The organism is Chryseobacterium sp. D764 (assembly GCF_019317325.1).
GTDB lineage: Bacteria > Bacteroidota > Bacteroidia > Flavobacteriales > Weeksellaceae > Chryseobacterium.
Window position 1 is genome coordinate 2,882,964 of the sequence record NZ_CP079219.1, and the last position, 230,686, is coordinate 3,113,649.

Genomic DNA, 230,686 nt, shown 5'->3' on the forward strand with positions numbered 1-230,686 from the left:
CGCTTATCGGCGTAAAAGCCATGAGATGGGTAGCAAAGAGCATTCCGAAGTGGGCCGAAAAGAAGGGAACAAAAGTGACCAACCATTATTTGGGCCAACTGATCAGAATGCAGGAAGAAATCGGGACCGGAGGCGGAGGTTTCAGATTCATCTATGGAGCATTTCTTCAGGAAGCTTCTGTTATTCTTAAAAACGATGAACTCAAGGAATTATCAAAAGAAATCACTTCCATTGGCGACCTGTGGAGAGATTTTGCTGTAGATATTGCGAGAGTTTACAAAAACAGAAACTCAAAAAGCAATATTTATAACGAACTTTCTAAAACGATGCTGCACATTGCAGATTTAGAAGAAGCTTTTTATAAAAAACTGAGAAAAGCGATCTGATATGGCAGAAAATATGATTGAGATCAAAAACTTATATAAGAAATACAAAAATTCTGATGAGTTTTCTGTAAATGATATTTCCCTGAACATCAATAAAGATGAAATCTATGGAATTCTCGGACCAAACGGCGCCGGGAAAACAACGCTGATTTCTATGCTTTCAGGATTGATAAAGCCAACTTCGGGACAATTCACCATCAATGGTTTATCTCCACAAAAAGAGGGTTTTAAAATTAGACAGATTATTGGAATTGTACCTCAGGAATATGCTCTATATCCTACTCTTACCGCTAAAGAAAACCTAATGTTCTTTGGAAGTCTGTATGGTTTGAAGCACAACCAGCTTAAAAAAGCAATTGATGAATCTCTGGAAATTATGGGGCTTTCAAAATTTGCCAATAAACAGGTAGGACAGTTTTCAGGAGGAATGAAACGTCGCTGCAACCTTATCGCAGGAACACTTCACAATCCTAAAGTCTTATTCCTGGATGAACCCACTGTAGGAGTTGATGTTCAGTCTAAAAAAGCAATTATTGACTATCTTTTAGATTTAAATAAACAGGGAACCTGCATTATTTATACTTCCCATCACCTTTCGGAAGCGGAAGAGTTCTGTACAAAAATTGCCATTATCGACCACGGAAAAATTCATGCAGTAGGAACACCTGAAGAATTGGTAAACAGAGTAGCAAGCGCAGAAAACCTTGAAGATGTTTTCATTTCATTAACCGGAAAAGAATTAAGAGATGTTGTTGTATAAATTGTGGAGAAGCTTCATTAAGGAAATCCTTCTGCTGAAAAGAGATGTCGGAGGGATTGTCATCATCTTTGTGATGCCATTACTTTTGATTGTAACCATTACCCTTATCCAGGATTCTACCTTTAAAAACCTTGAAGGATCAAAGATTCCGATCATTTTTATTGATCAGGATAAATCTGAAGTTTCAAAAAATATAAAAGCTGAGCTGGAAAACAGCAAAACATTCCAGCTGCTGACCAATTTCAATGAAAAGTCTGCTCAGAATGCTGTTTTTTCCGGAGATTATCAGATGGCGATCGTCATTCCTGAAAATTTAACGAAAGATTTAAATTCCAATATTGATTCAAAAGTTCAGACCATTGTAAGTTCTTTCGGACTGGAAGGAGATTCTGCAAAAGTAAAAACAGCTGCCCCAAAGACCAAAGAAATTCATTTGTACTTTGACCCTGCTACCAATGCAGGATTCAAAAACTCAGTGATGAATTCTGTCAACAAAATGGTTTTTGAGATTGAAAATAAAAAGATTTACAAAGCATTTCAGGATCAGCTGGGAACCACGGAAAATCTTGACGAAAATAAAAACCTGATCAGTTTTAAAGAAATAACTCCCAAGAAAGGAGAAATGGACGTAATGCCGAATTCTGTTCAGCACAACGTTCCTGCATGGACCCTTTTTGCAATATTCTTTATTGTAGTTCCTTTATCCATCAATCTGGTTAAAGAAAAAAGTCAGGGAACAAGTGTAAGAGCGAGAATAAGCCCTACTCCATATTTTGTACATATTTTAGGTAAAACATTTACCTATCTTATCATCTGTATCATTCAGTTTTTACTGATGGTTGCAGTAGGAATTTATCTTTTCCCTTATATGGATCTTCCTGCATTTGATGTATCCGGAAAAATGTTCCAGCTTGTCATAGTAACGCTGTTTGCGGGACTGGCAGCTATTGGGTTTGGCGTTTTACTGGGTACTATTGCCGATACACAAGAGCAGTCTGCCCCATTCGGAGCGACATCTGTAGTAGTTTTGGCTGCTATCGGAGGAATCTGGGTTCCTGTATTTTTAATGCCGGAATTCATGCAGACCGTTGCTAAATTTTCTCCCATGAACTGGGGACTGAATGCTTACTATGATATTATTTTAAGAAACAGCGGAATTGGAGAAATAGCTAAAGAATTAGCATTCTTATTATTATTTTATATTGCCACCGTAGCTATTTCCATTTTTTACGAAAGAAAACTCCAAAATATTTAATTTATTTTTATGACAGATATTACCAGGAGTTTCCTGACGGCCAAAAAAAACAATAAAAATTCCGGAAGAAAACAAAATGCAGTCTAAAGAAAATATATTAACCTGTACTGAAGAAGTAAGAGTACGATTCAATGAGACAGATCCATTGGGAATTGTCTGGCATGGACACTATATCGTGTATTTTGAAGATGGAAGAGAAGCTTTTGGCCGTGAGCATGGCTTAACCTATCTTGATATTCAGAATGCAGGATATGTGACACCCATTGTAAAAAGTACCTGCGAACATTTTCTTCCTTTAAAATATGGAGAAACCTTCAGAATTGTAACAACGTACGTAAATTCGATATCTGCCAAGCTGATATACAGATATGAAATCTTCAACAAAGAAGATCAATTGGTTTGCAGTGGAGAAACAATTCAGGTATTTCTGGACAGTAACGGAAGCTTATGCCTGTACAACCCGGAGTTTTTTCAAAACTGGAAAGATAAAATGGGATTATCATGAGGAAAGAAATTTATATCACAGACTATAATTGTGTAACTCCTTTAGGCTTCAATGTGGATTCCAACTGGAACGCTCTTTTGGAAGGAAAATCAGGAGTTGCTTTACATAAAATCATAGACAATCAGGATGCTTTTTATGCTTCCATGATTGATTCTGAAAAACTGAATGAAGAATTCAACAGATTCTTTGCTCAGAATACCATCAATTTCACAAGACTTGAAAAAATGCTTCTTTTAAGCCTGCTTCCTCTTGTTGAAAAACATACTGTATCAAAGGACACTGCCTTTCTTCTGTCTACCACAAAAGGGAATATCAGCCTGTTAAAAAACCAGTCTGAATTACCTGAAGGCGTTTATTTATCAAAATTAGCGCAGAAAATAGCAGATTTTTTTGGATTTAAAACAAAACCAATCATTGTTTCCAACGCCTGTGTTTCAGGGGTAATGGCAATTTCTGTTGCAAAGAATATGATTCAGGCAGGAAAGTATAAAGATGCCTTTGTCATTGCTGGGGATGAGCTTTCTGAGTTTGTTATTTCAGGATTCAACTCATTCCAGGCTATAGGATCGGGACCTTGTAAGCCTTATGATAAAAACAGAAACGGAATCAATATTGGTGAAGCTGCAGCTGCAGTTTATATAACCAGCAATCCTTCACAAAACGAAAAATTCAGATTTAAAGTTCTGGGAGATTCCGCAATCAATGATGCCAACCATATTTCCGGACCTTCAAGAACCGGGGACGGTTTGTATGCCAGTATCAGCAATGCTATGGATGAAGCGAAGGTTTCTCCGGAACACATCGATTTTATTTCTGCCCACGGAACGGCAACTTTATATAACGACGAAATGGAAGCTATTGCCTTCAACAGAATGGAACTTCAGAATGTTCCTCTCAACAGTATGAAAGGATATTACGGACATTGCCTGGGTGCATCAGGGCTTCTTGAGAGTATTATCTCTATGGAAAGTGCTCTTCACAGGACTTTACTTCCCTCAAAGAATTTTGAAGAAATGGGAGTAACCCAGCCTTTGAATATCATCAAAGAAAATCAATCTGCAGAAATTAAATATATTCTAAAGACAGCTTCTGGTTTTGGAGGGTGTAATGCGGCTGTTGTACTGGAAAAATGTTAAATTGAACGTGATGAAGAAAACGAACACCTGTACCATAGAACATTCAAAGATAACCGTTGACGGAGATCTTATTTTTGAAAATCAAAGCGAAACTTTTCAGGAATTTGCCAAAGAAGCTTATAAAAGTCTGGATATCGGCTATCCAAAATTTCATAAAATGGATAACCTGAGCAAACTGGCTTTTCTTTCCGCCGAAATCATTTTGAAAGACGAAGATCACAGCAGAACGGCCATTGTTTTTGCCAATAGGTCATCCAGCCTGGATACGGATTTCAAATATCAGGAAAGCATCAACGATCAGGATAATTTTTATCCAAGTCCGGCAGTATTTGTGTATACTTTGCCCAACATCTGTGTAGGAGAAATCAGCATTAAGCACAAAATGCAGACTGAAAATGCTTTTTTTGTTCTGGATGAATTTGATGAAAACTTTTTAAACAACTATTCTGAACAAATTCTGCTATCCGGTAAAGCCGACAAAGTACTATGTGGCTGGGTAGAATTGTATCAGGAAAATTACAAAGCTTTTGTATATTTGCTAACCTTATAGAAATGTAACAATATAACAGTGTAATGATGTAATGATCTTCATGATTACTGAAACACTGATAAACAACTTAATTATGGAAAACTTAAAAACAGAATTGAAACACAAAATTATTGAAGTTCTTAATCTTGAAGATGTATCTGTAGAAGAAATCAAAGATACTGATCCGTTGTTCGGAGGAGGATTAGGATTAGATTCTATCGACGCTTTGGAACTGATTGTTCTTCTTGATAAAGACTACGGAATAAAATTAGCTGACCCTAAAAAAGGAAAGGAAATTTTCCAGTCTATTGATACGATGGCTAAATTTATCGAAGACAACAGAACAAAATAAATTAATACAACAGTCTAACAGTATAACGATGTGGTAATGATTAGTGAATTATCAGATTGCCGCATTGTTATGTTATCTTAAACCATGAGTCAAAAAATTGCCATAACAGGAATGGGCATCATTTCCTCCATCGGAAACAATGTGGAGGAAAATTTTATTTCATTACAAACCGGAAAACACGGAATTTCGGATATCGAAATGTTTGAAACCCGTCATGCCGGAATCATTAAAACGGGTGAAATAAAATTATCCAATGAAGCGCTTGTACAGAAACTTCAGCTTGATGAAGACAATAATGTAACAAGAACTTCTTTACTGGGAATGATTGCTGCTAAAGAAGCTGTAGAAAGTGCAGGAATTTCAGATATCAATAGCTGCAGAACCGGGCTTATCTCTTCTACGAGCGTTGGAGGAATGGATATTACTGAAAAATACTTCTACTCTTACGAAGACTTTCCTGAAAAGCAAAAATATATTGATGCTCACGATGCCGGAAGTTCTTCATTGGCTATTGCAGATTATCTGGAATTAAAAGGTATGGTTTCCACCATCAGTACAGCGTGTTCATCAGCAGCCAATGCAATTATGATGGGTGCTAAGCTGATAAAAAACGGATTTTTGGACCGTGTCATTGTGGGAGGAACAGATTCACTGTCAAAATTTACTTTGAATGGTTTCAATACCCTGATGATTCTTACGGATTCCTATAACACCCCTTTTGACCACAACAGAAAAGGGCTGAACCTTGGGGAAGCTGCGGCTTTCTTAGTCCTTGAATCTGAAGAAATAGTCAAAAAAGAAAACAAAAAAGTCCTGGCTTATCTTTCCGGATATGGAAATGCCAATGATGCACACCATCAGACCGCATCTTCAGAAAACGGACAGGGAGCATTTTTAGCAATGCAGCAGGCTTTGAAAATCTCAGGATTAGCTAAAGAAAATATAGATTACATCAACGTTCACGGTACGGCGACTCCTAATAATGATTTATCTGAGGGAATTGCTATGATAAGAATCTTCGGCGAAAACCAGGTTCCTGAATTCAGCTCTACAAAAGCATTTACAGGACATACTTTGGCTGCAGCTGCAGGAATTGAAGCGGTATTTTCAATTTTAGCTATGCAAAACAATGTTATCTTCCCGAACCTGAATTTCAAAACAAAAATGGAAGAGTTTCACCTTACTCCTGTTACCGAACTGAAAGAGAAAAATATCAATCATGTGCTTTCTAACTCATTCGGATTTGGAGGAAACTGTTCTACCTTAATTTTCTCTAAATCATGAGTGCAGTATACATCAACAGTGCATCCTGTATCTCAGTTCAGGACACTTTAAACGGAAATATTCTTCAGAACCTTACTTCTGGGCATTCTTCAAATATCATCAAAGCGATAGAACCTAATTACAAAGAATTCATTCCGCCAGCCATGATCAGAAGAATGTCTAAAACGGTAAAAATGAGTTCCGTAGCCTCGCATTACGCTTTAAAAGAAGCAGGTATCAAACAACCGGATGCCATCATCGTAGGAACCGGAATGGGTTGCTCACAGGATTCAGAGAAGTTTCTGAAAAATGTAATTGATAATCATGAAGAATTCCTTACGCCTACCTTTTTCATCCAGTCTACGCACAATACCGTAGCAGGACAGATTGCTTTGGGATTACAGTGCCATGCTTACAACTTCACGTATGTAAATACTTCTTCTTCACTGGAATTTTCATTGTTGGATGCTCAGCTTCAGATCAATGATGGTGAAGCGGAAAATGTGCTTGTAGGTTCTACAGATGAACAGACAAACAGAACAATGGAGCTTTACTGTTTAAATAATACCATAAAAAAGGAAACTGATCTTCCTGCCGATTATTTGCATTCCACTACCAATGGAGTAGTTTGGGGTGAAGGCGCGAGCTTCTTTGTGATAGGAAAAGATAAGGCTGAAAATTCTTACGCAAAGCTTAAAAACATTCGTATCAGTAATAAAGTAGATTTGGATGAAGTACAGGATTTTATCCGGAATTTCTTAACTCAAAACAATCTTTCTACTCATGATATTGATGCTGTTATCTTAGGATTCAGTGGAGATGCGGATTCTGATATTTATTATACCAAAGCAGTGAATCTGTTTCCGGACTCATCTTTGCTTTATTACAAGCATTTGAGCGGAGAATTCAATACAGCCAGCGGTTTTTCAACATTTATGGCCTGTCATATCCTTAAGGAACAGCAGATCCCGGAAATTATGATGATCAATTCTGAGAAAAAGGAAAGTGTAAAAAATATACTTCTTTACAATCACCTGGCAGGAAATGATCACAGCCTGGTATTATTGGAAAAGGCATAATTGTTGAAATTGAAAATTACACGGTGTATTTGTCATTCAGAGAGCGTGGAATCTGAATTAGTCCAGACTCCTACGGAGTGACAATGGTGTACAATAAATATTATGACCATACAACTCATAATAACAAGTTCAACATAAATAAACCACAGCAATGAAACACTATCCATTCATCCTGTTTTATCTCTTCTGTAACGCTTTTATTTATGCGTTCCACGGAAGTTTTTGGGTATATCTGTTTTGTTTTTTTGCTTTTTCTGCGGTGGTAGTCTGGGGCTCTTTTGATATTGAACTGGGATATTTTGTCAACAGTATCACTCATAAGCGTACAAAGATCAAAGAAGTTGCTCTTACTTTTGATGATGGCCCAACTGAATTTACACCAAAATTTTTAGACCTGCTTAAAGAACATCAGGTAAAAGCCACCTTTTTCTGTATTGGAAAACAGGTTGAGAAGTATCCTGAAACATTTCAGAGAATCATTGCAGAAGGTCATACGATTGGAAATCATACCTTATCACATGCCAATTCCACAGGATTTTTATCTGCTTCAAAAATGATTGAAGAAATTGAAAAATGCGACGATGTCATTAAAAACTCGGGAAATATAACAACCCATCTTTACAGACCTCCTTTTGGAGTGACGAATCCCAATATTGCAAAAGCGATCAAAAGAACGCATAAAGTAAGCATCGGATGGAATGTAAGGTCTTTGGACACCATCATTGATGATGAAAAGAAAATCTACAGCAGAGTTACTAAAAGCTTGAAAAAAGGAAGTATTATCCTCCTTCATGACACTTCGGAAAAGACCTTCCGCGTGCTGGCAGATTTATTAGTATTTTTGGAGGACAAAAAATATTCAACTTTTACGGTTGATACAATTATAAATTCAAATAGAAATGATTAAAAATATTGCTTTAGGAGCATTCTTACTAGTTTCCGGTTTCTTTTTTGCACAAAACGCGGCCATGTCAGGAGCTGAAGCCAAAGCATTTGTGTCGAAAGTATCTTCGGAGACTAAAGAGATCAAAACGTTACAGAGTGATTTTACCCAGACAAAAAAAATGGACTTCCTGGATAAGAGCATTGTTACTTACGGAAGAATGTCCCTGCAGACTCCCAACATGCTGAGCTGGAAATATACAAAACCTTATCAATACAGTATTGTTTTTAAAAGCAACAAGATTTTTATCAATGACCAGGGGAAAAAATCGTCTGTAGATGCCAAGAGCAAAACATTTGAAAAAATCAATAAGCTGATTGTAGGAAGCTCAAACGGAACGATGTTCAATGATCCGGAATTTACAGTAACTTATTTTAAGAATGGAAATTACAATATCGCGAAGTTTATTCCTAAAACATCACAACTGTTGAAATACATCAAACAGATCGAGCTGTGTTTTCCAAAGAATCAGTCGACGGTTTCTCAGGTGAATATGACCGAGGCTTCCGGAGATACCACGAATATTGTTTTCAAAAACACCAAGATCAATGCTTCAATTCCTGCGTCAGAGTTTACTTTATAGCCTGATCCTGATTCTGGCTGCTTCCTGTAAAACGTACAAGTTAACAGAAGTAAAACCTGTTTCCTCTTCTGAAAAGATGGTTGAGAATTTATACTTTTCTTCAGGTGAAGATTATGTATACAAATGCCAGATGGACATTTATAAAAACCATGTGAGCGGAATTCTGATCATCAAAAAACTGAATGAAACAACGCACCGTGTCGCTTTAACATCAGATTTTGGGAATAAACTGATTGATTTCGAGGTTTCTGATGATAATTTCAAGTTAAATTATGTACTTCCTGATCTGGATAAAAAAATAGTCATCAATTTTCTAAAAAATGATTTTCAGCAGCTATTGAAAAGACAATATCCTGTGAGCGAAAGTTTTGAGAATGACAATGCTAGAATCTATCTTTCAAAAATTGAGAATAAAAGCTATTATCTATTCTTCAACAAGGAAAACAACTTACTAAAACAAATCATTTACACTAAAAATAATAAGGAAAAAATCGATTTTACTTTTGATGCAAAAAAACCTATCTTCGCGGATAGCTTAAATCTACAGCACAAAGATTTTAAGATCAATATAAAACTATTTCAAATAACCGAAACAGAGTAATTTCCAATAGAAAAATTGTACCCTATTTGAGTTCTTTTCAGATCAGATTGTATTGTACATTTAATCTTAAAAAATAAGATCATGCAAACCATTCTTACAGATTTTTATACATTAACATCCTATGAGAAAGCAGAAGACGGAAAGTTTACTGCTCACATCCATCTCAATAAAGACCACGATATTTTCAAAGGCCATTTCCCTGGAAATCCGGTGACTCCCGGTGTTTGTATGATGCAGATCATTAAAGAACTGACAGAGGAATTTACAGATTCAAAATTGTTTCTGAAAACAGCATCCAATGTAAAATTCATGGCAATTATCAATCCTTTTGAAACACCTGATCTGGTACTTCAACTGGATATTAATGAAAGTGAAGAAGATGTGAAAGTAAAAAATATAACTTCTTTTGGCGAGACTATTGCATTAAAATTGTCTGTAAGCTATAAAAAATTATCGTCATGAATCTTATCTTCTCATTCATAACAGCATTTGTCTTTTTCTTTCAGTCTGACCTTGAAACGCTGAGAAACAGCTATGCTAAAGCCAATGAATCTAGCAGTAATACACAAAACTTCATTGAAACCGCGGAAAAACAATCCGGTTCTGATGCGGTGACTGTAGGGTATAAAGCCGCGGCGAAGATTATGGAAGCAAAAGTTGTCAAAAGCAACAGAAAATCGCTGGTTAAAACAGGTGCTACAAGTCTTGAAGCGGTTATCAAAAGTAACCCCAGCAATGCGGAACTTCGTCTGATCAGAATGAGTGTTCAGGAAAACATCCCTAAAATTGTTGGATACCGTGGAAGCCTGAAGGATGATAAAGCATTTCTTCTGAATAATTACAGCAAACAAAATGCAGCATTAAAAAGCTACATCAAAAGGTTTGCAATGCAGTCTAAAACCATTACAGAGGCGGAAAGAGCCACTTTAAAATAAAAGAATGTCCCTTGCTGAAGTACAAAATGCAATTTCTGAAAAGAAGATATGCGTTTTAATACCTACCTACAATAATGAAAAGACTCTGAACAGGGTTATTGACGGTGTTCTCAACTACACCGGAAGTATTATTGTGGTCAATGACGGTTCCACCGATTCTACCCCTCAGATTCTTGCCCAATATCCTCAGATCACGATAATCTCTTTACCGGAGAACAAAGGAAAGGGGAATGCCCTTAAAACAGGTTTTAGAGCGGCAAAGAAATCAGGATATGGTTATGCTATCACCATTGATTCGGACGGGCAGCATTATCCGGATGATATTCCTGTATTTGTAGAGGCCCTTCTTCAGGAAAAAGAGGAGGTTCTTCTGATTGGAAACAGAAATATGTCTCAGGATGGTATTCCCAAGAAAAGCAGCTTTGGAAACCGTTTTTCCAATTTTTGGTTTTGGTTTGAAACCGGAATTAAACTGGAAGATACACAATCCGGTTACAGGCTTTATCCTTTGCATAGAATTCCAAAGAAATATTTTACCCCTAAGTTTGAATTTGAAATTGAAATCATTGTAAGAACTGCATGGAGACATGTTCCGGTAAAGAATGTTCCAATCAAAGTTTTGTATGATCCGGCAGAACGTGTTTCACATTTCCGACCTTTCAAAGATTTTACGAGAATCAGTATTCTGAATACAATTCTGGTAACGATCACTTTATTTTATATTATTCCTAGAAATTTTCTGAATAATTTCAAAAAAAAAAGCTTTAAAAAGTTCATTCAGGAAGATGTCTTAGAAAGTGACGGAAGCAACCGTACAAAGGCCTTTTCTATTGCATTGGGAGTCTTTATAGGACTTTCACCGTTCTGGGGGTTTCAGACACTTTTAGTCATCAGTTTATCTGTACTTTTTAAACTCAATAAAGTACTTGCATTTGTGGCCTCCAATGTGAGCCTTCCTCCGTTTATTCCTTTTATTATTGCGGCTTCTCTGTTTCTGGGTGCTCCATTTGTAAGTGGTGACAGCGATATTTTAAACCAGGATTTAAACTTTGAACTGATTAAAAACAATCTGGTACAATATATCATCGGCAGTTTTATCTTAAGCACTACACTTTCTGCTATTGCAGGGATAACTTCTTTTCTGTTTCTGAATAAAGTAAGCCCGGAAAATAATTAAAAAAGCCCGGAACAAAGTTCCAGGCTTATGAGAGCAATGATCTCATTGCATTTATTTCAGAATAAACTGTGTAAGGTCTTTTAAAAACTGTTCATCCACCTTCCCCTTTGTTTCATAATCCTTTGGAGATGGTTTTCCGGAACCTGCAATGAATAAATGACTTAATGTTGGATAAAATTTAAAAACGGCTGTTTTATCATTTTTCAATGTTTCTTTCCACAGGTTGAAATCTTTCTCTGTCACCTGATAATCTCTCCCTCCTTGTGCAAAGAACATGGGAGCTTTGATTTTTTTTACCTCTTTAAGCTGATTATAGTCCTTTAAATATTTCCAATACGGAGCAGGCTGCCCCAAAGGAAGCTCTGTTGCTGGTGAATTTAAGTTAAATTGGGGTGAATTTAAAAATGCGACCTGTTTTTTCACTTCCTGAACAGCTTCAGCAGGTACTTTAGCTGGATCCATAGAGTGGAGATATTCGTACTGTTCTACTAATAAATCCTGTAGTGGTCTCGCATTTCCAGCCATAAAAACATACTTCGAAACTTGTGCTTTTTCTGCAATCTTAGGCATCATATAAGCTCCCTGGCTGTGTCCCAGAATGATAATCTGATATCCTTTATACTCAGGATTATTTTTAAAATAAAGAGCTGCATTTACGGCATCATTGATGGTTTCCTCTTCTACGGTAGATTTTTCATTCAATGTCTCAGGATAAGAATAGTTTCTTTTATCATATCGGTAGGAAGCAATTCCGTTGGCTAAAAGGTATTCTGCAATATCTTTAAAGGGTTTGTTTTCTCCAATTGTTTCGTCTCTGTCATTCGCTCCGGAACCATGAACAAAAATAACCAGTTTCTTTTTATCATTCGACGGAGGAACCAGCAATGTTCCATTCAGTTCAATACCATCGCTTTTTATTTTCAGTGTAGTCTTCTCATCCGGTTTTTCAAATGTTTTGTGAGGAACTAAAAAGAAACCCAGCATTTTATTATTCTCACCAAAAGTAAGCTGAACATCCAGTTTTGTTTTTTCAAATTCGGAATAGTAATAATAGATATTTCCTTCATTATTCACTTCCAGGATATTTTTTAATCCTCCTATCTGTCCCTGAAGCTGTTCTGTGATAGCCTTAAGCTGCTCCACGGGAATCTGTCCTGCTACTGAAGGATCAAAGTAAGAATGTGCTTTTTCTATATTTTTATCTACCAGTAAGGTTTTGATAAAAGTATTTCCGATCTCTTTTCTGTCCTGAGAAAATGATAAGAGAGACCATACAGTAAGGAATAGGGTTAAAAGTTTTGTCATATTCAATTATTTATAAACAATATCAGAAAATGCTAATGGCGTCATCATGATGGTGACAAATATCGCAATAATTACCAGAGCTAATTGCGTTATATGATATATTTTTTCTCTTTCGTTTTCGTCAATTTCAAAAGTAAATTTTATCTTATCCGGCCTTCTGATAATCAACCAGATAAAAAGCAGAATAACTAAATTCATAATTACAGGCATTATCAGAAATATTTTACTTCCGTAATTGTCTTTCATATTTCCATATCCATGAATGGTTATGATTTCAGGTATTGAGCTGTAAACCGTACACAAATAAACAGAATAGCCAATAATGATGACAAAGGGAATGCAGAACAGCAGTTTTATATATTTAGGGATCATTTCAGTTTCTTTAAAGTCTTCTTCAGGTATTTTTCTACATTTTTTCTGTCTGGAACAGTCGTAATCTCTTTCGTCAAAGCTTTTTCAAATTCAATTTTTGCCTTTAAGTATTCTTTTTTGTTAAAATAATATTTTCCTGATTGATAGTAGACCAGCCAAAAATCCGGATTCATAGATTGATAAGAAGGGATAACATCATCTGTTAACAGTGTATTTTTATCGTCGGCAGCCTCATTTATTTCTTTACCGTACATTTTAGACAATTCATAGTTTTGGAATTCTTCAGAATCTGCGAAGGGATCATGTGGAATATTCAGACTTGATTTTGAAAAGTCATCAGGCTGCAATCCTTTTTCTGAAAAGATTTCGTTCAGATCATAACATACAAATTCTCCAAGCTGATAAGGATTTGAAGACACCCAGACCAGTTTTTTCTGAGGCGAAAATATAACGGCATGGTGAGCTAAAAGCTGATTGAGTGCTTTTTCATTACCATAACCAATACTTTCATCCTTTAAACCGGATCTGTTCCTTAAAATGGAAGCCATCTTTTCCGGGGTCATCTTTTTTTCTTCCTGTAAAAGCTCCTGAAGTCTTTCATAACGGTATTCAGAATGGCTTTCTTCAATATGTTTCTGATTTCTTTTATCATCTTTATAGGCGTCAGACTGGAAATGATTGGTGCAAAGAACCCTGCTGGTATTTTGTACTCTGTACACTCCGAAATTTTTAGGTGAAACTTCAATGATGACTGCATTTTTATCCGCAGCACTTCCCACAAGAATGGATTCTGAAACAAAAACTTTCCTTTTTTTAGCAATGGCAATCGCTTCCTCAATATTTTTAGCATATTGCAGAATTTCTCTTGTAACAAGGGAAATAGGCGTTTTTGCCGTTAAAGGAATTTTTGATTTTCCAGCGTTAATAGTTACTGTAATTCCTTCTTTATTCATCCCGGATACCACACCAATCATTCCCGGCCAGCTTACTGACATGTATGGGATTCCTTCTTCCGGCTGAACAAATTCTACCAACTTATTTTTTGCAAAATCATCTCCTACATAAAAATCGAAATTTCTTCCGATCAGCAGATCACCATCTTCTGTATTTTCATTCCAAACCGCAAGAGAAGTACAGCCTACCATAGCGAGATCCTGCATTGCATGCCCAATATCATGAGCTCCATGCAGGTAAAGGTTTCTTAAATATTTCGGAGCGATAAAATCATATTGATCAGATGAATATTGTGACAAACCATACAATTCTGCCTGATAATCTTCTCTTACATTGAGATACATTTTTCTGTTGTACCATTTTAAAAAGCCTCTTAGCAGCCTCTGCTTAAATTTTGACGGTACAAATCCTTCAACTTTTGAAAAGAAGATTCCTTCCTGTTTCTGCATTAAACTTTGAGTCAATGCTCCATTATTATATCCCAGCTGCAAAGGATTTCCTTTGATATAAAGTTCCCAGAGCTGCTGCTTGTTTTTTGTAAGGTAATTCTGATTATAACTGAAAGTACTGTCATTGATACGGGCTACTTTCGGAACCTCCAGCGAATACTGTTTTACATCAGGAATATGACGGATAGATTTTGATATTCCGCAGGAAGTGAGGAAAAAACAAAAAGTAAGGTAAAGAAGAGTTCTTTTATAGGATGAATAAATGGAATTCGTTTTTTTCACTTTAGTTTTTATTAATCATTTGTGTCAACCGAATATCTATGGTTTCTTTTCCTAAGATTTCCGCACACGTATTAAAAGCACCAATGGTAACCCCTAAAATCCCGTGCATATTAACGGATTGTCCGGTAAGAAACAGATTGTCGATTTTGGTACGGGGAGAAACCATTGTTTTAAGAGGATTCTCCGAGCTTTTCATGTATCCGTACATATTTCCTTCAAAATTCCCGATATAGTCCCGGTAAGACAAGGGAGAAGAAGTATATATTGTTTTGATGGCATGCCTTAGATTAGGAATTTTCTTTTCCAGAGCATCAAGCATTTTTTCTGTTTTTTCAAGTTTAAATCTTTCATACGCTTCTCCTCTTTCATGCTCATCCGCTACGGTATTGAATGTATTTTCCCATTCTTTAACCTCATCAAAATCCATATAGGAAATTGCAGTCAGACTTTCTGCAAATTCAGGATGATGCTTCGAGGGCGTGGATGAAAGCATATAGGTTTCCGGCCATGATTCTTTCCGGTAACGGAATGCATTCCAGACCTGTTCTTCTGATGAATAATGATATCTGTTGTAATTGAAATTCGGAAGACTGTGAGGTCTTAAAACCAGATAAATACTAAAGCATGATGAAACCGACTTCCAGCTCAAAACCCTGTTCAGAAAGGATTTCTTAAGTCTTTCCTCTCCGATTAGTTTAATAGTGGAACGAATCTCTATATTTGAAATAAACTGTTTTGCTGAATATTCTTTTCCTTCTTTCGTTTTTACGGATACCAGTACATTATTTTCATTAAAAACAAAGTCCGAAACTTCTGAATGTTTGTGTATTTCCGCTCCATATTCCCGAAGTTTTCTGATCAGAAGTTTAGAGATCTGGCTGCCTCCTTTTACACATTTGTAGGCGCTTTGGATATAAGAATTTACCGTTAAAGCATGTACATAGAAAGGTATATCTTCAGAGTCTCCGGCATATAAAAAATTGGAACCCAGTAAAACAGCTTGAAGCCTTTTGTTCTGGGTAACGGATTCAATAAATCTTTTGGTATTAAGATGCAGTATTTCCTCGTTGTAATTATCTTTTCCTACCACATGATATCTTGGAAACTGGCTGCAGACATACTGAATCTCTTCACAGTAGTTTTCAAGGTTTACTTTCTCTTCAGGAAAATACTTAGAAAGCTGCTCAACGAAATTCTGATAGCCCTGTGCATGTGGATATTCTATTTCATCTTCTCCAAAACTGATCCTGTCATAGCCATCTTCATCCATCAGCTGAAGCTCCAGATCATCCATAATTTCCAGATAGGAAAAGAAGAGGTTCAGATTCTGCCCTTTGGACAGCCCTCCGAGATAATGGACACCTGTATCAAAAATCAGTTTGTCCCGTGAAAAGGTCTGCAGATTTCCTCCGTATTGATTATTTTTCTCAAGAACACACACTTTCATACCTTCTTTCGCCAAAATAAGAGCCGAAACAAGACCTCCCAATCCGCTGCCGATTACAAGTATGTCATATGCTTTCTTCAAAAGAGAACGTGCTTTTAATAATTAAGAAACAGGGAATTTAAGATATTTAAAGATTACTTTGGTACAGTAAACAAAGAAATTTTATTTGGAAAATACTATTTAATGATCTTAATTCTCAGTAAATCTTAATGGTTTTTAGTTTTTCGTTTGTTTTTACAGGATAAAAATAGAAAAATTAATCAACATCATCCCAAAAATCAAAATAATTAAACCATTGAAGAGGATATTTTTTCACCATGGTTTCAAGATTCTGAACATAAGACTGCAAAAGCCCTTGTGAATCTCGGTTTTTGATATTCTGGGCCACTCTTGCATACAGATGATAATGAAGATTATTTTCTTTCATTACATAGACATAGATCACAGGAACTCCTAATCTTGAGGCGATCATAAAAGGACCCGCCGGAAACTTTGCGCTCTTTCCCAACAATTCTGCCTCCAGATATTTGGATCCTTCAAAATAACGGTCTCCGGTGAAGCAGATCAGCTCATTTTCGGATAAAGCTTTATTGATCTCAAAGATATGCGACATATCTTCTTTTACATAGATGAACTTGATATTACTTTCTTTTACGGCAACGCTCTCCAGATATTCTTTAATCACGGTAACTTCCTGATCTGTGGTCACGAGATTGATCTGGCAGTCGAAGTCGATATCTGCAAAAAAATGCTCTGCAATTTCAAAATTACCGATATGAGCACTGATCAGCACTCCTCCTTTTTTAGCACCTAAAAGATCTCTGAGATTTTCAATACCGTCAAACTCATAAGTGTATTTGCCTCTGAGCCCGGCAGAAATTGCCGTTTTATCAATCAGAACTTTTCCGAAGGTAAAATAACTTTTAAATATAAAGGCTTTGGATTTCCAGTATCCATAGTTCAGTCTTTTCTGAAAGTAATACCGTATATATTGATTACTCTTCTTCTGAAACAGTGAATAATAGGCTGCTACAAAGTAAAGCACCCCATATGAACTTCTGATTCCGATATTTCTAATACACCAGACGAATATTCTGTATCCGAGTACTGTTCCTTTAGATTTACCTTTCCACTTGTTCATATATAGAATTTAATATAACAGAGAACCAATGTAATAATACCTTTTTTAAAAGTAACCGTTACCGGATCACCCTGATATTATTACATTGGCCCATTTTATAGAATAAAGATTTACTCAATAACTAAGCGTTTTTTTCAGCAATCTTATTTTCAATCGTTGTATAGAAATCATCAAATGTTACCATTTTTTTGAAATCAGCTTCTCCTAATTTCACGCCGAAATTGGATTCGATCACGACTACCATGTCGATATAATCCAGGCTGTCTAAGCCCAGTGTATTTTTAAGGTTGGCATCATTACTGATTTCGTCTCCGTCTACCTCGAATTCGTTTACCAGAAAATCATTAACGATGGCAACAATTTTTTCCCTTTCCATGTTTTTAATCAAATTTTTTTACTATTAGTGCAGAATTGGTTCCCCCAAACCCAAAAGAATTCGACAAAAATACATCAATTTTTTGATTTTTTGTTTTTGCGACCAAATTTATCTTTTGTGCTTCATTATCAGGATTTTCCAGATTAATATTGGGAGCTACAAAATCGTTCTGCATCATCAGAATAGAGTAGATCACTTCACTTGCACCCGCCATCCAGCACTCATGTCCGGTCATAGATTTGGTAGAACTTACAGGAACTTCACTACCGAAAATCTCATAGATTGCTTTTGCCTCGTTGGCATCACCAATTGGAGTAGAAGTCGCATGAGCATTGATATAATCGATGTCTGAAGCTTTTAATCCTGACTGTTTTAATGCTCTGTCCATGGCCAAAGCAGGTCCGTCTACATTGGGTGTTGAAATATGACCTCCGTTTGAAGAAAAACCGTATCCGATAATTTCTGCAATGATTGGAACACCTCTTCTTTGGGCAGATTCTAAGCTTTCAACAATCAGACTGGCAGCACCTCCGCTTGGAATCAATCCGTCTCTTTCTGCATCGAAAGGTCTGGATGCTTTTGTGGGTTCATCTTCTCTGGCTGAAAAAACTCCCAGTCCGTCAAAGCTCGCCATAGAATATTTATTAGTTTCCTGAGCACCGCCACAGATAATCATGTCCTGAAAACCATTTTTGATCATCATATAAGCCAGTCCCAATGAATGGGATCCACTTGCGCAGGCTGCACTGATGGTAAGATTGATTCCTTTCAGTTTAAAAATAGTTGAAAGGTTCATTGTCACTGTTGAATTCATTGATTTGAAGATCGCTCCTGACCCCATCAATGTAGTATCTTTCTTTTCCCTGGCAATATCAATAGATTCTACGACTGCCTGGGAAACACTGTCGTTTCCATATAAAATTCCCACTTCATGAGAATTCAGGAACTCTTCATCCAGATTCGCCTGCTTCAATGCATCCATAGTAGCCAGATACGCATATTCGCTTTCTTCTCCCATACTGATACGCTGGCGTCTGTTTAAGAGGTTTTTCAGATCGGGTTTTGGAACAACTCCTGTAAGGCCAGACCTGAAACCAAATTCTTTTCTATCCGGATCTAAAACAATACCGGATTTTCCTTGATATAGGGATTCCCTGACCTCTTCTAAAGACGTCCCGATGCAGGAATAAATTCCCATTCCGGTAATTACAACCCTATTTTCCATGTTATGAATAAATTCCTCCGTTAATATTAATCACTTCTCCTGTAATGTAAGAAGATTTTTTAGATGCTAAAAATGCTACAAGATCCGCCACTTCTTCCGCTTCTCCAAATCTGTTGGCAGGAATCATTGCTTTCAGTTCTTCTTCATTAAAGTCCTGGGTCATATCTGTTTTGATGAAACCCGGAGCAACAGCATTTACGGTAACATTTCTTTTGGCAACTTCCTGAGCAAGAGCTTTTGTAGCACCTATCACAGCTCCTTTTGCTGCAGAGTAATTCGTTTGACCGGCTGTTCCTTTTACACCGGATACCGAAACCATATTGATGATTCTTCCGTATTTGTTACGAAGCAGCTTTTGGATAAAGAAATTAGTTACATTGAAAAATCCATCCAGACTTGTATTGATCACGCTATTCCAGTCTTCTTTCTGCATCCACATAAAAAGGCCATCTCTTGTGATTCCGGCATTATTGACAATAACTTCTACCACTGAATCAGGGTTTCTATCCTGCCATTCAGTTAAAACAGCTTGTGTTTCTTCAGTGTTTCCTACATCAAATTTAAGGATTTCTCCGGTAGCACCCAATTCTTCAACTTTAGCCAATGTTTCTTTTGCTGCCACTTCGTTTGAAGCGTAGTTGATAAGGATATGATAGTTTTTCTCTTCAGCCAGTTTTATACAGATTGCTTTCCCGATTCCTCTGGAGCCTCCTGTTACAATTGCACATTTCATGCGTTAGTGTTTATATCGTTTTTAGTTTTTTTAAGTTGAGTGATACGTCTTTCTTTGAAGACAATCCAGAACAGCAAATAGTTACATTCCTTTCAGATATCTCTTTACTTCCTCCAGATACGGATACATTACCATATCATCTGAGAAAGCAGGAATTATTTTTCTGATTTCATCATACAGCTCTTTTGTAGAGGATGAAACTTTATCCTGGAACCCAAGATATTCAACAGCCTGAATAATCGTAATCGCTTCGATTGCTAATACTTCAAAGGCATTTTCAATCACTTTTCTGCAGATCACCGCAGCATTGGTTCCCATGCTAACGATATCCTGATTATCATTATTGTTTGGAATACTGTGAACATACATAGAATTTGACAGCATCTGGCTCTCCGCCGTTGTAGAAGTTGCCGTAAACTGTACACCCTGCATCCCGAAATTGAAACCTAATTTACCTAAATTTACAAAAGGAGGCAAAATTTCATTGATTTTAGCATTCAGAAGATAGTTCAACTGTCTTTCAGCTAGCATGGTCAGTTTGGTTACCACAATCTTAAGTTTGTCCATTTCCAGAGAGATGTAGTCTCCATGGAAGTTTCCTCCGTGGTAAACATGTTGGTCTTCAACGTTAATGATTGGGTTATCATTGGCAGAATTAATCTCGTTCTCAAGCACCTTTTCTGTATATTCCAACGTATCCAATACCGGACCTAAAATCTGGGGAACACATCTTAAAGAATAATATTCCTGAACTTTTTCCTTGAATACTTTCTCCTGTTCCTCGAAATGAGTATAAAGATGATCTTCTCTTTTTCTGATCAGTTTACTGTCTGCCAGGTGAGCACGCATTCTTTCTGCTACTTTCTGCTGACCGTAATGTTTTTTGGTTCCGTTCAAAGCTTCTGATAAATGATCATCATAAGCCTGAACAATTTCGTTAATTGCACAAGAAAGTCTAAGAGAGATATCTGTAAGCTGATTCGCTTTATAAGCATTCACAATACCGATTCCTGACATTACAGAAGTTCCGTTCATCAAAGCAAGACCTTCACGGATCTCTACTTTTATCGGTTCCAATCCTTCAGTTTCAAAAACCTGTTTTGTAGATTTTCTTTCTCCTTTATAAAAGACTTCTCCTTCTCCTATCAGTACCAAAGCCAGGTGAGCCAGCTGAACAAGGTCGCCGCTTGCTCCTACTCCTCCATGTTCAAATATCAATGGGGTAATATCTCTGTTGATCAGCTCCTGAAGAAGATAGATCACAGACTGATGTACTCCTGAATTCCCTAATGATAAAGTATTCAGTCTTGCCAGCATACATGCCTTCACCTCATCTGCAGGTAAAGGGTTTCCAATTCCTGAAGAATGGCTTCTTATAAGGTTATACTGAAGCTGGTGTGTATCTTCATCACTGATTTTGAACTGAGCCATCGGCCCAAAGCCGGTGTTTACACCATATATTACTTTATTTTTTGAAAACTCCTTTAAAAACTGAAAACTCTTATCCACTCTTGATAAAAGTGATTCATCCAGTTCTATTTTTTCATTCTCAATGATAATTTTTTGAAAGTCTTTCAGTTCTAAAAAGTTATTTATTTTCATCAATTAAAAGTAATAGTTGATAATTTTGTAAAATATTAATTATTTGTCACTAATTTTGCGGCAAAGATAAAAGTTATTATTAAAATAAAAAATCAAAGATGAGCAAAGAATTTGTTGACGTTCTTGTAATCGGAGCCGGACCCTCCGGATGCGTGTCTTCTTCTTACCTGAAGAACAATAACGTCAGCGTAAAAGTAGTCGAAAAGACAAAGTTTCCAAGACTGGTTGTCGGAGAAAGCTTAATTCCAAGGGTAATGGACCACTTTGAAGAGGCCGGACTTTTCCCTGCATTAGACAAAATGGGCTTTGAAAAAAAGCTTGGAGCACGTTTTCTTCGCGGCGATGAAGTCTGCATTTTTGATTTCAGCAACAAATTCGGGGAAGGCTGGGACTGGACCTGGCAGGTTCCGAGAGCTGATTTTGATAATACTCTTGCTCAGGAAGTCATTAATAAAGGAATTGATCTTGAATTTGAAACTGAAGTTATTGACATACAATTTGACGGAACAGATTCTGTAACGACGGTAAGAACTAAAGATGGAGAAACGAAAGAAATCCATGCTAAGTTTGTTATTGATTCCAGCGGCTACGGAAGAGTACTGCCTCGTCTGCTTGATTTAGAAAAACCTTCAAAACTGTCTCCTCACTCTGCAATTTTCTCTCATGTAGACGATATCAATAGAGAACCGGGAGAGGAAGGAACTTTGATTTCTTTTGATATTATTGAAACAGAAGTATGGCTTTGGGTAATTCCCTTTTCCAACGGAAATACAAGTTTAGGAATTGTAGGCCCAACGGAATATATCGACAAATTATCTGAGAACGGAGATACAACAGAGGCTTTAAGAAAAGCTATTTCTCTTTCTGATTATTATGTAAAACGTTTTGGGAATGTAGATTTTCTTTTTGAGCCAAAACATCTGAAAGATTATTCCTGTTCGGTAAAAAGTTTATTCGGAGACGGATTTGCTTTAACCGGGAATGCTTCAGAATTCCTTGATCCGGTATTCTCTTCAGGAATGGCTTTTGCTACAGAATCCGGAATGCTGGCCGCCAAACTGGCATTAAGACAATTAAACGGAGAAAAAATTGACTGGCAGAGGGAATACACAGACTACATTTTATATGGAGTGGATGTTTTCACAACATACGTAAAAGAATGGTATACCGGAAACCTTCAGGAGCTCTTCTTCCACCAGCCGGAAAATCCGGATGTAAAGAAAAAGATCTGTGCTGTTTTAGCAGGTTATGTCTGGAACAAAGACAATCCTTTTGTGAAAAAGCACGATACGGTTATTAAAAACCTTGCGAACCTGATCAAATCAGAAAAACAGGAGCAGCAAAACCAAGCATAAAAAAAACGGTCTGAATTTTCAGACCGTTTTTTGTTTTATTTTAAAGACTTTTTAATTTCTCTTCCTAAATACCTTCCGGCAGAATCATAGGCTGAGGCTATTCTTCCGTACTCCATTACAAATTCTTTATTTTGCACAAATTTATCAAACTTATTAAGTTCTACTTCAGCTAAAACAACAGAAGGATTATCTGTTTCCACCAGTTTTATTTTACCTGATATTTCAGCAGTCATTGCAGTAATTCCGGCATGCCAGCCCGGAAATATCCAATTTGTTTCCAAGCGCAGAGTATATTTTGCAGCAGCATCTTTTTTAAATGAAATATTTTTATAGGTCTTATTCAAACCCTTTGCAAAATAGTCCACATAATATTCCTTTTTGTATTTTTCCCATTCTTCAATCCATTGTTTCCATGCCTCTTCTCCTCTTTTAGGATTGTCCAGAACTTGTTTTTTCCTGTTTTCAAGATATTGAGTTTCTGTAATATTTTCTTTCATAAATAGTACATTCTCAAACTTAACCTCAACGTTTACTTCAGTCTGATCTTTCAAAACACCCAAACTTCCGGCAACTAATTTCATTTTTTCCTGTCCGAAAGCAGTGGTCATTATAACTACAAAGACCAGCAATAATAGTTTTTTCATAGTGTATTAGCTTTTTACTTTTAGAGCCCAAAGATATTATAAAAGGAAGCTTCTATTGACTCTTTATTTTTTAATTTTATCTTAAATCAATAAAAGTGATTGGTTTCCTGCTGTTTGGATTAAAAACTGTTTTAGATAAGATATCAAAGTCAATGATTTCAATTTTCGGACTTACTCTCAATTTTGCACGGAAGTGATCTCTGACTTCATTGACAAAACTGTCGTATTCTTCTTCAGTGCTTAGTTTGATAATAATTTCATCAAGTCCGATGTCGTTAGCCTGAATGACGATCTGGTAGCATAAGATAGTATTAAAATCATTCAAAATATCGTTCATTGCCGGCGGATACAAAGTTGTTCCTTTGTATTTGATCATTTGTTGTTTCCTGCCTACCACAGGCCCTAATCTCATTGTACTTCTTCCACACAGGCATGGTTCATAGTGCGCTTTTACAATATCTCCGGTTTTAAATCTTAACAAAGGAATAGCTTCTACTCCTAAAGTAGTGATGGTAAGCTCGCCACTTTCTCCTTCTTGTACAGGGTTTCCGTTGTCGTCCAGAATTTCTGTAATGATCAGTTCCGGGTGGTGATGTCCTCCAATCTGAAATTCGCACTCTGTAAAAGCGGTACTCATTTCTGTAGAGGCATAGGTTGAAAAAAGTTTTATATTCCACTTTTCCTTGATTTTCTGAGAAAGGATATTATCTGTAAAATCCTGGTTTTTGATACTTTCTCCGATACACACAGCTCCATAAACACTGGAATTTTTATAATCCAATCCATGTTTCTCGGCATAGTCAATCATTTTCAACAGGAAAGAAGGAACGGTAATCAGATATTTAGGTTTGTATCTGAAAATGGAATCCCATTGCAGTTCAGGAATTCCAGGTCCCATTCTCACTACGCTTGCTCCCATTTTTCTTAACCCCAGAAAATAAGCAAGTCCCGCCATAAACCTTTTGTCTATGGTGGTAATCATCTGAACAACATCCCCTTTTTGAATTCCGGCACAGGCAAAAGAGATCGCTTCGTTATAAGCCAGTCTTTCGAGATCATTATCCGAAAGCCCGAAAGTAACCGGATCTCCCAACGTTCCGGAAGTGGTACTGTAATCCACAATCTTATCCGGTGTTATGCAGAAAAAATCATGGTTGTACTGCTGCAGATCATTCTTCGTCGTTGTAGGGATTTTCTGAAGATCCTCCAAAGTACGGATATCAGCAATATGGATATTATTTTCTCTGAACAGTTTTTGATAAAAAGGTGAATGAGCTTCCAGATACCCCAAAAGTTCATGAAGTTTTTCTTCCTGAAATAGTTTGATTTCCTGAGTCCCTGCTTTCTCGATTGACGGATGAAATTCCAATGATTTTAATTTTTAAAGAGCAAATTTATTTAATTAAAATTAAAAGATTTAAAGATTCAAGTATTAAAAGATTATTTATCTCTGGAAAGTAAAGGATTGTATGTTTGTATTTCCAGCGGTATTTACTGTTGTAACTTTTAAAGTATGAGAACCTGATCCTCTCGGGCACTTTTCATCAAAGGTGTAGATAAAATTATCTTTTACACGGGCAAAGCGAAGCCACTTCCCATCCAGTTCGGCCCGGAATGAAACAATATCTCCCACTTTTGTTGTTCCTTTTAACAATAAAGAACTGTTATTAACCAGTGCTCCTTCACTCCAGCCTGATGAAACAGATGGCTGATTATTGTCTATTAATAATTTTGCGGTACCCAATCTATTGAATTTACCTTCTGCCCAGTCGTTATTCCATTGTACCTTGACGACATCTTTGTCACTGCCATAATCAAGGAGAATAACGGCTTTATCTTTTTCTGTATTGGTTAATTTTCTATTCGGTTTTATTTTCAAAGTATATTCAACATGAACCGGGATATATGGACTATGCAAAACAATACTATTTGAAATCGCATTGGGATCGCTATCCGGTTTTTCATAGGCATTGAAATTTACTGCATCATATACTGTATTTTTGCTGAAATTAATCTCAGTATTTTCGGTAGAAATTGTTTTTCCTTCATTAGGCATTAGCGTTTTTCCTGTAGAAGATACTTTGTCCGAAGTTTTATTGAACTGAAGTTTTGTTGTTAACCGGCTTGTATTTCCTTTTGTATCTTTCAAGATAATTTCAATCGTATGAACCTCTTCATCCGGGAGATTGATAATCCCTGCCAGATTGGAAAGACTATAATTCTGAAGTTTCATCCCCGGTAAAACTGACAAATGCTGAATTCCCATTTTATCCCTGATGAATTTAGTATAATCTATGCAGCCGTTGATATAGCGAGTCTCGTCATAATGTACTTTATCAATTTTAAAACTATAAATCAACTTGCCATCCATCAATAATTCTGCGTTATAAATCCCCAGATTAAACCCTTGATTGGCTTTATCTACGGCTTTAATGGCAAAACTTATTTCCGGAGAATTAACCTGAACGAGATGAGAAGTATAAACATTTCCAGCTTTTTTTACTGCAATTCCGTTCGCGCCAGGTTCGTAGGTACTGAAACGTCGGTCATACCAATACAGTCCGCTGATAATGGGTGCTACAGTATCTGGAATAGCAAAACCGAAAAGCAAGGGATTAAGACATTCTTCTGTTTTGGTATCTCTTATTTCAAAATGTAAATGCGGACCAGCAGAGCCTCCGGTATTTCCACTTAGTGCAATTTGCTGTCCTTTTTCCACCGGAAACTGTCCAGGCTGGAACGTGATATCCTGTTCCCACTTTTCGTCTTTATATTGTCTTTCCTTTACATATTCATCAAGCTTATTGAAGTATTTGTTCAAATGGGCATACACAGTAGTATAGCCATTGGGATGAGTAATGTACACTGCATTTCCAAAACCGTACCGTTCCACTTTTATTCTGCTCACATATCCTTCTGCTGCGGCAACAACCGGCAAATTTTCCTGACTGTTCGTTCTTAAATCAAGTCCCATATGAAAGTGGTTTGTCCTTACAGCACCAAAATTGGCAGCTAGCTGCATGGGAATATTCAAAGGATTCCGGAAATAATTCTGAGGGTAATTATTTTGAGCCTGTATAATGCTCGTGTTGATAAAACAAACAAAAAGCATCAGTTGATAAAAGGTTTTCATACAGCATTTGGATTTAGAGCTACTTAAATATACGAATTTCCAATCATCATGTCCTTATTTTTGAATTGATATAAGTATTTCTTAACCACAGATTACACGGATTTTCACAGATGTTTATGTTTTTAGATGTAGACAACTTTTTAGTTTCGGCTAAAGCCACTTCTATTGAATAAATTACATAAAATTTCACATGAAAACAGCCAGAAAAATTCACTTATTGACCATTCACTATTCACTTTTTTCACTTTCTCTATTTATATTTCTGAGATTGAACTTTTTAATAGATGATATCAAAATAAAACATATATTATAAACCGACAAATTTTAGTAAATTTGCAGACTTAATTAATCAACGATATTGAGATATTTACAATGAGCCAATTTAAAGAATACAAAAACCTCAACCTTATTGACGTAGCAGAGAATGTAGCGGAATTTTGGAAACAAAATAAAACTTTCAATAAGAGTGTTGAGATTCGTCAGGGAAATCCTGAGTTTGTTTTTTATGAAGGTCCGCCTTCAGCAAACGGTATGCCTGGAATTCACCACGTAATGGCAAGAGCATTGAAAGATATTTTCTGCCGTTACCAGACTCAAAACGGAAAGCAGGTTTTCCGTAAAGCAGGCTGGGATACGCATGGTCTTCCTGTGGAACTGGGTGTAGAAAAAGAATTAGGAATCACGAAAGAAGATATTGGCAAAAAAATCTCTATTGAAGATTATAACAGAGCTTGCCGTGAAGCGGTAATGCGTTATACCGATGTTTGGAATAATCTTACGGAGAAAATCGGATATTGGGTAGACCTTGATGATCCGTACATCACGTATAAGTCAAAATATATGGAAACCGTTTGGTGGTTATTGAAACAATTATATGACAAAAGCTTGTTGTATAAAGGGTATACGATCCAGCCTTACTCTCCGAAAGCAGGAACAGGACTTTCTTCTCACGAGCTGAATCAGCCCGGGACCTATCGTGATGTTTCAGACACAACGGTTGTCGCTCAGTTTAAAGTAAAAAAAGACTCTTCAGCATTATTCAATGATGTGGACGGAGATGTTCATATCCTTGCATGGACGACAACTCCATGGACATTGCCATCCAATACGGCTCTTACTGTAGGGAGAGATATTGAATATGTTGTAGTTAAAACTTTCAACCAATATACATTTGAACCCGTAACTGTTGTTTTATCAAGAGTTCTTTTACCTAAAGTTTTCGGTAAAAAATATACAGAAGGTACAGATGAAGATTTTGCCAACTATACTTCAGAAACTAAAGTAATTCCTTTCAAGGTTTTAAAAGAGTTTACAGGAGAAAAACTTGTTGACACGAGATATGAGCAATTAGTTCCTTGGTTTACACCCAACGATAATGCTGAAAATGCATTCAGAGTAATCCTGGGAGATTTCGTAACGACAGAGGACGGTACAGGTGTCGTTCATACAGCGCCTACTTTTGGTGCTGATGATGCGAGAGTTGCTAAAATGGCTCAGCCTGAGATCCCGCCAATGTTGGTGAAGGACGAAAATGACAACCTTGTGCCATTGGTAGATTTACAGGGTAAATTCATCAAAGGTGAAAATGTTCCTGAGGTATTCTCCGGAACCTATATCAAAAACGAATATTACGATGAAGGAACTGCTCCTGAGAAATCATGGGATGTAGAACTTGCGATCCTATTGAAAATAGAGAACAAAGCCTTCAAAGTAGAAAAATATGTTCACTCTTATCCACATTGCTGGAGAACTGACAAACCGGTATTGTATTATCCGCTGGATTCATGGTTTGTGAAAATGACCGCTGTAAAAGACAGATTGGTTAATTTGAACAAAGAAATCAACTGGAAACCAAAAGCTACCGGAGAAGGACGTTTTGCTAACTGGTTGGAAAATGTAAACGACTGGAATCTTTCCCGTTCAAGATATTGGGGTATTCCGTTGCCAATCTGGAGAACAGATGACCTGAAAGAAGAAAAGATCATAGGTTCTGTAGAAGAGTTATACAACGAAATCGAGAAATCAATTGCAGCTGGATTGATGACTGAAAACCCGTTCCAAGGTTTTATCATCGGAAATATGGCTGAGTCTAACTATGAGCTTGTGGATCTTCACAAAAACGTAGTAGACAAAATAGTATTGGTTTCTGACTCAGGAAAAGCAATGAGACGTGAAAGCGACCTGATCGACGTTTGGTTCGATTCAGGGTCTATGCCTTATGCTCAATTGCATTATCCTTTTGAAAATAAAGAATTAATCGACAACAATAAGGCATTCCCTGCTGATTTTATCGCAGAAGGTGTTGACCAGACCCGCGGATGGTTCTATACGCTTCACGCGATCGGAACTGCTGTGTTTGATTCTGTTGCTTATAAAAATGTAATGAGTAACGGTCTTGTTCTGGATAAGAACGGACAGAAGATGTCAAAACGTTTAGGAAATGCTGTAGATCCGTTTGAAACACTTTCTGTATATGGACCGGATGCTACCCGTTGGTATATGATCTCCAATGCAAATCCGTGGGAAAACCTGAAGTTTGACATTGAAGGAATTGACGAAGTAAGAAGAAAGTTCTTCGGAACGCTTTACAATACCTATTCATTCTTTGCTTTATATGCGAATGTTGACGGCTTCAACTATTCAGAAAAGGAAGTGGAAAACCGTCCTGAAATTGACAGATGGGTTCTTTCTGAACTGAATCTTCTGATCAAAGAAGTAAAAGCTTTCTATGAAGACTATGAACCCACAAGAGTAGCAAGAGCAATCAGCACTTTTGTAAATGATAACCTGAGTAACTGGTATGTAAGATTATGCAGAAGACGTTTCTGGAAAGGAGAATATTCTGATGACAAGATCTCTGCTTACCAAACATTATACACATGTCTTGAAGTAGTGGCTAAGCTATCTGCTCCTATTGCTCCGTTCTTTATGGATCAATTATACCAGGACCTGAATAAAGTAACAGGTAAAGAGAACTGTGAATCTGTACACTTAACAGACTTCCCGGTAGCTGATGAAAGCTTAATTGATCAGGATCTGGTTGAAAAAACACATCTTGCTCAGAACATTACAAGTATGGTCTTCTCACTAAGAAAGAAAGAAAATGTAAAAGTTCGTCAGCCGTTACAAAAAGTATTGGTTCCTGTATTGGATTCTAAAACAGAAGCGCAAATTCTTGCTGTTGCGGATCTGATCAAACAGGAAGTAAACGTGAAAGAATTACAGTTAATCAATGCTGAAGAAGCATCTCACTTAATTGTAAAACAGATAAAACCCAACTTCAAAGCTCTTGGTCCTAAATTAGGAAAAGACATGAAGGTGGTAGGTGCCGAGATTGCAAATCTTAATACAGAACAGATTGCCGGTCTTGAAAAAGAAGGAAAACTAGATGTTCAGGGATATGAAATCACACTTGATGATGTAGAAATTTCTACAAAAGATATCCCGGGATGGACGGTTACTTCAGATGGTAAAACAACTGTGGCATTAGATTTGACGTTAACCGATGAGCTAAAATCTGAAGGTATCGCAAGAGAATTCATCAACAGAATTCAAAACCTGCGAAAAGATAAAGACTTTGAACTGACAGACAAGATTAATATCTCCATTGAAGAAAACTCACCTTTCCTTAATGATATTAAGAAAAATGAAGAATATATTTCTTCTGAAGTCTTGTCAAATAAAATAGAAATTGTATCTTCACTTTCAAATTTTAACGAAATCGAAATAGATGAGGTTAATTTTAAGATAAATGTTGAAAAAAATTAACATGTAGTTATTATATTTCAAATTCCATTTCATAATTTTATTAAAAAAGAGAACGAATATGTCAGACGAAAGAGTTAGATACAGCGATGCTGATTTACAGGAATTTAAGGCAATTATTAAAGAAAAAATAGAAAAAGCAGAAAAGGATCTTCAGCTTATCAGAGAAAGTTTCATCAATGACCAGAATAATGGAACTGATGATACCTCTCCTACTTTCAAAGCTTTTGAGGAAGGAGCAGAAACATTGAGCAAAGAGCAGAACTCTATTTTGGCAGGAAGACAGGAAAAATTTGTGCGTGATCTTAAAAATGCTTTGATCAGAATCGAAAATAAAACGTATGGTGTTTGCAGAGTAACAGGAAAACTGATTCCTAAGGAAAGACTTTTAGCCGTTCCTCATGCTACGCTGAGCATCGAAGCGAAAAACATGCAAAAATAACCGCAAGGTTTGTAAAAAATAATATTGGGTTTATATCGTATTCACGGATACTTTATAAACCTAATTTTTAATGTATACCTATGAGCGAATTATTAATTTTAGGATTTATTATCGCAATAGCATTACTGTTTTTCAATAGAGAATGGATTAAAAACAGATTCTTTTCTGAACCTCAGAAAAACTATACTATTGATGATCAATTCAATTCTGATAAACGCGAGCGGGAGAAAGAGATCGACAGACTTTTAAGCAAAATGGGCAGAAACGGAATCAGTGATTTATCTGAAAAAGATAGAAAACGACTCGACGAATTGTCCAAAATGTAAAAATTAAATATAAGAAATGGAATCTATTATAGTACATCCAAAAAATGCAATGGAGCTTAGCGCACTGAAAAGTGTACTGAAAGAAATGAACATTAAATTTGAAAAAGCTCATGTTAAAAGTTCGTATAACGGACAGAAAGTGGTTAAGAAAGCAAGTGATAATAAAAATATAAAACCTGCTGCAAAACCTTCAAAACCTAAAGGAGAGTAATGAAAAAGATATTAGCGATAACATTTTTAGTGTTGTTGATTGACCAGGCTTCAAAAATTTACATCAAAACTCATTTTGAACTGAATGAAAGTATTCCTGTAGTCAATGGTTTCTTTAACAAAACTTTTGTTGAAAACCCTGGAATGGCTTATGGATTTCATTTTGGCGGAATCATCGGGAAATACTTTCTGGTAATCCTAAGAGTTTTCCTGATTGGAGGAATGGTATATATGTTTAAAAAATGGTTGAAAGACGGAGCATCCAATTATCTTTTGATTCCTATGGCCATCATTTTCGCCGGAGCAATCGGAAATCTTATTGACGGAATGTTTTATGGGATGATCTTCGACACCGGAACAGTGTATGACGCCAGTACTGACCGATGGATTGGGTATGGAGGTATCTCTAAGCTTGTTCCTTTTGGGCAGGGATATTCTACCTTTATGAAAGGCTGTGTAGTGGATATGCTTCATTTCCCGGTAGTAGACTGGTACGTCCCTGAAAGCTGGCCTTTAATAGGAGGAAAACATATTGAGTTCTTCAAATATATTTTCAATGTTGCCGATTCTGCGATCACAGTAGGTGCAGCTTTCCTTCTAATCTTCAGAAAAAAAGCATTTCCAAACGGGCTTGAGTTTTAAAAGATGTATTTTCGGATGAAAAAAATAATCAAAAATATTTTTAAAATTTTCCTGCTTCTTCTGGTTGCAGGAATTATTTTTATTGCCTGGGCAAATTACAGCATAAAAAAGGACAGCGAATCTTTCGTTTCCTATAATATTGCAGATGTACCGGAAGCAAAAACGGGTCTGTTACTGGGAACCGGAAAACTTCTGAGCAACGGAACCCCGAATGCTTATTTCTACAATAGAATTGAAGCTGCTGCCAACTTATACAAAAGCAGAAAAATCCAATATATTATTGTAAGTGGTGACAACAGCACCAAAGACTATAATGAACCTGAAGATATGCAGCTGGCATTAATGCAGAAAGGAGTTCCACAGGATAAAATCATTTTAGATCATGCCGGATTCAGAACACTGGATTCTGTGGTAAGGGCAAAAGATATTTTCAGCCAGACAAAACTGGTGATTATCTCTCAGAAATTCCACAATGAAAGAGCTGTTTTCCTGGCCAGAAAAAACGGAATGGAAGCCTTTGGTTATAATGCTGCTGATGTAAATAAATACGCAGGTTTAAAGACCAATATGAGAGAGTACGCTGCCAAAGCTAAGGCATACTGGGACCTTCTTTTCGGAGTAGAACCTAAATTTGGTGGGGAGAAAATTGTGATTCCTTAATATTTTTTAACCACGGATTTCACAGATAATGGTGGAGAAGGATACTGGATTATGAGTTGAGAGGTTTTGGCTAAAGCCAATAATGAATTCTTAATTTAAAGCTGGCTGGGCTTTCTTCGTCTCCGCTCAGAATTATATCCCACCTCCATTGAATTTTAAATGACAACATCTTTTATCTTTTATCTTTTATCTTTTATCTTTTATCTTTTATCTTTTATCTTTTATCTTTTATCTTTTATCTTTTATCTTTTATCTTTTATCTTTTATCTTTTATCTTTCGTTATTCCCAACAAACCTCGTAAATTTGTAATTCATTAATTCTTTAATATAAATTTTAAACAAATGTCAAGAATTCTTACCGGCATTCAAGCCACCGGAACACCCCATCTTGGAAACTTATTAGGGGCAATTATTCCTGCTATTGAACTATCCAAGCAGGAAGGAAATGAATCATTTTTATTTATTGCGAATCTTCACACGCTTACACAGATTAAAGATGCGCAAACGTTAAGACAAAATACCTACGAGATTGCTGCGGCTTGGCTTGCTTGTGGATTAGATACTGAAAAAACATTTTTCTACAGACAAAGTGATATCGCTGAAACCTGTGAACTTTCTTGGCATTTATCATGTTTTTTTCCTTATCAAAGATTAACATTGGCTCATTCATTCAAGGATAAGGCTGACAGACTTCAGGATGTAAATGCAGGTTTATTTACTTACCCAATTCTGATGGCTGCAGATATTTTACTGTATGATGCAGAGATTGTACCTGTAGGAAAGGATCAGCTTCAGCATTTGGAAATTGCAAGAGATGTAGCTTCCAGGTTTAATAATCAAATGGGAGAAGTGCTTGTATTACCACAAGCAGAACTTCAGCAGGACACGAAATATGTTCCCGGAACTGATGGGCGTAAAATGTCTAAATCAATGGGAAATATTATCAATATTTTCTTACCTGAAAAGGAACTGAAAAAACAGGTAATGAGCATTGAATCAGATTCTAAATCTCTGGAGGAACCTAAAGATCCCGAAACTGATAAAACCTTCCAGATCTATGAACTTATTGCAACACCTGAACAAACTGAAGAGCTAAGAGTAAAATATCTTGCCGGAAACTTCGGATACGGACATGCTAAGAAGGAATTACTGGATCTTATTCTGGTACGTTTTGAGAAAGAAAGAGAAACGTTCGCTTATTATATGAACAACCTTGATGAGCTGGAAGCAAAACTACAGCAAGGTGCCGAGAAAACCAGACCTATTGCCCTGGAAACTCTTAAAAGAGTAAGAACAAGCTTAGGATTTTAATACTAAGTTGTAAACATAAGAAAGCCTTTCAAACGAAAGGCTTTTTTTATTTATTATGATTTTCTGAATATCATTTTCCGTTATTCTTTGTCAGGATAAAGTAATGCATCTGATCGCCGAATTCATAGACAATATCCCAACCCGGGTATTGTTTTATAATGGTCTTAATGATAGACAATCCTAATCCTGTAGAGGTATGATCTGATCCTTGCTTGTAAAAACGGTTAAAGATCCTTGACTTATCTAAAGGAATGGCTGTACCGCTGTTTTGGAATGTAATCCGGTTATATTCAACAATAATATTTAACGTTCCTTCTTCATTATTATATTTAACCGCATTTTTAAGAAGATTGGACAGCAGAATATCTGCCAGATCCTGGTTAAAATCTGCAACGAATTTTCCTTTCTCTATAATATTGACCTCTACTTTTTTAAATGCGATGAAATCTTCATAATTCTGAACTAACTGAGCAATCATTCCATTAAAGTCAACATCTGAAGTTTTATTAAACTGACTGTTTTCAATTTTGGAAAGCATTAATAAAGATTTGTTTAAGCCTACCATTCTTCGCAGATCATTTTTAACTTCAGTAAGAAAGGTCATACTCTTTTTATCAAGGTCATCATTCTGAATCAGAAGGTCAATTTTGTTAATAACAATAGCCAAAGGAGTCTGAAGTTCGTGGGACGCATTTTCAATAAACTGTTTCTGCTGGTAAAAAACAAGCTCGTTACGTTCAATCATTTCATTGATTTCGACATTCAATTCTTCAAACTCGGTAATTTTATATGTCTGCTTTTCCTGTGAAAAAGAGATTCCGAACTGATATTTTTTAAGCTTATCCAAAATCAGATAGAAAGGTCTCATTGCTTTATTCAAAAGATATCCGTTGATGACAACAATGCTTATTACCAAAAGGATATAAAGCACAATTAAAGCAGTCGTAAGGTCGTAGATCAATTCGTCCTCTTCTACGGTAGACGTTCTTATGACAAGCCTCTGCTGATTTTTAAACTGATCGATAAAGTCTGCCTCAAGAACTCTGTAAGGCTGGTCTTTATCATCATATTCCATATAATACATCTTATTGTAAAGCCTGCTTTTATTTTGATACTCTTCAGCTTTAATGGGATTAATTTTAAATTCATTAAATCCAAAATCATTATTATTCAGCAGCTGGGGATTCAGATAAACAGCTTTGATAATCTGTATTTTCCGGTCCTTCAATCCGTCATCCACATTATCATGTACTTCATCCAGAATGTAGGCATAAAACAACCCTGCCCAAACTGCAATAACAAACAGCAGGATGATGATCAGGTATTTTATGGTATAATATTTTAAAGAGACTTTCATCAGATGAATTTATATCCTATTCCGTATACAGCCTGGAAATCAGCTTCTGCATTAAGTGTTTTTAATTTTTTACGAAGATTTTTAATCTGTGAATAAATAAAATCCAGACTGTCCGCCTGATCGATGTAATCTCCCCAGATAGCTTCTGCCAACGTCGTTTTCTGTAAAGTTTTTTCCGGATGGATCACAAAATAATACAATAGATCGTATTCTTTGCGGTTAAGGACTAACTCCTCATTTCCCACTTTCACTGTTCTGTTCTCCGGATCAATACTTATATTTTTGTATCGGATGATATTTTCACCATCCTGATTTTTTCTTCTGATCACCGACTTGATCCTCGCCATCAGTTCTGCAAGATGAAAAGGTTTGGCAAGATAATCATCAGCCCCTATTTCCAATCCGGTTACCTTATCATCTACTGAGTCTTTGGCAGAAAGAATGATCACGGGATCTTTCTTGTGCATTTTTTTTATTTCTTTCAGCAGATCTATTCCGTTTCCGTCCGGCAGCATAATATCCAGCAAAATACAGTCATACTCGTAAGAAATAATTTTCTCCAGCCCATTGCTGTAATTTTCAGCATACTCTACAATGAAATGTTCTGCTTCCAGAAACTTCTGTACCGTATCTTTTAGTTCGGGTTCATCTTCTACTATTAAAATCTTCATACCTCTGGGTGTATATGCTCTGCTGCATGATTAACTAATATCAAATATAGGAAATTATAAGGATGGAAGCTGGAGATAGAGATACACATCCAAGAGTCTACGAGAATATGATCAATATAAGGGTTATATGATAGATAACCGATAAGATATCTATAAAATGAAAATGCTCTCTGCCCTCTTCCCTCAGGTATTTTTTCATGAATAATCTAATTTGATTTCACGTTACGGCCATCTGCATCGAAAACAAGACATAGACCATTCATCAAATGAATCTTATAAGCATTATATTTTTTTTCAATAGAGTCAATGACACTGCAAGGATGATTCCTTGTGATAAATGAAACTATATTCTTTCTAATCTGAGCAGAAGAAATCTTTCTTCCGTTACTGTTTATTAAATTCCAGTTGACCATAATATTAAAATTTAGTGTTTGCATCGGTTAAGTATTAATCATCAATTCTTTTAAAATTTCCGTTTCTGTCAAATTCAAGCTCCAGTCCGTTGGAAAGTTCTGCTTTATAAGACCATCTTTTCTTTTCGATCTTGATGATGTAAGTGTTCGGGAAATTCTTTGTACTGTAGTTTCTGATCGATACAGGAATGAAACCATACGGAACTTTCTGATGCTTTCCATCCACTTCTTTCCAGTTTCCATTGCTGTCAAACTCTATTTTCATTCCATTGGTCAGATATACTTTATATTCATCTACTCCATAAATTTCTCTGTCTTCAATGGCCGAGGTTACAGGTATTCCTTTAAATTGGGCAGCAAGAAAGTTTTTAGCTGTTTTGGGTAACTGATTAACATTGATTGCTCTGTCCTGTGCAGAAACGAAGCCTCCTATTAATAAAAACATGATCATCAATACTCCTGTGATTTTCTTTACATTTTTCATAACATTTAATTTTTTTATCATTATTATGGAGCAAAGTTGCAAATCAATTTGGGAAAGAATTGGGAAAACTAATCCAGCAAAAAAATAAATGAATTTATGATTTAGTCTTAATCGCAGATTTTCGTGGATAATCAAACATCTTTACGTTGATTTCTCAAGTCTATAAAACAGAAAAGCCACTAAGATAATCTTAGTGGCCTATATTTATACTTTAGACTTTATGGTCTTACATTTATAAGTATTCTTTAATCTGCTGAAGATTGGTAATGGCTTTTAATCCTTCTTTCCGTTTATCTTCTTTATAAACATCAAAGAAAATGGCATCCATTCCGAAGTCTGTTGCTCCCATGGCATCAGCAATCCAATCATCACCAATCAGGATACTTTCTTCTTTTCTGGCTTCAGAAAGTCCTAAAGAGTATTCAAAAATCCTGGGATTAGGTTTTCTTACTCCTACAGCATCTGCACTGGTAATCGTTTTAAAATAAGGGGCAATTCCGGACAAGGTACATTTCCTTTCCGTTACCTCCTGAAATCCATTGGAAATAATGTGTAATGTATAATTCTTAGCTTTCAGATATTCCAAAACATCTTCAGCTCCTTCTACCAATTGATTATGACTCACAATATTATCAAGAAAGTGCTCTTCAAAATAAAGGGCAAGTTCTCTATCTTCTACTCCAAAATGTTTAAATGAGTCATAAAAACGGTGTTCTCTCAAATACTCTTTGCCAATAATTCCATCTCTGATCTTTTCCCATAAATCTTCGTTGATATCATGGTAAACAGAATGAAACTCTTCAAAGTCAATATGATACTTTGAAGTAATTTCCTGTTTTTCAAAAAGTTCCTTGATGGTAAGATAGGCATTTCTACGATGATCCCAGAGTGTATTATCCAGGTCAAAAAAAACATGCTGCATTTTCATACAGCACAAAGTTAATCATTTTAATTTTTTAAAATTGGATAATTTTTGCTCTTGCTTTTCACAACTTCAAGGCTTTTAGAAAAATTCAGCAAAAAATCAATAGTTTGTTTCTTAGGTTTCAAAGTTTTCACTTTTAAGGAGTCATTTTTTTTCATAAGCGAAGTATGTTTTCCTTAAAACGTGAAATTTCCCAAAATATTATTTATCTGGTTAATATTATATTATTTTCATCCATGATTTTTCTCAGGTTTATCAGCGCATACCGTACTCTTCCAAGAGTAGTATTAATGCTCATATCTGTATGATCCGCAATTTCCTTGAAACTCAGCCCGTCAAAAAATCTTAGTTTGATTACTTCTTGTTGATTTTGTGGTAAAAACTGCAGCATCCTTAAAAGATCTTCCTGTATCTGATTCGTCACAAGCTGATCTTCAATATTTTCAGAAGGCTCTCTGATCAAATCAAAAATAGAATATTCATCGGTTTCAAAAGTAGTTTCTGAAACCTTTATATTCTTTGCTTTTGATCTGAAATGGTCGATAATTAAATTGTGGGAAATCCTTTTCGCCCAAAGGATAAATTTACCTTCTTCGTTATAACGCCCTTCTTTCAGCATAACAATAATCTTCATAAAGGTGTCCTGAAAGATATCATTCGCTAAATCTTCATCATTAATTTTATAAAAAATGAATGTAAACAGTTCTCTCTGATGTCGATGAATAAGGGTTGACAACGCACCCTCGTCTCCTTTCTGGTAAAGGGAAATTAGTAAACTATCCGATTTTGATTTCATAACTCTTCTCAATATAAATATTTGCAGACAGCCATTCTACCAGATATTTCTTCTGGTCTTTGCTGTATAAACAAAACAGTTCTAGAGTAGAGTCTCTTCTATAGGCGGTAGTACAATTATTATGATGTAAATATAATATTTTTTTAATAACTGTTAACCTATTATTAAATTTTTTAGAGAAAAATCTAAAAAAAATCATTTAAACATGTCATGAATGAATACGGTAGGGATATTTAATGTAAAATTAATATTCAGACCTTTCATCTCTTTTCCGTTCAATCGGGTATCTCCGATAGGAAAAGCATAGCCTCCGGTAAGGTCTAGCATCCCAAATAAGGTGACTCCTATTTTAGGGGCAATGTATTTATTGGTTCCTTCTACCCCTGCTAAAAAATAATACGAGTGATAGAAGTCTACATTTTTTTCAAAATTAAGAAGAACATCCGCCTGGAGCTTTGGCATGATAGCAAATTTGGAGTCCGCAACTCCCATCAGTGCAGATCCTCCCAATCTGTAAATCACATCGTCATTTTTAAGAAAAAGCAATTTCCCTCCTATTTCACCAAAACTTTGATTCTGATAAGTATACCCCACAGTAATCATTTTATGCATGGTATATTGTGCCTTTGCTAATGTACTTAGCAAAAACAGGGACAGGACAGCAACTACAGTTCTAAAATTCATCATCTTTCTATATTATTAAGGTGTAAAATTAAAAAAAAACTGCCTTATCAAGAGATAAAGCAGTTCATTTATTATTCTTTAAGGGGAAAATTAAATTCCGAAAGCGGTTTTAATTTCCTCTACTTTGTCTAGTTTCTCCCAAGTAAAGAACTCAAGCCCTTCCAATGTAAGCTCATTTTTATGTCCTTTATTAAAAGTTTTATCAGCAATATAATGCTCTTTACCCATATGCCCGTAAGAAGCAGTTTCCTGATAAATAGGATTTCTTAATTTTAAGTTCTGCTCAATAGCATAAGGTCTTAAATCGAAAATTGCAGAAACTTTTTTCGCAATCTCTCCATCATGAAGATCTACTTTTGCAGTTCCGTAAGTATTGATATATAAACCACAAGGCTCAGCTACACCAATAGCATAAGAAACCTGCACCAAAACTTCATCAGCAACTCCTGCAGCCACTAAGTTTTTAGCAATATGTCTTGTAGCATAAGCAGCACTTCTGTCTACTTTAGAAGGATCTTTTCCTGAGAAAGCACCTCCTCCGTGAGCTCCTTTACCACCGTAGGTATCAACAATGATTTTTCTACCTGTAAGACCTGTATCCCCGTGAGGTCCTCCGATTACAAATTTCCCTGTAGGATTGATGTGATATTTGATCTGATCGTTGAACAAAGCTTTGATTTCCTCAGTCTGTTGTGCAACAACTCTTGGAACCAGAATGTTTTTAATATCCTCACGGATCTTATTCAACATTTCCTCTTCAGCTGCAAAATCATCGTGCTGAGTAGAAACTACGATAGAATCAATTCTAATTGGTTTATGATCATCAGAATACTCAATAGTTACCTGGCTTTTTGCATCAGGACGAAGATAAGTGATTTCTTTATTTTCTCTTCTGATGGCAGAAAGTTCCTTCAGAATCGTGTGGGCAAGATCCAATGCAAGAGGCATATAGTTAGCCGTTTCATTGGTAGCATACCCGAACATCATTCCCTGATCTCCTGCTCCTTGTGCATTTGCTTTTGCTTCGAAAGACTCGTCATTTACAGCTCTGTCAACTCCCTGGTTGATATCAGGTGACTGCTCATGGATGGCAGAGATCACTCCACAAGAATCTCCATTGAACATATATTCACCTTTTGTATATCCAATTCCGTTGATTACTTCTCTGGCAATAGTCTGCACATCAAGATAAGCATCTGATTTTACTTCCCCTGCCAATACCACCTGTCCGGTAGTTACAAGAGTTTCACATGCTACTTTTGAGTCTTTATCATATGCTAAAAAATGGTCGATTAATGCATCAGAGATTTGATCGGCAATTTTATCCGGATGTCCTTCTGAAACGGATTCAGATGTAAATAAATAAGACATATAATTCTTTTGTTTTTAAAGATTTAAAAAAATTGTATTGAAGAAAAATATGAAATAAAATTGCCCAAAAAAGAATACTGTTTTAGCATATTTTTATAGAGGTTGCAATCAGGTCAAATTTTTCCTCGTAATAAACGTCAGCAAATTTAAGCACTATTTTTGTAATACTCAAAAATTTTGTTTATTAATTATAATTTTATTTAAATTGATGATTTCTATCACTTTAAAGCATTTCCATTACTGAGGCTTAATGCTTACAAATTCTTTTGGACTTTCGTGATAATTCAGCTTAAGTTCTAAAGAAGTTTTGATAGAATGTGACAATTCATCAATTATTTTTTGCTTAAATGTTGGCTTATAATAAATAATACTGATTTCTCGATAAGGGAAAGGTTTTTTGAATCTGAAAACATTTTTCTTCTGTTCTTCTGAAAGCTGACTCAAAGCAAGTTCTGGCAGAATACTGATTCCTCCTACTTTATCTACCATGTGTACCAAGGTCTGGATATTGGAAGCCAGGAAGTCTAAATTTTTAGGCTTCAGGGTATTTTCTTTCAAATGACAGATGTTCTCAAACTGATTTCTAAGACAGTTTCCTTCTTCAAGTAACCATACTTTTTCTACATTCAGATCTTCCGGAATGATGTAAGAATTCTTTTTGTTGGCTTCTGTATTGGAACTGTAAATCATCAGCTCCTCATTGAATAAGAAATCCTGATAAAACTCGTCAGCAGTATCATAAGGAGTTGAGATAATTCCCGCATCCAGTTCTCCTGCTTTTAAAGCTTTAATAATATTATCCGTTGTCATTTCTTTTACATTCATCTGAATCTTTGGATTGTCTTCAAGGAACTTGAAAATTTCCGTAGGCAGAATGAAAGAAGAAACCGTAGGAATAATTCCCAGATTAAGAGTTCCTCCTAAAATATTATTCAAAAGGTTCGCTTTGTTTTTCAGCTCATTGACAGATTCTATAATAACTTTTGCCTGATCAATAATCTGAAGACCTACATCTGTGGTACGAATCGGGTGAGTAGTTCTGTCGAAAACCTTCACATCCAGTTCATCCTCAAATTTCTGTATCATGGCACTTAACGTAGGTTGTGTAATAAAACATGCCTGAGCTGCTTTACCAAAATGTTTATACTTATCAACAGCGATAAGATACTCCAGTTGCTGAATGTTCATTTGATTAATATTATCTATTACAAAGATATAACGTTTTTGTTATTAGCAATTAAAAATTCAAGTAAATTTGATATTCATTACCTTTACACTTCGATTTAGAAAAAGGAAAAAGAATTATTCAAATCTTCAATTATATGGATTCTAAAAAATTAACGTTAAGCAACGGCGCACCTTACTTTGAGCATCAGGATTCACAGACGGTAGGACCAAGAGGCCCGGTATTGCTGCAAGACTTTATTCTTCAGGAAAATCTTGCGCATTTCGTTAGGGAAAGAATTCCTGAAAGGATTGTGCATGCTAAAGGAAGCGGTGCTTATGGAACTTTTACCGTAACCCATGACATCAGCCAGTACACAAAAGCAAAACTGTTCTCAAAAGTAGGAAATTCATGCAGAATGTTTGCCCGTTTTTCTACTGTAGGAGGAGAAAAAGGAAGCGCAGATACAGCAAGAGACCCTAGAGGTTTTGCTTTAAAATTTTATACAGAAGACGGAAACTGGGATCTTGTAGGAAATAATACTCCGGTATTCTTTATTAAGGATGCAAAAAAATTTCCAGACTTTATTCATACTCAAAAAAGACTTCCAAAAACCAATTTAAAAAGCGCCACCATGATGTGGGATTTCTGGAGCTTAAATCCTGAATCGCTTCATCAGGTTCTTATATTAATGTCAGACAGAGGAACGCCTTACGGATACAGACATATGCATGGATTTGGGTCTCATACTTTCTCCATGATTAATGACAATAATGAAAGAGTATGGGTAAAATTCCACTTCAAAACCAAGCAGGGGGTGAAAAACTTCACTGATGAAGAAGCGGTAAAAATGGCCGGCGAAAATCCGGACTTCGCCCAGGAAGACCTTTGCAATGCTATTGAAAACGGAGACTTCCCGAAATGGACCCTGTATATCCAGGTGATGACTGAGGAACAGGCAAAAGACTTCAGATGGAATCCTTTTGATGTAACAAAAGTGTGGTTTCATGATGACTTCCCATTGATTGAGGTAGGAGAAATGGAACTTAATGAAGTTCCTGTTAATTATTTTGCTCATGTTGAACAATCTACTTTTTCACCAAGCAGCCTGATTAACGGAATTAGTTTCTCACCTGACAAAATGCTGCAGGGAAGACTATTTTCTTATCCTGATGCACACCGTTACAGAGTGGGTGTCAACGCACATCAACTGGAGGTGAACAGATGTCCTTTTGCGGTCAATAACTACCAGAGAGATGGCTATATGGCAGATTCAAGCTACTATCAGGACAAACCGAATTACCATCCGAACAGTTTCGATGATATCAAAGCAGATTCTGATTACAAAGGTTTTGAATATGAATTAGACAGTGCTCATGTAGCCAGTTATAACAGAAATGATAATGACAGCGATCATTATACTCAGCCGGGTCTGCTTTATTCAAAAGCAATGAACGCAGAAGACAGAGATCGTCTGATTCAAAATATTATCGGAAGCATGCAAGGCATCAGCGGGCCTAAAAAAGACGAGATTATCAACCGACAATTATGTCACTTTTTCCGTGCTAATATTGAGCTTGGCATGAAAGTAGCTTCTCAGTTAAATGTCAATATTGATGCAAATATGATGAATCATTCCAAATAATCATATTGAATAATAAATTAAAAAAAAGGAAAAAAAAAATAATATTTTTTCCTTTTTTTTGTAAAAAATTCATAATTTGCAAAGGATGATATTTTAAAGTGGAAAAATGAGTTACGAGAACATATTATTAAAAAAAGAAGATAAATTATCTATTATTACCATAAACAGACCTGGAAGTTTAAATGCTTTAAATGCAAAAACAATTCAGGAAATCAGTACCGCACTGGATGAGCTTAACGCTGATACTTCCTGCAGGGTAATTATCCTTACCGGAAGTGGAGAAAAATCTTTTGTAGCAGGAGCTGATATCAAGGAGTTCAGCGACTTCGGACAGGAAAAAGCTGAAGAACTTGCAAGAAACGGACAAAATATATTGTTCAATAAAATTGAAAATATGTCTAAACCTGTCATTGCAGCCGTAAACGGTTTTGCATTAGGCGGAGGTTTAGAGCTTGCTATGGCATGCCATATCAGATATGCATCGGAAAACGCCAGATTAGGACTTCCTGAAGTAACTCTTGGATTAATCCCGGGATACGGAGGAACTCAAAGGCTTCCAAAGCTTGTAGGAAAAGGTATTGCCAATGAAATGATCTTCTCTGCCAAAATGATCCCTGCTCAAAAAGCAAAAGAGATCGGCCTGGTCAATGAAGTATACCCTATTGAAGAATTATTAACCAAAACGAAAGAATTAGCAAACACGATTGCCTACAATTCACCAATGGCAATATCCAAGGCTATAAACGCCGTAAATTTATCTGATACAGAGAAAGGTTTTGAAACTGAAATTAAATATTTCGGGCAACTTTTTGAAATGGAAGATAAGAAAGAAGGAGTTACTGCGTTTCTAGAGAAGAGAAAGCCTAACTTTTAAATCTTTCTAAAAGATTTTAATCCAAATTATTTCGAAAAAAAACAATGCTGCGGTATGAATAAGTTTGATAAAGCTTATCTAAAAATGGCTCAGGAATGGGCAAAACTCTCCTACTGTAAGAGAAAACAGGTGGGAGCTCTTATCGTAAAAGATAGGATGATTATTTCAGATGGTTACAACGGGACTCCTTCGGGATTCGAAAACTGCTGTGAAGATGGAGAAGGGAAAACACACTGGTACGTATTGCATGCTGAAGCGAACGCTATATTAAAGCTGGCCGCTTCTACTCAATCTGCAAAAGGGGCAACGTTATATCTGACGCTGTCTCCCTGTAAAGAATGCAGCAAGCTGATTTTACAGGCAGGAATTGCGAGACTGGTGTATATTAATGAGTATTCAGATGACGATGGAATATCGTTCCTGAGAAACCATAACATTGAAATAGAACAAATATCGGACTGTGAACTAAAAAAATAAGCACAAATGACTTGGGATGAAAAGATCAAAGATTTTGAAATATTTCTTCGTTTCGAAAGAAATTTTTCAGAAAACACTCTCGACGCCTACGTTCGGGACATTAAGAAATTAAAAGATTATGCAAAAGAAGATCTGGCAAACGTCGGCCCAGATTCTATCGGTTACGAAAACCTGCAGGAATACATTTTCAATCTTTCTAAACAGAAATTCAGTGAGAGATCACAAGCAAGATGGATATCTTCCATCAAAGCCTTTTTCAAATTTCTGCTTGAAGATGAATATCGTGAAGACAATCCTGCGGCGTTACTTGAAGGCCCTAAATTGGGATTATACCTCCCTGATACCTTAAGCCTGCCTGATATCAACAAAATTATCACTGCTATTGAAGTCAATACAGATCTTGGAAAAAGAAACCACTGCATCATAGAGGTACTATATGGATGCGGGCTTCGTGTTTCTGAACTCATTGATCTGAAGATCTCCAATATCAATTTTAAAGAGCAATACATCAAGGTAAACGGAAAAGGAAACAAAACCCGTTTTGTACCTTTGGCCGACTATACTGCTGATTTGCTTGAAAATTATATCAAAGAGGTACGTTCTAAAGGTAAGATCAATAAGAAATATGAAGACACTCTGTTTTTGAACAGCCGTGGGACATCTATGTCCAGAGTGATTGTATTTCTTATCATTAAAGAACTTACAGATAAAGCAGGGGTTAACAAAAAAATATCTCCACACACCTTCAGACACTCATTTGCTACGCATTTACTGCAGAACGGAGCAGATCTCCGTTATATTCAGGAAATGCTGGGGCATTCCAGTATTACAACAACGGAAATCTATACGCATCTGAAGACGGAAGAATTAAGGGATGTTATTTTGAGTTATCACCCGAGAAATATTAATATTGCTCAATGAAACTATTGAAATATTGCCCAAGCTGTGGCAAAGAGTCCTTACACTGGGACGGCGAAAAGAAATGGAGCTGTCCGGAATGTGGTTTTACTTTGTATAATAATGTGGCAGGCGCAGTGGCGGTTGTCATCAGATGTGGTAACGAAATTTACCTTACCCGAAGAAACAGAGATCCTAAAAAAGGAAAACTTGATCTTGCCGGAGGATTCGTTGACCCTAAAGAAAGTGCAGAGGAAACCTGTAAAAGAGAACTTTTTGAAGAACTTCAGCTTGATATCGATATTTCTAACCTGAAATACCTTACCAGCCTTCCAAACATCTATCAATACAAAGAAATTGATTACAATACCATCGATCTCTTTTATGAGTATAATGTTTCGGAAAAGTTTGAGGTAAATCTTGAACTCTCAGAGATCTCAGAAGCAGTATGGATTCCTTTACAGGAGCTAGACCTTGAAGATATTGCCTTTGATTCTCAGAAGAGATTTTTTGGGAGCTATTTAAAGAAATAATTTTTGTAATATATTCTCTCGCAGAGTTTGTAGATTAAGCAGATTGTTAAAACACATTCATCTGCCGGTCTGCAAAATCTGCGAGAGTTTTTTATTTTATGATAATCTTAAAATAATATAACAGAAGAATAAAGCATTGAAAATAAGCTATCTCTTTTATTTTTTCCCGCTTTATTTTAGATACTAATAAGTCTTCGTTTTCAGCATTTCTTCAAAATACTGAATCAACAGTGCTCTTTCTGCTTCTGAAAGATTAGCTTCTTTATGATAGACAATATAACCCGGCATTGGCATTGCTTTGCTTTGGATAGTCTGAATAGATTTAGTGATCATATCCTTCTTCAAATCCTTATTATACGTTTCCCAGGTAGAAAAGTTAAGGTGTTCTCTTCCTTCATTTACATGGCTTTTTACAGACCATGATACAGGTGCAATAAAAGCATATTTCGGGTAAACTGTTTCATTGGAATGGCAGTCATAACACGCATTTTTAAGCAGTGTTCTGATTTTTTCAGGTGCTTTCCTTGCATCAACGAAGTTCGCAGCAGAATCAACCGGTTTATTGATTCTATCAATAGGAAAAAACTGGATCAGGGCAAAACCCACCAATATCCAAAATATGATTTTCTTAGCCATTTTCATCTGCTTACTTTGCCGGAGTTAAAACAGCATTACCGGATTTAAATTCTTTTTTCAGCGGTTCCTTCGTTACCGTAGGTGTTACAGGCTGCGGAGTTTCTGATGCTGGAACAGAGGTTGATGTGGGTGCCGGAGCTCCCGATGTTGATTTAGGACTGTCAAGTGTTCTGGTATCCTTCAGATCCCAGTCTTCTCTTGTTTCCCACAATCCTCTTACGATTACTTTTTTATGGAAGATATAAGCATCTTCAGCAAATATATCGTTAGCGAAATCTGCTTCATCCCAATATTTATTCCCGTTATTATCTACCAGAATTCTTACAATATATTCTGCAGGTCTCAATATATCAAATTTTACCTTGTCTCCTTTTATATATTTCTGATAGGCAATTTTATCTGAAGAATCTATCAGTTGAATCCAATAATTTGCTTCCGGAGCATTGGTAATAGAGAACTCAACACTTCCAAACTGATCTGCTTTAGCAACATCAAAATCGAAACGCTTTGACTGGCTGTTTTTTGCATAGTACGAAGATACGGTTTCCTTAGGAACAGTAAGTTCATAGCTTTTTCCCATCACAAAATCTGATTGAACATGGATCTGATAAGGATTTGTTTCTGAAATTTTAGCAGTGAACGGTAAAGTTGTTAAACTGTCACCTTTGATCTTTAATGTCCATTTTGAAGGATCAATTTTATCTACAATATAGTTTGATGCAAGCTTTAAATCTGCTTTTGGAGCGATTGAAGTTCCGTCATTATCGCTCACGACATCCATCGCATTCTTCTTATTATATCTGTAAAATAAAGAAACGCTGTAGGCACTATCTTTTTTGGGACCTTTATTATGAGTAAATGTGAGTTTTTCATTCGCTGTCTGCCCCACATCATCTTTTACTGCATCAAACCAGATTCTGACAGAGTCGGATTTTGGGTTATGCATTATTTTGATATCTTTTATTTTCTCATTCAGTGACTGAACTTTTACTTCATCTGGATTTCCTTCAAATGACATTAAAATCCCACCTGCAATTTCTTTCATTTCTGAATATTTCACTGCTTTTCTGGAAGGATATACTTTCAAATTCAATCCTGAAATAGATTTCTCTACATTGATGGGATCTTTCTGGAATCCAACCTTTTCTTTTCCTGGGTCATACATAGAATTTCCATTCTCGTCGTCAAAAGCAATAATTTTATATTTTCCAGGAGTCAGATAATTCAATTCATAATACCCGTCTTCATCTACCTTGGTGATATAGTAAGGTTTTTTCTTATAATCCATCGTATCTTTTACCTGATACAATCCTACCACAAGCTTATTTTCCGTTGTTGTTCCCGTTTTCTTTTTAATATCCATTGCATCTTTTACCTCACCACTGATGTAAAGATCATCCAGTTTGTCTCCTGTAGAAAAAGCAAAATTGAAATACCTCAGTATATTCGACTCGTTATTATCTACAATGGAATTTCCGAAATTAAAATTATACGTTGTATTCGCCTGAAGAGTATCAGTCCATTGGATCAGCACAAATTTGTTGGCTATATTCGAAGGAAGAATTCTCGTTATCCCTTTAATAGGTGGTGAAATAATCAGGTTTTTATTGATGTCCTTCAATGTTACATATTCATCAAAATCCAGACGGAGCTCGTGAATATCTTTTTTGACATTAATTCTTGTAGTATCAATGTTTGAACTTAAAAACCTTGGTGCTAAAGTATCTTTAGGCCCTCCGACAGGAGATCCCACTCTTGCACATGAATGTACAAGAAAACAGATAACAAATAATAAAAGAAACCTTTTCATGAAAATGTTTAAGCAAAAATAAACATTATTCTCCAAAAACTTCCTGTCCGGAATTTAAAGTATCTTTATTATCATGCATAACGGTGTGCAACTTCTCCTTCTGTAAAGGAAAATCCTCAAATAATCCGGATAACGCAAGAGCTGTATATACTTTGTTTGAATATTTGTTTCCGATAGCCACGATGGTAACTTTAGATTTTAAAAGGTGGGCAAATACAGAGTTTGTGCCATGCCACCATCCGTTGTGATACGTCAGCTTTTCACCATTATCAAAAATTTTCATCCTGAATCCTAATCCATAATTATTCATTCCTGACTTTTCATTGCTGTAAGGAGTGAAAACCATCTCCATGAGTTCCGGTTTCAGGAAATTTTTCGAAAACATTGCTTTTGAAAAATTGTACAAATCTCTTGGAGTAGTATATACATTTTTGTCACCATAAATAAGATCTAATCTGTCTAAAGGATACAGTTTATTTCCCCCATAATAGAATGACTGAGAGGCTGTAGGAATATCTTTTTCCTGGAAAATGTAAGTATTATTCATTTTCAAGGGTGTGAAAACCATTTCTTTCATCGCCTGCGGGAAAGGAGTTTTTGTTATTTTTTCAACCAATAAAGCCAATAGAGCAAAATTGGTATTACAGTACATAAATCCTGTATCGGTATCTCGCGCCAGATCTGGTTTGTATTTGATAATCATATTCAATACATCCTGGTTCGTAATAAACGGTTTTGAAAGTTCTGCCGGTGCAGGCTGTATTTTGGTGATAAAATATTCGTATTTCGGAAGACCGCTTCTTTGATCCAATAAAGTCTGAACAGTAACATCGGGATATGGAAATCCTGGAAAAAACTGAGTAAGGTGATCTGTAAGTTTTATTTTTCCAGCCTCAATCAGCTTCATCATTGCCATTGCCGTTAAAGTCTTTGAAACCGAAGCTACATGCAACGGTGTATTTTTATCAATCGCCATCTGATTGCCTTCTCTTCCAAAACCTCTGTAATTTTCGTAAAGAATTTCATCGCCCTTAGCAACCAGAATTCCTCCGCTAAGGTTGCCTTCTTCCCATATTTTTTTGTAATACTGATCTATATAGCTTATTGTTGTCTGCCTGTTCAGAAGCTGCCCATCACCTTTCGTGAAAATATCTCCCAGATCTACGTTTCCATAGTTGGGAAGATTGGTCGTATTTTCAGCTGAAACTTCTTTGGCTTCAGACTTTTTTTTACAAGAAAATATTGCTAAAAGAACAGTTAGGATAAGTATAAAATTACGCTTCGTCATGAGATTCAAAATGAGCGGCAATTTAATAAAACTCAAAAATAAATAATAAACATGAAAGGGACATTATGAATTATTTAACATAAATGAAGGGAGATATAAAATTTGGAAGGACAAAATCGCGAAAAAGTGAAAGTTAATAAAAAAGCGAATTCACTTTTTGTAAATTCGCCTTTTATCTTTTATTTTTCATTGTTTAACAATGTGAAGCTACAATTTTATCTACAATAAACTGAGCCAACTTTTCTTTGCTCTGGTGTGTCCACCCGGCAATGTGTGGTGTTACAATGGCTTTTTCACATTCAAGAAGGTATTTTAAATCTTCATTTTCAGTTTCAATATGCTCGAAAGAAGATTTTTCGTATTCTAATACATCCAGACAGGCACCTTTTACTTTTCCAGATTTCAACGCTTCTACTAAATATTTAGTTTTCACATTCTTTCCTCTTGCCGTATTGACAAAATAGAAGTTGTTTTTCATTTCTGCAATGAATGTTTCATCTATAAGATAATGCGTTTCTGAAGTCAAAGGAATATGTAAGCTTACAACCTCAGCAGACTGTTTCAGCTCTTCCAGAGAAACCTGTATTGCATATTCATCCGAAAGGCCGGGAAGTATATCATGGAAGATCACTTTACATCCGAATCCTGAAAGCCTTTTAGCTGTAGCTTTCCCCATATTTCCATATCCGATAAGCCCTACAGTTTTCCCCAGCAATTCATCTCCTCTGTTTTCTTCACGTTTCCAGATCCCATTTTTCACTTCCTGAGAGGCAATAAAAAGTCTGTTCATGATCACAAGCAGCATTCCTACCACATGTTCTGCTACGGAATCTCTGTTTCCTTCCGGAGAATTGATCAGTTGGATTCCCAGTTTTTCAGCAACAGGAATATCTATGTTTTCCATTCCGGCTCCTACCCTTGCAATAAATTTCAGGTTCTTACCCTTCTCCAGAAAATTTTGGTCTAAAGGAATACGACTTCTGATAATAATCCCGTCGTAATTTTCAATTTTATTGCAAACCTCATCATAAGACGATGTAAAATCCTCTTCCAATATAAAATTCTGAGCCAAAAGCTGCTCAGTGATAAGAGGATGATTTTTATCTAAAAGAAGTATTTTCATAATTTAAACACGAATGACACTAATTTATTTCACAAATAACACAAATTATAATATCCCGTTAATCACTCTCTTAACTCCATTTTTAAATTGAAGCGTATTAAAGTTAATCAACATTCCAAGTTTACAATTACTTAAGCGAAAGTATGTAAGTATTTGTGCTAAATGAATATCTTGTAATGATTCTATAGATTTTATTTCCAGTACAATTTTTTTCTCAATCAAAAAGTCAAGCCTATAGCCCACATCCATTTTCACTTCATCATAAACTAATGGCATCGATTTTTGTCTTTCTACAAGAATACCTTGTTTATTTAATTCATAAAACAAACATTCTTCATAAGCACTTTCTAAAAGTCCTAGACCCAATGTCTTATGAACTATATACCCTGCTTCGTAGACAATTTTTGATATATCATTTTCTGAAATATCCATTTTGATTATTTTTTTTCATTTGATTAGGCATAAACCATTTGTGGAAATTCGTGCCAGATATTTGTGTCTTTTGTGTTTTATAGGAGGTTATTTCTTATCTTTCTTAGACTCCTGTGGTTCCTGGAAGAGTTTTTTAAGCTCTACAGATTCCAGAGGTTTCATTCTTCCGGAAAGAATTAATGAAAGTTCTTTTCTACGGAATGCTGCTGCAAATCTTTCTTTTTCTTCTTCTGTTTCAGGAACCATTTCCGGAATCGGAATCGGACGGTTGAATTCATCTACTGCAACGAAAGTATAAATACCAGCATTGGTATGAATTTTCTTCTGATTGATCGGGTCATCCAACCATACATCCACATATACTTCCATGGAGGTAGAAAATGCCCTGGAAACTTTAGATTCCAATACCACTACTCCGCCTTCCGGAATCGGGTGATTGAAAGACACGTGGTTTACAGAAGCTGTTACTACTCTTCTCTCGCAGTGTCTTGCCGCAGAAATAGACGCACAACGGTCCATTTTTGCCAAAAGTTCACCTCCAAAAAGATTTCTTAAAGAATTGGTTTCGTTCGGAAGAACGATATTGGTCATAATGGTCAGAGAGTCTGACGCTTTTTTTATTTTTGCCATCTAGTCTTAGTGTTGTTTGGAACGGCCGGAGCTGGTTTTACTACTTTTCCGACAGGTTTTGCTAATGAATCTTTTTTCAAAGAATCTGAAACGGATGCTTTTGGGGTATGTACCATCACCTTAATGGTATCTTTTACAATTCTGTGGGTAGAGGTTTGTACGGAAACCTTATTGAAAGACTTTTTACCAAAAAGAAGTTCCTGCTGGGTAAAAGCCAGATATAAAATCCCCAAAACCGGAATAATCAAAAGGAAAACCCAGAGAAGAGTTTTTCTGAATTTGAAATCCTTTTCGCGATTAACTGAAGGATTTACCTTTTCTCCGTTATTGATATCTGAAAATCTGATCTCTTCAAGTCCATAAAAGTCCGGACGTCCTGATTCTATTCTTTTTCCTTTGAAATGGGTATGTCCTTCTTCAATGAAAACTGTTCCAAGGTTTTGAATTTCAAGAACCTGTTCGGCCTGAAGTTTCTTCTTCCAAAAATCTGTCTGGATCTTCAGATCACTTCTTGAAGCCTCTAAGGACATCTGTTTCTGTCCTGCAATAAAAGCAGTAAGATCTTCAGCCTGTACTTCGTAGTCTATTGTAAATTCAATCTGACTGGCTGGAGGTAAGATACTCCCGTTTTCGGAATTGATAATTGCCTTAGAATTTTTCAGTGAAAACACCCCAAAGCCTGGAACCGTGGCAGTTCCAAATTGTTTTAAGTATTCTAAAATGTATGCTGAAATATTCATTTGGCAGCAAATTTATAACTTTTTCATGACTTTTTAAGATATTTAACCTATATAAAAAAAGACTGCCGAAACAGTCTTTTGATTATTCTGTATCAAAACTGGAATACAGGTATTTAAACTTCTTTTTTTAAGCTTAACAGTTATAATGAAACGGGTAAAAGGGCAGATTTACAAATTCACTTATTTACTTTCCGACCTTCTCATTATTGAATCTTCCAGCTCACTCCAAACATGAAATTCGTTCCTGCCTGTGAAAAATAATACGGCTGTCCTTCGTACACGGATCCGTTGTTGACATATTTTTTATTGAACAGGTTATTCACCAACAGTTTTAATGCAATTTCATTATTGGCAATTTTAAACTGATACTGAGCGTTGAAATCTGTCAGGAAATAATCTTTAAGCTGCAGATTTGCATCTTCCGTATTGTCCAGATATTGTTTCCCGACATACTGATTCATTAAAGCAAACTGAAAATTCTTTGTAGGGTTGAATTTCAGACCTACATTGGCAATTACATTTGGAGAGAATGAAATCTGTGTATTTCCAAGGCTTTTAGGAACATCTCCATTTTGAATATTAAAATCCTGGTTTCTGCTCTGGCTTAGCGTCACATTTCCGGAAACTTCCCATTGCTTGGATAGCTTTGCCAGGGCACCTACCTCAATACCTCTTCTGTAGCTTTTCCCGGAATTGGTTCTGATGAATGCTCCTACATTATTAAGTACACCATTTAATACCAATTGATTCACATAGTACATATAATAGAGATTCGCTGTAAAGGATACAATCCCGAACTGTTTTTCAAAACCAGCTTCAATGTCGTGAAGTTTTTCTGCTTTCACATCGTTATTCGCCATCAAGTCATCTCTGTTCGGTTCCCGGTGTGCATGAGCGTATGACAGGAATACTTTACCACCTTCAATTCTGTAATTTACACCGGCTTTTGGATTAAAAAACAACCAGTTCTTACTTAAATCTGCACCTTCACCATCACCAGCCATCAGGACTTTAGTATTATAATTGATTTTTCTAAGCTGTAAATCACCAAAAAATTCAAAATTATCTACTCTGAACAAGGCTTTTGCAAAACCGGATACTTCATTCTTTATCGAGCGGCTTCTGTAATACTCGCTTTCATCAATCTGAGGAAAAAATACTCCGGTAACATTTCCGTAGTGTCTTCCGTAATACTGATTGGCAACAACACCAACATTCAGATCTAAGTTTTCAAACTTTCCGTAAAGCGTTGAAACAACTCCATAAAAATCATTATTCAGCCATTTTTTCCTGATAAAGTCTGAATATTTTATAGTTTGCCCTACTTCAGTCAAATCAGGTAAATTGTATCTGGAAAAAGGATCTCCCTGCTTGTAGTTCTCGTAATATCCTTTTCCTTTGGTATAGTGAAAAGTAGTTTCAAGATTCCATCGGTCACTGAATTTTTGTTCCCAAAGCAACTGATAGTGGTTCTGTCTGTAATTGTCTGTTTCGTTGTCATAGAAACTTACAATATTCTCCCAATTGGCATCATAAATAGCACCTGAAACATTGAATTTAGGATCGGTTTCCCATGTCTTACGGTCAATCCCGTTCCATGCCTGGTAGGTTTTCTCTCTTCCGCCGAAAGCCATTAAACGCAGCTTTGTGTTTCCTTCTTCAAATAAAGCAGTGAAATTATAAGAATGTAAGTTTGATGAAGCTCTGTCAATATATCCGTCAGAGTGAATATGCGTATATCTTCCCATTATGGAAAGACGGTTTTTCCAGAACTTACCGGAACCTACTTCAGCCGAATATTTATAGGTATTGAATGAGCCGTAGCTGTCATCTGTTTTAAAATAAAATTTTTCTTCAGGATCTTTAGAAATCACATTGATACTTGCGCCAAAAGCAGAAACACCATTATTGGAAGTTCCCACCCCTCTTTGAATAACAATCTGAGACGCAGAACTTGTTAAATCCGGAACATTCACAAAAAAAGTCCCCTGGCTTTCAGAATCGTTGTACGGAACACCATTCATCATTACATTAATGCCGCTTCCTGAAACTCCACGAATTCTAAAACCGGTATATCCTACTCCATTTCCTGCATCTGAGGTAGAAATAATGGAGGTTTGATTTTTTAAAAGAATAGGAAGATCCTGTCCTAAATTTTTACCGTCTAAATCTTTCTGTACGTTGATGATTTCCTTTGCTACCGGCAGCCTTTTGGTAAAGTTGACGGCTTCAATTTCTCTGATTTTCAGAGAATCCTTATTCTGAGCCTGGATAAAGGCTACGGAGCCTACGCTAAGCCCTAAAAAAAATAATCCTTTCATTCTATAAATCTTTGACATTTAATGAATAAAAGGGGATCGATAAGATATTATACAATAAGCGCCTGATGAAGACGCATCCCTAAACAGCATTACCTGTTCCAGGTTCATTGGGTATAATCTCAGCCTGTTAAAGCACCCCTTTATTTCAGCCGCAAAATTACAAAAAATATATGAGATAAAAGAGAATGTAAAATCCGGGTTACGGGTTGCGGGATATTGGGTTATGAGATAATAAAAACATCACGGAAAATAGGAGTTATTGAATGAACCATTCATCATTCATCATTCATCATTCATCATTCATCATTCATCATTCATAATTTATAATTTTCTAATAGGTTTTATTGTCCGCATCAACATAATAGTAGCTTTTTCCGTCTTTCGTGACTTCAAACATCTTCCCCAGTTTCCAGCTAAAGTTTCTTTTAATATTGGCATATTCAAAAGGAATAATGATCTTATTGTTAACGTCAATCACTCCAAATTTATCATTATTGGAAGCAACAATCATGGGATTAGCCACATCATCACCTTCCATAATGTACAGATACTGATATTGAGGATAGATCTGAAACTGCCTGTAATCTGCAGCATTCACAAATTTTGATTTTTCAATAATGCCGTAAAAACCATTCAGAGTATAAGCCTGAAATAGCTGCTGTTTATATTCTTCAAATATACATTTTCCAAAATCGGCTTCTTTGAACTGGTATACTCTCTTCCCAGACTGATCTACCCGGTAAGAAATCATATCTTTTTCTACTGTAGCATATTCTTTTGTTCCGAATTTTCTAACTTTTTCATTAGGAGAATTCAGAAGGTTGCAGTCTTCGTAAAAAAATACGGCAATATGATATTCCGGCTGAATAATAAATTTCCCATTCTGGTTAACATACCCAAAATGATCACCTTTCTTCTTAGGAATCAAAACCGGAAGATCTTTATTGATTATTACTAAATCAGGATTAGGCTTTTTAGCTGCAGACCCTTTCTTAACCGCTATTTTCACGCCTTGCTTCACCTTTATTTTCTTCACAGATTTAGTCTGTGAAAAAATGAAAACCGAAGTAAAAATGCATAAAACATTTAGGATATTTTTCATATTCGCCATATGTCTACAAAAATATGACCAAAAATAGATATTATAAAATTCATATTTATAAAGAATCTAAATAATTTCGTTTCTATAAAATATTAAAAATTCGTAATTTTGGGAACATTTTGAATTGTTTGATAATTTTAAAAAACTTTTAAGAAAGTGTAGATTATGCTGACTTTATTCGGTTAATGTTGCATCAAAATGCGAAAACTCAAAATGTCATTAACTGTATTTGTACAGACCGGTAAAGAAGAAGCAGGCCTACCTTTAATGTTGAAAGACCTTCTATTATGAATATTTATAAGGATTACATCAAAGAGATTGAAGAAAGAAAAACCCAAGGGCTTCATCCAAAGCCTATTGATGGTGCTGAATTACTAAGCGAAATCATTACACAGATTAAAGATTCAGGTAATGCTGACCGATCGGATTCTCTTAAATTTTTCATTTACAACACGCTACCCGGAACGACAAGTGCGGCGGGAGTGAAAGCTAAATTTTTAAAAGAAATTATTCTGGGTGAATCCATAGTAGAAGAAATTTCCCCGGCATTTGCCTTTGAATTATTATCTCATATGAAAGGCGGACCTTCTATTGAAGTGCTGCTGGACCTTGCTTTAGGTAACGATCCGGCTATCGCTAAAGAAGCTGCAGCTGTTCTTAAAACACAGGTTTTCCTTTATGAAGCAGACACAACCCGTCTGAAGGAAGCATTCAACAGCGGTAACGAAATCGCAAAAGAAATTCTTGAAAGCTATGCAAAAGCTGAATTCTTTACGAAACTGCCGGAAGTTGCTGAAGAAATCAAAATAGTAACATTTATTGCCGGTGAAGGAGATATCTCTACAGATTTACTTTCTCCGGGTAACCAGGCCCACTCAAGATCAGACCGTGAACTTCATGGTAAATGTATGATCACTCCTGAGGCTCAGGAAGAAATTAAAGCTTTACAGGCACAGCATCCTGATGCAAGCGTTATGCTTATCGCTGAAAAAGGAACAATGGGTGTAGGTTCATCAAGAATGTCTGGAGTGAATAACGTTGCTCTTTGGACAGGTAAACAAGCCAGCCCCTATGTACCATTCGTAAACATTGCTCCAATTGTAGGAGGAACAAACGGTATTTCTCCGATCTTCCTTACAACAGTAGACGTTACCGGAGGTATTGGTGTTGACCTTAAAAACTGGGTAAAGAAAGTTGATGAAAACGGAAACCCAATTCGTAACGAAAATGGCGACATCGTTCTTGAAGAAGCTTATTCAGTAGCAACAGGAACTGTTTTAACGATTAATACAAAAGAAAAGAAATTATATAACGGCGATAAAGAACTTATCGACCTTACTAAATCTTTCACTCCGCAAAAAATGGAATTCATCAAAGCGGGTGGATCTTACGCTATCGTATTTGGTAAAAAACTACAGACATTTGCAGCTCAGCTTTTAGGAATTGAAGCACCTGCTGTTTTTGCTCCATCAAAAGAAATTTCTCACGAAGGGCAAGGACTTACGGCTGTAGAGAAAATATTCAACAGAAATGCTGTTGGAACTACTCCAGGAAAAGTGTTACACGCTGGTTCAGATGTTCGTGTAGAAGTGAATATCGTTGGATCTCAGGATACAACAGGTCTTATGACTTCTCAGGAACTTGAATCTATGGCTGCAACAGTGATTTCCCCAATCGTTGATGGTGCATACCAGTCAGGATGTCATACGGCTTCTGTTTGGGATAAAAAAGCTCAGGCTAATATTCCGAAACTGATGAAATTCATGAATGAGTTCGGTCTTATTACAGCCCGCGACCCGAAAGGCGAATATCATGCAATGACTGACGTAATCCACAAGGTTCTTAACGACATCACTGTAGATGAGTGGGCCATCATCATTGGTGGTGACTCTCACACAAGAATGTCTAAAGGGGTGGCTTTCGGAGCAGACTCAGGAACAGTTGCTCTTGCATTAGCTACAGGTGAAGCATCTATGCCAATCCCTGAATCTGTGAAAGTAACGTTCAAAGGAAACATGAAAGAACACATGGATTTCCGTGATGTAGTTCATGCAACACAGGCTCAGATGTTGAAGCAGTTTGGAGGAGAAAACGTATTCCAGGGTAGAATCATTGAGGTTCATATTGGTACACTTCCTGCTGACCAGGCATTTACCTTTACAGACTGGACTGCTGAGATGAAGGCAAAAGCTTCTATCAACATTTCTGAAGATAATACTTTGATTGAATCACTGGAAATTGCAAAAGGCAGAATCCAGATCATGATTAATAAAGGTATGGATAACCATAATAAAGTTCTTCAGGGACTAATTGACAAAGCAAACAAGAGAATTGCAGAGATCAGATCAGGAGAAAAACCTGCTTTGACTCCGGATGCAAATGCTAAATATTATGCTGAAGTAGTTGTAGATCTTGATGTAATTGTAGAACCTATGATTGCTGACCCAGATGTAAATAACGACGATGTATCTAAGAGATATACTCACGATACCATCAGAGACCTTTCTTATTATGGAGGTGAGAAAAAAGTAGACCTTGGTTTCGTAGGATCTTGTATGGTTCACAAAGGTGACCTTAAGATTGTTTCTCAAATGCTTAGAAACATTGAAAAACAACAAGGAAAGGTAGAGTTTAATGCTCCTCTTGTAGTAGCAGCACCTACTTACAACATCATTGATGAATTAAAGGCAGAAGGAGACTGGGAATTACTGGAAAAATATTCAGCTTTTGAATTTGATGATAATGCTCCAAAAGGAGAAGCTCGTGTTGAATATAAAAACGTAATGTACCTTGAGCGTCCCGGATGTAACCTTTGTATGGGTAACCAGGAAAAAGCAGCTAAAGGAGATACAGTATTAGCAACTTCTACACGTCTTTTCCAGGGAAGAGTAGTTGAAGATTCTGAACGTAAAAAAGGTGAATCTTTACTTGCTTCAACTCCGGTTGTAGTTCTTTCTGCGATCATTGGAAGAATTCCTAATATTGATGAATACAAAGCTGCCGTTGAGGGTATTGACCTTACCACTTTTGTACCTTCTATTAAAGAATTAACAAGTACAAGTGCTCACTAAGAGATTTACACATACGTCGTAAGACTATTGAAAATTATATAATTGGAAGATTTTAGTCCTTTGGGATTTAAAATCTTCCTATTTTTTGTTTAGAACGTTTCTATTTTAAGATAGTTACGTTTTTTTTTCGATAAAATCCGGAAAATAGATTCTATTTTTTCTTAAATTGAAAGTTATAAAATCTATTGATTTTGGAATCAAAAACAACCCTGTTTATGGATTATAGGAACGTTTTTTGATATATAAAAAAGTGATTTTTCTTTTTCAGACAGTAGAAAAGGAAGCATTAAACGGAAAAAGAACAAAACTAAAATACGATATGACTTTTGATATTGATATGATCAAAAAGGTGTACGAGCGTTACCCGGAAAGAATTGCTGCAGCAAGACAAACCGTAGGAAAACCTCTTACCCTTTCAGAAAAAATCCTTTACACCCACCTTTGGGAAGGAAATGCTACACAGGCTTATGAAAGAGGAAACTCTTATGTAGACTTCGCTCCAGACAGAGTAGCAATGCAGGATGCCACTGCACAGATGGCGCTTTTACAGTTCATGCAGGCAGGAAAAACTAAAGTTGCCGTTCCTTCCACAGCTCACGCGGATCACCTGATACAGGCAAAAGTAGGAGCTGATAAAGATTTACAGGAAGGAATCAACAAAAACTCTGAGGTATTCAACTTTCTAAGTTCTGTATGTGATAAATACGGAATCGGATTCTGGAAACCGGGAGCAGGTATCATTCACCAGGTTGTACTGGAAAATTATGCCTTCCCTGGAGGGATGATGATTGGGACAGATTCACACACTGTAAATGCAGGAGGACTGGGAATGGTAGCAATAGGTGTTGGTGGTGCTGATGCGGTAGACGTAATGGCAGGAATGGCCTGGGAGCTTAAAATGCCTAAACTTATCGGGGTAAAATTAACCGGTAAAATGAGCGGATGGACTTCTGCAAAAGATGTTATTCTGAAAGTAGCAGGAATCCTTACCGTAAAAGGAGGAACCGGATGCATCGTAGAATATTTCGGTGAAGGGGCAGAATCTCTTTCTGCAACAGGTAAAGGTACAATCTGTAACATGGGTGCTGAAATTGGGGCTACAACTTCTACTTTCGGATACGATGATTCTATGAGAAGATATCTTGCTGCTACCGGAAGACAGGATGTAGTGGATGCTGCGGATAAAATTGCTGAGCATTTAACAGGAGATGCAGAAGTATATGCAAACCCTGAACAATATTTCGACCAGTTAATAGAAATCAACCTTTCTGAACTGACGCCTCACTTAAACGGACCTTTCACTCCGGATCTGGCAACTCCGGTTGCAGAATTCAGAGCTAAAGCTGAAGCTAACGGATGGCCTTTGGAAGTTGAATGGGCACTTATCGGTTCTTGTACCAACTCTTCTTATGAAGATTTATCAAGAGCTGCTTCCATTGTAGAAGATGCCGTATCAAAAGGTGTAAAACCTAAAGCCATCTTAGGAATCAACCCGGGTTCTGAACAGGTAAAATTTACAGCTGAAAGAGACGGATTCTTAGATTCTTTCAGGAAATTTGAAAACGCAAGAATCTTTACCAACGCTTGTGGACCATGTATTGGACAATGGGACAGAGAAGGTGCTGAAAAAGGAGAGAAAAACTCTATTATTCACTCTTTCAACAGAAACTTCGCCAAAAGAGCTGATGGTAACCCAAATACCCATGCATTTGTAGCCTCTCCTGAAATGGTAGCTGCTGTTGCGATCTCAGGCAGACTAGATTTTAACCCGATTACAGATACTTTAACTAACGAAGCAGGCGAGCAGGTAAAACTTGACGAACCTAAAGGCTATGAACTTCCTTCAAAAGGATTTGCGGTAGATGATAATGGATATCAGGCTCCATCTGAAGATGGTTCCAGTGTTGTTGTGAATGTAAGTCCTACTTCAGACAGACTTCAGTTATTAGAAGAATTCCCGGCTTGGGATGGTAAAAACATTGAAGGAGCTAAGGTATTGATCAAAGCTTTCGGAAAATGTACTACTGACCACATTTCTATGGCCGGACCATGGTTGAAGTACAGAGGTCACTTAGATAATATCTCAAACAACATGTTGATCGGAGCTGTAAATGCTTACAACATGGAAACCAATAAAGTTAAAAATGAATTAACCGGTGAATACGGTGAGGTTCCGGCTGTACAGAGAGCTTACAAAGCGGCAGGCGTTCCAACAATCGTTGTAGGAGACCAGAACTACGGTGAAGGTTCTTCAAGAGAACACGCTGCCATGGAACCTAGACACCTTGGTGTGAAAGCTGTATTGGTAAAATCATTCGCGAGAATCCATGAAACCAACCTTAAAAAACAAGGTATGCTTGGAATCACTTTCGCTAATGAAGCTGATTATGATAAAATCAAGGAAGATGATACAGTTAACTTCTTAGATCTTGACCAGTTTGCTCCAGGAAAACAGTTGACTTTAGAATTCGTTCATGCTGACGGAACTAAAGATATCATCATGGCAAACCATACTTATAACAATCAGCAGATTGAGTGGTTTAAAGCGGGTTCTGCGCTTAACCTAATCAAACAACAGGAAAAATAAAATTAATTGTTAGATTAATTAATATAAAGGCGGCTTCAATTGAAGTCGTCTTTTTTATTTTCATACCAAAAATTCCTGCTAATAAATTCAATAGGAGCGGACTTTAGTCCGCTTTTAAAATTATAAAATACATCTGGCTTTAGCCAAAACTTACAATTTTCTTACTTTAATCTATCCAGAAGATTTGTTCTATAGCTTTCCCCGATAGGAATTTCAAACTCAGGAAGAACAACTTTTTTTGCCCCAATACTTTTGATTTTATCCAAATTGACAATGAAAGATTTATGAATCCGCACAAATTTTTCAGAAAGCTGACTTTCCATTGATTTAAGAGTATCCAGAACAATAAACTCATCATTTTCTGTCCGGATATTGACGTAGTCCTTGATACTTTCTACGTATAAAATCTCATGAAAGCCGATACGATGCCTTTGTCCGGAGGATTTCACAAAGAAATGGGTGCTTTCTTCCTGTGGAAAAGAAAACCGCTCCTGAGCTTTTAATACACTCTTTTGAAACCTTTCAAAGGAGATAGGCTTCAGAAGATAATCCACAACGTTATGTTCATATCCTTCCAACGCATATTCCGAATACGCTGTAGTCAGAATATACTTTTGATCAGGTCCAACAATCTTCATAAAATTGATTCCCGTAAGCTCCGGCATCTGAATATCCAGAAAGATGAGATCCGAATCGTTTTTCTGCAGATATTCTAAAGCCAGAATTGGATTCTCTGTAGTGAAAACCAGTTCAAGAAAAGGAATTTTCTCTACATAATGCTCCAGCAAAGAGATTGCCAGCGGCTCATCATCAACGATAATACATTTTATCTTATTCATGCCGTAAATCAATTTTTAAATCTACAATAAATTCCGTTTCTGAATTTTTGATCTCAAGCTGATGTTTAGGATAAAGGATTTCCAGTCTTTTTTTCACATTCTGAATTCCTATTCCAGACACGGTATCTTTCATTTTCTGTGTTTTAAAATTTAAAAGATAAAAATGCAGAATCTTATCATGATCAGAGATTTTCATTTCAAAACCTTTATCACGAAAATCACCATGTTTGAAAGCATTCTCTACAAAAGGAACCAACAGCATCGGTGAAATTTTAAGTTGTGGATACTGAATATCTTTTTCTATATTCAACAGTTCAGGATTTCTGATTCTAAGCTTTTCCAGTGCAATTAAACTGTCAATATATCCAATTTCCTTATCCAGAGAAATCGAGTCTTTTTCTAGATCTTTTGTACTGTACCTCAGTAATTGGCCAAGTTCCTCAATGGCAGGAAGTGCTTTATCTGATTTTTGATATACGAGAGAATAGATATTATTCAATGAATTAAAAATAAAATGAGGATTGATCTGGGTTTTCAACGCCTGAAGTTCTGCCTGTTTTTTTTCAATCAAAAGCTGCTTTTTGTCATTTTCGGCAACACCATATTTCTCTACGATCCACAGGATTCCTGCAATGAAAACAGTCAATGATGCATTGTAGATATTATCCGTCAAATAATATAAAAGTCCGGTATCTTTATTATAATTTCTGAATCCAAGGGTAATAGGAAGCAGCACTTCTTCTATTCCATACCGAATTACACCAAAGCTTAAAATAGAGATCAAAAAAACTAAAACAGCAGAATAAAGTTTCTCCAGATTTAATACTTTCGGAATAATAACCAGATACAAAAGATAAAAAGTAGAGATTTCTGTAATAAAATAAGTAAAGTTCAGCACATATGATTCAAATCCTCTCCGCTCAGGAAAAAAGAAATAAGGTGTAATGTTGTTTCCTATAAAATTGAAACTCCAATAAAAAATCTGAAGCCAGATAATTTGCTTTTTATTCATATTCAAATATAATTCTATACCCCCACAATTCATCAACCCTTTTCGATAAAAACCTGTTTTTTTCCGACGAAACTATTTTGACATGTATAATCTCAGGCTTCATCTAAATGCTATTTCCAATGGAAGGCTCTTCCTATACTTTTGTCAGAGAAATTCAACATAAAGATCATTTAATCTGTCATTACTAACCTATGAAAAAGCATCTTTTATTTATAACCGCCCTTGCTTGTTCTTTTACAACAGCACAAACAAAAGACACTGCTAACGTCAACAAAATTGAGGCAGTAACGATGAATGGCAAAAAAATTCTGGTAGAGCGTAAAGTGGACCGCCTGGTTTATAATGTTCAGAATTCTATGCTTTCACAGGGAAGTTCGGGAACCGAGGTCTTAGCCGGCACTCCTTTATTACAGGTGGATGAAAATAAAGGTCTTTCTATTGCCGGAAAAAACGGAGTTTCTGTGATGGTGAATGACAGGATGCTGAATCTTTCCGGATCTGAACTGATTAATTATCTGAGAAATCTTCGTTCTGAAAATATATTGAAAATAGAAGTGATCACCACTCCACCCGCCAAATATGAAGCACAGGGAAATAGCGGAATCATTAATATTGTCCTTAAAAAGAATCAGAATCTTGGATGGAACGGTTATCTGACGACCAGTTATACTCAAAAAACATATGCCGGCTTCAGCAGTGTGGCAGGAGTGAATTATCAGAATGAAAAAATAAAAGCCTCCGTAAAAGTAATGGGCTATGACGGAGATAAAAGATCAGTAGAAAAATATAATATTATTGGCCAAAGTTCTTCTGTCAGCAAGGATGACAGAAGGGATATGAATGACGGGCTCGGTCTGAATGCCAATTTTGATTATTCGCTTTCTAAAAATTCCAATATCGGATTGGTATACGATATTACAAAGGGGCATACGAATATGGATATCACTTCAACACAAAGTTACTTTACAGATGGTACGCCTACTTTACAAACAGAGACGAATTCAAAGCATCGTTCTCCTTTTACAACCCAAATGCTTAATCTGTATTTTGACCAGAAATTTGGAGAGCATAAGCTAAGTTTCGGAGTCAATTATTATGGAAATTTACCTGATACGGAAGTTAATTTTACAACAAGAAATGTCACCAGCAACGCAACACAGGTCGTGAGAAATCTTTCTTCGGTAGATTATAAGATCTATTCCGGACAGGCTGACTTAACTTTAAATTTCAAAAAAATTCAGTTAGAAACCGGTACGAAATACAGCCAGTTTTCCAATAATTCGGATATTGGATATTTTAATTTCATCAATGGAAATTATATCACAGATCCTGCAAAGAGCAATCTTTTTGATTATAACGAAAAGAATTATGCAGCTTATATCAGTGCCAGTAAAGATTTTGGTGAAAAATGGTCTGTAAAGGCAGGACTCCGTTATGAATATTCACAAACCAGCGGTTTCTCCCTTACTACACAGTCAAAATCTGAGAATAATTACGGAAAGTTTTTCCCGACAGCTTATTTATCTTATAAAGCCAATGAAAATAATCAGTTCAGCATTAATTATTCCCGAAGAATCAACCGTCCTTATTTCCGGGCTTTAGATCCGTTCCGATGGTATTCCAATCCTAATACATATTATGCCGGAAATCCAAGCCTGCAACCCTCTTTTAATCATAATATTGAGTTCAATTATATTTTTAAAAGTAAATTTTCTGCGAATGTTTATTACCAAAGAACTACGAATAATTTTGACCAGATTTCATTCCTGAACGGCATTGACCTTACCAGTACCTATGAAAATTATTATAATCAGAACGTGTACGGGATCAATTTCAATTACACAGATACGTTTTTCAAAATCTGGGAAAGTAATATCTCAACTTCGTTCAGTTACAATGAGACCCAGATTACAAGATTCAATCTGATTCCTAAAAACGGACAGTCATTTTATTATTCCCTCAACAATACTTTTCAGCTGAATAAGGCGAAAACATTCATGCTGTTTGTCAACTACTGGCAGAATCTGCCTTCACGTGACGGATATATTGCAGCAAAAAACAGAGCAAGCATTGATGCAGGAGTAAAGATGAGTTTTGCGGAAAAGGCTCTTCAGGTCAACCTTTCGGTGAGTGATATTTTCAGGCAGTCTGGTTTTAAGGCAGATATGTATTTCACAGATAATACACAGTCATTCAACAACTATTGGGATGCCAGAAGACTGGCACTCAGCATCACTTACAATTTTGGAAATCAGAAAGTAAAATCTAATAAAAGAGTGGTGGATTTTGAAGAGAAAAACCGTGCTCAATAATTTAATAACAAAAAAAATAAACCTATGAAAACCTTCATTTATATTCTTCTACTATGCATTCCCACATTCTTTTTTGCTCAAAAGAAGCCTTCGGACTATTTCAAAAATCCAAAAACCAAAGTCCTTGTTGTAGGGTCTTTCCACTTTGACTATCCTAATCTTGATGCTCATACAACCAATAAGGAAGATCAGATAGATGTTCTTTCACCTAAAACTGCAAAGGAAGTTGCTGAACTTGTAGAATATATCAAGAAATTTAAACCTACTAAGATTGCTATTGAAGCCTGGCCAAACTGGAATGCAAACCAAAAACTGAAGGAGTATGGTGAGGGAAAACACAGAGAAGAAAGAGACGAACGCTATCAGCTTGCTATGCGCATCGCCAATGAACTTAAAGTCAACGAACTGTTCAGTATAGATGCAGAATCTATCTGGAATGATCTCCAGACAAAATTTGGGAAAACAGATTCTACATTTTTTAATAACCTCAGCAAAGATTATGATTTTAAAAGTGATGGTGCAATTTCCCAACAGTTTATCAGCTTCTTCAAGAGTTCTGAACCTAAAAATTTCAAATCACTTTTAGACACATTTACCTACATGAATTCTAAAGAAAGTCATCAGTATGGATATGGAGCTTACCTGAGTGGAGATTTTACACTTAGAGAATTTGATGGAGCAGATATGCTTGCCTTGTATTGGTACAGCAGAAACCTGAGAATGTTCCGCAATATTCAGAAGATTCCTCACAACAGTGAAGACAGAATTCTTGTGATAGCCGGAAATGGCCATGCAGCAGTACTAAGACAGCTTTTCTCTTCTTCCGCCGAATATGATTTTATTGAATTTTCTTCACTGAAATAAATAAAATTAGAATAATCACCCTAATAGATAATTCATTCTTTATGGTGTAATAGAATATAAAAAAACAGAGATATCTTCTCTGTTTTTTTATTAAATTTTCTAAGCTTTATTTATTAGAATCTGAATTCAATTCTTGCAAATAAGAACCTTCCACCAATACCATACTGAGAAACCTGTCTTGAATATACAAACTGGTTATCAGCTGTTAATGAATTTATATTCAGGCTTTTAGAAGGCAGTATATTCAATATATTATTGCTCCCGATAGTTGCTGAAATATTTTTATTAAAATCATATCCTACAGATAAATCAGTTATCAAACGATTATTAAGAATGAAGTGCTCTGTACTTCCTGTTACTCCGTCAAAATTAGCATCTAAAACATCGGCATCTGTCACTTTACCGAAGAAAGAATTACGCAGTAGGAAAGTAAATCCGGAAACTCTTAACGTATTGGATAAGGTAGCTTTTACGCGTGGTACAGCTTCTTCAAAATATACTCTGTTCGGTTCTGAGAAATAATTATCAATCTGGCTTACTAATTTAGGTGACGCATGGATATCTCCGATTCTTTTGGTCTGATTAAGATTAAGGCCGAAGTTATTCTCCAAAGAAATCCCTGATGAGATTTTTGAATTCTGAGAAATGGTAATATCCAGCCCTTTCGTCTGAGAGTCCACCGCATTGGCAAAAAAATTGGCAGCACTTGCCCTTGCAAGATCAAAAGCGTCCTGAAGAACTGCCTGATCCGAACCTGGGGTAAAATTACCATTAGGGCGGAAAAAAAGATCTGTCAATACTACTCTGTCCTTAATCTTTATTAAATAAGCATCTGCTGTGAAAGTCAGGCTTAATGACGGAATCTTCCATGTAATTCCTGTGCTGTAGGATTGTGAGGTTTCCTGTTTCAATTTTGGAATACCCAATGCCTGTGCTGCTTCAGAATTGTTTCTGAAAGTACCTACCTGTGTAGTTTTTCCCTGTTGAATCAGTGTAGAAGTAGAACTATAATAGATTTGTGCTAAAGATGGTGCTCTAAACCCCGTAGAAACAGCACCTCTCCAGTTTAGATTGGGAGCCAGCTTTACATTGGTTGCCAGCTTATAATTGAATGTAGATCCGAAGTCTGAATAATTCTCATATCGTAAAGCTCCTTCCAGCAGCCATCCGTCAGTAACCTCCAGCTCTGCATCTGCATAAGCCGCAATACTGTTTCTGTTTCCGGAGACTGCATTTTCCGGACTAAACCCTGGGAAAACCTGAGCTCCGGCCGGTCTTATATTTCCAAAGAAATCGGTTACTTTTTCATTTTCAGGGGTTTTAGCGGTTACCACACGTCCATAAATATCATAAGAAGCATAAGAATTTTCCTTTCCAACATTTACTTTATAGTTTTCGTGTCTGTATTCACCTCCAAATGCAATGTTCAATCCTTTCAGGACATCATATTTTTTGGAAAAGTCAAGGTTGATGGTATTTTGTGAAAACTCAGAGCCTCCGGCATCAAAAGTTCTTGGAGAACTGTCTGTAAGTGATGCATTAAAGGTATTTACCACCCCAAAACTGAAGACGTTTTTCCCGAATGTATTACTGAAGTCCACATTCCAGCCATTCCATTTCCCTTTGATTCCTGCAGCGAGAGAATAATCATTTACGGTTGCTTCAATCTGAGGAAGATATCCGTTGGGAGTCACTGCATTGATGTTTCTTTCAGTATTAGGAAGTCTGTAAAATCCTCCGGCATTTCCAAGGCGGTAGCTGTAACCTCCAAATGAGTAAACCTTCCATTCCTCATTAACAGGAATTTCAGAATTAAAGAAGAGCTGTCCGGATTGCAGCTTAGACTGTCCTGCTCTCAGACTGAAATCTTTTCTCTCTAATCCTCTGTAATTAAGTTCCTGGGAGGTAAAATCTTTACCTAATAATTTTTGAAGGTCCGAAATACTATTTGCTCCCGAAATCTGAGACTGAAAATCCGGTGCAAAATATCCAACCTTACCTGCATATTGTTTAATTGTATTGATAATCTGCTGAGTATTGGAAGTATTGGTAATATTTTTATACAACCCATCAATATTCACTCCATCCTGTAATGCTCTGTAATTAATGGCATTATAGGCATTGAAGATATCTCCTTCTCTTACTCCGGCTCTGGAATAAGGGTCTCGGTATTGGGCAGAACCTGTAACGTTAAAAAATCCGGTCTGTCCAATTTTAGCTCCATAATTAAGGTCTACAGAAATGGTCTGTCCATCCACTCCTCCGGAGAAATTATTGGCAACAGGTGAAGCATATCCACCTAAAAACACCTGTCCGGAAAGCCCCAATCTTTTTTTCAATCCAAGGTTAACGACTCCAGCAATGGCATCAGAACCATATTGGGCAGAAGCTCCATCTCTTAAAACCTCAATTTTTTCTAAAGCAAAAGCTGGAATAGCATTAAGATCGGTTCCCACAGATCCTCTTCCCGGTGTGAGGGTAACATTAATCAATGAAGACTGGTATCTTCTTTTTCCATTGAGTAAAACTAAAACCTGATCCGGACCTAAACCTCTTAAAAGAGCAGGATCTACAAAGTCAGTTCCATCGTTAACCGTGTGAGAAGTGGATGAAAATGAGGGTACAATATAATTTAAGGCCTGGCTGATACTATTAGTCGGGCTCTGTTTTAAAACTTTTGATATATTAATGATGTCTACCGGAACAGGTGTATCTGTCAATGATCTTCCGGAACCTCTTGATCCAAGGATGACTACATCTTCTATTTTCTTAGATTGTAACGTGTCCGTCTGTGCGTAATAAAATGTAGAAATAAGCGCAATAGAAGGAACAAATATTTTTTTCTTGAAATTATACATGTTATTTGTTGTTTACTTTTTGTTGTTAAAAATTGTTTTTTGAGCAATACAAATCCCGTATCCCTAAATTTTAAGGTTACATAAATGTTCGAAATGTTTGTATTATTTTTTAGAAATAGAAAAGGCTAGAAGCAACAACACATGCGCATATAGAAATGGCATGAAAACATATGGGAATAATGAAGATTCACTTCATGATCCGAAGAATAAAAGATAACTGATGTAAGGAGATTTCCCTTGTCTTTAAACATTTGAATTTAACTTTAAAACAAAAATTCAAGATGGGATAATAATAGAATGATAAACATTTTTTCCGGAAGATCCGGCTTATCGATTGCAGCACCTTGCTTGTTTTTGCAGGTTGCTATCCCATCTAGAGATTCTTGATAATTACCCGGCAAAGATATAATTATTTCGTAAATAAAAAAATATTTAACCTAAAATTCGATTTTCAACATTTTAGCGTAACAAATTATCTTTTTCAGCGTCTAACCGGATATCAGTAAAAACATTATGAAAAAAACGATTTTCGCGTTATCCTTATTAAGCTCTGTTTTTGTCTTTTCACAGGAAAAAAACAACAAACCTCAGGAAAAGCAGATTGAAGGTGTAGTCATCACCAAAACTAAAAAAGCAGTTGAACAAAAGGCAGACCGTACTATTTTTGACTTTTCCGAGCAACCTCAGCTGAACAACGGAAACGTATTGGAAGGAATAAAAAAGCTTCCTGGACTGGTATCTACCGACATCGCAGGAATGATGTACCAGGGAAAAATGCTGGAAGTATATCTTAACGGAAGACCTCTGAACATCACATCCAATGAATTGAACTCCTTTCTTGAAGGAATGCCTGCCAATTCTGTAGAAAGAATTGAGGTAATCACTCAACCCGGCGCTGAATTTCCGGCTACATCCGGAGGTGCAATCATGAATATCATCACGAACAAAAATGCCAATAAATATTTAACTGCTACGTATTCCGGAAATTATTCTTTCACAAATTATGACAAGTATAGAAGCAGAACGACCAACTCCGTTAATTTAAATGCCAGAAATAAATATTTCGGATGGCAGCTGAATGTTGGTCAAAACTACCGTGAAAGTATGCTGAACGGCCAACAGGATGAGCTTTTAACAAGTCATACCGACAGATACGGACGTGGGTATTTTGCAAAATCAGGATTGACTTTTGATTTAGGACAGGACAGATTATTATTAAACTACGATATTTACCACAATAATAATGACAATTATACTTTAAGTAACGGTCATGGAGATTTACCTTTTCAGAACAATCCAAAGGATTTAAGAGAAGCTTTTTATACATCTTCTGATGTGGCCCATACCAATAGCTTGAGACAGGAAGCTGTTGTAACGTATCAGAAACGTTTTGCTGACAAATCTCAAAAACTGGACTTTCAGTTTGGCTACACAAGATCAGACAGTAAATTCTCTCAGGACAATTATTTTCAGGATGGTATATTTGCTGCAGCTCCCAATCCACCAATTAACAGTGCAATGAGTGGCTTAAAAGATATTCTGAACAATGAATCTGTAATGAATATTGCCAACTTTAAAGTAGATTATGCCCAGCCTATCAAGCTTCTTGATGGTGGAAAGGTAAGCTTTGGAGGATTGTATGAAAAACAGGATTATGATACGGAAAGTTTTGGCTTGACGAATCTTGAATATCAAAGACAAACTGCTTCTACCTATTTGGAGTTTCAGGCTAAACTGAAAAAGTTTGACTTCACATTGGGTTCCCGTGCGGAAAACTATGACATTTCGGGGGTAACAAGATATTTCGATAAAGATGCAAAACTGGTGGAAGCGAATTTGATTCCTTTCAATAAATTTAAATTTTTCCCGAACGCGAGTGTACAGTATAACATGATGAATCAGGTTTATATTGCTGCGAATTACAACAGAAAAATCAGCTTACCAAGTATTTCTGCCCTGAACCCGAATAACGTAACGTTCTCCGGACCAAGTACGGAAGTTAATGGTAACCCGAATCTACAACCTACTATTTTTGATAATTATGAATTGAAAATTTCAGCTTTTGATTATGCATTTATCGGGTATAGCGTAAGTTCAGCAAACAATCAGGTGGCACAGATCATCCGAAAAGACGGAAGAAAACTCTACAACGAGCAGGTGAATATTTCAAATATGAAAATTCATAACTTCAACGTGGGATTACCGGTTCCTTTTATGATTTTCAGCAAGCCTTTGAGCGAAATCATGAAGTTTGATTTTAATCCTGATAAAATTAACTTCATGTACTTATATGCTGGTTACCAGAAACATGAAATCGACAATCTGAATAATAAAGGATTTTGGATTTTCAATATTATGACTCAGATTCTTCTGCCTAAAGACATCAAAATGACAGCCAATTACAGCTATCTGACTCCAAAGGCAGGATATTTCTATTTCACGGCAGAGAAACCATTCAACAACTCTCTTGATATTACGCTGACGAAGAAGTTTATGAACAACCGTCTGACGCTTTCAGTTTTTGCGAATGATATTTTCAACGGACAGATGATGCAGGTACGTTCTAATCCGCCATCAGGAACTCCGGTCATGATCAGCAGCAAGTATGACACAAGGAATTTCGGATTTTCTATCAATTATAAAATTCCGACAAGAAATAAACTGGCGAAAGAGGATCCCAATATCCTGAACCAGACTAAAAAAGAAGATAACGGAGGCGTAATGCAGCAGGCACAATAATTCTTAAGATAAATAAAAGAGGCAGTAATAATTTTTACTGCCTCTTTCTATTGATATTGAATTAGTGTTATTGGTGAAAATATTAGCGATATTAGTGTTTATATTTACATCAGAAATCTATCGTCTGAAATCTCCAGTTCAGCGTGTCTACCAATGTCAACTGATTGACAATTATTGGAAGATCAGTGATGATTTTTAAGGTCTGAAGAGCCATCATACTTCCTATTATTCCGGGAAGAGCTCCCAATACACCAAGACTGTCACAATCCGGCATATCTTCATCAGAAGGAGGTTCCGGAAATAGATCTCTCAGATTTTTACTTCCATTATGATTGAACACGGCAACCTGTCCTGAGAATCCCAGAATACTTCCATAGACCAAAGTTTTTTTCAATTTTATACAGGTATCATTCACCAGATATCTTGTGGAAAAATTGTCTGACCCGTCTACAATTACATCGTACTGAGAAAGGATGTCTTCAGCGTTATTTTTATTTATTTTCTCTTCAATTCCTGTAAATGTAACCTGATGATTAAGCTTTTCTACAAATGTTTCGGCGCTCTTCACTTTGGATACGCCTACGCTGTTTTCAGTATAAATGATCTGTCTGTTCAGATTATGAATTTCAACCTCATCAAAATCTGCAACACCTAAAGTTCCCACTCCTGCAGCGGCCAGATATTGAATAATGGGACTTCCCAAACCTCCCGCTCCTATGACAAGGACTTTTGAAGCCATGAGTTTCTTTTGTCCTTTCAGTCCTATCTCTTCTATAAATATCTGCCGGCTGTATCGCGAAAAATGATCTTCTTTTTTCATACTTTATGATAATTGAACCATTAAGATTCTTTAAGTTTTTAAGGAAAATTAAGCTGAGCTTTGCTTTAAGAAGATATGGCCTTAAAATCTTCGATTTTTCTTAATTTAGCTTCAGCTCTTCAAAGTTCTTAATGGTTTTAAAAGTTTAAAATCCATTATACACAGAATCCCAGTCTTTCATCACAGGATCGTAGCCCGCTTTTTTAATCATAATTCTGATCTCATCCATGCTTCGTTCGTCACTGGTTTCAAACTGCTCCAGAGATTCTTTATCAACAGCATACCCTCCGGGATTGGTTTTTGAGCCTGCACTCATGGCTGTAGCTCCCAGAGATACAATATTATTTCTAAAGACCTCATTTTCTCTGGTGGAAATGGAAATCTCAAGGTCTTCATTCCAGATTCTGTAGGCACAAATGAGCTGAAGAAGATCTTTGTCTTCCATAATAAAATTAGGTTCAATAATTCCTTCTGCCGGTCTGAGTCTTGGGAATGAAACCGAAAACTTACTTTTCCAATATTGTTTTTGAAGATAATCGATATGTAATGCGTTGAAAAAACTATCAACCCTCCAATCTTCAAGTCCAAGGAGAACTCCTAGCCCAATTTTATGAATTCCCGCCCGTCCTATTCTGTCCGGAGTTTCCAGACGGAAATGGAAATTTGATTTTTTACCTTTCGGATGATATTCTCTGTAAACATCCTGATGATAGGTTTCCTGATATACCAATACGGAATGTGCTCCTTCTTCATGAAGCAGTTTATATTCTTCTTCCATTAAAGGTTGAACTTCAATGGAAATATTGGAAAAATGAGGTTTTAACTTTCGGACAGCATTCTGAAAGTAGGGAACTCCCACTATTTTATTGGCTTCACCGCTTACCAGCAGTACATGATTCACACCCATTGATTTCAGAACTGATGCTTCAATCATCAGTTCTGTATCGGAAAGAGTTTTTCTTTTCAGATTATTATCAAGACTGAATCCACAATAGGTACAGATATTCTGACATTCATTACTGAGATAGAGCGGAGCATACAACTGAATGGTTTTTCCGAATCGTTTTTGGGTAAGTGCCTGTGTCATTCCTGCCATCAGTTCCAATTCCTGAGAAGCCACCGGTGACAGAAGATTCAGGAAATCATCAAGGGTTTTATTCTTTTTCTGAAGACTGGATCTTACATCAAACAGGTTTACTTTTTCAAGCTTACTCCTTACCTCCTCCCATTGATAGCGTTCAAAAACATCTTTAAAGCTTTTCATAATCCTGATTTATTCAAACAAAAACGAAGTAAGCGGACTTGAGGCTTCAGCATGGTTGGCAATGGCTCCCAATCCTGATTCAAAAGCTCTTCTTCCAGCAATCACACCTTCTTTAAAAGCGACAGCCATATTAAGCGGATTTCTTGCAACCGCAATGGCTGTATTCACCAAAACGGCGTCTGCTCCCATTTCCATGGCCTTTGCTGCATCTGATGGCGCACCGATTCCAGCATCTACCACTACAGGAACATTACTCTGGCTGATAATTATTTCCAGAAAGTCCTGGGTTCTTAATCCTTTATTTGTTCCGATAGGTGCTCCCAAAGGCATTACCACAGCTGTTCCGGCATCTTCAAGACGTTTGCATAGAACAGGATCGGCATGAATATAAGGCATCACAATGAATCCCAGCCTGGCAAGTTCTTCGGTTGCATATAATGTTTCAATGGGGTCCGGCAGTAAATATTTCGGATCCGGATGAATTTCCAGTTTTACCCAGTTTGTTTCCAGTGCTTCTCTGGCTAATTGTGCGGCTAATACTGCTTCTTTAGCTGTTCTGGCTCCGGAGGTATTAGGCAGAAGATGAACATTGGTTTCTCTTAATGAGTCAAGCAGATCATCTTCACTGGATTGTGCATCAATTCTTTTCAGTGCCATGGTCACCATATCCGTTTCTGATGCGATGACAGATTGTACCATATCTTTCAGACTTCCGAACTTGCCTGTTCCTAAAAACAGTCTTGATTCAAAAGTTCTTCCTGCTATTTCTAATTTCTGATTGTTCATATCATTACTTTTTTTAGTTCATTAATAATCGTTGGCTGCTTGGTAATAAGTCCGGATACGGCAACACCATAAATGCCAATCTCTTGTAACGGCAAAATATCTTCAAGGGTAACGCTTCCAATGGCAAATATTTTAGGAATGTCGATTGATTTTTCTTTTAATCCATCGACAATTTCCTGATACCCTTCAAACCCAAGAACAGGACTCAATTTTTCTTTGGTTATAGTAAACCTCAATGGACCTAAACCTATATAATCACAAGATTCATTAATTCTCTGGATGACATCTGAAAGGGTATTGGCCGTTCCACCAATAATTTTATTTTCTCCCAAAGTCTGTCTGGCTTCTTCAATAGACCGGTCATTCAAACCTAAATGAACACCATCTGCATCTATTTCTTTGGCTATTTGCATATGGTCATTGATGATACAAACCGACTGATATTCTGAACAAAGCTGTTTTGAAATTTCACAAAGATTGATTAATTCATTTTCAGGAGCATTTTTCCATCTTACCTGCAGCCATTTGATCCCATTATCTAAAGCCTTACGGATATGAAGTTCCTGTTCCTGTATTGTGTTTCCCTGTGATATGTATTGTAGTTTTTCCATGTTTATAATGAATGCGTTCCCAATAAAGAGGAATTGCTTTTTAAAAATTTTTCAATGTATAATTTCCCCTGTTTACAGGCTGTTTCCACGCTTTCGTCTTTGGCGAGTTCTGCTGTAATTGCTGATGATAAAACACAGCCTGAACCATGTTTAGGAAAATATATTTGATGGTCTTCGACTGGAACTAAAAGAGTTTCTTTTCCGTTTTCAACTAAAATATCCGTTCCTAAATGATCTTGTCTATGCCCTCCTTTGATCAGCAATGAGCATTGATTTGTATCTGGTAAAAGATTGTGTTCCTTTAAAACACTGTATTCATTATAATTAGGGGTTATTAAACAAAGTTTATTAATAACCGTTTTTAATTGAGGAAGTGTTTTAAGATCAAAAAAAGTGAATTCGGAAGTGCTTTTCAGAACGGGATCCCAAACTATTTTTACTTCAGGATTGCTAATCTTTACCGTTTTTACAATTTCACCCAGAAATTCTGCATCCTTCACTATTCCGACTTTCACGGCTGAAACCGGATAATTTTCCATCAGTACCTGAATAGCATCAGTCACTTCTTTTACAGGACGCCATTCAAGACTAAGACATTTGGAGGCTGTTTGTAGTGTCAACGCTGTACATACTCCAAGTCCCATCACTTTCGATTGCTCAAAGGTTTTACTATCTGATAACAAGCCTGCTCCACCACTTGGATCAAAGCCTGCAACACTCATGACATAAGGGCGTTCCTGCATTTTTTGAATACTTTTAAAGGTTCTTCACTTTCCCAGATGGCACCTAATAAAGCTGCTCCATCTGCTTCTGTTTTGAAAACTTCCTGAATATTATCCTGATCAATTCCTCCAAGAGCAATTAATTTTACATCCGGATGGTTCCTATGTTTTATTTCATCTTTAATAGTAGAATCCAATCCATATCCTTTTTTGGAGATACTTGGAAAGAACGGGCTTATGAAAGCATATTCCCATTCTTTGTCCAAAGTATTATAGGTTGTGATATCATGTACTGAAGTTGAAATGGTATTTTCTTCTGCAAAAGGTTTATAAGTTTCTTCCTTTCGATCAATCTCTCTGAAATGAAATCTTGAAATATTATATTCCTTCCCCAGATCGTAATGTGTATGTAACACCAACTGTGAATGAAACGCTTCATCAATTTGGCTGATCAATTCAATCATTTCATCTCTGTTGATCCATGGTTTACGGATATGAAGCAGATCAAGTCCTTCCTTAAATAGCTGATTAATCACATCAGTTTCGTTCGGAACCATCAATTCAGGAGTGATTACCAGGATCATATATAGATTTCTTTCCCTTTTTCAATGAATTCCTGTGATTTATCCAGCATTCCTTTTTCTGCAGATTCACGGATTTCCTGAGTAATTTTCATTGAGCAGAATTTTGGTCCGCACATAGAACAGAAATGGGCAATTTTTGCTCCTTCTGCCGGCAATGTTTCATCATGATAAGCTCTTGCCGTCTCTGGATCTAATGAAAGGTTGAACTGATCTTCCCATCTGAATTCAAATCTGGCTTTACTTAATGCATTGTCCCTGTACTGAGCTCCCGGATGACCTTTTGCAAGGTCTGCTGCATGAGCTGCCAGTTTATACGTAATCACCCCAACTTTTACATCTTCTTTATTTGGAAGTCCTAAATGTTCCTTCGGCGTTACATAACAAAGCATCGCACATCCAAACCATCCTATCATCGCTGCCCCGATTCCGGAAGTAATATGATCATAACCCGGCGCAATATCAGTAGTCAAAGGGCCTAAGGTATAGAACGGAGCTTCATGGCATTCTTCCAGCTGCTTTTCCATATTTTCTTTGATCATGTGCATCGGAACATGGCCAGGTCCTTCAATCATTACCTGTACGTTGTGTTTCCATGCAATTTTTGTCAGTTCACCTAAAGTTTCCAGTTCGGCAAACTGAGCTGCATCATTGGCATCTGCAATAGATCCCGGGCGAAGACCATCTCCAAGAGAGAAAGCAACGTCGTACTTCTTCATGATCTCACAGATCTCCTCAAAATGAGTGTATAAGAAGCTTTCTTTATGATGGAATAAACACCATTTCGCCATAATAGAACCACCTCTGGAAACAATTCCGGTTACTCTTTTTGCTGTTAAATGAATATATCTCAACAAAACACCTGCATGAATCGTGAAGTAGGAAACTCCCTGTTCTGCCTGTTCAATCAGAGTGTCTCTGAAAATTTCCCATGTCAGATCTTCCGGAACGCCTTTTACTTTTTCCAGTGCCTGATAGATAGGAACTGTACCAATGGGAACCGGACTGTTTCTGATGATCCATTCTCTTGTTTCGTGAATATTTTTCCCGGTTGAAAGATCCATAATGGTATCTGCTCCCCATCGGCAGGCCCATACCGCTTTTTCCACTTCTTCTTCGATACTGGATGAAACGGCACTGTTTCCGATATTGGCATTAATCTTCACCAGAAAGTTTCTTCCGATAATCATCGGTTCACTTTCCGGATGGTTAATATTATTTGGAATAATAGCTCTTCCGGCAGCAATTTCGTCTCTTACAAACTCCGGAGTGATCTTACTTTTCGGAGTATTTGCTCCAAAGCTGTGTCCGGGATGTTGAAAAGCCATTTCTTTTGATACGGAATCAAGCTGTTCTATCCTTTGATTTTCTCTGATCGCCACATATTCCATTTCCGGAGTGATGATTCCTTGTTTTGCATAGTAAAGCTGGGTCAATTCTTTTCCCTCTTGTGCTACCTTAGGTTTATGATCATAGGAAAACCTTAGTTCATCAAGACGCGGATCTGCCAGACGGACTTTTCCGTATTCAGACGTAATTCCGTCCAGAATATTCACATCATTTCTGTCCAGAATCCATTGTTCTCTGATTCTTGGAAGTCCTTTCTGAATGTCAATAACCGCATTTTCATCGGTATAAGGCCCTGAAGTATCGTAGATCGTTACCGGAGCATTATGTTCAAAGCCGCCATTGGTCAATTTGGTTGGGCTAAGCTGTATTTCACGCATTGCTACATTGATAGGGTGTACTGTTCCTTCAATATAGATTTTCTTTGAGTTCGGAAATGGCGAACATGTAATGGAGTGAGCCATAAATATTGGTATTAAATATGAGAATTAACCGCCCTGAGTGGCAGTAATGATTAAAACTGAATCGTTGTTATTAAGGATGGTTTCCGCCCAGGCCGACAGGGGAATAATACGATTGTTGAGGGCTACAGCGATGCCTTTTTTCTTTCCGGGCAGCTCAATAGCCAGTAATGCTTCCAGGTTTGCAGGAAGTACATCAAATGTTTTTCGGGTGTGGTTGATTATAAGTTCCATTCCTAATAATTTTAAATATACTTTAGGAATGGCCATTATTGTACAATAGAATGTACAGCAAAAGTCATCTACTTTTCCCTACGCTGGTATGATCCAGATCAGGTTCAAAGGGTAAAGTCTCAGTCTGTTGGTAACAGACACCCCTAAAGTTTGGGACGAAGTTAGACATTTTTTTAGAATGGGCAAAATCTTAAATGAACTCAAAGAAAAAGTCCACCTCAAAATTGAGACGGACTTTTATATTTTTTCTTTGATTGCTTTAGATCCCTTGCTATTCTTCACAAGCTCTCCAGATCGCATCATTCTGCGGAACGGGAGCTATGATTTCAATATTTTCCTTTGTAACAGGATGAATAAACTCCAGCTTTCTTGCGTGAAGATTAATTCCTCCATCCGGGTTAGAACGTGGTGCTCCATATTTCAGGTCTCCTTTAATCGGAATCCCTGTTTTAGACAACTGAGCCCTGATCTGGTGATGTCTTCCGGTTTCAAGGTCTATTTCCAACAACAAATAATTGTCTAATGTTTTGATAACATTATAAGTCAGAATCGCTTCTTTTGCCCCTTCGGTAGCTTTCGGAAAAACAATGGCTTTATTATTTTTTTCGTTTTTCTTTAAATAATGTACCAGCCTTTGACTTTGCGGGATCATTTCTTTTCCTACAACCGCCCAATATGTTTTTTTCACCTCACGATTTTTTACCATCTGTGTAAGGCGTGAAAGCGCTTTGGAAGTTTTTGCATAGATCACCAGCCCTGAAGTTGGGCGGTCTATACGATGAACCAAGCCGAGAAAAACATTTCCCGGCTTAGCATCTCTTATTTTTATAAAATTCTTGATAGATTCTAATAGTGATTCATCTCCGGTTTTATCACCCTGTACAAGCTGACCCACCTTTTTATTAATCACCAGAAGATGGTTGTCTTCATATATAATCTGCTCCTTCATGCTTCTTCTCTCTATCTTCTTCTATTGGATAAAGACAGGATAATTCCCGCCAGAAGACCTACTGTTTTAACGGCTGAAAGCTTTGAACCTTCCGGTATGAATGCTCCTAATACACAGATGGCAGCAGCAGCATACATTGCATAGACAAAGTTCCTATTGGTAAGCAGCGGAGCCTGAATAAAGAAACTCGCACCTATCAAAACATAAAAAACCTTTCTTGAAAGTAAATGGTTGATTTCCGGAGAAAATAAATTAAACCATCCTACAGCAAGGCAAACCAGTGCTGCAATAGATAATATCCCCTGAATAGATTGTTGATTCTGCATGGATTAATAGCTTTCGTTTTCGTTTGGAAATTCTACATTCTTCACATCTTTTACATACTGAGAAACAGCTCCTGTAATTTCTGTGTAAAGATCAAGATACCTTCTTAAGAATTTCGGACTGAAACCTTTGTTCATTCCTACCATATCATGATATACCAAAACCTGTCCGTCACAATCTGCTCCGGCACCGATTCCGATAGTAGGAATAGAAATGCTTTCAGTAACTTTCTTTGCTAATTCAGCAGGAATTTTCTCCAATACAACAGAAAAACAACCTAATTCTTCTAAAAGCTGCGCATCAGCAATCAGTTTTTCAGCTTCTGCCTCTTCTTTAGCTCTTACTTTATACGTTCCGAATTTATAAATAGACTGTGGTGTTAATCCCAAATGTCCCATTACCGGAATTCCGGCGTTGATAATTTTTTTGATTGATTTGGAAATTTCCTTTCCGCCTTCAATTTTCACGGCATGCGCTCCACCTTCCTTCATCATTCTTACCGCAGATTCCAATGCTTTTTCAGGATTACTCTGATAAGTTCCGAAAGGTAAATCTGCTACCACCAAAGCTCTGTCGGTTCCTCTTACCACACTTTGAGCATGATAGATCATTTGATCCAGCGTAATAGGCAATGTGGTTTCAAAACCAGCCATTACATTCGCCGCAGAGTCTCCAATTAAAATAGCATCTACTCCACCTGCATCTACCATCTTTGCTGTGGTAAAATCATAGGCTGTAAGCATTGTTATTTTTTCCTTGTCGAATTTCATTTTACGCAAGGTTTCAGTCGTAACTTTTTTAATTTCAGAGTGAACAGACATAATTTATCTATTTTTAAAAGTTAAAAAGTCGGCCTTCAGCCGACTTAAGTTTTTGTATGATTTATAAAACTACGTGACCGAGTTTCATGAGTTTATCGTGATTTAAGATCTTAATATTTCTTCCGTCTACTTCAATCAGACTATCCTGTTTGAATTCTGAGATCAGACGGATGGCACTTTCTGTAGCAGTACCGATGATATTGGCAATTTCTTCTCTCGTCAATGAGATCTTGATGAACCCTTCAGGATCTACTCCCAGCTTCTGTTCCAAAAGCAGCAGTATTTCAGCCAATCTTTCTCTTACCGTTTTCTGGGCAAGGAAGGTAATGGTATTTGAAGATTCTCCTAATTCGTATGAGATTTTTTGAAGCATTACGAAAGACAGCTGTGGATCTACTTCCAGAAGATACATGAAAATATCTGCTGGTAAGAAAACACATTCAATATCTGTCATTGCTTCTGCTTTGGCCTGGAAATTCTCCCCGCAAAGCAAAGAACGATAGCCGATGATATCCCCTTCTTTGATAAATCTTAAAATTTGATCTTTCCCGAACGCTCCTGATTTCGAAAGTTTGGCAGCCCCTTTTTCCAAAACAAAAACTCCTTTTGGAGTTTCACCATCCTCGAAAATGGTATCGTGTTTCTGAAAACTCAGTTTCTTTTTGCCATTAATGTATTTTTCAAAATCTGCGCTAGAAAGTCTTTCTTTAAATGATTTATCATTAAAAACTCTGGCGAACCTCTCTTCAATTGCTATCTGTTGTTCCTGCGGCATTTTATATGATATTTATCACAAAAATAGAACTTTTTAACGCGATAAACAAAAAAATTTGTTATAATTTTGTAGTTCAATATTTTATGGGGTGAGCGAGAACTGTTTTCATTGTGGTCAAGGGATAGAAAAAGAGAGAATTTTATTTGATGAAAAGACTTTCTGTTGTAATGGATGTAAGTCTGTTTACGAAATTCTAAATTTAAATAATTTAAGCAATTTCTATGAGCTTAATAAAGGAGCGGGAATTCGTCCGAATGATGAAAACTCTACTCAATTTGACTACCTGGACACACCGGAAATCTTTGAAAAAGTCACTGATTTTTCTGAAGGAAACACCAGTCTTGTCACATTCAAAATCCCAGTAATTCACTGTTCTTCATGTATTTGGTTATTAGAAAGTCTTCATACTTTAAATACCCACATCAAATATTCACAGGTCAACTTTACAAGAAAGACCTTACAGATTTCATTCAACCATAACGATCTGAAATTAAGCGAACTTGCTAAATTTTTAACCAATCTAGGATATAAGCCGGTTATCAGCCTTGAAACTGCTGATAAAAATGAAGATCATCTCGACAAATCCTTATTAGTAAAATTTGCCATTGCTGCCTTTGCTTTTGGTAACGGAATGTTCCTTGCTTTTCCTGAATATATCGGAGGGGAAGATTATTGGATGGAACATTATAAAGGCTTGTTCAGAACCTTGATATTCCTCCTGGCAACACCTGTTGTATTCTACTCAGCTTCTGATTACTATAAATCTGCTTGGTATGGTTTAAAAAACAAGATTGTCAACATTGATGTTCCGATTGTCTTAGGAATTTTTGTTCTATACGGACGAAGTATTTATGAAGTGGTAACAGATTATGGTCCGGGATATTTTGATACCCTTTGTGGCCTTTTATTCTTCATGCTTCTCGGGAAAATTTTCCAGAAAAGAACGTACAATGCTCTTTCCTATGACAGAGATTACAAATCTTTCTATCCGATTGCCGTAACGAAAGTTGATTTCGAAGGAAAACAGGATAATATTTTATTGTCTGAAATAAAAGTTGGTGATAGAATTCTGGTTAGAAATCAGGAAATCATTCCGGTAGATGCTATTCTGATCAACGGAGAAGGAAATATTGACAATAGTTTTATCACAGGGGAAAGCGAAAGTATCAGCAAACAGCCTGGAGATAAAATTTTCGCGGGAGGAAAGCAGATTGGATCTTCTTTAGAACTTGAAGTGATTAAAAACGTAGATCAAAGTTATTTAACTCAGCTTTGGAATAAAGAAGCTTTTAAAAAACATGAAACAGGACTTGACACGTTAACAAATAACGTTAGCAAATATTTCACATTCATTATTTTAGGGATTGCTTTAGTCGCAGGAACTTATTGGTATTTTATTGACTTAAATAAAATGTTCCAGGTTATTTCAGCCATTCTGATTATTGCATGCCCTTGTGCTCTTGCATTGTCTGCACCGTTCACTTTCGGACACATTATGAGGATTTTAGGTCGAAATAAGTTTTATGTAAAAGATACTTTAACGATTGAAAAAATCGCGAAGCTTGACACCATTGTCTTTGATAAAACCGGAACCATTACGCACAGAAAAAAATCAAATATCAAATATGAAGGGCCAGAGATCAACGATTTTGATTCCCTGAATATTAAAACATTATTAAAGAATTCCAATCACCCGCTTTCAAAATCTTTGTATGAATTCATCGAAGTAAATGATGATTATTTCCCGGTAGAGAATTTTGTTGAAATTTCAGGAAAAGGATATGAAGCAAGCGTAAGGGGAACTCTTTATAAAATTGGATCAGCCCGTTATAATAACCAGAAACCTAAAAACCTTGAAACAGCAGTTTATATCAGCAAAAATGGTGAATATTTAGGTAAATTTATTTTTAAGAACGAATACCGTCCGAAGCTGAAAGAACTTTTCACAAAATTAACCAACTACAAAATATTTATCCTGAGTGGAGATAACTCTTCAGAAGAGAACCAGCTTAAAGAGCTTATTCCAAATTACAAAGGAATGGCCTTTAATCAGAATCCGGAAGACAAACTGAATTACATTAAAACTCTTCAGGACCAGCACATGAAAGTAGCCATGCTTGGAGATGGGCTTAATGATGCAGGAGCTTTAAAACAAAGTAATGTAGGAATTGCAATTGCTGATGACACAAACAGTTTTACACCATCCTCTGATGTAATTATGAACGGTGATAAAGTAGTTACACTAGACAATTACCTGAACGTTTGTAAAGGCTCTATCACCATTGTGAAAATGACATTTATAATCAGTTTTCTATACAATATCGTTGGTTTAAGTTACGCTGTTACAGGACATATGCATCCGCTCTTTGCAGCAATCATCATGCCAATCAGTTCTATCACGGTGGTTACTTTTACTACACTTTCAACCTGGATTTTAGGTCGTAAGTATTTCAAAAAACAGGCTTAAACGCCCTTATTTAGACTGATTTTAAATTAGCTGAAATCGTCATTTCGTGATGAAAGTCATTATTTTTCACTAAATTTGAACCCCGAAAATAGGTTAATTTTGTTGTCCAATGGATATTCTATATTTAATGATCCTCTGCAGTGTTTCTTTGGCTGCGATTTTCTTGGTCGTATTTATAGTGTATGCCCGAAAAGGACAGTTTGAAGATGATGAATCTCCGGCTGTCAGAATCCTTTTTGATGATGAAAAAATCAAAGAAAATGATGAGGCAGGCAACAAAGATAAAGACGAGAAAGAAATAGGAGAAAATAATAAAAATTGAGAAAAATAGTGAATAGTTGATATGGAAACACAGAAGTTTAGTTATGACAATAGTATTGTCCGTGCGTTCCTTTATGCGACCTTAGTTTTCGGTCTTATAGGGTTTACGTTCGGGCTTACGGCGGCATTAATGCTTTTCTACCCTGAATTACCTGAATTCTTTTTCGGGACAGATGACACAACCATTAAGAGTTTGGCATCGGGTAATATTCAAGGTTTAATAAACACTCATGGTGCATTTGGTTTTGGTAGAATCAGAATGCTGCACACCAACACCGTAATCTTTGCATTCGTTTGTAACATTGTTTACACGGGTATTTATTACTCATTACAGAGATTATTAAAAACAAGAATGTACAGTGACACATTGTCTTGGTTACATTTCTGGACTTGGCAGTTTATGATCGTTGCTACGTTCGTTACGTTCTTTATGGGGATCAACACTTCTAAAGAATATGCTGAACATGAATGGCCGATCGACATATTGATCGCATTCTCATGGATCATTTTTGGTATCAATATGTTCCTGACTATTTCAAAGAGAAGAGTGAGACACCTTTATGTAGCGATCTGGTTCTACATTGGTACCTGGATTGCGGTAGCAATGCTTCACATCTTCAACAACCTTGAAGTACCTTTATCTTTCACAGGCTGGAAATCTTATTCAGCATATGCAGGGGTAAAAGATGCTATTGTACAGTGGTGGTATGGACACAATGCGGTTGCATTCGTATTGACGACTCCGGTTCTAGGTTTAATGTATTACTTCCTTCCGAAGGCTGCAGACAGACCGGTATTCTCTTATAAACTGTCTATTATTCACTTCTGGTCATTAATTTTCGTATATATCTGGGCTGGTCCTCACCACCTTCAATATACAGCTCTTCCGGCTTGGGCTCAGGCGGTAGGAACAGGATTCTCTATCATGCTTATTGCACCATCTTGGGGAGGTATGTTAAATGGTCTTCTTACGCTAAGAGGAGCTTGGGATAAAGTAAGAGAAAATCCTATCCTTAAGTTCTTCGTTGTAGCTGTTACTTGTTATGGTATGGCAACGTTTGAAGGGCCGCTTTTGGCAACTAAAAACATCAACAAAATTGGTCACTTTACAGACTGGGTTATCGGTCACGTACACTTAGGAGCTCTTGGATGGAATGGTTTCATGGCATTCGGGGTTATCTATTATTTGGTACCCATTATGTGGAGAACAAAACTTTGGTCTGTAAAATTAGCTAACTGGCATTTCTGGTTAGGTACTTTAGGAATCATTTTCTATGCAGTTCCAATGTATATTTCAGGATTCACACAAGGATTAATGTGGAAGCAATTCAACCCGGACGGTACATTATTATGGAAAAACTGGTTGGATACAGTAACTGCTATTATCCCTTACTTCAAAATGAGATTCGTAGGAGGTTTATTCTATATCTCAGGATCTATCCTAATGATCGTAAACGTAATTGCTACGGTAAGAAAAGGATCATTCCAGAAAGAAGTTCCTGCTGAAGCTCCTGCATTAGCAAACATCAGTAAGAACAGAAAAGAAGGAGAAGGTACTCACCTTTGGCTGGAAAGAACTCCGGTATTATTAGGTATTTTATCTTTCATCACAATATCTATTGGTAGTTCAATTGAAATCATCCCTACGCTGTCTCTTAAGAAAAGTGTACCTACGATTTCAGCGGTAAAACCATATTCACCACTTGAACTTGAAGGTAGAGATATTTATATCCGTGAAGGATGTAATGCTTGTCACTCTCAGATGATCAGACCGTTCAGAGATGAGATTACAAGGTTCAACGGTAAAAACGGACAATACTCCAAAGCTGGAGAATTTGTATACGACAGACCATTCCTATGGGGTTCTAAGAGAACTGGACCGGATTTACATAGAGAAGGTGGTAAAAACCCAAGTTCTTGGCACTACAAGCACATGTATAACCCAAGATCTACTTCCGCAGGTTCTATCATGCCTCGTTACCCTTGGTTAATTGCTACTGACTTAGACAGAACTAAGATGGTAGACAAAATGAAGCTGATGAAAAATGTATTCGATGTACCTTATTCTAAGGCTGAAATTGATTCTGCAGATAAATGGGCAAACAACCAATCAGCAAAAATTGTAAAAGATATCTTCTCAGAAGCAAATGACCTTAAGCAGGCTTATGCTAAGAGACCTCAGGGAGAATTAGAGAAAAAAGAAATTGTAGCTCTTATTTCTTATCTTCAGAGATTAGGAACAGATATTAAAACAACTGAAATCAAAACAGCAAGTAATAACTAAAAAACATTAAAAGGCTCATATTATGATTCCTCAGAACTTTAAAGATATATTATCCAATACAGAAAATGCTGGCTTCTACCAGACACTGGCTCTGATTTTCTTTATGCTGTTCTTCGTTGCTTTGGTAATTTATGTTTTTAGCAGGCCTAAAAAATATTACAAAGAAGAAGAAGAGGCTCCTCTTGGGGATGAAGAAGATGACGATTTTAATTTAAAAAATTAAACTATTTTTTATGAAACAAAGAACACCTGTTGTTATAAACATCTTAATAATAATTGGACTTTTAATAGTTTTTTATTATTTATTTGTACAGAGCTACGCGTTCCTTTCTTCACCTTACTTCTGGGGAACTGTTGTGATCGCTGGTATCCTTGCCTATATTCATGGTGCAATTGGAGATCTGATTGAAAACAACAAATTCAAAAAATTATCTCCGGAGGAAAAAGCAGCTTATTTAGCTGAAAAGAAAGTTCCTTTCTTAAAAAGAATGTATTTGGCTGCATTCAAAAAGCAATCAGAAACTGAAGAAAAAGATATCCTTATTGACCACGGTTTCGATGGAATCATGGAGCTGGATAACCAGTTACCGAAATGGTGGGTAGGTTTATTCTATTTTGGGACTGCTTTTTGTATTGTATATATTGCTGCATACTCTTTCACAGACTTCGCTCACCCGTTAAGCGAATATGAAAAAGAATATAAAGAACAGTTGGCAAGTATTGAAGAATACCAAAAAACTCAGCCTCCTGTAACAATAGAAACAGCAAAATACTCTGCTGATAATATTGCAGAAGGTAAAGAATTATTTAAAACAAACTGTGCATCTTGTCACAAAGAAGACGGTAGTGGAGGTATCGGACCAAACCTTACTGATAACTACTGGATCAACCAGCCTGAGAAGACATTATTTAAAAATGTATTCCATATGGACTGGAATGGTTCTCCTACTAACCCTGCGATGAGAGCATTCGGTAAAAACGGAGAAGTTTCAGGTGCAGAAATTGAAAAGATTGCAGCGTATGTATATCACATCAATCAGGAACAACCACCAGTGACTCCAGCTCAAGGAGGAGCTGCTCCTCAAGGAACTGAAGCACATTGGGAAAAAGAATAATTTAAAAAATTAGAAACATATGAAAAAAACATAATTTGTTATTAGATTAAAATAGTAACGAATTATGTTTTTTCTTTTTTAAAACCTATTACAAATGTCAGACATAGAAGAAATAGAAGTACGCGGCGGACAGGGACAGGTTCTGGACCCTGAAACTTACAGAGATTCTATAGGGACAATGGAGCAATCCGGAAAAAGAAGATGGGTATTCCCAAGAAAGCCTAAAGGGAAATATACCAACTATAGAAACATTGTAAGCTATTTATTATTAATTATTTATTTTTCATTACCATTCATCAAAATCAATGGTAATCCATTATTATTGTTCAATGTCATAGACAGAGAATTTTTCATCTTTGGACAGCCTTTCTATCCACAAGACTTTTTTATCCTTACTTTAGGTGCTATTGCCTCTTTAATCTTTATTATTGTTTTTACGATTGCGTTCGGAAGAATTTTCTGCGGGTGGATTTGCCCTCAGACAATTTTTATGGAATCGATCTTCCGTAAAATAGAATATCTGATTGAAGGTGACAGAAACAAGCAGATGAAGCTGGACAGACAAGAGTGGAACAGTGAAAAGATCTGGAAAAGAAGTTTAAAATGGACTGTTTATATCATTATTTCATTGGTGATCACCCACTTTATGTTCATGTACATCGTAGGATATGAAGAGGTATTTAAAATCATTGGTGAAGGACCATTTGCACATCCTACCAATTTTATCGTAATGATTCTTCTTACTGCTGCATTTTACTTTGTATTTGCATGGTTCAGAGAGCAGGTTTGTACATTGGTATGCCCATATGGAAGACTTCAGGGAGTATTAATTGATAAAGATACGATCAACGTTTTCTATGACTTCAAAAGAGGAGAAAACAGATCAAAATGGAGAAAAGGCGAGGACCGTAAGGCTGCTGGCAAAGGAGATTGTATCGACTGCCATCAATGTGTAGTGGTATGCCCTACCGGGATTGACATCCGAGACGGACAGCAGTTGGAATGTATAAACTGTACAGCATGTATTGATGCCTGTGATGAAGTGATGGAAAAAGTAGGGCTTCCAAAAGGACTGATCCGATATGCTTCTGAAAACGAAATTGAAAAACAGACCCAATTTAAGTTTACAGGAAGAATGAAAGGATTTACTGTATTCCTATTCCTTCTTGTAGGATTCTTAGGGTACCTTCTGTACAGCCGCGGCGAGATGGAAGCTAAATTCATCAAACCGGCAGGAAGTACATTCTTTGTAAAAGAGGGTAAAATTACCAATACCTATAATTATACTTTCCTTAATAAAACGAACGACAAAAAAATAGTTACCATCAAAGTCATTGATCCTGCACATGGTGAAATCACGTACAGTGCATCCAGTAAGATTCAGGTAGACCGGGATAAAATTTCTAAAGGGACCATTAATATCAGCTTCCCGGAAGATGAAATGAAACTATCCAAACAGAATATTACCATTGGCGTTTACGATATGAAAGGAAAACTGATTGATTCATATCAGACTTATTTTGAAGGGCCATTCAAACTGCAATTTTAATTAGAAAAAAATGAAGAACTTTAGTTGGGGACACGGTGTTGTAATTGCATTATTTGCATTCATAGTTTTTATATTATCTATGTTATTTCTCTTTCCAAACGGACAGAAGAACTCTGAAATGGTAACAGATAATTATTATGAAGAAGAGTTGAAATATCAGGATGTCATTGATGCCAAGAAAAAAGCAGATGAATTACCGGAAAAACCTGCATACAGCCAGGATCCTAAGGGAATTAAAATTACTTTTCCAAAAGATTACAACAACTCAAATACTACGGTAAAATTTGTTTTAAACAGAACCGACGACCAGAATTTAGATATCAAAAAATCTGTACAGCTTGATGCCAGCCAGTCTTTCATTATCCCTTCACAGGTATTGAAAATGGGTAACTATACACTAAGACTGAGTTGGACAACAAATAAAACAGACTACAGAATGGATTATGATGTGATATGGAAATAGGACTTATTGTATCGGCTATTGCTTTAGGCTTTGCTTCCGGTTTTCACTGTATCGGAATGTGTGGTCCTATTGCCCTGTCGATGGGATTAACCAAAAAACAGGCAGCCAACTTCTACCTTCAGAACCTTACCTATCAATTCGGGAGAATATTCACCTATTCATTATTGGGTGCACTTCTTGGAATTATCGGGCAAGGATTTGAAATGGCAGGCTTTCAGAAATATCTTACTATTACAGCAGGTGTTCTTTTGATTATCATGGCTGTATTTTCCTTTGGTGGAAAAGATTTTGCCTCAAAGATTCCTTTCCTATCCAAATTTCTGTATACTGTAAAAATGAATCTGGGAAGACTACTTCAGAAAGCGGACTACCGATCAAGATTTACCACGGGGCTTCTTAATGGCTTTTTACCGTGTGGAATGGTTTACATGGCGCTTACAGCAAGTCTTGCAGGCGGAGGAATATGGCAGGGAGCTTTATATATGGCTTTATTTGGATTGGGAACCCTTCCGTTCATGTTTGCCATTGTTTTGGCTGGAAATCTCATGAATCAGGCATTCAGGGTAAAGGTTTTGAAAGCCGTTCCTGTAATTATGATCATTTTAGGAGGATTATTCATTCTAAGAGGTCTTGAGCTGGGAATTCCATATGTTTCCCCGAAAGCAGAAGCAATGACAATCTCTAAAGATCCAAACGGAGCTGTCAACTGCCATTAATCAGTATTTACAATATACCATGAAGAAAACCATTGCCTTATTTCTGATAAGCCTTTTTATGCTGCAATCCTGCAGTGTCAATTCTGAAATTGTCTATCATAAAGATGCAGCTTCCACTTCTGTTACTGATATCGATACGAGAGAGTTCATGTCAGAAATGATGGCCATGACACCGGATTCGTTAAAGCAGAAAGAATTTGGAGAAATGGATAGGCTTCCAACCGCCTGGACAAGTATGTACGATGTTGCCAAAAAGGAAGGCAAATTGAAAACCGAAAATCCGGATTCAATCAGGATCATGAAAAAGATCTTCATGAAGTCTACGAAAGAAGATAACACACTTGCAGAGTTTTCTTTTAAAATGGAACATTTTGCTCCGGAAGATTATCAGGCTTTGAAAAACTTTACAAAAACTGAAAAAATCCCTCTGGATCAAAATATTTACAATAATTGGGATGGAAAAACCCTGACGATTGATACCGAAAACTTTAATCTTAAAAGTATTGAAGAGGCTATTCGCTCCAAAAGCTCAAAGGAAGAAACTGAGAAGATGGACGGAATGATGATTATGTTTTTCAAAAAGATCGGTACTACTTTAAAGTTTGAAAATCACATAAAATCAATGACAGGGAAGCATGACTGGATAAAGCAGATCGATGATCATTCAATAAGAATAGAATATGATCTGAAAGCCATTTATGATAAGGATAAAAAACTTAAAAACGCAGATAAAAAGATTATCATCGTTACAGAATAAAGCAAAACCCACCGGATTCCGGTGGGTTTTATTGTATACTAAATTAACTGATTAGTTTAGTTGATTATTTCAAATCTTGCATATTCTGCAATCTTCTTAGGAAGTTTGATTCCTTCCGCTGTCTGGTTATTCTCAAGCAATGCCGCCATAATTCTTGGCAATGCCATTGCAGATCCGTTCAGGGTATGAACCAATTGAGATTTACCATCTCCTTTGTAACGGCATTTCAATCTGTTCGCCTGGAATGTTTCAAAATTAGAAACAGAACTTACTTCCAGCCACATTTCCTGAGCAGCACTCCATACTTCGAAATCATAGGTCATTGCAGATGCAAAACCAGTATCCCCTCCGCAAAGTCTTAATACTCTGAACGGAAGCTCAAGATCTGTAAGGATTTCTTTGATATGCTCTACCATTTCTTCCAAAACAGCATAAGAATTTTCAGGCTTTTCAATTCTTACAATTTCTACTTTTTCAAACTGATGAAGACGGTTCAAGCCTCTTACGTGAGCTCCGTAGCTTCCTGCTTCTCTTCTGTAGCATTGAGAGAATGCCGTATTTTTGATGGGAAGATCTTTCTCATCAAGCAATACATCACGGTAAAGGTTCGTTACAGGAACTTCTGCTGTAGGAATCAGGTACAATTTATCTTCATTGATATAATACATCTGCCCTTCTTTATCAGGTAACTGCCCGGTTCCAAATCCAGATGCTTCATTGACTACGTGAGGAGGATTCACTTCTGTATATCCTTTCTCTACGTTTTTATCTAAGAAATACTGAACCAAAGCTCTCTGTAATCTTGCTCCTTTTCCTAAATAAACAGGGAATCCTGCTCCTGCAATTTTAACCCCTAATTCAAAATCAATAAGATTATATTTTTTTGCAAGTTCCCAGTGAGGAATAGCTCCTTCACCAAGACCTTCTACCGGATGAGATTGAAAAATCATTTCATTATCATCAGCAGAAGCTCCGCTTTTTACCAATTCATTTGGAATGTTTGGAAGCTGGTACAGGACATTCAGTAAGTCGTTTTCCTTAACTTCTAACTGGGACTTCAATTCTGAGCTCGACTCTTTGTATTGTGCTGTTTTAGATTTTGCAGATTCCGCTTCTTCTTTTTTCCCTTCTTTCATCAAAAGCCCGATTTCTTTCGAAATTTTGTTGATTTCCGATAATTGGGAATCTAGTTCAAACTGGATTCTTTTTCTTTCGTCGTCGGCAGCGATAGCCTCGTCTACCAACTCAAGATTTTTGAATTGTCTTTTCTTAAGACCTTCTAAAACGCGTTCTTTATTGTCGCGCAAAAAATTGACTTGTAACATTTTATTTAGATGTTAAATATTAGATGTTTAGCTTATAATAAGCTAACAATTGTACAAATTTAAAAATTATTTTGTGATAGTCACGGTATTTATCGAAGTTGGCGCATCAGCATCTTTTGAAAACACAGGAACTCTGTTATACAAAACTTTTGAAACCTGGAATACCGTTGGTGTATTGCGATACTGAACCTCCAAAGTATCAATCACATTATCACTTACATTAGTACTTTTTGTATATGTAATCTGCATTCTGGAATAGTAAGAATTCCCAGTCCCCGGATTATCAGGGCTTATAGAATCCAGTTTTCTTCTTTTTGCCCCTGCCAGATACTCCATGTAGAACAATGAATCCGTTGTCATTCTTAACGAAATACTTACCGGAGAAATATCTTTTGTTCCAAAAATATCGTTTACAGAAAATCCGGTATAAGATCCGGTTTTTTTATTGTTCAGCAGATCCTGTCCAGCGCTGTTTTTCACATAGATATTAAGTAACTGATCTATTCTCTGCAAAGAATCATCATCACTTTTACAACTTACAAGTGCAAAAACCACAATAAGTATGCCCCAAAAATATTTCATCATAAATACAAAGGTAAAATATTAATCTTTAGGCTGCTTCTTTATTTTTCAAAATATTTCTGATACCACAGTTCAAAAGTAACCAGCTGCCAGATTTTCACCCAGTCATACTCTTGCTTTTGGTGATTCCACCATTCATCAATCACTGCAGCGTTAAAAAAATTTCTCTTTTTTAAGCTATTAAGATTTTCAACAATGAAATCCCTTACTCTTTTTTCATTTTTAATGAAATAATAAACCGGAAAAGAAAATCCTTTCTTAGGCATATTCAAAACTGATTCAGGAAGATATTTTTCAGCTGTTTTACGCAGTAATGGTTTGTTCTGAATTCCATTAAATCTAATATGTTCAGGCAGTGAAGCTACATAATTGATCAAACTGTTGCTCAGGTAAGGATACCGAAATTCCACACTGTATTTCATCGCACTCAGATCATCCCTGAATACATGATGGGAAGACAAAGAATATTTCATATCGTATTCAAAATACCCGGAATAGTTTTTTCTTTCTGAAGCATGGTATTTTGAGAGCTTTACATCAATTTTAGCATAAATATCTGGTTGGATGAGAGCTTTGGCTTCAAGAGGCATCATGCTGATCTGGCTCTGTCTGAAAAAATCAAACATATCATCCTGGGAGAAGTAGTTTTTTACCCGTTGCGAAAATTTGTCTTTTGTAAAAATAAAAGGTCTTACAAAATTAAAATTCCTCATCAACAGCCATCTATTCAGCTTCAATGTATGAGAATAGCCGGCAAAAAGCTCATCGGCACCATTTCCGCTTAATACCACTTTTAAATCTTTATCATGTACATATTTCGCCGCATTGATCAAGACTTCAAAACTGCTGTAAGGTTCTTCAAAATGCTGAATATTTTCTTTAAGATGCTCCAGTGCTTCATCATCATTCACTTCTTTTATTTCATGCAACACACCAAAATGTCTGGCAGCCAGCGATGCATTTTTCACTTCTTCTTCAGAAAACGGGTAGGAGATGGTGTATGTATTGATATCAGGATTAAAAGGTTTTGATTTTGAAGCAATTAACGTAGAATCTATTCCACCACTCATCATCAATGCTACGGGAACATCCGCATATAATTGTTCTGATATACTTTCAGAAAGAAGTTCATCTATTTTTCTTACGGCTTCTTCTTCCGAAACACCTTTCACAGAAGGAGAAGGCAGTGTCCAGAATTTTTCTTTCGTAATTTTTTGATCTGCTAAATCAATGGTCATAAAAGAAGCAGGTTCCAGGGATAAAATATCCTGAAAGCAGGTTCGTGGAGCCAATGTCGTTTGAAAAAGAAAATTGGTATACACTCCATTCCAGTTGATTTCAGGTTTTACAAATTCATTTTTCAACAACGCTTTTATTTCTGAAGCCCAAACCAATCCTTCTTCACTTTGATGGTAAAAGAGCGGCTTCATCCCTACTCTGTCTCTTGCCAGTATCAATTTTTTATTGATAAGATCAACAATACAGATCGCAAACATTCCATCCAGCTTCACAAAGGTTGAATTTCCCCATTCCTGATACCCCTTAAGGATAACTTCAGTATCGGAGTTACTTCGGAAAGAATGACCTAATATCTCAAGCTCTATTCTTAATTTTTTAAAATTATAAATCTCACCATTAAAAGTAACAATGATCTGCTCATTCTCAGAAAGCATCGGCTGATGGCCTTTTTCAGAAAGATCGATAATGGATAATCTGCGGAAACCCAAGGCAATTTCGGAACTTCTTTCCTGTAAAACCGAAAACTGCTCTTTAATTTTCAGGGTAGAATCATTTCCTGAAAAAGAAATTCCCAGGTCATGATCATAAAGCCAGAATCCTTCATCATCCGGTCCACGATGTTTGATCACCTGATTCATTTCCAGAATATTTGTAGAGGAAATACTTTTATGAAATGAATAATAACCGCTGATTCCGCACATAATATGACTTAATAGAATTGTAAAAATAGGAAAATGACTTTGTTTTCTGCACCTTAACAGAATAAATTATTTCTTCAAAAACTTTTCTTTTAAAAGCTGAATTTCCTCTTTTGAGACCATGTAATCTTTCAAACTGAATGTAGTAGAACTATAAAATTTCCGGAACAGCAGGAAGGCTGAAACCAAATATGATGATGTAGTGGCAAGACAAGCGCCCAAAATTCCCCATCTGGGTATTGCAATGAAAGAAAATACCACCGTAACAACCAATCCGACTATTGATTTTACATTGAGAATCTTTAACTCCCTCATTCCTGAGAAGTAATGCCCTACCATATCACTTACAGCAATGGCAAAAATACCCGGAGATAAGAGAAGCATGATTTCTTTGGTATGTCTGAATTCTCTTCCAAAAATAATTTCATAGATCTGTGACGGGATGATAATGATTCCCAGTACAAAACCTATCATCAGAATAAACGTCAGTTTTAAAGAATCCTTGGTTTTCCCTACCGATTCTTCCCTGCTTTTACTATTAACCACATCTGAATATAAAACCACGGCAATACTGCGGGTAATCGTCCATATAGCTTCAGAAAAAGTAACTCCGATAGAAAAGATTCCTACACTGGCAATACCCTCAAAATATTCCAGGAAATAAAAGGAAAGTCTATAGTTCAGAAATTGAACAAAAGCGCTCAGCTGGGTTTTCCAGCCGTATTCAAACATATTCCTGGCAACATCTTTACTGAATGATATTTCAGAAAGATTGCATTTTTTGATGATCTGAAAAAAGCTGGTTAGAAAAAGAAGTGCCAGACACCCGATTTGTGCAAGAAAATATACTGAAACATCTTTTTTACCAAACAGGTACACCAATATTCCGATAAAGATAATATGGACAAGTTGCTGTAAAACAGTATAAACATTAAACTTCCTAATATCCTGTGTTCCAATAAACAAACTAATATTGGTAGATAACAGTGAAGAAAAAACGGATATTCCGATAAGATACAAAATATATTCACTTTGAATAGAAGCCAGGCTGAATAAAAAAGGAATTAAAAGCCCTGTTAGGAGCGACCACAGATAGGCAAATAATAAAACTTTTTCTATTTTAAACCTTGATGCAAAATAGGAAGCACTGCTTCCTGAAAAGATGCTGCTGAAAAAACTCACTGCAGCAGCATTGGCAACCACAATAGAAATGGTTCCCTTTCCTTCGCTTCCCCACATATTCGTAGAATAGATCACCAGTCCGAAACTCAGGATCAGAATAAGAAAACGTGAGACAAAAGTTTTAATAATAGTAAGCTGCATAGCAATTATTTATCAATAGATCTTTTCACAAAATCAACAAAAGACTCTTTTATCGTGCTCCAATTATATTTTTCTTCAAATTCTTTCCGGGCATTGAGAGCATACAAATCATAAAGCTCCGGGTTTCTTATATAATTGAGGATAACTTCTGAAATAGCATCAGTATTGTGTGGATCTACCAAACTGCCAAATGAAAGCGAACCCATATTTTTTCGGATTCCTTTCAAGTTTGAATAGATCACCGGTTTTCCTGCTCCCATAAAGTAAAACAATTTTATCGGCAATGAGTGGTTGTTTTCAAAATTGATTTCCCGAAGGTCAAAACATATATCTGCTGCTGCAAATGCTTCTGTAAACCGTTCAAAAGTCACAGGTTTTCTAAGCTCAACAGTATTAAAAGAATATTTCTTCAGTAATGCTGAAAAATAAAGTTCATCATTTTTTTCAACCGTCGATCCGATAATCAGAATCTTAATGTGAAGTGTTGGTAATTTTTGCCTGAGCTTATCTACTGTATTGAAAAAATTCTCAATGCCTTTATCTTTAGAAATCTGGCCTGTGTAACAGAGCGTAATTGTATCCGCATCAAGCTGTTTTATACTTTCTTTGATATAAAAAGAATCCGGATAATAAGGAAGAATCATTTGTTTTTTGAATCCAAAAAAATAGGCCAGCGGAAATTTTTTGGTAATTTCACCAAATATAAAATGAGTGCTTAAAAACCCTGCATATAACTGAATAAGAGAAAATTTTACTGCCTTAATAATTTTAGTTGGAAAACGGTATTTCTGAAGCATTGACATCGAAGGATACCATTCTGTAACATCATAGATACAGCTTGCATTATATTCTTTTACAAATTTCTTTGAAGCCACCACAGCAAGAGGTTCGGAACAAATGATAGTCTGGGGTTGAAAATTGTCACAAACCTTACGGAATGTTTCCATTTTCTTTTCTATACTTTCTTCCAGAACGGCATAGGATTCTATTTCAATTCCGTCAATAACTCCTTTATAATCTGCATACAAGCTGCATATTTTTACTTCATACCCATTATCTCTAAGAGCCTTTGCCTGATGATAAAAAATACGGTCATCATTATAGCTGTGGGATGTCGTTAAAAAAAGTACTTTAGGCATTAGTCTTACTCGAATCTATACAAAGATACATTAAAACAAAAAAGTGAGAAACAGGTTCTCACTTTATGATTATTCAGCTGTATAAGCTTAATAGCGTTTATTTTATAGAACCTGCCCAGCTCTTCTCTAAAGGAAGAAGAAAGTGGCTCAAAAAGTCAAGGTAGGTGTTTTTTGAGAAGTCAAAAACCTGAATATCATTTGAAAGTTCTCCATTTCTCAATTTCGTTTTAAAATCAATCAGCTTTAAAGTCTTCACTTCACCATTTTCTACAAAACTAGCTTTCATTCTGTCGAAAAGCCCTAGTGTATACTCTTCATCAATTTCTCTCATTACCTTCCCTAAAGCATCAATGCTGCATCCTGAAGCCATTTCTTTTTCTTCATCTACACACACCACAATAAACTGATTCTTTTCAATTTTAAATGAAGAAGAAAGTGGTTTTCCATGAGCGGCCCATGTAGAAAGGAAATCAAACAGTTTTTCGGTAATCACCTTTGCTTCTTTAGTTTCAAAAGGTCTTGAAGCCGGATATATAATGACTCTGTAGTCGTTGGTTTCTACAATATTAGATTCTTCGATTTTCATAATGTAAGTATTTATTTTTCAAGGAACTGCGCAATCACTTTCACTTCTGATTATTGAACAGAATATACTGTAATCGTGATTTCAAATCCTTATTATCTTAAAGACAAAATTACGCAATTTTCTCGAGTTTGAGATCATTGTATTTTTTACTCAACACATAGAGCATCATAATGAAAAGAGGAAAAATAAACGGAAAGAAGAACCTCAATGCCGCCGACTGCGGAAAGAAAAAGAATTTGATGTACACATTTACGAGGAAAAGTACTGAAATCATTCTTACCCATGCATCTTTGGAACGCCAGAATACTATTGCGATCATGATGCTTACAGACAGAGTTACTTTTTTAAAGTAGATAATCTTGATATAAATAATACTCAGATAGTCTTTTAAGCTTACTTCGATGGGATGTGTGGAAATAATAGGTCTTCTGTCCATAAAAGTATCGTAAAAAACGTCTTTCCAGCCGGGATAATGGTAAAATTTAATGATTGCCAGATACATCAGCAGAAGTACTGTGCCCTGTGCAATAAGGGAAATATCAATCTTCTTTTCTCTAAAATAATAAAAGAAGAAAACGGCAATAATATAAGTCAGGGTAAATGTAATATAGTCCGGACGTATAAAGGTGATTGCAAACAGAAGCACAAACATCCCCCATTTGCTCCATTTTTTGATCAAACCGATGATAAAGATCAGGATAAACTGAAAAATAAACATATCCGGTGTGGAAACTCTGGACATATACGTCATGGGTGGCAAAAGCATGGATACAACCGTTAGTCCTATTATAAACCAGTATTTCTTTGGAAACAGGAGTTTTAGAATATAAAATAATAATAACCCTGAAAAAAAGTAAGAAATAAGGCTGGTGAACAGGACTGCCATTGGGGAGGAAAGTCCCAGCTTATAAAAGAGGGTTATTACAAGAATATACCCTACTTTGATTTGAAAATAGGGTAATTGTTCTGTAAAAGATTGTGTATTTTTTACGAAATACTGCCTTGGAATGTCCCACTGCTTTATTCCGATGATATCTGTATAATGGTCTGCAGGAGCTTCTTTTTTGATTTCATCATAAGTGATAATTCTAACTTTATCTGGTGAATTCGGGAATTCTGAAGTATACATACTCCCTAAATAACCCGGCATATCCCAGTCATATACTCTGTTTTGGTAATTCCAGAATGTAAGAGCAGCAAGTATCGAAATGATAAACAAAAAGGAGAGTCTCCATTCTACCTTCATAAACCTGTATAGGATTACAATTATAAATCTTCTGCTTCAGCAAGAAGTTCAACGATATCTTTTACGGCAACTTCGGTATTTTTATTAAAGTGTTTTACACCATCCGTCATCATGGTATTACAGAAAGGGCATCCTGTAGCAATTACCTTTGGTTCAAAAGATAAGGCTTCTTCTGTTCTTTCAATATTGATGTCTTTCTTTCCTTTTTCAGGTTCTTTAAACATCTGTGCTCCCCCTGCTCCACAGCAAAGTCCGTTGGTTTTGCAACGCTTCATTTCTACAAGCTCTGCATCCAGCTTTTCAAGAAGCATTCTTGGAGCTTCATATTCGTCATTGGCACGTCCCAGGTAACAAGGATCATGGAAAGTTATTTTTTTCCCTTTGAATGCTCCACCTTCTATTTTCAGTCTTCCTTCTTCCATTAAGGTTTTAAGGAACTGAGTATGGTGTACTACGTCAAAGTGGCCGCCTAAGCTTGGATATTCATTTTTCAGGGTATTGAAACAGTGTGGGCAAGCCGTTACGATTTTCTTTACTTCGTAGGCATTCAGCACTTCAATATTCGTAAGGGCCATCATCTGGAAAACGAATTCATTTCCCGCTCTTTTTGCAGGGTCTCCGGTACAGCTTTCTTCCTGTCCCAAAACTGCAAATTCTACTCCTATCTTATTTAATATCTTGCAAAATGCTTTTGTAATTTTTTTAGCACGGTCATCAAAGCTTCCCGCACATCCAACCCAAAATAAAACTTCCGGGGCTTTTCCTTCGGCAGCATATTCTGCCATTGTTTTTATATTGAAATCCATTTCTTTTTCAATTTGAAAATGTGAGAATTTGGAAATTTGAAATGATGTAGAATGGTATCAATTTCAAATTTTCAAATTGATTAATTATCTAGTTTTCCGATGCCCAGTTCAGACGGTCAGCCTGATTGTACTGCCAAGGAGCTGCGTTGTTTTCCACATTGGTCATCATCAGGTTCAGTTCCTGTGGAGCAGCAGACTGTTCCATGACCAGGAATCTTCTCATTTCAAAAATAATGGAAAGTGGATCAAGCAATACCGGACAAGCATCTGTACATGCATTACATGTTGTACAAGCCCAAAGTTCTTCTTTTGTGATATAATCGTTCAGCAGTTTTTTACCGTCATCAACGAATTTCCCGTTGTTTGCATCAATATTTCTTCCCACTTCTTCCAGTCTGTCTCTTGTCTTCATCAGGATCAGTCTCGGAGAAAGCTTTTTACCTGTAATATTAGCCGGACAAACGGAAGTACAACGTCCGCATTCTGTACATGAATAGGCATTAAGCAGCTGTACCTGGTTCAGGTCAAATATATCTTCAGCACCGAATTTAGAAGGGACATCTGCTTCAGCTCCTTCAGCTGGTGCCGCATAAGGATCTGCGTTAGGATCCATCATTAATTTGATCTCTTTTGTTACAGACTCAAGATTATTGAATTTTCCTTTTTTATCAAGATTTGCATACCATGTACTTGGAAATGCAAGGATAATATGCAGGTGTTTTGAGTAATAAAGATAGTTCATGAAGAACAGAATTCCAACAAAGTGGAACCACCAGGCTCCTTTTTCTGTGAACATCAAAAATCCGCTATCAAAATTGAAAATTTCCAAAAATGGAACAAATGTCATTTCACTAATCGGGAAACTTCCATGTTCAGGAAAAATACCTCTCGCCTGTAAAATAAAATCTGAAGCATTCATCATAAAGAAAGCCATCATCAGAGCGAATTCAATGATCAAAATCCAGTTTGCATCATTTTTCGGCCATCCGAAAAGTTCTTTCATTGTCAATCTTTTCACTCCGTAAAAATTTCTACGAATAAAGAAAATGACAACCCCAATTACTACCAAAAGTGCTAAAACTTCTAGTGTTGCGGTGAAGAAATTATAAAATGTATGTCCGAAAATGCTTGATAAGAAACGATGTGTCCCAAATATTCCATCAACAACGATTTCTATTAATTCGATATTAATAATCACAAAACCAACATATACAAAAAGGTGTAACACTCCTGCAACAGGACGTGCTGTCATTTTACTCTGTCCCATTGCTACACGAGCCATAGTTTCCCAACGTTCTCCTTTTCTGTCGTTTCTATTGATTTCATGACCCAGCCTGATATTTCTATAGATCTTCAGAAGGCTTTTGGTAAACAACCCAAATCCGGCCACTAATAAAATCAGAAAAATAATGTTATCGATGTACTGCATAAGGTGTATTAGTCTTTATTATTTTTACCGAAAACCGAGAAGTTGATATATCTCTTCGGGTTCGCTTTCATATCTTCGATTAATGTATTCAGGTTGGAAGAAGCTGAGTTCAGATTGTTGTAAAGCTGATCATCCTTCATCAGTTTACCTAAACTTCCCTCTCCTTTGTCAATTCCACCAATCACCTGATTCAATTTCCCTACAGTAGCATCCAAATTGGCGATCGTTGCATTCAATTGTTTGGTATCAATGCTCTGAGCCAGATTTCCATATTTATCCAGCGTCACTTTTCCACTCTGCATTGTAAGGCTCGCATCGTCCAATACTTTCTGCAGTTTAGGATCATTATGTCCTACCAGGCTGTTTACACTTCCTGCTGTAGTCTGCAATGCACCTACGGTTTTGTTAAGGTTGGATAATAAAGCTTTTATTTCAGCTCTGTTTTGTGCATCAACAAGCAGATTGGCATTAGCCATTAAAGAGTCTACTCTATGTAGAACGACCTGCAGCTGATCTTTTACCGGGCCTACCTGAGAAGAAAGACTTCCCAATGTTCCCAATTTGAAAGCACCTTTCAGGGTATCTCCGTCTTTTGCAGTCGGGCCACCATACATAAGGTTTACTCTCATTTCTTTGCCGGACATCAATCCTGGTTCAAAGATTTCTAATGATGAATTTTTTGAAAATTCAAATTTGTTATCTACTGTAATTTTTACAACAAAATTAATTTTACCGTCTTTTGAGGTCAGAGGAATAATTTTGTCCACCTGCCCTACTTTCAATCCGTTGATAGAAACTGCCGAAGACTGCGCCAGACCTTCTACATTATCATATTTTGCGTAAAATATATTGTCGGTAGTAAAAAGGCTTTTCCCTTTCATAAACTGAAACAACACCACAAAGCCTACAATAGCCAGAAGTGTGATCACACCAGCTTTTAATTCTTTACTGAACTTCACTTGCTAATTTTTTTCTAATAAGCAAATATAACACATTTTAAATAAATCTTTTCCAATATTGTTCTGCGTTAAATACAAAAAAAAGCGACAAAAAAATTTGTCGCTTTTTATATCATTGAAATGAATTTCTTATTGTTGCTGATTTCCAAGTTTACCCCAGATTTCAATTCTAAAATCTTCAATATCTGCATTGTCCTGAAGACTCTTCATCCAAGCCTGTCCGAACATTCCAGAACTTCTCTGAGTAAGAGACTCTGTGAACTGCTTAAGATCACCAGGTTGTTTGTTGATTGTTTCTGATTTTTTGATCAAAACATAAACTCCTGTTCCTCCTTCAACCGGGTTAGAAAGTTTACCTTTTGCAACACCGAATGCTGCACCGGCAACTTTAGGTTCCATAGCACCAGCTACTGAAGGGTTCAATAGATTTACCTGAGCAGACTGTTTTGGAGCTGCGAATAATTTAGCAATCTGATCTAAGCTAGAAGCTTTTGCTGCTGTAATCTTATCAGAAATTTGTTTTGCAGCCAATTTATTTTTAACTATAACCTCGATCTGATCTCTTACAGATTCCGGATCAGCAAGACCTGCATCTTGTTTTCCGTTCAGATAAACTACAATTTTATCACCTGTTCCATCTACAGTAAATAGTTCAGTATCTCCTTTAGTTCTTTTCTTATCGAAAGCCCAAGTAAGGATTTCTGCGTCTTTTTCAGTTCCCAAGCCCTGAATCTGACCCTCAAATCTTTTTGCTGCTTTTGGATTAGAGAACTGGTAATTTCCTTTTTTAGCAATATTCACGAAATCGTTGAAAGATTTCCCTTGAACCTGCTGAATGAATTTTCTTGATTTTTTGTCTGATTCAGCCTCAGTAGCATCTGAAGGTTTAATTGCTTTCACAAGGTTTGCAACTTTATACCCCATTGATCCTGATTTTTTATCTTCAATATTGATGATATGGTAACCGAACTGTGTTTCTACTACCCCTGTAGCTCCTTTAGGATTGCTTGCAAGGTAAGCAAGGAATTCAGGTACGAAAGGTGTTTCAGGAGTTGTCCATCCTAAGCTACCTCCCTGAGCTGCAGAATTCGGATCGCTGGAAAGCTTAAGGAATTCTGTAAATTTAGCAGGAGCTGCTTTTACAATAGCTCCAATAGAGTCTGCTAATTTTTTAGCCTGCTCTTTGGATCTTGTTACCCCTTCACCTGCAGGACTTCCTTTGAATGCAATAAGGATATGTCTAGATAACGTAGAATCTGAAGCTCTTTTACCTACAAGTTTAGAAACTACATAAACATCCTGCTCTTTGTAAGGACCAAAAGTCTGACCTATTGCTGCTGCAGTGATCTGATCTTTGATCGTTGGAGGCAATTGTGCAGGATTCATATATTGAGGATTGAATGGCGCATCAGAGTTTGCTGCTACAAACATAGAATCGTTCTTCGTATTCTGGAAGTTTTCAGTACCTCCGCTTGCATCTGTACCTCCTGAATATAATTTTGTAATTTCTTTCAAAGTTGCTGCATCATCTGCTGCACTAGGTTTTGATGGGAAATATACAACCCCGATATTTCTGCTTGGTTCAGCTTTGAACATTACAGGGTGCTGCTTGATGTAGTCTGCCAGATCTTGTGTTGTAACATTGATCTTTGTTTTCTGAAGATAAGCGGCATAATCCACTTTCACAAAGTCTATATCTGCAAGCTGATCTCTCTGCTTCATCAATTCTTCTGCTTCTTTCTTACCGGTAGTGATACCTGCTGAAATATTGGTAAACACCTGTCTTGCCATCAGTCTGTACTCAATCGTCTTTTTAGTTTTCAACCATTGATTGTATCCTTCAGGATTGGTGTTTTTTAATGTTTCAATTTCTTTTTTAAGCTCTTGAGTTTTAAAATTACCTTTCTCATCAAAGAACTGTTGATTCTGGGCAAACATCTGATCGTACTGGATTTGGTTCCAGAAATAATCATCAGTCATTTCAAAGCCTAGTTTCTCAAACTGTTGTTTGATAAGTTTAGATTGTACAAGTAACTGCCAAGCCTGCTCTTCAAGACCGCTTTTCGGACGACCTTGTTGATCAGCCTGCTGCTGCAACACGAAAAGCTGATCATTGAACTCTTCGCGGGTGATTTTCTCACCATTTACTTTTCCTAAAACGTCAGGATTCTTACCAAAAACCTTGTCGATACTATCGGGGTTCACCAAGAACGCCAAAAGCGCTAAGGCTATTACTCCCATTAAAAGCCAAGGCTTACTCCTAATCTGTCCTAAAATTGCCATTTTATAAATTATAGTTTTTTATCAGTTTGCGAAAATACACATTTTTAAGAAATTACAGAAACAGAACTGCTTTATTTTGATTTTTAATGCAAAGATTATCTAAAAAAGGAAATTTTGACCGTATTTTTAAGTAAAAAACAAATGGCATAAGTATTGTGCATTTTTAGGACATTATAATATGCCACACGTTTTCAGAGCATATTATAAAAAATTCCTTTAACGATAAAAAACGAAAATGACAATTTGTCATTCGATTGACTATGACAGAATTTGAAGATATTAGTTTAGAAGAAATGATCAGTGACGGATTTGATATCGTAGCTGAAGAAATCAATCTTTCCGACTTCGCTGAGACTGATAAAAATTCCGAACAAAAAATATTCCCGATACTTCCCGTAAGAAATATGGTGATGTTTCCCAATGTGGTAATTCCTATTACTGCCGGGAGAAAAACCTCAATACAGCTTCTTGAGGAAGCACAGAAGAACGGAGATTTCATTGGAATTGTAAGCCAGAAAAATTCGGATATGGAACAGCCTGCCGAAAAAGATATTTATGCTACCGGTACATTGGCAAAGATCATTAAGATCATTAAGCTTCCGGAAGGAAATATTACAGCAATCACGAAAGGTTTCCATAGATTCAAGATTAAAAAGATCGTTGAAAACCAGCCCTATTTCAGGGCAGAAATATCAAAATTAAAAGATACACGTCCTAAAAACCAGGAGGAATACGAAGCATTGCTCGAGAATATCAAGGATCTTGCTTTAAAGATCATTGAACTGGACCCGAATATTCCTAATGCAGCCAACTTTGCGATCAAAAACATCAATAACAATGATGATCTTCTTAATTTCATCTGCACCAATGCCAATTTTTCTTCAATAGCAAAACAAAAGCTTCTCGAAGAGAAAAACCTGATGATAAGAGCTAATCAATGCTACGAAATGATGCATGAAGATTTCAGAAAGCTGGAATTGAGAAACCAGATTCATCAGAAAACATCAAAGGATCTTGACAAGCAGCAGAGAGAATATTTCCTGAATCAGCAGATCAGAACCATTCAGGAAGAATTGGGCGGAGGACCTGAAAGCGATGTTGAAGATCTTCTTGCCAAGGCTAAATCAAAAAAATGGAGCAAGGAAGTAGAGGAGCATTTCCAGAAGGAAATCGGCAGACTGCAACGCCAGAATCCTAATTCTCCGGACTATAATGTACAGAGAAATTATCTGGATTTCTTTACAGACCTGCCTTGGGAAACGTATACAAAAGATATTTTTGATATTGCAAAAGCAGAAAAAGTGCTTGACAAAGCTCACTTTGGACTGGAAGATATCAAGAAAAGAATTCTGGAACACATGGCTGTTTTAAAATTAAAAAACAACATGAAGTCTCCTATTCTATTACTGGTAGGACCTCCAGGAGTTGGTAAAACATCTTTAGGAAAGTCTATTGCAGATGCTTTAGGAAGAAAATACGTAAGATTATCTTTAGGTGGTCTTCATGACGAGAGTGAAATCCGCGGACATAGAAAAACGTATATCGGTGCTATGGCAGGAAGAATTTTACAGTCGATCAAAAAATCCGGTACTTCAAACCCGGTAATTGTACTTGATGAGATTGATAAAATTGCGCAAGGTCTTCACGGGGATCCAAGCTCAGCATTACTGGAAGTTCTTGATCCTGAACAAAATAAGTCTTTCTATGATAATTTCCTTGAGATGGGTTACGACCTGTCAAAAGTGATGTTTATTGCTACAGCCAATTCTCTTTCAACGATACAGACTCCTCTTTTAGACAGAACGGAGATCATTCAGATTGCCGGTTATACTTTGGAGGAAAAGATTGAAATTGCGAAAAGACACTTAATCAAGAAACAGCAGGAGGAAAATGGTCTGGATGCAAAATCATTCAAACTTGGAAATGCAGAGCTTAAGCATATTATAGAAGCCCACACTTCGGAAAGCGGTGTAAGAACTCTGGAGAAGAGAATTGCTGCCGTTGGGAGATGGGTAGCGCTACAGACTGCCTTGGCAAAAGAATATGATCCAAAAATTTCTGTTGATAAAGTAGATGAAATTCTTGGAGTTCCAAGACCGAAAAGTTTATCAGAAATTACCGGAGTACCCGGAGTTGTAACAGGTCTTGCCTGGACAAGCGTAGGAGGAGATATTCTTTATATTGAAAGTATTTTAAGCAATGGTAAAGGAGCATTAACGATGACCGGAAACCTTGGGACGGTAATGAAAGAATCTGCTACTATTGCACTTGAATATATTAAAGCGAAGCACGATGAACTGGGAATTCCTCAGGAGGAACTGGATAAGAAAAACATTCACGTACACGTTCCTGAAGGAGCAACTCCTAAAGATGGACCATCTGCAGGTATTGCAATGCTTACATCAATGGTTTCATCTTTCAAAAACAAGAAGATAAAACCCCACCTTGCGATGACCGGAGAAATTACTTTAAGAGGCAAGGTACTTCCTGTAGGAGGGATCAAAGAAAAACTTCTTGCCGCTACAAGAGCTGGAATTAAAGATGTTATCCTTTGTGAAGCCAACAGAAAAGATGTAGAAGAGATCAAAAAAGATTATTTAAAAAATCTGAAGGTACATTACGTCAACAGAATGGAAGAAGTCATTGATATCGCCATTGAAGAGTAAAACAATTTATAACATATTAACTTCTCAATAAGGAAACACGTTCTGATATTCAGAGCGTGTTTCTGTTTTATAAATAAATACATTCTTTTCTTGGCTGCATGGAATAAAATTTGATGTAATAGAAGAAAATTCTGAAGGATTGAATAAAAAATTTTTAAATTCAGAAGGGTTTTCTTATTTTTATTCCACACTGCAGATTTTTAGATTATGAATTTTCTTAGACTTCCTTTCCTTGTCAAGCTTACACTTGTGGTAATTTCTATCATCGGTCTTGGCTATCTTCTGGCATTAGGACAGACTATTTTAGCTCCGTTTTTTCTTGCATTCCTGATGGCTATGCTGTTTTTACCGGCAGCGACTTTTATGGAAAGAAAGCTAAGATTTCCAAGATCAATGTCCACAATGACCTCCGTGTTCATTATGTTGATTATTTTAGGCGGGATCATTTACTTTTTTACCAATCAGCTATCAGACTTCAGCAAGGATCTTCCTCATCTCAGTGAACAGTTTACAACTGTTTTCAATGGCCTTCAGCATTGGGTTTCCAAAACATTCAATGTAAAAGTTGATGAACAGGTAGACTATATTAACCAGGGATTGAATAAACTGCTGTCTTCTTCAGGCGCTATTTTAGGATTTACTTTTGGGATTTTCTCTACGGGATTCGGTTTTATTATATTTTTCACCCTGTTTTTTATCTTTATTTTAAATTACAGAAGGCTTTTAAATAATTTTATCGTTACCGTCTTCAACGAAAGACATAAATCAAGCGTACAGGAAGCAGTGAATGAGATCCGTATCATGACCAAGAAATATATCTTCGGGCTTTTTCTTCAGGTGGTTATCGTTTCAATTTTAACATCTGTTCTCCTTACAGTTCTGGGAGTGAAATACGCTATTCTTTTAGGAGTTCTTACCGGGCTACTAAACGTTATTCCCTATCTTGGAATTTTTATTTCACTTCTAATTTCCTGTTTTATAGCTTTTGCAACTTCCACTCCTTCAACGTGTATTTATGTTGCTTTGGGATATATTGCCATTCATGCTGTAGACGGAAATATTGTGCTGCCATTTGTCGTGGGTTCCAAGGTAAAAATTAATGCTTTATTTTCTTTTATCGGTATTCTTTTAGGAGAGCATCTTTGGGGAATTGCAGGAATGTTCCTGTGTATACCGGCTATTGCTATTATTAAGATTATTTGTGAAAGAGTAGACGATCTTAAACCTTGGGGAAGGTTATTGGGAGAAGAACCAAGACCTCACAAGAAGAAGAAAAGCTATAAGATATCCAAGAATATTACACTGAAAGAAATGGACTGATCGTGAATAATGAGCAATATGCAATGAGTAATAAATAATTACTTTGAAAGCTTAAACTTTGAACTTTAAATAAAAAGACTGCCTTTTTCAAGACAGTCTTTTTTTTATTTTTTATGAAAGAGGACACAAAGGGCTCGTTCCATTTGGGCAAGTGTCTGTACATAGAATATAAGACTGGACGTCCGGGCAGTATCCATAATCCGGAGGTGGCGGCGTTCCTCCAGGGCCACCTAAACAAGGATCTCCTGGTGGAATTTTACATGGACAACCAATTGGTCCTATATCACATTTTCCAACTCCTCCACCCCCTTGGATTTCTCTTAAATCCGTGCGGTTTAATTTTTTAAGATTTTTTAGCATGATCTATTAGTTTTTGTTTGTTCTTCAAAGATATAAAATAAAATTATACAAAAACATCAATTAACGCAAATTAACAATTGATTTAATATTTTTTGTTAAATTAATCATAAAATATCCTATTTTTATTTTACATTTGATATCAAATCATCAATCATGAAAATTATAAAATTCATTTTATGCTTATTATTCGGTCTTATGTTTATTAATGCCGGATTAAACAAGTTTTTTAATTATATGCCTATGGAGAAACCCACTCCTGAGCAAATGAAACTTTTCGCTGCTTTTGGAGAAATCAGCTGGCTGATGCCATTAGTGGGCATCGTTGAAGTCATTGGCGGATTATTATTTATTTTTCCAAAGACAAGAGCACTGGGAGCTATTGTTATTTTACCCGTGATGGTAGGAATTGTCACTCATGTTTTCACTATGGATAAATCTCCAATGGGAATGGGCATTGCCGGAGTAATGTTCCTGATCAATCTTTGGATGATTCTTGACAACAAGGAAAAATATAAACATTTAGTTTCATAAGGCTGCAGATAATAGGTTGCAGTTCTTATAGTGTTCAAATAAAATTTATTGTTTTTAATCAATTTTAAAAACATACTAAAAACTACAACCTATCATCTTACCTGCTTCCTATACAAAAGCACTAAAGCCTGTAATGGAGCGCCCTACAATCAATGAATTGATTTCTTTTGTTCCTTCATAAGAATAAATAGCTTCTGCATCAGCAACAAATCTGGCTACATCGTACTCCAGCAGAATTCCGTTGCCTCCCATCACCTCTCTTGCTCTGGAAACAATATCTCTTGTTCTTAGAGTACAGAAAACTTTAGCTAAAGAAGCATGTTCATCTTTTAAAATTCCTTCATCCTGCATTTCGGACAACCGGAACACCATAGTCTGCATCGCCGTAAGATTGGACAGCATTTCTACCAAATGCCCCTGAATCATCTGGAACGAAGCAATAGGTCTTCCAAACTGCTCTCTTTTTCGGGTATAATCCAAAGCGCTTTCATAAGCTCCGCGTGCACAGCCTGTGGCCATCCATGCCACTCCTGCTCTGGTCATTCTCAGTACTTTTCCTGTGTCTTTAAAAGAATTGGCATTCTGCAGACGGTTCTCTTCGGTTACAAGGCAGTCTTTTAAAGTAATCAATCCATTCTGGACAATCCTTAAAGCCATTTTCCCTTTGATCTTTTCTACAGAATATCCCGGATTATCTTTTTCTACAATAAACCCTTTCACTTCTCCACTATCCAGATCTCTTGCCCAAATAATTATTATATCAGCAAAAGTGGCATTACCAATCCATTTTTTCTGACCATTCAGAACCCAGCCTTCTGGTGTTTTTTTACAGGTTACTGTAAGTCCGCCAGCAGCACCAGAACCTACTTCCGGCTCGGTAAGCCCGAAAGCTCCTATTTTTTCAAATTTCTGCATCTGTGGAAGCCATTTCTGCTTCTGCTCTTCAGATCCGCATATATAGATAGAACCCATTGCCAGCCCGGATTGCACTCCAAAAAATGTAGCAATGGAAGCGTCCACTCTCGCCATTTCCATTGCAATGACTCCTTCCATCAGGAAAGGCATTCCCGGACACCCATAGCCTTCATAGGTAACTCCGCAGATATCAAGTTTCTGAAATTTCGGGATCAGTTCAAATGGGAATTCATCTCTGAGCCAGTAATGATTGACCAAAGGTTTTACTTCTTTTTCCATGAATGTTCTTACTTTAAGCTGAATTTCACGTTGTTCAGGAGTAAGGGTATGGTAGATATCATAAAAATCACCATCAATAGGAGGAAGTTCTTTCTTTTTCTTTTCCGGATCAAGCATTTTCATGAGCCCGGAAAGCTGTTTATCATCCAGTTTTGAGAAATTATGCATCAGTTTGGGTAGATCCACTTTTTGAGAAATGGCACTCAACTGATCAAAATCTATGGATGTGAATAGTCCTATTGCGTTTCTGATTTTGGAAAAGGTATTTGACATAGTGATCGTTTGTAGTTTTGGTTTGTAAAAGATAAGCAAAAATTGCTCCGAAAGCAAGCACCGGAACTGCACCTTGTTTTACAAAACACTTAATTTCAATCAATTAAAACAGAATATTCCGTTTACAAGCTTTTTACTTTTGATTTTCAAGCGTTACAAAAGATCCTGACTGAACTTTGACTCAAGGAAAACAACAAAAATCAACGCTATGAAAACGACTTACATTAAACTATCTCTATCCGCTGTTCTTTTATTAGGTATTTATTCATGTAAAAAGGGTGAAGTTTCTTCAGCAGACCTTGATGCTTACGCTACAACAGATTCTGCCTCTGCCATTGTTTCAGACAGCATCTCATCTGTTGCCGATATGAAGATAAAGGATAAACAGTTCATCAAGACAGCAGATGTCAGTATGGAAGTAAAAGATGTATATAATGCAACCATCGCTATTGAAAAATCGGTTCAGGAGCTTGGAGGGTTTGTCACCAATAGTAATCTTCAAAGTAATGTGGTTTCTGAAAACACCTATAACACATCCAATGAAGAAGCAATGCTTGTCAAAAAATATCAGTCGGAAAACAGAATGCAGGTACGTATTCCTACGGAAAAGCTTGGTGAACTATTGACAGCAATCAATACAAACAAGTTATTTCTTAATTCAAGATCCATTAATGCAGAGGATGTGACTGCCAACATCAAATATTCGGAACTGGAAGGAAAAAGAAACCAAAAAACATCTGACAATATCAGCAAACTGAAAACAAATAAAGATAAAGTAACTCTGGATGATGGGAATATGTCTGAAGGAAATCTTCAAAAGCTGGCGAGTATGAATATGACAGACGATCTGAAATACAGCACCATTGATATTTACATCAAAGAACCTCAGTTACGTATTGCTGAAATTGCTGTGACGAACACTACAAGCATTGATAATAAATATAAATACAATTTCATCTACGATGCAAAAGATGGTTTTGTGTATGGTTTTTATCTGATCCAGAGAATTATAATAGCCCTTATCAACGTCTGGCCTATTCTATTAATTGCAGCTACGCTGATCTATTTTCTAAGAAAAAGAAAAATTTCAAAACCTGAACGACCGAAGATTCAACAATAAAAAAAACTCTACTAACCAATTGGTTATCATCATAATTTTAGATTTTACAACCTCCTGTTTTCGGGAGGTTTTTATTTTTTTTGAAAAAAACTGTAACGATTGTAATGCCTTCTTTACCCACTGTTTAAAAGAACAGAAAATCAAAAAAATTAATAATATGAAAAATTTAGTAAAAATTGGATTCGCAGCTTTATTATCTGTAAGCACGATAACCACAAAAGCACAGAACACAAATAAAAATAATGAAAATAGCCTGCTTTGGGAAGTATCCGGAAACGGCCTTTCTAAACCCTCTTATATTACCGGGACTTTTCATATCTTATGCAGTAAAGATTTTGAAATAAAACCTAAGGTATTAAAAGCTCTTGAGAAATCTGACAACTTTGTTATGGAAATCAATTATACAGATCCTACTGAAATAATGTCATTACAAAAAATGTTTAAGACAGATAAGAAAATATCTGAGCAGCTTTCTCCTGAAGAAGCTAAGGAACTCAATACGATTCTCGCCAATTACGGAACAGATCTGAAAAGCATAGATTCTTCAAGTCCACAGGCGCTTTATGCACTGCTTTCCACCAAAGCAATCCCATGTTCTCAGAGCGAAGTAAAACTTTACGAAATGGAACTTCTTCAAAAGGCAATAAAAGATAAAAAGAATATTAAGGGTCTGGAAAAAGTAGAAGAGCAGATGAGAAGTATTAATGAAGCTTATGATCTGAAAAGCACCATCGCACAGCTTAAAATGGGTAATGAATATGAAATATTATTCAGACAGATGATTGAAGCCTTCAAAAATGAAAATGCACAGTCACTTTACAGTCTATTTAAGGATGAAAGGTTTATGAATGCTCAACAGGAAAAAGCAATGCTGACCAACAGAAATCAAAACTGGGTAAAGACAATGCCTGAAATGATGAAAAAGGAAAGTTCTTTCTTTGCGGTGGGCGGCTCTCATCTTATGGGGGAAAACGGCATTATTCCTCTTCTTCAGTCAAAAGGCTACACAGTAAAACCTGTGTCTAGTTTATAACACTAACCAAACCATGAAACTATTGTGAGTACTCCAACTGAAACTGCTTTTTTAAAGCTCATCAACCAGCACAAGGGCATTTTATACAAAGCTTCAAGGATCTACGCAGATTCTGTAGAAGACCGGGAAGACCTGCAGCAGGAAATTCTTATCCAGCTTTGGAAATCCTATCAGAATTTCAAAGGGAACAGCGAGTTTTCTACATGGATGTATCGGGTTGCCATCAATACTGCTATTACCTATTTAAAAAAGGAAAAACAGAGATCCGGTAATCATACAGATGCTCCTGCTCATTTTGAAGTTCAGCAGGAAGATTATAACCCTTCAAAGGACAGGCAGCTGGAAGTTTTCTACAGTGCCGTTCAGGAGCTGAATTCTTTAGAAAAAGCAGTCATATTTTATTTCATGGAAGGAATTTCACACAAAGAAATTGGAAATAATTTAGGACTCAGCGAAGGCAATGCCCGCGTAAAACTTAACAGAACAAAAGAAAAAATACAACAAATCATAAAAAAATCAGGTTATGAATTTTGATCAATTAAAAGAACAATGGAATAATGAAGACGGTAACGTCCATATTCCTGACAACATAGAACAATTAAAGGAAAGCAAACACCCTATAGAAAAGATTCAAAAGAGTATGAAAAAGGAATTTCCTGCGCAGGTTCTTTCTATCATGCTTATTGGCTTTTTCCCGCTGCTATTCCAATTTCCTTCTTCACAATATACCATTTATTATATATCCTATACTTTATTGGTGGTAGTCTCCTGTTATTATTTATTTGGGTTTTATCAATTTTACAAACAAGTTGAACTTTATACTGGAAACACAAGAAACAGCCTGTGGAAGATATATCACGAGCTCAGGTTAAACATGGAGAGATATCAATCTTTTGGTTTTTTGTTACTTCCCCATTTTCTAATAACCTTAGGTTTACTTGCATTTAATATGTTGGAGAAAAAGGGTGAATCGTTAGCTGATATTACTCATAAATATCAAATATCACTCATTTTATTAGTATTGGTAGGCGTTTTTTCTGTCGTAGTAAGCATTATCTTATGGACAAAGTATATTTACGGCCCCAGTGCCAGACAATTGGAAAAGATTCTGAATGAAATGGAAGAATAAACCATTCTTTATAAACACTAAAAATGAAGTCTCAGAGAATATCTGAGGCTTTGTTCTTTAAAAAATCATTATTTATCATCTTCAAATTTATCTGAGGTTTTATTTTTCCGTAAATTTGCACATCAGAAATAAATCATTATGGATTATGAGCTATTTTCATCCGATACATGATTTTCTGAGCGATAAAAATTCTGTAATATGCTATCAAAAATAAATCCAACACAAACTAACAGCTGGAAAGCGCTTGACGAACACTTCGGTGGAAATGACTTTGATCTTAGAACTCTTTTCCAGTATAATCCGAACCGTTTTAATGAGTTTTCCCTGCAAAAGGACAACTATTTGTTTGATTATTCTAAAAACTTAATTGATTCCAGAACGAAGGATCTTTTGTTACAATTGGCCGAAGAAAGCCAGCTAAAAGATGCTATTTCCAGAATGTTCTCCGGTGATAAAATCAATGAAACGGAAGGAAGAGCTGTTCTGCATACGGCATTAAGGGATTTTTCAGACCGTGAAATTCTTGTGGATGGAGAAAATATCAAACCACAGATCAAAAGAGTTCTTGATCATATGAAATCTTTTTCTGAGAAAATTATTTCAGGAGAACATAAAGGTTTCAGTGGAAGAGAGATCACGGATGTCGTAAATATTGGTATTGGAGGATCAGATTTGGGTCCTGTAATGGTTTGTTCGGCTTTAAAGCATTTCAAAACAAGATTAAACGTTCATTTTGTTTCCAATGTGGACGGAAATCATATCGCAGAAGTGGTGAAAAACTTAAATCCTGAAACCACTTTATTTATCATTGCTTCCAAAACCTTTACGACTCAGGAAACAATGACCAATGCAAATTCAGCAAAGGATTGGTTCCTGAAGGCCGGAAAGCAGGAAGACGTAGCAAAGCATTTTGTTGCTTTATCTACTAATATTGAAGAAGTTAAGAAGTTCGGAATTGCAGAAGAAAATATTTTTGAGTTCTGGGACTGGGTAGGCGGAAGATATTCTCTTTGGAGCGCTATTGGATTAAGCATCGTTCTTTCTGTAGGATATGACAACTTCGAGCAGCTTTTAAGAGGAGCTTTTGATACTGATCAACATTTCCAGACTGCTGATTTCTCTGAAAACGTTCCCGTATTAATGGGACTTCTGGGAATCTGGTATCGTAATTTCTATGCAGCAACCACTTATGCTATCTTGCCTTATTCTCAATATCTGGACAGATTTGCAGCTTATCTTCAGCAGGGAGATATGGAAAGTAACGGAAAATGTGTGGACAGAAACGGTGAATTTGTAGAATATGAAACAGGACCTATCATCTGGGGAGAGCCTGGAACAAATGGTCAGCATGCATTCTATCAATTGATCCACCAGGGAACAGAATTGATTCCTGCAGACTTTATTGCCTATACAAAGAGTCCGAACAAAGTTTCGGATCATCAGGATAAATTATTAGCTAACTTTTTCGCTCAGACTGAAGCACTTGCCTTCGGAAAACAGGAAGAAGAGGTTGAAGAAGAGCTTAGAAATTCAGGGAAATCTGATGAAGAAATAGACAGACTGATCAATTTCAAAGTCTTCCACGGAAATACACCTACTAACTCTATATTATTCAAAGAATTAACTCCTTTTTCATTAGGTCAGCTGATTGCTTTATATGAACACAAAATTTTTGTTCAGGGAGTAATCTGGAATATTTTCAGCTTTGACCAGTTTGGAGTGGAGTTAGGAAAAGTATTAGCCAACAAAATCCTTCCTGAGCTTGAGAACAATGAAGCAATAAGTACTCACGACAGCTCAACCAACGGATTGATCAATTACTATAAGGAAAACAAATAGTAAGTAAAAAGAAAGTAAAAGTAAATCTATAAAGTAAAAAAGTAAAAATGGCAGAAATTCTTGACGGACTTAAAGTATCCAAGGAAATTAAAGCAGAGATCAAGGTTGAAGTAGAAAAGATTCTCGCAAGCAAAAGAAGAGCACCCCATTTGGTAGCTATTCTTGTAGGAAATAATGGAGCAAGCAAAGCCTATGTAAACTCTAAAGTAAAAGACTGTGAGGAAGTAGGATTTCAATCCAGCTTAATCAAATTTCCTAGTACAGTTGCTGAATCTGAACTATTGGAAAAAATTGACGAGCTTAATAAATCTAAAGCAGTTGACGGATTTATCGTTCAGTTGCCTTTACCAGATCAGATTGATCAGGAAAAAATTATCAACGCAATTGATCCAAGAAAAGACGTGGATGGTTTCCACCCTGAAAACTTTGGAAAAATGGCTCTTGAAATGGATACTTTCTTACCGGCAACTCCTTTCGGTATTTTAACATTATTAGAAAGATATAATATTGAAACTAAAGGGAAAGACTGTGTAATTATCGGAAGAAGTAAAATTGTAGGAAGACCAATGAGTATCCTGATGGGTAGAAAAGATTTCCCTGGAAACTCTACAGTTACCCTTACACACTCCTATACAAAAGACATTGAAGAATATACAAGAAAAGCAGACATCGTAATTACCGCTTTGGGAGATCCTCATTTCTTAAAAGGAGATATGATCAAAGAAGGAGCTGTAATTGTTGACGTGGGTATTACAAGAGTAGATAATGACTCTCCAAAAGGATATTACCTTGCAGGTGATGTAGATTTTGACAGCTGTGCAGCTAAAGCAAGCTGGATTACTCCGGTACCTGGAGGAGTAGGCCCAATGACAAGAGCGATGTTGATGAAAAACACCATCATTGCTTACAAAACTTCGGTCTATAACGACTAATTTTAAAATGAATAAAGAAGAAGATATTTTATTAAAAGAAGGTAAAATGCTCCCTGTAATGGAGCATTTTTACACTTTACAGGGAGAAGGAGCACACACCGGAAAAGCCGCTTATTTTATCAGGCTGGGAGGTTGTGATGTAGGATGTCACTGGTGTGATGTAAAAGAAAGTTGGGATCCGGAACTCCATCCTCTGATGAATACAGTAGAAATTGCAGAAACAGCTGCAAAACATTGTAAAACAATTGTTCTGACGGGTGGTGAACCTCTAATGTGGAACTTGGATATATTGACTTCCAGATTGAAAGAGCTGGGATGTACAGTGCATATCGAAACTTCGGGAGCTTATCCTCTGAGCGGACAGCTGGACTGGATCACCCTTTCGCCAAAGAAAACAGGACTTCCTAAAGAAGAAATCTATCAGAAGGCCCATGAGCTTAAAGTTATCATTTTCAATCAGCATGACTTTACATTTGCACAGGAACAGGCAGCAAAAGTTTCTGAAAACTGCAAGCTTTATCTTCAGAGTGAATGGAGCAAAAGAGATGATATGTATCCTAAGATCACAGATTTCATCCTGGAACATCCGGAATGGCAGGCTTCAGTTCAGACTCACAAATATCTGAATATCCCGTAAAAAAGCTTAAATTAGCTGGGCTTATCCGCTATAATACCGATAGATGCAGAGAATTCGATACTCTAGATACCTGAAATCGATCATTATGTTGCTTGACCTTATGGTTATTGCATCTATCTTCATATTCTTTTTTATAAGCAGAAACGAAAGTTTAAAATACAATAAAGAAACCTGGTATCAGAATATTTTTTCTCTGATTCTGTTGTTTTTGTTCTGGGTGCTTCTGAGCGGTAGGACAAAAATATACAACATTCCTAGAAACCTTACTTATACCTTGTTTCTTGAACGCCTTTTAATCCACTTCCTCTTTTTTATACTTGGCGTACTGCTTATAGGAAAGGTAAGTAACAATGTATTTTTCAATTCGGATATATACTGGCTCTCTCTTTATCTTTTTATTTTCATCTTCCTTGTAAAGTCTTTTATCTATTTTGCAATCAAGTACTTACGATCCCTTGGAGCCAATTACAGGAATGTGATGTTCTTAGGAGACAGCCACTCCACGGAGATCCTGAAAAATATTTTTACAGACCGTAAAGACTACGGATACAGAATATTTGAATATGAAAATTCTGATATCAATAGTAATGAGCTGGTTACTTTCTGGAAAAAGAACGGGATTCATACTCTGTTTTTATCAATGGAAAACTCTTATGATGAATGGATTCAGAATGAGATTTTCAAATTGGCAGAAGATAATAAGATTCATATTTCACTCATTCCGAGTATCACACAAAGTGATTTTTTCCTGTATGATCTGGGATATATACAAACCCAGCCGGTTCTTAATCAGGCAAGATATCCTTTAGATTATTATTCTAATTTTCTAATGAAAAGGACGTTTGATATTTTGTTTTCTGTTATTATACTGGTTTTTATCTGCTCGTGGGTATTCCCGATCATTGCCGTTTTAATCAAGGCTACTTCCAAAGGCCCGGTATTTTTCCTTCAGAAGAGATACGGTTTTCATGAAGAGGTATTCAATTGTCTTAAATTCAGAACAATGGTTGTAAATGATGAGTCCACAACCAAAACCACCTCAGTAAACGATTCAAGGATTACCAAAGTGGGTAAGTTTTTAAGAAAAACAAGTCTTGATGAGCTTCCGCAATTTATCAATGTACTGAAGGGGGAAATGTCTGTAGTAGGGCCGCGCCCTCATATGCTTTCCGTTGATAATTATTATAAACCAAAAATCGGAAGATACAGCTTAAGAAGTATGGTAAGCCCCGGCATCACAGGATTAGCACAGGTAAATGGATTACGCGGTGACTTCGGAGATGTGGAAGTAGAGATGAAAAAACGGGTTCTGGCCGATACTTTCTATGTAAGAAACTGGAGTTTTGTACTCGATCTTGTGATTACTTTAAAAACCGTTTTTCTGGTTATAGGGGGAGATAAAAATGCAAAATAAAGAACAGGACCAGTTCAATATCGAAATAATTTTAACACAAAACCAGGCTTTAGTCTTATTCTCGACTCTAGCCCAATTAAATAAAAAAGTCTAATTTAGCAGTATGTTAAAAAAGTTTTTCACAGCAGTAGGAGAATACATGATCCTCTTGGGGAAATCCCTGCAGAAACCTCAGAAAATGAAGGTTTTCTGGAAGCTGTTCATGAGAGAAATTAATGATTTGGGAGTAAATTCTTTCGGACTTGTCATCTTCACATCCATATTCGTTGGAGCTGTAGTGGCTATTCAGATGTTCAACAACTTTGATGCTTCTTCTTTTCCTATTCCACCTTCATTTGTAGGATATGCTACAAAAGCAGTTTTGGTTCTGGAATTTGCACCTACCATTATCAGTTTGATTCTGGCAGGAAAAGTAGGCTCATACATTGCTTCCAGTATTGGAACAATGAGGGTTTCCGAGCAGATTGATGCATTAGATATTATGGGAGTAAACTCACCCAATTTTCTGATACTACCTAAAATTATCGCCTGTATGATTTTTAATCCCCTTCTTATTGCTATCAGTATCGTATTTGGTATTGGAGGAGGCTATATAGCCGGGATTTTAACAGGAAACTGGACGGAAAACGACTATATTGTTGGGATTCAGATGTATATGCCGAATTTATTTATTTACTATGCATTTAGCAAGACTATCGTTTTTGCGTTTATCATTGCTACTGTACCGTCTTATTTCGGATACAATGTAAAAGGAGGATCGCTGGAAGTAGGTAGAGCCAGTACACAGGCTGTAGTATGGACAATGGTATTTATTATCATTTCCGAATTAATTTTAACCCAATTAATATTAAGCTGATGATTGAGGTAAAAGATCTTAAGAAAAGTTTTGATGATGTTGAAGTACTTAAGGGAATTTCAACTTCATTTGATAAAGGAAAAGTAAACTTAATCATTGGGCAGAGTGGCTCCGGAAAAACCGTTTTTTTAAAGAGTTTATTGAATGTTTATATGCCCTCTTCAGGAGAAATCTTATTCGACGGCAGAAATGTAAATACCATGAACAGGGAAGAAAAACAGCATCTTCGTTCAGAAATCGGAACCGTATTCCAGGGAAGTGCATTATTTGATTCCTTAACTGTGGAAGAGAATATCATGTTTCCTCTTGATATGTTTACCAATCTTACCTACAGAGAAAAAAAGAAAAGGGTTTTCGAAGTAATAGGACGAGTACATCTTGACAAAGCGGAAAGAAAGTATCCTTCTGAGATCTCAGGAGGAATGCAGAAAAGGGTAGCGATCGCCAGAGCTATTGTCAACAATCCGAAGTATCTATTCTGTGATGAACCCAATTCCGGGCTGGATCCTTATACTTCTAAGATAATTGATGATCTCCTTTACGAGATCACCAAAGAATATAATACGACCACCATCATCAATACTCACGATATGAACTCTGTAATGACGATTGGCGAGAAAATTGTATACCTAAGACTTGGAATCAAAGAATGGGAAGGGAATAAAGACATCCTGATTACCGCAGGCAATAAAAATCTGATTGATTTCGTTTATTCTTCAGAACTGTTTAAAGAGCTGAGAGAATATTTACTTGAGAATAATAAAACGATTGAAACTACAACTACAAAAATAGACGATAATGAAAAAGGTACTTAGTATAGCGTTAATAGGATTTTCAATGTGGGCTTCTGCACAGATTTCACTGGCAGGTAAGGCTAACTTAATCTTTCCTACCGGATCTCCTTCCTGGTCTAATATTAAAGGAACAGTGAATGATGCCATTGACGGAACAGGTAAAAACAATGTAGGTTTCAATGTAGGACTTTCATTAAAAGTGGGTCTTCCTACTTCATTGTTTGTGATGCCCGAAATCTATTATACTCATTTCAAAAATGAGTTTACTACAGAGAACACTACTTTTGATGTTAAAAGCAACCGTATAGATGTTCCGGTTCTTTTAGGATATAACCTTTTGGGGAATATGCTAGGTGTTTTTGTAGGTCCTGTTGGAAGTTTTAACTTAAATAAAGACAATACTTACAACGATTTCAAAGAAAATGCTAAAAATGATTTTACCGTTGGCTACCAGTTTGGGGCACAGCTAGAAATCAAGAAGCTCATTGTAAATGCAAGATATGAAGGCGCTTTCAGTAAAGATGAAAGAAACTTTATCAACAGAGTTTCCGGTTCGGAAATCAGATATGATAACAGACCTAACCTGTTTATGGTAGGTTTAGGATATAAATTCTAATCAGATATCGAAATAACAACTTAAAACCCTCAAATTAAATTTGAGGGTTTTTATTTTGGTCTTCAAGCTCAGCCTGGCGTTTTGCAATATCTGCAGCCTGTTTTTCAAGCTCTTCTTTGTCTTTCTGCAGTTGTTTGAATTCTTTTTTCTTCTGGTCTGCTTTTATAGCGCTTCCTTTACTTAGATAACCTACCATTCCTCCAATGATAAGTCCTATTCCTACTCCTGCCATTATTCCCATAATGTGAGAAATTTTTATTTGTTCTACGGCAAAATCAGTCGTTAAATAGAAAAGTAATGCAGAAACAGCCAAAAGTATAAGTCCGGTAATTGATAAACTCTTCATAATATTGTGTTTAGGTGGTTTAAATAAAAAAGCCTTACCAAATTTACTAAAAATTTAATAAGGCCTTATTCAAGATTAAAATTCTAATTATATTTTTCCTCCCGCAGCCTTATAATATTCCAAAGCTTTTGGAAGATCCTTATTGATATCTGAAATTCTTGTTTCCGGATTTGGGTGGGTAGATAAGAATTCTGGTTGTCTTGCTCCTGTAGATGCCGCTTCCATTCTGTTCCAGAAAGGGATTGCCGCTCTTGGATCATATCCTGCCATAGACATCAGATAAAGCCCCATTTCATCAGCTTCTGACTCCTGACCTCTTCCGTATTTCAATAATGCCACCTGTGAACCGATAGGATATACCTTCTGGAAAACACTGGCCCATTGTGAATTTGAGATTGTTCCTCCCAGGATAGCCCCTCCGTACTGGGCTACCATTGCCTGGGAAATTCTTTCGTTTCCGTGGCCTGCCAGTGCGTGGGAAACCTCATGTCCCAGTACTACTGCAAGTCCGTTATCATCTTTTGTAACCGGTAATATTCCGGTATAGACAGCTACTTTACCACCTGGCATACACCAGGCATTCAGTTCACTGCTTTGCAGAAGATTAAATTCCCAGCTGTAGCTCGCAAGATCTGCTGATCTTCCTATGCTCTGATAATATCTTTCTGCAGCGCTTTTAATTCTGTTTCCTACATTTACCACTCTCTTTGCATCTGCCGTACCGGTAATCACCTTACCCTTAGACAATGTCGTCTTATATTCCTGTGAAGACATTGTTAAAATTTCCGAGTTGTTGGCCAGCTGTAAAGACGATCTTCCAGTAATCGGGTTTGTAGTACAGGCAACAGCCGACAGAGCAATAGCTCCCATTCCTAATAGATGTGTAACTTTCATAGTTTGAGTGTTAATAATTCAACCTTAACAATTTTTATTCCAAAATATTTCAGAAAGAATATATTTGCATACATTTTGCTGTTTAAATTTAATAATTATCTCATTATGAAAAAGTATATTTCTTTACTGATGATTTTTGGATTCCTGTTCTTATTTCAGAGCTGTGCATCACAAGGCTCATTAGACTCAAAAACAGTGGATACTTTAGTAAGTTCTCAGGAGTTTACTTTCCATGCAGAAAGAGCCAATCCTACGAATTATGACGTTATTAATGTCATGAACTCAATGCCTAATGCTACTGCCACAAGAATACTGAACCTGAACGGAGATTATACCATTGATGTCAGTAAAAATACACTGGAAGTAGTGTTGCCATATTTCGGAAGATTATTCAATCCAACCTATGGAAACACTAGTGAAAATGGCTATAGATTTACTTCTAAAGATTTCACAGTCAATAAAATTCAGAATAAAAAAGGAAAATGGACTTTAAAATTCAAGCCTAATGATGTAAGGAATGTGGAGGAAGTGAATATTGAAATTTTTAAAAACGGTAAAGCTTTCGTTTCTATGAGAAGTAACGACAGACAGCCGATTTCCTATGACGGATATGTTTCAAAAACTGAGGTAAAACAGGAAAAAGAGAAACCTTAATCCCTGTTTTCGTTCGATAAAAATTTTTCAACAAATAATTTTGCTTCAGTACTTGGATTGGAAACCATCGCTGAAGCATTTTTTTTGTGCATATGATAAGCTTCTTCTACCGCATCACTCTTTTTCATCAGGGATAAAATATATTCCTGAACCCAATATTCAAAGCGTTTCTCTGCCTGTTGAACACGGATTTCTTCAAAACGTCCGCTTTTCTTCTTCAGATCAATAAATTCAGAGATTGTATCATAAACTTCCTGTAATCCTTGGTTATGAAGAGCAGAGCCTAATAAAACCGGAATTTTCCAGCCTTTTTCTTTAGGAGGGATAAAGTCTAAAGCTCTTTTTAATTCCAGCCTTGTATTTTTTGCTTTCTGGAGATTGTCCTGATCTACTTTATTGATGAAAATAAGGTCTACCATTTCCATGATACCGCGTTTTATTCCCTGAAGTTCGTCTCCACCTCCAATGATTTTAAGGAATAAAAAAACATCAGTAATATCAGCAACAAGGACTTCTGACTGCCCTACACCCACTGTTTCTATTAAAATATAATCGTATCCTGCTGCTTCACAGATCATCATCGTTTCAAAAGTAGTATTGGCTACTCCGCCCAGAAAACCTGAGCTTGGGGAAGGACGTATGAACGCATTTTCTTCTTTTGCAAGTTCTTCCATCCTGGTTTTATCCCCTAAAATACTTCCTTTGTTGATCGCAGAACTGGGATCAATCGCCAAAACAGCCACTTTTTTACCCTGTGCAATAACCAAGCGGCCGAAGTTTTCTATAAAGGTGGATTTTCCGGCTCCGGGAACGCCTGTTACTCCTACTCTCACAGAGTTTCCGGTAAAAGGCATAATCTTCTTCAGAAGATCTTCTGTCTGTACCCTGTGCTCTGCTTTTTTACTTTCAACCAATGTAATAGCTTTTGCAATCAGGCGTTTGTTTCCTGACTGTATTCCTTCTATTAGCTCTTCTGTAGAAAATTTCATTGATTCAAAATTAATAATTAAAATGGGAATGATCAATAGCCGGCTCATAATGATGAGACAAAAGATTTAAAAATTGTCTTCATTCTGGATTATCGATTCTTCATGAATTCAATTTTTATTTCTTCTAAATTAAAACTAGAACGCCCTGTATCAAAGGCTTAAGGAATTTATTACATTTGTTATATCTCAAAAAAAAGAAACATGAAAAAACTCATCGCTGCGGCTTCGTTTACTGCTATTTTGCTGGTTTCCTGTACGCCAAAAGCTGCTACATCCACTGCTACTGCAGGAACTTCAACATCTACTGCGGAGCAGATTGCCCAAGGAAAAACCATTTTTGAAAACTCTTGTGGAAGATGTCATAAGTTACCTGATCCTGCTTCACACAATCCTGTACAATGGGTAGGAATCATGAATTCTATGGCTCCAAAGGCAAAACTAACGGATGAACAGCACCAATGGGTTTATGATTATATTGTTTCTGCGAAGAAGTAATCATCAAACAAAAATAGGATATGAAAAAATTCATCTTAACAGGTATCGCAGCATCAGCATTTCTGGTATCCTGCGGACCAAAAAGTGTGGCTGTAACAGGGCCGAAGTATACCTCATCTGAGCAGTTGACCCAAGGAAAAACCATTTTTGAAAATTCCTGTACAAAATGTCATAAGCTGCCAGAACCTACCAAGCATGACGACAAGGGATGGATCAACACTTTAAGCAGAATGGCTCCAAAGGCTAAACTGACTGATGACCAGCATCAAATGGTGTATGACTATCTGATCTCTGTAAACAAAAAATAAGACTGCCTCAAAATTGTCATTCTGAACGAAATGGAATGGAGTAAAGAATCTCTTATTATGATTACTAACAAGATTCTTCCTTCGTCAGAATGACAAAAGTCAAAAACAGATTATTCCGTCTTTTTTATAGTTCTTGTTCTGGTTACCTTTCCTTTAACCAGTTTTTCCCGGTCTTCAAGTATTTCAAGCGCAGCCCTGTTGTAAGCAAATTTTTTAGCTTCTTTCAGCGTTCCTAGAGCCTGTTTATACTCAAAGTTTCTTTCATGCAGAAGAGACAGACAGTTCAGGATTTCCGATTTATCAATTCCTTTGAGCTCTAAGGCAAATGCTATCAATTTTTCTGCTTCTTTATAATCTTCATTATTCAAAAGACATTCAATATAATATTTGGGAGTATTGACATTACCAATGTTACTCTGCATGGCTTCATCAAAGTACTTCTTTGCCGTTTCATAATCCTTCAGTTCTTCGGAATATACTCTTCCCATCAGACAAAGGCTGTCTGCATCTTCAGGTTCATAAGACAGAGCATAGTTCAGAGCATCCATACATTCGGAAAGATTGAATGGAAAATAATCTAATGCTTCAAAATAATATTTACTTTTAGTTAAGGTCATTTTTGTAGTTTTTGAGTTCATTTTTCAAGGCATTCCTTTGTTTTTTGAATGTCCTGTCTTCGTAATTCTTTTTAAAATCTGTTCCTGAAAATGTGCGAACCGGATTTCCACGTTCTATCTGCATCTGAAGAGACCAGGTGTCTTTCAGTTTTCTTTCCAGCTGTTGTATATAAACTGCCATTACCTTTTCTTTTAATCTGATAACGGATAGTTTTTTATTTTCCAGCTGTGAACGGGAATCCTGCACAAAAACAGTTTCGTTAGTAGGAATATAAGTGGCACGAACGGCAGTATTTACTTTGTTTACATTTTGTCCTCCACTCCCTTGGCTTCTCGCGGTCTGAAACCGGATATCTTTTTCATTGAAATCAATCATTTTTACATCTTCCAGTTCAAAAATTCCGATAAACCAATTGCTTCTTTTATGCAGTTTTCTGAAAGTACTTTTTCCTATCCAGCAAACGCTTCCCAGCCAGTTTTTTAAAAACAGGTTTACCTCTTTTCCTTTTAAAAGCAGGGTTACTGATTTTAATGTCAGGTTTTCATCACCGTTTTCACGATGAATGATTTCGTAATCTATTGTATTTTGTTTTGCCTCTTCAATAAAGGTCTTCAGGACCTTGGCTGCTACCCATTGGCATTCTAAAGGCCCTCTTCCTGAAGTGATCTGTATTAATTTTTCCATTTTATGTTGGCATTTTGCTTAATAAAGGGTGTCCAACAGGATCTATTCCCTTTTGTAATAAATCTTTTGCAGCCATTACTGCCCAGCATTTGTCGCTGGAGTGAATATTTCTGTAAAATGAAAGTAAAATATCAGGTTTCACAACGGTAAAACCATTGGCTTCGATGGTTTCAAGATCATCTCTTTCGAAGAAATCAATGGTAATTCTGTGAAACTTATCATTTTCCAATTCTACCGTTTTCTCATACCTGCGAAAATTTTCTTCACTCGGCAGATGATCATATCGGGTCCAGACTTTCTGAAATCCTTCCTGCTGAAGAATGATAACGACTTCTGCGACATTTTCTTTCTTTACAAAAACATCAATATCCTTGTGGTCGTGAGCATGCTTGTATTCCGTATGTCCTTTTTCTGACATAAAATGCCATGCCCAGCCACCTGAGATAATGATTTTATCTTTTAATATATTCAAAATTTCGAGTCCCCACCGGATTCTGAACTCCGGCCAGACTTCACCGTATCTTTTTATGTTATGTGGTGCTCCCATTTCTTTGTTTTTAAGTTAAAAGCTGAAGGTTTATAGCTGACAATTCAGTATTTTCAACTGACAACTATAAACAATCAACCAAATTATCTGTCCATTCTCACAATTCTCGGCTGGAATGTTCCCAGGATGTCTACCAGTTCACTCTGTGCATTCATTACTTCATTGATGTCTTTGTAGGCCATTGGTGCTTCTTCTGCGTTTCCGCCCATCAGTGTGACATTTTTAAGCTTTAATTCTTTTTTAATATCATGCTGAGTGAAAAGGCTTCTGCATTCTCCCCTTGAATGGGCTCTTCCCGCTCCATGAGATGCTGAGTTCAGGGATTCCGGATTTCCTTTTCCGCGAACGATAAATCCTTTCGCTGTCATGGATCCTGGAATCATTCCAAGCTCATTTTCATTGGCAGGTGTTGCTCCTTTGCGGTGAACAATCACTTCTTTGCCGTTATGGATTTCTTTCCATGCAAAGTTGTGATGATTTTCAATTCTGGCTTTTACTCTTCCACCGACTGCTTTTACCAGCCTTCTGTGAATATCATCATGACAGGCCGAAGCATAATCTCCGGCAAGATTCATGGCCGTCCAGTATTCCAGTCCCAGGTGTGTACTCAGATCCAGCCAGGCGAAGTTTTGCGCTTCTTTTGGTAATGGACACTGTTCTGCAGCCACTCTTGAGTAATATTGGGCAATCTCTGCTCCGAGACCTCTTGAGCCACTGTGAGAAAGGATTCCCAGGTATTTTCCTTTTGGAAGGCCAATCTGCTCGTCTTCTTCACTGATTTCTACTTCTCCGAATTCTACAAAATGATTTCCTCCGCCTGAGGATCCCATCTGTTTGATTGCTTTTCCCTTTAGTCTTCTTAAGATAGGGATCATATCGAATGTATCTCTTTCAAAAATCTCATGATCTATGTGAGATTTGTGCGTTTCATACATTCCGAATTTTGTATGTTCTGCAAGAGCTTTTTCATATTTATCTCTTGCTCCTTCAAGATATGAAATGGGTGTATCCAGAATACTGAGGCTCATTCTGCAGCCTATATCCATTCCTACTCCGTAAGGAATTACTGCATTTTCCACTGCCAGAACTCCTCCTATTGGAAGTCCGTACCCACTGTGGGCATCAGGCATTAATGCTCCCTGAGTAGAAATAGGCAGTTTCAAAGCAGTGTACAACTGATTTTTTGCCTCTTCTGAGATATTGTTACCAAAAATATGAAATGAAGCACGCTGTGAATTCAACATTCTTTTTTCAGTTTTTTTGGATGAAAGCAGGGTTTCTGCGATTTGTCCGAAAGTGAGATCTTTTTCAAATTCTTCCGGATTCAGCAGGATTTCTTTTAAAAGAGATTTTACATGGTGAATATTTTTTGTTGCAAAATTTCTTTTCATAACTTCCAATGCTACGTTTACGCTTTGGTTATTTGGATAGCCCAGTTTTAATATATCTTTTCCTTTTAGTTTTAAATTTCCCATTGTTTTTGTTTTAAATAACAGTTGGACTCATAAGTCCTGTAAGCTTTCTGCAATCTCTGTTGCAGACATAGTGCAGGTAATATATTTCCTGCTTTTGATAAGTGGAATATCTTCTCTTTTTCTTCTCCATGGATATGACCTGCCATAAATTTTTTTATGTATAATTCCTACAATTTTATGCTGTCCCAAATAATCTTCCAGCTCTGCACATTCTTTTTCCAATTCAAAGTCTACAGGTTTATAGTGGGTAATCATATTGGGTCTTATACGCAGGATAAATCTCCAGGGTTCAGTAAATTCGTAGTAAGGCACATAAGTCTTCCGGGCAGGACAATATTCTTCCTGTTTCAGAAAATACTGTCTTTCCCTTGGAGTAAGTCCCAGCTTTGGGTCATTCCAGGAATATGAAGAGATATGTTCGAGTTTCTGTACTCTTTCTACATATATTCTTCGCCCAAATTTTCTTTTCTTTTTTAAAAACTGTCGGCTTTCTGAATACATGTATGTATTAATCTTCTTCAATATTCCTTCAAAGAATTCTCCGTCTTTGGATCTTAATACATCTTCCCTTACCGCAAAGAATCTTACAAATCCTCTTTGATAAGGTTTATCCAAAGGAATCCATGGGGTATTTCGTCTGATATCCCAAAGTTCATCACTACGTTGATATTTTTTTCTTATCTGCTTTTCTACATCTTTTCTAATTGTTCTTTTCCTGCTTCTCATGCTTCTCAGACGGAAAAACAGAAGGTTATCATTTTCCATTAATTCTCGCTCAACTAAACAGTTAGTTGACTTAATATTTATCATTTTTAACGGGAAAAGAAATAGATTCTTCCTCCGTCAGAATGACAAGATGAATGTTATGAACTGATGAGAAAGTTCTGCATATTGAGATTCCTTCTCCTCGTTCGAAATGACACTAAAAAAGATTTCGGGTAAACCTGGGAGTTTGAAATATTGCGCAATAAAAAACCCGAAATCTCTACGACTTCGGGTTTTGATATTGTATTGTACTATTATTCTAAGAATGTACCAAACCGCGAAGCCTTACCACCATAAGTGGCAATCCAACTGTAGAATTCTGTTTTGTTTTGAACATTGCTTCGTCGCTTTTTAATTGGTTAAACTTGATTTTCAGGTGCAAATATATAAATTTTTCTGAGAATCAAAATATTTTTTTCACCTAAGGTGAATAATACTGAGAAAAATGGCGTCAATAACCTTTGTCATTCTCTTTGTATCTAGGGTTTCCAGAGTATCAGTGGGTTCGTGATAATTTTTATTTCTGAAAAAAGATGAATCAGTGATCATGAGTGCGGGAAAATCAAAATTCCAATAATTGAGATGATCGGAAAAGTCTATTCCTGCTACAAATTTTGGAGCTGAGAAGGTTTCTGTTTTTATCTGCTCTGAACCTTTAAAATTGCTAATAAAGTTTTTTACAAACGGACCTGCCCCACTGAACTTTTTAGCTAAAGTAATAAAGTCTCCTTTATCACCGTAAAACCATGAAAGTATCCCTAAAGGAAAGCTCTGTGATCCCTTTTCATCTCTGAAATATCCAATCATTTCTACACTGGCCATCCCATAGACATCGATCTTGTTGTCTTTTAAATATTTTGCATGAACATAGCTTCCCATGTTTTCAGTTCTGAAATAAGGGGGTTCTTCCAATGTGTAGGCTACAAGATCTACTCTGTACTTCAGCTTTTGTCCTTTAAGCATTCTTGCCAACTCCAAAAGAGCTGTAACTCCGGTTGCATTATCATCTGCACCCTGCTGGTCTCCACAAACATCGTAATGAGCTCCTATAATGATTCGTTTCTTGTTTTCAGTTCCAAAAGAAGAGATGACATTCTTATATATTTTTCCATCCACTTTATATTCCTGATAGGCGGTACTGTCACCATAGACATTAAAAGTCTGATGAATATAGTCTGCAACCGCATTCAGCTGGTCTATATTTTTATGGTTTCTAAACTGTGGCGTTTGGGTAAGTACCGTCAAATGCTTTTTAACCAAGGAAGTATCTGCAATGATCTTCGAGCTTTGTATGGATACATTTTTCTTCCCTGAAGCTAACAGGACAACGCCAGCGAGAAGAAATAAGCCTACGAGAAGAAACAGTTTTTTCCTCGTAGGCTTTATTATATTTTTCAGATTCATAGGTTGCGTTTTAATTTCAACTTGAAATTAAAGCTTTTCTGTTTATTTTTCTAAAAATCTTTCTAAGATTTCCACTGCACATTTCGGAAGGTTGGTTCCAGGTCCGAAAATAAAATCTGCACCGTTGGCATAAAGGAATTCATAGTCCTGCTGAGGAATTACACCTCCTACAACGATGGTGATATCATCTGCACCTAATTTAGATAATTCTTCCACTACCTGCGGAACTAATGTTTTGTGTCCGGCAGCCAATGATGATACTCCTAAAATGTGAATATCATTTTCCACAGCCTGTTTAGCCACTTCTTCCGGTGTCTGAAACAACGGAGCTACATCCACATCAAATCCCATATCGGCAAATGCTGTGGCTACTACTTTTGCTCCTCTGTCATGACCGTCCTGTCCCATTTTGGCAACCATAAGCCTTGGACGTCGTCCTTCTTCTTCTTCAAATTTCTGAGTCAGATGAAGGGCTTTTTCAAAGTATTCGTTTTTACCGGCATTCATTGCGTATACACCAGAGATTGTTTTAATATTTGCTTTATATCTTCCAAAGGTTTCTTCCATGGCATCGCTCATTTCGCCAAGAGTAACTCTTCTTCTTGCGGCTTCGATACATAATGCCAGAAGGTTTCCTTTTCCTGTTTTTGCGCTTTCACGGATTTCATTCAGGATCTGTTCTACAGCGTCAGTATTTCGTTCTGCTTTAATGGTATTCAGCCTTTCGATCTGCTTTCTGCGAACTTCTGTATTATCAATGTCTAAGATTTCTATCTGATCCTGTTTTAATGAGGATTTGAATGAATTCACTCCAATAATGAACTCTTCCCCGCTATCGATCTTCGCTTGTTTTTTGGCTGCAGCTTCTTCAATTCTCATTTTGGGGATTCCGGCTTCGATAGCTTTGGTCATTCCTCCTTCCTGCTCTACCTCATCGATGTACCTCATTGCTTCTTCGATCATTTGCTGAGTAAGGCTTTCCACCAGGTTACTTCCTCCCATCGGATCTACCACATCACATATTCCGCTTTCCTGCTGAAGAATGATTTGTGTATTTCTTGCAATTTTTGCTGAATAATCTGTAGGAAGAGCAATGGCTTCGTCCAGTGCATTGGTGTGGAGAGACTGTGTTCCTCCTAAAGCTGAAGACAAAGCTTCAATGGCTGTTCTTGTAATATTATTGAATGGTTCCTGCTCTGTCAGAGACCATCCGGACGTCTGAGAGTGGGTTCTTAATGCAAGAGATTTTGGGTTCTGAGGATTAAACTGTTTTAAAAGGGTTGCCCAGATATATCTTGCAGCACGCATTTTAGCAATTTCCATGAAATGATTCATGCCGATTGCCCAGAAGAAAGATAGTCTTGGAGCAAAATCGTCTACATTCATTCCTGCTTTTATTCCTGTTCTTACATATTCAAGACCATCGGCCAGCGTATACGCCATTTCAAGTACCGGTGTGGCACCCGCTTCCTGCATATGGTATCCGGAAATAGAAATGGAGTTGAATTTTGGAATATTTTGCGAAGTATATTCAAAAATATCTGCGATGATCTTCATGGAAGGTGCCGGCGGATAGATGTAGGTATTTCTTACCATGAACTCCTTCAGAATATCATTTTGAATGGTTCCTGAAAGCAGTTCCTGTTTTACTCCCTGCTCTTCTGCTGCTACAATATAGAAAGACAAAATAGGAAGTACCGCCCCATTCATGGTCATGGATACTGAAATCTGGTCCAGTGGGATTTCATTGAAAAGGATTTTCATGTCTTCCACAGAGTCAATGGCAACTCCTGCTTTTCCTACGTCACCCACCACTCTTGAGTGATCAGAATCATATCCTCGGTGTGTTGCCAAGTCAAATGCCACTGAAAGTCCTTTCTGACCTGCGGCAAGATTTCTTCTGTAAAAAGCGTTGGATTCTTCGGCAGTAGAGAACCCTGCATATTGACGAACCGTCCAAGGTTTCTGTACATACATCGTAGAATACGGTCCTCTCAGATAAGGAGCAATTCCTGGAGAAGTCTGCGTTAATGATTCATCTTTTACATCTTTTTTCTCATAGGAAGATTTGAGTTCAAGCCCGTCTTTTTCAAAATTGTAAATCTCTCTTTCCTGAGGTAATACATTAAAATCCGGTTTTTTCACAGAAATTGTCTTTCGCATTCCAATTATTTTTGTCTCCGTAAAGTTAATTTTTTTGAACGAAACATGAAACTTCTGTTAACGTTCTGTTTTACTTAAATTTAGCAAAAGAAAAAGGCCGGACAAATGCCCGGCCTTTCTTATTGTTATATCGTCTGCTTATTTTTTGATAAGCTTCGTATTGTAAGTGTTTTTGTCATCTTTTATCGTGATCACATACATTCCTTTGATTAATGAAGCAACATTAATTCTTTGTCCATCAATCTGACCTTCCTGAGCTAATCTTCCGTCAGCAGTATAGATTTTGTAATCTGCCTTACCTTTAAGGTTTTTCACTTCTATGAAAGTATCTGCAGGGTTCGGGTAAATTGAAATTTCAGTTGATTTTACATCTTTTGTTTCATTTACAGCAAGGGTTTCTGAAATTTTCACAGAGAAATCCTTGAATGAACCTTGTGAAATAACGCCTCCTCCCTGTACAGGAACTGACGGGCTACCGCACGGCCCTGTAGCAGCATTAAAGAAAGTATTTGCTACTCTCATTCTTAGGAGTTTGTCTCCAGCATAGGCAGTAGCAGGAACAGTAAATACCATAGTTCCTGTATATTGTCCATTTGCAGGAGGAACAGTAGTCTTAGTCCCTATTTTCTCTGAAGCTTCAAAAACTCCATTTCTGTTAAAGTCAATCCAAACTTCCATTTTGTCATTGTAACCTGCTGTGTTACCAACATTGAAATAAGATAGTGTATATTGTGTTCCTTTAACTAAATTAACTTGTTTAGTTACATCTTCAGTAAAATCCTGATATGTACTGAAAATAGTTTTATATGTTAATTGAGAATAAGCCAGGTTAGCTAAGTTTAATTGAGCTAAACCACTGTTAAAGCTAAAGCTTGCAAAGCTATTTCCACCGGTTGTCATTAAACAATAGTCTGAACCAGTTCTTAACCCTTTTGTTTTGAATGCATAAGTAGAAGAGAATGTTCCTGGAACAGTGTTCACTACTGCAGCCACCTGAAACTCATAGTTAGTCTCATCTTCAAGAGAGTTCAACAATACAAAATTAGTAGTGCTGGTAGCATTTGTCCAGTTAGTCTCTCCCAATTTTCTATATTTAACAGCATAGGTAGCACCTGGAACACTATTCCATCCAATCGTAGCGGATGTTTTCAAAATTCCTGAAGCTATTGAACCTACCCCTGTTGGAGCATCTGTAGTTGAAGTAGGAGCAGTTCCCACTATAACCTTAGGAGACACCGCATAGAATACATTTCCAATGGCAGAAATTCTCAATTTAATAGGACCTGTTAAACCGGAAGGCATTTGAGCCGTATAGCTTCCCGTATTAGGGGTAGACGCAACAAGTTCCGTCCATGCTGATCCGTTAACAAGATCTGTTGTATATTCAATTTTTACATTAGCTGCATTATAAGGTGCCACATTGGTATTCGCTACATCCCATGAAATTGTATTAGTTGCATTATTGTATAATGTAGTATTATCAATAAGACCATTAAATTTGAAAGGCCCGTCATTGGTAACAGTTACCGTAGTTTCAGCAGATACCAGCATAGGTTTAGCAGCATTCTCATCTCTAACAGTGACTGCATATTTAAGTACTCTTGGAATATAAGAAACAGTTTCCCATTTAGTTTTATCAGTTAAAGATCCTCCCATTACTACAGGAAGACTTGGGAAGTATCTTCTTCCACTTGCTGTACCAAAATAAGATCTTGTTAAAGCTCCCTGAGCATTATACCCCCAACCGCTGTCTCCTGAGATAGAGTTGTAAGAATCCACACTATCATACTGTTCCCATGTATATTTAATAGGATCAGTATCTGTAGCTGAAGCATCCAAATAATATGCTGTTCCTTTTGGAATACTGTAAGCAGGAAGAGCTGAAATTACCGGAGCGGTATTTGTTGTAATATTTTCTGATGTTCCACATCCAGGTTTGCTGTCTAAACTATTAAGAACCTGATTAATAGAAGAATAATGGAAATAAGCGTCTGTAAAATCCTGAACATTATCTCCTGTGATTCCTGCATATCCCATTATGGTAGTTCCCCCACCTGGTTCTATGTTTACCCCTGAACCTTCTGAAACATGCGAGAATGTATGGTTACCTCCCAGCTGATGTCCCATTTCATGAGCAACATAATCTATATCGAAAGAATCTCCTACCGGGTTTGTATTCTGTGTAAATGCAGATCCTTTTGCTAATGAAGTAGCTGTTGCAGGATCAACACATGTAGATCCGATAGATCCAGCATTTCCATTACCTCCTGAGGCATTGAAAACGTGTCCCATATCGTAATTAGCATTTCCAACCAGGCTTGTTAAAGTTTGCTGAAGATTTAGATTTAAATTTCCAGTATAAGGGTCTGTTGTGGAATCAGTGAAAATAATATTCGGAAGATCCTGAATAATAAGCTTAATTGCAAAATCTTTCTGGAAAATACCGTTTACACGGGTCATCGTAGCATTCATCTGAGTAACCGTATTGGCTGTTCCTCCAGACGGATCAAATTTCTTTGTATATTCTCCTGTAGTAGAAAGAGCTAATCTATACGTCCTGTATTTTGTACTTGCCGGTCTGTTTGTAATTCCTAGATTAGAAAGATTTTTTTTTCCGAAAGCTTCTAAAGACTTTATATCTTTTAAGCTTTTCTCTTCTGTAGTACATTCAAAGCCATGATCAGCATCTGTTCTTTTCGTTTTATAAAAAACTCCATACACCTGCTTGTCTGTAGTAATAGGTTCTATAAACTGGAATTTCCCGTCTTTTATAATCATTGACTGCATTTCAGTAGGTGCAGTACTGAATCTTACATATTTACCCGGATCATCAACCCCTACTCCTATATAAGATCCTAATTGATATCTGTCTGCCATAGATTTTTCCATAACAGGATCACTATATACCGCAAACTTTTCAATCTTTCCTTCCGCTGTAGGAAGAGATACAATAACAGCCTGAGCGCCTTTTCCTGTTTCTACAGCATCTTTTAAAATGTTTCTAAGCGACTGCAAATCAAATCTGTAAGAATACTGAACTTCTACTTCTTTTCTGATTTGTGATGTCCTTTGGGAGGCTGGTTCCCACCTCTGTGCATTAAAGCTGGACAACCCAGCAGCCAATGCACAAACTAGTAAAATTCTCTTTTTCATAATTACTTAATTAATTTAGAATTAATAAACTTTAAATATCCGCCATAAAAATAAGAATTATAAACACAACCACATAAAAAAAACAGTCAATTTTAAACAAAATCGACTGTTTTTTTAAATATTATACTTTTTACAATTATTTCTTTATTCCCATCTCAAATAAAGCAAATGATATAAGATCTGCATTTTCACTAATTACCTGATCTGTAGCTCTTCCGGCTCCGTGTCCTGCATTCTTTTCAATCCTCAAAAGAATAGGATTTTTACATGCCTGCTTCTCCTGAAGTTCTGCTCCAAATTTGAATGAGTGTGCCGGAACAACTCTGTCATCATGATCACTAGTGATGATCATTGTTGATGGGTAGCAAGTTCCTGCTTTTACATTGTGTACGGGAGAATAAGATTTAAGATATTCAAACATTTCTTTACTGTCTTCTGCAGTACCGTAGTCATAAGACCATCCTGCTCCGGCTGTAAATTTATTATACCTCAACATATCCAAAACACCAACTCCCGGGAAGGCTACTCTTGCCAGATCCGGTCTCATTGTCATGGTTGCACCTACCAGCAAACCTCCGTTTGATCTTCCTGAAAGCGCCATGTATTGTTTTGAAGTATACCCTTTGCTCTGAAGATATTCTCCTGCAGCAATAAAGTCCTCAAAGACATTTTTCTTTTGCTGTTTTGTTCCGGCATCGTGCCATTTTTTACCATACTCACCGCCACCACGAATGTTTGGAACAGCGTAAATACCTCCATTTTCCATCCAGATCGCGTTTACTACGGAGAATGATGGCTGTAAGCTGATGTTAAAACCTCCATAAGAGTATAAGATCGTAGGGTTTTTACCATCAAGCTTAGTTCCTTTTTTATAATTGATCATCATAGGAACTTTCGTGCCGTCTTTTGAAGTATAGAATACCTGTTCTGAAACATAATCGTCCGGATTAAACTTCACTTTAGGTTTTTGATATACTTCAGATTTTCCTGAGTCTACATTGAATTTATAAGTAGTTCCCGGTGTAATATAATTGCTGAAAGAAAAATAAACATCTTTCTCTTTTTCTTTTCCACCGAATCCTGAAATATTTCCTTTACCCGGCAATGTAATTTCTCTGATCAGTTTTCCAGCCTTATCAAATTGTTTTACCTGATCTATGGCATCAATCATATAGGTTGCAAAGAAATATCCACCTCCTGAAGAAATTCCTAACACATTTTCAGTTTGTGGAATTACATCCTTCCATGTTGCCGGAGCAGGATTGCTTATCGTAGTTTTTACAAGACGCATATTCGGAGCATCTTTATCTGTAAAAATGAAAAGATCATCACCTTGTGTATCTACAATGCTGGCATTGATATCAAATCCGTTTACAATCTGTACGAAATCTCCTCCTTTCTGAAGGTCTTTGATGTACAATTCATTACCATTCGTAGCGTTAGCGGCAGAAATAATCAGATATCTCTGATCTTCAGAAACTCCGGCCCCCAAATATCTTCTTGGCGTTTTATCTCCTCCGAAGATCAATTTATCTTCAGACTGTTTTGTACCTAATTTATGAAAATATACTTTATGCTTGTCTGTCATACCGGAAAGCACAGTTCCTTCTTTCGGCTTGTCGTAGCTTGAATAATAGAATCCTTCATCTCCCTGCCATGAAATTCCACTGAATTTCACATCCAGTAAAGTCTCATCAATTTGTTTTTTGGTAACAGCATCGATGATGATGATCTTGTTCCAGTCACTTCCTCCTTCAGAAATAGAGTAAGCCGCAAGGTTTCCTTTTTTATTGAATGAAAGATTGGAAAGAGAAGTTGTTCCTTTTTCCGAAAATTTATTAGGATCTAAAAATACTTCTGTAGCATTGGTCTTGTTGTTTGTTCTGTACAAAACAGACTGCGCCTGCAAACCATCATTTTTATAATAATAGGTATAATCTCCTTCTTTGAAAGGTGCTGAAATTTTTTCATAGTTCCAGATTTCCTTCAACTGATTTTTAATTTTATCCCTGAACGGAATTTTAGAAAGATAATTCTGACTGTAAGCTACTTCTTCATCTACCCATTTTTTTGTAGGTTCAGAATCGTTTTCCAGATCTCTGAAAGGATCAGAAACAGCAGTTCCAAAATAGGTATCTGTCTGACTTCCTTTTAATGCTTTAGGGTAATTCATTTTCTGAGAATAAAAAGATGCTGAAAACAACACTCCAGCGGTTAACAATATAGGTTTAAAATTCATACTGATCGGTTTTTCTCAAAAATACGTAAAGTATGTGAAATAAAAAAAGTCCCTTTATATTGGGACTCTTTATTCTTTAATGGAATATTTTTCAACTATTCATTGGCTCCGAAGCTTTCAAAATAGAAATCCGTAAGATTGGTAACAATCTCATCGGGACTTCCGTTCCAGTAGTATATTTTATCGCCTTCTTTAAGTTCATAAAGATTAAAATTCTGATCGGTTGTTACTGTTTTATCAGCATTTTTGAAGTCCTGAACCGCCTGAATCAAATATTTCTTAAGGTCTTCTGCTTTTATTTTATTGAGATCACCCTTGGGTCCGGAAGTTAATTTTGAGGGAACCAGGAAGCTTACGGAATAACTTATTTCTGCAATTTTTTGTCCTTCAATATATTCATTCGGGACAACTTTTACATTTTTAATTGTCAGTTTTCCTGTTTTAAAATTCCCAAACATTGCGGTAAAGTACTCCTCCGCTTCTTTTTTACATGCTGCAGCCGTTGCCTTAGGGAAAGCAGACAGAAAATTCTCTACACTCCCATCCATCATTTCTTTTGACGTTTCTTTAAAATCTACCTGGTAAGCATTCTGTCCTTCCACTGTTGGTTTTAAGTAATCATTCAGTTTATTCAACGCCGCTTCATCATTATTCACAAAAGTTCCGAAAAATAATTCGAAGGCTTCTTTGGGCTTCTTCACTTCAGTTTGAGCCATAAGATGCTGCCCTATCATGGTAAGCAGCAGTAAAATAATTTTGTAGTTTTTCATAGTTAATATTTTTATGTTTAGTTATTTGAAAAAACAAAGCCCCTGAAGGATCAGAGGCTTTATTCTTATTTTGTTTTTAATTTTAATAATTTTCTTCTTCCCCCTTCATTTTCTCTGCATTTTCTGCCATGATTACGGCATCAATCATTTCAGAAATATCTCCATTCATGTAAGCATCCAGATTATACATAGACTTGTTGATTCTATGATCTGTAACTCTTCCCTGAGGGTAATTGTATGTTTTAATTTTTGCAGAACGGTCACCGGTAGAAACCATAGATTTACGTTGTGCAGCAATATCTCCCTGTACTTTCTGCAATTCGATATCGTATAATTTTGTTCTTAGCATCTCCATTGCCAGTTCACGGTTAGCTAACTGAGAACGAGCCTGTTGACATACCACTACCATCCCTGAAGGTTTGTGGGTAAGCTGAACTTTCGTTTCAACTTTGTTTACGTTCTGACCTCCGGCACCTCCTGAACGGGATGTCTGCATTTCAATATCAGCAGGATTCAGTTCAAAATCTACTTCTTCAGCTTCCGGAAGAACAGCAATTGTAATGGCAGAAGTATGTACTCTTCCCTGAGATTCTGTTTCAGGTACACGCTGTACACGGTGAACTCCGGATTCGAATTTCATGATTCCGTAAACGCCTTCTCCTTCCACTTTCATGATCAATTCCTTGTATCCTTTGGCAGCTTCGTTAGAGTCTGTTACCTCATGTCTCCATCCTTTTGTTTTAAAATACATGGTATACATTCTGTACACGTCCTCTACAAAAATAGCGGCTTCATCACCACCTGTCCCGGCACGTAATTCCACAATAACGTTTTTGTCGTCAGCAGGATCTTTAGGGATCAGTAATACTTTCAGCTCTTCTTCCAATCCTGGAAGTTTAGCCTGAGCTTCCAGCTTTTCTTCTTTAGCAAGATCTACCAAATCTCTGTCTGAGCCGTCTGCAATAATTTCTTCAGATTCTTCAATACTGTCCAGTGCTCCCTTGTACTGATCGTAAACTCTTACAATTTTTCCCAAATCACTATATTCTTTGTTCAAAGAAGAATATCTTTTTTGGTCTGAAATGACATCAGGCTGTATAATAAGGTCTGCAACCTCATTATATCTTTGTTTTATAGCTTCTAATTTTGGAATTAATGATTTAGACATTGTAGAAATTTTGTGGGTGCAAAGATAAGGATTATTAATTCAAAATTAAAATTACTGAGCATCATAAATTTTTGAGCATTAGGGATAAAGGGGGCTAAACTGTAAAAAGGTGAATTTATCAATTGTATATTAACCTTTCTATGCCATTAAGGTTTGTTTTGATGTTATTTGGAAAGTCTCCTGTCAACCCAATATAAAATAATTCCTACAGCAATAATTCCTACTCCTATAAGACTTTCTTTAGGATTATGAATAAATGTAAAATAGAGAATATAGATACTGAACAATAGAAAAACGGCTGGAAAAATATGGAAAGCATTGGATTTAAAAATTTTCCTGTCTTTTTTCTTCAGGAAGAATACGGTAGAAATCGCCAGACTTGCAAAAAGCTGTAAAATAAAGGCTGTGTAAACAAAGATTTCTTTAAAACTTCCGGTGAGAATAATAACCACAGCAATAACTGCATGGGCAAAAATAGCTCTTACGGGAATTCCTCTTGCATTACCCGCTGATAACGGTTTCCAGATGTAAGTATGTTTTGCAAAAGCCTGTGTCAATCTTGAACCTACCCATAAATATCCGCTAATTGTTGCAACCAGCTGCAGCGCAATAAAAATATTGACAATCTTTCCAAAGATAGGCCCCAGCATATTGACAGCAGCTTCCCCCATTACGTCTTCTTTTCCTGCCAACTGACTCACAGGAGCATGTTTCAGCATAATATAATTCACCAAAATATAGCTTATCGTCACGAAAATAGTTCCAATGATCAAAGATTTGGGAAGGTTTTTCTGGACGTCTTTTATTTCTCCTGCGATGTAGGAAGCAGAATTCCAGCCTGTATAAGAATAGGTAACAAACACCAGAGACGTAGCAAAGGCAGGAAGCATGATCTCATTCTGCCAGCTGTCACTGAAATTCAGACTGTTGCCAATCTGTGTAGATTCTGAAAGCCCAACTCCCAGAATAACCAGTACAATAATAAAGGCTATCTTGATGAATGTAAAAAAGTTATGAAACCTGCTGGATGTTTTTAAACTGAATGACAATGCCACTGCTACCAGAAAAATAGCGGCAATTGCAAACCCATTTCCAAAAGAATAATTGAATACGGAAAGGTATTTCGACATTGCCAATGCAGCCAGCGCAACCGGAGAGGAAAATCCGATGATGAGTGAAACCCAGCTTATCAGATATCCGAACAGCGGATGATAGGTTTCTTTAAGATAGATAAAATCACCTCCGTTTCCTTTGAAATGTGAGCCTAATTCGGCATAGCAAAAAGCCCCGAATAAGGCGAGAATTCCTCCAATGCTCCATAACAGGAAAATACTGTAGGTATTGGTAATATCGGATAACTGAAATCCCAGGGTTGTAAAAATCCCTGTTCCTATCATATTGGAAACGACGATGGCTGCTGCTGTTTTCCAGCCAATCTGATGTGAGGTAGTACTCATTTAATGATTAAAAATTAAAATTAAGCCTTCCGAAGAAATAATTCCCCAGTGTTCCCATCTGAACTGGCGCATATTTGAATACTCCATAGTATGAATTTTCATAAATCTGGCGATCCGGAAAAACATCAAATACATTGTTGGCCCCTACTGTAAAGTTGATACTTTTTGTGATATCATATCCAATACTGATGTCCGTAACTACTTTTGGGGAGAATTCCTGAACGCCTCCAAATGGATAACCATCTCTTATTACTTTACCAAAATAGGTATTTCTCACGAGAAAATTGAACTTCCCGATTCCATAATTTAATCCAAATGAAGCTTTTGTTTTTGGAGACAGTGTTTCAATGATATTGATCTGATCCGGACCAAAAAACTGATTTTGAGGAGTTCCTAAGTTTTCCGGAAAATGAAAGTCTGTAATTTTAGTTTCTGTATAATTTCCGGCAAGATTCATATTTAATTTTCCGTTACCAAGAATCCAGTCATAAGAAACCACTACATCTACTCCTTTCGTTTCTGTATCAATGGCATTGGCGAAGAACCTTCCGCTTTCCACCTTAAACTGGTCTAGTCTTGGGTCTGTTATATTACTGGTAATCACAATTCTGTCTTTCACTTTAATCCAGTATCCATCTATAGCGACCGTTAAATTGTGTAAAGGTTTCAGGGTAAATCCCGCACTCGCGTTGACAGAAGTTTCCTGTTTGAGTTTATCAAATCCCAGAATTCTGGCGGCTTCGCTATCGTTACTGAATATTCCTTTGGTAACAATCTTTGAGCCTGAAGTAGAAATATCCGCATATGAATTATTGAAATACTGCTGCTGAAGGGAAGGTGCCCTGAATCCTGTTCCAACGGCAGCTCTTATTGCATAATTTTTTACGAACTCATATCGAACGGCAAGCTTTCCATTCAACGTATTTCCGAAATCTGAATAATTTTCAAATCTGGCAGCGGCGTCAATATTTAATTTTTTATCTAAATCATAGGAAACATCCGCATACACAGCAGTTGAGTGTCTGTCTTTTTTCAAGGTATTGTTTGGAGAAAACCCGATAAAAGATTGAGATCCACCCGCACCCAATACTGTTGACCCTTCTGTAGCTACATTTCCATTGATATCATATTGGGTATAAGAAGCTTCATCCCCTGGTTTGATCTGGTATTGTTCAAACCTGAATTCTCCCCCAAATGCGATATTGAAACGGTTTATACTTTTGGAAACATCAAGATTCACGGTATTCTGAAGAAAACTATGGGCTCCTGCATAAAACCGGGTTGGCGATTTTACCCCGAGAGAAGCATTATTGGTATTGCTTACATTATAATTGAAGGTATTACTTCCGAATGTGTTGCTTAGATCTAATACCCAATCATTGACATTATATTTTGCTCCTACAGCATAGGAAATATCATATACCTGAGATCCAAGAGTTGCCTGAAAGCCGTTCGGATAAATGGATGAAACCACATTGGATGTTTCGCTCGGCAGTCTTCTGAAACCAAAGCCTTTTCCTTCTTTGATACTAAAACCTCCGAAAGAATAGATTTTAAATTGATCGTTAAAAGGATATTCTGCATTGAAAAACAACTGTCCCTGCCTGATCTGCGCATCTCCAATCTGGAAATTGAAATCATCACGTGACAATCCCCGCTCCTTAATCTTCGCATCATCTGCAGCTCTTGCCGCTTCAGGATCATTTGCAAAGGCGTAAGCGAAATTATCTCCGAAAATATCTAGATCGTGATTTTGAGTTCTTGTGGTTTTTCCTCTGTGGCTTAATTGTAGAGAAAGGTTGATATAACCCTCTTTTTTTCCTAATGAAGTACCATAATTGGCTCCTGCCTGATAGGTATCTCCATCATTTCTCCCGGTCAATCCATACGTAAGACTTGCTGAGGCTCCCGTATTTTTTTTAAGAATAATATTGATCACTCCTGCAATGGCATCAGAACCGTATTGTGCTGCAGCTCCGTCCCTTAACACTTCTATTCTATCAATAGCAATAACAGGAATTGTACTCAGATCTGTTCCTACAGAGCCATTCCCCACGGTATTCTGATAATTGACTAAAGAAGTGGTGTGTCTTCTTTTCCCGTTCAGCAATACGAGAACCTGATCAGGGCCCATTCCTCTTAAGGTTAAAGGATCAATATGTTCCGTACCATCAGAAGCAGACTGTCTTACGGAATTAAACGATGGGATAACATAATTCAGAAGATCCTGAGCAGTCATTTGCGGAGAACTCCTTTGAATTTTGTCAATATTGATAACATCTACAGGAACCGGTGTTTCCAGTTTTGTTCTTTTTACATTACGGTTTCCAACGATAACAATATCTTCTATTTGTTTTCCTTTCTCCTCATTCTCCTGAGCAGCAACCAAAATTGCCCCAAGCAATAATACAGCTGTACTTAATTTTTTCATTTTTGTTCTTGCCAATTAATAATTACAGTCTGACGGATTTTTCCGCAGATATACAAGACTTCAAGAAATGGAATTCATATAAGAATATTGACTTCGCTTATCTCCCCCTCAGGGTTGGAATTAGCACCTTTACACTTCTCGAATCGTGCAGGTTGCTAAGGTTTCTTTGGGCCAAATCCCTCCACCTTTCTTGATAAATCTACTGCAAAAGTAGACTATTTTTTTAAATAGACAAAAAAGGCAAATCTGCTACACTGCAAATTTGCCTTTTATTATTTTATAGAACTTGTTTAAAGTTTTATTTTTGAAACATTAAGATTATAGTAAGGCGATAAGAGTATTAAGATAAGCTTCGCCTTAAGCTTAAAAATCAGAATGATTCATCTTAACTACACTTTATTTCTTAAATCCTTCTTAATGGTTTCAATATATCCTACATTTTTAAGTCTAAACAACTTCATAATTTGTTTTTATCTGATTATCATCTTTTGAATGGCAATTCCGGTTTCCGATTTCAACTGCACCAGATAAGTTCCTGCAGGATAACTGACTTTCATTTCATAAGTTCCGTTTTCTTTATTCAGTTTGAATGAATCCAGTTTTTTACCCGTCATATCAAAAATCAAAATTTCTCCGTTTTTTGCTTTATTAAAAATTAATTTCGCCACTCCGTTTTGTATTGGATTATCAGCGATCTGAAGTGATAATTTATTTACAGTATTTGGATCTGTTGTTGACAGTGCACCTCCATAATTCCCGAAAATCCTGAATTCTCCTGGCTGTAAAGTTATCGGAGCCGTGGTAGAGGCGATATTCGAAATACTGTCATCCATGAGATTCTGCCATTGCCCTGTGTAAGGAAAGAAAGGAACAACATTTTTTGCAGATATATCATAATTGGCCAGTACGACAACATTTTTTATCCCGGTTGTAATAGCCGAATCATAGAGATAAATTCTTGTGATCAATCCGTCCGGATCATTAGCCAGATTATTGGATTCTATACTGTACGTTTTAGTTTTAAAAACCTGATGGGTATTTCTGATCGTGATTATTTTAGCCCATATATCATATACAGCTTTTCTGTTTACGTTGGTATCATAGTTTAAAGTAAATGCAACAGGCTTTTCATCCGTTCTGCACCCGTTATTGATAGTACCGTCAGCACATCTGTTGATACTGAATTCATATCCTAATTCCCCAAACTGCCAGATCATTTTCGGACCTGGAATAGTAAAGAATGTCGCACCGAAAGTTTTCATTCTTTCAAGAGCTGTATTAAGGTTTTTAACGTCATAGCTACCGTTCGCAGCACCATATGCAAGATTTTTAAACATCAATCTTTCTTCATCATGACTTTCTCCGTACCCTACAGCACGCATATTGGTAAACCCATGAAGACTATGGTTCATTCTGTCATAATTACTGTTGTCTTTATATCCCATGGTATTCTGGTTATAAGGCTCCGTTTGTTTATTCCAAAGCATCACTCCTTTTCCCTCTGCTACCCTGTAGTTTGCCCATTGCTGTTCTTCTGCATCCGTTCCCAGATGCTCAAAAATCATGTAAGAATTGGGATCGATTGCCCACTGTCTGTCTGCATAATGTTTCATGATATCCACTCTGTCCTGCTGATAAGCGTTGGTGCATGCTTCATCATTTTCGGAGCAGCTTTGGGTAAATCCTTTTGTTAAATCCCAGCGGAATCCGTCAATGTGATATTCTGTCAGCCATTGTTGAAGACATCTTTCAACGTAATATTGAGTTGAAAGGCTTGTATGATTAAAATCGTTAAATACATTGTATGAATGTTTCGGGACCTGATTGAAATAAGGATTGTTTGGAGCAACATCCCCGTAACCGTCTCCATCAGGATCTACATTCCAAAGCCTTACCAGAGAAGAACGTCCTGTTGCATGGTTAAATGCGACGTCCAGAATAACTGCAATTCCGTTCTGGTGGCAGATATCTACAAATTCTTTGAATTTTTCGGGGGTTCCATAAGCTTTGTCCAATGCATAATGGAAAGAAGTATTGTATCCCCAGGAAAGGTTTCCGTCAAATTCCATGATGGGAAGTAATTCTATTGCATTGATCTTTAGATTTTTTAAATAAGAAATTTTATTGATCAGAGACTGCCAGTTCTTTTCCTGTGTAAAATCTCTCAATAATAATTCGTAGACCACCAGATCTTCTTTCGCGGGTCTCTGAAAACTGGTTGTCTGCCAGTTATAGGCTGTCTGCCCCGTTTTAAATGTTGAAACTTCAAAACCTTGTCCGGCAGGAAATGCAGGTAAATTCGGATAGGTAGAAGCTGAGATCCACGGATCATCATAAGAAGATAAGATCTGGGGTGAATAAGGGTCTGCCACTTTTCTCAGATCATTCGTTCTGTACTGAAAAGTATAGAGCTGCTGAGGCGTAATCCCATTGAGCTCAATCCAATAAAGATCAGGGTTTGTGGTATCTTTTTTCATTAAATAAGTATCATTCACCGCCCAGTTATTAAAACTTCCAATGACATGTACAAAGCTTTTGCCAGGCGCATATAACGCAAGTCCTACTTTGGTCTGATCTGTCGGATGATAATTAATCCCCTGTTTAATCCAGTTTGGAATGGCTTCAGCAACTACATTTCTCGGAACCTGTAAAATGAATGTCGCAGTTTTAGAATTAACTCCCTCTGTGGCAACAAGTTCCATGCTGGCATCCTGAGTAACCGTATAACTGTAAGAATAGGATTGTGAAGGAGTTGTTGTAGAGTTGACAACAGTTCCGTTTGCTTTTAACTGAAATGTTGCATTGTTATTTGTGGTAGCCGTAATATTAATAGAGTTTCCTGCCGGAACAGAAGTCAGGCTATTAGCCAGAGGATTGGTAAGATTTAAGCTTAAAGTGCCCACATTTACAAAAATGTCCGGTGAGCTCTGATGAGATCCTGTTTTATCTTTTAATAAAAACCCGAACCTCCCGATTCCTGTTCTTCCGAAAAAAGAAGTCGGGGTAAAAGTAAGTGAATAGCTGTCTGTAGCAGCATTATAATTTAGTTTATTCAGGTCATTGGAGTTGTTCCAGCTGCCATTGGTAGGACAGTCCTGACTGTTCTGATAATTAGTATCAAAAGACCATGTCCAGATATAAATGGCATTATTAGACACGCCCCATGCCGACTCATCAATCTGATCTCCGGGAACAGTAAGGGTTACGGCATCGGTTTCATTGAATGGATTCGGGCTGATGGAGTAATTGATCTGCCCAAAAACTGCCATTGCAATCAACAGAAAAACAACGGAATAAAGTTTTTTCATTTCTTATTTTTTATCGAATATAGTATAAATTTTTCTTCATAGTGACTATTCTTGTCCAGTCTTCATCAAATATTTCAATTTTCCGGGAAAAAATAAAATAAAAAAAGACTCATGAAATTTTCATGAGCCTCCCAATAAAAGTAATTGTAATGAACTATTTTTTGGACGAAAATCTTTGTTATAGAAATTCAGTTAGTCTTTTATAATCTTTTTAGAAACGGATTGTCCATTCTTTAATTTTAATTCTACGATATATAACCCTGAAGAAAGTTCAGTCATATTGATTTGATTATCTGAGAACTGCACATTCATTCTTTGCCCTACCGCATTGATAACGTTCACTTTGTCAATCGCGGAGTCTGATTTAACAGTAAGAATTCCTTTTGTCGGGTTGGGATACATTCCTATTACTACATTATTCAGCTTAATGTCTGAAGTACCTAAAGAAGATGTCGGTTTAATACATCTTACTGAAGACCCCTGACCTCTCATTCCTCCGGCTGATGGGTTGGCAATAGTGGATCCGATATATAAATATTTCGCTCCTAAACTTGATGTATCTGAACTCCAAAAATACCCTCTTTGTCCTACAAAACTAAAGTCGCCATTACTGGAACTTCTGTTTCCTCCTGCCGGTAATTTAAGATTGCTGCTGTAAGCAGTTGCCGGATTCCCAATACCTTCAGCCCCTACCAAAGCAGTCCAATCTGCCTGAGAAGGCATTTTCCAGTCTGTTCCGATCGCTTTACAAGGATCTACCCCAGCGGATGCATTAACGTCTGCCACTGATGTACCAGCCCATGTATCTGAACTTGCAAAACCCGCCCACCATGCCGGAGATCCTGCAATATACACTCCTCCAGCCGCTGCAATTCCTTCGGGAGTATTGGATGAAGGTGCTTGCGCTGTCTGTGAATTTCTAAGCTGGTGGCCGTCATCCCATCTTCCCCATTGGAAAAGGTCTCCATATGCGTTCGCATCGGCTACTGATGAAGCAACCTGTGTACTTCCCAGATTCTGCTGAAGCCATATTTTTCCGTCTGCTCCTCTTACGGTAGTATAAGCAACCTGCTGACCACGATACATAAAACTTACACAGCCTACATCACCCACATTGGTTCCCGGGTCCGTATTGCTGCATGTCTGAGGATTCAGTGTCAGAGAAATTCTTTTCACTTTTGTGGTATTGTCAGAATAAGCAAGAACAAGATAGTTATGCGCTTTATCTATAGCAAGATCATTGTATTTTGCCTCACCATCTGAAACAAAATCACCTCCAAAAGCAACCCAGTTTTGAGAATCATCTAATTTATAAACCGTATTTCTAAGGAAATTGTCATTTTCAAAACGGCTGGCAACGACATACGGTTTCCCGGATTCCGTCACAGCTAAGGCAACATGCTGAACTTTTCCTTCTGAAAAATTAGCATTTCCAACCTGAATCCAAGAGTTACCGTCAAATTTTTTAACATTCACTTTTTTTCCTCCTCCTGAGTTTGAAACATAGGCTACATAGATCGTATTAGATCCATCCAAAGCAATATCGGCGTTGTACTGTTCTCCTGAAGAAGAAGCATCTGCAGCAGCACCTCCTACCAGACTCCAGTTTTGTGAAGAATCTGCACCAGTGCTGTTTTGATACACTTTTAAACCTCCGGAAACATTACACGTATACACCATATTATTGGTTCCGATAACCATTTCAGCAAATTCAGCACCTCCTGAAAAGCCGGCATTTCCTACCTGCTCCCAGGTTCCTCCAAAATATCTTTTTACCGTTCCTGAACCATAAGATCCATAAGTGAATATAATATTATCAGAAGAAACTGCAGAAGCCTGATAATTTACAGGACTGTCTGTAGCATTCGGAAGTTGAGACCATAAAGACCCCGTAAACAAACGTACTTCCATTCCAGAATCCGGATAGCCAAGCTGATTGGTATAATAAAGACTGTTTCCGTTAGGACTTATAGACAGTGAACTGTAAGTTGCCGTTCCTGCTGTAACTCCCGCACTTCCTCCTAAATATGACCATGAACTCCCGTTAAATTTCTGAACAGAACCTCTGGCTACGGAAACATCATAATATGACAGATAATAATTTCCTGAGTTGTCTATAACTAAATTGTTAAAACTACTTCCTCCTGCTGATACATCCTGAATGCCTCCAACATTTTCCCATTGCTGAGCATACAAGCAGCTTCCGGCGATAATCAGCAACGTTAATCCCGTTCTGATTTTCTGTATTGCAAAATGTAAATCTCTAAACATATAAAATATTATTTTTAATTATTCTAAATTTAATTTAATTTTGCGCAAAAGTACCTCACATAATTAACCCCGAGTTATCATTTCTGAACTTTTGGTTATCCTGCGAAGGACTTTTACCTTAAGTAGTTGTACCATGGCTGTAAAAATGTGTTGCATGAGGAAATCATCTAAAAGTGGACTTTTGTTCAGATCCGAAGACATCAAAATCATCATGCAGGAAGATCTGTGCCCTGATCAATCCTTCAAATCTCACATGTTGGAAGGGAAGGCAAGTTTTAATCTTCTTTTTCTGCTGAGTGAGGGAATCAATTTGGAAGCTCATGACTGCGGAACCCAATTTTCATTTAAGAAAAACCAATACATTCTTCATTACTCGCCCAAAGAAAATGTCGCTGAACTATGGACGGAAAACCAGGAAGTTCTTAAATATCTCCAGATTCAGATCAATTATCAATATGTTTTCAACCTCATCAATCCGGATCTCAACCGCGAGAATGCAGAAATTCTGGAAAACATGACCCATAATAATTTCATCTTCCTTCACAAAGAGACACCACCGGATATGACGGTTGAAATGCATATGATTGTAAAGGAAATTCTGGGATATACCAAGAAAGGAATCATGCAGAAATTATTTATAGAAGCCAAGATTATTAAGCTTCTGATTTTGATTTTTGAACAGTTCAATGAGAAAAATATTTTGGAATCCACACCAAAAACGCCTGAAATGATCAGGAAATTCATTGATGAAAATTACCACAGAAATATAAAAGCGGAAGAGATCGGAAAGTATATCGGAATGAATCAGAATATGATCAGAAAGGAATTCAAGGCCTACTATCATACAACGATTGCTCATTATATATCGGAACTCCGAATGCTGAAAGCGAGGAAACTGATTACTGACAAAGAGATTATGATCAAAGAGATCGCTATTGAATGCGGTTATGAATATCTCCAGAACTTTACACGGGCTTTTAAAAAGAAATTTGGAGTATCTCCGGAAAGCCTCAGGAATAATAAATAGAAAAACCGCCTAACGAATTAAGCGGTTTTATATATGTTGTTTTGCTTTGATATTACTTTTTCAGAATTCAGGTGAAAAAGCAATGACAATCAATTAATGATGATGTCCGTGATCGTGAAGGAAAGGTCCGTTTCCTTTAGGCTCGCTATAGATAACTTCTACACCTTCCTGCTCAGAAACAAGCTTTCTTCTGATGTCTTCAGGATCGAAAGGCTTTACTTTTCCGAAATACTCTTTCAAACCTTCAGTTAGCCACATTGGGATTACTAATCCGAAGAACATAAAAATACACCAGAATCCTACTAAGAACATAGTAATGAAGAATATAGTCCAAAGGAACTGGTAAAACGGCCAAAATGCTGATAATATCGTTATCATTCTCTTAAAGATTTTAGGCAAAAATAAAGCTTTTTTCTTTTTTACACAAAAGATCAGCGCTCTATTTTATTATTTATTTTAATTTTAAACTAATTAGTGAGCAAGATTTGCGAAGAAATCGTTGCCTTTATCATCGGAAATAATGAATGCAGGGAAGTCTTTTACTTCAATTTTTCTTACTGCTTCCATTCCTAATTCCGGGAAGTCTACTACATCTACAGACACAATATTGTCTTTGGCAAGAATAGCAGCAGGCCCACCGATAGATCCAAGGTAGAAACCTCCGTATTTATGACAGGCATTGGTAACATCTTTACTTCTGTTTCCTTTTGCCAGCATAATCATACTTCCGCCGTGGCTTTGAAACTCATCCACATAAACGTCCATTCTACCGGCTGTAGTAGGTCCGAAACTTCCTGAAGCCATTCCTTCCGGAGTTTTTGCAGGTCCTGCATAGTAGATCGGATGGTTTTTGAAATATTCCGGCATTGGTTTTCCACTGTCGATAATTTCTTTAATTTTTGCGTGTGCAATATCTCTTGCTACAATCAATGTTCCGTTCAGTTTCAATCTTGTTTTGATCGGATATTTGGATAACTCTGCAAGAATTTCCGGCATTGGTTTATTTAGATTAATCTCAACTGCTTCTTCCAGATGTGGAGGTGTATCAGGTAAGAATCTTTTTGGGTCCTGCTCCAACTGCTCAAGGAAAATACCTTCTTTAGTAATTTTTCCTTTGATATTTCTGTCTGCAGAACAGGAAACACCCATTCCTACCGGACAAGATGCGGCATGTCTCGGAAGCCTGATTACTCTTACATCATGGGTAAGGTATTTTCCTCCAAACTGAGCTCCGATTGCACTTTCCTGGCAGATTTTCTGAACTTTAGCTTCCCATTCAAGGTCTCTGAATGCCTGTCCGGCCTCATTTCCTTCCGTTGGAAGATGGTCATAATATTTTGCTGATGCTTTTTTCACTGCAGCAAGGTTGGCTTCTGCTGAAGTTCCTCCAATTACCAGCGCTAAGTGATAAGGCGGGCAGGCAGCTGTTCCAAGATCAGAGATTCTTTCTTTAACGAATTCTTCAAGAGATTTTTCGTTCAATAAAGATTTCGTCTTTTGATATAAGAATGTTTTATTAGCAGAACCTCCTCCTTTTGTCAAGAATAAAAATTCGTAGTAATCTCCTTTTTTAGCGTAGATATCAATCTGTGCAGGAAGATTAGATCCTGAGTTCTTTTCATCAAACATCGTCAAAGGAACTACCTGAGAATATCTTAAGTTTCTTTTCTGATAGGTATTGAAAATTCCTTTGCTCAAATATTCCCCGTCATCTACTCCTGTATATACATTTTCTCCTTTTTTCCCCATTACGATAGCCGTTCCCGTATCCTGGCATGAAGGAAGAGCTCCTTCCACGGCTACTGCAGCATTTTGCAAAAGGTTGTAAGCAACGAATCTGTCATTATCAGTAGCTTCAGGATCATCAATGATTTTTCTAAGGCTTTCCAGGTGTGAAGAACGAAGCATGAAAGAAACATCTGCCATAGCTTCTTCAGCTAACAATTCCAGTCCTTTCGGATCTACAGTTAAAATTTCTCTGTCACCCAGTTTTTCAACCTTTACATAATCTGATGTAAGCTTCTTGTACACCGTATCATCTTTCTGAATTGGATACGGATCCTGATATCTAAAGTCCATTCAATTTTTGTTTGTGCAAAAATACGTCTCATTAAAAAAATATGAGTAAAATCAGTCATTTAAATTGATATTTATAATGATTATAAATTGCGGGTTTGTGAGTTTATAATTAACTTTATAAAAGCTTAATAAGCAAAGCCAAAACATTATTTCTTTCATTAAAAATCAATAATGTTAAAGATTTTTATAGCTTTTAAATAAACAGATCATACAAATTTCAACCACTATGAATTACAGAATTGAAAAAGACACCATGGGAGAAGTGCAGGTACCTGCGGATAAATTTTGGGGTGCACAGACGGAACGTTCCAGAAATAATTTCAAAATAGGACCTGAAGGTTCAATGCCGCATGAAATCATTGAAGCTTTCGCTTATCTGAAAAAGGCAGCAGCTTATACCAACACTGATCTGGGAGTGCTTCCTGCTGAAAAAAGAGATATGATCGCCAAGGTATGTGATGAAATTCTTGAAGGAAAACTTAATGACCAGTTTCCGTTGGTGATCTGGCAGACGGGTTCCGGAACGCAATCGAACATGAATGTCAATGAAGTAGTTTCAAACAGAGCCCATGTCAATAATGGAGGAACATTGGGTGAAAAATCTGAAATTCACCCGAATGATGATGTGAATAAATCCCAGTCATCTAATGATACCTATCCTACTGCCATGCACATCGCTGCCTATACAAAAGTAGTAGAGGTAACCATTCCGGCAGTAGAAAAACTAAAAAATACGCTGGCTGAAAAGTCTAAAGCCTTCAAAGATGTGGTAAAGATCGGGAGAACCCACCTGATGGATGCTACTCCGCTTACTCTGGGACAAGAATTTTCCGGGTATGTGGCTCAATTGGAATTCGGATTGAGAGCTTTAAGAAATACATTACCTCACCTTTCTGAGCTTGCATTAGGTGGAACAGCTGTAGGAACAGGATTGAATACTCCTAATGGTTATGATGTAAAGGTTGCAGAATATATTTCTCAATTTACAAAACACCCTTTCATTACTGCTGAAAATAAATTTGAAGCCCTTGCTGCTCATGATGCAATTGTTGAATCTCACGGAGCTTTAAAACAATTGGCCGTTTCTTTATATAAAATTGCTCAGGATGTAAGATTACTGGCATCAGGGCCACGTTCCGGAATCGGGGAAATTCATATTCCTGAAAATGAACCGGGATCGTCTATCATGCCAGGGAAAGTAAACCCTACTCAGAATGAGGCTTTAACAATGGTTTGCGCTCAGGTTTTAGGAAATGATACAACCATTTCGTTTGCAGGAACTCAGGGAAATTATGAGCTGAATGTTTTCAAACCGGTAATGGCTTATAATTTTCTCCAGTCTGCCCAATTGATCGCTGATGCATGTATTTCTTTCAATGACCATTGTGCTGTAGGAATTGAACCCAACCATGAGAGAATTAAAGAACTTGTAGACAAATCTTTAATGCTTGTTACAGCTTTAAATACTCATATCGGATATGAAAATGCAGCAAAAATTGCTAAAACAGCCCATAAAAATGGTACAACCTTAAAAGAAGAAGCCGTCAATCTTGGTTTGTTAACTGCTGAGCAGTTTGATGGGTGGGTAAAACCTGAAGATATGGTAGGAAGTTTAAAATAATGATTCTATAACTGATACAATGCAAAAACTCCGGGAGCTTTTCCCGGAGTTTTTCGTTTTGCTGTCAAAATGTATTTAATCCAATCCAATGGCTAAGCCGAATATCAGCGCTTTATCATTTTTGAAATAACTGTCTTTAAAGAAATTGCTGAAATCTTTTTTCACAAAAAGACTGAAACTGTTATATGAGAATGTAATCTGTGCCCCATATACAAAAGGATTCACCTGATAGTTTCCCCGGTCTCTTGTCTCTCCGTCATTTCCTTTTACAATATTGTTGGTAGACATTTTCACCCCGCCATATACATTGGCTCCTATTTTAAATCCGGTGTAATAACTTCGGTATTGGATGTCCATTCCTGCATTTTTAAGCTTGGAAAAATTATACTGTACACCAAGAGGAACCATAATATACCCGGTTCTCAGCTTACTTTTCTCAAGGTTTCCGCTGTACTGAGCCAAAGCCACTCCCTGATCTGCACTTCTTGTAAAAAGCATATTGTTATCTGCTCTTACGGTTCTCCATGAGAATCCTAATCCTGAGGTAATTGCCCAAGGGCTTGTTCTGCTAAGCTGATAATTCAGTTTCAGACCAAATTCCAGGTTATTGGCATATCCTATATTTTTGTCCAGTTCATTATCCGGAGAACTGTTTGTCAATGTCATAATTCCGTAAGAGAAATACCCTGTAAAACTTCTGCTGGGACGGAATTTTTTCAACAGCTTTTCTTTAAGCTCTTCTTTGGAAGTAACATCAGTATTTAAAAGTGAATATCTTACCTGTTTCTGAATAACGTCATCCAGATCAAATCCAAGTTCTTCAATTCTTTTATCCATTTTCTCAGAATAACGGTCTGCAATCTGGGCTTTCTCTCTGTCAAAATCTGTTTTATCAAGGTTTCTTGCCTGTAAAACAACCAATTCTTCTTCCATCAGTTTCTTTTCTTCCTGAATAATGGTATTGATCTTTGTGGCATATTCTTCCACTTTCTCTTTTACAATAGGGCTTACCTCAGTATCTTTTTTAGAAGACAGGTTAATATTCAAAGCTTTTTGTGCATGGAATGATGCTGAAATAGAGCATAGCAATCCCATTACGATTAATTTCTTGATCATATTATTAATTTTTAATTTTTTACGGACAAATTATCTGGCATTCAGGTCAATAGTTGTGGCCACATTACTTCCATCCTTTGTCTTTTCGATAACATCTTTATGCTCTACCGAAAAAAGGAGGGTAGAAGGGTCTACATATTTTTTCTTTTTAACCGGAGTTTTCAAAGAATCAGCTTTTGCTATAAGCTTAGGATTAGAAATCTGAGGAATATCCAGTTTTTTCACTGCGGTTTCTCTGGGAATAAGTTTATTTTGACCTATTGTTACTGCAGAAATCACTTCTTCTTTATCCTGGGGGAGGATTATTTTTACTTCCTTTTTATCATTATTCTGAACAGCCAGAGGTGTATTATATTGAGCCGGTTTTTTTATGATTTCATCTGCCTTATTTTCTTCTGCCTTCTTTACTATTTCAGGTTGAATTTCTGAAGGTTGATTAAGAAAAAACAGAACGGTTCCTAAACTCAATGTCAAGACCAGACAGGCAGCCACTAAAACCCAGTTCATCTGTGATTTGGGACGGCTATTGCTGCTGTTTTGAAACTCAATTTCAGACCACAAATCACGGGAAGGAGTAATCTCTCTTTCTTCAATCTGTTTTTTGATCTGACATTCAATATTATCTTTAGACGTTTTCATTTTTCACTTTTTTTTGTTGTTGAAAGTAGATCTTTCTTAATTTTTCTTTAGCTCGGAACAGCTGTGTTTTGCTGACAGCCATTGAAATCTGCAAAGTATCAGCAATTTCCTGATGGGAATATCCTTCCAGGACATAAAGATTGAAAACCATTCTGTAGGCATCGGGAAGCTGATCCAAAAGATCCTGCGCATTAAAATCACAATCAATCCCCGGTTCATGGATGTCTTCATGAAAAGATTGGTTGATCTCATCGAGATAGAATACCGTTTTATGGCTTTTGATAAAATTCAGGCATTCATTCACGACAATTCTTCTTGCCCAGCTGTCCAGGTTCGACTCTCCTCTGAAGCTTTCTATGTGCTTAAAAATTTTACAGAATGCTTTAATGAGACAATCTTCCGCCTGATACAAATCGCTTACATAGCTTTTGCTTACGCTCAGGAATCTCTTTACATTCTGTTCATAGAAAATCTTCTGTGCAGCCGGATCCTGTTTTTTCAGGAGGCTCAACAAATCATTCTTTTTATTTCCGAACAAAAGTTTCATGCTTATGCTGTTTCTATACTAAAGACAATCAAAACAAAAAAAGGTTACAACTTGAAAAAAAATATTTTACTATTTATTGCAATAAGTTGATTTTTTTTGTTCAGAGTTACAAATTTTACCTTCTTTTTTGTTTCAAAAAGGCGAGAAAGATTTTAATTAAAAAACTGAGGTATAATTTTTTACTTAATCTATTCAGTGTTTCATTTTTTTCCTATATTGGAGATATAATTAATTTAAAACTAAAACCATGAAGCATTTAAAAAAATTAAAAAGGGAGAACCTGAAAACAATTAACGGAGGAAATACGCCACTTTGTAATATGTATCTGGTACAATACAACGGATTTTATGCATGTTGCAGCGTACCTACAACCAATCCCTGTGAACTGAAAAAAAGAGAATGTCTGGTGGAAAACGGAATGTGTGATTCGTACAACCCCGGAAATCCAGTATAGTATTGTAAAACAATTGTTAAAGGCAGCCTTAATTTCGAAGCTGCCTTTTTTGTATTTTATCCTGAAAATTCATCAAGCATATTCCTGGTAGGAACAAAGAAAAGCGTTCCTGTAACCGCTGTACTGAAATCTAAAATTCTGTCATAATTTCCCGGAGGATCACCTATGAACATATTGGTCAGCATTTTTCTGGTTGTTGCGAATGTGCTTGAATAGGCAATAAAATAGGTTCCGAACTCATTAGTAGAAGGATTTCCAAAAGGCATATTATCTCTGACTATTTTCAATTCTTCCCCATCTTCTCCTTCGATATTGGCTAAAGCAATATGTGAATTGGAAGGTTTTACATCATCCGACATTTCAATATCGTTTTCTTTTGATCTCCCGATGACTTTCTCCTGATCTTCTGTTGACAGCCCTTTCCAGGCATCCATATTGTGCAGGTATTTCTGAACAAAAAGGTAACTTCCGCCTTTGTACTGAAGGTCTTCATCTCCGATTTTTGCAAAATAATCACGGTCATCACCATGTGGATTCTCTGTTCCGTCTACAAAACCAAGAATGGAACGTGCATCCCAATATTTAAATCCATGAATCTCCAGAATACTTTCTGCCACTGAACTCAATAGTTTGGATATTTCAACAGCCATATCGAAAATCAGGCTTTTATTATCCGCTCTCAAGTGAAAATGAAGGTCTCCAGAAGTGGAAACAGCTGTGTGCTTCACTCCTTTTATTTCTTCAAAATTGATTAATTCTTTTGGCAAAGGTGTAGGAAGATCCAGTTTTCTCCATGCTTCAGCCCCAATTCCCATTACACAGCTTGCCCTGCTGTCTGGAAAACGGTTAAAAACGGAATTATTAAGATTTAATACCAAAGCGCATAGTTCCTGAAAAATATTTTTCAGCTGTGGGCTGTCATTAAGTTTCCAGACCATGAAAATAGTATTGCTGTTCGGATAATCTGTTACATTCTGTGATTCTATCGTATTCATACCTCTATTTTTGTGGTATTAAATATCCGAAACAGAAACCTGATCTGCAAAATATTGTTCCAAATCTTTTAATGTTTCCGGATTGGTCTGAATATCTTTTACCAAAAGGCCTTTGTTTACTACCACAATTCTGTTGCAGACTTCCGTTGTATGGGAAAGATCATGACTGGATATCAGAAAAGTAACACCATCCTGTTTTGATAATTCCTTGATAAGATTTTTCAGTTTGATCTGAGTAGATGGATCGAGATTGGCAAAAGGCTCATCCAAAATAATAATCTCAGGATTTCCAATAATTGCTCCTACAATTCCTACTTTTTTCTGATTTCCTTTTGAAAGGTCACGGACGTATTTTCCTGATTTAAGGATTTCTCCATTGAAAAAATCATGAAAAGGCTTCAGGAATTCATCTACAGATGCTTTGTTCTGCCCTCTCAACTCTCCAATGAAATAAAAATATTCCTCAGGAGTAAGGTATCCAATGAGAAATGTATCGTCAACAAATGCTGAAACTTTATTTTTCCATGCTTCAGATTCATCTACTTTAATTCCGTCAATACTTACAGAACCTGTTGTAGCCTGAATTAAATCCAGCATCAGGCTGAAAAGAGTTGTTTTTCCTGCTCCGTTGTTTCCTACGAGACCAAATGTTTCCCCGTTTGGAATTTCAAGATGTTCGATATTAAGAACCGTTGCCGTTCCGTATGTTTTAGATAAATTTTGTATGTTGATCATGGCTTAACTTATATTTTTAAACGCATCCAGTGTGCTGTATTTTTCTTTCTTGTAAAGTTTTACGATAATATCGAAGATTTTCTCTCTCAGGAAAAATCCTATAATCCCGATAATTGCAATGCTTATCACTCCTCCGGTAATTCCCCATAAATATTTTGTTAAAGCAAATACACCCATCGGAAGAAGCATTTTAGGAATCAGCAGAAGCATAGCTATCATATTGAAACTCCCTTTCTGTCCTAATCTTTTTTCTTTTGTATTAAGGTCAATCTGAGTTTTATTGAAAGCTCCTGACCACAAGGTAAATTGAGAATTCACACCGATATTATATAATCCTGCTGCAAAAAATGTAACGTAGACTTCCCAGCCGAAGTATGCATAGCAAAGCGCTATAATGATAGAAATTCCCGTTACAATATTCATCAGCCACCATTTCGCTTTTAAATATTCTTTATATGGAACATTCAGGGTCATCATCAATGGATAATAAGAACTGTCAAAAGCAGGAACTCTCTGGCCAAACAGAAACTGAAAGCCTCCTGTTACAAAAAGTCCCATAACCATCATCATTGCCGGTGTTTTGTACATTGAAGAAGTAAACATCAGCAATCCGTAGAACAGAAACATAAAACTGCCCAGTAAAATCCCCTTGGGTACTTTATTACGTCTCAGCATTTTAATATCATTATTGATAAATGTTCCAATAACTCCATATTTGTTCAGAAAAGCAATATTCTCTGTTTTTCCTACTGTTTTCTTGGCTTCAAGCCCTTGGTCAAGATAAAATTCATTGCGCAGGTACCGGAAACACATCCACCACAGTATTACGAACAACGCAACAGGGATCAGTGCAAAGTAAGGTTTCTCATAGAAACTAAAGAAAACAGACTCAGAATAAGACAGAACAGGAACTATTTTATAATATCCTAACATTCCTATGCCCAAAAAGCATACCCCTATGATCACCGCCAGAGTTTCTTTACCGTTAAAGAAAATATTGATAAAATTATTCAGATAAAGCAATGAAATAACTCCTATAAGCCACACCAACACTCCTAAAATGCTATATCCGTTAAATAAAGCAATCAATGAAAATGTGATAAAGAATAGAGAACTCAGCCAGCTGAATGCGGAAAGAAAGGTTTTGGCCAGCATATAATTAACCAATGTATTCTTCCGGACATTCATGGTAAGAAATGGCTTAATATTCTGGGTTGGAATTTCCTGCCAGAGATATTTAAGAACAAGATCAATAATCCAGGCAACAATCATGAATTTTGAAACCACCTTTACAGGATTCTGATGCATCTCCTCCTGTACATAGAAAAAAGCAATAAAAGCCCCGCCTACAAGACAGCCCACGAAATAAAGTATTCCAATAAACCGGAGGATTTTCATGGTCAGATTGATCCCTAAAGATGTACCACGGAAGAAGCTTTTTATTTCAAGCTTAAGTAACTTTAGAAACATATGTTAGTTTTTTACATTAGTAAATATAATGTAAAATATGTTACAAGTTTTTAAAGAAAAATAGATTTATGTAATTATCCAATAAGCTCTTTTGCCTGTGCCAGCGCAGCTTCTGTAATTTTGCTTCCGGACAGCAGCTGGGCAATTTCGTTCAGCTTTTCTTCTTTGCTCAAAGGAATTATAGTAGATTGTGTTCTGCCGGAAACATCCTGCTTTACCACCTTATAGTTGTCATTTCCTTTTGCAGCAACCTGTGCAAGGTGTGAAATAACAATCAATTGCATGTCTTCAGACATTTCTCTCATAAGGTTTCCGATCTCTTCGGCAACTTTCCCTGAAACTCCGGTGTCTATTTCGTCAAGAATAAGGGTTGGAAGCTCATCACTTTCGGCAATAATCTTTTTAACAGCAAGCATTACCCTTGATCTTTCCCCTCCGGAAATAGCGGTCTGAATGGGTTTTAAAGGAAAACCGGAATTGGCCTGGAATAGCAGCTGGATATTTTCTTTTCCAAACTGATTGAACTCCTCGGCATCCTGCAGTTCAATATCTACTTTTGCTTTTTCAAGACCTAATTTTTTCAGTAGGCTTTCTGCTTTTTTGATGAAGACAGGAATATTTTTGTGCCTGTTCTTAGAAAGCTTTGCAGCGAGGCTCTGAAGTGTTTTTCCTTTCTGAGAAATATTTTCTTCTGTTGCTTCAATCTGTGCTTCCAGTTCTGAAGCCCCCTTCTGGTCTCCTGCCAGCTGGTTTCTGATTTCAATCAGTTCATTAAGATCTGAAACATTATGCTTAAGAAACAGAGCGTTGATTTTATTATTAAGATCGGTAAGGTATACCAGATTTTCAGGATTGATTTCAACTCTTTCGGCCGCATGTTCCAGTTCAGAAATAATATCTTTCAGCTCTACAAAAGAGGTTTCCAGCCTTTCATCAAGCTCTGCGAAACTGGTAGAAACTTCCGAAATTTTTGAAAGCTTATGGGTAGCTTCATGAAAGAAAGACAGAATCCCTATTTCTTCCTGATGAAACCTGGACAGGATCTGACCTACGTTTTCTGAAATCATCCCAGCATTTTCCTGAATAGAAAGCTGGTTCTGAACATCTTCATAGTCTACATCATCAAGTTTCAGTTCTTCCAGCTCATTGAGTAAAAATTCTTTATAATCACTTTCTTTATTGGCTTCTGAAAGTTGAGTCTTCAATTTTTTCAACAGCATTTTCAGGCTTTGAAAGTCAGAAAACTCCTTCTGATACTCTTCAATAATTTTTTTATTCTCAGAAAGTCCGTCGATAATTTTAAACTGATATTCTGAAGTAAAAAGATTGGATGTTTCAAACTGGGAATGAATATCAATCAGCTGTGAGGAAAGTTCTTTAAGAATATCAAGCGTTACCGGCACATCATTGATGAATGCACGGGATTTCCCTGATGGCAGGATCTCTCTTCTTATAATCGTCTGAAGCTCGTAATCCAGATCATTTTCAATAAAGAATTTCTTAAACTGGTTGTTAAGGGAGAACTCAGTTTCCACCACGCTTTTCTCTTCAGATTTGGCAATGGACTTTACATCTGCTCTTTCTCCTAAAATAAGCCGGAGCGCTCCTAAAATAATTGATTTACCCGCTCCCGTTTCACCGGTAATAACCTGTAAACCATTATTAAGAGATACTTCAAGAGTATCAATCAGGGCAAAGTTTTTAATGTAAATTCTCGAAAGCATTGATAATCCGGGTTATGATCCAACTTGAGTTTGAACTGTAAAAATAAGTTTTTTTTTAATGAATTGAGAAAATGTTTAGATATGCTTTCTGTTCTTGACACTTTTTGCCTCTTTAATTTTTTATAAAGCTGTTTCTCAAAAATTTTTAAAGCCTACTATCTTACACCTTCCACTTATTCCACTTATTATCAATGTTTTTTGGCGAAAGAATAATCAATGTCTGTTTAAGATCATTCAGAATCAAACCTCCATTATTTCCGGAATTGAATATATTGAAGATCTCATCACTTTTTGTATCCATGAACAGGTTAAAGAAAAATGCCTGCTGAAATGTGTTCTCATACATTTTCAATTGCATCAGGGCATCAAAGATTACTTTTTTCCCGGCAGTCTGGTCCTGATTGAAAAGATTATCCATTCCGGCTCTGTGGTAAGTATAAATAGTAGAACGCAATTGGTTCCAGTTAGGATTCATAACTTCATTAATCAATATAGAACGGCTTCTTGGCTCATTGATGGTATTCCAGCCTTCATAGTTTCTGTTCTGAGAATTCTGCGCAATCTGCTGTGCTTTTGCGTACCATTGAGATCCACCCATAGACTGGAAACTGTCTGCATCCAGTCCCAAAATAAGGTAAATATAGAAACTAACCACATCCGTAAGATTCTTTCCTGAAAACTGTCTTTCATTAAAAATAAGACTCTCATTTTCAACATATTCAAAACCAAATCTCTGATCCTGAAGATTAATTAACGGGGATTCGTAAGTTGTATTGTAAACAGGGCGCATAGCCTGAACAACAATGGATCCTTTGAATCTGTTCCCATCTCTTTCTCCAATAACAACGGAAAAACCACATTTTATTTTTTCAAAATTCTGAAGCTTTTTCCCTGTCCAGCTCGTATTATTGATAAAATCCCTGAGACTTTTCTCCAATGCTTTATATGCCTGCTGGTTACTTCCTCCTACCTGTTGAGAGTTTACCTGAACAGTTGCCAACAGCTCCTGAGAAAAACTTTGGGTATAGATAAAAAACAGAAAAAATAAACTTATAATTTTTTTCATTGTCTATTAAAAATTGAGAACGGAAATTTATTAAAATTATTTTAAAAGTTGAGACTCAACAAAATTGAGAATATCTTTCGCTACATCATCTTTGGATTTCAGGTCGAATTCTTTCTTCTCCGTTTTGGTAAATATCCTTATTTTGTTGGTATCATTTTTAAATCCGGCGCCTTCGTCACGCAGAGAGTTTAAAACAATCATATCAAGGTTTTTCTTCTCCAGTTTTCCTTTTGCATTTTCTTCTTCATTTTGGGTTTCCAGTGCAAAACCTACCAAAAACTGGTGTGTTTTCTTTTCGCCCATCGTTTTAAGGATATCCGGATTCTTAACCAGTTCAATGGTAAGGTTATCATCATTTTTCTTGATCTTTTCTTTTGCTACTTCTTTGGGAGCATAATCTGCTACCGCAGCACTTGCAATACCGATGTCTATGCTGTCATAAAATTCAAATACTTTTGCCAGCATTTCTTTTGCTGAAGTTACTTTATGAAGTTCAACATTGGGATCATTAATGGTTTGGAAACTCGGTCCTGAAATCAGAATCACTTTTGCGCCTCTTTTTGAAGCTTCTTCTGCCAGAGAAAATCCCATCTTACCTGATGAATGATTTCCTATGAATCTTACCGGATCTATAGCTTCATACGTAGGGCCTGCAGTAATTAAAACGGTTTTTCCTTCAAGGCTTTTGGAGTGGTTACTGTTTGTAAAATGATTTTCAACTTCACTAAAAATAGTTGCAGGCTCGGCCATTCTTCCCTGCCCGATCAGTCCGCTAGCCAGCTCACCATTTTCAGCAGGAATTACAATATGTCCAAAATTTTCTGCAAGCTCCAGATTCTTCTTTGTGGAAGGATGTATATACATATCAAGGTCCATTGCCGGAGCTATGAAAACCGGGCATTTTGCAGACATATAAGTTGCAATAACCAGATTATCACACATTCCGTGAACCATCTTAGACAGTGTATTGGCTGTACAGGGAGCTACGATCATAACATCTGCCCACAGTGCCATTTCCACATGACTGTTCCATGTTCCGTTATCGCTGTAAAACTCTGAATACACCGGCTTTTTGGATAGTGTAGACAGGCTTAGTTTTGTCACAAAGTGTTCTGCATCAGGAGTCATAATAACCTGTACTTCTGCTCCTTTTTTCACAAAATCCCTTATCAAAAAATGAATTTTGTAGGCTGCAATCCCACCAGAGACGGCGATAAGAATCTTTTTACCGGAAACACTCATTAAGTTCTAATTTTTTTGAAATACTAAAATACTTATTTTTTCCCACACAATCTGGCTTTAAAACGATAAAGGTCATAAAAGAACAGATTTCCTTTATGACCTTCATTTATAAGAATACAGAAGATTTATTTTCTTTCTTCTGTTTTTCTGAAATAAACATCTTCGTTTAACCACTCTTCAATAGCAATTGAAGTTGGCTTTGGAAGCTTTTCGTAATGTTTAGAGATCTCAATTTGTTCTCTGTTTTCGAAAACCTCTTCTAATGTAGAATTGTGAACCGCAAATTCATCTAATTTGTTGTGAAGTTCCGTACGGATCTCCGCATTGATCTGCTCTGCTCTCTTTCCCATGATAACAATAGCTTCATAGATTGAACCTACTTTATCTTCAATCTTATCTTTATCGTAAGTAATTGTATTTACTTCTGCTTTTGTATCTTTTACACTCATTTTGAGAAAATTATTTTTATTTTAAGATGGCAAATTTACGAATTATCTTTGAATTTTGAAAGTCGCTGCAGGAGGAGGGGTCTTAAGTGCTGCACTGTCCCTCTGTAACTGCATTGCTTTCTTTTCATTGCTTATCTGATCTTTAACTTGCTGCTCAGTTTTACCCTGATCAGCCAATTTTTCAGCTTCTTTTTTCTGTCTTGCCGTTAAAGCTGCAATTCTTGCATCTGTTTCTTTTTTAACGACAGCAAAGTGTTCTTTTTCCTTTTCCAGTTTTTCTCTAAGATCTATTGCTGCTTTAGAATATTCTGTATTAGGAAGTTCTTTCTCTACCACTCTTGTATAAGTTAACGCACTTTCAATACGTTCAGCTTTAAGATTATAAATTGACTTCATCGCCAGTTCATAACGGGACTTCATGATATAATCATAAATTTTTGAACGAAGTTTTGTACTTGGGAAATCTTCCAGAACGTTTTCAAATGCTACATTCGCTGCTTTATACTCTCCCATTTTGTAGTATTGTCTTCCATTTTCATATGCTTTAAACTCAAGCTTATAAGACAATTCATCAATGAGCTGGCTGATATTTTTAGATCTCTCAGAGTTTGGATAATTGTTCAGGAAGTCCTGAAGTTCATTGATCGCTAATTCTGTACTAGACTGATCTAGGTTGTAATCCATAGATCCTTCATAGTAGCACAATGCAGACATATAAGCTGCTTCTTCGGCTCTCGGATCTTTTGGAAAACTAACTGCAAAATTTTTGAACTGGTGACCTGCCAGCTTATAGCTCTTGTCATAATAGTTGGCATAAGCAGTGTTGAAACCTACGTTAGGGAAATCATCTGTTCCTGCCACAAGATTTGCAAGTCTGTCATAAAGAGCCAATGCATTTTTCCACTTTTTCTTAGCAAAGTTTTCATTAGCTGCTTTCAAGATAAATTCTTTATCAGCACTCCTCATTGCTCTTTCCTGCTGGCTTACACAAGATGAAATCACCGCTACAGCAAAAAGACCTAAAATATATTTTTTCATATAAAAAGTTCAACAGTTTTCGGATTATACAGCCGATTTACTAATTTGCAAAAATATAACTTTTTTGTCAATAGATTTTTTTTTATGAATATTTAACGTAATTTTAGTCTGCAGCGTATCCCAAAATTGCAAAAACACTTAATAAAAGATTCATTCTTACCTTTTTTTCAGCTTCTTTGGTGTAGGTTTCTTCGTTTTTACTCGGAACATACAGCTCATAAAAGTTTTTATTCCTGATGACAAATAAAGTGGATCCAATAATCATGGTAAGGATATCTTCAGGTTTGGGAGTAAAAGTAAAAACACCGGAAGCCACCCCTTTTTTAATTACTTCATCCAGTTTTTTTACGAATAACTGGTAGAAATCAAGCAGTTCGTCTTTCAGATTTTCTGTATGACGGAGTTCCTGGGTTACAAACCCATGGAAATAGTTATACTTGAACAGTTGAGAAACGATATATTTGATCATCTCCCGCATCTGCATTTCCGGTTTCCCATCTTTGATAGTATCCGCAAATTCTGAAAAATTCTCTCTGGTCTTCAATACCCTGTACTGATAGAGATAAGACATCATTTTCTCTTTAGAACCGAAGTAATAAGAGATCATAGCAACATTAATATTTGCTTTGGAACAGATATCTCTTACAGAAGTTCCCTCATATCCTTTTTTGGCGATGAGCTCTTCTGCAATATCCAATATGTGAATCTGTTTTTCCGTAAATTTTTTTTTCATGAAGTGCACTTTGAGTAAAGTTAAGAAATTTTTAACACATTTATAAACGATCGTTTAATAATTTTAAATTAAATCTGAAAAGCACTATTTTTGGATATGGAATTTTTTGATTTTCACCACCATAAAAAATATATCAGAAACGGAATTTATAATCTGGACATTGAGAGTATTCCGCCTGATTTCCCATATTCCATCGGCATTCACCCAAATGATATTGATATTAATACTATAGAGCAGCAGTTTTCATGGATGATGAGCATGATGTCTGAAAACTGTTTTGCCATTGGTGAATGTGGTTTGGATTCTTTGGTTTCTACAGACCAGAAAATTCAGGAGGAAGTTTTTTTAAGACAGATAAAGATCGCCAATGAGGTAAAAAAGCCCCTGATTATTCATTGTGTAAGAAAATTTTATGAAGTGATTTCTTTTAAAAAGAAGGCCGCACAACCAATGGTCATCCATGGTTTCAATAAAAAACAACGAATTGCTGAAGATCTTCTGCGCAATAATTTTTACCTGAGTTTTGGAAAAGCTGTTTTGTATAATTTATCTTTGCAGGATATTATAAAAAACACTCCATTAGACAGAATCTTTTTAGAAACTGATAATGAAGAATTTAACATTGAAGAATTGTACATTAAAGTTTCGGAAATAAAAGCTATTTCTCTGGAACAACTGAATGAACAAATTTTAGAAAATTTACACTCAATAAAAAATGGATAAATACTGGCTGGAAAGAACCGAACTTTTGGTAAAGGAAGAGGGATTGGACAGACTGATCAAAGCGAATGTGCTTGTTGTAGGTTTAGGCGGAGTAGGTTCTTTTGCCGCAGAATTTCTGGCGAGAGCCGGAGTAGGAAATATGACCATTGTGGATGGTGATACGGTAGATATTACCAATATCAACAGACAGCTGCCTGCTTTACACTCTACTGTCGGAAAGCATAAGGTAGATGTGGTTGCTGAAAGGCTTCTTGACATCAATCCACAGCTTAATTTAACGAAAATCAATGAATTTCTGAATCCGGAAAGAATGGATGAAGTACTAGATTCCGCAAAATTTGATTATGTTTTAGACTGTATCGACAGTGTTACGCCAAAACTTTCCTTGATTATTGCTGCCAAAAGAAGAAGGATAAAAATCGTAAGTTCAATGGGAGCCGGCGGAAAAACCGACCCAAGCAAAGTATTGGTAAGAGATATCAGCAAAACAGAACACTGCCACCTTGCAAGACAAGTAAGAAAAAGACTGAAAAAAGTAAAAATTGACAAAGGAGTCCGTTGTGTTTTTGCCAATGATATTCAGGATGAAGAAAGTTTGAAAATGACTGACGGAACCAATTATAAAAGATCTTTTTACGGAACAATAAGCTACATGCCTGCCATTTTCGGCCTGTACACCGCTTCAGAAGTGATTAATCATTTATTAAACCAGGATTAAAATATTTTCCCACCCATTCTGCAGATTTGTAAAAACGGTTTCGTAAATTAATCTGAGAAATTTGTGAAAAAAAATAAAAAACAATATTTACACTCCGTAAATGACAAATTCCAAGTATCCCAGAGCGGAAAAGCTCAAAAAAAACACGGAAATCAGTTTGCTTTTTGATAAGGGTAAATGGAGAACCAGTGGAAATCTGAGAATCATTATTCTGAAAGACAAGCCCACCCTTCCAGTAGAAGCATCCAGATTCGGGGTTTCTGTTTCAAAAAGATATTTTAAAAAAGCTGTACACAGAAACCGGATCAAAAGATTGCTGAGAGAATCATACCGTCTGAATAAAGACTTATTTAAACAAGCCTTCGGAGAAAAAACAATGGCCATGCTATTTTGGGCATCCCCTGAAATGCCTCTGAAATTTCAGGATGTGGAAGCACAGTTTATAACGCTTTGTGAAACGCAGAAAAAATAATTTTTTTATTAAAATAAGAGATCTGTGAGGTATTTTATCTCGCAGATTTTTATTTTCCTTTGGACCACACAGATGATTGCGTAGATACTATCTTTTATTCTACAGCAAATCATGAATAACAAAGCTTGAATCCTGTACCTCAAACTTAGAAATTAACACGTCTTAATATCATATACTTTTTGTAATTTTAGGGAAAACAATAAATCTGAAAATTAATATGTTAGATAATATTCCCTATTTTTCTTATATCATTAGTGCATTTATCGGAATTGGACTGGCAGCGGCTACTGGATTTCGGGTATTTCTCCCGATGTTTATCGTAAGTCTTGCGTCTTATTTCAACTGGATTCCCATGAATGAGCATTTTGAGTGGCTTGCGGGTCTTCCTGCGTTGATTACAACAGGAATTGCCACGGTGGCAGAGATCCTGGCCTATTACATCCCTTTTGTTGATCATTTGCTGGATACGGTTTCTATTCCGATGGCGACGGTAGCAGGCTCTATATTATTTGCCAGTCAGTTTGCCGAACTGGGAACATTTCCACAATGGGGGCTGGCATTAATTGCGGGTGGAGGTACAGCGGCCACAATCAGCTCCGGATTTGCAGGAATACGGGCTGCTTCTACGGCAACAACCGGAGGACTGGGAAATTCTGTGGTAGGAACCACGGAAACAGCCGGAGCAGGTCTTATGTCTGTTCTTGCTATGGCAGCGCCGGTAATCGCAGCAATTCTTGCCATAATTATCTTAATTCTTGTTGTTGTTTTTGGGCGGAGAGCCTGGAAAAAATTAAGAGGCAATAAAAGTAATCCCCAGAATTTATAAATAAAAAAGGTACTGCTTTAAAACAGTACCTTTTTTATTTTAATTTTTACTTCTGAAGTCCTTAATATCCTGAATTTTAGATTCAAAATATTCTTTTTTCTCTGGACTCTTTTTGATTAATATTTCAAATGCTTTTATTGCTTTTGTATATAATTTCTGTTCAAAATAAAGATTCGCCAACGTCTCTGTCATCAAATGTGAGATATCATCGTTCTTTTCTTTAACAACATAGGAGCTTTCTTCTTTTAACTGACTGATTCTAGGATTTTTTTCAATGAAGGTTTCAATAGCCTTTTCTTTGATTTCTGATTTATCCTTTTCGATCTCTTCAGTTCTGTCAATCTTTAGCCAGCTTTGCCAGGTATTGATAAAACCGGGAACATTACTGTCTAATTGCGGCTGCGTTGTATTCTTCATAGTAACTTCCTGCATTTGTTCTACAGATTCTTCTTTACTTTCCTTCTGCTTTTCTTCAACCTTAAGGGTAGAAATATCGGTTCCAAAGAAAGAAACATTCATCACAGGAACTTCTTCTTTTGCAACAGCTTTATCAGTATTCTCTTCGGCCGTTTCCACAGATCCAGATTGATTTTCAGAAACTTCCGAACTTTTTTCTATTGTTGAAAGAGTATCTTCCTGAACAATTTCTGTAGCGGTATCCATCATTTCAGATGGTGTTTCAGTCTCAATTACCTGTTCTTTTTTTTCTGCAGGGAAAATTTTTGCTACCGGAGCTTTTATTTCAGGAGCTGATACTTCTTTTGATTTGCTGATTAATGAATCAGGCATATTGGATTCCACACTCATAGGTTTCCAAGCTGTCTGAACTTTAGGAATATCTTCTTCTTTTTCTTCTGGAATTTCAACTTTAACCTCTTCTTCAGGCAATTGGTTTTCAACAATTTCTTCTTTTACAGGCTCTTCTTTAACTTCCTCAGGCTTGTCCTCACTTGTTGACCAAAAATGAAAATTCTGGGTTTCCGCGAAGCTAATTTCATGACCCCCAGTTGTTTCAGGCTCTACCTTTTCTTCTTGAGAAACAGGCTTAGCCTCCTTCATCTTTTTCTCAACTTCTTCAATCAGACGTCTCATTTCCTCCTCATGTTTATTGACATGGGGCTGGGAAACTTCAGCTGTTTCAGAAATTTCTTCGTTATTGGCCTGGATTTTAACATCTGGCATGAACGAATCTGTTCCATGGAAGCTTACTTCAGCATCAGATACTTCTACTAATGACTCTTCTTCATTACTATTTGCCTCTTCTTTTTCAGCAGAAATCTGATCTTCGTCGATAATGGTTTCTGGCGTAAAGTTTTCTCCAGCATTCTCTTCTATTTCAGCTCGTATTTCTTGTTGAGCAGGTTCTTCTTCAGAAACAGGTTTAGCTTCGTTATCTGTTGATCCTGTATTTAAAGGCTCTTCTGCTACATTTACAATATCTTCCTCCTGTAATAAAGGAGATACTTCATGGAAACTGATATTTTCTTCGTCGTCAACCTTTTCTTCTTCTTTTTCTGAAGAAATCTGATCTTCATGAATGATTGTTTCCGGTGTAAAGTTTTCTTCTGATTTCTCTGTTTCAGATGGAATCTCTTCTTTTTGTTCGGCAACAGGTTCTGTTACAGTTTCAGTCTTTTGGGTTACCAAAGTTCCTGATTCCAGAGTAGACTCAATATCTATTGTCTCGGAATTTTGCTCATCAAGGAAGTTTTCTTCTCCTTCAAATAAAATTCTGTTTCGTTCACCATTGATATAAATGTGTTTAATCTCCTGTACAGTTGGTAAAACACATGCCGTTTCCTGCTCTTCTGCTGGTTTTTCTACAGAACCCTCCTCTTCTCTTTTGATAGGGAAAGATTTAGTTTTCTGGGCCAATTGAGCAGGTTTTTCAATTGTTTTAGAAGGTTTCTTCTCTTCAGCAACCTCTGGTTTGGCCTCTTGCTTGATCTTTCCGTTGATCAACTGATACAAAATCTTTTTATCAGTAGTATATGCCGCCGTTGTAGAAAGCTCTTTCTGATAATTTTCTTTTTCGTACAGATGGACTCCATACAGGTGAAGCGCCCTGATATTTTGAATATAAGGAAAAGTATGAATCTCTTCTTTCAAAAGACCAAGGTCCTCGGACTGAATATTTTTCGGATTTTTTATTAATTCTAAAACTCTCGGATTCATCTTACCAATTCGCTACAATGTCGTTAAATATCTTATTAATAATTCTATCTGTTACCAGCTTTACCTGCTGGTCTTCGATTTGGCTTAGTGATACATCACTGTTGAAAGCTGCTTCATCGGAATAGGTTCTGTCGAAACTTGCATCCGGATGAATTTTGTTTTCATAATGTACCTTTACTGTAATCGTAAGTTTATTCTGTGCCTGCTGAATCACTCCACCAGAAGGGTTTGTCTGGGTATTGGAACTGATTGTGGTAGGTGTAATGGAATAGTCTGTGATTTCTCCTTCTATCAGGATATCTGGATTTTCTTTGGTTCCTTTCAGAGTTGTTCTCTGAAGGAATCTGTTTTGTATTGCTGTAGAAAACTGTTGGGATAATGCAGGGTTTACAAGGGGTGCATTATTCGGAAATTCATTGATCTGAACGGTTTTTTCATCTGTAAGGGATGATCCCGTAAAGCTGTAACATGAATTTAAAACTCCCAGCAATGCAAAAAGCATTACCGTAAGCAGTGATTGTTTCAGGCTGATATTTTTAATGTTAAAATTCATTTTTAGATCCAATTTCAGTAATTTCATCATACTCAATTTGTTGAATAGCATCTTCATAGGCAAAATAGTTTGCTGTGTATAAAAATGGCAGGGTAAGAAAAATTCCTATTCCGCAGGCAACAATACCAATCTGTGCTAGAATACTTACTACTAATGAGAAAAGAAAAATTGACAATAGATTCCCTTTGGTCATTACTTTTGAAATATTCCAGGCTTCTTTTATTTCTTTAACTCCTTTAAGACTTATTAATGGAATGATATAAAAACCTTTCAATACGAAGTAATATATCGCAGCAATCAATAAGAACACGTAAGGAAACACAAAAAGAGCTACCATCGGATTGGGTTGATTACCCTCTGACATTGCCCCCGATACACCCAATACAGCAAATAAAGGAATGTAAAGCAGTAAAACGCCTCCAAAAACAATGAGTTGCAGCATAAAGTAAGGCATGAAGTCTTTAAAATCAAAGATATCTCCGGGACTTGCCGGCTGATTTCTGTTCAGCCTTTGAAGGTATTTATATAAATTACCCATCGCTAATAGTCCGCAGAAAGGAATAATTGACATGATAAAGCACACTAAAAATGCTACAAATATATTCCCGAAATCTTTCTTTAAAAGTTCGACCCCTTTATTAATATATTCTCCGAGTTTAAAATTGATTGGCTTAGGTTTTAAATTTACTTTCATTATTTATGTTGTGCTAATCTTCCAGGTTATATTGTTTTATTTTTCTGTATAAAGTTCTTTGTGAGATTCCCAATTCATCTGCAGCTCTGTTTCTGCGACCTTTATGCTTCTCCAGCGCCTTGATAATCAAATCCTTCTCGTTATTCTGAAGAGAAAGTGACTCCGGTCTGTTTTCTTCCACTTCTATATCCTCGATATCTTCATAGCTGTCATCAGGTGTTGACATAATCGTAGGATTCTGAACTACCGGTGTGTCATTATTATTTTCAAAATAGACTAAAGATCCGGAATTTACCTGTGGCTGAGTTTCAGGAGTATAAATCCTGTTGATCAGGTTTTTCTCATGGCTGCTCAGATCTGCCGTTCCTCTGTTCTTAATCAATTCCGAAGTTAAGGATTTTAAATCATTAATATCATTCCTCATATCGAACAGAATTTTATACATGATTTCTCTTTCACTTCCAAAATCATTCTGTTTAGGAGTATTCTGAGTGCTCACTACCATGGGAAGGTGTGTTTCCATCGGAATATACTCGGCAAGTTTCTCAGCAGTGATATTTCTGTTTCTTTCCACAACAGTCATCTGCTCTACTAAGTTTCTTAATTGGCGGATGTTACCCGGGAAGGAATAACTTTCTATATAATGAACAGCGCTCTGCTCCAGTTCCAGCTCCGGCATTCTGTACTTTTCTGCAAAATCTATCGCAAACTTTCTGAACAGCAGATGAATATCTCCTTTTCTTTCTCTCAAAGGCGGCATATCAATCTGAACGGTATTCAACCGGTAATATAAATCCTCACGAAATCTTCCGTCATGGATTGCCTTCATCATATTAACGTTGGTAGCGGCTACAATTCTCACATTGGTTTTCTGTACCTGTGAAGACCCTACTTTCATAAATTCCCCACTTTCCAGTACTCTCAAAAGGCGCACCTGCGTCTGTAATGGCAGCTCTCCTACCTCATCCAAAAAGATTGTTCCGCCGTCTGCGACTTCAAAGTACCCTTTTCTTGTTGCTGTAGCACCTGTAAAAGCTCCTTTTTCGTGCCCGAACAGCTCAGAATCTATGGTTCCCTCCGGAATTGCTCCACAGTTGACCACAATATAAGGCTGATGTTTTCTTTTGGATTCTGAATGGATAATTTTCGGAATAAATTCTTTTCCCACACCACTTTCTCCTATCACCAGGACAGAAATGTCTGTAGGTGCTACCTGAATAGATTTTTCCAGGGCCCGGTTGAGTGCCGGAAAGTTCCCTATAATTCCGAAACGGTTTTTTATGTTTTGTAACTCGTTGCTCATAAGTAAATTTTTGATTATTGATTTAATGTTACTCTTCTACAGCTCTTCAATCTCTTTTCTGTAGACTTTGTTGAAATGATGAGTGTAGACATCTTTCATCGTCTTTCCTTCATCATACGTTTGCAGGGCTAACATTTTTAAATCTAAATAATCTTTGTTTCTGATCTTAGAAACTTTACTCTTAAAGTATATATTCTCGGCAAAGTTGTATTCTTTGCTTTGTTTTTCAAAATTTTCCAGGGCTTTGTCATACCTTCCCAGCTCGAAATAAGTAACTCCCAGCTGGTAATGATCAAACATTCCCTTCACATAACCTCTGGTTGCCAGAAGTCTTTCTATAATTCCCGCTGCTTTTCCTTTCTGGCCTAATGCACTGTAGGACATAGCTCTTACTACATCCAGGTTATAGTCTCCGTTTTGAGATCTTCCTAAGTCTTTGGGATAATATTTTTTTAAACCTTCTAAATCCTGAATTGCCCCTTTATAGTCTCTCAAAAACTGGAACTTGGTCCAACCTCTGTAACCAAGGTGCATTTGGGGGTCTAAGGCAACTGCTTTATCAATTAAAATTTTCCAGGTTACAAAATCTCCGTTTTTAAGATATGGAACTGCTTTTTCCATATAAGCACGGGAGAAATCAGGACACAGCTCAATGGCTTTATCAAAACCCTCCTGAGATTCTGCGAAACCTTGTAAATTTGAAGCCCAGTTGTATAACTCACACGCTTTTTTGCAGTTCTCACCCTCTACTGCATTACAGTTGACCTGTGCAATAGTATTGGTGTAAACGATAAGTAACAAAAAGCTAAGGTAATACCTCTGAAACTTTTCCATTTTCAATTTTATAGGTTAAATACTGATAATAATCTACTTTTAAACCTTTTATCTCTTTTGGCATCCAGCCATCGAGTGATTTTATAAACTGCAGCAGTTTATTTTCTAATTCTTCATCCAGTACAGTATCTTTCAGATCCGGGCTCATATGCTATAATCTGAAGAATCCTGTCTTTCCTTCACAATTTACTAAAAATCTTACGGTAATATAACCGTTGATTTTCTTTTCAGAAGATATATTTATATTATTCCGCTGTTCTCCCTAAAAGCGTGCCTTGTGTATTATCATAGACAAAAACGTTCACAATGTCACCTATTTTCTGACCTTCAAGCTGATCGAAGACACATACTGCATTCTGAGAATTTCTTCCTTTCCATTGGTTTTTGTTTTTCTTGGAAATTCCTTCAATCAAAATTTGGTGTGTTCTTCCCACATAAGATTTCATTCTTTGTTTTGAAAGTTCACCCTGAAGAGCAATAACCTCAGCAAGACGTCTCTGCTTCACATCGGCAGGAATATTATCTTCCATCTTCTTGTGAGCCGGAGTTCCCGGTCTTTCTGAGTAAGCGAACATATAACCGTAGTCATATTCCACTTCTCTCATAAGGCTTAGGGTATCCTGGTGATCTTCTTCTGACTCATTACAGAATCCAACGATCATATCCTGAGAAAAGGACACATCAGGAACAATTTCTTTCGCTTTTTTAATCAGATCCAGATATTCCTCACGGGTATGCTGTCTGTTCATTGCTTCAAGCATGTTATTGCTTCCGCTTTGTACAGGGAGGTGTACGTATTTACAGATGTTGTCATGCTTTGCCATCATTTTGAACACATCCAGACTCATATCCTGTGGATTTGAAGTAGAGAATCTGATTCTCAGTTCAGGAACGGCTTTAGCTACCAAATCAAGAAGCTGGGCAAAATCAACTGCTGTTGCTTTCTGCATTTCAGAAGCTTTGGCAAAATCTTTTTTAGGACCTCCTCCATACCAAAGGTAAGAGTCTACATTTTGTCCTAAAAGGGTAATTTCTTTGTATCCGTTGTTAGCAAGATCTTTACATTCATCTATAATTGAGTGTGGATCACGGCTTCTTTCTCTTCCTCTTGTAAAAGGCACTACGCAGAATGTACACATGTTATCACAACCTCTGGTAATGGTAACAAAAGCTGTAACACCGTTTCCGCCCAGACGAACAGGATTGATATCTGCATAAGTTTCTTCTTTGGAAAGGATTACGTTAATTGCATCTCTTCCATCGTCGGTTTCTTTTAAAAGATTAGGTAAATCTCTATAAGCATCCGGACCTACAACAAGATCAACCAGCTGTTCTTCTTCTAAGAACTTGGTTTTTAATCTTTCCGCCATGCAGCCTAAAACGCCCACCGTCATATTCGGTTTTTCTTTTTTCAGGTTTTTGAATTGGGAAAGACGCATTCTTACGGTCTGTTCTGCTTTTTCTCGGATGGAACATGTATTTAAAAGAATCAGGTCTGCTTCTTCTACCTTCATTGTTGTATTGTATCCTTGTTCATTAAGGATGGATGCAACAATTTCAGAGTCAGAGAAATTCATCTGACAGCCATAGCTTTCTAAAAACAGTTTTTTAGAATTCTCCGGTCTTTCAGCAATGGCAAAAGCTTCGCCCTGTTTCGTTTCGTCTATATATTTTTCCTGCACGATAATCAATTTAAGGCCCGCAATTTTAAATTACGAACAAATAAGTTTGCAAAGATACAAAATATTGTGACAGATTGTCAGCGCTATTATTTTAACAAAATCATAAAGTTACACGCATAGTGTAAGTGGATGTTATCGGAACACTGCGAAAAGATTCCGGCTGCCATTTTTCGGTAATTTGTCCTACAGCTTTCATTACCTTGTTTTTAATATCATCCTGTAAATCATCAGGTTGTATTATAATATCTTGTAAAAAACCTTCCTGATTAACTTTAAATCGTATTTCAGCTGTTACTCCATCAGCATTTCTGATATTCTGGTTTTTCAGATTAATGAGCAGACGGTTTCTGAATTCTCCCATTCCTCCTGGAAATTCAGCAGATTTTTTTAATCCCTGTGTAGTATAATTTTCTTTAAAGTTGTCAAAATAATCGATCGGATAGAATATGATGGAAACATATTTCTGTACATCCGCACCTTTTTTCCATTTTTTAAGTTTATTTATTTCATTGAGAGCCTTTACAAATACAGCGGTAGGGCAATTATCAGAAAGAGTTTTATTAATAATTTTAGCCTGTCCCTTTTCGATTTCAAGTTCAGCCAGAAACATTTCAGACATTCTGTTATTGCAGTGTTCTGAATGACTTTCAATCAGAACTGTATTCAAATCTTTATAAAACTGGACAGCACCTCCTTTATAAGGGTTCATATCTCCCTGAAGCAGATCAAATGTCTGCGCTTTGCCCATAGCACAAACCAGCATCAATCCAAGTAGTTGTAGAGTTTTCTTAATCATAATCATAGCTGAGATTATCAAATCTGATTTTCAGTATTGTTTTTGTAATCAAAAGTTACTTTCTCATCTGTTAATCAATATCTGCTGACATTGAAGAGAAGTTCATTTTAACTTTAACCTGTGAAGCTACAGGCTGCCCGTTACAAGACGCCGGAGTCCAGTTTTTCTTTATTCTTCTTACGACATACTGCATGTCATCAAAAAAAATTTCGCTGTTCTGTACTTTAGGCATCCCTTTCACATCCACAATTTTTCCCTTGTCATCAAGCACTAAAGTAAATGTAAAGTCTCCTGTCAGCGCATAAAAATCCGAATTCAGATAAGCATACATATACTTGTTCAGGATGTCTTTGTAAGCTGCAACTCCACCTTCATAAGCTGCCGGTTTAAAATCATTACATTTTATGGCAACCTGCATAAAAGGTTCTTTAATATCTATTTTTAAAAGGGTTTTATTACTATCTCTTATGAAGGAATCATCCCGTTCTTCCTGATCCTGTGCAAATGAAAAAGTCCCTGTACACAAAGCCAAAAATAAAAGTACTGTTCTCATAATTTTGTTTCCTAATAATAAGCAAAGGTAAATATTTAGCTCATTTATAAAAAAGAAAAACTTCACGCAAAGCATGAAGTTTAAAATACGAATATGGTAAATACAAGATTTACTTTGAAGCCTTACAAGAGACCTTTAATGTGTTTATAATTGCTTTTCACTGTTTCAAAAACCTCATCCATTTTACCTCCAAGCATCAATTGAGCCATAGATTTGGTCATTCCCATAATCTGATCAAACTCAATTTTAGGAGGAAGAGCCAATGCATTGGGATTGGTAAAGATATTCAGAAGATAAGGTCCGTTGTGATCTAAACATTCTTTGATGGCGCTTTCCACTTCTTCGGGAAGGTGTACATTCTTACCCGGATACCCCATTGCGTGTGCTACCATAGCAAAGTCGGGATTAATCATATCTGTTTCATTATCGGGCATTCCGCCGACTTCCATTTCCAGTTTTACCATTCCAAGGGTCCTGTTATTGAAAACGATTAGTTTTACGGGTAGTTTATACTGAAAAATAGTCGCCATATCTCCTAATAGCATCGATAGGCCTCCATCTCCACACATTGCTATAACTTGCTTTTCCGGATGGGCTAAAGCTGCTCCGATTGCCATTGGCATTGCATTAGCCATTGATCCATGATTAAATGAGCCAAGCATTTTTCTTTCTCCCGTTCCTGTAATAAACCGGGCGCCCCAAACACAGCACATTCCGGTGTCTACGGTAAAAATAGCATCTTTTTTGGCCAGTTTATCTAAGGTATGTGCCACATATTCCGGCTGGATAGCATTCTCTTTTCCAAAATCTTTTACATATTCTAACTGACCTTCTTTTACTTTTTCATAAAATGCCAGTTGCTCATTCAGAAAGTGAACATCTGTTTTTTCTTCTAATAAAGGGAGTAATGCTTTTATTGTTTCTTTGATATCTCCTGCAAGACCTAATTCCAGTTTTGCCCTTCTTCCCAATCTTTCCGGACTTTCATCTATCTGTACAATTTTATTTTTTACCGGCATAAACTTCTGGTAAGGAAAATCAGTCCCCAAAAGAAGAACCAGATCTGCTTCGTGCATTGCATGATATGCTGATGGAAATCCCAACAGCCCGGTAAGTCCCACTTCATTAGGATTATTAGGCTGAATTGCCATTTTTCCCCGGAATGAATATCCTACAGGCGCTTTTAATAGTTTAGACAATTCTATAACTTCCGCACTTGCTTCACCCGCTCCAACTCCGCAGTACAATGTTACTTTTTTGCTATTATTTACCAATGCTGCCAGCTGTTTCAATTCATCATCAGAAGGTCTTACAACAGGATTGGTTTTAAAGATTTGAGTAGAAGTAGATCCTTCTTCTGCATCCAGCTCAGAAACATCTCCCGGAAGGCCTATTACGGCAACTCCTTTTTTGGAAATAGCATGCTGAATAGCCGTCTGCACAGTTCTCTGCACCTGCTCCGGACGGGTAATCATCTGATTATAGTAACTGCAGTCATCAAACAGTTTTATTGTATTGGTTTCCTGAAAGTAATCCATTCCCATCTCATCACTGGGAATCGTAGAGGCAATAACCAGCATAGGAACATGAGAGCGGTGTGCTTCATACACTCCATTGATAAGATGAACATGTCCCGGGCCGCAACTCCCTGCACATACTGCCAGGCCATCCAGTTCGGCTTCTGCAGCAGCTGCATAAGCTCCCACTTCTTCGTGCCGCACATGAATCCACTGGATACTGCTTTTTTTAACAGCAACATTCAGATGGTTGAGACTGTCGCCAGTTACTGCATAAATTCTTTTCACATTGGCATTTTCGAGCATTTCAACAATCTGCTCTGCTATGTTTTTGGCCATAATTATTCTATTTTGGTGGTTGTTTTTGGTGAAAAATAGTATTTAACAGGGATAATAATGCCCCTATCTCTATCAAATTTAGCTAATAAAATTGGAACTTTCATCCGATTTCAATGTTAAAAACTTGTAATTTAATTTTGAATTTTCTTTCTACTTACCCCTCAAACAAATTGATTAAAAAACAAAACAGCCACCCAAAAAGGTGGCTGTTTATATCGTATCACTTAAGTTTACATTACTATTTCAATCTGATTTCTCAACAGATCTTCAAATTCATCTCTTTTACGGATCAAATGTGCTTTTCCGTCTAAGAATAGTACTTCTGCAGGTTTTAATCTTGAATTGAAGTTTGAACTCATTTCAAAACCATAAGCTCCAGCATTGTGGAAAGCAAGAATATCTCCTTCTCTCACTTCGTTCAGTTTTCTGTCCCAGGCAAAAGTATCGGTTTCACAAATGTTTCCTACTACCGTATAAATTCTTTCAGCACCTTTTGGATTGGATAAGTTCTCGATCATGTGGTAAGAATCATAGAACATTGGACGAATCAGGTGATTGAATCCGGAATTCACACCCACAAAAACAGTAGCCGTTGTCTGCTTGATCACATTAGCTTTCACCAATAAATACCCGCTTTTACCAACCAAGAATTTTCCAGGTTCAAACCATAATTCGAATTTTTTTCCTGTAGATTTTGAAAACTCAGAAATTACTTTTTCTACTTTTTTACCTAATGTTCTCACATCAGTTTCTTCTTCACTATCCTGATAAGGAATTTTGAAACCACTTCCCATATCCAGATATTTCAGGTTCGGGAAATGTTCAGAAAGTTCCAACATAATCTCCAGAGCCTGCAGGAATACATCAGGATCTTTGATCTCACTTCCTGTATGCATGTGAAGACCTTCCACATTCAGGTTTGTACTTTTCATCACTCTTTCAATGTGACGAACCTGGTGGATAGAAATACCGAATTTACTGTCGATATGCCCCGTTGAAATTTTGTAGTTTCCTCCGGCAAAAATATGCGGATTGATTCTTACCAAAATAGGATATGAATTTCCATATTTATTACCGAACTGCTCAAGAATAGAAATGTTATCAATATTTATATGAACTCCGAAAGTCATTGCTTCTTCTATTTCAGCAAGATCAACACAGTTGGGAGTAAACAAAATCTTTTCTTTTGAAAATCCTGCCTTTAACCCAAGTTTTACTTCATTAATGGATACACAATCCAAAGAAGCTCCCAGATTCTTGACATACTTAAGGATATTGATGTTTGTCAACGCCTTCGCTGCATAGAAGAACTTTGTATGTTTTAAAAAAGAAGATGTAAGTTTTTCGTATTGAACTTTGATGGATTCCGCATCATAAACATACACCGGGGTGCCAAACTCATTGGCAATCTTTAATAATTCTTTTGAATTCATAATTTCATTTTAACATAAAAAAAGGCAGATTCTTATAAAAAGAGCCTGCCGCATTGATTATTTTTTATGCAAGACAACTCTTTTAAATATTCCAAACCTTAGAGAACCTTACAGCTCCCTTTTTTCCAGTTTTAATTTGTTTAAAATTTTGCATTGCTTCCATTTATTTTTTGCAAAAATACTATTTATTTTTTATTTTTCGAAAATTGATTTTAAAAGCGCCTTCTTTCAGATCAACTTATAAAGTGTTAATTCCTATATCATTTCGGTAAAGGCAGTGTTTCAAAATCGCTGCGAAGGAGTGCCAGCTGCAGTTCATTATTCAGATCTGTGGAAGATAACGGCAGGTCAATTTTTAATTTAGCCAGCTTACTTAAAGTCTGAATTTGGGTAAACAGTTCATAGAAACCAAATGAAACCACTTTCCCGTTTTCTATAATTAAAAATAATTTTTCCCCCAGTTTTCTTCCTGGTCCCAGCCAAAGTTCATTTCTTTTTCTGAATTCAATTTTCTGTTTCAATACTGAAAAATCTTTAAAATCTTCCTGAGAACCAATAAACTGAACCGCTTTTGTTCCTTGCGTAAATGATCTGAATTTTAAAACCGGTTTTTCGGTTTTATTGAGTGTATTTTTCTCAACTATATATTTATTGTTCCTGAAATACAATCCGAAAGGCAGTACTTCTTTCTTTTTAATATTTTTGGAGTTCAGGATCAGCTTGGCAATAATGTCTGTTCCGGTAAGCTCAAAATTAATCTGCTCAACATCTTTCTGAATCTGTTCCCATTTTTTTGATTTCGAATTGAAAACTTTTTTTGAAAACTTGTTGATATCCTGAACATAATCTGAGAACATAATCCGTCCCGCTTCATCCTGAAAATAGACAAAGCCTTTATCGTTGGGAAGATCCTGAGTAAGCTCTTTGATCTTGTTGATATAGGTTTTTGCATTAGACTCATCATGTTGTTTCTGAATGATCTCATTTTCAGTATCTTTTGAAATCAGAAGTTTGAAAAGTTCTAATGTAGCTCTTGCATCACCTTCAGCCCTGTGATGATTGGTCAAAGGAATTCCCAGAGATTTCACCAGTTTTCCCAGTGAATAACTTACCTCATCAGGAATCAGTTTCTTAGCCAACGGAATTGTATCTAAAGTATTGGTTTTGAAGTCATATCCAAGCCTTTTGAATGACTGACGAAGCATTCTGTAATCAAAATCAATATTATGACCTACCAGGGTTGTATTTTGAGTTATTTCGATAACCCTCTTGGCAATTTCATGAAATTTCGGAGCAGTTTTGACCATTTTTGGGGTAATACTGGTCAGTTTCTGTACAAAAGGGGTAATATCTCCTTCAGGGTTTACCAGAGAAATAAACTGGTCAGTAATTTTCTGACCATCATATCTGTAGATGGCGATATCGATAATGCATTCATTTCTATAACCTGCACCATTACTTTCTATATCTATAATTGAATACATTGAATGTGTGTTAACTGCTGTTTTGTCATTTATATTTAAAACCAAAGCTTATTCCCCGATAAAATCTGGTTCTATTTTTTACTGTTATGTAAAGATAACCTGCTAAAATAACAAAAAATATAGCAAAATATAGCAGGTTATCCTTCAAAATTATCTTCTTCTGCCTCCCAGACCAAACATTCCGAGAATAGCTTTTGCTCCTTCTCTCATTAATGTAGAAGTAAAAGTACGGCCGGCTTTACTCTGCAATACCTGTTCAAACATTCCTGGTTCTTCTTTTACCGGTTTTGTCTTTTGAGTAGGCGCTGGATTTTGTGCTGCCTGTTCCATTCTGTTGGTTAGCATTTCATAAGCTGACTCTCTGTCAATAGGCTGTTCATATTTTGCAACAAGTGCTGATTTTGAAGTCAGATCAGAGATTTCCGCTTCACTCAAAACATCCATCCTTGATTCCGGAGAGATCAGATAAGTGTGTACTAATGGTGTAGGTATTCCTTTTTCATCAAGAGCCGTGACAAATGCTTCTCCAATTCCCAAATTCTGGATCAGGCTGGAAGCATTGTAATATTCTGTGGTAGGGTAATTTTCAACGGCCTTGGAAATTTCTTTTTTATCTTTTGCTGTAAAACCTCTTAATGCATGCTGAATCTTTAATCCTAATTGAGAAAGTACATTTTCAGGGACATCACCAGGAATCTGAGTAATAAAATAGATCCCTACTCCTTTGGAACGGATCAGTTTTACCATTGTTTCAATTTGTGAAAGAAGAGCTTTGGAAGCTTCATCAAAAATCAGGTGTGCTTCATCTATAAATAACACCAGCTTTGGTTTGCCACTATCTCCTTCTTCAGGAAACGTCATATAAATTTCTGCAAAAAGCGAAAGCATAAACGTAGAAAAAAGCTGTGGTTTATTCTGAATATCTGATACTCTTAAAATATTGACCACTCCTTTTCCGTCCCTTGTTTCCAGTAAATCATGAACATCAAAGCTTAATTCACCGAAGAATCCTGCCGCTCCCTGTTGTTCCAACGCGACAATAGATCTTAAAATTGTTCCAAGAGATGCTGATGCAATGGACCCGTAATTCGCTGCAAGCTCGGCTTTTCCTTGCGCATTATCCGTCACATACTGCAGTACTTTCTTCAAATCATTAAGATCAATCAACGGAAGCCCTTTATCATCACAGTATTTGAAGACAATCGACATGATGCTTTGCTGCGTATCGTTAAGTTCAAGGATTTTGCTGAGTAAAACGGGCCCGAATTCTGTAACGGTAGCTCTCAACTTCACGCCTTCACCACCGGAAATACTCATCAATTCTACCGGAAAACTCTGTGGATTGTAAGGAAGCTGTGTTTTAGCATATCTTTCTTCAATAACAGGATTCATTTGGCCTGCTTCTGCAATCCCGGAGAAATCTCCTTTAATATCAAGAACCAAAGAGGGAATTCCTGCATGAGAAAGCTGTTCTGCAAATACCTGTAATGTTTTTGTCTTACCAGTTCCCGTAGCTCCGGCGATAAGACCATGACGGTTAATCGTTTTCAGGGGAATGGTTACATTTACTTCTGTGACCACTTCACCATCCAGCATTCCTTTTCCCAATATAATATGTTCTCCTTTTGGAGTGTATCTCGTGTTTAGTTCTTCAATAAATTGTGTTTTGTCTGCCATCTGATCGCTTTTTTAACTTATAAATATAAAATTTTTGGAGAATATGTAAAGATATTTTCCAATGAACTTATCTTTATTTCTTTGAAAAATAAATTTGTATCTGCATAAACAAATTTTAAACCACATGTATTAACCTGCGAACAATATATGATTTCTAAAGAGAACATGATAAAAAACAGCATTTGCAAATTCACAGGTTGTAAGGCATTCTTTTTGCTGAAAAAGACAATGTATTAAACATCCGTTTAACAAAGTATTGAAAGAAACTATCAATGGGATTTAACATTTCATTTAGAATTTATCTAATACTTTGTATCTTTAACTCATTAAAAAAAGACCCCAATGAAAATTGAACAAATATATACGGGCTGTCTGGCTCAGGGTGCCTATTATATTGTATCAGAGAATGAAGCAGTCATTATAGATCCTTTAAGAGAAGTAAAACCTTACCTGGATCGTCTGGAAAAAGATAATGTCACTTTAAAATATATTTTTGAAACTCACTTCCATGCAGATTTTGTATCAGGCCATTTGGATTTAAGCAAGAAAACAAGTGCTCCGATTGTATATGGACCTACTGCTGCTCCTGAATTTGAAGCAATTATTGCCGAAGACAATCAGATTTTTGAGATCGGAAAAGTAAAAATAAAGGTAATGCACACTCCCGGACACACCATGGAAAGCAGCACTTATCTCTTAATAGATGAAAACGGTATTGAAACTGCAATTTTTACAGGTGACACCTTATTTTTAGGAGATGTCGGAAGACCAGATCTTGCACAGAAAGCAACCAATCTTACCCAGGAAGACCTTGCGGGAATTCTATACGACAGTCTTCAGAACAAAATTATGCCTTTGGATGACAGCATTACCGTTTATCCTGCTCACGGGGCAGGTTCTGCCTGCGGAAAAAACATGCAGAAGGAAACGGTAGATATTTTAGGAAACCAAAAGAAGACGAATTATGCGCTTAATCAACCCGATAAAGCCTCTTTCATCAGAGAGGTTCTTGATGGTTTAACAGCACCACCAAAATATTTCGGAATGAATGTCGCATTAAACAAAGGTGGATATGAAAGTCTGGATGTTGTAATGAACAAAGGATTACAACCTGTAGCGCCGGAAGATTTTGAGGCACTGGCTGAAGAAACCGGAGCATTAATTTTAGATACAAGAGGAGCGGCGGACTTCCATAAAGGATTTGTTCCCAACTCTATCAATATAGGATTGAAAGGTGATTTCGCCCCATGGGTAGGAAATCTTATCGTGGATGTAAAGCATCCTCTATTACTGGTAGCAGATGAAGGAACCGAGGAAGAAGTAATTACCAGACTAAGCAGAGTAGGTTTTGATAATGTAGTAGGTTATCTGGAAGGAAGTTTTGAAGGCTGGAAAAATGCAGGTAAGGAAACTGATGAGATCAAAAGAATTACCCCATCTGAGTTTGCTGAACAGTTTACAGAAGATGCAAAAGTAATTGATGTAAGAAAACTGACTGAATATTCTGCAGAGCATATTGACAACGCTTATAACAGGCCACTGGATACGATCAGTGACTGGGCCCGCACTATGGATGATTCGGAACATTTCTTTCTTCACTGTGCAGGCGGATACAGAAGTATGATCGCAGCAAGCATCCTTAACTCACACGGAATCAGAAACTTTACCGAAATAGAAGGAGGTTTTAACGGCATCAAAAAGACGGAAAAATTCCCGACTACAGATTTTGTATGCCAATCTAAAACGTCATAAGATCATGAAGATACAGTTTTTTGGGCTTGCTTTAGCAATGGCTTTTACGCTAAGTGCCTGTAAAACATCTCATACCGCTTTCACACCCAAAGCTAACATCAAAGAAGTAGTCAATAGCTCTGATGTAACATTGGTGGATGTCAGAATTCCGGAACAGTATGCTGCAGGAACAGCAAAAAATGCTGTCAACATACCATTAGCAGAGCTTCAAAGCAATATAGAAACCTTGAAAGGTAAAAAAGTTGTTGTGTTCTGTAATAAAGGAGTTCAGGCAGATCAGGCTATGGAAATTCTGAAGAAAAACGGAGTGGAAGCCTATGATGGTACAAGCTGGAAGAATGTAAAAGCAATCCAGGACGAAACAAACAAAAAAGTAAACTAATAAAACCAAAACTATGTCACAAAAATTTCAGGAAATCATTGATTCCGAAAGGCCTGTACTGATCGATTTTTTCGCAACATGGTGTCAGCCTTGTAAAGTACAGTCTTCAGTATTAAATACGGTAAAGGAGAATGTTGGCGAAGAAGCAAGAATCATCAAGGTAGATGTAGACCAATATCCTGCATTAGCAGCTCAATATGGAGTGCGCGGAGTTCCTACTCTTGCCATTTTCAAAAAAGGAGAACTATTATGGAAAGAAAGTGGTGTACATGATGTGAATACACTCACTAATCTTCTCCAGCAATATGCTTAGATAAGGACCAAAATAAAGGCTGAAATTCATTTGAATTTCAGCCTTTATTTTTTATTACAATTGAATAGAGAAACTATCCCGGTCATTTAAAAACTGAAAATGGGTTCTGAAATCTTTCAATTCATCTATATTTAGTTCTGCGGACACAAGATTCCCTTGTTTTTCAGAAATTTCTTTTCCGTCTGCAAAGAAGCAGTGAGAACTTTCCTGATAAAACAAATTGTTTCCATCAGTTCCAATTCTGTTTAAGCCAAATACAAAAGATAAATTTTCAATAGCCCGGGCTTTTAGCAAATGTTCCCATGCTCCTACTCTTTTCTCGGGCCAGTTGGCCACATATAAAATAGCATCGTAGTCATCATTGTTTCTGGCAAAAACAGGAAAACGAAGGTCATAACATACTTGAAGCAGAAATCGTATTCCCTGATACACAACAACTACCCGCTCTTTTCCAGGTGTATATACTTTATCTTCTCCTGAAAAAGAGAACAGATGCCGTTTATCATAAAAAGAAACTTCACCACCCGGCCGTACGAAATACATTCTGTTGTAAAAGTTTCCGTTGTGTTCTACCGGAGCACTTCCACAGAATGCTGCATTTTTATCTTTTGAAAGTTTCTTCAAAAATTCCAGTGATTCATTATTTCTGTCCGAAACTTCAGAAGCGTCCATACAGAAGCCAGTAGAAAACATTTCGGGTAGAAGAAACAGATCCGCTTCCACATTATGAAGCTCATTTTCTATGAGTTTAAAATTCTCAGCTTTATTTTTCCAGATGATATCTAAATTAAGCCCTACAACTTTCATCTTTTATTCTTTTTAAATTATTTCAAATCTGAAGTATAAAAATACGCCTTTTATCATTACAAAAAGAAAACTCTCAGGAGAATTCAACTGCAGAAAAACAGTGTCTCCTTCTCCAATATCAAACAATATTTCATAATAATTTATTAAAGTCTTTCATTTTTATAATACGGATTCTCTTTCGGTTTCATTTTTGATAGAGATATTTTTTATTACTATCCTTAAAAATTTAAAATTTATGAAGAAATTGTTTTTTATGGTGACGATTTTCTTTTTTGGGGCCATGGCTAATGCTCAGGCCTGGACGGGAAAAGGGGATCAGAAAGTACAACTGGGGCTGAGTGCCTGGGGATATGGAACCGGAGTAACGGGAACCTACGACTATGGGCTCAATAAACTTATTTCAGTAGGAGCCGGAATCAACGGCTATTTTGACAATTATAAAAACAACGATAAGGATAATCGTGTTTTTGTTTTCGGGAGACTGAACTTTCATTTACAGGAAGCACTGAACCTTCCCTCAAAATGGGATATCTACCCTGGTGTAGACCTTGGAGTTCTCGGAAGAGACTTCGGAGTTGGCGCTCACATTGGAGCCCGTTATTTCTTCACAGAGAAAATAGGGGTATTTGCAGAAGTAGGTAATAATGGCAGTCTGGGTGTTTCTTTCAATTTATAATCAAATCGTCTTTAAATATGACAAAGCTTCTCGTTTCGGGGAGCTTTTTTATTTGGCATAGTTTTGATAATTGTTACCTTTGCAAATTAAAATCTAAAATTTATTAATGGAAATAGCAATCAAACTTTTTCAGTTCATTCTGAGCATCTCTATACTTGTGCTTCTTCATGAGCTTGGGCATTTTTTACCGGCAATATGGTTCAAGACCAGAGCAGAGAAGTTTTTCCTGTTTTTTGATCCTTACTTCTCCATATTCTCCATGAAGAAAATCAACGGGAAATGGCAGTATAAGTTTTTATCAAAGAACCTGCCGGATTCTGAAGTAATAGAGGTAAACGGAAAGAAGGAAGAAGTTCCTATCGATATATCAAAACTACCGGACAATGACTGGAGAAAACATCCTGAACAAACCAAATACGGAATTGGATGGCTTCCTTTCGGAGGGTATGTAAAAATTGCAGGAATGGTGGATGAAAGTATGGATACTGCCCAAATGAAAAAGCCGGCAGAACCATGGGAATTCAGATCGAAACCGGCTTGGCAGAGACTTATTATTATGCTGGGTGGAGTTACGGTTAACTTTTTCCTTGCATGGTTGATCTATAGCTCTTTATCATTCTTCAACGGAGAAACCTATACAGATATCACGAAATTCGACAATGGTATTGAAGCGACTTCAGCAGGAAAGAAAATGGGATTCCAGAATGGTGACAAAATCATCAGCGTAGATGGAAAACCTGCAGAGAGACTTGAAAATACATCAATCAATATTCTTTTAGGAGACAATGTTACCGTAAACAGAAACGGCCAGGAAGTTACTTTCCCGGTAAATGCTGACGGTGTTGCAGATGTTCTTAAGCAGAGAGAAGCAAAATTGTATATCACTCCAAGAGTTTCTATGGTCATTGATTCATTGGCAACTCCTTCTTCTCAGGCATCAGGTCTTGCGAAAGGAGATAAAATTGTAGGAATCAACGGTAAAAAAGCGGCATTCTTTGATGAAGTAAGCACTCTTCTAAGTGAAAATAAAGGTAAGACGATTACTGTAGATGTTGAAAGAAATGGGGCTTTGCAGACATTACCAGCAGTTTCTGTTGATAAAAACGGAAAACTAGGGGTAGCAATTGATACAAAAAACATCGCAAAAGCTGTTGTAACAAATAAAAAATACTCTTTTGGGGAGGCTATTCCAAGAGGATTTACCAGAACTATTGAAGCATTAACTACCCAGGTTAAGCAGTTCAAAATCATGTTCAACTCTAAAGTTCAGGGGTATAAAAATGTAGGAGGTCCTATTGCGATTGTAAAGAATATGCCTGTAGATAAAGATGCAGACGGAAACTTTAAGATCAACTGGGTTGCTTTCTGGAGCTTTACAGCAATGTTCTCCGTATGGTTGGCATTCCTGAATCTTATTCCTATTCCGGGACTTGATGGCGGACACGTTTTATTTACTTTATATGAAATTATTGTAGGAAAACCGGTTCCACAGAAGGTTTTGGAAAACGCACAAATGATTGGAGTTATCTTCCTGTTAGGATTGATGTTACTGATCTTCGGAAGCGACATCTTCAAGGTGTTTACAGGGAAATTATAATTTTTTTAGAAATTTTTATAAAAATATTTGTAAGGTATAAATATTCGTCCTATATTTGCACCACTTAAAACAAAGGACATTCCTCCTTAGCTCAGTTGGTTAGAGCATCTGACTGTTAATCAGAGGGTCGCTGGTTCGAGCCCAGCAGGAGGAGCAAAAAGACTTACAGAAATGTAAGTCTTTTTTTTTGTGCTTTCATCTGAAGATATCATTTAAAAAGATAGATATTTGTAACTTACCTTAAGTTTTATGAACTATTTATCTGTTTTACGGAATATCACCCACCATTTCGGGTATTTTCATGTAACGATTTCCCCAATAATCCGACTATTCTTACTTAAGGAATTATAGAATTTGAGAAATTAACATCTTATAAATACTTCTCTAATAACTTGCATCTAAAAAAAATAACAAAACCAACATTATTGTATTTTATAAATACCTTATTATACCATGAAGAAAACTATTATTTCGTTATTAACAGCATTTTCTATTATAGGGATTTCAGCACAGGAAAAGTCTTATTTTTTATCAAGCCCCTCATTGAGTCCGGATGGCAAGACAGCCTATTTCTCTTATGACGGCGATATCTGGAAAGTAGATTCAAATGGTGGAAACGCTTCAAGAATTACAGCCCTGGATGGAGAAGAAATCAATCCCCGCCTTTCACCGGATGGAAAATGGCTTGCATTCAGTTCTAACCAATATGGAAATTATGATGTGTATGTAATGCCTGCAGACGGGGGAACGATCAAGCAGCTAACTTTCCACACCGGAAGAGACGAAATGGAAAGCTGGGCATGGGATAGCAAAACCATTTATTTTACTTCCAGTAGAAATAATAATTTCGGCAGTTTTAAAACTACAATTGAAGGAAAAACACCACAAAAGCTTTTCAGTAATTATTTTAACAACACCAATGGACTTGTAGAAACGCCGGCGGGAGAATATCTTTTCACCAGCTCTTCAGAAAGTGCCCATCAGGTACAACGCAAGCGCTATAAAGGAGAAAATAATCCTGATATTTTAGGATACAACCCTAAAAGCAATTCTTTCAAACAGTACACTAACTATGAAGGAAAAGATTTCAACCCAAGTGTAGATAAAAAAGGTATTATTTACTTTATTTCCGATGAGAATAATGGAGAATACAATCTTTATCAACTCGAAAATGGTAAGAAGGCTTCATTAACCCAATTTGACACTTCTATTAAAAAACCTTTTGTTTCAGCAGACGGATCTAAAGTCATTTTTGAAAAAGATTACCAGCTTTATATTTACGATATCGCTTCAAAAAATGCAAAACCTCTGAATGTAAGCCTGAATACTAATAAAACGCTGGAAAAAGAACAAAACTTCAACGTGGAAAATAATATTTCCTATTATGATGTATCTCCGGATGGTAAAAAAATGGCCTTTATAAGCCGCGGTGTTTTATTTGTATCTGATATTGAAGGAAAATTTGCACAACAGGTTTCTGACGGGAAAGAACGTGCCATGGAAGTAAAATGGCTGAAAGACAACCGTACCCTGCTTTACAGTCAGACCTACAATGGATACCAAAACTGGTTTACTATTCCAGCAGACGGAAAAGGCCAGCTCAAACAATTAACAGAAGATTTACGCAATAACCGAAGCATCACGCTTAATAGCGACCTTTCAAAAGCGGTTTATTTAAGCGGCCGTGATGAAGTAAGATTGCTGGATTTAAAAAATTTCAAATCTACAACGATCGTAAAAGACGAAATATGGGCTTTCCAAAACTCAAGACCTTCTTTTTCGCCAAACAATGAATACGTACTGCTCTCTGCGAAAAGAAACTTTGAACTGGATATTTTCATCTATAATATCAAAAAAGGACAGACGCTCAATCTTACCAATACTGGTGTTTCAGAGGAAGATCCTGTATGGTCTCCAAACGGCAAATACATTTATTTTGCCAGCGATAGAACCAATCCGTCTTATCCTTTAGGCATGCAGAAGTCTAACATTTACCGCATGGCTCTGGACTGGTTTGACGAACCTTTTAAATCTGAAAAATTCGATACTCTCTTTACTGAAGAAAAGAAGGAAACAAAATCTACTGATAAAGCGAAAGATAAAGATAAGAAGGACAAGAAAGAGGAGGACAAGGATAAGGAGAAAAAGGAAGAAAAAGAACCAATAATTAAAGAACTGAAAGTAAATCCTGAAGATACCCTAGACAGAATCGAACTGGTAACCGACCGATATGGATATCAGGATGATCCTGCAGTTTTTGCAGACGAAAAAAAGGAAATTCTATTATTCAATTCTAATCAGGATAATGGGAAAAGACAGTTGTACAAAAAAGTGTTCACAGATTTTGAGCCTGCCAAATCCGAAAAAGTTTTCGATAAAGCAGCGTATTATCTTACCAAAAATGAGAAAAACCTGTTTGCGCTGATAGAAGGTAATATTTATAAAACAACTGTAGCTGCTTTAAAACCTGAGAAAATAAATATTCAATATAGTTTTGATAAAGACCTGGCATCAGAATTTACTCAGATGTTTGCTGAAGCATGGACTGGTGTGGAAGAAAATTTTTATGATGAGAAGTTCCATGGGATTGACTGGAAAGCAAAAAAGGAACAGTATGCCAAATATCTTCCGTATGTACATAACAGAAATGATCTGAGAATTTTATTAAATGATCTTTTAGGAGAGCTTAATTCTTCACACACCGGATTTTCTTCAACCGGAAAAGAAGAAACAATGTACCTGAACTATTTCACTAACGAAACAGGAATTATCTTCAAAAAAGATCAGCCTTACACTGTAGAAAGTATTGTAAGAAAATCTCCGGCTTTCCGCTCAGGAGTTGATATTAAGCCTGGCGACCAGCTGATGTCTGTAAACGGGAAAAAGGTGGATCTAAACGAAAATATCGAAACGTATTTTACAAGCCCCAAAAAACAGGAAGAACTTGTTCTTACTTTTAACCGTGATGGTAAAAATATAACCACCAAAGTACATCCGATTTCTAATGGAGAATTAAAAGGATTGCTTTATGATGATTGGATCTACAACAATCACCAGCGTGTTGATAAGCTTAGCAACAACCGTATTGCCTATTCCTGCATGAAAAATATGTCTACAGATGAGCTGGACCGTTTCCTTCTGGATATGGTAGAACAGGAAAACAGAAAAGACGCTGTAATTCTTGATCTGCGTTACAATACAGGCGGAAATGTTCATGATAAGGTTTTAAATTTCCTTTCTCAGAAGCCTTATTTACAATGGAAATATCGTGAAGGAAAAATGACGACACAGCCTAACTTTGCTCCTTCCGGAAAACCTATTGTACTTCTGATTAATGAAGCTTCACTAAGCGATGCCGAGATGACTGCAGCCGGATTTAAAGCACTAAAACTGGGTAAAATTATTGGCCAGGATACCTATCGCTGGATTATTTTCACTTCAGCTAAAGGTTTGGTAGACGGATCTTCTTACAGACTGCCTTCATGGGGAACGTATACTTTGGACGGACAAAATCTTGAAAAAACGGGCGTGAAACCTGATATCTATGTTAAAAATACCTTTCTGGACCGTCTTCAGGACAATGACCCTCAGCTGGAAAGAGCTGTTCAGGAAATACTTAAGGATTTAAAGAAATAAGAATTAAGAAAATTGCTCTTATTTTTTGCACATATTTTGCTTGATAGGATAAATAATTCTATCAAGCAAAATGCCTTACTTATCAAAGATTTATTTAAAAGATAATCATCCACAAGACTTTCCTTTCAATCTGCCTTTTCTACGCAACGGTTTAGATATAAGGCTAAAAAGCAATGTTACCTTTTTCATTGGCGAAAATGGAATTGGAAAATCCACATTGCTTGAAGCCATTGCAGACCAATGTAATTTCAATGTGGCCGGTGGAAGCCGCAATCATCATTATAATTTTCATAAAACAGAGTCTGTACTGTCAGATTATCTTACTCTTTCCTGGCGTAATAAGACTTCTCAAGGCTTTTTCATGAGAGCAGAAAGTTTTTTCAACTTTGCTACCTATATTGATGAAGTGGCGGAAGAAGATCAAAGAGTGCTGGAAGCCTATGGAGGAAAATCTTTGCATCAGCAATCTCACGGTGAAGCTTTTTTATCATTATTCCATAACCATTTCCAGCATGGTATTTATATTCTTGATGAACCGGAATCTGCTTTATCACCACAAAGACAACTTTCTTTGCTATCTATTATTCATAAATTAGAAAAAACAGGAAAGGCTCAGTTTATAATTTCAAGCCATTCACCCATATTAATGAGTTACCCATCTGCTGAAATTTATGCACTTGATGACAAAATTCAAAAAATCCACTATAAAGAAACAGAGCATTATCAGTTAACAAAGAATTTTTTAGAAGCACCGGAACGGTATTTTCAACATTTATTTGAAGACCTCTAGATCTAAATAAAAATATTCAGAAATATTTCTTATTGAAATTCAATACATTTAGTCAAAAGTCACCCTGAATAAGGAGAAAGACTTGACTGATATTAATATTCCTATTATATTTGCACCACTTAAAACAAAGGACATTCCTCCTTAGCTCAGTTGGTTAGAGCATCTGACTGTTAATCAGAGGGTCGCTGGTTCGAGCCCAGCAGGAGGAGCAAAAAGACTTACAGAAATGTAGGTCTTTTTTTTGTTTATAATTTTAGCGCAGCAGCAAACAGCATCCCGTTAACACAGTATCTCCCTTACTCTATTAATACCCTGATTATTATCCTTTAAGCATTAAAATTTCTCATTTAATTTTAATAATCACATATATAATTTTTCCTACATTTGCCGTTTTATAGGGTATACTAAAAATATTTTATTTTTTTACCTATTTTTTTTAATAAACTGCATACTTTTTGTTTATGCTAATTGCCTGAAGAAACGAATGATGTTAAACAATAACTCCCAAAAACACTATCTTTTATTTTTTTTCCTGATTCTCTCCAGTTCCGTATGTGCTCAAAACCGAGCCAGTGGCAAGATAGTTGACGAAAAAAGCAATAAAGAACTCAATAAAGTTGATATTTTTATCAACAATGATAAGACTCCATCCCTGACGACAACTTCAGGCAGTTTCACTATTCAGTCAGACAGTATTATCCATCAGTTAAAATTTTCCAGAAAAAGTTACACTACAGAAACACTTGACATTACCCCTGAAAATGCTGAAAATATTTTTGTGCAGCTTTCTCAGGCTAAAGTAAGTGATATTCAGGAGATCGTTCTTCAAAGTGGTAAGACTAAATACAAGAATAAAAAAGAAAACCCTGCTTACGCCATTATGCAAAAAGTTTGGGCACAAAAAAGAAACAATGGGTTAGAAAAGTTTGATACCTACTCGTATAAAGAATACGAAAAAACCCAATTTGACCTAAACAACCTGGACAGTGCTTTCATGAAGAAAAAGATTTTCAATAAACTGGATTTCATTTTCGATTATGCTGATTCCACTGCAAGCGGAAGACTTGGACTTCCTGTTTTCCTGAACGAAGCTGTTTATGAAAATTATGGTAAAAACAAACCAGACAAAGACAGCAAAAGAACATTGGTTGCTCAGAAAACTTCGGGATTCCAGGACAATCAGGTAATTACCGTTTCAGCTAAAAATTTATATCGTGATATTAATATCTACGACAATACCTTAAATTATTTTGATATCGGATTCCAAAGCCCTGTGGGAACAGATGGATTCAGTACCTACGACTACAGTCTTATGGATACCATTACTGTTCGTGGTGAGAAAGCCTTTCAGATCAGATATCAGCCTAAAAGAAAAGATATCCTCGCCTTTCAGGGAAATCTTTATATAGATACGGACACCTATGCCGTTTTAGGGGCAACATTAAAGTCAACCCAAAAAATCAATGTCAATTTCGTCAACAGTGTCTATACGCAGGTGGAGTATGACAATCCTGATGAAACGACTTTTCTTCCTAAAAAACTGGTTACAGAATTTGAAATGAGCCCTTTTTCAAAAAAGAAGGGATCGAAAAGTATTATAGCCAAAAGATCGGTAGATTATTCCGAATATGAGTTTAATAAACCTCTTGATCCGAAAGTATTCAAACGCACGGAAGAGGAATATGAAGATAAATTTACCAATAAAGATGATGCCTATTGGACCAAAGCCAGACCTGATACTTTATCTAAAGCAGAACAGGGTGTTTACAGTATGCTTGATCAGCTTCAGCAGACGCCAAAATTCAACCGAATGGTAAAACTGTTTGAAACCCTTGGCTCACGGTATTACAATGCCTTTAAAGGAATAGATATTGGTCCTATTTTCTCTATTTACGGAAGGAATGAAGTGGAAGGGGACAGAATAAGATTAGGAGCAAGAACTTATTTCGGATTGAATGATACCTGGAGGGCTCAGTTTTATACAGCCTATGGTTTCAAAGATCAGCAGTTTAAATATGGAGTGGAGGCAAGATATATGTTCAATAAGCTTAACCGATTTATGATTGGAGCAGGAACCAGCAGAGACATCGTTCAGCTTGGAGGCCAGCTTACATCCGGTGATGGTGTCACTCCACAATCTTCATCTTCCAGTACCTTTTTTGCTAGAGGAGAAAATATTTCTTTGAGTTCTGTAAACAAAACAAGTGTTTTTGCGGCTATTGAACCCTGGAAAAACTTTCAGATAAGAGTGGATGGAGTGATGCAGAGCATTAAATCCGCTATTCCGGAGAAATTCAACCTGATGTATTACAAAGATGGCCGACTAAGGCAAACAGTGAATGACTCACATGTTACCATCAGTTTAATTGCTAAACCGGGCGCTAAATTTTCTCAAACCGGAATTGACCGTTATCAGGCCAGAAACCTGGCACCAACCATTGTTTTAAGATACACCAGAGGTATTGAAGGTTTATTTAATGCCGACTTCAATTATGACAAGCTTCAGTTCATGCTTTATAAGCCGTTTTTGATTGGAAGCATGGGAAAACTGGTAGTAAATTTTGAGGCTGGAAAGAACTTCAGTACAGTTCCTTTAGCATTACAGAATATCATTCCGGCCAACCTTTCATATGGTTTGGTACCGAATACATTCTCTCAGCTTAACTATTATGAATTTGTGACTGATGCTTATACCACGCTTCAGCTGGAACATCATTTTAACGGTAAGATCCTTTCTTATATTCCTTTGATTAAAAAGCTAAAATTCAGGGAAGTAGCATTCATCAGAGGAGCCTACGGAACGCTAAGCGATGCTTCTAAGGCAATCAACGTAGAAGGTTTTAGATACTCAGCGCCAAGCGAACATATTTATTATGAATATGGATTTGGAATTGAAAATATAGGAATCGGAAACATTAGAATTTTCAGGGTAGATTTCAACTGGAGAGGAAATTATCTTGACAGGCCGGATATTTCAAAATTCGGTGTTAAAGCAGGATTCCAGGTAGGATTCTAAACAAAATACAATACAAAAACAGGTTCGGCGGCTTCTTTGAAGCCGCCGAACTTTTATTTTCTAACTCATATAAGATATTAAAAGCATTCGCAAGGTTCTTCTACATCAAGCAGACAGCGCATTTTCTGCTCCTTTGTCAGCCCACACCATGTACTACATGATGTAATAGGTTTTGGCGGGCACCATACAGCACCTCCGTTAATACTCTTCAGATTTTTTTTCGTTAATCTCCTTAAATTTTTCATGATTATATTTAGTTTTATTTTGTTGCCTACTCTCTCTGCTTTTCGGCTTCCGCAACGATTTCTAGTTGATTATAAACAAATATATAATTATTTCACTATCATAGGATATTTTTTAAGTTTTTTTAACTCAATATAAAAGCTGAACCCTGTTTAAAGATTCAGTTCTAAAAAATCTCAAAGGGATCTCATTTAATATCATTCAAAACATTCTATACACGGCTGAGAAAGCATACAGTGTGATTTTTGCCATGGTGACCATCTGCACCATTCATCACAGGATTGAAACATAGAAGGGCAGACTGCCGCTACTCCTCCGGTTATTTCTTTTAAATTCTTTTTGCTTAATTTTTTTAGATTTTTCATAGATATATTGTTTTAATACGTGCCTACTCTTTATACTTTTCGGCTCTCGCAACTGACTCATAATTGGGCAGTTAACAAATATAAAAATATTTCACAAACAATAGAATATCCAGAAAAAAATATTACAGTAGAAATAACAAAAAAGCCCCAGCAAATGCTGAGGCTTTAATTTTTATAAAACGCTTAAAAATTATGCGTTTGGCTCTACAGATACAAAAGATCTGTTGTTTGCTTTCTTTCTGAAAACTACTTTACCATCTACTAATGCAAACAAAGTGTGATCTTTACCGATTCCCACGTTATCACCTGGGTGGTGCTGAGTACCTCTTTGTCTAACAATAATATTTCCGGCAATAGCTGCTTGTCCTCCGAAAATCTTCACACCTAATCTTTTAGAGTGAGACTCTCTACCGTTCTTGGAACTACCGACTCCTTTCTTGTGTGCCATTTTATTACTGGATTATTTATTAAGTGCTTTAAATTGATCGATATTCTTAATGATAGCAGCATCTACTTCTTCATGAGTAAGAATATTCTTTTCTAATTCAACTTTAACTGCTTTACCTAAAGTAATTAAAGTTTCTCTGTTCTCTTTAGACTGAGACAAGTTGTTTTTCTTCAAGTGATAGTTCAATTCATGATCTTCACCAAAGTTAACAGTTGCGTTGTCAGAAAGAACTTCACCTTTCACAGTTTCTTTTTTAGCAGCAGCTTTTTTAGCTCCACCTTCAAAACCAGTAATACCAGTGATTACGATTCTAGTTAAAGATTGTCTGTGACCGTTTTTCACTTTGTAACCTTTTCTTCTTTTCTTTTTGAAAACGATTACTTTATCAGCTTTTACGTGGTCAAGGATCTCTGCTTCTACAGTGATTCCATTTACAGCTGGGGCGCCTACAGTGATTGCTCCGTTTACAGTAAGAAGAACTTTATCGAAAGAAACTTTTCCTCCTTTATCTCCTTTTAAACGGTTTACAAACAACTTCTGGTCTTGCTCAACTTTGTATTGAAGCCCTGCTATTTCTACAATTGCAAACATTGTTTATAAATTTTTAGTTATTTCGAGGTGCAAATATACATATAATTTTCTAAATAGCTTACAATCAAAGTAATGTTTTTTTAATATAAATCCTATTCACTATGTTTTGAATAATTTTTTTTAATAAAGTACTCACACTTAAGAGATAATTTCATACCTTCGTTTTACCAAATTGAATTTATATATGAAAAGAAACTTTAATCTCTGCTTACTAGCAGGTGCCATTGCTGTCACTTCACTGACAGCATGTAGTGATGACCAAATGGACAGCAATGTTCAACCCCAGCAAGAAGCACTTAGTGCTAAAATTGATCAACCCGGAGATCTTGAAAAAATCTGCTCCTATGTAGACAACAACTGGAGCAACAATTCGGTTTTATTAACCGGTCTACAAAACTCCACAGATACCAATTTTATGAATAGTCAGATGACTAAAATCGCAAGTTTGTGGGGAAGAAGCAATCCTACACTGAGATTTGTGAATGATGCATCCAATTTCAATTCAACGTACAATGCAATTTCCTATTCTACCGGAAAGATCTATTATGGATATGCCATCTATTATGATGCAAAAGCAAAAGGCGGAGATATTGTGAATGCGATGATTCTTGCACATGAATACGGGCATCAGCTGCAATATATATTTGGGCTTCCTTCTGTAAATGAAAATACAGCCAGACCTAATGAGCTTGAAGCTGATGGCTTTGCAGGATACTACCTGAGAAGACCTAATGGTTATAATAAAACCAGCTTTCCTGAAATTGCAGCAGCTTACGAGTTTGCACAAAGCATCGGAGATTATCAGACCACCAGTCCGGGACACCACGGAACTCCTGCTCAAAGAAGATCAGCAGTACGTTTAGGATTCCTTTTAGGACAATATGATCTTAATGCATCAAATTTCGATTATAACTTCTTCTATTATTATCAGGGAGTATTAAACGGAACTTATAAGATGGCTAAGAATACAGTAAATCCTGAAATTGACGCATATATGAGTCAATATACTGATGAGCTGAGAAAAATTCAGTCCGGAGAAATTTCCGCAGAAGAGTTTAAACATCTTCAATAAACGAGAACATTCATTTTTAGCATATTTAAGAAAGGAGGCGGACAGTATGTTCCGCCCCTTTTTTGTTTTTAAAATCTTTTATGTTCTATAAAATCAATTTGTTTGTATTTTTGAAAAAATAAAAATCTTCCAAGCAATTTATAATGAACAGAGATCTCTATATTGATTTCGCCAAAGGACTGGCAACACTTTCTATCATCTTTATCCATACCGCTTTCTGGTCTGGACAGTTTTATATTCCCGCAGAAGTAAGAGTCTTCTCGCTTGTTTTTGACGTTGCTCTTTTTTATGCCCTGAGTGGAATCACTTCCGGAGCCAATATTGAAAAAACATTGTACCGGCTATTGAAACTGCAGATTACCTATATGATATTTGTGACTTTCCTGTTCTTTTTAGATTACTTCTTTAAAGTTTTTGGACTGAGCTTCTTTTCCATGGAATGGCTTCAAAACTTTTATTCCACATTTGGATCTAAATACTCGGCCACCAGTATTTCAGCAACCCCTCAATGGGAAAATCTGGGCAACTGGTATCTTCATCAATATACCAATGCTGACACTTTTCCTGTAGTGATGGGAAGCTTCTGGTATCTTAAAGTTTATTATGTTCTCACTGTTTTTGGTGTCCTTATCTTAAGGTTCTTCCCGAAACATATCAATTGGTTCATTGGGCTTTGTATGGGTCTGACTTTATTATTCAATCTTTTCCCGGAATATTATCCAACAGGACAGGTGGGGTATGTAGCTTTTTATCTTGCTGTATTTTTAATTGGTCACAGGATGCGAGGAAAAAAGATTCCTGCCAAAGCAATTCCTATACTATATGCATGTGTTGGGGCAGCTCTTATATGGATGTTCTGGTACTATGGGGGAGAAATTTTCTATAAAATCAACAAAAACAAATTCCCACCAAAAATACCTTATATCATCTGGACATTATTCTCACTCGTAACATTATTTGTCCTTTATAACCGATTAAAGATCACAAAAGAAAATTTTATCACCCACATCGGGAAGAATGCTATTTTTTTCTACTTTGCACAGGGCATCAGTTCTTCATTGGTGTATTTTCTGGTCGTTCCGTTAAAAGAAAATATGTCATGGTGGATTTTAATGATCATTATTTATGGGATCAATATCGTTTTAGCTTTTGTTATCTCTGCAGGATTAAAAAAAGTAGATATCTGGGGTTGGAATATTTTGGAATTCCTAAGAAGAAAGACCGCCTCTTAAGACTTTAATGATCAAATTGAAATAAAGTCACATTTCTTACCTCAATTTGTTTAAATTTACAGAAATTTTACAACATGTTTAAGTTGAAACTCCCTACCGATCCAAGGTGGGCAAATATTGCAGAAGGAAACATCGGAGAAATTTTAACAGATCATGCCTGGTGTGAGCAAAAAGCAGCTACTAATGCCATAGGCCTGATTACAATGCTTCCGGAATATCCTGAGATTGTAACAGAACTTCTTGCCATTGCACAGGAAGAACTGGATCATTTCAATCAGGTTCATGAGATCATTAAGAAAAGAGGATATACCTTTGGAAGAGCAAGAAAAGATGATTACGTGAATGAACTGGCGAAATTTATCGTTCAGGGAACAAGAGACAACCTCATCGTAGACAAAATGCTTTTTGCTGCTATGATTGAAGCCAGAAGCTGCGAAAGATTTAAGGTTCTTACCGAAAACATCAAAGACGAAGAACTTAAAGTTTTTTACAAAGAACTTATGATTTCTGAAGCTAATCATTATACTACATTCATTGGATTTGCAAGACAGCTTGGAGATCCGGAGAAAGTAAACAAACGTTGGGAAGAATGGCTGGAATATGAAGCTAACATTATTAAATCCTACGGAAACAAAGAAACTATTCACGGTTAAAATAGAAACAGTAAAGAATACACATTGAAGAAGCCAAGCTTTGAAAATATTGCCAATCTATTTCTGAAAAACTTTTTTCAGGGACTCGTTATCATTGGCCCTATCGGGCTTACCATTTTTGTAATCTGGTATATTGTAAGCGCCATTGACAATCTTGTTCCTTCGCTGGCCAAGCAGATTCCAGGGCTTGTATTCGTATCCATTATTCTGTTTACAGCTATTTTAGGATATCTGGGAAATAAATTCGTGGTCGGAAGATTCTTTTTCGATACTATGGACAGTTTACTGGAGAAAACTCCGGGAGTAAAACATATTTACACTCCCACAAAAGACGTGATGTCTTCATTTGTAGGTGATAAGAAAAAATTCAACGATCCTGTATGGGTAAAAACCAATGAAAATCCGGAGATCTGGAGAATTGGTTTTTTAACTCAAAAAGAAATGTCGGACGTTGACAAGCATAATTACGTTGCGGTATATCTTCCCCACTCGTACGCCATCTCGGGCTGGGTAATTGTTACTGAAGAAAAAAACATCAAACCTGTAGTGGGAATGACAGCAGCTTCTGCAATGAAGTTTGCAGTGAGCGGCGGTGTAGCCGGATTCCATTCTGATGAAAACATATTTAAAGCTCCGGAATAATACTTCCCAAGCCTTATTTATACATTGATGAATTTTGAAAATTATTTTCAAACACATTTTCTTTACAAACAATTTAAAACATAATTTAACTCATGAATTTACCGTACGCGGAACCTTTCCGCATTAAAATGGTGGAAGAAATCTATCAATCCACCAGAGAAGAAAGAGAGCAATGGCTTAAAGAAGCTAATTATAACCTTTTCAATTTAAGATCTTCACATGTTTATATTGACCTGCTTACCGATTCAGGAACCGGAGCAATGTCTGATAAACAATGGTCTGCTTTGATGACCGGAGATGAAAGCTACGCAGGATCCCGTTCTTTTGAACAATTACAGAAAACTGTTGAAAAAATTACAGGATTCAAATATTTATTACCTACACACCAGGGAAGAGCTGCTGAAAACGTTCTTTTTTCAGTATTGGTAAAAGAAGGAGATGTAGTTCCGGGAAACTCACATTTTGATACCACAAAAGGACATATCGAGATCAGAAAAGCACATGCCATCGACTGTACAATTGATGAAGCTTTTGACATTAATGACCTTCACCCCTTCAAAGGAAATATCAACCTTGAAAAACTGGAAGAAGTTTATAAAAGCCACCCTAAAGAAAACATCCCTTTCTGCTTAATTACCATTACGTGTAACTCTTCAGGAGGGCAGCCCGTATCATTAGAAAACATGAAGGCTGTAAAAGCACTTTCTGACCAATATGGAATCCCCGTATTCTTTGATTCAGCGAGATTTGCTGAGAATGCTTACTTCATCAAAAAAAGAGAAGCAGGACAGGAAAACAGAAGCATCAAAGAAATCTGCAAGGAAATTTTCTCTTACGGAGACGGGATGACAATGAGTTCTAAAAAAGACGGTTTAGTAAATATCGGAGGATTTATTGCTTTGAATAATGAAGAGGTTTTCAGAAAAGCTTCCAACTTTACAATTATTTACGAAGGCTTTATTACTTACGGTGGAATGGCCGGAAGAGATATGGCAGCATTAGCTGTAGGTCTTGATGAAGCTACTGAGTTTGCTTATCTTGAAAGCAGAATTTCTCAGGTTGAATATTTAGGCAATAAGCTGATTGAATATGGAATCCCGGTTCAGAAACCAATCGGAGGACATGCTGTATTCATTGATTCTCTAAACTTCCTTCCCAATGTTTCCCGTGAAGAATATCCGGCACAGACATTAGGTCTTGAAATTTATAAAGAAGCAGGGATCAGAACCGTAGAAATAGGAACACTACTGGCAGACAGAGATCCTGCAACAAGAGAAAACCGTTATCCGAAATTAGAATTGGTACGTCTGGCAATTCCTAGAAGAACCTATACCAATAACCATATGGATTATATTGCTGCCGCTATCAAGAACGTTTATGAAAGACGTGAAGAAATAGCAAAAGGGTACAAGATCACCTGGGAGCCGGAAATCTTAAGACACTTTACTGTTCAGCTTGAAAAAGCTTAATCATAAAACCGGAATTTTTTCCGGTTTTTTTATGCTTTAAAGTTCAAAATCCTCCAACACTAAGACAATATTGTTTTTTATATTCCAAAACACACACTAATAACAAATTCAAAATCAAGCAGATACTGCATTTTAAAAATAAATATAAATCAAGCATATTTCTTTATTACATATAACATATTATTCTTTTCATTCTATTTTTAAGAAAACGAAATCAAATTAATCCATTTTTTGAAATAGTGAATGTTTTTAATTTTAATTTTGTATCCATCTGATGAAACAGATGTAAAAATACTTGAGAACCAACCTGAAAAATCCGTTATTCCGAAAAAAATGAAGAAAATTGCTGTCGTGGGTGCCGGTATTTCCGGTTTAAGCATGGCGAATTACTTAGAAAAGCACAAGATTGATTACCACATTTACGAAAGAAGAAAAAAGAAAGATCTGGCAGGTCATGGCTTTCTCATTCCACAGGAAGGGATGGAATACCTTTATCAGATTCTCGATCCTGGTCTTCTTCTTCAGCATGGAAATTTTCTAAAAAAATACATACAGTACTCCCATACAGGAAAGATGCTGGCAGAAAAGGAGCTGAACAATGTCTTCGCCATTTCAAGACATTCATTAATTGATCTGCTGGTACAAAACATCTCCCCAGAAAAAATAACCTATGAACAAACGATCACCCCGGATGATAGACGCAATGGAAAATTGAAACTTTCGGATGGCACTGATATTGACGCGGATGTTGCTATTGTTTCTGATGGCTCAAAAAGCCGCATCAGAAGAAGTCTCTTCAAAAGTGAAACACTGAAAGCGGTAAGAGAAAGTGAAGTAGTCAATATTATTCAGGATAAGGAAATTGCGGATTCTATTGAAAATGACTTTATAAAATTCCATCATGAAGAAGGAGGCCTTACATTTGGAATCCTTAAACTTTCTACTGATACTATTCTTTGGTATTCACAGTTTGATAATGAGAAATACACGATCAATGAGTGTTCACCAGAGAATCTAAGGAAATATATGCTTGAAGTTTTTCAAAACTGGCATCCTTTAGTCCCGTCAATTATACAGAAATCAGACTATAAAAACGTACATTTATGGTGTGTGTATGAGTTGGAAAAGCTCAATCCGTTTTATAAAGATAATATTGTATTCATAGGAGATGCAGCCCATCCGCTGATTCCTTTTACAAGCCAGGGAGTAACCTCTGCACTAAAAGATTCTTTTACATTAACGAAACATTTAGTTGAAGATAAAAACATAAAGAAAGCCTTCAGAAAATATGAAGAAAAAAGGAAGCCTGAAATTGAGGTTCATATCAACAACGGAAGAACATTGCTCAATCAGTTCCTCTTGCCACTCAGTCAACAATCAGAAAATATTTTACCCATATCTTATAAATAACTATGTTCAGCAATAATGATATCAATTTTGAAGCTTTGAAAAGAAAGGCTTATAACGGAAGATGGGCAACCCTGGAAGAAGGAATTATTCCCCTTACCGCTGCTGATCCGGACTTCAGGACAGCTCCTGAAATAGAACAGGGAATTATTGAATACCTAAAAGACGGCTATCTAAGCTACGGACCGTTTTCTGGTCTTCCGGAATTCAAAAAAAGTGTTGCAGACCATTTCAACAAAGAGAAACACGGAACTTTTTCTCCTGAAAATGTTCTGGCTGTCAACAGTGCTGCTCAGGGAATGTTCCTGATTGCTTCTTATGTTCTGAATCCGGGAGATGAAGCCATTATTCTGGATCCTGTAGATTTTCTTTTCAAAAAATCAGTAGAAACAGCAGGTGGAAAAGTGATGCTTTGTCCTGTAAATACAATAACCGGAGACATTGACTTTGAAAAACTGGTCTCTTTAATTGGTTCCAAAACCAAACTTATCAGCATTTGCAATCCACACAATCCCCTGGGAAGGGTTTATTCTAAAGAAGTCTTAATAAAAATAGCAGAGATCGCTTCAGCTCATGATCTTTGGGTGATGAGCGATGAAATCTGGAGTGATATTATTTATGACAACAAAGATTTTCATACCTATTCTTCTGTTTCTGAAAAAGCAAAGAGAAAAAGCTTTACCGTGTATGGGTTTTCAAAATCATTTGGAATAGCAGGATTGAGAATCGGGGCTGTCTTGTGTCATGATCAGGATATCCTTGAGGATTTTACAGAGAAATCCAATTTCAATTCAACGATAGAAGGTGTTTCTACTTTGTCACAGATTGCCGGAAGCGTAGCTTTGGAGAAAGCAAAACCTTGGTATGAGGAATTTTTAGCTCATTTACAGAGTAACAGGAATCTTGCGTTTACATTATTAAGCCGCTCAGAAATTCTAAACCCCAATCTCCCTGAGGCTACTTTCGTACTCTTTCCAAAGATTGAAAACGGAATGTCCAGTGATCAATTTGCCCAACATGTTTTAAAACAGGGGAAAGTTGCCATTGTTCCAGGATCAGAAAGATGGTTCGGAAAAGGAGCGGAAGGACATATCAGAATTTGCTTTTCCACCTCACAGGAAATTTTAGAAGAAGGAATTAACAGAATCATTACCAGCTTTTAACATTAAAATTTTTCATTAAATTCAAATAATAAGTTATTATTTTTCTTAAATTAACGCTAATCTCTATTAAATTAAGATATCCATACTAAATATTTAATTTTAGTATGGATTTAAAAATAAATATTGATAATTTTGATTAAATCACCACTCAAAATTATCTATATGAAAATAAAATACATCAGCATTATTTTTCTTGGAGTTTCCACCCTATCCTATGCCCAGCAAATAAAGGATACCCTGAAAGAATCTAAGATAGACGAAGTCGCTATTACCGGAAGCCGGAATAAAAAAAGAACTGTAGTAAATACACCCGTTCCTATTGATATCATCGACATCAAACAGGTAAGCCAGTCAACTGGGCAAGTAGAAATCAACCAGCTTTTACAGTTCTCTGCACCTTCTTTCAATTCCAACAAACAATCAGGGTCTGATGGAGCTGATGCAGTAGATCCTGCCACTTTAAGAGGCTTAGGCCCAGATCAAACCCTACTCTTGTTAAATGGAAAAAGATATCACCAGTCTTCACTGATCAATCTTTTCGGAACTAAAGGAAGAGGAAATACGGGATACGATATGAATACCATTCCCATTGGTTCCATAAAAAGAGTGGAGGTCCTTCGTGACGGAGCTTCAGCTCAATATGGCTCAGATGCTATCGCAGGGGTAATCAATGTTATTTTGAATGATCGTGATAAAGGTTTTGAGGGAAATCTATTCACAGGAATGAACCTTTTTAAAAGTCCCGGAAATAATGATGTCGTTTCTGATCATAAAATAGACGGAACAACCGTTGATTTCAGTGGAAATTTAGGAACTAAAATAGGTTCAAAAGGAGGTTTTGGAAACTTTACAGTAGAGTTTATGAACAAAGATTATGCGATACGAAATGCAAATCCTGATGTGTATACTGCACCAAGGCAGCGTTTCGGGGATGCAAAAGCTCAAAACATTTACTTTTTCGGAAATATTGAGCTTCCTTTATCTGATGGTCTGAAATTCTATTCCCGTCAGGGCTTTTCCCATAGAAATACCAAAGCTTACGCATGGACCAGATCAGCAGATGCAGACGGAAATATTCCCGAAGTTTACCCTACAGGATTTAATCCGATTGAAAATACAAGTATTACAGATTTTACGTTTGATAACGGTCTGAAATTTAAGGTTGCTGACTGGGACGTAGATTTTTATAATGCTTTTGGCAACAACAGATTTACCTATCAGATTGACAATACGATTAATGCTACTCTGGGCATCAAATCACCTACAAGTTTTAATGCCGGAGGACATTCATTATTACAGAATACAACCGGCTTTAATGCAGTGAAACAGTTCAAAGTGCTGGAAGGGCTAAACGTTGCTTTCGGGTCGGAATTCAGGTATGAGAAATTTGATATCATCAAAGGAGAAGAAGCTTCTTATGCCATGTATGATGTCAATGGAAATCCTGTGACCGCCAGTACTCCTCCAAACCTTCTTGTTACCAACCCTTTAAGCGGTAATGTAAGACCAGGCGGTTCTCAGGGATTCCCGGGATATTCAACAGATATTGGCAAAAGCAGAAATAACTTTGCCGCCTATGTAGACACCGAGTTGGATGTTACAAAAAACTGGATGATAAGTGTTGCCGGAAGATTTGAAAATTATAATGATTTCGGAAGTACCCTGAATGGAAAATTTGCGACAAGATATGCGATCACACCGCAGTTCGCTTTTCGTGGTTCCGTTTCCACCGGGTTCAGGGCACCTTCTCTGGCTCAGAAATACTACAGCCAGCAGTTTACCAATTTTCAGGGTGGGCAGTTGGTTACTATTCAGCTAGCTTCTAACGATAGTAAAATTGCAAGCAGTCTTGGAATTCCTCAATTGAAGCAGGAAACCTCTGTGAACGGAAGTGCCGGATTTACTTTCAATACAGGAAAATTCACAGCGACAGTGGATGGATATTATATTCAGGTAAAAAACAGAATCGTTCTTACCGGATATTTCGCACAGGCAGACTTGCCTGCAGATGTTCAGGCAGATAATCCATTTATTGATCAGGTACAGTTCTTTTCCAATGCAATAGATACCCGCACAAAAGGGGTTGACCTTATTTTAAGTTATACTGAAAATCTTGGTTCCGGGAAACTGACTGCTACCTTAGCCGGAAACTATAATGATATGGAAATTACCAAAGTGAATACTTCAGAACAGCTGGCAGGAAAAGAAGATATTTACCTGAGTAAGAGAGAAAAAGCTTTTATCCTTGCTTCTGCTCCAAAAACAAAAGTTAATTTAAACCTCAATTATAAGATCAACAAATTCAATGCGAATCTGCAGTTGGTAAGATTTGACAAAGCAACACTAATTGGTTATGATGGTACAGAACAACTATATAATCCCAAAGTAACTACCGATCTTTCTTTTGGTTATGAATTTTGTAAGAATCTGAACCTAACTCTAGGTAGTAAAAATCTATTCAACAGATATCCTACGCTGCAAACCACTCATGTAAGCGAGGGAAATACAGAAGGCGGAGGTATTTTTGACCCTGTTCAGATGGGATTTTCCGGAAGACAGGTTTTTGCCAGACTTAACTTTAAGTTTTAACTGAAAATAAAAACTCCTGAAAATTTTCAGGAGTTTTTTTATTTATTTTTTTGAAATCTTATACAATTTACCACTGTCGGTTACCGCATAAAGATTTCCGTCCATTCCATTCAATACATCCCGGAAACGTTCTTTCTGATCTGCAAGAAGACGTTCTTCACCCACTACTTTATTATCTTTCATTACAATTCTGTCAATATGCTCACCACTTAAACATCCGATAATCAGGTTTCCTTTCCATTCCTCGATATTTCCTGTATAAAAAGTAATTCCGCTTGGTGAAATCACAGGATCCCAGTAATAGACGGGCTGCTCAGTACCTTCTCTTTGAGTGATTCCCTGTCCTACTTTGTCTCCTGAATACTCAATTCCATACGTCACATCTCCCCATCCGTAATTTTTTCCGGGTTGAATCAGGTTGATCTCATCTCCGCCTCTCGGCCCCATCTCCACATCCCAAAGATTTCCATTAGGATCAATGGCCATTCCCTGCGGATTACGTACACCATAAGCATAAATTTCAGGTTTATAGCCAGATTTTCCGATAAAAGGATTTCCCGGAGCCGGTTTTCCGTCTTTTGTGATTTTTAGAATTTTCCCAAGATAATTATCCGTTTTCTGAGCATACACACGGGTTACTTTATCTGATCTTTCTCCGGTACTGACAAATAAGTTTCCATCTTTATCAAAAGCCAAACGGCTTCCATAGTGTTTATCTCCGTCATAAGAAGGTTCCGCACGGAAAATAACTTTTACTTCTGAGATATTTTTGAGATCTGCAGACAGCTTACCTTTCGCTACAGAAGTTAAATTTCCTTTTCCAAACGGTTCCGAAAAACTGAAATAAATAATACTGTTGGTAGTAAAATCAGGATCAAGAGCTACATCAAGCATTCCACCCTGCCCTTTTGAATCTACTTTTGGAAAGCCTTCTATTTTTGATACCTGCTTTCCATCTGTTGAAACAACATTCATGTAACCTTTTTTGTCTGTGATCAGAAATTTTCCGTCAGGTAAATTGATAATCCCCCACGGTCTTCCCAAATCTTTATTCAATACCTCTACATTATAGGCCGTTGTGCTCTTTACTGCCTTGATTCTTGTCTGCCCTTTAAATGCCGGTTTGTAGTCAGAATTAGGCTTCTCTGTTTCTACACTTCCATCATTTCCGGTTTTCTGAGCAATCGCATGATTTTCTTTGCATGAAGAAAAAATAAGAAAAAAACTCAGTGCCGGGATATAAAATTGATTGATTTTCATAATATTATGATTGGTGATTGTACAATGAATGGAAAAATAATGCCATAAAGTTTGTGTGTTTCATTTTTTATTCTACATTTGTAGAACAAATTATAACATTGTAGAATGAAAGAGATTAAATTAACAGATTCTGAAAAAATTCTCATGGACATCCTTTGGGAGAAGAAAAAGATTTTCATGAAGGATATTCTGGAAGCCTACCCAGACCCTAAGCCTGCTGCAACTACTATTGCAACCTTGCTTAAAAGAATGCAGAACAAAGAACTTGTAGGCTATAAAGTGTATGGAAATTCCCGTGAATACTATCCGAAAATAGAAAAAGGGGAATATTTCAAGGAGGAAATGTCATCCATGATTGATCGTTTTTTCAACAGCTCGGTAACACAGTTTGCATCCTTTTTTACATCGAATGCCAAGCTCAGCCAAAAGCAGCTGAAAGAACTCCGCGATATTATAGATGAACAGATAAAAGAATAGATATGACAGCTATTATTCTGAAAATAGTTCTGTGTTCTTCTATTTTCATTGCCGTTTATTATCTCTTCCTGGAAAAAGAAAGAATGTACAGATTCAACAGATGGTATTTGCTAAGTGCTATACTCCTTTCTTATATAATTCCATTGATCAACATTACCATACAAAGACCTGAAGCAGAGACTAAACCACAAATGATCATTGAAGAAACAGCTCAGCAAATGGTCTTTATTCAGCCGGAACTGGAAAGTTTCAACTGGATGAATATTATATGGGCTATTTATGCTGTAATCACACTTTTTCTACTGATAAAAAGCCTTTTCGCTCTTTTAGCTGTCAGAAGAATTCAGGGAGAAAAACAAATTTATGAGGATTACAATATCCTATTAACGAGTGAAAGCCTTTCTCCTTTCAGCTTTTGGAATACAATATATATGGGGAAAAGTTATATGGAAAATAATGTCATTGACCAAAGGATTTTCCTGCACGAAAAGGCTCATATTGACCAGAAACACAGCATAGATCTAGTAATATTGAATCTTTTAAAGATTTTTACATGGTTCAATCCTGTTCTTTTCTTATACAAAAAAGCAGTGATCACGAATCACGAATTTTTAGCAGATGAAGCGGTTCTGAAAAAGAATTATAATATTAAGGAATACCAAAACCTTATTCTTGAAGAGATTCTTAGCCGCCAAAATCCTCCTCTTACTCATTCATTTAATTTTAATAACACCAAAAAAAGATTTATTATGATGAAAACAAAAAAATCGAAATTCAGTCTGTTAAAGAAAACAGCTGGAATCACAACATTGATCGTCGCTGCAGTATTACTTTCTGAAAGAACTTATGCAGGCAATCCAGCGAATGTTCAGATGCCTGAAAAAATAGCAGAAACTTCTGTTCAGGCTAATAGCCAGAATTCTTACCAGGAATTTAAGGACATATTAGCTAAGTATGCAGATTTGCTGAATCATGGGAAATATGCTGAGTTTTCAAAAAACGTTACTGAAAGTGATAAAAAAAGGCTGGCAGAACTCTATCCTTTACTTAATGAAAATCAGAAGAATGAACAGAAAATCACATTCTTTGCGCTGCCTGAATTGAAAAAAAGAATTCCAACAGAGAATGAGCTGAAATCATTCTTAAATAAAAATGAGTATGCAGTCTGGATTGATTCAAAAAAAATTGAAAACAGCGTTTTGAAAAACTATAAAAAAACAGATTTTTCAAATGTTTCTATCAGCAAAATTTATCCGAATGCAAAAACAGCAAAAAATCCTCAGCCTTATCAGGTTAGCTTAATGACTCATCCCTATTTTGCAAAAACTAAAGAAGAGGGAAAATCTTCAATGATGATGGGCTTTAAAAGACAAGAGCTAAAAAAAACTCAGGATACTATAACGCCACGAGAAAACAATATAATGAGCAGCGAAGGTAAAAACACAAACTTACAGGAAGACAAAACCTTTGTGAGTGCTGAATATCCAAATGGGATGAAAGACCTTAGAACAAAAATAGGAAAAATCATGGATCTCAATACTCTGAACTCAGTAAACGGAACAATAAAAGCATTTGCGTATGTTCATATAGACGAAACAGGGAAAACAACCAATGTGACAGCCTCCGGTGACAACGATGTTTTCAATAAGGAATTCCTTAGAACGATGACTGCAATAAGCAGCGAAACAGTCTGGAAACCCGCTACAAAAGATGGCAAAGCCATCGCTTCGGTATTAAAAATCCCCGCAACAATGACTTTTACCAAACCTTAATAATAAAAAGCGCTAATTTTTAGCGCTTTTTATTATTTCAATTATTCTTGTTGAGACTGTTAAAATTTTATTATCAAAATATTCATCTTCAAAACATTATCCTGTCTAATAATTTCTTTTGTATTTTTGTTGTATACATTCTTTTCTATGGATTTTAAGCTTCAATCAGAATATAAACCTACCGGAGATCAGCCCCAAGCTATTGAAAAACTTACTGAAGGTATAGAGATCGGTGAGAAATATCAAACACTTCTCGGGGTTACCGGCTCCGGAAAAACTTTTACTGTTGCGAATGTTGTAAAAAATGTTCAGCGTCCAACCTTAGTTCTGGCACACAATAAGACTCTTGCGGCACAGCTCTTCATGGAGTTTAAAGAGTTTTTTCCGGAAAATGCCGTGGAATACTTTGTAAGCTACTATGATTACTACCAGCCTGAGGCTTATATTGCCACAACAGGAACTTATATTGAAAAAGACCTGAGCATCAATGAAGAAGTTGAAAAGCTACGTCTTTCTGCAACAGCCAGTCTGCTTTCCGGAAGGAGAGACGTTTTGATTGTGGCATCCGTTTCCTGTATTTATGGTATCGGAAACCCTACAGAATTTCATAAATCTTTAATTTCCATTACTATTGGTGAAAAAGTGACAAGAACAGCACTTCTCCACTCATTAGTCAATGCATTATATGCCAGAACATTAAATGAATTTCAACGAGGAACATTCCGTGTAAAAGGAGATGTAATTGATGTTTTCCCTGCTTATACTGATAATGCGATCAGAATTCAGTTTTTTGGGGATGAAATTGAAAAAATTCAAAGTTTTGACCCAGTTACGGGAAATGTAGAGGATAATTTTGATCAAATACAGATTTACCCTGCCAATCTTTTTGTAACATCGAAGGATACCTTAAATGGTGCCATTAAAGATATTCAGGATGATATGGTAAAACAGGTTGATTTCTTTAGCTCTATTGGAAAACCATTAGAAGCCAAGCGGCTTCAGGAAAGAACCGAACTGGATCTTGAAATGATTAAAGAGCTGGGCTATTGTTCAGGAATTGAAAACTATTCGAGATACCTGGACGGCCGTCTTCCGGGAACAAGACCTTTCTGTCTGATTGATTATTTTCCTAAAGACTTTTTAATGGTTATTGATGAAAGCCACGTAACAGTTCCACAGGTTCATGCCATGTATGGAGGTGACCGAAGCAGAAAAGAAGCACTAGTGGAATATGGTTTCAGACTTCCGGCTGCAATGGATAACAGACCTTTAAAGTTTGAAGAATTTGAAGCCATTCAGAATCAGGTAATCTATGTATCTGCAACTCCTGCAGATTATGAACTTGAGAGAACCGGAGGAGCTTATATAGAGCAGATCATTCGCCCAACTGGACTTCTTGACCCGATTATTGAGGTAAGACCTACTATTAACCAGATTGATGATTTGATGGAGGAAATCCATAAAAGATCTGATGCTGATGAAAGAGTACTGGTAACCACTTTAACGAAGAAAATGGCGGAAGAGCTTACGAAATACTTTATTAAATTCGGAATCAGAACAAGATATATTCACTCTGATGTTGAAACGCTGGAACGTATTCAGATCATGCAGGATCTACGTCTGGGTCTTTTCGATGTGCTAATCGGAGTTAACTTATTACGAGAAGGATTGGATTTACCGGAGGTTTCGTTGGTTGCTATTCTGGATGCTGATAAAGAAGGAATGCTGAGAAGCAGAAGATCAATGATTCAAACCGTGGGACGTGCTGCAAGGAATGTGAACGGAAAAGCGATTATGTATGCTGACAAAATCACCAAATCTATGCAGGCTACCCTGGATGAAACTGAATACCGCCGTGCTAAACAAATACAGTACAACGATGATCATGGCCTGAAGCCAAAAGCATTAAATAAAAAGATTTCTGAAAATCTTGTCGGAAGAAGCAAAGACTTCCCTGATGAAAAATATACTCAAAAAGAGATTCTTCAAAAAGTTGCCGAAACAAAAGCAACCTATGCAAGTGAAGATATAGAGAAAATGATTACGCAGAAGCAGAAAGAAATGGAAGCTGCTGCAAAAAATCTTGACTTTATAAAAGCAGCCAAACTGAGAGATGAAATTACAGCTTTGAAAGCTTAAATAAAACTGTTTTATAAAAAGTTTCGGCGGCATCTTTGATGCCGCCGAAGCTTTATTCTGAGATTGAAATATTTTAATTTTTATAATCCGTTTCTTACTGCTGCTCTGATAGGAGTCAAAAGATCCATCAGACCATTTAATTTGATCTCATAAACTGTTGAAAGCTGCATTCCCAGTTTTCCCTTTGGCATTCCGTTTCTGTTGAACCATTCCAGGTAGCTTACCGGAAGATCTACCAGGACCGTTCCTTCATACTTCCCGAAAGGCATTTTCATGACACAGATTTCTTTTAATATTTCCGGATTGATTCCTTCCACGCTTTTATATAATTAAATTAATTTTTCTTCAAGATCATTCTTATTGGGTAATTCGAGGTCTGGAGGCGTATCTTCGTCTGAAAATTCATTTCTGTACACCTGAACCAGAAGAAGTGTCAGTGAGATCAGAATAGGCCCGAAAATAAGCCCCATGAAGCCAAAAAGATTCATTCCCATGATAATTCCGAATACAGTATTCAAAGGGTGGATATTTTCCAGTTTTTTCAAAAGGGTAAAACGAAGAAGATTATCTGTAAGGCCAACCACAACAACACAATAGATTGCTAAGCCGACTCCCTGTACTGTATTTCCTTCAGCAATCATAAAGATACACACCGGAGCATATATAATAGCAGTTCCTACCACAGGAATTACTGAAGCTGCTGCCGTCAGTGCAAAAAGGAGTATTGCTCCCGGTGCCCCAAAAATAAGATATCCTATAAGCGCTACGATCCCCTGTCCTACTGCCACAACGGGAATTCCGATAGCATTGGCCATAATCAGTTTTCTCATTTTATCGCCAATCAAAGCAATGTTGGATCTCTTCAATGGTGCGGAAGAAGTAAGAATCTTTTCGAAGAGTCTTGGTCTTTCCAACATAAAATAGAGTATAAAATACATGGACATCACTACGGTAAGCGTATTGAAAGTACCACTGACTGCAGATGTAGAAAACTTCCCTACATTATCTTTCAGTTTTGCCATATTCTCTTTGCTCAGAATATCAAATCCTGTTTTAGAGAAAATATAAGAATGTATTTTATCCAGGAAAATATTGAACTTGGCCATATAAGCCTGTGCATTTCCCAGCTTATCAATAATCAGATCGGCAATAAAATAGATAGGAAGAATAAGAACGATAAGACTCGCAAACATTAATGCAAACGCAGCAAGCGAAGGTTTCCATTTTTTTTCTTCCTGCAGATAAAAGTTATACTTCCTGCAGACTACATAAATGGTGATTGCTCCCAAAACGGAGGGAATAAACAATGCCAGATTAAAACAGATCAACCCTGCCAATACCACAATAATGGCCAGCAACGACATCTGCTTTATCGCAACACTGCTTATTTGTTTGTCCTTATTCATCATGTATTTTATATTTATTTACTGTACATAATTTGTCTTGGTTTTCCTAAGAAAGCACAATACGTAGAGTACATTACAATCATAATAAACGGAGCGGTTAAGATTACCCCAATTCCGCAAAGAATAACCCCTGCAATAGAGATCAGAAACCCTAAGAATCCGGTTAGTAAGAAAATCCCATAATTTTCTTTAGCAATATTGAAAGATTTCCCTAAGGCATCTGTAGCTGAAGCATTTTCAAATAACAGAATTGGATACCCTAATAAAAGGAAAGGATATACAAAAATAATAGGCAGCACACACAATGCAAGAGCAACTGAAGAAATAATCCCCGATAGAAGACTGTAGATCAATATATTTACAAAATTCTGACGGTATCCGATGAATAGATCAGAAAACTCAATAGGACTTTTGGTATTATATTTATTCACCATGTAGATCAATCCTACATACAAAGGAGATAATAAGAGACCGAAAAGACTGGAAGCACCCATATACAAAGGAAGTCCCGGAGCACTCCAATAATTAAAGTCACCTCCTGAAGATTTCATATCTTCTACGATAGAAGCAGAGTCAAATCCAGTAAGCATCTGAATAACAGATCCTCCAACCAGATAAATAATCATTGCTACGATTCCGTAACCGAAAACACCTTTATACATTTCAAAGGCATGAGAAATAATCGACCCCGTATCTCTGTTAGGCACAGAGCCTTGCTGATCAAATTCGTTAAATTCAGACATAGTTTAAATATTTAATGATTTTACCAAATTTAGCTTTTTTTAGTAAAAAATCATATCAAACACGAATGAATTTTAACTTTTCTCTGAAAAAACAGTTTTATAAAGTGAATATATCATAGCATTCCAAAACGGGAATGTGAAAAGTCCTCCTATCAAAAACAGAGCAAAACCCAAATACTTAAATAGAAAAGCAACAATTACACAAACCATTATTTCCACAAAATACATTTTAAGGGCTTTAAAGTTCAGAGAAATTGCTTCAAATATCCTTTTATTCGTAAAAAACATGAGCGGCGCTACAAATAGGGTCACTGCAACCCAAACCACCGCCAGTATTACGGTAGGAATTGTAAATCTGTAAATAAAGAACCAGAAAAGAAAATACCCTACATATTTAAAAAAGTTGAGCCCATTGTACCCTGCGAACAGATCCCCGATCACAATATTTTCTTTAAGATCAATTTTCCTGAAGATCTGGAACATCCCAAGATTTAATGGATACAAAAACGCTGTAGTTCCCCAGATGGCCAGTGTAAACATCTGATAATTTTCGGTAGCTGTTATTTCTTCCATTTTTTTCAGATACACCTTAGTGCCTTGCAAAAAGGCCTCCTCCAATTCTTTATTGTAAGAGAAAACGTCATATTTCGCTCCAAAAAGCATAACAGCGGTAAGCAATATTGCAAAAAAGATGATGGAAAACATCAACTGAAAGACCAGTGTTTTATTCCAATAAAAAAAAGCCTGCTTCAATATAAAATCTAGTCCCGGTTTCTGAGGATATTTGTTCTGCATCATAAAAAATTTATGCAAAAGTAAACATCAATAATTATTTTTGCAGAATGTTTTCAATGAATCATCAAAAATTTATGGAAATGGACGAGCTTTCTCTTCAGAAGGTTCCCTATTTTTTCGTAATCGACTTTCTCTCGGAGAATGTCGAAATATATCAGCAACATGAAATTGAAAAATCAGGTTTAATTATTGATTTTCAAGAGTTTTCAAACATAAAAGAAACACACACGCTAGATAAAAAAGTACTCTGGAAGTCGTTTCCTGAAACGTTGGAAAGCTTTAAAACCGGCTTTGATAAGGTTCAGAAAAATATTCGTTTGGGAAACTCTTATTTAGTAAACTATACTAGAAAAACGAAAATAGAGACAAATTTAACCTTAAAAGAGATTTTTTATCATTCAAATGCAAAGTATAAAGTTTTTTATAAAGATTTTTTTGTATTTTTTTCTCCTGAAACTTTTGTAAAGATCATTAATGGTAAAATTTTAACCTATCCCATGAAAGGTACTATTGATGCCTCTATTGAAAATGCTGCGGAAATACTGAAAAATGATAAAAAGGAAAAAGCAGAACATTACACTGTAGTAGATCTGCTCAGGAATGATCTGAGCATGGTGGCTGATGATGTAAGCGTGGACCAGTTCCAGCATATTGATTTCATCAAAACCCAGCAAAAGGATCTGTATGCAATGAGTTCTGAAATTTCAGGAATAATAAAACCTGAATTTGATGGAAAAGTAGGAAGTATTATGCAGAAGCTTCTTCCTGCTGGCTCTATTTTAGGAGCTCCCAAGCCTAAAACGCTGGAAATAATTCTGGATGCGGAAGGGTATGAAAGAGGATATTACACGGGCGTTTGCGGCTGGTTTGACGGCGAAAATGTTGACAGCTGTGTGATGATCCGTTTTATAGAAAAAGAAGGAAATCAACTCTATTTCAAAAGCGGAGGCGGTATAACGCATATGAGTAAATTAGAAGACGAGTATCAGGAAATGAAAAATAAAATCTATGTCCCAATTCATTGAAAGCATTAAAGTAGAAGATCAGGAGATTTTTCTATTAGACCTACACCAGAAACGTGTCAATCAAACATTTTCCCATTTTGGGAAAGAAGACTCTATTGATCTGGCCAAGATCTACAAAAATCTGCAGCATGACGAGGATGGTCTTTTCAAACTAAGAATTTCTTATGATCTCGACAAAAGAGTCAGGACACAGATGATTCCTTATGCTATTCCTGAGATTCAGAATTTCAAGCTGGTAGAGAACAACAGTTTTGATTATTCATTTAAGTTTGAAGACCGTAAAGAGTTGGATAAAATGAAGATGAAATCCAAAGCAGAAGAAATTATCATCGTTAAAAATAATCATATCACCGACACCTCTTTTTCCAACCTTTTATTTTTAAAAGGGAAAGACTGGTTTACTCCCGCTACCTATCTTCTGAACGGGGTACAAAGACAACATCTTTTAAAGCATAAAAAGATCAAAGAAACGGAGATCACTTTACAAAATATAAAGCAATTCACCCATTTCCAGATCATTAATGCATTGAATGATTTTGATGATATGTTCATCTATCCCATCGACAGAATTATCAATCTGCCGGGGAATGAAGAATATCTTGATCTTTAAGATTATTTCATAAATTCAAAGTATGACTTCAGTACATCTGCGCTATTCTTCCCGTGAGTATTTACTTCAAGGATTTTTGGCTGTGCGTCAGGTTTGAAGAAATTCTCAAGAACTCTGTCAAGCGTAATTTCATCCTCTACCTTTATGTAGGAGAACCCAAAGTGCTTGGCAAGAGATTCTGCATTTTTACGGTGTTTTGTGGCAATAAACTCGTCTAATGTATTCGGGTTGGCATTTCCGGGACCAGGAATGATTTTAAAGATATTTCCTTCACCATTATTGAAGATCATAATTCTTACGAACGGCGGAATATATTGATTCCAAAGTCCATTGATATCATAAAAGAAACTTAAATCTCCCGTGATCAGTAAAGTAGGGTTTTCATTTTTAATAGCAAACCCCATTGCCGTAGAAGTAGATCCGTCAATACCACTTGTTCCTCTGTTACAGTACATTTTTCGTTTTCCAAAATCAAACAGCTGTGCATATCTGATCCCGGAAGAATTACTGAAATGGATGTTATAATTTTCAGGAATCGTCTGTGAAGCCTTATTGAAGAAATAAAAATCTGAGAAATCAATCGTATTTAAAAACTGCTCGTGTTTAGCATCTTTTTTATCCCTTAAAACGTCCCAAAGGTTAAAATAAGGTCTAGGCTCCAGATTGATAAATTTCAACAATTTTGAGAAGAAAACTTCAGGCTTAACTTCAATTTTTTCTGTCAGTGAGAAATAAGTATCCGGCTGCCATACTTCATCCAGATGCCAGTGCTGCTTAGGACGGGCACTTCTCAGGAACTGTTTTACTTTTTTGGAAACTACATTCTGCCCTACTGTAATCAACAGGTCGGGGGCATAGGTTTTATAGTCTTCTTCTGTAAAATTAAATATATAGCGGTCTATATGTTTGAAAAACTTCTCATGATGCAGGTTAGAATTAGCTTCGCTTAAAACAATAACAGAATGGTTTTTCACCAATTGCGTCAATTGATTTTCCAACTCAGGACTGTAATCTCTTGTTCCTACCAACAGCATAATTCTTTGTGAAGTGTGCCATTCTGCAATTAAATTTGAAGGGATTTCATACTCTTTATGCTTGATTGTTTTTTCTACCGTAGGAAAAGTAGGAAGTTCTGATACAAGCTCATACAAAGGCTCCTCCAATGGAATATTAATATGTACAGGCCCCTGCTTTTCAAAGCAAAGTTCAATGGCTTTTTTAATGATATCGAAATTAATATCTTCTGCATGTTCTTTGCTGTCTTCCAAAAGCTGGAAGTCACCATAAGAATGCTGATGAAAAACATCCTTCTGTCTTATCGTCTGCCCATCGAACAGATCAACATAATCAGTCGGTCGGTCAGCAGTAAGTACCAAAAGTGGAATATTCTGATAAAAAGCTTCAGTAACAGCAGGATAGTAATTTACCACTGCAGATCCACTGGTACAGGTAATTGCTACCGGCTTCTTTTCGCTTTTCGCCATTCCCATTGCCACAAAAGCAGCACTTCTTTCGTCTACAATACTGTAACAGTTGAAACTATCTACCTCTGAAAAATGAATGGCCAAAGGAGCATTTCTTGACCCCGGAGAAATTACAATATCAGCAATTCCGTACTGTTGAAGAAGATGTGCAAGTATTTGGATACTTCTCTTAGAAGAATATTTTTTCATACAGCAAATTTAACTTATAAATAATGATTTTAAAATCATTTAATTTAAAAAAAATGTAATTTTGCTATTCGTAAATTTCTAAAAATGGATAAAATACCTAGTGTAGACCTGCGTGATTTCCTTTCGGACAACCCGGAACGCAAACAGAAATTTGTAAATGAAATCGGAAAAGCTTATGAAGAAATTGGTTTTGTAGCCTTAAAAGGCCACTTTCTTGATGACAACCTAGTGGATGATTTGTATGGAGAGGTAAAAAACTTTTTTGAACAGCCAGTGGAAACAAAAAAGAAGTATGAGATTCCAGGTATTGGCGGCCAGAGAGGTTATGTAGGATTTGGAAAAGAAACTGCAAAAGGTTTCAAAAGAGGAGACTTAAAAGAATTCTGGCACTTTGGGCAATATTTGTCTGATGATTCAAAATACAGAACTGAGTATCCAGACAATGTAATCGTTGAAGAACTTCCGAAATTCAACGAAGTGGGTAAAGAAGCATTCCAGATGCTTGAGAAAACAGGACAGTATGTTCTAAGAGCTTTAGCATTGCACCTTGGTTTAAATGAATTTTATTTTGATGACAAAATAGCAGAAGGAAATTCTATTTTAAGACCTATTCATTATCCTCCAATTACTGAAGAGCCGGATGATGCTGTAAGAGCTGCTGCTCACGGTGACATTAACCTTATTACTCTTTTAATGGGAGCACAAGGGAAAGGACTTCAGGTTCAGAACCACACCGGAGAATGGATTGATGCCATTGCAGAACCGGATGAACTGATGATTAATGTTGGAGATATGCTTTCAAGACATACCAACAACAAACTGAAATCTACAATCCACAGAGTGGTAAACCCGCCAAGAGAGCTGTGGAGTACTTCAAGATATTCAATTCCTTTCTTTATGCATCCTATCAGTGCAATGTCTTTAAATGCACTTGAAAATTGTGTAGACGAAAATAATCCAAAACTATACGAAGATACAACTGCCGGAGAATTCCTGCATGAACGCTTGATCGAATTAGGATTGATTAAAAAATAAATAAAGAGGCTGTCTCAACGTTGAGACAGCCTTTTTTATTCTATTCCTTATTATAAGAAATATACAAACACATTTACATAGCAAATTGATGTTTAATCATTTTGTTTTATCCTGTTATACAATAAAATTCAGGACATGGTGTAGGCTGTGTAAAAGTTCCCCACGGACAGATACAGGTATAAGAATCACCACCACCGCCAGGATTTCCTCCACCTCCCGGATTTCCTCCGTAAGGCACACATTTTCCACCTGAACAGATCTCCCCCGCAGAGCATCCTCCTTCTCCTGGGCCTCCGCCTTCAAAACAATAGGCCGGGAAATCTACTCCGGCTACAATACTTCTCTTGTCTTCTCTTGAAAGTTTTTTTAGATTTTTCATAGTTTTTGATTTTTAGTATTTCCTACTCTATAAGCTTTTCGGATAACGCTTACTTAAAAATAATATTTATTCCTTTAATAATCAAACATTTAAATAAAATTGAGTTTCTAATAAATTCAAGAGACACTGGTTTCATTAAAATTTATTTTTTTATATACCATATCCTGTTTAATTTAAAATATTTTATTTATTTTTACTTTACCTACAAATTTTTAATTAAAAAAATATGAAAAATTTAAAAAAACTACAAAAAAACCAGTTAAAAAACATTTCTGGAGGTGCTACTCTTCCTGAAATAGATTTCTGTATGTATTATTGCAGCGGAGTAATTGTTTGCGCTACCTGCAGTGATGATTTCAAATGCCCGGACACAAACAGTGATATGTAAGATTGAAAATCAAAATGTGATAAAATAGCACCGTTTCTTTAGAGAAGCGGTTTTTTATTTCTTTTGAATTAAAATAAGATGGATTTTGGTAAGTTATACATCTTTCTTACATCTAAGTAAGCCTTCAAGTATAATAATCGATTTATAAGCTTAAATTTAAAGTATTCTTAAGTAAGATTTATATATACTATAAAATAGGATTGATGAGGAAATACTTTAACAAATTTCAGAAGCCTTCTCCCGCTATCCATTCATACTCCTCACGCCAGGCTGTCCTGCGCTGCATCCCACTGGCTCTCCCAGGCATGCTGCGGGGTAACCATTACTATCGGGGCTAGGAAGGAGTCTAATTATAAGTTATAAGTTATGAATGATGAGTTGTGTGGCTCTGGGTTCTGCGTATGAACTGTGGATGAAAAATGATAAGTTCTAAATCGAACTAATATCCCTTTTTCCGATTATGTCATTCCGTAGGAATCCAGGCTTATTTATTAGAATCTTAAGAGTTCAAAGGAATACTATAGATGTTTTAATATTTAAGTGATTGATAAATTGATAATCTTAGATCTACTTAATTATAAAATTTAAAAGGTATTGTATAGACTCATGGGGAGTGGAATATGTATCAATGGTATTGGATAACAGTAGGGACAATCAATAATGATTGATTGTTTATTTATTACTCATTATTTATGAGTTCAGGTGTTTTGTTTTGTTTTGTTTTGCTTTATTTAGTTGGGTATAGTGCTTGGGTATAACGCAAAAAAAAATCCTTTATCTTATGATAAAGGATTTTTTAAAAATAAAATAAAAACTGGCGGCGGCCTACTCTCCCGCTTTCGCAGTACCATCGGCGCTGGTGGGCTTAACTTCTGTGTTCGGAATGGGAACAGGTGAGCCCCACCGCTAAAACCACCCTAAAGAAGGTATATAAGGCTGCACGGTATAGATAAAAGGATACAGGTTTTACCTGCTTCCCAATAGCTACCATCTGCTACCTGGTTATTTTCGATAAAAACTTTCACAAAGAGGTAACCTTGCTGCACTTTCGTGCGCCATATTAGGCTATAAATCTACGGGTAATTAGTACTACTCGGCTATGACATTACTGTCTTTACACCTGTAGCCTATCAACGTCGTCATCTCCAACGACCCTTAAAAGATGTCTCATCTTGAGGCGAGTTTCGCACTTATATGCTTTCAGTGCTTATCTCTTCCAAACGTAGCTACTCAGCAGTGCACCTGGCGGTACAACTGATACACCAGAGGTTTGTTCAATTCGGTCCTCTCGTACTAGAATCAAGCCCTCTCAAACATCTAACGCCCGCAATAGATAGAGACCGAACTGTCTCACGACGTTCTGAACCCAGCTCGCGTGCCACTTTAATGGGCGAACAGCCCAACCCTTGGGACCTTCTCCAGCCCCAGGATGTGACGAGCCGACATCGAGGTGCCGAACCTCCCCGTCGATGTGAGCTCTTGGGGGAGACTAGCCTGTTATCCCCGGAGTACCTTTTATCCTATGAGCGATGGCCCTTCCATACGGAACCACCGGATCACTATGTCCTGCTTTCGCACCTGATCGACTTGTAGGTCTCACAGTCAAGCACCCTTATGCCATTACACTCTACGCACGGTTACCAAGCGTGCTGAGGGTACCTTTGAAAGCCTCCGTTACTCTTTTGGAGGCGACCACCCCAGTCAAACTACCCACCACGCAATGTCCTTCCCTTAAGAAGTTAGGCTCCAAGTAAGTAAAGGGTGGTATTTCAACGTTGGCTCCACCTACACTAGCGTGCAAGCTTCAAAGCCTCCCACCTATCCTACACATTACTTACTCAAAGTCAATACGAAGTTATAGTAAAGGTTCACAGGGTCTTTTCGTCCCATTGCGGGTAATCGGCATCTTCACCGATACTACAATTTCACAGAGCTCATGGTTGAGACAGTGCCCAGATCGTTACACCATTCGTGCAGGTCGGAACTTACCCGACAAGGAATTTCGCTACCTTAGGACCGTTATAGTTACGGCCGCCGTTTACTGGGGCTTCAGTCAATGCCTTCGGTTTAACCCTAAGCACCTTCCTTAACCTTCCAGCACCGGGCAGGTGTCAGACCCTATACTGCATCTTTCGATTTTGCAGAGTCCTGTGTTTTTGATAAACAGTCGCCTGGGCCTCTTTACTGCGGCCACCATTGCTGATGGCGTCTCTTCTCCCGAAGTTACGAGACTATTTTGCCTAGTTCCTTAACCATGATTCACTCTAGCACCTTAGGATTCTCTCCTCGACTACCTGTGTCGGTTTTGGTACGGGTTGCTTCACTTCGGCTTTTCTTGGAAGCACTTTCCCTACAGCAGCTTCGCCCGAAGGCTAGGCCTTGACTATTCCGTCAGTCTCCAGTAAGTACGGCACTCCGTCCCCTTTTTAGTGTGAGCAAGTATGGGAATATTAACCCATTGTCCATCCACTACCCCTTTCGGGTTCGCGTTAGGTCCCGACTAACCCTCAGCTGATTAGCATGGCTGAGGAAACCTTAGTCTTTCGGTGAGCGGGTTTCTCGCCCGCTTTATCGTTACTTATGCCTACATTTTCTTTTCTATCCGCTCCACAATACCTCACAGTACTGCTTCAGCGCAAATAGAATGCTCTCCTACCAGATGTATCTAAAATACAAATCCATAGCTTCGGTAATATGTTTATGCCCGATTATTATCCATGCCGGACCGCTCGACTAGTGAGCTGTTACGCACTCTTTAAATGAATGGCTGCTTCCAAGCCAACATCCTAGCTGTCAATGCAGTCCAACCGCGTTGTTTCAACTTAACATATATTTTGGGACCTTAGCTGTTGGTCTGGGTTCTTTCCCTCTCGGACATGGACCTTAGCACCCATGCCCTCACTGCCGTAGAACATTTATTAGCATTCGGAGTTTGTCAGGAATTGGTAGGCGATGAAACCCCCGCATCCAATCAGTAGCTCTACCTCTAATAAACTTATATACGACGCTGCACCTAAATGCATTTCGGAGAGTACGAGCTATCTCCCAGTTTGATTGGCCTTTCACCCCTACCCACAGGTCATCCGAAGACTTTTCAACGTCAACCGGTTCGGTCCTCCACTCTGTGTTACCAGAGCTTCAACCTGCCCATGGGTAGATCACAAGGTTTCGCGTCTAATCCTACTAACTATACGCCCTATTCAGACTCGCTTTCGCTCCGGCTCCGGTACTTAATACCTTAACCTCGCTAGTAAAATTAACTCGTAGGCTCATTATGCAAAAGGCACGCCGTCACAGCTTAATGCTGCTCCGACCGCTTGTAGGCGTACGGTTTCAGGTTCTATTTCACCCTTCTATTCGAAGTGCTTTTCACCTTTCCTTCACAGTACTTGTTCACTATCGGTCTTTCAGGAGTATTTAGCCTTGGAGGATGGTCCCCCCATATTCAGACAGGATTTCACGTGTCCCGCCCTACTCATTTATCACTCAAATATGCCTTTCATATACGGGGCTATCACCCTCTACGGCCGTTCTTTCCAGAACATTCTATTAAACATATATCAGCTTTTGGGCTAATCCGCTTTCGCTCGCCACTACTTACGGAATCTCTTCGATTTCTTTTCCTCCGGGTACTTAGATGTTTCAGTTCTCCGGGTTTGCTCCTCTTACGAGGTGACTGGTCTTCAACCAGCCGGGTTGCCCCATTCGGACATCTGCGGATCAATTCGTGTGTGCCAATCCCCGCAGCTTTTCGCAGCTTACCACGTCCTTCGTCGCCTCTGAAAGCCTAGGCATCCGCCATACGCCCTTAACGATTTCTTTCCTAATAATTATATTAGTTCAGTATTTTTTGATAAATTTAATTTATCGATATTTTTATAAACTCGGCACTCGAAAGTGCTCGGTTATCTCTTTGTGATGTCTTTACCGTTAATGTCAATGATCTTAAATTCTTTTTGTACAACTGATGAACAGATATTGTTTTTGGCTCTATCCGTAACTTTTAAATCAGTCTTCCAAAACTGTGGAGAATAAGGGAGTCGAACCCTTGACCTCCTGCGTGCAAGGCAGGCGCTCTAGCCAGCTGAGCTAATTCCCCTCTAGTTGCTGTTGGCTATTTGCTTCTGGCTTCTGGCATTTTTGCCATCAGCTATAAGCTATTTGCCAGCCGCTTTAATTAGTAGTCTCGGGCAGGCTCGAACTGCCGACCTCTACATTATCAGTGTAGCGCTCTAACCAGCTGAGCTACGAGACTTTATATGAGTTATGGGAATGAGTAAGTAAGTTATACTTTTCCTCTTCTTCATTTCTCAATCTCTTTCCCTATACTAATTTCTAGTGGGTGTTGTATTTTTAATATAACCAACCAAACAAAAAACTAAAGCTTTACTTTGAAGTAAGTGCATGGTACATTTAAGTACCTTTGTTTTTTTATCGTCTTACGACGCTCTAAAATGAGATGTTCCAGCCGCACCTTCCGGTACGGCTACCTTGTTACGACTTAGCCCTAGTTACCTGTTTTACCCTAGGCAGCTCCTTTTACGGTCACCGACTTCAGGTACCCCAGACTTCCATGGCTTGACGGGCGGTGTGTACAAGGCCCGGGAACGTATTCACCGCGCCATGGCTGATGCGCGATTACTAGCGATTCCAGCTTCATAGAGTCGAGTTGCAGACTCCAATCCGAACTGAGACCAGCTTTCGAGATTTGCATCACGTCACCGTGTAGCTGCCCTCTGTACTGGCCATTGTATTACGTGTGTGGCCCAAGGCGTAAGGGCCGTGATGATTTGACGTCATCCCCACCTTCCTCTCTACTTGCGTAGGCAGTCTCACTAGAGTCCCCAACTTAATGATGGCAACTAGTGACAGGGGTTGCGCTCGTTGCAGGACTTAACCTAACACCTCACGGCACGAGCTGACGACAACCATGCAGCACCTTGAAAAATGTCCGAAGAAAAGTCTATTTCTAAACCTGTCATTTCCCATTTAAGCCTTGGTAAGGTTCCTCGCGTATCATCGAATTAAACCACATAATCCACCGCTTGTGCGGGCCCCCGTCAATTCCTTTGAGTTTCATTCTTGCGAACGTACTCCCCAGGTGGCTAACTTATCACTTTCGCTTAGTCTCTGATTCCGAAAAACCAAAAACGAGTTAGCATCGTTTACGGCGTGGACTACCAGGGTATCTAATCCTGTTCGCTCCCCACGCTTTCGTCCATCAGCGTCAGTTGTTGCTTAGTAACCTGCCTTCGCAATTGGTGTTCTAAGTAATATCTATGCATTTCACCGCTACACTACTTATTCCAGCTACTTCAACAACACTCAAGACCTGCAGTATCAATGGCAGTTTCACAGTTAAGCTGTGAGATTTCACCACTGACTTACAGATCCGCCTACGGACCCTTTAAACCCAATAAATCCGGATAACGCTTGCACCCTCCGTATTACCGCGGCTGCTGGCACGGAGTTAGCCGGTGCTTATTCGTATAGTACCTTCAGCTACCCTCACGAGGGTAGGTTTATCCCTATACAAAAGAAGTTTACAACCCATAGGGCCGTCGTCCTTCACGCGGGATGGCTGGATCAGGCTCTCACCCATTGTCCAATATTCCTCACTGCTGCCTCCCGTAGGAGTCTGGTCCGTGTCTCAGTACCAGTGTGGGGGATCACCCTCTCAGGCCCCCTAAAGATCGTTGACTTGGTGAGCCGTTACCTCACCAACTATCTAATCTTGCGCGTGCCCATCTCTATCCACCGGAGTTTTCAATTTAAAATGATGCCATTCTAAATATTATGGGGTATTAATCTCCCTTTCGAAAGGCTATCCCCCAGATAAAGGCAGGTTGCACACGTGTTCCGCACCCGTACGCCGCTCTCTCATTTCCGAAGAAACAATACCGCTCGGCTTGCATGTGTTAGGCCTCCCGCTAGCGTTCATCCTGAGCCAGGATCAAACTCTCCATTGTATGTTTGTCTGACTCACTCAAAGTTTTTTTTACGCTTTAGTTTTTCCTTACTTGGTTGTTATATTGTATGTCAATGATCTTTATATCTTTCGCTTTGTAACGAAGCACTCTCTTCTGTCAGTGGCGCTCCGTATTTGCGAGTGCAAAAGTAAAACTTTATTTCTTAATGACCAAATGTTTTGAAAGAAAATTTTAAAGTTTTTTAAGTAACCTTAATCCCTCTCCTAAACCTTAATCACTCTACTCCTGCGCTCCCTTTATTTGGGACTGCAAAGATACAAACTCTTTTTAAACTCGCAACTTTTTTTGATAAAAAAATTAAAGTTTTTTGTCTGCCTCTTTTTGAAGTATCATAATGTCTATGCTTATCTAAAAGCTCTCCTGCGCTACTGTATTACTCTCGTTTTTCAGTGGGGCAAAGATAACAACTTATTGCAACGCAAAACAACTTTATTTAACATAAATTTTACACACCCGTAATATTTAACCCTAATACGCTGGAACGCAGAGAGAAAAATTTTAAACATTTGTTTGGGAGATTCAAGGGAGCGCTTTGAGGGAGAAGAAATCATGAGTAATGGGGTAATGAAAGATACATTCTATTATATATATAAGATAAAGGGAAGGTTGGGGGAAAGGTGCAAGGGGAAGCTTTTATAAAACAGGCTCCCTTCGTCTACGCTCAGGATAATAGTGCGTTCTTATGGAATGAGTACTGGTTAACCACAGATCACGCATTTGCACAGATGATGATGTATATTTAGTATAGGGTATTTCGGGGGAATTCATAATTCATCATTAACCTCCCCCTAGCCCTGATAGAAATGGGTACCCCGCAGCATGCGTTGGAGAGCAGGCGGATTTGAGAATCGCACAGCCCGGGCGTGAGGAGTATGAATGGATAGCAGGAAATAGCTCCTGAAAAAGATTCGCATTATATATTATATATACTATATATGATAAACCCAGGAAACATGAGCAGTGGAAAGTTTATTAAGAACAACAATGTCGAAAATAACTCCTTTTTATACTATATATAATATAATAGGTAGGATTAATCCGGATTTCGTAATTAATCAAACAATCTCA

Annotated in this window: 205 protein-coding genes, 4 tRNA genes, 3 rRNA genes and 3 riboswitches (2 of these 215 only partly in view); of the genes, 91 read left to right on the forward strand and 121 right to left on the reverse strand. The window is 36.8% G+C overall.

Features of this window, described 5'->3' with window-relative positions; genetic code table 11:
• The 15 genes from KYG33_RS13030 to KYG33_RS13100 all read left to right on the forward strand — a co-directional run.
• On the forward strand, positions 1–386 hold the final stretch of the coding sequence (locus KYG33_RS13030; protein ID WP_149835523.1) for a BtrH N-terminal domain-containing protein. It extends 610 nt beyond the left edge of the window; 386 of the gene's 996 nt are visible here — the last part of the coding sequence; its start codon lies beyond the left edge, outside the window; the stop codon is at positions 384–386.
• Between the two features lies 1 nt (position 387).
• Positions 388–1,146, forward strand: a complete 759-nt coding sequence (locus tag KYG33_RS13035) for an ABC transporter ATP-binding protein (protein WP_219071878.1) — start codon at positions 388–390, stop codon at positions 1,144–1,146.
• Complete coding sequence (locus tag KYG33_RS13040) at positions 1,133–2,401, forward strand: ABC transporter permease (protein ID WP_219071879.1); 1,269 nt, start codon at positions 1,133–1,135, stop codon at positions 2,399–2,401. Before KYG33_RS13035 ends, KYG33_RS13040 begins: the two co-directional genes overlap by 14 nt.
• 76 nt (positions 2,402–2,477) lie before the next feature.
• Entirely contained in the window at positions 2,478–2,906 is a 429-nt protein-coding gene (locus KYG33_RS13045) for an acyl-CoA thioesterase (protein ID WP_077419547.1), read from the forward strand.
• Complete coding sequence (locus tag KYG33_RS13050; RefSeq protein ID WP_077419546.1) at positions 2,903–4,042, forward strand: beta-ketoacyl synthase N-terminal-like domain-containing protein; 1,140 nt, start codon at positions 2,903–2,905, stop codon at positions 4,040–4,042. Before KYG33_RS13045 ends, KYG33_RS13050 begins: the two co-directional genes overlap by 4 nt.
• Before the next feature lie 10 nt (positions 4,043–4,052).
• Positions 4,053–4,592 carry a 3-oxoacyl-ACP synthase gene (locus KYG33_RS13055; RefSeq protein WP_219071880.1) on the forward strand — a complete coding sequence of 180 codons (540 nt, stop codon included), beginning with the start codon at positions 4,053–4,055 and terminating at the stop codon, positions 4,590–4,592.
• A gap of 73 nt (positions 4,593–4,665) precedes the next feature.
• On the forward strand, positions 4,666–4,923 hold the full coding sequence (locus KYG33_RS13060) for a phosphopantetheine-binding protein (RefSeq protein ID WP_034692439.1): 258 nt from the start codon (positions 4,666–4,668) through the stop codon (positions 4,921–4,923).
• Positions 4,924–5,007: 84 nt separating this feature from the next.
• Complete coding sequence (locus tag KYG33_RS13065) at positions 5,008–6,207, forward strand: beta-ketoacyl-[acyl-carrier-protein] synthase family protein (protein WP_219071881.1); 1,200 nt, start codon at positions 5,008–5,010, stop codon at positions 6,205–6,207.
• Positions 6,204–7,265: a beta-ketoacyl synthase N-terminal-like domain-containing protein gene (locus KYG33_RS13070; protein WP_219071882.1), complete on the forward strand. Its 1,062-nt coding sequence runs from the start codon at positions 6,204–6,206 to the stop codon at positions 7,263–7,265. Before KYG33_RS13065 ends, KYG33_RS13070 begins: the two co-directional genes overlap by 4 nt.
• 151 nt (positions 7,266–7,416) lie before the next feature.
• On the forward strand, positions 7,417–8,172 hold the full coding sequence (locus KYG33_RS13075; protein ID WP_180564746.1) for a polysaccharide deacetylase family protein: 756 nt from the start codon (positions 7,417–7,419) through the stop codon (positions 8,170–8,172).
• Positions 8,165–8,791 carry a LolA family protein gene (locus KYG33_RS13080; RefSeq protein WP_219071883.1) on the forward strand — a complete coding sequence of 209 codons (627 nt, stop codon included), beginning with the start codon at positions 8,165–8,167 and terminating at the stop codon, positions 8,789–8,791. Before KYG33_RS13075 ends, KYG33_RS13080 begins: the two co-directional genes overlap by 8 nt.
• Positions 8,757–9,392: a hypothetical protein gene (locus tag KYG33_RS13085; protein WP_077419541.1), complete on the forward strand. Its 636-nt coding sequence runs from the start codon at positions 8,757–8,759 to the stop codon at positions 9,390–9,392. The genes KYG33_RS13080 and KYG33_RS13085 overlap by 35 nt, the downstream gene beginning before the upstream one ends.
• A gap of 81 nt (positions 9,393–9,473) precedes the next feature.
• Positions 9,474–9,854 (forward strand): 3-hydroxyacyl-ACP dehydratase, encoded by a 381-nt coding sequence (locus KYG33_RS13090; protein ID WP_077419540.1) that lies wholly within the window; start codon positions 9,474–9,476, stop codon positions 9,852–9,854.
• Positions 9,851–10,327: a hypothetical protein gene (locus KYG33_RS13095; RefSeq protein ID WP_077419539.1), complete on the forward strand. Its 477-nt coding sequence runs from the start codon at positions 9,851–9,853 to the stop codon at positions 10,325–10,327. The genes KYG33_RS13090 and KYG33_RS13095 overlap by 4 nt, the downstream gene beginning before the upstream one ends.
• A gap of 4 nt (positions 10,328–10,331) precedes the next feature.
• A complete protein-coding gene (locus tag KYG33_RS13100) occupies positions 10,332–11,504 on the forward strand; it encodes a DUF2062 domain-containing protein (RefSeq protein WP_219071884.1) in 1,173 nt (390 codons plus the stop codon).
• A gap of 51 nt (positions 11,505–11,555) precedes the next feature.
• On the opposite strand, the gene KYG33_RS13105 is transcribed toward KYG33_RS13100, so the two are convergent.
• From KYG33_RS13105 to hutH, 9 genes are all read right to left on the reverse strand, one after another.
• Positions 11,556–12,809, reverse strand: a complete 1,254-nt coding sequence (locus KYG33_RS13105) for a DUF3887 domain-containing protein (RefSeq protein WP_257468776.1) — start codon at positions 12,807–12,809, stop codon at positions 11,556–11,558.
• A 6-nt stretch (positions 12,810–12,815) separates the two neighbouring features.
• The gene (locus KYG33_RS13110) at positions 12,816–13,181 is read right to left on the reverse strand and encodes a hypothetical protein (RefSeq protein WP_219071886.1); all 366 of its coding nucleotides are present in this window, start codon (positions 13,179–13,181) and stop codon (positions 12,816–12,818) included.
• Positions 13,178–14,866, reverse strand: coding sequence for a C45 family autoproteolytic acyltransferase/hydolase (locus tag KYG33_RS13115; RefSeq protein WP_411267028.1), 1,689 nt, complete (start codon positions 14,864–14,866; stop codon positions 13,178–13,180). The genes KYG33_RS13110 and KYG33_RS13115 overlap by 4 nt, the downstream gene beginning before the upstream one ends.
• A gap of 1 nt (position 14,867) precedes the next feature.
• Positions 14,868–16,394, reverse strand: coding sequence for a phytoene desaturase family protein (locus tag KYG33_RS13120; protein ID WP_219071887.1), 1,527 nt, complete (start codon positions 16,392–16,394; stop codon positions 14,868–14,870).
• A 175-nt stretch (positions 16,395–16,569) separates the two neighbouring features.
• Positions 16,570–17,454, reverse strand: coding sequence for a lipid A biosynthesis acyltransferase (locus KYG33_RS13125; protein WP_219071888.1), 885 nt, complete (start codon positions 17,452–17,454; stop codon positions 16,570–16,572).
• A gap of 121 nt (positions 17,455–17,575) precedes the next feature.
• On the reverse strand, positions 17,576–17,830 hold the full coding sequence (locus tag KYG33_RS13130) for an acyl carrier protein (RefSeq protein WP_047377388.1): 255 nt from the start codon (positions 17,828–17,830) through the stop codon (positions 17,576–17,578).
• A gap of 4 nt (positions 17,831–17,834) precedes the next feature.
• Positions 17,835–19,055, reverse strand: a complete 1,221-nt coding sequence (locus tag KYG33_RS13135) for a beta-ketoacyl-[acyl-carrier-protein] synthase family protein (protein ID WP_077419532.1) — start codon at positions 19,053–19,055, stop codon at positions 17,835–17,837.
• 1 nt (position 19,056) lies between these two features.
• Positions 19,057–19,788, reverse strand: coding sequence for a 3-oxoacyl-ACP reductase FabG (gene fabG / locus KYG33_RS13140; protein ID WP_077419531.1), 732 nt, complete (start codon positions 19,786–19,788; stop codon positions 19,057–19,059).
• Positions 19,789–19,869: 81 nt separating this feature from the next.
• On the reverse strand, positions 19,870–21,390 hold the full coding sequence (gene hutH, locus KYG33_RS13145; RefSeq protein ID WP_077419530.1) for a histidine ammonia-lyase: 1,521 nt from the start codon (positions 21,388–21,390) through the stop codon (positions 19,870–19,872).
• A gap of 98 nt (positions 21,391–21,488) precedes the next feature.
• Here hutH and KYG33_RS13150 point away from each other — a divergent pair, with 98 nt between their 5' ends.
• Positions 21,489–22,745 carry an NAD(P)/FAD-dependent oxidoreductase gene (locus KYG33_RS13150; RefSeq protein ID WP_077419529.1) on the forward strand — a complete coding sequence of 419 codons (1,257 nt, stop codon included), beginning with the start codon at positions 21,489–21,491 and terminating at the stop codon, positions 22,743–22,745.
• A gap of 35 nt (positions 22,746–22,780) precedes the next feature.
• On the opposite strand, the gene KYG33_RS13155 is transcribed toward KYG33_RS13150, so the two are convergent.
• The 3 genes from KYG33_RS13155 to KYG33_RS13165 form a co-directional block, all read right to left on the reverse strand.
• Positions 22,781–23,389 carry a hypothetical protein gene (locus KYG33_RS13155; RefSeq protein WP_139348606.1) on the reverse strand — a complete coding sequence of 203 codons (609 nt, stop codon included), beginning with the start codon at positions 23,387–23,389 and terminating at the stop codon, positions 22,781–22,783.
• A gap of 76 nt (positions 23,390–23,465) precedes the next feature.
• Positions 23,466–24,758 (reverse strand): phenylacetate--CoA ligase family protein, encoded by a 1,293-nt coding sequence (locus KYG33_RS13160; protein WP_077419527.1) that lies wholly within the window; start codon positions 24,756–24,758, stop codon positions 23,466–23,468.
• A gap of 75 nt (positions 24,759–24,833) precedes the next feature.
• Positions 24,834–26,522: a M23 family metallopeptidase gene (locus KYG33_RS13165; RefSeq protein WP_077419526.1), complete on the reverse strand. Its 1,689-nt coding sequence runs from the start codon at positions 26,520–26,522 to the stop codon at positions 24,834–24,836.
• Positions 26,523–26,894: 372 nt separating this feature from the next.
• On the opposite strand from KYG33_RS13165, the gene ileS reads away from it, so the two are divergent.
• The 7 genes from ileS (at position 26,895) to trpS (ending at position 33,878) form a co-directional block, all read left to right on the forward strand.
• On the forward strand, positions 26,895–30,290 hold the full coding sequence (ileS, locus tag KYG33_RS13170; protein ID WP_219071889.1) for an isoleucine--tRNA ligase: 3,396 nt from the start codon (positions 26,895–26,897) through the stop codon (positions 30,288–30,290).
• 58 nt (positions 30,291–30,348) lie between these two features.
• Positions 30,349–30,729, forward strand: a complete 381-nt coding sequence (locus KYG33_RS13175; RefSeq protein WP_002983772.1) for a TraR/DksA family transcriptional regulator — start codon at positions 30,349–30,351, stop codon at positions 30,727–30,729.
• 80 nt (positions 30,730–30,809) lie between these two features.
• Positions 30,810–31,055 carry a DUF6576 domain-containing protein gene (locus tag KYG33_RS13180; protein ID WP_077419524.1) on the forward strand — a complete coding sequence of 82 codons (246 nt, stop codon included), beginning with the start codon at positions 30,810–30,812 and terminating at the stop codon, positions 31,053–31,055.
• A gap of 16 nt (positions 31,056–31,071) precedes the next feature.
• Positions 31,072–31,266 (forward strand): DUF2683 family protein, encoded by a 195-nt coding sequence (locus KYG33_RS13185; protein WP_077419523.1) that lies wholly within the window; start codon positions 31,072–31,074, stop codon positions 31,264–31,266.
• The gene (locus KYG33_RS13190; RefSeq protein ID WP_077419522.1) at positions 31,266–31,907 is read left to right on the forward strand and encodes a lipoprotein signal peptidase; all 642 of its coding nucleotides are present in this window, start codon (positions 31,266–31,268) and stop codon (positions 31,905–31,907) included. The genes KYG33_RS13185 and KYG33_RS13190 overlap by 1 nt, the downstream gene beginning before the upstream one ends.
• A gap of 15 nt (positions 31,908–31,922) precedes the next feature.
• Complete coding sequence (locus tag KYG33_RS13195) at positions 31,923–32,567, forward strand: vancomycin high temperature exclusion protein (protein ID WP_077419521.1); 645 nt, start codon at positions 31,923–31,925, stop codon at positions 32,565–32,567.
• Between the two features lie 342 nt (positions 32,568–32,909).
• Positions 32,910–33,878 (forward strand): tryptophan--tRNA ligase, encoded by a 969-nt coding sequence (gene trpS, locus KYG33_RS13200; RefSeq protein WP_077419520.1) that lies wholly within the window; start codon positions 32,910–32,912, stop codon positions 33,876–33,878.
• A 70-nt stretch (positions 33,879–33,948) separates the two neighbouring features.
• On the opposite strand, the gene KYG33_RS13205 is transcribed toward trpS, so the two are convergent.
• The 9 genes from KYG33_RS13205 to KYG33_RS13245 all read right to left on the reverse strand — a co-directional run bounded on the left by KYG33_RS13205 (position 33,949) and on the right by KYG33_RS13245 (position 41,767).
• Positions 33,949–35,235, reverse strand: coding sequence for a sensor histidine kinase (locus KYG33_RS13205; protein WP_219071890.1), 1,287 nt, complete (start codon positions 35,233–35,235; stop codon positions 33,949–33,951).
• On the reverse strand, positions 35,235–35,906 hold the full coding sequence (locus tag KYG33_RS13210; protein ID WP_047381613.1) for a response regulator transcription factor: 672 nt from the start codon (positions 35,904–35,906) through the stop codon (positions 35,235–35,237). The genes KYG33_RS13205 and KYG33_RS13210 overlap by 1 nt, the downstream gene beginning before the upstream one ends.
• A gap of 206 nt (positions 35,907–36,112) precedes the next feature.
• Positions 36,113–36,343 (reverse strand): PepSY-like domain-containing protein, encoded by a 231-nt coding sequence (locus tag KYG33_RS22625; RefSeq protein ID WP_077419518.1) that lies wholly within the window; start codon positions 36,341–36,343, stop codon positions 36,113–36,115.
• 10 nt (positions 36,344–36,353) lie between these two features.
• A complete protein-coding gene (locus KYG33_RS13220) occupies positions 36,354–36,803 on the reverse strand; it encodes a PepSY-like domain-containing protein (RefSeq protein ID WP_175627304.1) in 450 nt (149 codons plus the stop codon).
• A 232-nt stretch (positions 36,804–37,035) separates the two neighbouring features.
• Complete coding sequence (locus KYG33_RS13225) at positions 37,036–37,731, reverse strand: YjjG family noncanonical pyrimidine nucleotidase (RefSeq protein WP_219071891.1); 696 nt, start codon at positions 37,729–37,731, stop codon at positions 37,036–37,038.
• 202 nt (positions 37,732–37,933) lie between these two features.
• Entirely contained in the window at positions 37,934–38,524 is a 591-nt protein-coding gene (locus KYG33_RS13230) for an RNA polymerase sigma factor (RefSeq protein ID WP_047377368.1), read from the reverse strand.
• A gap of 195 nt (positions 38,525–38,719) precedes the next feature.
• The gene (locus tag KYG33_RS13235; protein WP_077419515.1) at positions 38,720–39,211 is read right to left on the reverse strand and encodes a hypothetical protein; all 492 of its coding nucleotides are present in this window, start codon (positions 39,209–39,211) and stop codon (positions 38,720–38,722) included.
• Between the two features lie 87 nt (positions 39,212–39,298).
• The gene (gene metK, locus KYG33_RS13240) at positions 39,299–40,579 is read right to left on the reverse strand and encodes a methionine adenosyltransferase (RefSeq protein WP_219071892.1); all 1,281 of its coding nucleotides are present in this window, start codon (positions 40,577–40,579) and stop codon (positions 39,299–39,301) included.
• A gap of 237 nt (positions 40,580–40,816) precedes the next feature.
• Complete coding sequence (locus KYG33_RS13245; RefSeq protein WP_047377365.1) at positions 40,817–41,767, reverse strand: LysR substrate-binding domain-containing protein; 951 nt, start codon at positions 41,765–41,767, stop codon at positions 40,817–40,819.
• Between the two features lie 134 nt (positions 41,768–41,901).
• On the opposite strand from KYG33_RS13245, the gene KYG33_RS13250 reads away from it, so the two are divergent.
• From KYG33_RS13250 to KYG33_RS13270, 5 genes are all read left to right on the forward strand, one after another.
• Positions 41,902–43,389, forward strand: coding sequence for a catalase (locus KYG33_RS13250; RefSeq protein ID WP_180564757.1), 1,488 nt, complete (start codon positions 41,902–41,904; stop codon positions 43,387–43,389).
• 106 nt (positions 43,390–43,495) lie between these two features.
• Complete coding sequence (locus KYG33_RS13255) at positions 43,496–44,263, forward strand: enoyl-CoA hydratase/isomerase family protein (protein WP_077419512.1); 768 nt, start codon at positions 43,496–43,498, stop codon at positions 44,261–44,263.
• Positions 44,264–44,317: 54 nt separating this feature from the next.
• Positions 44,318–44,740, forward strand: a complete 423-nt coding sequence (locus KYG33_RS13260) for a deoxycytidylate deaminase (protein WP_076356921.1) — start codon at positions 44,318–44,320, stop codon at positions 44,738–44,740.
• Positions 44,741–44,746: 6 nt separating this feature from the next.
• Positions 44,747–45,661, forward strand: coding sequence for a site-specific tyrosine recombinase XerD (gene xerD, locus KYG33_RS13265; RefSeq protein ID WP_077419511.1), 915 nt, complete (start codon positions 44,747–44,749; stop codon positions 45,659–45,661).
• Positions 45,658–46,170, forward strand: a complete 513-nt coding sequence (locus tag KYG33_RS13270; RefSeq protein ID WP_219071893.1) for an NUDIX hydrolase — start codon at positions 45,658–45,660, stop codon at positions 46,168–46,170. Before xerD ends, KYG33_RS13270 begins: the two co-directional genes overlap by 4 nt.
• 183 nt (positions 46,171–46,353) lie before the next feature.
• Here the strand turns inward: KYG33_RS13270 and KYG33_RS13275 are convergent, their stop codons facing one another.
• The 9 genes from KYG33_RS13275 to KYG33_RS13315 all read right to left on the reverse strand — a co-directional run bounded on the left by KYG33_RS13275 (position 46,354) and on the right by KYG33_RS13315 (position 56,186).
• On the reverse strand, positions 46,354–46,812 hold the full coding sequence (locus tag KYG33_RS13275) for a heme-binding domain-containing protein (RefSeq protein ID WP_180564759.1): 459 nt from the start codon (positions 46,810–46,812) through the stop codon (positions 46,354–46,356).
• 4 nt (positions 46,813–46,816) lie between these two features.
• The gene (locus KYG33_RS13280) at positions 46,817–48,616 is read right to left on the reverse strand and encodes an Ig-like domain-containing protein (RefSeq protein ID WP_180564760.1); all 1,800 of its coding nucleotides are present in this window, start codon (positions 48,614–48,616) and stop codon (positions 46,817–46,819) included.
• Between the two features lie 25 nt (positions 48,617–48,641).
• Positions 48,642–49,904: a serine hydrolase domain-containing protein gene (locus tag KYG33_RS13285; RefSeq protein WP_219071894.1), complete on the reverse strand. Its 1,263-nt coding sequence runs from the start codon at positions 49,902–49,904 to the stop codon at positions 48,642–48,644.
• A gap of 193 nt (positions 49,905–50,097) precedes the next feature.
• Positions 50,098–51,027, reverse strand: a complete 930-nt coding sequence (locus KYG33_RS13290) for a 2-hydroxyacid dehydrogenase (RefSeq protein WP_077419506.1) — start codon at positions 51,025–51,027, stop codon at positions 50,098–50,100.
• 45 nt (positions 51,028–51,072) lie between these two features.
• Entirely contained in the window at positions 51,073–51,459 is a 387-nt protein-coding gene (locus KYG33_RS13295; RefSeq protein WP_317169696.1) for a GxxExxY protein, read from the reverse strand.
• 87 nt (positions 51,460–51,546) lie between these two features.
• Complete coding sequence (locus tag KYG33_RS13300) at positions 51,547–52,089, reverse strand: acyl-CoA thioesterase (RefSeq protein ID WP_077419504.1); 543 nt, start codon at positions 52,087–52,089, stop codon at positions 51,547–51,549.
• On the reverse strand, positions 52,077–52,829 hold the full coding sequence (locus KYG33_RS13305) for a hypothetical protein (protein WP_219071895.1): 753 nt from the start codon (positions 52,827–52,829) through the stop codon (positions 52,077–52,079). The genes KYG33_RS13300 and KYG33_RS13305 overlap by 13 nt, the downstream gene beginning before the upstream one ends.
• Before the next feature lie 203 nt (positions 52,830–53,032).
• Positions 53,033–55,150: a TonB-dependent receptor gene (locus tag KYG33_RS13310; protein ID WP_219071896.1), complete on the reverse strand. Its 2,118-nt coding sequence runs from the start codon at positions 55,148–55,150 to the stop codon at positions 53,033–53,035.
• A gap of 331 nt (positions 55,151–55,481) precedes the next feature.
• Entirely contained in the window at positions 55,482–56,186 is a 705-nt protein-coding gene (locus tag KYG33_RS13315) for a WG repeat-containing protein (RefSeq protein WP_257468779.1), read from the reverse strand.
• Between the two features lie 353 nt (positions 56,187–56,539).
• Between KYG33_RS13315 and KYG33_RS13320 the strand changes: the two genes are divergently transcribed.
• Both KYG33_RS13320 and KYG33_RS13325 read left to right on the forward strand, forming a co-directional pair.
• The gene (locus KYG33_RS13320; RefSeq protein WP_077419500.1) at positions 56,540–59,323 is read left to right on the forward strand and encodes a bifunctional aconitate hydratase 2/2-methylisocitrate dehydratase; all 2,784 of its coding nucleotides are present in this window, start codon (positions 56,540–56,542) and stop codon (positions 59,321–59,323) included.
• 319 nt (positions 59,324–59,642) lie between these two features.
• On the forward strand, positions 59,643–61,910 hold the full coding sequence (locus tag KYG33_RS13325) for an aconitate hydratase (RefSeq protein ID WP_077419580.1): 2,268 nt from the start codon (positions 59,643–59,645) through the stop codon (positions 61,908–61,910).
• Positions 61,911–62,071: 161 nt separating this feature from the next.
• Here KYG33_RS13325 and KYG33_RS13330 read toward each other — a convergent pair whose 3' ends face one another.
• Complete coding sequence (locus tag KYG33_RS13330) at positions 62,072–62,749, reverse strand: LytR/AlgR family response regulator transcription factor (RefSeq protein WP_219071898.1); 678 nt, start codon at positions 62,747–62,749, stop codon at positions 62,072–62,074.
• Positions 62,742–63,761, reverse strand: a complete 1,020-nt coding sequence (locus KYG33_RS13335) for a sensor histidine kinase (RefSeq protein ID WP_180564763.1) — start codon at positions 63,759–63,761, stop codon at positions 62,742–62,744. The genes KYG33_RS13330 and KYG33_RS13335 overlap by 8 nt, the downstream gene beginning before the upstream one ends.
• Before the next feature lie 191 nt (positions 63,762–63,952).
• Here KYG33_RS13335 and KYG33_RS13340 point away from each other — a divergent pair, with 191 nt between their 5' ends.
• Complete coding sequence (locus KYG33_RS13340) at positions 63,953–66,073, forward strand: outer membrane beta-barrel family protein (protein WP_219071899.1); 2,121 nt, start codon at positions 63,953–63,955, stop codon at positions 66,071–66,073.
• Positions 66,074–66,097: 24 nt separating this feature from the next.
• On the forward strand, positions 66,098–66,937 hold the full coding sequence (locus KYG33_RS13345) for a DUF5694 domain-containing protein (protein WP_219071900.1): 840 nt from the start codon (positions 66,098–66,100) through the stop codon (positions 66,935–66,937).
• Between the two features lie 113 nt (positions 66,938–67,050).
• Here the strand turns inward: KYG33_RS13345 and KYG33_RS13350 are convergent, their stop codons facing one another.
• Positions 67,051–69,795: a TonB-dependent receptor plug domain-containing protein gene (locus tag KYG33_RS13350; protein WP_219071901.1), complete on the reverse strand. Its 2,745-nt coding sequence runs from the start codon at positions 69,793–69,795 to the stop codon at positions 67,051–67,053.
• Between the two features lie 297 nt (positions 69,796–70,092).
• Positions 70,093–70,190, reverse strand: a riboswitch (SAM-I-IV-variant riboswitch).
• 118 nt (positions 70,191–70,308) lie between these two features.
• Here KYG33_RS13350 and KYG33_RS13355 point away from each other — a divergent pair.
• The gene (locus KYG33_RS13355; protein WP_077419494.1) at positions 70,309–72,534 is read left to right on the forward strand and encodes an outer membrane beta-barrel family protein; all 2,226 of its coding nucleotides are present in this window, start codon (positions 70,309–70,311) and stop codon (positions 72,532–72,534) included.
• A gap of 109 nt (positions 72,535–72,643) precedes the next feature.
• Here KYG33_RS13355 and KYG33_RS13360 read toward each other — a convergent pair whose 3' ends face one another.
• The 12 genes from KYG33_RS13360 to KYG33_RS13415 form a co-directional block, all read right to left on the reverse strand.
• Positions 72,644–73,354 carry a HesA/MoeB/ThiF family protein gene (locus tag KYG33_RS13360; RefSeq protein ID WP_219071902.1) on the reverse strand — a complete coding sequence of 237 codons (711 nt, stop codon included), beginning with the start codon at positions 73,352–73,354 and terminating at the stop codon, positions 72,644–72,646.
• A 145-nt stretch (positions 73,355–73,499) separates the two neighbouring features.
• Positions 73,500–74,618: a 2-iminoacetate synthase ThiH gene (gene thiH / locus KYG33_RS13365; protein ID WP_180564766.1), complete on the reverse strand. Its 1,119-nt coding sequence runs from the start codon at positions 74,616–74,618 to the stop codon at positions 73,500–73,502.
• 9 nt (positions 74,619–74,627) lie between these two features.
• Positions 74,628–75,404, reverse strand: coding sequence for a thiazole synthase (locus tag KYG33_RS13370; RefSeq protein WP_180564767.1), 777 nt, complete (start codon positions 75,402–75,404; stop codon positions 74,628–74,630).
• Positions 75,401–76,015: a thiamine phosphate synthase gene (locus tag KYG33_RS13375; protein WP_077419490.1), complete on the reverse strand. Its 615-nt coding sequence runs from the start codon at positions 76,013–76,015 to the stop codon at positions 75,401–75,403. Before KYG33_RS13375 ends, KYG33_RS13370 begins: the two co-directional genes overlap by 4 nt.
• A 2-nt stretch (positions 76,016–76,017) precedes the next feature.
• Positions 76,018–76,758 carry a hydroxymethylpyrimidine/phosphomethylpyrimidine kinase gene (locus KYG33_RS13380; RefSeq protein WP_180564769.1) on the reverse strand — a complete coding sequence of 247 codons (741 nt, stop codon included), beginning with the start codon at positions 76,756–76,758 and terminating at the stop codon, positions 76,018–76,020.
• Positions 76,734–77,321 carry a thiamine phosphate synthase gene (locus KYG33_RS13385; RefSeq protein WP_077419488.1) on the reverse strand — a complete coding sequence of 196 codons (588 nt, stop codon included), beginning with the start codon at positions 77,319–77,321 and terminating at the stop codon, positions 76,734–76,736. Before KYG33_RS13385 ends, KYG33_RS13380 begins: the two co-directional genes overlap by 25 nt.
• The gene (gene thiC, locus KYG33_RS13390; protein ID WP_219071903.1) at positions 77,318–79,129 is read right to left on the reverse strand and encodes a phosphomethylpyrimidine synthase ThiC; all 1,812 of its coding nucleotides are present in this window, start codon (positions 79,127–79,129) and stop codon (positions 77,318–77,320) included. Before thiC ends, KYG33_RS13385 begins: the two co-directional genes overlap by 4 nt.
• 24 nt (positions 79,130–79,153) lie before the next feature.
• A complete protein-coding gene (thiS, locus tag KYG33_RS13395; RefSeq protein WP_077419579.1) occupies positions 79,154–79,360 on the reverse strand; it encodes a sulfur carrier protein ThiS in 207 nt (68 codons plus the stop codon).
• Between the two features lie 58 nt (positions 79,361–79,418).
• Positions 79,419–79,515, reverse strand: a riboswitch (TPP riboswitch).
• A 116-nt stretch (positions 79,516–79,631) separates the two neighbouring features.
• Entirely contained in the window at positions 79,632–80,309 is a 678-nt protein-coding gene (locus KYG33_RS13400) for an RluA family pseudouridine synthase (protein WP_077419486.1), read from the reverse strand.
• A gap of 11 nt (positions 80,310–80,320) precedes the next feature.
• Positions 80,321–80,635: a hypothetical protein gene (locus KYG33_RS13405; RefSeq protein WP_180564772.1), complete on the reverse strand. Its 315-nt coding sequence runs from the start codon at positions 80,633–80,635 to the stop codon at positions 80,321–80,323.
• Positions 80,636–80,638: 3 nt separating this feature from the next.
• Entirely contained in the window at positions 80,639–81,454 is an 816-nt protein-coding gene (gene panB, locus KYG33_RS13410) for a 3-methyl-2-oxobutanoate hydroxymethyltransferase (protein ID WP_047381678.1), read from the reverse strand.
• A gap of 61 nt (positions 81,455–81,515) precedes the next feature.
• Positions 81,516–82,229, reverse strand: coding sequence for a Crp/Fnr family transcriptional regulator (locus KYG33_RS13415; protein WP_034692595.1), 714 nt, complete (start codon positions 82,227–82,229; stop codon positions 81,516–81,518).
• 88 nt (positions 82,230–82,317) lie between these two features.
• Here KYG33_RS13415 and KYG33_RS13420 point away from each other — a divergent pair, with 88 nt between their 5' ends.
• The 9 genes from KYG33_RS13420 (at position 82,318) to KYG33_RS13460 (ending at position 91,901) form a co-directional block, all read left to right on the forward strand.
• Complete coding sequence (locus KYG33_RS13420) at positions 82,318–84,696, forward strand: heavy metal translocating P-type ATPase (RefSeq protein ID WP_077419483.1); 2,379 nt, start codon at positions 82,318–82,320, stop codon at positions 84,694–84,696.
• Between the two features lie 109 nt (positions 84,697–84,805).
• Positions 84,806–85,018, forward strand: a complete 213-nt coding sequence (gene ccoS / locus KYG33_RS13425; RefSeq protein WP_047377334.1) for a cbb3-type cytochrome oxidase assembly protein CcoS — start codon at positions 84,806–84,808, stop codon at positions 85,016–85,018.
• A 21-nt stretch (positions 85,019–85,039) separates the two neighbouring features.
• The gene (gene ccoN / locus KYG33_RS13430; protein WP_047377333.1) at positions 85,040–87,301 is read left to right on the forward strand and encodes a cytochrome-c oxidase, cbb3-type subunit I; all 2,262 of its coding nucleotides are present in this window, start codon (positions 85,040–85,042) and stop codon (positions 87,299–87,301) included.
• Positions 87,302–87,323: 22 nt separating this feature from the next.
• Positions 87,324–87,524 carry a cbb3-type cytochrome oxidase subunit 3 gene (locus tag KYG33_RS13435; RefSeq protein ID WP_077419481.1) on the forward strand — a complete coding sequence of 67 codons (201 nt, stop codon included), beginning with the start codon at positions 87,324–87,326 and terminating at the stop codon, positions 87,522–87,524.
• A gap of 10 nt (positions 87,525–87,534) precedes the next feature.
• Positions 87,535–88,416, forward strand: coding sequence for a cbb3-type cytochrome c oxidase N-terminal domain-containing protein (locus KYG33_RS13440; protein ID WP_047381687.1), 882 nt, complete (start codon positions 87,535–87,537; stop codon positions 88,414–88,416).
• Between the two features lie 94 nt (positions 88,417–88,510).
• Positions 88,511–89,965, forward strand: coding sequence for a cytochrome c oxidase accessory protein CcoG (ccoG, locus tag KYG33_RS13445; RefSeq protein WP_077419480.1), 1,455 nt, complete (start codon positions 88,511–88,513; stop codon positions 89,963–89,965).
• Positions 89,966–89,975: 10 nt separating this feature from the next.
• On the forward strand, positions 89,976–90,428 hold the full coding sequence (locus KYG33_RS13450) for a FixH family protein (RefSeq protein ID WP_047381691.1): 453 nt from the start codon (positions 89,976–89,978) through the stop codon (positions 90,426–90,428).
• Positions 90,419–91,144, forward strand: a complete 726-nt coding sequence (locus KYG33_RS13455; protein ID WP_077419478.1) for a sulfite exporter TauE/SafE family protein — start codon at positions 90,419–90,421, stop codon at positions 91,142–91,144. Before KYG33_RS13450 ends, KYG33_RS13455 begins: the two co-directional genes overlap by 10 nt.
• 19 nt (positions 91,145–91,163) lie before the next feature.
• The gene (locus KYG33_RS13460; RefSeq protein ID WP_219071904.1) at positions 91,164–91,901 is read left to right on the forward strand and encodes a hypothetical protein; all 738 of its coding nucleotides are present in this window, start codon (positions 91,164–91,166) and stop codon (positions 91,899–91,901) included.
• Positions 91,902–91,957: 56 nt separating this feature from the next.
• Here KYG33_RS13460 and serS read toward each other — a convergent pair whose 3' ends face one another.
• The 11 genes from serS to KYG33_RS13515 all read right to left on the reverse strand — a co-directional run bounded on the left by serS (position 91,958) and on the right by KYG33_RS13515 (position 105,516).
• The gene (gene serS, locus KYG33_RS13465; RefSeq protein ID WP_219071905.1) at positions 91,958–93,226 is read right to left on the reverse strand and encodes a serine--tRNA ligase; all 1,269 of its coding nucleotides are present in this window, start codon (positions 93,224–93,226) and stop codon (positions 91,958–91,960) included.
• Positions 93,227–93,292: 66 nt separating this feature from the next.
• On the reverse strand, positions 93,293–93,811 hold the full coding sequence (locus tag KYG33_RS13470) for a hypothetical protein (protein ID WP_077419475.1): 519 nt from the start codon (positions 93,809–93,811) through the stop codon (positions 93,293–93,295).
• Between the two features lie 38 nt (positions 93,812–93,849).
• Entirely contained in the window at positions 93,850–95,748 is a 1,899-nt protein-coding gene (gene asnB / locus KYG33_RS13475) for an asparagine synthase (glutamine-hydrolyzing) (RefSeq protein ID WP_219071906.1), read from the reverse strand.
• A 66-nt stretch (positions 95,749–95,814) separates the two neighbouring features.
• A complete protein-coding gene (locus tag KYG33_RS13480; protein ID WP_180564776.1) occupies positions 95,815–97,068 on the reverse strand; it encodes a polysaccharide biosynthesis C-terminal domain-containing protein in 1,254 nt (417 codons plus the stop codon).
• Between the two features lie 5 nt (positions 97,069–97,073).
• A complete protein-coding gene (locus KYG33_RS13485) occupies positions 97,074–98,207 on the reverse strand; it encodes a glycosyltransferase (protein ID WP_219071907.1) in 1,134 nt (377 codons plus the stop codon).
• Between the two features lie 97 nt (positions 98,208–98,304).
• Positions 98,305–98,793, reverse strand: coding sequence for a hypothetical protein (locus KYG33_RS13490; RefSeq protein WP_219071908.1), 489 nt, complete (start codon positions 98,791–98,793; stop codon positions 98,305–98,307).
• Between the two features lie 109 nt (positions 98,794–98,902).
• Complete coding sequence (locus KYG33_RS13495; protein ID WP_219071909.1) at positions 98,903–100,039, reverse strand: hypothetical protein; 1,137 nt, start codon at positions 100,037–100,039, stop codon at positions 98,903–98,905.
• 20 nt (positions 100,040–100,059) lie between these two features.
• A complete protein-coding gene (locus tag KYG33_RS13500) occupies positions 100,060–100,845 on the reverse strand; it encodes a (Fe-S)-binding protein (protein ID WP_047381714.1) in 786 nt (261 codons plus the stop codon).
• 88 nt (positions 100,846–100,933) lie between these two features.
• Positions 100,934–102,274, reverse strand: coding sequence for a (Fe-S)-binding protein (locus KYG33_RS13505; protein WP_077419467.1), 1,341 nt, complete (start codon positions 102,272–102,274; stop codon positions 100,934–100,936).
• A gap of 8 nt (positions 102,275–102,282) precedes the next feature.
• Positions 102,283–103,233: an MlaD family protein gene (locus tag KYG33_RS13510; RefSeq protein ID WP_077419466.1), complete on the reverse strand. Its 951-nt coding sequence runs from the start codon at positions 103,231–103,233 to the stop codon at positions 102,283–102,285.
• 129 nt (positions 103,234–103,362) lie between these two features.
• On the reverse strand, positions 103,363–105,516 hold the full coding sequence (locus tag KYG33_RS13515; protein WP_077419465.1) for a peptidylprolyl isomerase: 2,154 nt from the start codon (positions 105,514–105,516) through the stop codon (positions 103,363–103,365).
• A 260-nt stretch (positions 105,517–105,776) separates the two neighbouring features.
• Between KYG33_RS13515 and lon the strand changes: the two genes are divergently transcribed.
• Both lon and KYG33_RS13525 read left to right on the forward strand, forming a co-directional pair.
• Positions 105,777–108,182 (forward strand): endopeptidase La, encoded by a 2,406-nt coding sequence (lon, locus tag KYG33_RS13520; RefSeq protein ID WP_219071910.1) that lies wholly within the window; start codon positions 105,777–105,779, stop codon positions 108,180–108,182.
• Positions 108,183–108,389: 207 nt separating this feature from the next.
• Complete coding sequence (locus KYG33_RS13525; RefSeq protein WP_077419463.1) at positions 108,390–109,502, forward strand: AI-2E family transporter; 1,113 nt, start codon at positions 108,390–108,392, stop codon at positions 109,500–109,502.
• A gap of 111 nt (positions 109,503–109,613) precedes the next feature.
• Here the strand turns inward: KYG33_RS13525 and KYG33_RS13530 are convergent, their stop codons facing one another.
• A complete protein-coding gene (locus KYG33_RS13530) occupies positions 109,614–109,862 on the reverse strand; it encodes a bacteriocin-like protein (protein WP_077419462.1) in 249 nt (82 codons plus the stop codon).
• Between the two features lie 153 nt (positions 109,863–110,015).
• Between KYG33_RS13530 and KYG33_RS13535 the strand changes: the two genes are divergently transcribed.
• Entirely contained in the window at positions 110,016–110,393 is a 378-nt protein-coding gene (locus KYG33_RS13535; RefSeq protein WP_077419461.1) for a DoxX family protein, read from the forward strand.
• Positions 110,394–110,501: 108 nt separating this feature from the next.
• Here the strand turns inward: KYG33_RS13535 and KYG33_RS13540 are convergent, their stop codons facing one another.
• Positions 110,502–111,860 carry an acyl-CoA dehydrogenase family protein gene (locus KYG33_RS13540; RefSeq protein WP_077419460.1) on the reverse strand — a complete coding sequence of 453 codons (1,359 nt, stop codon included), beginning with the start codon at positions 111,858–111,860 and terminating at the stop codon, positions 110,502–110,504.
• A 208-nt stretch (positions 111,861–112,068) separates the two neighbouring features.
• Here KYG33_RS13540 and KYG33_RS13545 point away from each other — a divergent pair, with 208 nt between their 5' ends.
• The 11 genes from KYG33_RS13545 (at position 112,069) to KYG33_RS13595 (ending at position 122,230) form a co-directional block, all read left to right on the forward strand.
• On the forward strand, positions 112,069–112,980 hold the full coding sequence (locus KYG33_RS13545; protein ID WP_219071911.1) for a DUF4349 domain-containing protein: 912 nt from the start codon (positions 112,069–112,071) through the stop codon (positions 112,978–112,980).
• A 157-nt stretch (positions 112,981–113,137) separates the two neighbouring features.
• Positions 113,138–114,013, forward strand: a complete 876-nt coding sequence (locus KYG33_RS13550) for a TraB/GumN family protein (protein ID WP_219071912.1) — start codon at positions 113,138–113,140, stop codon at positions 114,011–114,013.
• 99 nt (positions 114,014–114,112) lie between these two features.
• Positions 114,113–114,547, forward strand: a complete 435-nt coding sequence (locus KYG33_RS13555; RefSeq protein ID WP_411267050.1) for an RNA polymerase sigma factor — start codon at positions 114,113–114,115, stop codon at positions 114,545–114,547.
• Complete coding sequence (locus KYG33_RS13560; protein WP_219071914.1) at positions 114,537–115,142, forward strand: hypothetical protein; 606 nt, start codon at positions 114,537–114,539, stop codon at positions 115,140–115,142. Before KYG33_RS13555 ends, KYG33_RS13560 begins: the two co-directional genes overlap by 11 nt.
• Positions 115,143–115,340: 198 nt before the next feature.
• A complete protein-coding gene (gene pgi / locus KYG33_RS13565) occupies positions 115,341–116,981 on the forward strand; it encodes a glucose-6-phosphate isomerase (RefSeq protein WP_219071915.1) in 1,641 nt (546 codons plus the stop codon).
• Between the two features lie 47 nt (positions 116,982–117,028).
• Positions 117,029–117,913 carry a bifunctional 5,10-methylenetetrahydrofolate dehydrogenase/5,10-methenyltetrahydrofolate cyclohydrolase gene (locus tag KYG33_RS13570; protein WP_077419454.1) on the forward strand — a complete coding sequence of 295 codons (885 nt, stop codon included), beginning with the start codon at positions 117,029–117,031 and terminating at the stop codon, positions 117,911–117,913.
• A 7-nt stretch (positions 117,914–117,920) separates the two neighbouring features.
• Complete coding sequence (locus tag KYG33_RS13575) at positions 117,921–118,550, forward strand: 7-carboxy-7-deazaguanine synthase QueE (RefSeq protein WP_077419453.1); 630 nt, start codon at positions 117,921–117,923, stop codon at positions 118,548–118,550.
• 43 nt (positions 118,551–118,593) lie between these two features.
• Complete coding sequence (locus KYG33_RS13580; protein ID WP_219071916.1) at positions 118,594–119,964, forward strand: exopolysaccharide biosynthesis polyprenyl glycosylphosphotransferase; 1,371 nt, start codon at positions 118,594–118,596, stop codon at positions 119,962–119,964.
• 103 nt (positions 119,965–120,067) lie between these two features.
• A complete protein-coding gene (locus KYG33_RS13585) occupies positions 120,068–120,820 on the forward strand; it encodes an MlaE family ABC transporter permease (protein ID WP_077419451.1) in 753 nt (250 codons plus the stop codon).
• A complete protein-coding gene (locus tag KYG33_RS13590; protein WP_047381751.1) occupies positions 120,820–121,635 on the forward strand; it encodes an ABC transporter ATP-binding protein in 816 nt (271 codons plus the stop codon). The genes KYG33_RS13585 and KYG33_RS13590 overlap by 1 nt, the downstream gene beginning before the upstream one ends.
• Positions 121,619–122,230: an outer membrane beta-barrel protein gene (locus tag KYG33_RS13595; RefSeq protein ID WP_047377301.1), complete on the forward strand. Its 612-nt coding sequence runs from the start codon at positions 121,619–121,621 to the stop codon at positions 122,228–122,230. The genes KYG33_RS13590 and KYG33_RS13595 overlap by 17 nt, the downstream gene beginning before the upstream one ends.
• Before the next feature lie 34 nt (positions 122,231–122,264).
• On the opposite strand, the gene KYG33_RS13600 is transcribed toward KYG33_RS13595, so the two are convergent.
• A complete protein-coding gene (locus KYG33_RS13600; RefSeq protein WP_077419450.1) occupies positions 122,265–122,576 on the reverse strand; it encodes a hypothetical protein in 312 nt (103 codons plus the stop codon).
• Between the two features lie 87 nt (positions 122,577–122,663).
• The gene (locus KYG33_RS13605; protein ID WP_047381756.1) at positions 122,664–123,470 is read right to left on the reverse strand and encodes a M48 family metallopeptidase; all 807 of its coding nucleotides are present in this window, start codon (positions 123,468–123,470) and stop codon (positions 122,664–122,666) included.
• Positions 123,471–123,575: 105 nt separating this feature from the next.
• Between KYG33_RS13605 and KYG33_RS13610 the strand changes: the two genes are divergently transcribed.
• The gene (locus KYG33_RS13610; protein ID WP_077419449.1) at positions 123,576–124,124 is read left to right on the forward strand and encodes a DUF4251 domain-containing protein; all 549 of its coding nucleotides are present in this window, start codon (positions 123,576–123,578) and stop codon (positions 124,122–124,124) included.
• Here the strand turns inward: KYG33_RS13610 and meaB are convergent.
• Positions 124,121–125,113 carry a methylmalonyl Co-A mutase-associated GTPase MeaB gene (gene meaB / locus KYG33_RS13615; RefSeq protein WP_219071917.1) on the reverse strand — a complete coding sequence of 331 codons (993 nt, stop codon included), beginning with the start codon at positions 125,111–125,113 and terminating at the stop codon, positions 124,121–124,123. The genes KYG33_RS13610 and meaB overlap by 4 nt on opposite strands.
• Before the next feature lie 201 nt (positions 125,114–125,314).
• On the opposite strand from meaB, the gene KYG33_RS13620 reads away from it, so the two are divergent.
• Positions 125,315–125,608: a c-type cytochrome gene (locus KYG33_RS13620; protein WP_077419448.1), complete on the forward strand. Its 294-nt coding sequence runs from the start codon at positions 125,315–125,317 to the stop codon at positions 125,606–125,608.
• Between the two features lie 20 nt (positions 125,609–125,628).
• Entirely contained in the window at positions 125,629–125,916 is a 288-nt protein-coding gene (locus tag KYG33_RS13625; protein ID WP_077419447.1) for a cytochrome C, read from the forward strand.
• A 110-nt stretch (positions 125,917–126,026) separates the two neighbouring features.
• Here KYG33_RS13625 and KYG33_RS13630 read toward each other — a convergent pair whose 3' ends face one another.
• The 15 genes from KYG33_RS13630 to KYG33_RS13700 form a co-directional block, all read right to left on the reverse strand.
• Positions 126,027–126,533 carry a tetratricopeptide repeat protein gene (locus tag KYG33_RS13630; RefSeq protein WP_180564782.1) on the reverse strand — a complete coding sequence of 169 codons (507 nt, stop codon included), beginning with the start codon at positions 126,531–126,533 and terminating at the stop codon, positions 126,027–126,029.
• Complete coding sequence (gene prfH / locus KYG33_RS13635; protein ID WP_180564783.1) at positions 126,520–127,218, reverse strand: peptide chain release factor H; 699 nt, start codon at positions 127,216–127,218, stop codon at positions 126,520–126,522. Before prfH ends, KYG33_RS13630 begins: the two co-directional genes overlap by 14 nt.
• Before the next feature lies 1 nt (position 127,219).
• Complete coding sequence (locus tag KYG33_RS13640) at positions 127,220–127,765, reverse strand: hypothetical protein (RefSeq protein ID WP_077419445.1); 546 nt, start codon at positions 127,763–127,765, stop codon at positions 127,220–127,222.
• An 83-nt stretch (positions 127,766–127,848) separates the two neighbouring features.
• Positions 127,849–129,240 carry an RtcB family protein gene (locus KYG33_RS13645; protein WP_219071918.1) on the reverse strand — a complete coding sequence of 464 codons (1,392 nt, stop codon included), beginning with the start codon at positions 129,238–129,240 and terminating at the stop codon, positions 127,849–127,851.
• Positions 129,241–129,267: 27 nt separating this feature from the next.
• Entirely contained in the window at positions 129,268–130,005 is a 738-nt protein-coding gene (locus tag KYG33_RS13650) for a hypothetical protein (RefSeq protein ID WP_077419443.1), read from the reverse strand.
• Between the two features lie 417 nt (positions 130,006–130,422).
• Positions 130,423–131,409, reverse strand: a complete 987-nt coding sequence (locus KYG33_RS13655) for a M28 family peptidase (protein ID WP_219071919.1) — start codon at positions 131,407–131,409, stop codon at positions 130,423–130,425.
• Positions 131,410–131,451: 42 nt separating this feature from the next.
• A complete protein-coding gene (gene scpA / locus KYG33_RS13660) occupies positions 131,452–133,572 on the reverse strand; it encodes a methylmalonyl-CoA mutase (protein ID WP_077419441.1) in 2,121 nt (706 codons plus the stop codon).
• 138 nt (positions 133,573–133,710) lie between these two features.
• Positions 133,711–136,725 (reverse strand): reprolysin-like metallopeptidase, encoded by a 3,015-nt coding sequence (locus tag KYG33_RS13665; RefSeq protein WP_219071920.1) that lies wholly within the window; start codon positions 136,723–136,725, stop codon positions 133,711–133,713.
• Between the two features lie 136 nt (positions 136,726–136,861).
• A complete protein-coding gene (locus tag KYG33_RS13670) occupies positions 136,862–138,964 on the reverse strand; it encodes a prolyl oligopeptidase family serine peptidase (RefSeq protein WP_077419439.1) in 2,103 nt (700 codons plus the stop codon).
• Between the two features lie 95 nt (positions 138,965–139,059).
• Complete coding sequence (locus KYG33_RS13675) at positions 139,060–139,734, reverse strand: hypothetical protein (protein WP_180564788.1); 675 nt, start codon at positions 139,732–139,734, stop codon at positions 139,060–139,062.
• An 82-nt stretch (positions 139,735–139,816) separates the two neighbouring features.
• A complete protein-coding gene (gene prfA / locus KYG33_RS13680) occupies positions 139,817–140,902 on the reverse strand; it encodes a peptide chain release factor 1 (protein WP_077419437.1) in 1,086 nt (361 codons plus the stop codon).
• A gap of 164 nt (positions 140,903–141,066) precedes the next feature.
• Positions 141,067–142,359: an APC family permease gene (locus tag KYG33_RS13685; protein WP_219071921.1), complete on the reverse strand. Its 1,293-nt coding sequence runs from the start codon at positions 142,357–142,359 to the stop codon at positions 141,067–141,069.
• Positions 142,360–142,366: 7 nt separating this feature from the next.
• Positions 142,367–144,790, reverse strand: coding sequence for a TonB-dependent receptor plug domain-containing protein (locus KYG33_RS13690; RefSeq protein WP_219071922.1), 2,424 nt, complete (start codon positions 144,788–144,790; stop codon positions 142,367–142,369).
• Positions 144,791–144,884: 94 nt separating this feature from the next.
• Positions 144,885–144,990: riboswitch (SAM riboswitch) on the reverse strand.
• Between the two features lie 270 nt (positions 144,991–145,260).
• Positions 145,261–148,098 (reverse strand): alpha-amylase family glycosyl hydrolase, encoded by a 2,838-nt coding sequence (locus KYG33_RS13695; RefSeq protein WP_219071923.1) that lies wholly within the window; start codon positions 148,096–148,098, stop codon positions 145,261–145,263.
• Between the two features lie 192 nt (positions 148,099–148,290).
• Positions 148,291–150,369 carry a T9SS type A sorting domain-containing protein gene (locus KYG33_RS13700; protein ID WP_077419434.1) on the reverse strand — a complete coding sequence of 693 codons (2,079 nt, stop codon included), beginning with the start codon at positions 150,367–150,369 and terminating at the stop codon, positions 148,291–148,293.
• Positions 150,370–150,523: 154 nt separating this feature from the next.
• Between KYG33_RS13700 and KYG33_RS13705 the strand changes: the two genes are divergently transcribed.
• Entirely contained in the window at positions 150,524–151,396 is an 873-nt protein-coding gene (locus tag KYG33_RS13705; RefSeq protein ID WP_175627303.1) for a helix-turn-helix domain-containing protein, read from the forward strand.
• A gap of 93 nt (positions 151,397–151,489) precedes the next feature.
• Here the strand turns inward: KYG33_RS13705 and KYG33_RS13710 are convergent, their stop codons facing one another.
• Both KYG33_RS13710 and KYG33_RS13715 read right to left on the reverse strand, forming a co-directional pair.
• Positions 151,490–151,774 (reverse strand): hypothetical protein, encoded by a 285-nt coding sequence (locus tag KYG33_RS13710; protein ID WP_172625768.1) that lies wholly within the window; start codon positions 151,772–151,774, stop codon positions 151,490–151,492.
• 93 nt (positions 151,775–151,867) lie between these two features.
• Complete coding sequence (locus KYG33_RS13715) at positions 151,868–153,475, reverse strand: fumarate hydratase (protein ID WP_077419432.1); 1,608 nt, start codon at positions 153,473–153,475, stop codon at positions 151,868–151,870.
• 226 nt (positions 153,476–153,701) lie between these two features.
• Here KYG33_RS13715 and fumC point away from each other — a divergent pair, with 226 nt between their 5' ends.
• Positions 153,702–155,096 (forward strand): class II fumarate hydratase, encoded by a 1,395-nt coding sequence (gene fumC, locus KYG33_RS13720; protein WP_219071924.1) that lies wholly within the window; start codon positions 153,702–153,704, stop codon positions 155,094–155,096.
• Between the two features lie 75 nt (positions 155,097–155,171).
• On the opposite strand, the gene KYG33_RS13725 is transcribed toward fumC, so the two are convergent.
• From KYG33_RS13725 to KYG33_RS13735, 3 genes are read right to left on the reverse strand one after another with little or no spacing between them, the layout of a single operon-like run.
• Positions 155,172–156,212: a porin family protein gene (locus KYG33_RS13725; RefSeq protein ID WP_077419430.1), complete on the reverse strand. Its 1,041-nt coding sequence runs from the start codon at positions 156,210–156,212 to the stop codon at positions 155,172–155,174.
• A gap of 30 nt (positions 156,213–156,242) precedes the next feature.
• Complete coding sequence (locus KYG33_RS13730) at positions 156,243–156,851, reverse strand: hypothetical protein (RefSeq protein ID WP_180564794.1); 609 nt, start codon at positions 156,849–156,851, stop codon at positions 156,243–156,245.
• Positions 156,838–157,398, reverse strand: a complete 561-nt coding sequence (locus KYG33_RS13735; RefSeq protein WP_180564795.1) for an RNA polymerase sigma factor — start codon at positions 157,396–157,398, stop codon at positions 156,838–156,840. Before KYG33_RS13735 ends, KYG33_RS13730 begins: the two co-directional genes overlap by 14 nt.
• A gap of 247 nt (positions 157,399–157,645) precedes the next feature.
• On the opposite strand from KYG33_RS13735, the gene KYG33_RS13740 reads away from it, so the two are divergent.
• Complete coding sequence (locus KYG33_RS13740) at positions 157,646–157,852, forward strand: bacteriocin-like protein (RefSeq protein ID WP_219071925.1); 207 nt, start codon at positions 157,646–157,648, stop codon at positions 157,850–157,852.
• A gap of 56 nt (positions 157,853–157,908) precedes the next feature.
• Here KYG33_RS13740 and KYG33_RS13745 read toward each other — a convergent pair whose 3' ends face one another.
• From KYG33_RS13745 to KYG33_RS13785, 9 genes are all read right to left on the reverse strand, one after another.
• A complete protein-coding gene (locus tag KYG33_RS13745; RefSeq protein ID WP_077419426.1) occupies positions 157,909–158,847 on the reverse strand; it encodes a Dyp-type peroxidase in 939 nt (312 codons plus the stop codon).
• Positions 158,848–158,865: 18 nt separating this feature from the next.
• On the reverse strand, positions 158,866–159,582 hold the full coding sequence (locus KYG33_RS13750) for an ABC transporter ATP-binding protein (protein WP_047381821.1): 717 nt from the start codon (positions 159,580–159,582) through the stop codon (positions 158,866–158,868).
• A gap of 3 nt (positions 159,583–159,585) precedes the next feature.
• Positions 159,586–161,052 carry a DUF5687 family protein gene (locus KYG33_RS13755; RefSeq protein WP_077419425.1) on the reverse strand — a complete coding sequence of 489 codons (1,467 nt, stop codon included), beginning with the start codon at positions 161,050–161,052 and terminating at the stop codon, positions 159,586–159,588.
• Between the two features lie 74 nt (positions 161,053–161,126).
• Positions 161,127–162,776 (reverse strand): DNA repair protein RecN, encoded by a 1,650-nt coding sequence (locus tag KYG33_RS13760; RefSeq protein WP_077419424.1) that lies wholly within the window; start codon positions 162,774–162,776, stop codon positions 161,127–161,129.
• Positions 162,777–162,936: 160 nt separating this feature from the next.
• Positions 162,937–163,842: a DUF4835 family protein gene (locus KYG33_RS13765; RefSeq protein WP_077419423.1), complete on the reverse strand. Its 906-nt coding sequence runs from the start codon at positions 163,840–163,842 to the stop codon at positions 162,937–162,939.
• Between the two features lie 36 nt (positions 163,843–163,878).
• Positions 163,879–165,084 (reverse strand): bifunctional phosphopantothenoylcysteine decarboxylase/phosphopantothenate--cysteine ligase CoaBC, encoded by a 1,206-nt coding sequence (coaBC, locus tag KYG33_RS13770; protein WP_219071926.1) that lies wholly within the window; start codon positions 165,082–165,084, stop codon positions 163,879–163,881.
• A gap of 125 nt (positions 165,085–165,209) precedes the next feature.
• Positions 165,210–165,533: a DNA-directed RNA polymerase subunit omega gene (locus tag KYG33_RS13775; RefSeq protein WP_034681463.1), complete on the reverse strand. Its 324-nt coding sequence runs from the start codon at positions 165,531–165,533 to the stop codon at positions 165,210–165,212.
• A 42-nt stretch (positions 165,534–165,575) separates the two neighbouring features.
• Positions 165,576–166,571, reverse strand: a complete 996-nt coding sequence (locus KYG33_RS13780; RefSeq protein WP_077419421.1) for an outer membrane protein assembly factor BamD — start codon at positions 166,569–166,571, stop codon at positions 165,576–165,578.
• A gap of 103 nt (positions 166,572–166,674) precedes the next feature.
• Entirely contained in the window at positions 166,675–167,304 is a 630-nt protein-coding gene (locus tag KYG33_RS13785) for a TetR/AcrR family transcriptional regulator (RefSeq protein WP_027372956.1), read from the reverse strand.
• A gap of 96 nt (positions 167,305–167,400) precedes the next feature.
• Between KYG33_RS13785 and KYG33_RS13790 the strand changes: the two genes are divergently transcribed.
• The 4 genes from KYG33_RS13790 to KYG33_RS13805 all read left to right on the forward strand — a co-directional run bounded on the left by KYG33_RS13790 (position 167,401) and on the right by KYG33_RS13805 (position 170,043).
• Positions 167,401–168,027 carry a TatD family hydrolase gene (locus tag KYG33_RS13790; protein ID WP_077419420.1) on the forward strand — a complete coding sequence of 209 codons (627 nt, stop codon included), beginning with the start codon at positions 167,401–167,403 and terminating at the stop codon, positions 168,025–168,027.
• Entirely contained in the window at positions 168,020–168,745 is a 726-nt protein-coding gene (locus KYG33_RS13795) for a ThiF family adenylyltransferase (RefSeq protein ID WP_077419419.1), read from the forward strand. Before KYG33_RS13790 ends, KYG33_RS13795 begins: the two co-directional genes overlap by 8 nt.
• 100 nt (positions 168,746–168,845) lie before the next feature.
• Positions 168,846–169,217: a ribonuclease P protein component gene (gene rnpA / locus KYG33_RS13800; protein ID WP_077419418.1), complete on the forward strand. Its 372-nt coding sequence runs from the start codon at positions 168,846–168,848 to the stop codon at positions 169,215–169,217.
• 217 nt (positions 169,218–169,434) lie between these two features.
• Entirely contained in the window at positions 169,435–170,043 is a 609-nt protein-coding gene (locus KYG33_RS13805; protein WP_077419417.1) for a DUF4126 domain-containing protein, read from the forward strand.
• A gap of 39 nt (positions 170,044–170,082) precedes the next feature.
• Here KYG33_RS13805 and KYG33_RS13810 read toward each other — a convergent pair whose 3' ends face one another.
• From KYG33_RS13810 to KYG33_RS13870, 13 genes are all read right to left on the reverse strand, one after another.
• Positions 170,083–172,218 (reverse strand): hypothetical protein, encoded by a 2,136-nt coding sequence (locus KYG33_RS13810; RefSeq protein ID WP_219071927.1) that lies wholly within the window; start codon positions 172,216–172,218, stop codon positions 170,083–170,085.
• Between the two features lies 1 nt (position 172,219).
• Positions 172,220–172,771, reverse strand: coding sequence for an LptE family protein (locus tag KYG33_RS13815; protein ID WP_077419575.1), 552 nt, complete (start codon positions 172,769–172,771; stop codon positions 172,220–172,222).
• A complete protein-coding gene (locus tag KYG33_RS13820) occupies positions 172,761–173,465 on the reverse strand; it encodes a hypothetical protein (RefSeq protein WP_219071928.1) in 705 nt (234 codons plus the stop codon). Before KYG33_RS13820 ends, KYG33_RS13815 begins: the two co-directional genes overlap by 11 nt.
• A gap of 13 nt (positions 173,466–173,478) precedes the next feature.
• Positions 173,479–174,768, reverse strand: coding sequence for a sigma-54 interaction domain-containing protein (locus tag KYG33_RS13825; protein ID WP_219071929.1), 1,290 nt, complete (start codon positions 174,766–174,768; stop codon positions 173,479–173,481).
• 36 nt (positions 174,769–174,804) lie between these two features.
• Positions 174,805–175,602: a tetratricopeptide repeat protein gene (locus tag KYG33_RS13830; RefSeq protein WP_180564801.1), complete on the reverse strand. Its 798-nt coding sequence runs from the start codon at positions 175,600–175,602 to the stop codon at positions 174,805–174,807.
• On the reverse strand, positions 175,574–175,750 hold the full coding sequence (locus KYG33_RS13835) for a hypothetical protein (protein ID WP_180564802.1): 177 nt from the start codon (positions 175,748–175,750) through the stop codon (positions 175,574–175,576). Before KYG33_RS13835 ends, KYG33_RS13830 begins: the two co-directional genes overlap by 29 nt.
• A gap of 97 nt (positions 175,751–175,847) precedes the next feature.
• A complete protein-coding gene (miaB, locus tag KYG33_RS13840; RefSeq protein ID WP_180564803.1) occupies positions 175,848–177,284 on the reverse strand; it encodes a tRNA (N6-isopentenyl adenosine(37)-C2)-methylthiotransferase MiaB in 1,437 nt (478 codons plus the stop codon).
• 100 nt (positions 177,285–177,384) lie between these two features.
• Positions 177,385–178,080: a hypothetical protein gene (locus KYG33_RS13845; RefSeq protein ID WP_139348603.1), complete on the reverse strand. Its 696-nt coding sequence runs from the start codon at positions 178,078–178,080 to the stop codon at positions 177,385–177,387.
• A 70-nt stretch (positions 178,081–178,150) separates the two neighbouring features.
• Positions 178,151–178,633 carry a hypothetical protein gene (locus tag KYG33_RS13850; protein WP_219071930.1) on the reverse strand — a complete coding sequence of 161 codons (483 nt, stop codon included), beginning with the start codon at positions 178,631–178,633 and terminating at the stop codon, positions 178,151–178,153.
• A 122-nt stretch (positions 178,634–178,755) separates the two neighbouring features.
• Positions 178,756–180,489 carry a thiamine pyrophosphate-dependent enzyme gene (locus tag KYG33_RS13855; protein WP_180564806.1) on the reverse strand — a complete coding sequence of 578 codons (1,734 nt, stop codon included), beginning with the start codon at positions 180,487–180,489 and terminating at the stop codon, positions 178,756–178,758.
• A 230-nt stretch (positions 180,490–180,719) separates the two neighbouring features.
• Entirely contained in the window at positions 180,720–181,922 is a 1,203-nt protein-coding gene (gene lysA, locus KYG33_RS13860) for a diaminopimelate decarboxylase (protein ID WP_175627301.1), read from the reverse strand.
• Positions 181,923–182,182: 260 nt separating this feature from the next.
• Complete coding sequence (locus tag KYG33_RS13865; RefSeq protein ID WP_077419409.1) at positions 182,183–183,406, reverse strand: PolC-type DNA polymerase III; 1,224 nt, start codon at positions 183,404–183,406, stop codon at positions 182,183–182,185.
• Between the two features lie 150 nt (positions 183,407–183,556).
• Positions 183,557–185,083, reverse strand: coding sequence for a helicase HerA-like domain-containing protein (locus KYG33_RS13870; RefSeq protein WP_180564807.1), 1,527 nt, complete (start codon positions 185,081–185,083; stop codon positions 183,557–183,559).
• Positions 185,084–185,425: 342 nt separating this feature from the next.
• On the opposite strand from KYG33_RS13870, the gene KYG33_RS13875 reads away from it, so the two are divergent.
• Genes KYG33_RS13875 through KYG33_RS13885 form a run of 3 tightly spaced genes read left to right on the forward strand, consistent with a single transcriptional unit; the run spans position 185,426 to position 187,530 of the window.
• Positions 185,426–186,835, forward strand: coding sequence for an MBL fold metallo-hydrolase (locus KYG33_RS13875; protein ID WP_077419407.1), 1,410 nt, complete (start codon positions 185,426–185,428; stop codon positions 186,833–186,835).
• 4 nt (positions 186,836–186,839) lie between these two features.
• Positions 186,840–187,217, forward strand: coding sequence for a rhodanese-like domain-containing protein (locus KYG33_RS13880; protein ID WP_180564808.1), 378 nt, complete (start codon positions 186,840–186,842; stop codon positions 187,215–187,217).
• Positions 187,218–187,230: 13 nt separating this feature from the next.
• Complete coding sequence (locus KYG33_RS13885; RefSeq protein WP_077419405.1) at positions 187,231–187,530, forward strand: thioredoxin family protein; 300 nt, start codon at positions 187,231–187,233, stop codon at positions 187,528–187,530.
• Positions 187,531–187,584: 54 nt separating this feature from the next.
• Here the strand turns inward: KYG33_RS13885 and KYG33_RS13890 are convergent, their stop codons facing one another.
• Entirely contained in the window at positions 187,585–188,337 is a 753-nt protein-coding gene (locus KYG33_RS13890; protein ID WP_077419404.1) for a nitrilase-related carbon-nitrogen hydrolase, read from the reverse strand.
• A 235-nt stretch (positions 188,338–188,572) separates the two neighbouring features.
• Between KYG33_RS13890 and KYG33_RS13895 the strand changes: the two genes are divergently transcribed.
• From KYG33_RS13895 to KYG33_RS13925, 7 genes are all read left to right on the forward strand, one after another.
• Complete coding sequence (locus KYG33_RS13895) at positions 188,573–189,013, forward strand: DUF6646 family protein (RefSeq protein ID WP_047377248.1); 441 nt, start codon at positions 188,573–188,575, stop codon at positions 189,011–189,013.
• Positions 189,014–189,119: 106 nt separating this feature from the next.
• Complete coding sequence (rseP, locus tag KYG33_RS13900) at positions 189,120–190,610, forward strand: RIP metalloprotease RseP (protein WP_180564809.1); 1,491 nt, start codon at positions 189,120–189,122, stop codon at positions 190,608–190,610.
• Positions 190,611–190,690: 80 nt separating this feature from the next.
• Positions 190,691–190,764: transfer RNA gene (locus tag KYG33_RS13905), tRNA-Asn, on the forward strand.
• A gap of 299 nt (positions 190,765–191,063) precedes the next feature.
• Positions 191,064–194,246, forward strand: coding sequence for a S41 family peptidase (locus tag KYG33_RS13910; protein WP_219071931.1), 3,183 nt, complete (start codon positions 191,064–191,066; stop codon positions 194,244–194,246).
• 70 nt (positions 194,247–194,316) lie between these two features.
• Positions 194,317–195,036 (forward strand): AAA family ATPase, encoded by a 720-nt coding sequence (locus KYG33_RS13915; RefSeq protein WP_077419401.1) that lies wholly within the window; start codon positions 194,317–194,319, stop codon positions 195,034–195,036.
• 135 nt (positions 195,037–195,171) lie between these two features.
• Positions 195,172–195,245, forward strand: a tRNA-Asn gene (locus KYG33_RS13920).
• 275 nt (positions 195,246–195,520) lie between these two features.
• On the forward strand, positions 195,521–198,052 hold the full coding sequence (locus tag KYG33_RS13925) for a DUF5686 family protein (RefSeq protein WP_232539025.1): 2,532 nt from the start codon (positions 195,521–195,523) through the stop codon (positions 198,050–198,052).
• Positions 198,053–198,129: 77 nt separating this feature from the next.
• Here the strand turns inward: KYG33_RS13925 and KYG33_RS13930 are convergent, their stop codons facing one another.
• The 4 genes from KYG33_RS13930 to rplU all read right to left on the reverse strand — a co-directional run bounded on the left by KYG33_RS13930 (position 198,130) and on the right by rplU (position 199,699).
• Positions 198,130–198,297, reverse strand: a complete 168-nt coding sequence (locus KYG33_RS13930) for a bacteriocin-like protein (RefSeq protein WP_175627300.1) — start codon at positions 198,295–198,297, stop codon at positions 198,130–198,132.
• A gap of 195 nt (positions 198,298–198,492) precedes the next feature.
• Positions 198,493–198,660, reverse strand: a complete 168-nt coding sequence (locus KYG33_RS13935; protein ID WP_219071932.1) for a bacteriocin-like protein — start codon at positions 198,658–198,660, stop codon at positions 198,493–198,495.
• 190 nt (positions 198,661–198,850) lie between these two features.
• Positions 198,851–199,108 (reverse strand): 50S ribosomal protein L27, encoded by a 258-nt coding sequence (gene rpmA / locus KYG33_RS13940; RefSeq protein WP_027372929.1) that lies wholly within the window; start codon positions 199,106–199,108, stop codon positions 198,851–198,853.
• A gap of 12 nt (positions 199,109–199,120) precedes the next feature.
• Entirely contained in the window at positions 199,121–199,699 is a 579-nt protein-coding gene (rplU, locus tag KYG33_RS13945) for a 50S ribosomal protein L21 (RefSeq protein ID WP_077419399.1), read from the reverse strand.
• 184 nt (positions 199,700–199,883) lie between these two features.
• On the opposite strand from rplU, the gene KYG33_RS13950 reads away from it, so the two are divergent.
• The 8 genes from KYG33_RS13950 (at position 199,884) to KYG33_RS13985 (ending at position 209,926) form a co-directional block, all read left to right on the forward strand.
• Positions 199,884–200,771, forward strand: a complete 888-nt coding sequence (locus KYG33_RS13950; RefSeq protein WP_219071933.1) for a metalloprotease — start codon at positions 199,884–199,886, stop codon at positions 200,769–200,771.
• A gap of 143 nt (positions 200,772–200,914) precedes the next feature.
• On the forward strand, positions 200,915–202,003 hold the full coding sequence (locus KYG33_RS13955) for an acyltransferase family protein (RefSeq protein ID WP_077419397.1): 1,089 nt from the start codon (positions 200,915–200,917) through the stop codon (positions 202,001–202,003).
• 74 nt (positions 202,004–202,077) lie between these two features.
• Entirely contained in the window at positions 202,078–202,656 is a 579-nt protein-coding gene (locus tag KYG33_RS13960) for a tRNA-(ms[2]io[6]A)-hydroxylase (RefSeq protein ID WP_077419396.1), read from the forward strand.
• A 24-nt stretch (positions 202,657–202,680) separates the two neighbouring features.
• The gene (locus tag KYG33_RS13965; protein ID WP_047377240.1) at positions 202,681–203,298 is read left to right on the forward strand and encodes a DUF502 domain-containing protein; all 618 of its coding nucleotides are present in this window, start codon (positions 202,681–202,683) and stop codon (positions 203,296–203,298) included.
• Positions 203,299–203,390: 92 nt separating this feature from the next.
• Positions 203,391–204,767, forward strand: coding sequence for a tryptophanase (locus tag KYG33_RS13970; RefSeq protein ID WP_047377239.1), 1,377 nt, complete (start codon positions 203,391–203,393; stop codon positions 204,765–204,767).
• 333 nt (positions 204,768–205,100) lie between these two features.
• The gene (locus KYG33_RS13975; protein ID WP_219071934.1) at positions 205,101–206,177 is read left to right on the forward strand and encodes an FAD-dependent monooxygenase; all 1,077 of its coding nucleotides are present in this window, start codon (positions 205,101–205,103) and stop codon (positions 206,175–206,177) included.
• Between the two features lie 2 nt (positions 206,178–206,179).
• A complete protein-coding gene (locus KYG33_RS13980) occupies positions 206,180–207,337 on the forward strand; it encodes a pyridoxal phosphate-dependent aminotransferase (protein WP_077419394.1) in 1,158 nt (385 codons plus the stop codon).
• Between the two features lie 162 nt (positions 207,338–207,499).
• Entirely contained in the window at positions 207,500–209,926 is a 2,427-nt protein-coding gene (locus KYG33_RS13985; protein WP_219071935.1) for a TonB-dependent receptor plug domain-containing protein, read from the forward strand.
• A 42-nt stretch (positions 209,927–209,968) separates the two neighbouring features.
• Here the strand turns inward: KYG33_RS13985 and KYG33_RS13990 are convergent, their stop codons facing one another.
• Positions 209,969–211,186, reverse strand: a complete 1,218-nt coding sequence (locus KYG33_RS13990) for a PQQ-dependent sugar dehydrogenase (RefSeq protein ID WP_219071936.1) — start codon at positions 211,184–211,186, stop codon at positions 209,969–209,971.
• Positions 211,187–211,291: 105 nt separating this feature from the next.
• Here KYG33_RS13990 and KYG33_RS13995 point away from each other — a divergent pair, with 105 nt between their 5' ends.
• The 3 genes from KYG33_RS13995 to uvrB all read left to right on the forward strand — a co-directional run bounded on the left by KYG33_RS13995 (position 211,292) and on the right by uvrB (position 215,574).
• A complete protein-coding gene (locus KYG33_RS13995; RefSeq protein WP_077419391.1) occupies positions 211,292–211,663 on the forward strand; it encodes a BlaI/MecI/CopY family transcriptional regulator in 372 nt (123 codons plus the stop codon).
• Positions 211,664–211,665: 2 nt separating this feature from the next.
• Complete coding sequence (locus KYG33_RS14000; protein WP_219071937.1) at positions 211,666–213,435, forward strand: M56 family metallopeptidase; 1,770 nt, start codon at positions 211,666–211,668, stop codon at positions 213,433–213,435.
• A 147-nt stretch (positions 213,436–213,582) separates the two neighbouring features.
• Positions 213,583–215,574 carry an excinuclease ABC subunit UvrB gene (uvrB, locus tag KYG33_RS14005; protein WP_219071938.1) on the forward strand — a complete coding sequence of 664 codons (1,992 nt, stop codon included), beginning with the start codon at positions 213,583–213,585 and terminating at the stop codon, positions 215,572–215,574.
• Positions 215,575–215,654: 80 nt separating this feature from the next.
• On the opposite strand, the gene KYG33_RS14010 is transcribed toward uvrB, so the two are convergent.
• The 4 genes from KYG33_RS14010 to KYG33_RS14025 all read right to left on the reverse strand — a co-directional run bounded on the left by KYG33_RS14010 (position 215,655) and on the right by KYG33_RS14025 (position 218,518).
• A complete protein-coding gene (locus KYG33_RS14010; RefSeq protein ID WP_077419572.1) occupies positions 215,655–215,882 on the reverse strand; it encodes a DUF3820 family protein in 228 nt (75 codons plus the stop codon).
• Positions 215,883–215,903: 21 nt separating this feature from the next.
• A complete protein-coding gene (locus tag KYG33_RS14015; protein ID WP_077419388.1) occupies positions 215,904–216,983 on the reverse strand; it encodes an AI-2E family transporter in 1,080 nt (359 codons plus the stop codon).
• A gap of 11 nt (positions 216,984–216,994) precedes the next feature.
• The gene (locus tag KYG33_RS14020; protein WP_047381924.1) at positions 216,995–217,723 is read right to left on the reverse strand and encodes a beta-carotene 15,15'-monooxygenase; all 729 of its coding nucleotides are present in this window, start codon (positions 217,721–217,723) and stop codon (positions 216,995–216,997) included.
• A 72-nt stretch (positions 217,724–217,795) separates the two neighbouring features.
• Positions 217,796–218,518: a hypothetical protein gene (locus KYG33_RS14025; protein ID WP_232539029.1), complete on the reverse strand. Its 723-nt coding sequence runs from the start codon at positions 218,516–218,518 to the stop codon at positions 217,796–217,798.
• A 47-nt stretch (positions 218,519–218,565) separates the two neighbouring features.
• Here KYG33_RS14025 and KYG33_RS14030 point away from each other — a divergent pair, with 47 nt between their 5' ends.
• Positions 218,566–219,543: an aminodeoxychorismate synthase component I gene (locus tag KYG33_RS14030; RefSeq protein WP_077419386.1), complete on the forward strand. Its 978-nt coding sequence runs from the start codon at positions 218,566–218,568 to the stop codon at positions 219,541–219,543.
• Positions 219,527–220,153: an aminotransferase class IV gene (locus tag KYG33_RS14035; RefSeq protein WP_077419385.1), complete on the forward strand. Its 627-nt coding sequence runs from the start codon at positions 219,527–219,529 to the stop codon at positions 220,151–220,153. Before KYG33_RS14030 ends, KYG33_RS14035 begins: the two co-directional genes overlap by 17 nt.
• A 2-nt stretch (positions 220,154–220,155) precedes the next feature.
• Here the strand turns inward: KYG33_RS14035 and menD are convergent, their stop codons facing one another.
• Complete coding sequence (gene menD / locus KYG33_RS14040; RefSeq protein ID WP_180564820.1) at positions 220,156–221,826, reverse strand: 2-succinyl-5-enolpyruvyl-6-hydroxy-3-cyclohexene-1-carboxylic-acid synthase; 1,671 nt, start codon at positions 221,824–221,826, stop codon at positions 220,156–220,158.
• A gap of 84 nt (positions 221,827–221,910) precedes the next feature.
• On the opposite strand from menD, the gene KYG33_RS14045 reads away from it, so the two are divergent.
• Positions 221,911–222,861: an isopenicillin N synthase family dioxygenase gene (locus KYG33_RS14045; RefSeq protein WP_047381935.1), complete on the forward strand. Its 951-nt coding sequence runs from the start codon at positions 221,911–221,913 to the stop codon at positions 222,859–222,861.
• Positions 222,862–222,967: 106 nt separating this feature from the next.
• On the opposite strand, the gene KYG33_RS14050 is transcribed toward KYG33_RS14045, so the two are convergent.
• Positions 222,968–223,240: a bacteriocin-like protein gene (locus KYG33_RS14050; protein ID WP_077419382.1), complete on the reverse strand. Its 273-nt coding sequence runs from the start codon at positions 223,238–223,240 to the stop codon at positions 222,968–222,970.
• A 226-nt stretch (positions 223,241–223,466) separates the two neighbouring features.
• Between KYG33_RS14050 and KYG33_RS14055 the strand changes: the two genes are divergently transcribed.
• The gene (locus tag KYG33_RS14055; RefSeq protein WP_219071939.1) at positions 223,467–223,628 is read left to right on the forward strand and encodes a bacteriocin-like protein; all 162 of its coding nucleotides are present in this window, start codon (positions 223,467–223,469) and stop codon (positions 223,626–223,628) included.
• An 812-nt stretch (positions 223,629–224,440) separates the two neighbouring features.
• On the opposite strand, the gene rrf is transcribed toward KYG33_RS14055, so the two are convergent.
• From rrf to KYG33_RS14085, 6 genes are all read right to left on the reverse strand, one after another.
• Positions 224,441–224,548: ribosomal RNA gene (rrf, locus tag KYG33_RS14060) — 5S ribosomal RNA — on the reverse strand.
• A gap of 143 nt (positions 224,549–224,691) precedes the next feature.
• Positions 224,692–227,450, reverse strand: a 23S ribosomal RNA gene (locus KYG33_RS14065).
• A 203-nt stretch (positions 227,451–227,653) separates the two neighbouring features.
• Positions 227,654–227,727 (reverse strand) — tRNA-Ala (locus tag KYG33_RS14070).
• A gap of 82 nt (positions 227,728–227,809) precedes the next feature.
• A tRNA-Ile gene (locus tag KYG33_RS14075) sits at positions 227,810–227,883 on the reverse strand.
• Between the two features lie 197 nt (positions 227,884–228,080).
• Positions 228,081–229,597, reverse strand: a 16S ribosomal RNA gene (locus KYG33_RS14080).
• The 16S, 23S and 5S rRNA genes sit together here with 2 tRNA genes alongside, the layout of an rRNA operon.
• Before the next feature lie 1,072 nt (positions 229,598–230,669).
• A protein-coding gene (locus tag KYG33_RS14085; protein WP_077413135.1) for a PA0069 family radical SAM protein crosses the window boundary here: on the reverse strand, positions 230,670–230,686 show its 3' portion. It continues 1,030 nt past the right edge of the window; the window shows 17 of its 1,047 coding nt (coding positions 1,031–1,047); its start codon lies off the right edge, out of view — the gene reads right to left on this strand; it ends in the stop codon at positions 230,670–230,672.

Excerpts from the sequence above, each read along its gene's own strand:
- KYG33_RS13035 (WP_219071878.1), top strand. The coding sequence starts at position 388 with ATGGCAGAAAATATGATTGAGATCAAAAACTTATATAAGAAATACAAA.
- KYG33_RS13040 (WP_219071879.1), top strand. The coding sequence starts at position 1,133 with ATGTTGTTGTATAAATTGTGGAGAAGCTTCATTAAGGAAATCCTTCTG.
- KYG33_RS13045 (WP_077419547.1), top strand. The coding sequence starts at position 2,478 with ATGCAGTCTAAAGAAAATATATTAACCTGTACTGAAGAAGTAAGAGTA.
- KYG33_RS13050 (WP_077419546.1), top strand. The coding sequence starts at position 2,903 with ATGAGGAAAGAAATTTATATCACAGACTATAATTGTGTAACTCCTTTA.
- KYG33_RS13055 (WP_219071880.1), top strand. The coding sequence starts at position 4,053 with ATGAAGAAAACGAACACCTGTACCATAGAACATTCAAAGATAACCGTT.
- KYG33_RS13060 (WP_034692439.1), top strand. The coding sequence starts at position 4,666 with ATGGAAAACTTAAAAACAGAATTGAAACACAAAATTATTGAAGTTCTT.
- KYG33_RS13065 (WP_219071881.1), top strand. The coding sequence starts at position 5,008 with ATGAGTCAAAAAATTGCCATAACAGGAATGGGCATCATTTCCTCCATC.
- KYG33_RS13070 (WP_219071882.1), top strand. The coding sequence starts at position 6,204 with ATGAGTGCAGTATACATCAACAGTGCATCCTGTATCTCAGTTCAGGAC.
- KYG33_RS13075 (WP_180564746.1), top strand. The coding sequence starts at position 7,417 with ATGAAACACTATCCATTCATCCTGTTTTATCTCTTCTGTAACGCTTTT.
- KYG33_RS13080 (WP_219071883.1), top strand. The coding sequence starts at position 8,165 with ATGATTAAAAATATTGCTTTAGGAGCATTCTTACTAGTTTCCGGTTTC.
- KYG33_RS13085 (WP_077419541.1), top strand. The coding sequence starts at position 8,757 with ATGCTTCAATTCCTGCGTCAGAGTTTACTTTATAGCCTGATCCTGATT.
- KYG33_RS13090 (WP_077419540.1), top strand. The coding sequence starts at position 9,474 with ATGCAAACCATTCTTACAGATTTTTATACATTAACATCCTATGAGAAA.
- KYG33_RS13095 (WP_077419539.1), top strand. The coding sequence starts at position 9,851 with ATGAATCTTATCTTCTCATTCATAACAGCATTTGTCTTTTTCTTTCAG.
- KYG33_RS13100 (WP_219071884.1), top strand. The coding sequence starts at position 10,332 with ATGTCCCTTGCTGAAGTACAAAATGCAATTTCTGAAAAGAAGATATGC.
- KYG33_RS13105 (WP_257468776.1), bottom strand. The coding sequence starts at position 12,809 with ATGACAAAACTTTTAACCCTATTCCTTACTGTATGGTCTCTCTTATCA.
- KYG33_RS13110 (WP_219071886.1), bottom strand. The coding sequence starts at position 13,181 with ATGATCCCTAAATATATAAAACTGCTGTTCTGCATTCCCTTTGTCATC.
- KYG33_RS13125 (WP_219071888.1), bottom strand. The coding sequence starts at position 17,454 with ATGAACAAGTGGAAAGGTAAATCTAAAGGAACAGTACTCGGATACAGA.
- KYG33_RS13130 (WP_047377388.1), bottom strand. The coding sequence starts at position 17,830 with ATGGAAAGGGAAAAAATTGTTGCCATCGTTAATGATTTTCTGGTAAAC.
- KYG33_RS13135 (WP_077419532.1), bottom strand. The coding sequence starts at position 19,055 with ATGGAAAATAGGGTTGTAATTACCGGAATGGGAATTTATTCCTGCATC.
- fabG (WP_077419531.1), bottom strand. The coding sequence starts at position 19,788 with ATGAAATGTGCAATTGTAACAGGAGGCTCCAGAGGAATCGGGAAAGCA.
- hutH (WP_077419530.1), bottom strand. The coding sequence starts at position 21,390 with ATGAAAATAAATAACTTTTTAGAACTGAAAGACTTTCAAAAAATTATC.
- KYG33_RS13150 (WP_077419529.1), top strand. The coding sequence starts at position 21,489 with ATGAGCAAAGAATTTGTTGACGTTCTTGTAATCGGAGCCGGACCCTCC.
- KYG33_RS13155 (WP_139348606.1), bottom strand. The coding sequence starts at position 23,389 with ATGAAAAAACTATTATTGCTGGTCTTTGTAGTTATAATGACCACTGCT.
- KYG33_RS13165 (WP_077419526.1), bottom strand. The coding sequence starts at position 26,522 with ATGAAAACCTTTTATCAACTGATGCTTTTTGTTTGTTTTATCAACACG.
- ileS (WP_219071889.1), top strand. The coding sequence starts at position 26,895 with ATGAGCCAATTTAAAGAATACAAAAACCTCAACCTTATTGACGTAGCA.
- KYG33_RS13175 (WP_002983772.1), top strand. The coding sequence starts at position 30,349 with ATGTCAGACGAAAGAGTTAGATACAGCGATGCTGATTTACAGGAATTT.
- KYG33_RS13180 (WP_077419524.1), top strand. The coding sequence starts at position 30,810 with ATGAGCGAATTATTAATTTTAGGATTTATTATCGCAATAGCATTACTG.
- KYG33_RS13185 (WP_077419523.1), top strand. The coding sequence starts at position 31,072 with ATGGAATCTATTATAGTACATCCAAAAAATGCAATGGAGCTTAGCGCA.
- KYG33_RS13190 (WP_077419522.1), top strand. The coding sequence starts at position 31,266 with ATGAAAAAGATATTAGCGATAACATTTTTAGTGTTGTTGATTGACCAG.
- KYG33_RS13195 (WP_077419521.1), top strand. The coding sequence starts at position 31,923 with ATGAAAAAAATAATCAAAAATATTTTTAAAATTTTCCTGCTTCTTCTG.
- trpS (WP_077419520.1), top strand. The coding sequence starts at position 32,910 with ATGTCAAGAATTCTTACCGGCATTCAAGCCACCGGAACACCCCATCTT.
- KYG33_RS13205 (WP_219071890.1), bottom strand. The coding sequence starts at position 35,235 with ATGAAAGTCTCTTTAAAATATTATACCATAAAATACCTGATCATCATC.
- KYG33_RS13210 (WP_047381613.1), bottom strand. The coding sequence starts at position 35,906 with ATGAAGATTTTAATAGTAGAAGATGAACCCGAACTAAAAGATACGGTA.
- KYG33_RS22625 (WP_077419518.1), bottom strand. The coding sequence starts at position 36,343 with ATGCAAACACTAAATTTTAATATTATGGTCAACTGGAATTTAATAAAC.
- KYG33_RS13220 (WP_175627304.1), bottom strand. The coding sequence starts at position 36,803 with ATGAAAAATGTAAAGAAAATCACAGGAGTATTGATGATCATGTTTTTA.
- KYG33_RS13225 (WP_219071891.1), bottom strand. The coding sequence starts at position 37,731 with ATGAAAATGCAGCATGTTTTTTTTGACCTGGATAATACACTCTGGGAT.
- KYG33_RS13230 (WP_047377368.1), bottom strand. The coding sequence starts at position 38,524 with ATGAAATCAAAATCGGATAGTTTACTAATTTCCCTTTACCAGAAAGGA.
- KYG33_RS13235 (WP_077419515.1), bottom strand. The coding sequence starts at position 39,211 with ATGATGAATTTTAGAACTGTAGTTGCTGTCCTGTCCCTGTTTTTGCTA.
- metK (WP_219071892.1), bottom strand. The coding sequence starts at position 40,579 with ATGTCTTATTTATTTACATCTGAATCCGTTTCAGAAGGACATCCGGAT.
- KYG33_RS13245 (WP_047377365.1), bottom strand. The coding sequence starts at position 41,767 with ATGAACATTCAGCAACTGGAGTATCTTATCGCTGTTGATAAGTATAAA.
- KYG33_RS13250 (WP_180564757.1), top strand. The coding sequence starts at position 41,902 with ATGGATTCTAAAAAATTAACGTTAAGCAACGGCGCACCTTACTTTGAG.
- KYG33_RS13255 (WP_077419512.1), top strand. The coding sequence starts at position 43,496 with ATGAGTTACGAGAACATATTATTAAAAAAAGAAGATAAATTATCTATT.
- KYG33_RS13260 (WP_076356921.1), top strand. The coding sequence starts at position 44,318 with ATGAATAAGTTTGATAAAGCTTATCTAAAAATGGCTCAGGAATGGGCA.
- xerD (WP_077419511.1), top strand. The coding sequence starts at position 44,747 with ATGACTTGGGATGAAAAGATCAAAGATTTTGAAATATTTCTTCGTTTC.
- KYG33_RS13270 (WP_219071893.1), top strand. The coding sequence starts at position 45,658 with ATGAAACTATTGAAATATTGCCCAAGCTGTGGCAAAGAGTCCTTACAC.
- KYG33_RS13275 (WP_180564759.1), bottom strand. The coding sequence starts at position 46,812 with ATGAAAATGGCTAAGAAAATCATATTTTGGATATTGGTGGGTTTTGCC.
- KYG33_RS13280 (WP_180564760.1), bottom strand. The coding sequence starts at position 48,616 with ATGAAAAGGTTTCTTTTATTATTTGTTATCTGTTTTCTTGTACATTCA.
- KYG33_RS13285 (WP_219071894.1), bottom strand. The coding sequence starts at position 49,904 with ATGACGAAGCGTAATTTTATACTTATCCTAACTGTTCTTTTAGCAATA.
- KYG33_RS13290 (WP_077419506.1), bottom strand. The coding sequence starts at position 51,027 with ATGAAAATACTTCTTTTAGATAAAAATCATCCTCTTATCACTGAGCAG.
- KYG33_RS13295 (WP_317169696.1), bottom strand. The coding sequence starts at position 51,459 with ATGGATATTTCAGAAAATGATATATCAAAAATTGTCTACGAAGCAGGG.
- KYG33_RS13300 (WP_077419504.1), bottom strand. The coding sequence starts at position 52,089 with ATGGCAAAAATAAAAAAAGCGTCAGACTCTCTGACCATTATGACCAAT.
- KYG33_RS13305 (WP_219071895.1), bottom strand. The coding sequence starts at position 52,829 with ATGAATATTTCAGCATACATTTTAGAATACTTAAAACAATTTGGAACT.
- KYG33_RS13310 (WP_219071896.1), bottom strand. The coding sequence starts at position 55,150 with ATGAAAGGATTATTTTTTTTAGGGCTTAGCGTAGGCTCCGTAGCCTTT.
- KYG33_RS13320 (WP_077419500.1), top strand. The coding sequence starts at position 56,540 with ATGAATATTTATAAGGATTACATCAAAGAGATTGAAGAAAGAAAAACC.
- KYG33_RS13325 (WP_077419580.1), top strand. The coding sequence starts at position 59,643 with ATGACTTTTGATATTGATATGATCAAAAAGGTGTACGAGCGTTACCCG.
- KYG33_RS13330 (WP_219071898.1), bottom strand. The coding sequence starts at position 62,749 with ATGAATAAGATAAAATGTATTATCGTTGATGATGAGCCGCTGGCAATC.
- KYG33_RS13335 (WP_180564763.1), bottom strand. The coding sequence starts at position 63,761 with ATGAATAAAAAGCAAATTATCTGGCTTCAGATTTTTTATTGGAGTTTC.
- KYG33_RS13340 (WP_219071899.1), top strand. The coding sequence starts at position 63,953 with ATGAAAAAGCATCTTTTATTTATAACCGCCCTTGCTTGTTCTTTTACA.
- KYG33_RS13345 (WP_219071900.1), top strand. The coding sequence starts at position 66,098 with ATGAAAACCTTCATTTATATTCTTCTACTATGCATTCCCACATTCTTT.
- KYG33_RS13350 (WP_219071901.1), bottom strand. The coding sequence starts at position 69,795 with ATGTATAATTTCAAGAAAAAAATATTTGTTCCTTCTATTGCGCTTATT.
- KYG33_RS13355 (WP_077419494.1), top strand. The coding sequence starts at position 70,309 with ATGAAAAAAACGATTTTCGCGTTATCCTTATTAAGCTCTGTTTTTGTC.
- KYG33_RS13360 (WP_219071902.1), bottom strand. The coding sequence starts at position 73,354 with ATGAAAAAAGAAGATCATTTTTCGCGATACAGCCGGCAGATATTTATA.
- thiH (WP_180564766.1), bottom strand. The coding sequence starts at position 74,618 with ATGAAAAGCTTTAAAGATGTTTTTGAACGCTATCAATGGGAGGAGGTA.
- KYG33_RS13370 (WP_180564767.1), bottom strand. The coding sequence starts at position 75,404 with ATGAACAATCAGAAATTAGAAATAGCAGGAAGAACTTTTGAATCAAGA.
- KYG33_RS13375 (WP_077419490.1), bottom strand. The coding sequence starts at position 76,015 with ATGGAAAAACTACAATACATATCACAGGGAAACACAATACAGGAACAG.
- KYG33_RS13380 (WP_180564769.1), bottom strand. The coding sequence starts at position 76,758 with ATGCAGGAACGCCCTTATGTCATGAGTGTTGCAGGCTTTGATCCAAGT.
- KYG33_RS13385 (WP_077419488.1), bottom strand. The coding sequence starts at position 77,321 with ATGATCCTGGTAATCACTCCTGAATTGATGGTTCCGAACGAAACTGAT.
- thiC (WP_219071903.1), bottom strand. The coding sequence starts at position 79,129 with ATGGCTCACTCCATTACATGTTCGCCATTTCCGAACTCAAAGAAAATC.
- thiS (WP_077419579.1), bottom strand. The coding sequence starts at position 79,360 with ATGGAACTTATAATCAACCACACCCGAAAAACATTTGATGTACTTCCT.
- KYG33_RS13400 (WP_077419486.1), bottom strand. The coding sequence starts at position 80,309 with ATGAAGGAGCAGATTATATATGAAGACAACCATCTTCTGGTGATTAAT.
- KYG33_RS13405 (WP_180564772.1), bottom strand. The coding sequence starts at position 80,635 with ATGCAGAATCAACAATCTATTCAGGGGATATTATCTATTGCAGCACTG.
- panB (WP_047381678.1), bottom strand. The coding sequence starts at position 81,454 with ATGTCTGTTCACTCTGAAATTAAAAAAGTTACGACTGAAACCTTGCGT.
- KYG33_RS13415 (WP_034692595.1), bottom strand. The coding sequence starts at position 82,229 with ATGCCGCAGGAACAACAGATAGCAATTGAAGAGAGGTTCGCCAGAGTT.
- ccoS (WP_047377334.1), top strand. The coding sequence starts at position 84,806 with ATGGATATTCTATATTTAATGATCCTCTGCAGTGTTTCTTTGGCTGCG.
- ccoN (WP_047377333.1), top strand. The coding sequence starts at position 85,040 with ATGGAAACACAGAAGTTTAGTTATGACAATAGTATTGTCCGTGCGTTC.
- KYG33_RS13435 (WP_077419481.1), top strand. The coding sequence starts at position 87,324 with ATGATTCCTCAGAACTTTAAAGATATATTATCCAATACAGAAAATGCT.
- KYG33_RS13440 (WP_047381687.1), top strand. The coding sequence starts at position 87,535 with ATGAAACAAAGAACACCTGTTGTTATAAACATCTTAATAATAATTGGA.
- ccoG (WP_077419480.1), top strand. The coding sequence starts at position 88,511 with ATGTCAGACATAGAAGAAATAGAAGTACGCGGCGGACAGGGACAGGTT.
- KYG33_RS13450 (WP_047381691.1), top strand. The coding sequence starts at position 89,976 with ATGAAGAACTTTAGTTGGGGACACGGTGTTGTAATTGCATTATTTGCA.
- KYG33_RS13455 (WP_077419478.1), top strand. The coding sequence starts at position 90,419 with ATGGAAATAGGACTTATTGTATCGGCTATTGCTTTAGGCTTTGCTTCC.
- KYG33_RS13460 (WP_219071904.1), top strand. The coding sequence starts at position 91,164 with ATGAAGAAAACCATTGCCTTATTTCTGATAAGCCTTTTTATGCTGCAA.
- serS (WP_219071905.1), bottom strand. The coding sequence starts at position 93,226 with ATGTTACAAGTCAATTTTTTGCGCGACAATAAAGAACGCGTTTTAGAA.
- KYG33_RS13470 (WP_077419475.1), bottom strand. The coding sequence starts at position 93,811 with ATGATGAAATATTTTTGGGGCATACTTATTGTGGTTTTTGCACTTGTA.
- asnB (WP_219071906.1), bottom strand. The coding sequence starts at position 95,748 with ATGTGCGGAATCAGCGGTTATTATTCATTTCATAAAAGTATTTCCTCT.
- KYG33_RS13480 (WP_180564776.1), bottom strand. The coding sequence starts at position 97,068 with ATGCAGCTTACTATTATTAAAACTTTTGTCTCACGTTTTCTTATTCTG.
- KYG33_RS13485 (WP_219071907.1), bottom strand. The coding sequence starts at position 98,207 with ATGCCTAAAGTACTTTTTTTAACGACATCCCACAGCTATAATGATGAC.
- KYG33_RS13490 (WP_219071908.1), bottom strand. The coding sequence starts at position 98,793 with ATGAAAATCGAAGAATCTAATATTGTAGAAACCAACGACTACAGAGTC.
- KYG33_RS13495 (WP_219071909.1), bottom strand. The coding sequence starts at position 100,039 with ATGAAGGTAGAATGGAGACTCTCCTTTTTGTTTATCATTTCGATACTT.
- KYG33_RS13500 (WP_047381714.1), bottom strand. The coding sequence starts at position 100,845 with ATGGATTTCAATATAAAAACAATGGCAGAATATGCTGCCGAAGGAAAA.
- KYG33_RS13505 (WP_077419467.1), bottom strand. The coding sequence starts at position 102,274 with ATGCAGTACATCGATAACATTATTTTTCTGATTTTATTAGTGGCCGGA.
- KYG33_RS13515 (WP_077419465.1), bottom strand. The coding sequence starts at position 105,516 with ATGGCAATTTTAGGACAGATTAGGAGTAAGCCTTGGCTTTTAATGGGA.
- lon (WP_219071910.1), top strand. The coding sequence starts at position 105,777 with ATGACAGAATTTGAAGATATTAGTTTAGAAGAAATGATCAGTGACGGA.
- KYG33_RS13525 (WP_077419463.1), top strand. The coding sequence starts at position 108,390 with ATGAATTTTCTTAGACTTCCTTTCCTTGTCAAGCTTACACTTGTGGTA.
- KYG33_RS13530 (WP_077419462.1), bottom strand. The coding sequence starts at position 109,862 with ATGCTAAAAAATCTTAAAAAATTAAACCGCACGGATTTAAGAGAAATC.
- KYG33_RS13535 (WP_077419461.1), top strand. The coding sequence starts at position 110,016 with ATGAAAATTATAAAATTCATTTTATGCTTATTATTCGGTCTTATGTTT.
- KYG33_RS13540 (WP_077419460.1), bottom strand. The coding sequence starts at position 111,860 with ATGTCAAATACCTTTTCCAAAATCAGAAACGCAATAGGACTATTCACA.
- KYG33_RS13545 (WP_219071911.1), top strand. The coding sequence starts at position 112,069 with ATGAAAACGACTTACATTAAACTATCTCTATCCGCTGTTCTTTTATTA.
- KYG33_RS13550 (WP_219071912.1), top strand. The coding sequence starts at position 113,138 with ATGAAAAATTTAGTAAAAATTGGATTCGCAGCTTTATTATCTGTAAGC.
- KYG33_RS13560 (WP_219071914.1), top strand. The coding sequence starts at position 114,537 with ATGAATTTTGATCAATTAAAAGAACAATGGAATAATGAAGACGGTAAC.
- pgi (WP_219071915.1), top strand. The coding sequence starts at position 115,341 with ATGCTATCAAAAATAAATCCAACACAAACTAACAGCTGGAAAGCGCTT.
- KYG33_RS13570 (WP_077419454.1), top strand. The coding sequence starts at position 117,029 with ATGGCAGAAATTCTTGACGGACTTAAAGTATCCAAGGAAATTAAAGCA.
- KYG33_RS13575 (WP_077419453.1), top strand. The coding sequence starts at position 117,921 with ATGAATAAAGAAGAAGATATTTTATTAAAAGAAGGTAAAATGCTCCCT.
- KYG33_RS13580 (WP_219071916.1), top strand. The coding sequence starts at position 118,594 with ATGCAGAGAATTCGATACTCTAGATACCTGAAATCGATCATTATGTTG.
- KYG33_RS13585 (WP_077419451.1), top strand. The coding sequence starts at position 120,068 with ATGTTAAAAAAGTTTTTCACAGCAGTAGGAGAATACATGATCCTCTTG.
- KYG33_RS13590 (WP_047381751.1), top strand. The coding sequence starts at position 120,820 with ATGATTGAGGTAAAAGATCTTAAGAAAAGTTTTGATGATGTTGAAGTA.
- KYG33_RS13595 (WP_047377301.1), top strand. The coding sequence starts at position 121,619 with ATGAAAAAGGTACTTAGTATAGCGTTAATAGGATTTTCAATGTGGGCT.
- KYG33_RS13600 (WP_077419450.1), bottom strand. The coding sequence starts at position 122,576 with ATGAAGAGTTTATCAATTACCGGACTTATACTTTTGGCTGTTTCTGCA.
- KYG33_RS13605 (WP_047381756.1), bottom strand. The coding sequence starts at position 123,470 with ATGAAAGTTACACATCTATTAGGAATGGGAGCTATTGCTCTGTCGGCT.
- KYG33_RS13610 (WP_077419449.1), top strand. The coding sequence starts at position 123,576 with ATGAAAAAGTATATTTCTTTACTGATGATTTTTGGATTCCTGTTCTTA.
- meaB (WP_219071917.1), bottom strand. The coding sequence starts at position 125,113 with ATGAAATTTTCTACAGAAGAGCTAATAGAAGGAATACAGTCAGGAAAC.
- KYG33_RS13620 (WP_077419448.1), top strand. The coding sequence starts at position 125,315 with ATGAAAAAACTCATCGCTGCGGCTTCGTTTACTGCTATTTTGCTGGTT.
- KYG33_RS13625 (WP_077419447.1), top strand. The coding sequence starts at position 125,629 with ATGAAAAAATTCATCTTAACAGGTATCGCAGCATCAGCATTTCTGGTA.
- KYG33_RS13630 (WP_180564782.1), bottom strand. The coding sequence starts at position 126,533 with ATGACCTTAACTAAAAGTAAATATTATTTTGAAGCATTAGATTATTTT.
- prfH (WP_180564783.1), bottom strand. The coding sequence starts at position 127,218 with ATGGAAAAATTAATACAGATCACTTCAGGAAGAGGGCCTTTAGAATGC.
- KYG33_RS13640 (WP_077419445.1), bottom strand. The coding sequence starts at position 127,765 with ATGGGAGCACCACATAACATAAAAAGATACGGTGAAGTCTGGCCGGAG.
- KYG33_RS13645 (WP_219071918.1), bottom strand. The coding sequence starts at position 129,240 with ATGGGAAATTTAAAACTAAAAGGAAAAGATATATTAAAACTGGGCTAT.
- KYG33_RS13650 (WP_077419443.1), bottom strand. The coding sequence starts at position 130,005 with ATGGAAAATGATAACCTTCTGTTTTTCCGTCTGAGAAGCATGAGAAGC.
- KYG33_RS13655 (WP_219071919.1), bottom strand. The coding sequence starts at position 131,409 with ATGAATCTGAAAAATATAATAAAGCCTACGAGGAAAAAACTGTTTCTT.
- scpA (WP_077419441.1), bottom strand. The coding sequence starts at position 133,572 with ATGCGAAAGACAATTTCTGTGAAAAAACCGGATTTTAATGTATTACCT.
- KYG33_RS13665 (WP_219071920.1), bottom strand. The coding sequence starts at position 136,725 with ATGAAAAAGAGAATTTTACTAGTTTGTGCATTGGCTGCTGGGTTGTCC.
- KYG33_RS13670 (WP_077419439.1), bottom strand. The coding sequence starts at position 138,964 with ATGAATTTTAAACCTATATTGTTAACCGCTGGAGTGTTGTTTTCAGCA.
- KYG33_RS13675 (WP_180564788.1), bottom strand. The coding sequence starts at position 139,734 with ATGAAAAACTACAAAATTATTTTACTGCTGCTTACCATGATAGGGCAG.
- prfA (WP_077419437.1), bottom strand. The coding sequence starts at position 140,902 with ATGTCTAAATCATTAATTCCAAAATTAGAAGCTATAAAACAAAGATAT.
- KYG33_RS13685 (WP_219071921.1), bottom strand. The coding sequence starts at position 142,359 with ATGAGTACTACCTCACATCAGATTGGCTGGAAAACAGCAGCAGCCATC.
- KYG33_RS13690 (WP_219071922.1), bottom strand. The coding sequence starts at position 144,790 with ATGAAAAAATTAAGTACAGCTGTATTATTGCTTGGGGCAATTTTGGTT.
- KYG33_RS13695 (WP_219071923.1), bottom strand. The coding sequence starts at position 148,098 with ATGAAAAAACTTTATTCCGTTGTTTTTCTGTTGATTGCAATGGCAGTT.
- KYG33_RS13700 (WP_077419434.1), bottom strand. The coding sequence starts at position 150,369 with ATGTTTAGAGATTTACATTTTGCAATACAGAAAATCAGAACGGGATTA.
- KYG33_RS13705 (WP_175627303.1), top strand. The coding sequence starts at position 150,524 with ATGAGGAAATCATCTAAAAGTGGACTTTTGTTCAGATCCGAAGACATC.
- KYG33_RS13710 (WP_172625768.1), bottom strand. The coding sequence starts at position 151,774 with ATGATAACGATATTATCAGCATTTTGGCCGTTTTACCAGTTCCTTTGG.
- KYG33_RS13715 (WP_077419432.1), bottom strand. The coding sequence starts at position 153,475 with ATGGACTTTAGATATCAGGATCCGTATCCAATTCAGAAAGATGATACG.
- fumC (WP_219071924.1), top strand. The coding sequence starts at position 153,702 with ATGAATTACAGAATTGAAAAAGACACCATGGGAGAAGTGCAGGTACCT.
- KYG33_RS13725 (WP_077419430.1), bottom strand. The coding sequence starts at position 156,212 with ATGATCAAGAAATTAATCGTAATGGGATTGCTATGCTCTATTTCAGCA.
- KYG33_RS13730 (WP_180564794.1), bottom strand. The coding sequence starts at position 156,851 with ATGAAAACGTCTAAAGATAATATTGAATGTCAGATCAAAAAACAGATT.
- KYG33_RS13735 (WP_180564795.1), bottom strand. The coding sequence starts at position 157,398 with ATGAAACTTTTGTTCGGAAATAAAAAGAATGATTTGTTGAGCCTCCTG.
- KYG33_RS13740 (WP_219071925.1), top strand. The coding sequence starts at position 157,646 with ATGAAGCATTTAAAAAAATTAAAAAGGGAGAACCTGAAAACAATTAAC.
- KYG33_RS13745 (WP_077419426.1), bottom strand. The coding sequence starts at position 158,847 with ATGAATACGATAGAATCACAGAATGTAACAGATTATCCGAACAGCAAT.
- KYG33_RS13750 (WP_047381821.1), bottom strand. The coding sequence starts at position 159,582 with ATGATCAACATACAAAATTTATCTAAAACATACGGAACGGCAACGGTT.
- KYG33_RS13755 (WP_077419425.1), bottom strand. The coding sequence starts at position 161,052 with ATGTTTCTAAAGTTACTTAAGCTTGAAATAAAAAGCTTCTTCCGTGGT.
- KYG33_RS13760 (WP_077419424.1), bottom strand. The coding sequence starts at position 162,776 with ATGCTTTCGAGAATTTACATTAAAAACTTTGCCCTGATTGATACTCTT.
- KYG33_RS13765 (WP_077419423.1), bottom strand. The coding sequence starts at position 163,842 with ATGAAAAAAATTATAAGTTTATTTTTTCTGTTTTTTATCTATACCCAA.
- coaBC (WP_219071926.1), bottom strand. The coding sequence starts at position 165,084 with ATGAGTGTTTCCGGTAAAAAGATTCTTATCGCCGTCTCTGGTGGGATT.
- KYG33_RS13775 (WP_034681463.1), bottom strand. The coding sequence starts at position 165,533 with ATGAGTGTAAAAGATACAAAAGCAGAAGTAAATACAATTACTTACGAT.
- KYG33_RS13780 (WP_077419421.1), bottom strand. The coding sequence starts at position 166,571 with ATGAAAAAATATATTTTAGGTCTTTTTGCTGTAGCGGTGATTTCATCT.
- KYG33_RS13785 (WP_027372956.1), bottom strand. The coding sequence starts at position 167,304 with ATGAAAAAAAAATTTACGGAAAAACAGATTCACATATTGGATATTGCA.
- KYG33_RS13790 (WP_077419420.1), top strand. The coding sequence starts at position 167,401 with ATGGAATTTTTTGATTTTCACCACCATAAAAAATATATCAGAAACGGA.
- KYG33_RS13795 (WP_077419419.1), top strand. The coding sequence starts at position 168,020 with ATGGATAAATACTGGCTGGAAAGAACCGAACTTTTGGTAAAGGAAGAG.
- rnpA (WP_077419418.1), top strand. The coding sequence starts at position 168,846 with ATGACAAATTCCAAGTATCCCAGAGCGGAAAAGCTCAAAAAAAACACG.
- KYG33_RS13805 (WP_077419417.1), top strand. The coding sequence starts at position 169,435 with ATGTTAGATAATATTCCCTATTTTTCTTATATCATTAGTGCATTTATC.
- KYG33_RS13810 (WP_219071927.1), bottom strand. The coding sequence starts at position 172,218 with ATGAATCCGAGAGTTTTAGAATTAATAAAAAATCCGAAAAATATTCAG.
- KYG33_RS13815 (WP_077419575.1), bottom strand. The coding sequence starts at position 172,771 with ATGAATTTTAACATTAAAAATATCAGCCTGAAACAATCACTGCTTACG.
- KYG33_RS13820 (WP_219071928.1), bottom strand. The coding sequence starts at position 173,465 with ATGAAAGTAAATTTAAAACCTAAGCCAATCAATTTTAAACTCGGAGAA.
- KYG33_RS13825 (WP_219071929.1), bottom strand. The coding sequence starts at position 174,768 with ATGAGCAACGAGTTACAAAACATAAAAAACCGTTTCGGAATTATAGGG.
- KYG33_RS13830 (WP_180564801.1), bottom strand. The coding sequence starts at position 175,602 with ATGGAAAAGTTTCAGAGGTATTACCTTAGCTTTTTGTTACTTATCGTT.
- KYG33_RS13835 (WP_180564802.1), bottom strand. The coding sequence starts at position 175,750 with ATGAGCCCGGATCTGAAAGATACTGTACTGGATGAAGAATTAGAAAAT.
- KYG33_RS13845 (WP_139348603.1), bottom strand. The coding sequence starts at position 178,080 with ATGATTAAGAAAACTCTACAACTACTTGGATTGATGCTGGTTTGTGCT.
- KYG33_RS13850 (WP_219071930.1), bottom strand. The coding sequence starts at position 178,633 with ATGAGAACAGTACTTTTATTTTTGGCTTTGTGTACAGGGACTTTTTCA.
- KYG33_RS13855 (WP_180564806.1), bottom strand. The coding sequence starts at position 180,489 with ATGGCCAAAAACATAGCAGAGCAGATTGTTGAAATGCTCGAAAATGCC.
- lysA (WP_175627301.1), bottom strand. The coding sequence starts at position 181,922 with ATGAATTCAAAAGAATTATTAAAGATTGCCAATGAGTTTGGCACCCCG.
- KYG33_RS13865 (WP_077419409.1), bottom strand. The coding sequence starts at position 183,406 with ATGTATTCAATTATAGATATAGAAAGTAATGGTGCAGGTTATAGAAAT.
- KYG33_RS13870 (WP_180564807.1), bottom strand. The coding sequence starts at position 185,083 with ATGGCAGACAAAACACAATTTATTGAAGAACTAAACACGAGATACACT.
- KYG33_RS13875 (WP_077419407.1), top strand. The coding sequence starts at position 185,426 with ATGAAAATTGAACAAATATATACGGGCTGTCTGGCTCAGGGTGCCTAT.
- KYG33_RS13880 (WP_180564808.1), top strand. The coding sequence starts at position 186,840 with ATGAAGATACAGTTTTTTGGGCTTGCTTTAGCAATGGCTTTTACGCTA.
- KYG33_RS13885 (WP_077419405.1), top strand. The coding sequence starts at position 187,231 with ATGTCACAAAAATTTCAGGAAATCATTGATTCCGAAAGGCCTGTACTG.
- KYG33_RS13890 (WP_077419404.1), bottom strand. The coding sequence starts at position 188,337 with ATGAAAGTTGTAGGGCTTAATTTAGATATCATCTGGAAAAATAAAGCT.
- KYG33_RS13895 (WP_047377248.1), top strand. The coding sequence starts at position 188,573 with ATGAAGAAATTGTTTTTTATGGTGACGATTTTCTTTTTTGGGGCCATG.
- rseP (WP_180564809.1), top strand. The coding sequence starts at position 189,120 with ATGGAAATAGCAATCAAACTTTTTCAGTTCATTCTGAGCATCTCTATA.
- KYG33_RS13910 (WP_219071931.1), top strand. The coding sequence starts at position 191,064 with ATGAAGAAAACTATTATTTCGTTATTAACAGCATTTTCTATTATAGGG.
- KYG33_RS13915 (WP_077419401.1), top strand. The coding sequence starts at position 194,317 with ATGCCTTACTTATCAAAGATTTATTTAAAAGATAATCATCCACAAGAC.
- KYG33_RS13925 (WP_232539025.1), top strand. The coding sequence starts at position 195,521 with ATGATGTTAAACAATAACTCCCAAAAACACTATCTTTTATTTTTTTTC.
- KYG33_RS13930 (WP_175627300.1), bottom strand. The coding sequence starts at position 198,297 with ATGAAAAATTTAAGGAGATTAACGAAAAAAAATCTGAAGAGTATTAAC.
- KYG33_RS13935 (WP_219071932.1), bottom strand. The coding sequence starts at position 198,660 with ATGAAAAATCTAAAAAAATTAAGCAAAAAGAATTTAAAAGAAATAACC.
- rpmA (WP_027372929.1), bottom strand. The coding sequence starts at position 199,108 with ATGGCACACAAGAAAGGAGTCGGTAGTTCCAAGAACGGTAGAGAGTCT.
- rplU (WP_077419399.1), bottom strand. The coding sequence starts at position 199,699 with ATGTTTGCAATTGTAGAAATAGCAGGGCTTCAATACAAAGTTGAGCAA.
- KYG33_RS13950 (WP_219071933.1), top strand. The coding sequence starts at position 199,884 with ATGAAAAGAAACTTTAATCTCTGCTTACTAGCAGGTGCCATTGCTGTC.
- KYG33_RS13955 (WP_077419397.1), top strand. The coding sequence starts at position 200,915 with ATGAACAGAGATCTCTATATTGATTTCGCCAAAGGACTGGCAACACTT.
- KYG33_RS13960 (WP_077419396.1), top strand. The coding sequence starts at position 202,078 with ATGTTTAAGTTGAAACTCCCTACCGATCCAAGGTGGGCAAATATTGCA.
- KYG33_RS13970 (WP_047377239.1), top strand. The coding sequence starts at position 203,391 with ATGAATTTACCGTACGCGGAACCTTTCCGCATTAAAATGGTGGAAGAA.
- KYG33_RS13975 (WP_219071934.1), top strand. The coding sequence starts at position 205,101 with ATGAAGAAAATTGCTGTCGTGGGTGCCGGTATTTCCGGTTTAAGCATG.
- KYG33_RS13980 (WP_077419394.1), top strand. The coding sequence starts at position 206,180 with ATGTTCAGCAATAATGATATCAATTTTGAAGCTTTGAAAAGAAAGGCT.
- KYG33_RS13985 (WP_219071935.1), top strand. The coding sequence starts at position 207,500 with ATGAAAATAAAATACATCAGCATTATTTTTCTTGGAGTTTCCACCCTA.
- KYG33_RS13990 (WP_219071936.1), bottom strand. The coding sequence starts at position 211,186 with ATGAAAATCAATCAATTTTATATCCCGGCACTGAGTTTTTTTCTTATT.
- KYG33_RS13995 (WP_077419391.1), top strand. The coding sequence starts at position 211,292 with ATGAAAGAGATTAAATTAACAGATTCTGAAAAAATTCTCATGGACATC.
- KYG33_RS14000 (WP_219071937.1), top strand. The coding sequence starts at position 211,666 with ATGACAGCTATTATTCTGAAAATAGTTCTGTGTTCTTCTATTTTCATT.
- uvrB (WP_219071938.1), top strand. The coding sequence starts at position 213,583 with ATGGATTTTAAGCTTCAATCAGAATATAAACCTACCGGAGATCAGCCC.
- KYG33_RS14015 (WP_077419388.1), bottom strand. The coding sequence starts at position 216,983 with ATGATGAATAAGGACAAACAAATAAGCAGTGTTGCGATAAAGCAGATG.
- KYG33_RS14020 (WP_047381924.1), bottom strand. The coding sequence starts at position 217,723 with ATGTCTGAATTTAACGAATTTGATCAGCAAGGCTCTGTGCCTAACAGA.
- KYG33_RS14025 (WP_232539029.1), bottom strand. The coding sequence starts at position 218,518 with ATGCAGAACAAATATCCTCAGAAACCGGGACTAGATTTTATATTGAAG.
- KYG33_RS14030 (WP_077419386.1), top strand. The coding sequence starts at position 218,566 with ATGTTTTCAATGAATCATCAAAAATTTATGGAAATGGACGAGCTTTCT.
- KYG33_RS14035 (WP_077419385.1), top strand. The coding sequence starts at position 219,527 with ATGTCCCAATTCATTGAAAGCATTAAAGTAGAAGATCAGGAGATTTTT.
- menD (WP_180564820.1), bottom strand. The coding sequence starts at position 221,826 with ATGAAAAAATATTCTTCTAAGAGAAGTATCCAAATACTTGCACATCTT.
- KYG33_RS14045 (WP_047381935.1), top strand. The coding sequence starts at position 221,911 with ATGGATAAAATACCTAGTGTAGACCTGCGTGATTTCCTTTCGGACAAC.
- KYG33_RS14050 (WP_077419382.1), bottom strand. The coding sequence starts at position 223,240 with ATGAAAAATCTAAAAAAACTTTCAAGAGAAGACAAGAGAAGTATTGTA.
- KYG33_RS14055 (WP_219071939.1), top strand. The coding sequence starts at position 223,467 with ATGAAAAATTTAAAAAAACTACAAAAAAACCAGTTAAAAAACATTTCT.